We start from the raw sequence: 166,907 nt of genomic DNA, 5'->3' as shown, positions 1-166,907 counted from the left end.
GATCGCGCCGATCGTGCTGTACCACGGGGTCAAGCCCGCCGCGTCCACGCCACCCTCGATGATCGGCGCGGTGTGCTGCAGCACTCGCTCGTGGGCCTGCTCCCGGCTGGACGGCGTGTCCGTGTCGGGGACGATCGCCGTGCCGCTCAGGTCGATGTAGAACGGCGCGAACAGCTTGCCCGACTGCCCCGACGTCTGCTTGGCCGCGATGCCCGCGAGGTTGGGGCTGGGGCCCGTGTTCTCCGGCTCGATGCGCATGTTGGCGTAGCCGGGGAACCCGTCGACGTAGGGCCAGTAGTAGAAGTCGTGGCCCCACACGTCGGCCAGCTTCTCCGGGTCGGTGTCGCCGTAGTCGCCCACCGACAGGTGCATGATCTCCTGGTCGGGGTCGGTGGTGGCGTTGGGCTGGAACCGCACCCCCACGAACTTGTGGAACCACTGCACCTTGCGGTTGGCATTGGCCATGTTGGTGACGTCGGCCTGGGCCTTGCTGATGAGTGGCGACGGCGGCACGTCGCCCGTCTCGTCGTTGCTCGTGATCACCGAGCCCACCCCCAGGTCGTCCCAGCGCAGGTACGCGAACGGGCGGATGTTGTTGCCCTGGCACAGCCGCCACACGCCCACGTGACCGTCGCGGGTGATCTCCAGCGGGCTGTTGGTGTAGAAGTGGTGCGTCACCCAGAAGAAGCGCTGGTTGATCCCTCCCTCGGTGCACTTGGGAGGAGTGCTGTTGTACTTGTGCTCGCCGTTCTGCACGAACGTCATCAGGCCGAACTTGGCGTCGTTCTGGGTGGACTCGACGACCTCGTGGATCACCCGCCGGGCCGCACCGATGCGGCTCTCCTGCAGCGACCCGTACAGCGCCGGGTTCTCGCACTCCTCCCACGCGCACTCGGTCAGCCCCTGCTTGGACTGGTTGCCCATCGACCCCGACGTGTCGAGCACGAACAGGATGCGAGGCTTGACCGCCGCCGCCTCCGTCGCCGTGTGCAGCACGTAGTACGGTCGCAGCCTCGCCTCACCCGGTCGGGCGCTGCCCAGCACCACCAGCACCGTCAGCGCCAGCCAACCCAGCCACGCGCCCGACCATGCACCCAACCACGAACGGCCGCGCCGCGACCCCTTCATCGAACGATCCAACCGTGCCATCGCCGTCGACCAGCATACCCCAAGACGCCCGCTCGTGGGCCCTGTGAGCCGTTTGAGGACGCTCGGGGGCGATCACGAGCCAGCTGTGCAAACGCTTCCTCGCTGTGAAATCCATGCATGGTGCGACGAAGGCGGCCTCGGCCGCTTCGTTGCCGCGCTGCGTCAGCGAACCCCGAGTTCTGCGTAGGGATCGAGGATCTCCGAGACGCCGGTCTGCAAGAAGGTCTGCAAGAACGTCCGGATCTGTAGCTGAGCGAGGCTCGATCTCGCCACGTTGCCGTGGGTGGCGGGCTCGGTGCTCATGCCGTCGGCGCCCAGGATCACGTCGTACTGGAACGAACCTCCGGTGTGGGCAGCGTCGAGGTTGCCCGAGATCGGCAGGTTGGGCTCGAGCTCGACCACGCCGATCGGGAAGACGACCTCCCCCAGATGGGGGACGCCGATCGCACGGGCGAAGTAGGCGTTGGCCGAGTTGGGGACCGTGTCGTCGTCGAGCACCATCTGCACGAGGACCTGCGGAGAGGCGTCGTCGAAGCCCGGCCGACGCGTGGTCACCCACGGCGCGAAGGTTCCCGGGTCGCCTCGATCGATCACCCCCTGCAGCAGCGGAAAGAAGCGCGCGAGCTCGCCGTCGGTGGCCATGCCGGCGAAGATGCCGATGACGGCGGAGAACTGCTCGCCCTCGGCCACGATGCCGGTGACGCGAGCGCCGGGCACGATGAAGGTGGTGGTGCCGAGCTCGGGCGCGAACGCGGCGAGCTGCGGGCCCATCAGCCCGCCGAGGCTGACTCCGAGGTAGTGCACCGAGGCGGGGTCGAGCTCGGGCTCGGGGCCTCCCGACAGGTCCACCCCGGCCAGCAGCATCTGGGTGAGCTGGAGCTTGTCGTAGCCGGCCCGGCGGAAGTTGTCGCGCAGCACCAGCGGATCGAGAGGATCGGCGAGGTTCAGCGACAGCCCGAAGAACTCGAGCACCGCGTTGAACGCGGGAGCATCGGGATGATCACCGTGCCGGGGTGCATCGATGGCGACCACCGCGATCCCGTCGAGTGCGGCGAACTCGGCCAGGCCGCTGGCCTGGAAGCGATCGCCGCTCAGGCCGTGGCCGTAGATCAGCGCGGGGTAGGGTGCGGTGCCGCCCTTGGGGAGGTAGACGACGATGGGGATCTCGTACTGCCCCTGGGGCGTGAGCGAGTCGTCGACGACGTCGCCGACGGTGTAGTCGTCGGCGGTGAACGTGCCCTCGCACTGCAGGTACGGGGCCGTGGGGTCGACGTCGGTGCATGGGCTCGTGGGCTGATAGGTCGGCGGCGCCGCGGCCCGGATCTGCTCGGCGATCACGGCCGAGTCGTCGACCGTGTGCTGGGTGGTGAAGGCGAAGGCACCCGCGAGCTCGAGCTCGCTCTCGATGCCGCCGAGGGCCTGCAGCGCGGCGACCACGTCGGCGACGCCCGCCGCCGCCACGTCGAGCTCGGGAGCGGCGGTACCGGCCAGCAGGGTGCTCGTGGGCTCCGACGGCGCCACGCAGCCTCCCTCCGCGTCGAGCACCGTGCTCTTGACGGCAACGCCGTAGCGGGCCTGGGAGGCCAGTGGTACCAGCGGTTGCAGCACGAGCGTCGTGATGGCCTCGCCGGGATCCTCGGCCACGAGCTCCCATTCGAAGTCCACGGGCACGGGGGGATCGACGTCCAGCCGCATCAGCACGATCGAAGCGTCGGCCGATCCGCTGCCCTCGCCGGACGTCGGCAGCGTGGCTCCGTCGATGGGCGCGTCGAACTGGAGGTAGATCCCCGCGGTGGTGCCAAAGCCGTCGAGGGTGGACGCGCCCTCGAACACGCGGAAGAAGGTCTCCACGGTGCCGGTCAGCGTCACGTTCTCGCCCAGCCGCAGGTCCACGCGGAGCCCGGTGGGGGTGTCGGCGGCGACCGTGTAGAAGTCGTCGGGGTAGGCGTCGACCTTGCCCGCGACCGGGTCGTAGAGCATGTGCGTCAGGCCCTCGCACGCCTCGACCTCGGGCTCGCCGGTGGAGCCCTCGCTGGTGGAGCCCTCCCCGGTCGAGTCGACGCTGCTGGTCTGCGGCTCGGTGGTGCTCCCGTCGCTGCTGCTCGTGCCCTCGTCGGTCACGCTGGTGTCGTCACCGCAGCCGGACGGGCCTCCCAGGGCGAGCAACGAGACGAGGACCCACGGTCGCGAGGACCCCACGAGCGCATCGCACGATGTCGAAGCCATGGGGAGAGCATACCAGGGCGCATGCTAGGCGGGGTGCTCGGCGATCCACGTGCGGGTGAACACGGTGGCTCGCCGGTAGGACTCGCGCACCTCGTCGATGAGGTGCTTCTCGACCTTGCCGCCCAGCAGTGGGATCCGGCACTCGCACACGCCCTCCCACACGCGCGAGCAGCGGCCCGGTCCCTTCGGCACGAGCCGGTAGGTCCCGGTGGTGGTGATGCGGTCGGCCGCAAAGCCCGGGATCGTGATCGTCTTCATCACACTGTCCGCGGCCACGAACTCGTTCTTCTCGACGTAGGTGATCGCGCCGGAGACGAGCTTCTTGACGAATGCCGGGACCTCGCGCTGCGGGGTGAGTCGCTGCTCCCGGTGGATGCGGAGCGCTGCGCCTTCACCCTGGCGATCGAACTTCAGCAGCTCCCGCTTGATGTCGAGCGCGGGCCACAGCCCTTCGTTGTAGTCGTCGGAGAAGAAGATCTCCCAGTAGCGTTCGGCCGAGACGTCGAAGTCGTCCTCGATGCGGTACTCCATGGCGCGGCAACGCTCGCAGCTTCCGCCGCCGCTCACAACCCCCTGGGTCCAGAGGGTGTATCGTCGACCCCATGCCAGACTGGGCTTGCTTGCGTCATCACTCGGGCCGCGTGCTGCGTGCTCCCCTCCTGATCTCGGCTGCAGTGCTGCTCGTGGCCGGCCCCGCGTCCGCAGCCGTGGTGCCGGGGCGGATCGTGCTCCAGTCGGGTGACCCCATCGGGGGGACCATGGTGACCGACGTGGGGCACCCGTTCGTCAACGCAGCGGGCGAGGTGGCGTTCGTGGGCAACCTCGACGACGGTGACCACTACGTGTTCGTGGGCAATGCATCGGTGTGGCTGGGCAGCGACGATGCGATGGCCACGCTCGATGCGATCGAGCAGACCATGGACACCGACGGCGCAGGGCACTTCGTCTATGCCCCCGACGTGGACGGGCTCGACGGCGTCTACACCGACGCGGGCGTGCTCGCGGTGGTGGGGCAGCCGGCGGTGGGGTTCCCCATGGGGGCGACCTACACGTTCCATGCGAGCCCCTCCATGAACGCGGACGGTGCGATCTACTGGGTCGCGGGCATCGACACCTCGGGCGACATGAACACGGACGCGCGGGCGTTCTACCGCACCCTCGACGGCACCCCGGCGTCGACCGAGCTGCTGCTCGCGTCCGGCGACATGGTGGGCGGGCTGACGCTCGACGCGTTCGGGATCGAGCTCGAGTACATGCTCTCGGAGGACGGCGCCCACGGGATCCAGATGCTCAACGCGACGGGCGACATCGCCTCGGATGACTTCGTCTGGGTCGACGGTGCGATCGTGGCTCGCGAGCTCGATCCCAACGGCACCTTCGACAACTGGGACAACTTCGACATCGTGGCGATCAACGCCAACGGCCACTACCTGTTCACCGGTGACACCGACGGCGTGACGGAGACCGACGAGTTCATGGCCTACGACGCCACGATCGTGGTGCGAGAGGGCGACGTGCTGGCGGGGGTGCCGCTGCTGGGTCCGGCGACCATGCGCTTCGTCGCGCTGAGCGACTTCGATCAGGCGGCCTACGGCTGGGCCTACGTGACTCCGACCGGCACCCACGAGACGGTGTTCTTCGCGTGCAGCGCGGCCGACATCGTGGGCACGACCCAGGTGGTGTTCACCACGTTCGACGACGAGCTCGACGTGGACGGCGACGGGGCGGGCGACTTCACGATCACCGATCTCGCGCTCAACACACCCACTCCCACGCGGGCCATGGGGAACACGCCGTTCGTCTACGTGGAGCTCGTGCTCGACGACGGCATGTCGCAGCGCGAGGCGATGGTGGAGATCCCGGTGTCGTGCTGCGGCAACGGGGTGGTCGATCCATTCGAGGATTGCGACGACGCCAACGGCGACGACACCGACGACTGCCCGGGCACCTGCCTGGCGGCGACGTGCGGCGATGGCTTCGTGCAGGCCGGGGTGGAGGATTGCGACGACGGCAACGACGACGACACCGACGACTGCCCCGGTACGTGCGCGGCGGCGACGTGCGGCGATGGCTTCGTGCAGGCCGGAGTGGAGGATTGCGACGACGGCAACGACGACGACACCGACGACTGCCCCGGCACGTGCGCGGCGGCGACGTGCGGCGACGGCTTCGTGCAGGACGGGGTGGAGGAGTGCGACGACGGCAACACCGAGGACGACGACGGGTGCCTGACCGACTGCACCCTGCCGGCGTCGGGAAGCACGGGAGGAGACGCCACGGCCGGCGACACCGGGCTCGACGACACGGGCACCGGAGGCGGCGGGAGCGGTACCGGAGCGGGGCCGGGCTCGGGGCCGGTGACGGTGAGTGCCAGCGCGGCCAACGACGACAGCTCGGGTGGGGAGACGGAGACGGGCGGGGCCATCGATCCGGTGGATGGGTGCTCGTGCCGAGCCGATGGGCGGGGACCGGCGCCATGGAGCGGGCTGGGCCTGCTCATGCTGGGCTGGCGGGGCCGTCGGCGGCGTCGCTCGGGGTGGTGAGCGGAGCGAGTCAGGAGCCGGGGCCGGTGTCGGCGATGCTGGCGGCAGCGGTATCGCCGGCCTCGCGCAACCAGCGATCGAGGGCACGAGGTTCGAACGGCTCGTCTCGCGCTTGCCGTGGCCCCGCGGTGCCCTCGAGGATCCGGCGCAGGTCGTCCTTGGCGCGGCGCAGCCACACGCCGATGGTCTTCTCGTTCTGCCCGAGGACCTCGGCGATCTCGTCGTACTTGAGATCGTGCCAGTAGCGCAGCTCGAGCACGTTCTGGTAGTCGAGCCGCAGCTGCCGCATTGCCTCGAGCATGCGCAGCTGACCCTGCTTGCGGGCGACGAGCGAGCCGAGGGTGGTGTTGGGGGGCGCGCCGAGCTCGGCCACCGAGAGATTGCCGACCTCCACGTCGTCCTGGCGACGGCCCTTGGCCGACCAGTACTCGCGCAGCACGAAGTTGGCCACGCCGAACAGGAACGCACGCGGGTGGTCGACGTCGCCGCGGCGCAGGCGTTCGAAGCAGCGTACGAAGGTCTCCTGTGCCAGGTCGCTGGCGTCGGAGGGACGCCGCACCTTGTTCACGAAGAACTGCATCACGCGCTCGGCGTGGCGCTCGAAGAGCTCTCGTTCGTCCATCCTGGCCCGGGCTCTTGGGGGGGCTGCCGCGGGAGAGCCGCGAGGGGCGACATCATGCCGCCCCTCGCCCTCGGTCTTCAACCGGTCGCGGCCAGGGCCGGATCCGGGTCGTCGGTGGTGGATGGCTTGGGAGGAGGCAGCAGATCGCCGATGTCGTCGTCGATGACGTCGTGGTCTCCATCATCATCCCTGGTGGAGTCATCGGTGGGGGGAGCAAGGACGAGCTTGGTGAGGGAGGCGCTGTGATTGGGGGTCACGGGGGGCCTTTGGGGGCTGGGGGTTGGTTGGGGGTGAAGCGTCCGAGGACGCGAAGCAGACGCGAGAAGAGTGGAGTGCTGGCCTGACATTATTTCACGAGGTCGGCACTCTTTTTCTTGCTCTGAAAATTCGCTCAGTGTCCGCTCGGCGCGTCGGCGCCGTCGAGCTTGGGGACGCAGCCCTCGTTGGTGGCGGGGGCGGACTTGCCTTGCTCGAGCAGGCGCTGCCGCAGACGTTGGCCCTCGAGGCACGAGGGGTCCGCTCCATCGAGGTGCTCGCAGACCCTCTCGAGGCGCTCGGCTGCCTTCAACATCGGGTCCCAGCAGCTGGGGTGATAGGCGTAGCTCGCCACGGCCAGGACCCACATGCGGGCTCGCTCGCTCGCTCGCGCCGGCACGATGGATTCGTCGGCGAGCAACGCCATGGCGAGGCGCTCGAGCACCAGGGTCTCGCGCAGCGCGAGGTGACGGCGGCGCTCGAACTCTGCCCAGGCCTCGGTGGGATCGGCGCCGCTACTGCCGAGATCCTGGGCTTCGTGGCGTGCCCGCCGAGCGGCGAGCCGATGGGCGTGGACGATCTCCGCCTGCGAGAAAGCCTGATCCTCGGTCATCTCCAGCGCCTCGAAGCGCTGCGCGGCGTCGGTGTAGTGGCGTAGCGCGCCCTCGATGTCGTCGGCGCGCATGGAGATCTCACCGAGGATGTGTCGCTCGTGCGCAATCGCCGGATGGGTCGAGCCGAGGACCGCCTCGCGCTCGGCAACGGCACGCGCAGCACGCGGGATTGCGGCGCGGGCGTAGGGCTTCTGCGCCGAGATTGCGATCGCCTCCTGGAGATCGACCAGCGCGACGATGGCGGGAGAGACCTGAGGGGAAGCCTGACGGAGCAGGCTGGCGGCTTCGCGATACAGGGCCTGAGCACCTGCCGCGTCACCCAGGAGCAGTCGCGCGTTGCCCTCGGCGGTGCGCAGCCAGCCGGCGACGGCTGGATCTTCGGCGGGGTCGGGGGTCGTGGCCAGTGCGGCGGTGCGGAGCGCGGCCAGCTCGGACGCGAGCCGTTCACTCTGCTCGGTCGATGGGGTGACCGGGCTGGAGCTCAGCCGCCCCATGGCGTGGAGGGTCAACGAGGAGGCGGCGATGTCGGCGGCGAGCGTGCGTTCGCCCGCCTCGAGCGCGCGTACCAAGAGCGGCAGGATTGCGATCGCTTCGCGGGGCTCCTTGCGTGAGGCGCCGGCCAGCAGCAGCGTGTGCTCGGCCGCCGCTCGCAGGCCTCGGTCACCGAGAGCACGCGCCTGCTCGGTGGCGAGCGTGGCCTCGCGCTCCGCGTCGGGGCCGTGCCCCGCAGCGAGCTCCATGCGGGCGGCGAGGAGGTGATCCCAGGCCGCGCGAGCGGCCGGAGTGGTTCGAGGTTCGGAGCCCGTGGCGCAGCGGATCGGGTCGGGGAGGGTCTCGACGAGGCCTGCGAGCGGGCTGGGGCCCGGGTGCTCGCGCAGCGCTTGCCAGGTGCTGCGGTCGGCGGTCCCCAGCCAGCGCACCAGGTGGCCCAGTCCGGTGGCGCCTGCATCGAGGCATGCGTCGAGCTCGGAGCTTCGCTCGGGCTCGGGTTCGTGGCAGGTACTCTGTCGTGTGGACGACCAGTGCGTGGACCAGTCGTCGAGCTGATTGCCGAGCTCGGGTAGCTCGGTCCGTATCGCGGTGCGATGCTCGACCCACGCGGTGGGCCAACCCTGGCGGTCTTGGCGACAGGCTTGCACCGCCTCGGCCTGGATCGCGCCCGACACCGTCATCAACATCGCGGTGGCTGCGGCGGTGCCAGCGGCCAGCCACGCCCCGCGAACGCGGGCCGGCCGTGTGCTGAGCCGATGGCGAAGCTCACGGCCGATCGTGGCCATGTCGGGGTGGCGCTCGTTGGGGTCGAACGCCAGGCCCTGGCGAAGGAGCGCGACCAGCCACCGCGGTATGCGGCGCTTGCCCGGGTTGAAGTCGATCGGTACGGCGTGCAGCGGCTTGTCGTGGTGGGCGCCTCGCCTCATGGCCGGGGGGCGACGTCCGTAGACGGCCTCGAACAGCGCCACGCAGAAGCCGTATTGATCGCTGCGAGCATCCGCGGTGCCGAGGTGCTGCTCGGGCGCGGCGTAGGATGGCGTGCCCACGAAGCGGCCGCGCGCCGTGATCGGCCGCGCCAGGTCGCTCTCGTGCAGGGCGATGGGGTCGCCCTCGATCGACTGCGAGGGGTCGTCGACCGAAGGCGTCGGGAGCGGGCGACCGCCGAGGACGTCGGTTCCGCTGGTGCTGGTGAGGCTGGTCTCGTCGGCGCGTGCGAGGCCGAAGTCGAGCAATCGAACGCGGCCATCGGAGCCCACGATCACGTTGGCCGGCTTGAGGTCACGGTGCACCAGCCCCGCGCGGTGGGCCGCCGAGAGGCCCTCGGCGACCTCGAGGAACTTGGTGAGGATCGCGGACAGGCTGCGGGGTGCCTGCTCGAGCCATTGCTGGAGGTCGGGACCGTCGACGTACTCGAGGGCCAGGAAGTAGCCGTGGGCTCCGGCCGGCCCCTTGTCGTAGACCTGCACCACGTTGGGGTGCGAGAGCCGGGCCAGGGCATGCGCCTCTCGCTCGATGCGGACCCGAGCGTTGGGCGAGTCGACCGCGATCACCTTGAGCGCGACCCTCCGCTGGAAGCGAGGATCGAACGCCAGATAGACCCTCCCGAATGCTCCGCTGCCCAGCTCCTCTTCGATCGTGTAGCCGGGGACCTGCGGCCGCGACGACGCGCCGCCGAACAGCCGGCGCCGAAGGTCGTCGATCCGATCCGCCTCGATGGCAGGCCGATGGGATCGAAGATCGAACGAAGGCGTGGTCATCGAGGCTCTCGAAGGGATACCCCCCAAGTGGCGCCGTGACCCGCGATGCCTACGGCCCTCGAGGCGTTTGCGGTGTCAGCGCTCGCGAGATCCCGCACGTGGGACGGCCATGAGGGTCAATCGGCGGCGTACTCGGCGTTGGGCGTCTCCAGGGCACGGCGACGCACGGTGGGATTGCGGAGGAACGAGGCTAGCGCGATCCCACCGACCAGCTCGCCGAACCACAGCGTGGCGGTGCGACCCAGCAACGCGGCGGCCAGCGCGACCGGCTGGGTCGCACCGCTCACCAGACGCGTGGTGGCCACGACCAGGCTGCCCTCGGTGGCGCCCAGCCCTCCGGGCAGGAAGCTCAGCGCGCCCACCAGCGTGCCCGCCGACCACAGCAGCGCGCACGTGCGAAGCGAGGCCTCGACGCCCGAAAAGCCGTTGACCAGCAGCCAAAAGCCCACGCACTCGAGGCCCCAGCCCGCCACGCTCAGCACGGTGAGCCACCCAAGCGGGCCAGGCTTGATGAGGGTGGCGCTGCTGTCGACGAGGGGCCGTGCCTTGGCGACGAGTCCGGCGAGGCGAGGCACGCGAGCGAGGCCGTCGAGCACGCCGCCCAGCAGGCGGGGCGAGCCCAGCACCACCGCGCCCACGACGACCAGCACCACGGTCACCACGAGCACCGGCACGTACTCGGGGCGCTCGGCCACGCCCACGGCGGCCAGCAGCACCAGTGCGATCAGGTCGGTGAGGCGGTCGGCCACCACGACCGGCGCGGTGCGGGTGAACGGTACGCCATCGCTGGCCCGCAGCAGCATGCTGCGCAGCACCTCGCCGACCTTCCCCGGGGTGACCGACATCGACAGGCCGGCCAGGTACACCAGCAGCGAGCGGCCGCGCGTGAGCCGTGGCGCCTGCTCGCGCACGTGCAGCCACGAGAGCGAGAGCTCCCACTTGGCGAACCGCAGCAGGTAGTTGCCGATCGACAGCCCCAGGGCAGCGACGAACAGCTCCCAGGGATAGCCGATCAGGGTCTGGCGCAGCGGCTCCACGTCGAAGTACACGACGGCGGCCACGTAGAGGAGGATGCCGGCCGCGAGGGCATAGAGCGTGCGTCGGAGCAGCGTGCTCACCCCGGTCGCCCTCGACGGCCTTCGGTGGTGGCTGGCTGCGACGCCCGGTATTCGTCCCACAAGTGCGCGAGCGAGCCGGGCACGGCGGGGGGCAGCGCGACGCGACGCGACCGGGAGGGTTCGGTCGGGCGCCACAGCGCGGCGAAGCCCTCCCGGGCCCGGTTCGGCCCTCGCAGCGCAGGACGGGGGAGCTTGGGCCATGGTGTGTGGGCGGCGGGTCCCAGCACGGTGGGGCTCTCGGCGGGGCGACGCCGCATCGGCAGGCCGAGCTGCAGGCCCAGCCACGCGTCTGCGTGCCGAGGGTCGATGGCGTTCGAACCCGTGATCGGCGAGGCGAGCCGCAGTCCCAGCATGCGTTCGGGTGTGAGCAGCAACGGCGAGGCCTCCTCGCGCGAGGACAGGAAGGCCCACCAGCCGGCGTCGATCACCACGCTCACGTGGGCGAACACCTCGGACGCGCAACGTGCCGCTCGCTCCACCGCGCTGCGGGTCGGGCTGGCTCCCCAGCTCGAGGTCAACGACACCAATCCGGCGCCAATGGGCCCGCGCCACGAGGGCCCCCGCTCGGACGTGCGCTGGTGATGGACGCAGGGCACCACCAGGCAGAGGCTGTGGCCCACCAGCGCTCGCGGCACTCGGACCCCGTGGCGCGAGCCGGGCAGGCAGACGGTGACCGAGGGGCCGTCCTCGTCGAGGGGCGAGATGCGGCGGGTGGCGAGCTGGACCGCGAGGGGATCGGTCGCGCCACGGTCGCCGCGCTGCACCGCCCCGGCTTGCAGCCCCGCCTCCTCGATCGCATGCACCACGCCATCGAGGCACCAGGGCGAGGGATGAAGCCCCGGGTGCGCTCCCCAGCGTACGACGGCCAGCACCAGCGGACGGCCACGTGGTGCATCGGCGAGCACGGCCGAGGCGACCTGCTGAGCGGCGCGGGTTGGATCTGCCGCCGCGATGGGATGGGCGCGGAGCCGAGCGGGCATGACGCGGGAGGAGCATACCCCCATTGGCCGCAGCCCCACGCGGGTCATGGGTCCCCGGGTGATTGAGGGGCCCTGCGGCGTGCACTCGTTGGCATCGAGCGGGGGCACGCGGTCGGAGCACTCGACGATCGCAGGCTTGGGGTGAGCTTCGCGGGGTGGTGCTGGCCGATTTCGACGGCGACGGGGCGCTCGACATCGCCGAGGCGCTTGCGCCGATCCATCGTCCGTTGCATGACGTGCTCATGGTGAGCGCCTCCTTCGATCGCCGCCGCCCCGATCTGCACCCGATCGACTTCCAGGGGATGCTCACGGTATCGCCGCAGATGCAGGCGCTGTTCGAGCTGCTCGGTCGGGTCGCGCGCACGGAGGCCTCGGTGCTGCTGCGCGGTGAGACGGGTACGGGCAAGGAGCTCGCCGCTCAGGCGATCCACGCGCTCAGCCCCCGGGCCGACAAGCCGTTCAAGGCCGTCAACTGCGCCACCCTCACCCCCGAGCTGGCGGCGTCGACCCTGTTCGGTCACCTGCGAGGGTCGTTCACCGGGGCGGTCTCCGATCGCCGTGGGCTGTTCGCCGTGGCCGACACCGGCACGGTGTTCCTCGACGAGGTGGCCGAGCTCGGGCTCGACATCCAGGCTCGTCTGCTGCGCGTATTGCAAGAGCGCAACTTCGTCCCCGTGGGCGGGACCGATCCCAAGAGCGTCGACATTCGGCTGGTCACCGCCACCCACAAGTCGCTGCGCGAGGAGGTCGAAGCCCGGCGCTTTCGCGAGGATCTGATGTATCGCATTCGCGTGGTGCCGATCTTCATCCCGCCGCTGGTCGAGCGCACGGGCGACGTCGAGGCGCTCACGTGGTCGTTCATCGACGAGCTCAACCGACGTTCGGAGGGGCAGGCCGCAGGCCACGGTGGACGCCACGTGGAGGCGATCGCCGATGACGTGTACGACATGCTCATGGGCTACCCGTGGCCCGGCAACGTCCGCGAGCTTCGCAACGTGATCGAGTATGCGTTCGCCGTGGGCGAGGGCCCGGTGCTGCGCGCCCACGAGGTCCCGCCCGAGCTGCGCGGCGAGCTGCCGCCCCACATCAAGAAGAGCGCTCGCGATCCCGACGAAGAAGAGCGTCAGCGGATCCGCGAGGCCCTGCGACTGGCCGGCGGCCAGAAGAGCCAGGCGGCCGAGATGCTGGGCATCAGCCGCACCACGCTGTGGAGGCGGATGCGGGAGCTCAAGCTCAACGAGTGAGCGAGCGAGGCTCTCAGGCGCCCAGGAGCTGGTCGGTGCTCACCAGCGCGGCGCTCGTATCGGTGCGGGAGTCACGGACGAGCAGGTGCTTGCCATTTTGCGAGGCATCGAGCCTCGGGCTCGTCTGGTCGACCCAGAACGTTCCCGTGATGGCGAGGGTGGGCAGCGACAGCACCATGATGGACTCGAAGCATCCGATCGCCACATGGGTTCCGCCACCGAGCAACGCGAGGTTGTGGGTGACGCTCCGGATCTGATCGATCGTGACCGAGCGCAGCGGCTGCTCCTGGTGGATCGACCACAGCTCCACGGTCGCGCCGCGCGTGAACGTCAGGATGTGATCGTCGGGGCACGCGATCGCGTTGTCGGCAACCCCGTGCCAGAGCGCCGCTCGGGCCGAGGGCTCGCGTACGGCGATCGTCATCGCGGGCTTGGGGTTTCGCTTGCGCGCGATGCTCCCGAGCCAGCGCCCGTCGACGGACCACAGCAGCTGCTCCATCTTGCCGCCCTTGTTGGCCTTCATTGCCTTGCGCGGAGGAGCGGCCAGATCGTTGGTCGCGAACAGTCGAGGCGCCTGGTCCTTGTGATCGCCAACGGTCGCGAGCGAGGAGCCGTCGGGCGACAGCGCGATCGAGCTCACCTGGTCGAAGGGGAGCTCGGTCCGGGCGCGCTCGGTGCCATCCTCGAACGACAGCGCGTGGAGGGTGCTCCCTCCGTGCGCTCCACCGTCGGGCCAGTTTCGAACGGCGTAGTAGCACGCACCATCATTGGCAATGGCGACCGCGTACGGCCAGTCGGCGGGCGTCGACCACCGCTGCTTGCCTCCCCGCATGAGCGATACGGCGTGGGCCGACCTCGGTCCCGGAGCGTCGACCTCGTGTCCCATCAGCACGCATCCGTCGTCGTTCACGGCGATGGAGTGGATCTTCCAGGGGCTCTCGATACGCGCTCGGATCTCGACCTTGGGGGGCTTGGCCATGAGGTGGATCGCATGAGAGTAGCAGGGCGACTGGGCTCGTTTGCTCGGCGTGCCCGGGCGCGCGCCGGGCCCGTTGGGCTGGGATTGGCTCGTTGCAGGCTGTTGCACCGCGTTGAAACGCGGTAGCATCGCCTGCAACGAGGCTCGTCCGCTCACTCCGCCGTGCGCACGCCGTCGGGGTTGGCCTCGGCCCATGCTCGCGCTCGCTCCACCGCCAGCTCGAGCGCCTCGAACCGCGCCCCCATCACCGGAATCAGGTGCTCGGGCACGAACGCCTTGGCTGCGCTCGAGCGCCGCAACACCTGCTGCTTGCGCTCGTCGAGCCCCACCAGCATCAGCCGCCGCCCCTGTTGCTCGGCCAGGAGCGCCAGCTCGGCCAGCGCGCCGGCCACCGTGGCATCCATGCCCTGCGCTCGCTTCAGTCGCAGCACGAGCACCCGCACGTCGGGCTCGCGCAGGACCTCCTCGAGGGTGGTCATCAGCTCGCCCGCAGCGCCGAAGAACAGCGGCCCCTCGGCCTGGAGGATCCGCAGGCCCGGCAAGCGCCCGCCGTCGTCCTCGTCGCCGAGGTGGCGCTCCTGCCAGCGGCTGCGATCGTCGAGGATGATCTCGCGGACCACCATCACCCGCGCGCGCCGCAAGAACGCGATCACGCTGACGCCCACGCCGAGATAGATCGCGGTGTCGAGGGCGAGGGTCCAGGTGCCGGCCACCGTGACCACGAACGCCACCGCGTCCGAGCGCGAGGCCCGGAGGGTACGCGTGATGCGGGGGACGTCGACCAGATCCCACGCGACCACGAGCAACAGCCCGGCGAGGCTGGCGATCGGCGTGTGACCGAGCGCGGGCCCGAATGCGAGGAGCACCCCGATCATCATCGTGCCGGTGAGCATCCCGGCCACGCGACTGCGCGCGCCGCTGCGCTCGTTGAGGACCGAGCGGGACAGGCTGCCGCTGACCGGGTAGCCGCCAAAGAACCCGGCCGCCACGTTGGCCAGCCCCTGTCCCACGAATTCGGTGGAGGCATCGAGTCGCTGGCCGGTGCGCGAGGCGATGGAGCGGGCCAGGGCGCTCGACTCCACCAGCGACAGCACCGTGCAGGCCACGGCGACGGGCAGCAGGCTGCCCACCTCGGCCAGGCTCGGCAGGCGAGGAGCGGGCAGGCCGGCGGGGATCGGGGAGAGATCGGCGATCACCTGCAGGCCGTGCTGCTCGAGGCCGAAGACCAGGTTGACGGCCAACGCGACCACCAGGACCACGATCGCCGAGGGGATTCGCCGCCGCAGCCGCTTGCCGACGATGCGCAGCGTCGTCATCAGCGCCACGGTGCCCAGGCTCACCGCCACCGCGATGCTCGAGGCCTCGCTCACCGTGGGCAGCCAGCCGGTGACGGTGGTGAGCAGCGAGCCGCGCGGACCCGTGGTGGCCGTGACGTTGTAGAGCTGCCCCGCTCCGATGAGCACGCCAGCCCCGGTGATGTAGCCCAGCACGACGGGGCCCGAGATGTAGTCGACCACCGTGCCGAGCCGCAGGAGACCGGCGGCCACCTGCAGCATGCCCACCATCAGGGCCAGGGTCATCACGACGGACACGGGATCGCCGCCGAGTCCCATCGCCACCGCGGCGCCCACCAGCAGGCTCAGCGCATTGGTGGGGCCCGCGACCACGTGACTCGAGCTGCGAAACAGCGCGCCCACGATGGTGGGGACCGCCGAAGCGTAGAGGCCCATCACCGGAGGCAGGCCGGCGATCGTGGCGTAGGCCAGACCCTGTGGCACTCCCAGGAAGCACACGGCCAGCGCGGCCGAGAGGTCGGCCGGCAGGTCCTTGGCGGAGTAGGGAGCCCATGGGGGCAAGGGCAGCAGCGAGCGCAGCGACACGAGGAGGCCCGAACGTACGCAAGGATTGGGCCATCGTCAGCTCCCCGGGTGCTTGCCGGCATTCCGCGTCGATCGCGGACCTTGCCGCTGGCATGGTGATTGCTATGTGGAGCACGTCCGGGGCATCTGGGCGCGGAACTGGGGTGCACGCATGAACTACGGCTTCGTCATCGACAACCGCAAGTGCATCGGGTGTCACGCCTGCTCGACCGCCTGCAAGAGCGAGAACGAGGTGCCGCTGGGGGTGCATCGCACCTGGGTGAAGTACGTGGAGCGCGGGGTGTATCCCGACGTGCGCCGCAGCTTCCAGGTCACGCGCTGCAACCATTGCGAGAACCCGCCGTGCGTGCGCATCTGCCCCGTCACGGCGATGTACCAGCGCACCGATGGCATCGTGGAGTTCGACAAGGACGCCTGCATCGGATGCAAGGCGTGCATGCAGGCCTGTCCCTACGACGCGATCTACATCGATCCCGAGTCCCACACGGCGGCCAAGTGCCACTACTGCTCGCATCGCGTGGAGGTGGGGCTCGAGCCGGCCTGCGCCGTGGTGTGCCCGACCCATGCGATCGTGGCCGGTGACCTCGACGATCCGATGTCGGAGATCGCCAGGCTGGTGCAGAGCGCGAAGACGACGGTGCGCAAGCCCGAGCAGGGCACCGCGCCCAAGGTGCTCTACATCGAGGGCGACGACGTGGCGCTGCACCCCACCGTGTTCGCCGAGGGGCCGCGCCAGGGGATGATGTTCTCCGACGTGGTGACCGAGCAGGGCACTGGAGCGGCCGCCGAGCGCGGCCGGGCGCCCCTGCCCACCGCGGCGCCCAATGCTCCCGCCTCCACCGCACCCTCGGGAGCGGCGATCCGCACGCCGGCGACGCAGGGGGTGCCCCGGTCCGGACCCATCCGTACGGGCGGACGACCCACGCGAGGAATGGCCGAGCACATGGTCCAGCTCGCTTGGAATGCCCAGCACCAGGTGCCGTGGCACTGGCCGGTGCCCGCCTATCTGGTCACCAAGGGCATCGGCACGGGGATCTTCCTCGTGCTCGCGCTGGGCTGGGGCCTGCACCTGTTTCGCTTCGACTCGGGCACCATGCTCGGCGGTGGCCTGATGGCGCTGCTGTTCACGCTGGTGACCACCGCGCTGCTGGTCTACGACCTCGAGCGACCCGAGCGCTTCCTCTCGATCCTGCTGCGACCGCAGTGGAAGAGCTGGCTGACGCGCGGGGCCTTCCTGCTCATCGGCTTCACCACGGTGGCGGGGCTGTGGTGGACGCTCGAAGCGGCTTCGTCGGTGGGCATGGGGCCGTTTCGCATGCCGGAGCTCCTGCGGCAGCTGATGCTGTGGACGACCGTGCCGCTGGCCCTGGGCGCGGCCGTCTACACCGCGTTCCTGTTCGCTCAAGCGGAGGGGCGTGATCTGTGGCAGAGCCCGCTGTTGCCGTTCCACCTGCTGGTGCAGGCGCTGGCGATGGGGGCCGGGTCGCTGCTGTTGCTGCACGCGGTCGGCGAGCTGCCGGGCGATCTGGTCGCGGTGGTGCGGCCGCTGTTCGGAGCGATGCTGGTGGTCGACCTGTTCGTGACGCTCGCCGGCGAGCTGGGAATCCCCCACGCCAGCGAGATCGCGGCCCGGGCCGCGCACGAGATCGGCCACGGGCGCTACGCCAAGCGCTTTTGGTGGGGCAGCGTGGTGGTCGGGCACGTGCTGCCGCTGGCGTTGCTGCTGTCGGGGTCGGCCGCGCTCGGGGGAGTCGGGGCCCTGCTGGCGGGGATTGGCCTCTATTACTACGAGCACGCCTTCGTGATGGCCCCGCAGGAGATCCCGAACTCATGAGCGACTTCGCCTCACGCGTCTCCGACTTCCTGGGCTCGCTCTTGCGCCTGCGGCCCGACGAGCCCGCGCGCGGTGCCATGGAGGGTTCTGGGGAGGGCTCTGGCGACGGCCCGACCAACGTGGCGGGCCAGGCGCTGCCCAGCTACGCCCAGGCCGATCGCGAGCCCGTGCCGCTCACGGAGGTGCGTCATCCCGACGGCCGCATGACCCGCTATCCGCCGCCCGAGGTCTGGGACGACTGGGTCGAGTGGGACAGCAAGGCGTGGCCGCGCAAGGTGCCGCGGCGCTACACCCTGGTGCCCACGATCTGCTTCAACTGCGAGAGCGCCTGCGGCCTGCTGGCGTACGTCGATCGGCAGACCCACGAGATCCGCAAGTTCGAGGGCAACCCCGCGCACCCCGGAAGCCGCGGCCGCAACTGCGCCAAGGGTCCCGCGACCCACAACCAGACCTACGATCCCGAGCGGATCCTCTACCCGCTGCGGCGCGTGGGCGAGCGTGGCGAAGGCAAGTGGAAGCGGGTGAGCTGGGACGAAGCGCTGCAGGACATCGGCGCCAAGATGCGGGCCAGCCGCCAGAAGCGGCGCGACGGCATCATGTACCACGTGGGCCGCCCCGGCGAGGACCACTACACCAACCGCTGCATCACGGCCTGGGGCGTCGACGGACACAACAGCCACACCAACATCTGCTCGGCGGCGGCTCGGTTGGGCTATGCGCTGTGGGGGGGCGGCGATCGGCCCAGCCCCGACTATGCACATGCGCGAACCATCCTGCTGATCTCGAGCCATCTCGAGACCGGGCACTACTTCAACCCGCACGCCCAGCGGATCATCGAGGGCAAGCTCGACGGGGCCAAGCTCATCGTGATGGATCCGCGGCTGTCCAACACCGCGTCGCGGGCCGACGTGTGGCTGCCCACCTGGCCGGGCTCGGAGCCGTTCGTGCTGCTGGCGGTGGCGCGGCACCTGATCATGCGCCGCACCTACGACCGCGAGTTCGTGCGCCGCTGGGTGAACTGGGAGGAATTCCTGGCCCAGGCGCCCGGCGTGCCCGGGATGCCGCCGCTGCCGGTGGGCGAGGGGACGTTCGAGGACTTCGAGCGCTGCCTCCTGCGGCTCTACGGCGAGTTCACGTTCGAGCGTGCGGCCGCCGAGGCGCAGGTGCCCATCGATCGCATCGAGGCCATGGCCGCCGCGGTCGAAGAGGCCGGCCCGCGCCTGGCCGCGCACAACTGGCGCGCCGCGTCGATCGGCAACCTCGGCGGCTGGCAGGTGGCGCGGTGCTTGTTCTTGCTCAACGTGCTCACCGGATCGGTGGGTACGCGAGGCGGCACCGCCTTCAACAACTGGAACAAGTTCGTCCCCAAGCCCTACGAGCAGCCTCCTGCCTTCGATGCGTGGAACGAGCTGCACCTGCCGCACGAGTGGCCGCTGGCGCACTTCGAGATGAGCTTCCTGCTCCCGCACTTCCTGGCCGAGGGACGGGGCACCATCGACGTGTACTTCACGCGGGTCTACAACCCCATGTGGATCAACCCCGACGGGTTCATGTGGCTGCAGGCGCTGCGCGATCACGAGAAGATCGGCCTGCACGTGGCGCTCACGCCCACCTGGAACGAGACGGCATGGTTTGCCGACTACGTGCTGCCCATGGGGCACGCAGGCGAGCGCCACGACGTGATGAGCCAGGAGACCCACGCGAGCCAGTGGATCGGCTTTCGCCAGCCAGTGCGGCGAGTGGCGATGGAGCGGGCCGGCAAGAAGGTGCGCTTCACCTACGAGGCCAACCCGGGGCAGGTGTGGGAGGAGGCCGAGTTCTGGGTGGAGGTATCGGGGCGCATGGATCCCGACGGGTCGCTGGGGGTACGGCAGTGGTTCGAGAGCCCCGATCGTCCCGGTGAGCTGGTGAGCCAGGACGAATACTGGGGGTGGATCTTCGAGCACTCCGTGCCCGGATTGCCCGAGGCGGCCAAGGCCGAGGGCCTCACCCCGTTGCAGTACATGCGCAAGTACGGCTGTTTCGAGGTGTCGCGCGACGACTACGTGCCCTACGAGAACACGGTGGACGCCGCCGGGACCGAGGTCGACGAGCAGGGCCGCGTGGTTCGAGGCGGCAGCGTCGTTGGGGTGATGGTCGATGGTCGGGCGAAGGAAGGCTTTGGCACCCCCAGCCGCAGGCTCGAGTTCTTCAGCACCACGCTGGCGCAGTGGGGATGGAACGAGCGCGACTACGTGATCCCGTGGCCGTTGCCCAGCCACGTGAGCCCCGCCGAGATCGATCGCAGCCGGGGCAACATGATCCTGCTGCCGAATTTTCGGCTACCCACGCTGATCCACACGCGCTCGGCCAATGCCAAGTGGCTCTACGAGATCAGCCACAACAACCCGGTGTGGATCCACCCGGAGGACGCCGAGCGGATCGGCGTGCGATCGGGCGAGCTGGTCACGGTGCAGACGGAGATCGGATGGTTCACCGACAAGGTGTGGGTGACCGAGGGGATCAAGCCGGGAATCGTGGCCATGAGCCATCACCTCGGTCGCTGGCGCCTGCAGGACGGCGCGGGCGGCAACCCGGGAATGACCGCCCTGGCCCGGCTCGAGCAGGATGGGGAGGAGCATCGGCTGCGGCTCCTGCAAGGGGGCAAGGCGTGGACCACGTTCGATCCCGACACCAGCCGGATCTGGTGGAAGGACGTGGGGGTGCACCAAAATCTCACGCATGCGGTGCATCCCGATCCCGTGAGCGGGGCGCATTGCTGGCTGCAGAAGGCGATCGACGTGCGCAAGGCCAAGCCGAGCGAGCGGCACGGCGACGTGTTCGTGGACACCAGCAAGTCCATGGAGGTGTATCGCCAGTGGCACGCGCTCACGCGCTCGGCGGTGGATCACAGCCCGGACGGTACGCGGCGACCGCTGTGGCTCAAGCGGCCGCTCAAGCCGGTACGGGCCGCCTATGCGCTGCCACGGCATCCGTTTGGGCGCTCGCCTGCACGCGAGGACGACGGAGCAGAGGGATGAGGGACGAAGAGGATGCCAGGATGGAAGCCCGGCAGCGCGCCTATGCGTTGCTGTCGGCGTTGCTGCTCGAGGGTCTCGACGAGGCCCGGCTGGCGTGGGTGCGGGGGCTGCCCGCGCTCGCGGAGCGGCTGCCCGAACCCGTCGAGCTCGATGCGCTCGCGGCCGAGCACCATGCGCTGTTCGGGCACGAGCTGTTTCCGTTTGCCGGGGCATTCCTCGGGAACGACGGGCTCGTGGGTGAAGGCGTGGCCGCCGACGTGGTGCGGGTGGCCCACGCGGTGGTCGGAGCGGCGTGCGAAGGCGATCCGAGCCCCGATCATCTCGGGCAGGGGCTGAGACTCATGGCGGTGTTCGTGGAGGCCGAGCGCCAGGCCCGGGCGTTCGGTGACGAAGACGACGTGCGCACGCTGATGCGATGGCAGCAGCGCGTGCTCGACGAGGCGCTGCTGCCGTGGATGCCGCCGCTGCATGCGGCGCTGTCGGGTCAGCCGAGCACGCTGTGGACGCGAGTGGTCGAGATGGCGATCGGCGTGCTGGCACAGCACCGCGCCACGCTGCCGGGGTTGCCGCGGGTGAGCGACGACGTGATCGCTGCGAGCGACACGGAGGCGGTGCTCGACGACCCTCGTACCGGCTTGAGCACGGTGGCCCGGGTGCTGACCCGGCCGGCGCGCTGTGGGATCCATCTGTCGCGGCGCGAGCTCGAGGCGGTCGCACGGCGCTGCGAGCTGCCCGGGGGGTTTGGGTCGCGAGTCGACGTGCTGGAGCGGCTCCTGCGAAGCGCCGCCGAGTATCGGCAGCTTCCCCGCGTGGTCGACGAGCTCGACCGTGTGCTCGCTACGCGTGACGACATCCATGCGGGACTGGAGCACGAGCCGGGGCTCTGGGTGCACGTGCCCGCATGGCGTCAGCGGGTGGCGAGCACACGGCGCATGCTGGCGCGGCTGCGCGATGCCGCCACACAGGTGGCCTGAGCGCCGGTCCGGCGGGCTTCGCCAACGGGGATCTTCGGGGAATCACTCGGGAAAATCGCAAAGACGACGATTTTCTGAGAAAATGTAGAAAACAAGTAGTTTTTCGTGAAAAATAATCGACGAGCCGAGGTCGAGATGGCGGGGAAGACGCGCCCGAGGGGCAAGGACGAGAGCCTCGAGCAGTGGGTGGGGTCGCTTCCGACTCTGGTCCTGTCGAGCAACACGATCACGGCGGACATCTCCGAGGCCGTCAAGCGAGGCTTGCTGCGCAAGGTTGGTCCGCGTCTCTATGCCACGGATCTGCGTGCGCCGGTCGAAGCGCTGGTTCGTGGGTATGCCGTCGCCATCGCTGCGTTGCGAGCACCGGGCTGCGTTCTCTCTCATCGGACGGCGCTGGAGATGATTGCGGCGCAGGGGCACCTGTTCCTCACCGGTCCGAAGAACCAGACCATTCACCTGCCGGGGCTCACCCTCAAGGTCAAGCAAGGTCAGGGGCCGCTGGTCGGTGACATGCCGGTGATGGATCTCTTCGTGTCATCACCGGCTCGGGCCTACCTCGAGAACCTCGACTACACCCGTCGGAGCATGGGTGTTTGCCGAGCCCTGGGTCGCGAGCAGATCGAAGAGCGGCTCGAGCGAGACCTTCGGCTCAAAGGCGAGGCTTGGCTCGGTGACATGCGAGACCAGGCGCGGGAGCTCGCGCCCGTGCTCGGGATGGACGCCGGGCTGGCTACTCTCGACGAGATCGTCGGTGCCATGCTGGGTACCAGGGCTTCGGGAGTCAGCGCGCCCGTGGCGGTAGCTCGCCAGCGAGGGCGCCCCTACGATCCCGATCGGGTCGTGCTCTTCCAGCGACTGGCCGAGGAGCTGCTCGAGCGATGGGGAGAGACCAGGCGCCCCCGTGCGCCGCTGCTGCGTCACGAATCCCAGCACTTGGCCTTCATCGATGCCTACTTCTCGAATTACATCGAGGGGACGGTCTTCGAGCTCGAGGAGGCCAAGGACATCGTGTTCGAGGGCAAGGTCCCCGACAATCGCCCCCAGGACGCGCACGACATCACGGGGACCTTCGAGCTGCTGGTCGATCCGACCGAGATGGGGGTCTCGATGTCGTTGTTCGACGAAGTCGAGGACTTCGAGCACGTGCTCCAGCGCCGGCACTACACCATCATGCGCGCGCGTCCGGAGGCTCGACCCGGCGCATTCAAGCAGGTGTCCAACCAGGCCGGGAACACGCTGTTCGTGGCGCCGGAGCTCGTGCGTGGGACGCTGGCCGAGGGGCTGCGGATCTTCAAGACCCTGCACACTCCCTTCCAGCGAGCGACGTTCATGATGTTCGTGGTCGCCGAGGTGCACCCGTTCGTCGACGGCAACGGTCGGCTTGCCCGTGCGATGATGAACGCCGAGGTCGCCTCGGCCGAGGAGGATCGGATCCTCATCGTGACGTCGTATCGAACCGACTACCTGGGCGCGCTTCGGCGGCTGTCTCGCTCCAGTGACCCCGCGGTCGTTCCGCGCATGCTGGACCGAGCGCAGGAGCTCGCGTCTCGTCTCGACTACGAGGATCTCGAGCGCTTGATCCGGGTGCTCACGACCTGCAACGCGTTCGATGACACCGATCTGAGGATCATGAGGCTTCCGCCGAAGCCGGCGCGGTGACCAGCGGGTGGGCGTGGCTGCGGCTGGGGGGCCTCGATCGGCCACGGGTGCCTGCGGTCAGTCCTTGGCGGCGCCCAGGTGCACCTGGAGCGTGGTGTGCAGGCTTCGCGCGGGCGGCTCCAGCTTCGCGGGCTCGCGGTCGAACGCCACCGTGGCGCGCATCCCGGTCAGCCGCGCCATCAAGACGGCGATCGGCGATTGCTCCACGGGCAGCTTGGGATAGGCGGGCGCGATCTCGCTGCCGTGCACCGGATCGCTGGCCCCGTGCGGCGTGAGCACGAAGTCGGACCGCCCCGAGGCGCTCACCGGATATGCCCCGAAGTACGCGCGCCCTCGCTCCATCAGCTGCTCGGGCGTGCCGATCGAAGGATCTCCACGCAGCAGGATCTCCGCCGCCGATCGAGCCGCCCCCTGGGTGCGGTTGGCTTGCCCCTGCAGCGCCCACGCGAGCGCGGTCCAGCCGGCGCGCTCCTCGGTGAGCCGCGCCTCCATCACGAACTGGGGACCGGCCTCCACGCCTCGCGTGGGGCCCCCTCCGTCCAGGACTCGATCGATGAGTGCCTCGAGGATCTTGGGATCGAGCGCCACCACGAACGCCTCGCCGGCCTGGACGTAGTAGAGCGCGATCGCCTCGGCGAACGCTCCGACCTCGCCGGGCGCCTTGGGATCCACCCCCACGCGTACGATCGCCTGGTCGCGGTAGCGCGAGTGCTCGCCCCACTGCACCATGCCCGGTCCCACCTCGTTGACGGCGGCTCGGATCGCGGTGAGCGTGCCGACGAGCGTGGCGGCGTTGCGCACGTGCGCCGCGGCGTAGACCGGCAGCTTGCCCGCGCGCTTGGCCAGCTCGAGGTCGCGCTTGCGGAGGTCGACCTCGGTGGCCGGCAGCTGGATGTCTTCCTCGACCTCGACGAGCAGGTCGACCAGCGGCTTGCGATCGAGCGTGCCCAGCATCACCCAGTCGCCCAGCCAGCCCAGGCCGATGTCGGCCTTGCCGGTGAGCATGCTGGCGGCGCGGTCGAGATCGCGGCGGAGGCCCGACTCGGCGCCCACCGCCCATACCGCCTGCAGGCCGTCGTCGATCGCTGGCACCGAGATCCGCTCGGTGCCCACGATCTCCTCGATGTCGCCGTAGTCGGTGCCGGAGATCAGCGGGAGCACGCGCACGTCGATGGTGGCGACGGAGCCCTCGCCCTGGTCCTCGAGATCGAGCCGGATCGCGATGGGATCGATGAACTGCCGCCAGTAGTCCTGGTAGCCGCGCGCGAACTGATCGTAGGCGTTGCGCTCGGCCTCGGTCACCAGGGTGGGGGCGGGCAGATCGAGCAGCGGCGTGAGGGCGTCGGGGCTGCCCCAGGTGGCCGAACGCGCGATGCCACCGGGTTCGAACGTGATGGGCTCGCCGCCGGCGCGCTCCCCGTGCACGAGCTCGTCGCGATCGAGCAGGCCCGCCGCGATGATCGCCTCGGTGTCGGCGGGTGCCTTGCCCTCGAGCCAGCCATGGAGCAGCGCGGCGTAGCCGGGGGTGAGCAGCTCGGCGAGGGCCTGCTGCCGCCGGGCGGCGAGCACCTTCTGTCGCGGGCCGACCACCTGCGCGATGAAGCGGTCACCGAGGAACGCGAACGCGTCGTGCTCGCCGGGGTCGCGCGCGAGCATGTAGGCGAGATCCTGGTCGTCGCTCAGTCGCCGCGCCTTGCCATCGATCGCGTCGAGCACGGCCCGGATCGCGGCTTCGCTGTTGGAGACCACGGCCAGGTCGCCCGCCTGCGCCCGGTGCTGGCGCACCGCTCCCGTGGGATCGCGATGCACGGTGATGGTGTGCTCCCCGTGGGTGATGGTGCTCTGCACGATCCCGGGGATCTCGGCGCGGTGCTCGTCCATGTGCCGCGACAGCTCGGTGTCGAACACGGTCTGGTTCTCGAGCTGGAACACGAAGGTGAGATCGCTGCCCTCGCGCAGGTAGGGGTCGCTGCCCATCAGGGCCACGCGCTCGATGACGGTGTGGCCGAGCACCTTGGCCAGCCCCGTGCGGCGCAGGCCGAGCTGCCGCTGGTAGCGCTGTGCGAGGTCGCGGACCTCGGCGCGCTCCTCCATGATGTGGGCCACCGGGGTGATCCATGCGTCGGCCTCGTCGAGCACGCGCAAGAGCAGGCGGATGTCGTCGAAGCGGGCGTACCAGAATCCGGCCGGGGTGGCTCGAGCGAGCGGCTCGGGAGCTGCGGCCTTGGGGTCGGGCAAGGCGGCCATCATCTCGGTCCATGGGTGCTCGATGAGCTCGGGTGTCTTCAGCTCGGCGATCGGCACGGTGGCGGCCCCGGCCTCGAAGCGGAGCCGCAGCCCTCGGTCGTGCTGGAGCGCCTCCTGCATCGAGGTGGCGGCGGTGGTGGTGTGCATCAGCTCGGAGAGCTCGGTGCGCCGCGGTCGAGCGCCGGAGTCGAGGCCGATCTCGCCGCCCGGGCCCGAGCCACCGATGACGGCCTGCACCCGGCCGGCTGCGAACTCGCGCCAGGGGTGCGAGGTGCTGGGCAGCCACCACGGATGACGGTTGCCACGCAGGTCCTCGCCGAACGCGGCGGCCCAGCGTGCAGCCAGCGGTGAGCCTCCGGTGCTCGGGGCGTGCTCGTCGGCCGTGAACGGCAGCGCCAGGAACACGTGGCCCTCGGGGCGATCGCCGGCGAGGAAGGTGGTGCCGGACAGCGTGGTGGGAGCGGTGGGCGTGCCGACCACGCGCACCAGCAGCATCGTCTCCCCGCCGCTGCGCTCGACGGCTGCGACCGCGTGGGCCGAGCCGTCGACGTTGACCCTCAGGACCTCGTCGCCGGGCTGGCCCGTGCTGGGTAGGGTCAGCTCGAAGTAGTGCACGCCGCCTTCGGTGGCCTGGCGAACGATCATGGCCTTCACCGGATCGAGGCGCACGGGCTCGCGCATGCCGGTTCGCAGGGTGGGCAGCGGACCCTCGTCGGGGAGCCCGGCGCTCGACTTGGTCGAGGTGGCGTCGGGCGTGCTGGAGCCGGCTGCACCGGGACCCTCACCGCTGGGGCCCTTGGTCTCGTCCTCGCTGCAGGCCGAGGTGAAGGCGGTGGCGAGCGCGAGCGTGGGCCCGAGCGTGGACAGGAGCGAACGAGCGCGGAGTCTCATGCCGGTCCACGGTGTCATGGGCCGCGAGGGCCGGCAACGCGACCCGGGCCCGATCGGTCGCGTTTCACAGGATTTTCAAGCGGTCGTGTCCACGCGTTCACGGCCCCCAGAAGCGAACGACGTCTCGGGTGGTCTCGCGAGGGCGGAGGGTTCGAAGGTGCGGGGTCGCGCCGCTCAGGCCCAAGACCGCGGGAATGGCCCGGCTGCAGTGCCGCGACCACATGCCGAGCGTGTAGCCACCCGTGTCGCGGATCACCAGCAGGTCGCCCTCGGAGATCGGGGGCAAGGGGCGATCGCGGGCGATCACGTCGCCCGCAAAGCAGAGCGGGCCCACGATCGTCCACGGCTCGAGGGGCCCTTGCCGTGGCCGTGCGTCGGGGCCGAGCACCAGCAGCTCGTGCGACCAGTCCTGCGGGGCATAGGCGGCACGCAGCAGGAGATCGGCCCCCACGTGCACGGTGGCGAGCCTGGGCTCGGGCTCGCGGCGCACGTACTCCACTCGACTGACCGCAAAGCCACAGCCCACCTGGAGGGCACGGCCGAACTCGGTGACGAGCTGCAGATCGTCGTCGAACAGCGCGGGGGTGTGCCGTCGCAGCTGCTGCACGTAGTCGCCGATGCGCGGTGCGTCGTCGGGCCCATAGTCGGTGGGCAGACCGCCGCCGATGTCGACCCACGTGATCTGGGCCCGGCCCAGGCGGGCGTGGATCGCTGCGCGCAGCTCGAGCGCACGCTCCACCGCCGCCACCAGCAGCTCCAGCCCGCAGCCCTGCGAGCCCACGTGCACGTGCAGGCCGGTCAGCCACGGGTGCTGCTCGAACGGAGCGACCAGCGGCTCGGGCGAGCCGGGCCACGGCACGCCGAAGCGACCGCCGTGCGTGCCCACGTTGGTGATCGCGATGCGACCGGCTCCCACGCCGGGGTTGAAGCGCAGGCCCACCATCGCTCCGGGGGGCGGCCCGAGCTCGGCCACGCGTCGGAGCTCGTCGAGGTTGTCGAGGTTGAGCCGCACGCCGAGCGCGAGCGCCTCACGTAGCTCGGGTCGGGTCTTGGCGGGGGAGTCGAACACGATGCGATCGGGGGGACAGCCGGCGGCGCGTGCGAGCTCGACCTCTTCCCAGCTGGCGGCTTCGAGCCCGAGGCCGGCGTCGACCAGGACCCGCAGGATCTCGATCACGGGGTTCGCCTTGATGGCAGCGGCGTGCAGCGCGGTGGGAGGAAGGTGCGCGCGCAGCTCGTGGGCGCGGGCCCTCAGTCGATCGAGGTCGTGGACCAGCACGGCGGGGTGCTCGTCGCCGAGCCAGCCATCGGCGCGCATCGCTCGCACGGCCGCGCCGATGCGCTCGAGGGGCGGTCGTGCCCAGGGATCCTCGATCGCGGTCATTGCAGCATCAGCCTGATCCAGGCGTTGCGGAATTCACCGAGATCGGTGCGGTTCTCGAACCCGCCCACGGCCACGTTGCCGTCGGGATCGGTGGCCACCGCGTTCGCCACGTCGATGCCGAAGCCATCGGAGTTGTAGGTGGAGGTCCACAGCTCGTTGCCGTCGGAGTCGTACTTGCGCACCCAGATGTTGTCGGACTGGGATCCGCGGAAGATCGAGCCGGCCACGATCACGGCGTCGTCACCGTCCACCGTCACGGCCCGACCCACGTCATAGCCGTCTTGCGGCGCGTTGTAGGTGGAGGTCCAGAGCTCGTCGCCGTCGGGGTCGTACTTGCGCACCCACACGTCGGGGCCGACGGTGTCGGTGGTCTCGTAGCCGGTGACGATCACGTTGCCGGCCGAGTCGGCGGCGACGCCGAAGCCCTCGTCGTTGTTGCTCGCCGGGCCGTCGTGGGTGCGGGTCCACTGCTCGTTGCCGGCCGAGTCGTACTTGCGCACCCACAGGTCGCGCGAGCTGGCACCACCCCAGACGTAGCCGGTGACGATCACGTTGCCCATGGAGTCCGAGGCGATTGCGTGCCCCTCGTCGTTCTGGCCACCGGTGCCGGTGGCGGTGCGCGTCCACTGAGCCACGCCTGCACCGCTGTACTTGCGCACCCACACGTCGCGCTGACCGGCCGCGGTGGTGGTGTAGCCAGCCACGAGCACGTTGCCCGTGGGGTCGATCGCGACGCCGTGGATCTCGTCGTGATCGTGGGACGTGCCGTCGAAGGTCTGGGTCCACGCGGTGGAGCCATCGGGGGCGTAGCGGCGCAGCCAGGCATCACGTCCGTCGTCGAGGGTGAAGGTGGAGCCACCCACCACGACGTGGTCGTTGGCCATCGCCGCCACCGCGTAGCCGACGTCGGCGGTCACGCCGTGGAAGGTCTGGGTCCACAGCTCGTTGCCGTCGTGATCGTACTTGCGCACCCACACGTCGTCGCCCTGGGCGCCGGCGAAGGTCTCGCCGGCCACGATCACGTTGCCGGCGGAGTCGCAGGTGACGCCGTGGATCTCGTCGTTGTTGTCGGAGGCGCCGTTGTACGTGTGCGTCCACAGCCCGGCGGTGGTGCAGTCGGCGTTGCACTCGTCGCCCTCCACGGCATCGCCGTCGTCGCACAGCTCGGAGTTGACGATCTGCGCGAAGCCATCGCCGCAGTAGGGAGGGGCGCACACCTGCGTGCATGCATCCTCGTTCTCCTCGTTGCCGTCGTCGCACTGCTCCACGCCGGTGTGCACGACGCCGTCGCCGCAGAAGGCCGCGGTGCAATCGGAGCGGCACGCGGCATCGTTGGCGTTGGCGTCGCCGTCGTCGCACTCCTCGCCGCGCCCGATCACGCCGTCGCCACAGAAGGGGGGGATGGTGCAGTCGCTGCGGCAGCCGTCGTCGTCGTCGGTGTTGCCGTCGTCGCAGGCTTCGACGCCCTCGTGCACGAGGCCGTCGCCGCAGAACGCGAGCGTGCAGTCGAGCTTGCAGCCGGCGTCGTTGGCGTTGGCGTCGCCGTCGTCGCACTCCTCGTTGGCCTCCACGACTTCGTCGCCGCAGATCGGCTGGGGCTCGGCGGTCGTGACGTCGGCGCCATCGCTGGTGGAGGCATCGCCGGTGGACGACTCGCTCGTGTCCGTGGGCCCGCCGCCCGACAGGGCGGGCGTGTCGGGAGCAGGGCAGGCGCACAGGAGCAGGGCGCTGGCCGTTGCGCAGGTGGAGGGGTGGAGCAAGCGCATGCGGGGAGGGTACCCGAGGCGACACGGGGGCACGGTGGGGTCAGCTCACGTGGGGCTCGGGGCGTGCCGTCGATGGATCACCGCCGCAAGTCTCATGCGTCGTCACGCGCTGCGCGAGCCTCCCGCTGTGCGATCCTCCGCCGCAGCTCTGCCGCGCTCACGAACCGTAGCGGCGTCGGGCTCCCCTCCAGCGCGTGCACGATCTCCGTCACCACCTCGTTCCCCGGTGCCTTCAGCCGATGCTCGCGCGCCAGCGCTACGATGGCCCCGTTGAGCTCGTCGATCTCCGTGGGCTTGCCCGCATCGAGATCCTGCAGCGTGCTCGAGCGCGCGTCGGGATCGGCCGAGACGAGCCGACCGGCCACGCGCAGCAGGATCGCGTTGGGCAGCCGCAGCGCGCGAGCGATGATCGAGGGCGGTAGACCCAGCACGGTGGCAGGCCGATACCCGGCCGCGCGCAGCACCGCGAGTCCCTCGAGCATGCACCGCGACAGGCACCACCGCGCGTCGCTCGTGCGCAGCGAGTCGAGGATGGGCAGCCCGGTGGCGGCACAGATCCCGTTGTTGAGGTTGAGCAGCAGCTTGCCGGCCAGCACGTCGCCGATCGCGTCGTGCAGCTGCAGCGGCAGCCCGCCCGCTTCGAGCAGCTCGGCCAGCGCGTGCACCCGACCCGCGTGCAGGCCCTGTCCGGGGCCGGCGACCAGGGGCCCCCGGGTGAGCTGACGCAGGCGAGCGCCTTCGTCCTCGCGCCGCACGTTGAAGCTGACCATGCCGGCGACCACCCGCGAGCCGAGGGGCTCGCGAAGGGTGGGGGCGTTGGCGAGGCCGTTCTGGAACGAGACGACGGTGGCGTCCTGCGATGCATGCTCCGCCAGCACACGCCCCGCGTCGGCGGTGTCGCGCGACTTCACGGTCACCAGCACCACGTCGGCATCGGACAGCGCGCGTGGATCCTCGGCGACCTCGAGCGTCGGGTCGGGGTGCACGACCGTGCCGTCGAGCCCGACCGCATGCAGGCGCTCCCGCCGGTCGATCAGCGAGCGCCGCCCCACCAGCACCACCGAGGCCCCGGACGCCGACAGCCGCACGCCGAGGTAGCCCCCGATCGCCCCTGCCCCGAGCACGCCGACGCGCAGCGCCATGGCCGGGATGATGGCACGAGTGGTGGGGGGCTAGCGCGTGCCCTTGGTGCTCCAGGAGAACGTGTGGCGCAGCTTGGTGCACGGCCCCTTCATGCGGGCCGCGATGTCCGCGGGCGGGCGGGGGATCTTCAGACGTCCCACCTCGAGCAGCACGAGGTCGCGCTCGTCGAGCGAGGCCGTGCCTCCCTTGGCCGCGACGCGGGAGATCGTGCCGTCCTTGCAGATCGTCAGCTCGAAGCGAACCGTGCCCTCGATCGGCTTGGCATACACGGTGCCCACGTCCATGCCGTCGAGCGCCGCGATCACGCCGCGGGCCCACGCGTCACCGTCGCTGGTGAGGTCGTCGAAGCCGTTGGGATCCCCGAATGGGTCGCCCTTGGACGGGGCGCCTGCCGGGGAGCCACCGGGTGACGATGGCGGCCGGGGCAGGAGGTCGGTGCGCGGAGGCTGGGGCGAGGGAGCCGCGGGCGTCGAGGGCTTGGGGGGACGGGGAGGCGAGGGCGGGGTGACCTCGTCGGTCACGGTGTCCTCGGGCGGAGTCTCGGGCTGGGGCTCGCTGGGCTGGGGCTCGCTGGGCTCGGCGGGTGGAGTCGTGGCGGGCGCCTGGGTCACTGCTTCGGCGTCGGGTGATCCCATGGCGAGCACCATGCCGGGGACGAAGGGGAGCTCGTCGAGGGACTCGTCGACCGGTGTGCTGGGGCTCGCATGGGCCAGCAGGACGGCCAGCAAGCCGCAGCCGAGGGCACCCAGGAGCCCCGTGGTGGTGGCGAGGCGGTCGTCGAGCACCGAGCCCAGGCCGGTCTGCGCGAGGACGGTGGTCATGGGCGGGGTTCAACGCACGCCGCCGCAGGACGATTCACCGAGCCCGAGCCATGGTGCGAGAGCACGCGGCTGGTTCATCGCAGCGCGAGCACCAGCAGCTCGATCGCGTAGATCAGCACGAACACCATGAGCGCGAAATCGACGCAGCGACGCAGCCACAGGCCCAGGCCCTTCCACTGCGCGTGCAGGAACACGCGGGTGACCACGGCGCCGAGCAGAAGCAGCAGGAAGAGCTTGGACAGCATGGGATCGTGGGTTCGAGCCTAGCACGCGAGCTCGCCAAGGAGCGACCTCTTGGGCCGGGCTCGGGTGGCGCGGTCCACCGTGGCGGGGGAGGGCGTCTTGGTCGCTCACGGCGTGAGCCGAGGCCAGAGGACTGCCCCCTGTCGAGCCATCGAGGCCCTGTGGGCCACGGTGGCGCATGCTCGGCCGATCCGTGCTATGCGGGCGTCGACCCCCATGTCCGACCCTCGCTGGACCGCCGACGACATCCCCGACCTCAGTGACCGCGTCGTCGTGGTCACCGGGGCCAACAGCGGCCTGGGCTTCCACACCGCCCGCATCCTCGCGCGCCAGGGCGCGCAGGTGATCATGGCGTGTCGCAGCGAGGCCAAGGCGCGCGAGGCGGCCGATCGCATCGACGACGAGCGACCGTCGGGGCGCGTCGAGCCGTGGGCGCTCGACCTCGCCAGCCTGCGTTCGATCGAGGCGTTCGCCAAGCGGCTCGCCTCGCAGTACGAGGAGATCCACGCGCTGTGCAACAACGCGGGGGTGATGGCGCTGCCCTACGGCAAGACCGAGGACGGCTTCGAGATGCAGCTGGGCACCAATCACCTGGGCCACTACGCGCTGACCGGCCGCCTGCTGCCCCTGCTGCTGGCGGCCGAGGGCTCTCGCGTGGTCACCGTGAGCAGCCTGGTCCACAAGATGGGTCGCATGCGCTGGGACGATCTGCAGAGCGAGCATCGCTACCAGAAGTGGCCGGCCTACGCGCAGAGCAAGCTGGCCAACCTGCTGTTCACGTACGAGCTACAGCGTCGGCTGTCGGCGGCCAAGGTGGAGACCATCGCGATCGCGTCTCATCCCGGCTATGCCTCGACCAACCTCCAGGCCGCAGGGGCTCGCATGATGGGCTCGTCCCTGCGTGCTCGGGTGATGGAGGTGGCCAATCGCGTGGCGGCGCAGAGCGCCGAGATGGGCGCCATGCCTTCGCTCTACGCGCTCACGGCCGAGGACGTGCGCGGCGGCGACTTCGTGGGACCCGGTGGTCCGATGCAGATGTGGGGCTATCCCACCAAGGTCGAGCCTGCGTCGCAGGCCAAGGACCTCGAGCAGGCCGCGCAGCTGTGGGCGGTTTCACAGCGCCTGACGGGCGTTCGGTACGATGCGCTGAGCAACTGAGCCGCGGTGCTTCGGGTGTTCGTCGGGGTGCTCGCCAGGGCTCCTCGGCAGACCGTGTAGAGTCGTGGTTGCCGCCATGACCGAATTCTCGCGCTCCCCCCGCCCTCGTCCTCGATCGACCCGTGCCGCGCTCGATGCCTGGCGCTTCGACAACGATCCGCTGCGGTTCCGCGTGGCGCTCGAATTCCGCCTCGACGCGCTGCCCCGCCAGGGATCCGCCGTGCGCCGACCGTGGGCCGACAGCTACTGGCCGACGTATCAGGATGGGATCAACCACCGCTGGCAGCGCACGGGCAGCTTCCTCCACGATCTCTCGCCGGCCGAGAAGTACGACGCGGCCTTCAACGGCTGGGATCCGCAGCGGGTGGCGAACCTGCGGCCGTATCGGGCCGAGTTCGGCCACTTCCACGAGCCGTTCGACCACGGCTACTACGACGCGCTCGGTCCGCTGGCGACCGAGTGCAGCCGTCGCTTCGGCAACGCGCGCACGCGCAACGCGGCCGCCGCGGGCCTGCTGCTCCCCAACGGAGCGGCCAAGAGCGGCAACGCCTCGGAGGACTTCGGTGGGCTGGAGACATGGTTTGGCCTGTGCCACGCGTGGGCCCCGGCGGCGATCCTCGAGGAGGAGCCGCTCGGTCCGGTCGAGCACAACGGCATTCGCTTCGAGGTCAGCGACATCAAGGCGCTGCTCATCGCCTGCTACAACGGCACCTCGGCCACGATGGTGGGCGCGCGCAACGACGAGCGCGACATGGACTTCGACGATCGGGGCCGCGCCGAGAAGGCGGACGCTCGCGACGTGAATCCCGGGGCGTTCCACGTGCTGCTGGCCAACCTGCTGGGGCGCGACGGGAGGTCGTTCTGCGAGGACCGCACCGCCAACTACGAGGTGTGGAACCAGCCGATCCAAGAGTTTCGTACGCGGCTCATCGAGGAAGTGAGCGAGGAGCAGGCAGCGGCGCTGGTGGAGACGGTGGCCGGCGACTACCACTTCGACGAGCAGGCGGTGAAGTTCTATCGGGTGGAGACCGAGGTCGACTACATCACCGAGTCACCGGCCTCCACGCGGCCCAATGCCGACGGCGCGGGGCAGGAGCGCACCGATCCCTACGCCTACGTCCTCGAGGTGAACGCCAACGGGGAGATCATCGGCGGCGAGTGGGTCGGGAGCAGCCGCAAGGAGCACCCCGACTTCCTGTGGCTGCCGCACGGGGCCTACCGGGCGCTGTCGCCGTTCGTGGTGCTCGACGAGGTGAGGACGCTGCTTCGCAAGTCTCGCGACCAGCACCAGCCCGACGCGCAGGCGATCTCGCTGTCGTTCTCGATCCACCTGAACGCCGGGGAGGTCGTCGAACTCGAGCCGTTCGTCGTGAGCAAGGACGGCGTGCTGGAATTCGTGATGGCGGGCCGGGGCGACGTGGATGCCTACGCCCGAGTCGGTCAGGCCCCGGAGATCCATGGCGCGGGCGACAAGGGGGTGTTCGATCTCATCATGTACGACGATGGGAGCAACCAGCGCGCGACGATGGCGGTCAGGGCGGGGCAGCGGATCCACGTGGCGATGCGCGGGTTCGTGGACGACTCGAGCGCCACCCTGCGCATCGTTCAGATGTAGTCCGGGGCTGGCGACGTGCATCCCTTCTTGCAGCTGGCGGGCCCGGACGGGGCAGGCGTGGGCGAGCTGTCGCCCACGCTGCGCGATGCAGTGCTCGGGCAATTCGAGCGACAGCCCGCGCGTCGGGTGGCCCGGGACCTCGGACGCATGCTTTCCGCGCCATGGTGGGTCGTGTTGCCGCCCGACGACCGCGTGCGGGCGACCCGGATCGTGGCTCATGTGAGCGCACGGGCGAGCGGCGCTCCCGTCGAGACGATGCGTCCGTGCACGCGAACCATCCTCGAGGGCACGCTCGACTCGCTGCTGCCGCCGCAGGGGCGCTTTGGGCTGCGCTTCGACGACCTGCCGCTCGAGGGGCAGCGGGTGGTCGCGGGGCTGCGCGAGCCGCCGGCGACGGTGGTGCTGAATCGCGCTGCGATCCGCACCTGCGACGCGCGCCTGGGCGATGGCGATCCGCTCGAGCTGCGGGTGGGCCTGGCCACGCTCGTGCACGAGGTCAATCACCTTCACAATCTCACCCCGGTGGGACCCACCTACGAGGCCTATCAAGACGAGTATCGGGCGTGGTGGGTGGATTTCGTGGCCCACGTGGGGCGAAGGCCGCGGGTGGCGGAAGCGCGGGCGCGCTGCCGGGAGCTGATCCACGGCCCCGAGTACGAGCCGTTGCGCCGCGCGGCGACCGAGGCCTCCGGGCACGGGGCGAGGATCCGCGAGCACGTGGCGAGCCTGGACGGGGGAGACCTCACGGCCGAGGCTCCACTGCCCGAGTCGCCGCTCGATGGGCCGCTCGGCTCGCTCAATTTGGACAACGCCCCGCGGTTCGATCCCGCTTGACCCTGCGGGCGGGTTCGAGGGCATGCTCCCCCCATGCGGGGTTTCGTTCGCATCGCGGCAGCCGTTCCCACCTGCGCGGTCGCCAACGTGCAGGCCAACGTCGAGGCCACGCTGTCGCTGTGGCGACGAGCCCACGACGAGGATCACGCGCTCGTGGTGTTCCCCGAGCTCGGGCTCACCAGCTACACGGCGCGCGATCTGTTCCACGATCACCACCTGCTCCGGACCGCCCTCGAGGGCCTGCAGCACCTGGCCCACATCGGACGCGACCTCGCGCCGCTGGCGGTGGTGGGGCTGCCGCTGCGGACGGCCCGTGGGGTCTACAACGTGGCGGTGGCGCTGCAGGGCGGGCGGGCGCGTGCGGTGGTGCCCAAGTGCTACCTGCCCACGTATCGCGAGTTCGAAGAGGCGCGGTGGTTTCGACCCGGGGTCGAGGTGCCCGCCGGGGCGAGCCTCGACCTCGGGCCCGTGCTCGGGCACGAGGTGCCGTTTGGGACCGACGTGCTCTTGCAGGCCGACGCGGCACCGGGGCTCACGGTGGGGCTCGAGATCTGCGAGGACTTCTGGGTGGCCGTGCCGCCCTCGGCCCTGCAGGTCCTGGCCGGGGCGACCGTGGTGGCCAACCTCTCGGCCTCCAACTTCATCGTGGGCAAGGCGGAGCTGCGACGGCTGCTGGCCCAGGCCTCGTCGGATCGCGGCAAGTGTGCCTATGTCTACGTGGCCGCGGGCCCGGGCGAGTCTTCGACCGACCTGGCGTTCGACGCCGATGCGTTCATCGTGGAGAACGGGCGCGTGCTGGCCAGCTCGACCCGCTTTGCCCGCGAGCCTCAGCTGGTCAGCGTCGACGTGGATCTCGAGCGCCTGGAGCGGGAGCGGATGGTCACCAACACGTTCGGAGACTGCGGCCGCGAGCATGCCAAGGTGTTTCGTAGGGTCTCGTTCTCGGCGCGCGACGAGGTGTCGATGCCGCTCCTCCGGACGGTCCCGCGGCACCCGTTCGTGCCCCAGGATCCCGCCACCCTGGGCGCGCGCTGCTGGGAGATCTTCGAGATCCAGACCAATGCGCTGGCCACCCGCATGAGCGCGATCGGTCGTCCCAGGCTGGTGCTGGGCGTCTCGGGCGGGCTCGACTCCACCCATGCCGCGCTGGTGGCCGCGACCGCGCTCGATCTGCGAGGGCAGCCGCGATCGGAGCTGCTGTGCGTGACGATGCCGGGGCTGGGGACCACCGAGGGCACGCGGGGCAACGCGGAGCGGCTGGTGGAGGCGCTCGGGGCCGAGCTGCGGGTGATCTCGATCTCCGAGGCCACCCGGATGGTGCTGCAGATGCTGGGACACGCCGCGGTGGAGCCCGAGGACGACGCGGACGCATTGGTGGCACGGTTGCGACAGCGCCCCGAGCTCGGCGACGTGACGCTGGAGAACGTTCAGGCCCGGCTGCGCACGCTGGTGCTGATGTGCCTCGCCAACGCGCACGGTGGACTGGTGGTCGGCACGGGCGATCTGAGCGAGAAGGCGCTGGGGTGGTCGACCTACGCGGGTGATCACATCGCGATGTACGACGTCAACGCAGGGGTGCCCAAGACGCTGATCCAGTCGGTGATCCGCTGGGTGGCCAACGAGCGCGTGGGCACGTGGTCGCAGGGCGATGTGACGGCGCTGCGGCAGACCCTGTTCGCGATCCTCGACACGCCGATCTCGCCGGAACTCCTGCCGGCCGATGCCGACGGCAAGATCGCCCAGCTCACCGAGGCGCACCTGGGGCCCTACGAGCTGCACGACTTCTTCCTCTACCACTTCGTGCGCGACGGGGCGCGGCCCGAGCGTGTGCTCGACCTGGCGCGCGTGGCGTTTGGCGACGACTACCCCGTGATCGAGCTGCAGCGCTGGCTCACCCTGTTCTTGCGGCGCTTCTTCACCCAGCAGTTCAAGCGCTCGTGCACGGCCGATGGTCCGAAGGTGGGGCAGGTGGCGCTGTCGCCTCGCGGGGACTGGCGCATGCCCTCGGACGCGAGGGTGGACGAGTGGCTGGCCGAGGTCGCGGCGTATCAGCCGGAGTAGGGCCGGGTAGGGTCCGAGGAGGAGCACGGCGCTGCTCTGCTCCCGGAGACCGAACGGTGGGCGCGGTCATCCCGCTCGGTACCGAGCCCGTGTTTGGTCGTAACACCCGGGTCGGCGGGGAGTAGATGGGGTGTCGGCAGCGACCGACGCGGAAGAGGCAGCCAGCCCCCACCGGATGGGAATTCGAGATTCTTCGAGTTCATGGTGATCGAATCGGCGGCGCGCCGGTCCATCCGAGCACGATGACCCGACCAGGCGCGGCCCACCCGGCGAGGAATCGCTCGAGGAAGACGACCGAACGCCGCCACGAGGTCGACCCCACTGCATCCAATCGAGTGTGAGCGGGAACGAGGCGCCCCTCGGAGCGAGCGCCACCGACCCCGACCCCACGACCTCTGATCGGGACTGACGTCCATGCGGGACGAAAGCCCGAGTCGAAAGAGCAACCGCGAGCAAGTGCTCGCAGTTGGACCCCCAACCAACGACGACCACACGTCAGAAAGCAGCAACATCATGCACGACGACAAGACCATCGACACCGGCATCGACAACGAGCTCACCCTCGTGGACATCGACGAGCTTCGCGAGGCCCTGGGTGCCGAGGCCGAGCTGACCTCGAACGAGCTCAACGCCGCTCCCGAGAGCACCGTGATGTGCCCGCAGTGGTACTAGCCCACTGACTCGGCCGGGTCGGCGCAGTGCCGGCCCGGCCGTTCTCGCCCCCAAGCCCCCAAGCCCCCAAGCCCCCAAGCCCCCAAGCCCCCAAGCCTCATGAACGCTCCCGTCTCCCACGCTTCCCTCGCGGCCTACGTTCGGGCCGTCGATGCGCTCATCGAGCGCTCGATCGCGGACGCAGGGTACGAGCCCGACCAGGCCGCGTTGCTCCTGGCCGGAGTGGCGTTCAAGGCTCGTCGCTCCGCTCGCAAGCCACTGTCGTCGCACTCGCTGGCCCCCTGCTACCTCACGATTCGCGCCCATGGGCTCGAGGTGGACGAGGACGCAGAAGTGATCGGTGCGGGCCTGATGATCTACTACTTCTCGCTGGACCTGTTCGATGGCGTCCAGGACGACGAGCTCGAAGGGCCCTACGCGACGGTGGGGCCGGAGCTGGCGATCAACTGCGCCATCGCGCTGCTGATGCTGGCCCTCGACGTGCTCCAGCGATTCGTTCACACCCTGCCCGGCGGTCTTGGCCCGCGTGCGGCCGCCATGATGCGAGCGCACGCGCTGCGGTCCATTCGCGGGCAGCACCGCGACCTGGTCCACCGTGGCCGCGAGGTCACGCTGGCCGACGTTCGCACCACCTCGATCGAGAAGTCGGCGCTGTGTGCCATGCGCATGGAGCTGTGTGGGGCGTACATCGCCGCCAGGACCACGCCGGCCGCCAGCGAGATCGACCCCCGCTTCGGCGTGATCGGCGACGCGATCGCCGAGCTGCGGCAGATGGTCAACGACGTGGCCGATCTGTTCGACGGCGATCGCAGCGAGGACCTGCGCCAGGGCACCATGAGCATGCCGCTGGCGATGTACGTGGAGGCTGGCGGTGACGAGGCGCGTGCGACCCTGCGAGCGGCCCAGATGCAGCAGGTCGGCGAGCGCGAGGTACAGCGCCGAGTCTACCGCGCCGGGGTCATGGCACGGGTGGCGGCCCAGACCGAGGCCGTGCGAACCCAGGTGCACGAGGCCTTTGCCGGGCTCCCGTGCGGCGGGCCCTATCTCGCGCTCCTGCTGGCGTGGCTCGACGACATGCCGAGCATCTACTACCGCCCGTCACCGCTGCGCATCGCCATCGACGTGGACGAGGCCGACGCCTCCATGATGTCCGACGAGGATCGTGCGCTGCTCGAGACGCTGCGAGGCGTACGCCGGGCGCGAGCCCAGGGCGGGCGTCGTCCCGCTGGACCCATCGCCCAGCCGGAGCTCATGGTCCCATGATCGACGCACGCCTCCGCCTTCGCGACGACGTCCGCCTCGACCTCGTCCACGACGACCGCACCCGCTTCGGCAGTGCCGTGACCGGCCTGTGCGATCGGCTGCTGCAGAAGATCTGCCACCCCATCGCGGGCCACCTGGCCCGGCAGGCCGAGGAGCCCACGGCCGAGCAGTCGCAGGCGCTGATGGCCCGCTGCCTGGGCCCGCAGGCGCTCGGCGCCCTGTTCGAGCGCCCCGGTCGGCTGCGCGAGGATTGCCTCCACCCGCGTCCCGAGCAGGTGGTGCCGGTGGCCGTTCGCGTGGCGCGACCGGGCATGCCATCGCAGGTCCTGCCGCTGCCGTCGGCGCTGCGGCCCGAGCTCGCACGCTGGATCGGCGAGTGGTCGCGCCTCGCTTCGCCTCCGCCCGGCGGTCCGGCCCGCGCGCTGTGGGATGCACTGGTGGACGGGGGAGCCATGACCGCACGCGCGCCGCTCGAGCCCGTGAGCGGTGATGGCATCACGTTCGTGGGGCACGCGACGGTCTGCGTCGAGCACGGCGGCTCTCGGGTCTTGTTCGATCCGTTCTTGCTGCCGCCGGCGCACGCGGGCGAGCCGCGGCTGAGCCCGATGACGCCGGCCGAGCTGCGCCCCGATGCCGTCTTCATCACCCACAGCCACCCCGATCACTACGACGTGGGCAGCCTGCTGCGGCTGGGCGCCGACGTGCCGATCTTCGTGCCGGTGGTGGAGCGCGAGTCGCTGCTGTCGATCGACATGGCCACGCGGCTGCGCGCGCTGGGGTTCTTGCACGTACACGCGCTCGCGTGGGGACGCGACGTGGTGGTGGGCTCGCAGCGCGTGTGGGCCCAGCCGTTTTGGGGCGAGCAGCCGACCGACGGCGAGTTCCTGCACCCGGGGGTGCGCAACGCCGGGAACGTGTACGTGGTCGAGGGGGGAGGAGCTCGCGTGGCGCTGGTGGCCGATGCGGGTCGCGACCACGGCGGGAGCTGCATCGAGCTCGCCGCCGAGCTTCGCCGCTCGCAGGGGCCGGTCGACGTGGTGCTCGGCGGCTACCGGGCGTGGCGGCTGCGACCGATTCGCTACCTGGGCACCTCGGTGGCCCGCTACATGCTGTCGATTCCTCGCGAGCAGTGGGGGCGGCGCATGCAGCTGATGAACGACGCCGACGATCTGCTGGAGACGGCGGTGCAGTGGGGTGCGTCGGTGGTGGTGCCCTATGCCAACGGCGGTGCGCCCTGGTACTGGGAGCTCGGCCTCGGGCCGCGCCCGGGCAGCACCACCGACGATCCCGACTTCGATCCCAGCGACGACGTGCTGATGCGGACCCGGCAGCGCCGAGTACTCGAGCGCCGACCCGCGCCGCGCATCGAGTGGCTGCGTCCGTCGCAGCACCTGGCGTCGACCACGTGCCTGTCCGCCGCCGGCTGAGCGACGCGCCCCTGCTCGAGGACACCATGACTTCGTCGACTTCCTTGCGGGTCTGCCCCCCGCCGCCCGATCGGCTCCCCGATCTCGTTCCTGCCGACCGCAAGGTGGTGCTGGCGCGCATGCTCGCGGCGGCCGAGGCCCGACGCTGCGGGATCGAGCCCACCCCCGAGGAGGTCAAGGCCATGGCCCGCTGGTGGCGCAAGGAGTACGGCCTGCTCGCGCTCTCGGACTTCGGTCTTTGGCTGCGTTTCTCCGGCATGGAGCTGTCCGCGTTCTGGGAGGTGATGCACGACTTCGTGGCGCTGTCGAAGGTGCTCGAGCACCACGCGGTGGCGATCGACGAGCGCATGAGGGATCACCTCGCGATCCACACCGTGCGTGGATTCCACGCGTGCCATGCGAACACGGAGACGCAGGGGCGATGAGCGCGCGATCTCAGACCTTCGCGCTCGCGCCCGCGGCCGTCGCCCGCATCGCCAGCGTGCCGATCGAGGCCCTCGAGGTGCTGTCGACTCCCGAGCTGGCGCGACGCGCCGCGACGGCCGGTGCAGGCGGGGACCCCTCGTTCGTTGCCGAGTACGAGCGCGTGATCGCGGAGCATCGGCACGCGCTGTGGCGCCACACTGCGGGAGACGCTCGCGTGCGCTGCGGGCTGGCGCTGTCGAGCCCCGCGCTGCTCGCCGATCTGTCGCAGTCCGCCCCGTCGCCTCGCCGCAACAAGCGGGCGCGACATCTCGACACCTCGCTCTACCGCTACCTGGCGCGCGCGGTCGGGCGGATCGAGCCGTGCGGGCTGTGGACCAGCGTGACGCTGGCGAGCCTCGAGGAGACGGCCGAGACCACGGTGCAGCCGTGCGCGCCCAGGTGCCACGTGGCGCCCGAGCTCGGCCCGTTTCGCGCGCTGCTGCGGTCGCTCTCCGCCTGCGAGCCCTACCGCGAGCGGGGCCCGTACCGGCTCGACCCTACCCTGCAGCGTGACGACGGTGGGCGATGGATCCACGGGCGCCGGCCGCCCAACGGAGGGCTGAAGTGGACGGTCCTGCCGGCATCGGAGGCGTGGTCGCTCATGGCGAGTCGCTGGGGAGATGGTCGCCCGCGGTCGCTGCCGATGCTGGCCGAGGCGCTCGGCCCCGAGGTCCGTGGCCCGGTGCGTCACGCCTTGCTGGGCATTGCGCTCGAGGCGGGTCTGCTGGTCGGCGGGCTCGATCTGCCTGCGCGCTTTGGTACGCCGTGGGAGGCTCTGGAGGGGGTCGTGGCGCGGCTCGACCCCGAGCACCGAGGGGCGTGGTCGGCTGCGTACGAAGAGCTGCGGTGCGGTTGCAAGGCCGTCGATCGAGCGCTCGAGGCTGCGCTCGCGCCCGGAGCCGGATCACACGCGGGTACGGACGCCGCGACGGTGGTGCTCGAGGGGCAGCGGCGGGCGCGTGAGGTGGTGGAGCGGCTCGCGGTGGCGCTCGGGGTTCCGTGTCCCTCGCTGCCGACGGCACTGCTGCGCTGCGACGAGACGGCGCCGTTTCGCATCGGGCTGGGCCGGCACGACCGCCGCCGCGTGGAGCGGCTGCTTCGGCGCTGGGCCGCGCTCGAGCACCGCAATCACACCCATCGTCGATGGGCTCGTCGGGCCGCGCGGGCCGCTGCCCTTGCGCAGGGGCGGGTCACCGCGGCGCCCCAGCCCACGCTGGACGACGTGATGCCCGGGTCGACCGATGGCGGCGGCCCGCCGCTGGGCGCGTTGGTGCTGCGACCCGGTGTCGAGGGCCTGGCGACCCCGTGGGTGCGTGGGTTGAGCCATGCGCCCACCGTCACGCATGCGCGCCATGCCTACCACCTCGCGTCCCGTGGTGATGCGCTGCTGCCCTGGTTTCGGGCCGCCTACCGCGACCTCGAGCGCCAGCACGGGGTGGAATCGGTCGATCTGGTGTGCTCCACCGACGGCAGCCCCAACGTCCAGGCTCGGCCGCGCTATGTCGACGGGATCCTCGATCCCTGGGGGACCGCGAGCGACGGGCCGCGCGTGGAGCAGCTACGCCTCGTGCCCGGTCCGTCCTCCAGCGCCGTGGTGGCCGCGTACGGTCAGCGGCGCCTGGCGGCGCACGTGTTCACGGCGGTGGCGATCCCCAGCTCGGACGCGATCACCCATCGCTTGATGACCACGTCGTTCGACGATCGGCTCGAGCCCACGGAGGCCGAGCCCGCGGCGCTCGAGCCCGAGACCGACGACCTGGCCCCACGACGTGCCCGGCGCGTGCAGCTCTCGGACGCGGAGACCGAGCAGCTGCTGGCGGTGCGTGGGGCCGCGCGCTTCGTGCGTTGGCAGGCGCTGGTGCAGACCCATGGCTGGTCGCGCTGGGTGCGGATCCACTGCGGGGCTCGGCCCGGCTTGCTCGTCCCCACCGATGGGCCGCTCGCGATCGAGGCCGCCTTCGAGGGCGCCGGATCCAAGACCATCGTGATCGAGGACGTGCTCGACGCCGCGTGGCTGCCCGGACCGCACGGGCATCACTTCGTCGAGCTGGTGCTCCCGGTACGTCGCACTCCGTGTGCGTGGACGATCCCGAGCACCCACGAGGAGCGCACCCATGGACGTGTGTGAGGCCCTGATCGTGTCGCCCGTCGATGCCGACGGCTGGTCCCAGCTCAACGTGACGGTGTCCGAGTCCGCGGGCTCGCTCCGTGGCGGGGCATGGTCGCTGTTCGATGGTCTCGAGCGCTGGCTCGAAGAGGCGCAGCGCCCCGAGGCCATCGAGCTATGGTTCGTGCGCAAGGCACCGGGCCTGCGCATCCGCGTGCGTGGGCCGGGCCTGGACGTCGCCGCTCGCGATCGGCTCGAGGCGCTCCTGCAGGCCGAGCAGGCGCGCGGCGTCGTGGACGGGTGGGGGTGGGCCACCTACGAGCCCGAGGTCGCGCGACTGGGTGGCACGGCGGGTCTACGGCTGGTTCATGCGTGGCTGAGCGAGAGCACTCGCGTGTGGCTCGGGTGGCAGCGGCTGTCACGCTCGGGCGGCACGCGACTCGGTCGTGACGTGATGGCGTTGATCCTCCAGGGCGAGCTGCTGCTGCGCTCGCTCGGTGCTCCCGAGGAGGCGTGGGACGTGTGGCTCTCGCTCCTGCGGGCCTACGAGCTCACGACGCCCGCCGTGCCCCCACGCGACGTGGGCGGGGCTCGTGGCCTGCCCCTGGCCGCGATCGCGGGCCGCGCGAGCCCGGCCGAGCGCGCGCTGCTCGAGCGCGGGCAGGCGGCCGCCGATGCGTTCGCCGCGGGCCTCGCCCGCGCCCACGACGAGTGCACGCTGCAGGGCGGTCGCCGGGCGCTGCTCGGCACCGTGGCCAGCTTCTCCTTCAACCTGTGGTGCCTGTCGCCCTCGGCCATCGTCGCGCTGTGTCGCATGGCGGTGCGCGAGCTCGATCCGCGGCCGGCCCCGAGCTCACCGCGCACGATGGAGCCCACCCCATGAGCTTGCAAGCCCACGCCGCACTCGATGCTCGCGTCGAGCCGCCGATCACGGCGCCCTCGCCCGGCCGGACCCGCCGCGGGCGGCGAATTCCGGTGATGGCCCAGAGCACCGCCACCGACTGTGCGGCCACTTGCCTGCGCATGGTGCTGGCGTTCCACGGGCGCCACGTGCCCGCGGGCGAGCTCTCCGCCTTGCTCGCGCCCGGTCGCGATGGTGCGAGCGCGTGGGCCCTGCTCGAGGCCGCACGCTCGCAGGGGCTCGTCGGGCGGGGCCTGCGGCTGTCCGCGGCGGCGCTCCATCGCCTGCGCCCCGGCTCCATCCTGCACTGGGATCGCAAGCACTTCGTGGTGCTCGAGCGCGTCGAGCCCGGTCGGGGTGGTCGCCCGTCGATCGTCACCGTGGTCGACCCCGGCGTCGGGCGCTGTCGCTTCGACGAGGCCGGCCTTCGTGCGCGGTTCTCCGGCCTCGCGCTCGAGCTGTGGCCGGGTGAGGGTTTGCAGCGGCGTCAGCCTCCGCGCTCCCCGTATGGCCGCTACCTCGCCATCCTCCTCGCCCAGCCCAGGCTCCTCTCGCTGTCGATCGCGCTGTCGCTGCTGCTGCTCGTGTGGTCGCTGGCGGTGCCGCTGCTCACCGCGCTGGTGGTCGACGGGCTCATGGTTCCCAGTGCGGGCCTCGGGATCGGCACGATGCTCGTGGGAGGCCTGCTGGTGGTGCTGGCGCACGCTGCCACCACCGTGGGGCGATCGCTGGCATTGGTCCGGCTCCACGAGCGCTTCGATCGCGTGTTGGTCCCCGGCCTCGTCGATCGGCTGCTCGCGCTCCCGGCCTCGTTCTTCCAGCAGCGTAGCCTGGGCGACCTGATGATGCGGGTGTCGAGCACGAGCCAGCTTCGCGACGCGCTCACCCAGGGCGCGGTGTCGACCGTGATGGATGGGCTCCTGGTCGTCACCTACCTCGCCTTGCTCGCCTGGCTCGACGTCCACCTGGCGCTGGTGGCGGTGCTGCTGGCTGCCGCCTACCTTGGTCAGCTCTGGCTGTCGCATCGAGGCCACCGCGAGCTGACCGCGGCGCAGCTGCACCACGAGGCGCGCGCTCGCGGCTCGCTGACCCGCATGCTCGCGGGCATCGAGACCCTCAAGGCGACCGGGAGCGAGCCGGAGGCAGCCCAGCAATTCCATCGGCAGTTCGAGCAGGTGCTCGAGGCCACTCGCGCGCGCGGGCGCTTCAACGCCTACTTCGACGGAGTGGCCGCCAGCCTGCGCCTGCTGGGCCCGCTGGCCCTGCTGGTGCTGGGTGCTCATGCCGTCACGAGCGGTCGGTTGGGTCTGGGGGCCATGCTCGGCGCCACCCAGCTCGCGCTGGCCTTCCTCACCCCGCTGTCGGCCCTGGTCCAGACGGCCGTGCGCCTGCAGACCACGGTCAGCCACGTCGAGCGCGTGGAGGAGATCCACGCCACGCCGACCGAGGATCTGCGGTGCGGGGCCCATCGCGCCGATCTGGCCGGGGCCATCGAGCTGAGCGACGTGAGCGTGCGCTACGGGGCCGGTGCACCGTGGGCCCTGCGCGACGTGAGCCTCACCATCGAGCCGGGGCAGAGGGTCGCGATCGTGGGTGCGTCGGGCTCGGGCAAGTCCACGCTGGCGCGCGTGCTGCTGGGGTTGTGTCCGCCGCAGCAGGGCCAGGTGTGCGTTGGTGGCGTTCCGAGCGATCGCCTCGATCTCCGGGATCTGCGGCGTCGCATCGGGGTGGTGACGCAGGAGGCGTGCCTGTTCGACATGACGATCGCGCAGAACCTGGCCTTGGCCGCGCCCGATGCCACGCGCGAGGAGCTCGAGCACGCGGCGCGGCTGGCTCGGATCCACGACGACATCGAGGCGCTGCCCATGGGCTACGACACGCGCTTGACCGATGGTGGATCGACGCTCTCGGGTGGTCAGCGCCAGCGCCTGGCCCTCGCGCGTGCGCTGGTGCGGCGCCCCGAGCTGCTCCTGCTCGACGAGGCCACCAGTGCGCTGGACACCGTGACCGAGCGGGCGATCCACGACGCGCTGCGTCGACTCGGAGCCACCGTCGTCACCATCGCCCACCGCCTCGATACCGTGCGCGATGCCGATGTCATCGTGGTGATGGATCGGGGGCAGGCGGTGGATCGGGGGACGCATCACGAGCTGCTGGTGCGTGATGGCGTCTACCGCCGGCTGGTAGACGCAACCCACCACGGTCGAGAAGCCCGCGCGGTTGATTGATCGATCTCGGGCGCGGAATCGGCTGAGACGAACGCAACAGGCGCGTTGGGTTCGACCCGTAATGAGCCCCACGCAATGTGAATGGTGTCTCGATCGGTTCTGTTCGTACGTCTGACGCGCGAGGGCTCGACTCTGGATCCGGCGTTCGCTCCCGCGCGGAGCGATTGGGGACACAGTAGCGATGTCGCCCATCGTCGTTCGGTCTAACGATTCGAAATGACGATGCATTGAATGAAGGAAGCTCGGCTCTCCTGGGCTGTCGATATCGAGCATTCCTTTTTTTGCTACAAACTCCTTGCGTATGTGGGGCTATCCCTCCATACGTAGTGATGCCTCCGGGCCGTCCGCGGTTGTTCACGCAACGGCGGATGGTATGTGACGTCGTGGGGGCGGTGTGCCCGACCATCGTATGTGTCGGTGATCGTCCTGTCGTTGACGACGTCGTCACGGGACGAGGGCACGAAGATTCATTCGAGTCACCAAACGATCGCTTGTCATGTGGCATTGGCAGGCGACGAGATGGTCGTTCCGAGCGGGGAGCATGTAGAAGATGGCGGTCCAAGTAAGTTATCCGGGGGTGTACATCCAGGAAGTCTCCTCGGGCGCTCGTACGATCACGGGGGTGTCCACCTCCGTGGCGATGTTCGTCGGATTCACGTCGCAGGGACCTTTGAACAAGCCGACGCTGCTGTTCTCGTTCACTGACTACGAGCGGGCGTTCGGGCCGGACACCTCGGCGAGCGAGATGGCCACCCAGGTGCGGTTGTTCTTCCAGAACGGGGGCGAGCGCTGCTACGTCATGCGAATCGCCGACAACGCGGTGGCCGCCACGTCGACGATGGCGAACGAGGCCGGGGACGACACCCTGGTGTTGACCGCGCGCAACCCGGGCACGGGTGGGCAGCAGATCCGGGCGGAGGTGGACTACGCCACGCCCACCCCGGGCTCGACCTTCAACTTGCGCGTGTTCGTCGAGACCGAGACGAGCCCCGGCGTGTTCTCGCAGAGCAAGGTCGAGAGCCACAAGAACCTCTCGATGGATCCGGCCAGCGGTCGGTTCGTGGTCGATGTGCTCGCGAACGACTCGGATCTCGTGGTCGGTACATCGTTGGCGGTAGCCCCGGCTGCCGGTGCCTCGTACTCGGATCGGCTGTTCGACGGCAACGACATCTTGCGCGACGTCCTCGACCTCGAGGAGGCGGCGGGGAGGACCGACTTCCGCATCTCGATCGATGGAGGTTCGACCTTCACCCCGGTGACGATCGGTCCCGTGCCGGATGCTCCAGCCGACGGTACGGATGTGATCCAGAGCGCGATCGATGCCAGCGCGCTGGGGGGAGGGGTGGTCACCGTCTCGCTCCAGCAGCTCGCCACGAGCGCTTGGTACACGATTCGCATCGTGCATGCCTCCTCCGACACCGCCTCGGTGGTCATCCTTCCCGGGAGCACCCTGAGCGCCGACATCGCGACCACGCTGGGTCTGGGCGCCGGTCAGGGAGGGATCGAGATCGGGGCCTACGCCGGGTCGCGACCTGCACCCACGGGCAGCTTCCATGCCCTGGGGACCGATCTCGACAACCTCAACGAGTTCGCCATCCTGGACACGGACGACATCACGCTGTTGGAAGTGGACGACGGCGGAACGGCCCCGCACGAGGTCGATTTGACGCTGCTGCCTGCGGGCCAGAGTATGTATGCCTCGGGGGTCACGTCGTACGAGTCGTACTCGAACGTACGGCACAAGCTCGATCAGATCGCCAGCGCCTTCAACACGGCGGCCGCGGGAAGCGTCACGTTCAACTGGGCTGCCGACGTCGAGGGCGCAGAGCTCGTCCTGCGACCGGTGGGCTCGCAGTCGTCGAACTTCACCGGGGCCGTCACCACCACGGCCGCGCTCACCTTCGGCCAGAACGCGCGCTTCTATCGACTCGGCCTCGGAGGCCTCCCGGCCACGTTCCAGTCGGGCACGGCCGGCAACGACGGCACGGCTCCGGCGACGCCCAGCGCCTATTCCAACGCCTACGAGATCATCGACGCCGAGGTCGATCTCTTCAACCTGCTGGTCCTGCCCCGGTCGTCCGGAGTCGACCGAACCGACCTGTGGGGGGCTGCCAGCGTGTTCTGTCAGCAGCGGCGCGCGTTCCTCCTGGTCGATCCCCCGGAGTGGACCACGGTCCAGGACGTCCTCAGCGGGACGACGGTCGACAACATCGCGCAGCTCCGGGCGGGCCTGGTCAAGGACCACGCCGCGGTGTACTGGCCTCGCTTGAGCACCATCGACACGGTCACCGGCCTGCCGGTGAAGGTCGATCCGAGCGGCGCGGTCGCGGGCATCATGGCGCGAACCGACGGCTCACGCGGGGTGTGGAAGGCTGCGGCCGGCATCGAGGCCGACGTGCGCGGCGTACAGGGGCTCGAGCGGATGATCTCGGACCCGGAAAATGGCGTGATCAACCCACAGGCGGTCAATGCCCTCCGTGTCTTCCCCAATGGCATCACGGTGTGGGGAGCCCGGACCATGGACGGGTTCGACAACTCGGGCAACGACGACTACAAGTACGCACCGGTTCGACGCTTTGCCCTGTTCATCGAGGAGAGCCTGGTCCGCGGGCTGAAGTTCGCGGTGTTCGAGCCCAACGGCGAGGTGCTGTGGGCCCAGATCCGGCTGACGGCGGGCTCCTTCATGAACAACTTGTTCCGTCAGGGAGCGTTCGCAGGCACCAAGGCGAGCGATGCCTACTTCGTAAAGTGTGACAGGTCGACCACGACGCAGAACGACATCAACCTTGGCATCGTCAACGTCATCGTCGGGTTCGCACCGCTCAAACCAGCAGAGTTCGTCGTCATTTCCCTTCAGCAGAAGGCCGGCGAAATCCAGGTCTAGGCTCGCATGAGCGAGGACGAGGTCTTCCATGGCACAATTCAGCGTCAATTCCCACCGCATCGATCCGTACAAGAACTTCAGGTTTCGCGTCCGTTGGGACGGCCTGATCGTCGCAGGAGTCAGCAAGGTCGGTGCGCTCAAGCGATCGACGGAGATCGTCACTCACCGCGAGGGTGGCGACATCTCCACGCCGCGACTGTCGCCATCGACGACCAAGTTCGATCCGATCTCGCTCGAGCGTGGGATCACCTTCGCCCCCGAGTTCGAAGCATGGGCGAACATGGTCTACAGCGCCGAGGGTGACGGCGGGGTCTCTCTGCTGCGGTTCCGCAAGGACATCCGCATCGAGATGCTCAACCTCCAGGGCACCGTCGTGCGCGCGTACAACGTGATGCGCTGCTGGCCGTCGGAGTTCACCGCGCTGCCGGAACTCGATGCCAACGGCTCGGGCATCGCGTTCGAGAGCCTGACGCTCCAGAACGAGGGCTTCGAGCGAGACACTTCGATCGTGGAGATCTCCGAGACCTGAGAGAGGCAGGGGCCCGGGTGAGCGTGACCGTAATCCAGTCGGGCCGTCATGCACGCAAGCGCGTGCGCATGCGTGAGATGTGCGGCACCGACGAGCTCCGCGCCGCGGCCGGCGAGGTACCGGAGCTGCTGCGAGGGCTGCTCGCCCCCACGAACGTCGACGACCTCGACACGAATGAGCTCGACGAGGTCACGGTGTCGGATCGTGATCGTCTGCTCGCCACCCTCTACACCGAGTCCTTCGGTGACGTCGTGACGTGCCGCAACGGGTGTACCCGCTGCGGTGAAGCATTCGAGCTCGAGTTGTCCATGCAAGACCTCTGTGAGCAGATGATGGCCGGCGGGGACGGCCGATGCCGACGTGGGGCACACGGCGACTACGCTACCGAAGCCGGTACGCGATTTCGTCTGCCGACGCTCGCGGATCAGTCTCGCCTCACTGGCCTTCCGCAAGAGCGCACCCTCGCGGTGCTGCGAGAGCGGTGCGTCGAGCACGAGGCGGACGGAGAGGACGTCGAAGAGCTCATGGCCGAAGTGGGTCCGCTGTTGGATCTCGAGCTGTCGGCGACCTGCCCGCACTGTGACGCAGATCTCTCGATACCGTTCGAGATCTCGCAGTTCTTCCGCTTGGCGATGGCTCGCGAGCGAACATGGCTGGTTCGCGAGGTGCACCGGCTGGCAACCTCCTATCGCTGGAGCCTGTCGGAGATCCTCGCGCTGCCCCGCTCCTTGCGTCGTGAGCACGTGGCCTTGGCCGAGGCCGAGGCGGCCGCTCGGCGGAGGCGCACATGAGGGGCTACCTCGGTCGACTCGCAGGGCAGCTCGCGGGGGCCACGTCGGTTCCTCCGCCAGCCGTGCGCATCGGCTCGCCGATCGTACAGCACGATCAGCTCCCGACGGTCGACGGGCTCGAGTCGGTGGGCGCCGCGGGGCCCGAGCCCTGGGCCACGTCCGAGCCGCCGCTTCCGACCACGGAAGAGCGCCTGGCCGGCAACGTCGACGTGCCTGCGCCGGTGCAGACCCCACGGATCCCGACGCGGCCATCCAGAGCGCCCCAGGCCGAGCCTCCGGGCCTTCGAGGGCAGGCGCAGCGCCGCCCGCCGCCACGCATGGACGACCGAGCGCTGCCCAGCGTGTCAACCACGGCCGCGGCCCGAGCGAGTGAGCAGGCACCACCCGGCTTCGACGCGGCACCGACCCGCGCTCAGGCGAGCGTGCTGAAGACCACGGTGACCCAGACGACTCCGACGCGAGTCGCAGCCTCGCGGACGTCGTCATCGATTCCTTCGAGTGGGGTCCTCGATCTCGCTCGAACCCTCGGGCACGTGAGCCGCACCATCGCCGATGCCAACCGTGAGACGGCCACGGACGGTGGACGCATCCCCACGCAGCACGATCACGACCCTCTGGTCGAGATCATGCGAGTGGCGGGACTGCCGGAGGACCAGCCCGCTCGAGCCCCGCGCTCACCCGCGGAGCCCTCGCCGGTGCGCCCGAGCGCGTTCGTTCTCGAGCCCGTCCCACGTGACCCGCTCATGCCCACGATGAACCCGGCGCAGACGACGAGCACCGGCTCGTCGGGGGTGACGATCGGCGAGCTGCACATCGAGGTGATCCGAGAGCCGGTCCGGGCTCCGGCTCCAAGGACCACGAGCCCCGCGCGGCCTGCCCGTCCGCCGATCGGACCGAGGCCCTCGAAGCGACGCTTCGCAATGGGGAGGAGCTAGCAACGTGCCCCTGCTCGAGCTCAGCTTGGTCACCGAGGCGATCATGTTCGTCCTCCAGACCCGCGTACCGGAGATCCTCGGCATTCTCGAGGCCAACCCGACATCGGCCCCACCCGACGACGTGTCGGAAGAGACCACGGACAACGTGCTCAGCCTCTTTCTCTATCACGTGAAGGAGGATCCCCACTTCCGGAACGCACCACCCATGTCCGGGGGGATCGGCGTGCCCGAGGTGGCCCAGGCGCCGATGGGGCTCAATCTGTACTTCGTGCTGACGGCGCATCACAAGGGCGGCACGTCGCCCAACGAGAACACGCTGCGCGAGCAGCTGCTGTTCGGCGGAGCGCTCAAGGCCCTGCACGACGTCCCGGTCATCAACGAGCACACGGTGGTGGGTGGAACGAACGTCTTCGAGCACGTCAACATCGACCCGGGCAACGTCATCGAGATCATCTACCGCCCGCTGCCCCCCGAGGACTCGATCAGCTTCTGGTCCTCGGAGCAGAACTCGGTCACTCGACTGTCGGCCTACTACGAGGTCCGAACGATCTTCCTGCGACCGGAGCCGCCGGCCCTCGCGGCGGCCGGCCTCGTGCTCAGCCTCGGCACGTACGTCTTCACCGACGGCTCTCCTCAGCTCACCCGCGGCGTGAGCCGGATCGGCTTTGCGCTGCCGGCCAACGTGGGGTCCCTCGACCGGGCCATCGAGCTGTCTCCGGCCAGGGTCGCGTTGCTCACTCAAGATGACTCGGCCCTGATTCCGGCGTTGCCGTCGATCGCGGACGGCAACAACCGGTTGGATCTCGAGGGGACCGGCCTGGCTCGCGACGGGACGACCCTTCACCTGTCCAGCGCGCGCTGGGTCGAGCCTGGAAATCCGACCGGGACGATCGTCGTCTCGAGGGACGACAACCCCTACTGGTATGCGGGGGGCATCACCGCCCAGCACCTCGTGCGCGTGCGGGTGCGGCCACAGGTCGACGTCGACGCCGTCACGCTGGACGTGCTGCCCGGCAGCTACACGGCAAGGGTGACCGTGTCGCGCACGGTCACGCTCTCGGACCCGGGGTCGACGCGAACGCTCGAGATGCTCTCCAACGCGGTCGGACTCACCGTCACCCCGCAGATCCACGAGGTGCCGAGCATCTCCGACATGGATCAGAGCGGATCGCTCACGATCGTCGGCGACTACCTCCTCCATGCCGACGTCGAGGTGCTCCTGTTCATCGGAGGCGTGGCGTTCGTCGAGAGCTCTGGTGCCCCCGCGGCCGGAGAGTTCCAGATCGACGCGGGGGGCAGCCTCGTGCAGTTCGAGCTCACCCCCGAGCTCGACGCTGCGCTCACGCCGAACAGCCCGCTTCCCCTGCGCCTGCTCGTGAACGGGGCCGACGCCCCCCCGGCGTGGATCGAGCGCCCCTGAGAACAGCCATGAGACTCGTCTCGACCACCCGAGTCCGTGCCGACGAGGCCGCACCAACGGAGTGCGAGCTCGTGCTCGAGCGGGTGCGACTGCGGCTCGAGCGACGAGTGGCTTGGCTGGGCCACCTCGGAGAGCACCGCGGGGTTCGAGAGCCGACGTCGCTCGAGCTCCCGTCGTTCGACTCACCATACGAAGAGGCGATGTGGCTCGAGCACGCTCAAGAGCTCCGCGCGGCCTCGGCGCGACTGGAGGCCGTGGAGCACGCGCTCGAGCGGTTCCCGGAGTCCAGGTTCGCGATCCTCGGGACACGCTTTGGGCTCGGGTCTCCAGAGCTCGATCTCCTCCAGCTCCTGTTTGCGGTCGAGATCGAGCCGCGGCTGGGAAGAGTGCTGGGGGCCCTGCACCCGTCGGGGCGAGCGATCCCCACCGCGGGGATCGCAACGCGGTTGTTCGGATACGGGCATGAGAACCTGCTGGCCAACGACTCCGCGCTGTACGAGTGGGAGCTCGTTCACGTCGGCGAGCCGGTGGCGGGCGAGCAGCCGCCGCTTGCATGCAACGCCTACGTGCGCGACTGGCTTCGGGGCGTCGACCGGATGGACGCCCAGCTCTCGCACTGGCTACGACCGATCGCAACGCACCCGCCGCTACGACACTGGCCGGTCGCCGAGGTGCTGGAGACCATCCATCGCTCGTTCGAGCGCGAGATACCGCTGCGCGTGATCCTGTCGGGACCCTCCGGGGTCGGTCGACGCACGCTCGCAGCCCTCGTCTTGGAGCAGCTGGGCTCGCAGGCGCTCGGGGTCGATGCGTCATCGGTTCGCGAGGAGGACTGGCCACGGTTCTTCATGCTCTGCCAGCGATTCGCGACCTTGCAGCAAGTCGGCTTGGTGTGGGTGGACCTGCCGTCCCAGCGGAGCTGGCCGACTCACGTGCCCACCACGATGTTGCAGATGATCACGTGTCGCGAAGGCGAGCCCGTAGCCCGAGATCTTCGCGCAGCCGATCACCGCTTCGAGCTGCACGCGCCGACGAGCTCGGAGGCACTCGAGCTGTGGGGCCGTCTGCTGCCGGAGTCCCGGACCTGGCCCGCCGACTCCGTACAGCGTCTGGTGGCCTCGCACCACCTCACCATCGGCGAGCTGGTCGATGTCTGGCGGCGTGCTCCATCCTCGCTCGAGCAGGCGGAGGCGATGGTGCGCGAGCTGGGTCGGGGACGGCTGGGCGACCTCGCTCAGAACCTGGCTGGATCGTTCGGCTGGGATGACCTCGTGGTGTCCGATCACCTCCGTGATGCTCTGCAGGCCTTTGCGTTCGAGGCACTCGATCGGGCGGCGTTTTGGGAGTCATCGGCCGCCCGCCGCCTGTTTCCGCGGGGCACGGGGCTGGTGGGTCTGATGGCGGGCCCGCCGGGGACGGGCAAGACCATGGCGGCCCAGGTCATCGCACGCGAGCTCGGGCTCGATCTCTACCGCATCGACCTCGCCACGGTGGTGTCGAAGTACATCGGAGAGACCGCCAAGAACCTGCGTCAGATCTTCCAGCGTGCGTCTCGGCTCAACGCGATGCTGCTGTTCGACGAAGCCGACGCGATGTTTGCCAAGCGCACCGAGCTCAAGGACTCTCACGACCGACACGCCAACGCGGACACCGGCTATCTGCTGCAGTTGCTCGAGCAGTACCGTGGCGTCGCCCTGCTCGCGTCGAACCGGCGGGGCAACATCGATCCTGCCTTCATCCGCAGGATCCGCTATGTATTCACGTTTCCGCGGCCCGATGTGGCGCAGCGCGTGGAGATCTGGCAGCGCGTCGTCGGCGAGCTGTGCCCGGAGGCCCAACCCGGGCTCTCGTCGACTCTGGAACGTCTCGGCGCGGTCGTCACGCTGTCGGGAGCCGAGATCAAGAACGCGGTGCTCGCCGCGCTGTTCCACGCGCGTCGACGCGGAGCACGGCTCTCGACGGACGACCTGTTCGTCGGCGTCGATCGGGAGCTGGCCAAGGAAGGCATGAGCATGAGCGCCGAGAACCGAAGGGTGGTGAGGAGACATGGCTGAGCGATCTCCGTCGAGCGGTGGCCTGCAGATCGGCCGCATGAGCATCCGCGTTCCCGGTGGGACACGGCAGGACGGAGCGAGGATCGCCTCGCACCTGCAGGCAAGCCTGGGCGCGAGCGGCCTGGGTCCGGCGGGTGACCTGCCGCAGGTGCGGCTGAGGGTCACCGTGGGGCACGGCGCGGGGCCGGAGCTCGTGGCGCAGTCGATCGCTCGTGCCCTGAGAGGAAGGCTCGGCTGATGGTCGGCTTGCGACAGAACGCGCGGCTGGCCAAGGGCGCGCTCGTGCAGCTGCTCGAGACCGTGGGGATCCCGATCCCCAACATCATCTCGTTCCAGTACAACCCCGAGACGCTCACTCGGCGGTTCTCGATGGACAGCCCCGCCGAGCCCGATTCCACGGGACGCGGGCTGTCCAGCCCGGTGGCGCGCCCGTTCGATCCCGAGGAAGGCTTCTCGCTCACGCTCGAGCTCGATGCCACCGACGATCTCGAGGAGGGGCGACCGCTCGCTCAGGCTTCCGGAGTCGCATCGCGCCTGGCTTCGCTCGAGAAGCTCGTCTTCTCCACCCCCGGTCCGCTCGGGCAGGCCGCGCAATTGATCGCGGCCGCAGCGGGTCTAGAGGTGCCCCGGGCCACCGTGCCGATCGTGTTCTTCGTGTTCGGGCCGGGCCGCATCGTCCCCGTGCGTGTCGACAGCCTGGAGATCGAGGAGGAGCTGTTCAACCCCAGCTTGTTCCCGATCCAGGCCAAGGCCACGGTGGGGCTCACGATCCTGCGGCCCTCGGACTTCCAGTGCCAGCGCCCCATCCCCTCGCCGGCGGTGATGCTGGCGATCGCGGCCTACACCGCCTGGCGAGCCCAGCGCGAGGTCCTGGCCGTGGCCAACGTCGCCAACACCGTCGATGCGATTCGCGGACTCCTGCCGATCTGAGGTGCTCATGTTTTCCCAGCGCAGCCGCTACGCTCACGCCGCAACGTTCGAGACCACCGACCTCGCGGGTCGGCGCGTACGGGCGGTCGTCGTCCCGAGCCCCCCCCGGGAGCTCGCGATCGGCCGACACGTTCGACGGGAGGGAGAGCGTCTCGATCTACTCGCCAACCTCTACCTCAAGGACCCCACGGGGTACTGGCGCATCGCGGCGCTCAACGGCGCCGTCCTCCCCGACTCGCTGGCCGGGGTCGACATCCTCTTCATCCCCGCCTCGGGGCGCGCTCCCATGATCTGACCCATGAGCCTCGAGATCGCCATCTATGTCAACCGAATCCCGGCACCGCTCCTCTCCGAGGCGGTGTCGGAGGTGACCGTAGAGCAGATGGGCGACGGAACGAGTCGCTATCGCGTCACGTTCGAGACCGACATTTCCCGGGGCGACTTCTCGATCGTCAACGATCCTCGGCTGCAGCCCTCGTTCCTGGGGGGCTTCGACAACGAGCTGGCGATCGTGCTCAGGGACGGGGTGCTCTACAAGTGCCTGATCAACGGACCCATCGAGGAGCGCGGCTTCGAGGGAAAGGTGGGGGGCCCCGGATCGACGTTCGTCGTGACGGGCTCGGATCGCTGCGTGGTCATGGACCGTGTCGATCAGCAGCGGGTGTGGGTGGGCACGGAGGCCACGTCGGTCATGGCGATCTTGGCCACGCACAAGCTCCTGCCCGACGTCGAGGCCACGAGTGTGATCTACGACCCCGTCAATCGCATGTTGGTGCAGTCGCAGAGCGATCTGGACTTCGTGCGCCAGTGTGCCCGCCGCAATGGCTTCAACTTCTGGGTCAGCACCATGGTTCCTCCGGGCGTGGTCCCGCCAGGGTCAGCGCTCATCGATGTGGGGCACTTTCGCACCGCGCCCATGCGGGCACGGCCAACCGCACCCCCCACCCCGCCGCTCGTGCCCCAGACGACCATTCCCGTGCTTCGGCTCAACGCCGCTTCCCAGTCGCTGTGCGGGTTCAAGACCACGACGAACCAATTCGAGTCGACCGCGAGCTCCGAGGTCCCCTACGTCGTCACCGGCTACCGGCTCGACGAGAACACCGGAGCCGTGGTGCCGATCCTCATGCCCCGGATCCCCGCCAACTCGATCCCCTTTGGTTTGCGGCCCGTCGAGGCCGCCGCGGGGGTTCGCCTCCCTCCTCCCACGCTGCAGTTCTCGGGCGGGGGCGGGGTGGCCGAGGCCTACGCACGAGCCGAGGCCGCGATCTCGGAGGCCGCGTTCTTCGTGCGAGGGCAGGTCGAGACCACGCGCGAAGCCACGAACGCTCTGGTCGAGCCGAACATGTTCGTGCGCGTCGAGGGCACGGGCGGGGAGAACCAGGGTCAGTACTGGGTGGATGCGGTCACCCATCAGATCGACTCCAACGCTCATCGCATGTCCATCCAATTGCGGCGCAACGCCCAAGGAATCGCGATCTAATGTCCAACGACAACCAACCCGGCGTGGTCAGCAACCGCAAGTACTACGGCAAGCATCGCGGCACCGTGGTCAACAACGTCGATCCGATGTTCCGTGGGCGCTTGCTCGTCCAGGTGCCGTCGGTCGTGGGCTTGCAGCCGGTGTGGGCGCTGCCGTGTGTGCCGTATGCGGGGGTGCAGCAGGGGTTGTTCGCGCTCCCGGATCCCGGCACGCCCGTGTGGATCGAGTTCGAGGAGGGTGATCCAAGCCTGCCGATCTGGGTGGGGTGCTTCTGGAAACCCGGTGATCTCCTGCCGACCGATGCGATTCCGACCGTGAAGTTCTTCAAGGCCAAGGGGCTCAGCATTCGCTTCGACGAGGCGATCCAGCAGATCGTGATCTCTGCCCCGGGCACGAGCGTGCGCATCGACCCGACCCAGATTCTCCTGGTGAGCTCGGCCGTCAACGCACAAGCCGGGCCCCGCTCGACCAACCTCACCTTCCCTGCATTCACCGTCAACCTCGGCGGACTCACGGTGACCTGATGGCCGGCCCCACGATCGACAACTTCGCCCAGGTTGCAGACCCGACGGGTGTGCCCGCCACGGCGAGCCTGAGCCCCAACACCCGCGTGTTCGGCCAGCTCGGACGGGTCGGCACCGCCGTCGACTTCGTGGTGCTGGTGCCGCCGGCGTTCGTGTTCGCCAACTGGGTGGCGCCCAACACCCGGACCTTCGCGGCGGGGGTCCCGATGGTGAGCCAGAGCTCCCAGGGGATCGTCTACTCGCCCAATCCATCACCCCCGCCACCTCCGGTCGTTCCGACCGGGATGCCGCTGGTGATCGCTGCCAACCCTCGCCTCGTGACGACCTGAGCCATGGCCCAACGCGTCGACTCCATCCGCTACCCGCTCGCGCTCGATGCCAGCCGTGGATCGATCGCGCTCGAGCGCGACTATGATGAGCACGTCAAGCAGCTCATCATTCAGTTGCTGCTCACGAGCCCGGGCGAGCGGATCAACGAGCCCAACGTGGGGGCCGGACTACGTCGCGCGGTGTTCGGGCCCAACAGCGACACCACGGCGTCGCTCGTTCGGACGCTCATCGTGCAGAACCTCGAGCAGTGGCTCGGGGGGGTGATCTCCGTCGACGACGTGACCACCGAGGCGCGCGAGGAGGCGCTCGCGGTGAAGGTCGTCTACACCGTGCTCTCGCGCGGGCAGTCGGACGTGCTCAACCTGGAGGTCACGCTGTGATCGTTCTTCCCGACCGCCTCGCCGCCCTCGAGGCGCAGGATGAGATCACCGGGATCGACTTCGTGCGGGTCGTGGACCCCTGCGATCAGACCCGGCTGTGGATCTACTTCTTCGTCGATCCGACGCTCCCTGCGATCGACTTCGGCACCACTCCGCCCGCGCTCGAGACGATCCTCATCGTCAGCGAGAGCGGGGGGGAGAGCGTGTCCCGGGTCGAGGTCGTCGACGCGGTGCTCGTGGTCGACCCCGTGAGCGGGCGCAGCGTGCTGCAGGTCGACACCGCGGAGCCGGGGGACTTCTCCAAGTACCGGCTCACCATCGACGATGAACGGGTCGATGCGTTCTTCAACGGGGTCGTGTTCGGCTTCAAGCAGGGCTGCGAGATCGAGCCCGCGCTCGACTGCGAGCCGCCGGCCAAGGAGTGCCTGCCCGATCCGGAGATCCTGGTCGACATCGACTACCTGGCCCGGGACTACGAGTCATTCAAGCAGGTGCTCCACGAGTTCTCGAAGCAGCGGCATCCCACGTGGACCAACGGGACCGAGGCCGACATCGGCACGATGATCCTCGAGCTCTACGCCGCGCTCGGCGACGAGCTGAGCTACATCCAGGACCAGTACTCGTACCAGGCCCACCTCGAGACGGCGACCGAGCGGCGCTCGCTGCGGCAGCTCGCGCGGCTCGTGGACTACGAGATCCACGACGGACGGGCGGCGAGCACGATGCTCGATCTCGAGATCGACGCTCCGGATCCGGGCGTCCGTCAGGTGGACGCGGGCTCGCGGGCATGGGCCAACTTCGAGGACGGTGAGTCGTTCGCGTTCGAGATCGGCTTGGGCCTTCACGACACCAGAGGATTCGACGTGTCCGACGCGTGGAACGAGCTGTTGCCCTACGTCTACGACGAGAGCCAGCGCTGTCTACCTCGCGGCTCGACCGAGATGATGATCAGCGGGCATCCCATCGATGATCCGGACACGTGGCTGACCCAGGAAGGGGGCAAGTGGCTGCTCCTGCGACAGAACGAGGACGTGGGTGCTGGAGTGCCCGAGCGTCGCATCCTCGTGAGGCTCGTCTCGGTCGATCCCACGGCGGAGGATGCCTTGCTCGGGAACGATCTCACCCGGCTGATATGGGACGAGCCAACGCCGTTCGAGCTGGATCTGAATCACACGGTGGTGCGGGCGAACGTGCTTCCGGCCACGGCGGGTCAGCGCTTCGTCGAGGAGTTCAGCATCGGGCCCAACGGGCTCGGGCTGCCCGAGGCGGTACAGCGGCAGGGTCCGCTCGACGCCACCACCGGGCAGCGCACGCCGATCCACCTGTACTCGATGCGAGAGACCGAGACTCGTGGGCTCGCGTGGCTGGGCGATGATCTGCGCTCGGCGATCCCCGAGGTCGTGCTCACGGAGGTCACGACCGGAGGGGAGGTCGAGTGGACGTGGGTGCGCAGCATCCTCGACGCTCAGTCCTCCGACTGGCAGTTCACGCTCGACGACGGGATCTGGCGGGAGATCATCCACTTCGATCGCATCGGCACCAGGATCACCCACGAGGACTACGCGGTCGGGACGGGCTTCACCATTCGCTTTGGGGACGGGGAATTCGGCCGGATTCCCGAGCTCAACGCGGACGAGGGCAACTACTTTCGCGTGACCTACCGGGACGGGGGCGGGGCGCGGGCCAACGTCGCACGCGACACGATCGTGGCGCTCGAGGATCCCTCGGGCTCGGGTCGCAACATGCCCGACTTCGTCCAGGCGATCACCAACCCGCTGGCGGTGACCAACGGGGTCGATCCCGAGGATCCCGAGGTGATCCGCCAGCTCGTGCCCGAGGCCTGGCGTGCGATCACCCATCGGGCCGTGCGTCCCGAGGACTACGCCGAGCAAGCCGAGCGCCTGCCCTGGGTGCAGCGCGCCAACGGCTGCTTTCGGTGGACCGGGAGCTGGCTGTCGGTGTTCGTGGCTCCCGATCCGCTGGGGACCTTCGAGCTGCTGCCCGAGCCGCGCACCGAGCTCGAGGACGCGCTCGATCGGGTGCGTCAGGCCGGGCGCGAGGTGATCGTGCGCGATCCGAAGTTCGTGCCCATCGACCTCGAGATCACGGTCTGCGTGGCGTCTACCGCGTTCGTCGGCGATGTAGCGCAGCGGGTGCTACGTCAGCTCACGGGCAAGGCGGCGCCGCAGCCCATCGTGGGGTTCTTCGATCCCGACAACTTCAGCTTCGGCACGCCGCTGCGGCGCGCTGCGTTGGAGGCGAGGATCCAGGCCGTCGAGGGCGTGCGGGCGGTCGAGGGCATGCGGATCCGGCCGCGCGGGGTGGAGAAGCTGCGGCCGTTCACCGAGCTCGAGTATCGGGTGGCCGACAACGAGGTGATCCGGCTCGAGAACGACCACAGCTACCCCGAGCGCGGGGTGCTGCGGCTGGTGATGGAGGGAGGGGCGTGATGCGCAGGCTAGGGGGTGCAGCAGCAGCGCAGGAAGTCCTGGACCACGACGGCCGAGAGGTCGTCGGTGCAGGCGTTGACTCCGGTGCCTTGCGGAGTGTGTCGATCACAGCTCCCTGCATTTCCGTACTGCACCCACGAGACGCTGCTCGGGCCACAGCCCTGGGCAACACAGCTCCGCCCCTGTGCCGCACAAACAGCATCGCACGTGGTCACTTCACTCGTCGGCACACAGTCACTGAGGGTCGGAGAACACTCGCCGTCCGTGCAGGCGCCGATCACCTGCGCAAAGGTCGTGCAGGCGTTACCGCAGCTTCCACAGTGGCGATTGTCGGTCTGGAAGTCCTCGACACAGTCGCTGTCTCCGCACGGAGTGCCGCTGAGACAGATGCACGTCTGATTGCTGTCGCAGGTGAGATCACCGAGACACTCGTTGCCCGCCAGGCACGGGCAGCTGGCCGTGCCATCGGTTCCCTGGCAACCACCGACCCCCTCGGTCGTGTCCGCGCTTGCGCTGCCGCTGGAATCGGCGTCCTCCGACGTGCTCGCGGTTCCATTCGCGCTCGAGGTTTCTCCCACCGTGGAGGTCGCGGTGGCGGTCGAGGTGGCGGTGGTGTCCTGGGGCCGCACACACAGCCCGGAGAGGCAGACGAGCCCTGCGAAGCAGGGAGTGGGGGTGCTGCACTCGCAGCCCTCCGTTCCCGGCGTGCATCCCTCTTGTGGCTCGGACTGACAGGAGATCGACGAGGCGGCGCTTACCGCCATGCCGAGGATGAAGCACCGGGACAACCAGGCTCTCATGGTCCAGCGAGGGTAGCGCGGCCACTCGAGCTTCCACAACAGAACACCTTCTCCTGCACCAACGAGGTCACCCGTGCCTGAAGAAACACCTTGCAAGTGTCCGCCGAAGGCACCGGAGATCGCGGCCGGCCTGGCATCGCTCCCGCGGCAGCGCCAGACGTTCAGCAACGTACGTGGGGCCACGCTACGAACGATGAGGAGCAAGGCCGCCCTGTCGGCATGGCGCGCCGAGGATGCTGACCTCGGCCTCCTGCTCGTGGAGGGTTGGTCCTACGTGGCCGATGTCCTGGGGTTCTACGACGCCATCGTCGCCGACGAGTCGTACCTCGGCACCGCCAAGCGCGACCGCGGGCTCACCCGCTTGCTGGGGCTGCTCGGCTTCCGACCCCGTCCGGGTAGCGGCTCGGCCGCGAGCATCAGCGTGAGCGTGTCGGGCAATAGCTCCGTCCCGATCCCTCTCTCTGGAGTTCGTAGCGAGGCGATCGACGATGAGCCGCCCCAGGTGTTCGAGAACGCGGCGACTGCCCTGGCCCATCCGGCGGTCAACGGCTGGGCGGTCGCGCCGATTCGAGCGACTACGGTGGGCACCTCCTCGGAGCGCCTGTTGCTGGAGCCCGAGAGCGGAGTCGGGCTCTCTCGCGGCAGCCTCGTCCTATTCCGCTGGCCAAGCGACGGCGAGACGCGCCTCGATGCGGCTCGGGTCCTGTCGGTGAGAACGGTCCGAGAGTCGACCGGGCGCACTCTCATCGAGGTCCAGGTCGATTATCCGCCACTATTTTCATCGCTCACACATGTGGACGACGTCGAGATCCTCGTTCCCTCGAATTCGGCATCGCCTTCCACGTACGATCCCGTCTTGGGTGGTTTCTCCGTGATCAAGACTGGTAACTACGTGCAGGGGTTCTACCTTGACGCGGTATATCGCGCGCTCAAGACGGGACAAGCGGTGATCGTGGAGAAGGACGAAAACGCGGGTCCTTCGTCGGTGGAGGGAGCAACGATCAACTATCTCATTGAAGGAAAGACCAGTGCATCCGTAATCATCGCCTCGGGTGATCCCGACGTGGTTGCACCGGTGACCTTGATTGGCTTCACCAAGACGCTCGGTTTCACGGACGAGAGCGTCGCCATCTACACCATCCACTACGGCCTCGTCCGCGCCGGCCGCCTCGTCCGCGCCGCCAACACCACGATCACCAACAACGACCTCCCCGCCCAGGGCGTTGCGCTCGAGGGCGTCAACGAGCTCCCGCCCGAGCCGTTCCGCAGCGGCACCTTCTTCCTCGTCGGTGCCGACGGCGAAGCGGTGAAGGTCCAGGGCGAGGTGGTCCCTGACGGGATCCCGGGACGCCTGCGCTTCAAGCTGAGCGAAGGCCAGACCTTCCCCGGCTCGCTGCGCGCTCCGGTCACCATCCGCGGCAACGTCTTCGAGGTCACTCGCGGTGAGACCGTCGCCAACGAGCTGCTGGGCTCGGGCGACTCCAGCACGCCGTTCCTCTCGTTCAAGCTGGCGCGGAGGGACCTGACCTACCTGCCCGACCAGAGCCGACCGGGCCGGCTGGCATCCACGCTGCAGGTGCGGGTCAACGGGATCCTCTGGAAGGAGGTCGACAGCTTCTTCGGCCAGGGCCCGAGCGACGAGGTCTACACCGTCCGCAACGACATCGACGACGGACGCGCGGTGGTGACGTTCGGCGACGGCATCCGCGGGCGGCGAGCGCCGACGGGGACCAACAACATCGTCGCCAACTATCGCGCGGGCGTGGGCGCGACCCGGCCGCCGGCCAACACGATCAACTCGGTGGCGGGGGCGATCAAGGGCGTGCTGAGCGTGACCAACCCGCGGCCCGCCGAGGGCGGCTCCGATCCGGAATCGCCACAGACCCTGCGCACCTCCGCCCCCCGCGAGGCGCTGCTGCTCGGTCGCCTGGTGTCGGTGCAAGACTTCGAGGCACGGGCACGGATGGAGCCGGGGGTGGTGACGGCCCGCGCCCAGTGGACGTGGGACGACGTCGAGCACTGCGCCCTGGTGCGGATCGTCTACGTCGGCACCCCGCTTCATGCCAACCTCGAGTCCTCGATTCGACTGCAGGCCGAGCCAGGCGTGCGCTTCAGCCTCGCCGAGGCCACGCCCCGAGCGGCCACGCTCGCCGTGGGAGTTCTCGTCGACACGCGCTTCGTGGAGTCGGACGTCGCGCAGGCGGTGGAGGATGCGCTGCTCGACGAGGACACCGGACCGCTCGTCCCGCAGAACATGGGCATCGGGCAGACCGTGTACCGCAGCGTCGTGTTCGAACGGATCCTCCGGGTCCCGGGTGTCGTCTCGGTGACGAGCATCTCGCTGTTCGTGGCCGGCAGCGCGGTCGACATGTTCACTGCCTGCGCCGGGGCCGATCCGGGCGACGGAGCCTACTTCGCCTTCGACGCGGCGAGCATCACGGTGTCTTCGGTCGAGTCGACCGACCCCGTCCACGCCTGCGGTCCGTAGTTGGTCAGGAGCTCACGATGATCATCGACCCCAGCCCCGCCGACGACCGATTCGCGCAGTACTTCACCGAGAAGCTGTGGGACTGGATTCCACAGGTCTACAAGGCGGAGGACGGTGCGTCGTCGAACCCCAACCCGGGCGTGCTCCGGGCGCTGATCGAGTCGATCGGCGAGCAGGCCGCGAGCTCGCGGCGAAGCATCGATCGCCTGTGGGAGGACCAGTTCATCGCGTGGTGCGACGACTGGGCCATTCCGTACATCGGGGCGCTGGTGAAGACTCGGCTGATCTCGGCGCTCAATCGTCGCGGCCAGCGGGTCGACGTGGCGAAGACGATCTTCTACCGGCGGCGGGCCGGGACGCCGCTGGTGCTCGAGACCCTCATCCGTGACATCGCGGGGTGGGAAGGGGTGATGGTCGAGAGCTTTCGCCGGATGGTGCGAGCTCGCCATGGCCTGGACCCACGGCCGCTCCCCCTGCGAGGGCGGCTCACCGACACGCAGCCGGGAGGATGGGCCGACCTGCGGCGACCGGTGGGGGTGGAGCTGCTCGATACTCCGTGGGACGAGCTGTCGCACCTGTTCGACCCACGCACGCTCCGCGGTCGCGACGGGCGCTACGACATCGCCAGGCTGAACTTCCACCTCTACCGCCAGCGAGCGTTCATGGTCAGGGGAGTCGATCCCTATGCACTCGATGACAGCCGGTTCACGTTCGACCCCACGGGACGTGACGTGCACCTGTTCCAGCCGAACTCGAGGCCAGTGCCGTGGACGCCCGCGAAGGAGCACGAAATCGCCGGCCCGATGCGGTGTCGGCTGCTCGGCGACGCGGAGTACCTCCTGTCGCAGTCGATCATCGAGGGGCTCACCGCCACCGAGGCGCAGCGCGAGGCGCTCGAGCGGATCCTCGACCTGAGGCTTCGCGGTGAGACGCGGCTGACCACTCGCCTGCAAGTCATCTTCGAGGAGACCGGCGAGGACGTCACGACGTTGCTCGATCAGATCCTGCAGGCGGCACTCACCGACGCCTCGGGCAAGTTGCACCTGTACCCCGCCGCACTCGCGGTCGAACGCGATCGTGACGTGGTCGAGCGGTGGGTGGTGGAGGCCGGCAACCTCGCGGAGTGGGACACGTGCCTGCCTCAGCCCTTCGACACGACGGTCGCGGTGTTCATCGACTCCGAGCTCGGACGCCTGTACCTGCGGACGCCCGTCCCGGACGAGGAGGTGCTCACCCGGTACCACTATGGCCTGCTCGGGGAGCTCGGGGCCGGGACCTACGATCGCGAGGCGTTCGTGCAGCTCTCGACCACGGGCACCTCCTGGTCGGACGGAGGGGCGGCGGCCGCCGCCGATCCCACCGCGATCAACACCTTCTTCGACAGCCGCACCTACTTCTCCACGGACACGGGCTGGGCCGGGATCAGCGGCGCCGTCGTGCAGGCCGGCAACTACGAGCGACCGTACCTCGAGCTCCGGCCGAGCGTGGGCAGCACGTTCACGCTCGACTCGCTCGATGCCAGCGCCACGCTGGACTACGACGGCGTGTGGCTGGGCACGGACGGGGGCGGCACCGGGATCGGCGAGCTTCGGATCGGCAGCGACTTCACCCGCATCACCATCCGGCACTGCACCCTCGATCCGGGGGGTGTCCGGGCCGACGGCACGCTGATCCCTCGGCTGCGGTTGGTCGTCGCGGGCAACGTGGATCTGCTCGAGATCGAGTCGTCGATCGTGGGAGAGATCACCGTCGATGCCGGCGCAGGGGGCCTCGTCGAGCGGCTGGTGCTCCGTGACACGATCGTCGCGGCGCCGAGCGTCGGCGTGCCCGCGATCGAGCTCGGGCTTGGCACGGTCGAGATGGAGCGCGTGACGGTGCTGGGCGGGGTCCGGGTCAATCGGCTGTTCGCGAGCGAGGCGCTCATCGCCGGAGAGCTGACCGTGACCGACAACCAACACGGCTGCTTCCGCTTCAGCGCCGCGCCTCCGGACAGCCTGCACCCCCCGCCCTACGAGTCGCACTTCCTCGAGCTCCCGGCGCAGTACTTCGTGTCGCAGCGGTTCGGCGACGCGGGCTTCGCCCAGCTCAGCGATCTCGCACCCGAAGCGATCAGGCGCGGCGCCGAGAACCGCTCGGAGATCGGGGCCTGGAGCGCGCTCATCGGGCCGATCCGACGAGATGGCCTCCAGGCCAAGGTCCGCGAATTCCAGCCGGTCGGGCGTCTGCCCCAGTTCATCAACGAGACCTGACGAGCCCCTCATGGCGACCAAGGACATCAGTCGGCGGCTCTTCCGCCCCACGCAACGCTACCTCGGCGCACGCATGCAATCCGGCCGCGTGCTCCTCGACTCGTGCTGGAACGAGGGTGACGACGAGCGTGCAGAAGCGCGACGGCGCATCACGTCGGATCAGGTGGGCTGCTCGGGCAGCCCCGACTGCGGCTTTCGGCTCTCGTTCTGCTCCCCCTACAGCATCATCTCCCCCGGGGTGATGTACGCCGGCGGGATGCGGTTCCAGCTCGATGCGCCGCGGTACCTGATGGGACAGCCCGATCTGCTCAAGGGACCGCTGCTCGAGCTGTTTCAGCGAGGGGAGATCGAGCTCGACTGGCAACCCTCGTTCCCGATGCTCGTCTACCTCGAGGGCTTCGAGGCGCCGGTGACTCCCACGGAAGATCGGGAGCTGTTCGACCCCGCGCTCGGAGGGGTGGACACCACGGTCCGCAACCGTCGGTTCGCTCGGGTGCTCTTCGATCCGCGCGAGCCCGACGAGGACGCGACCTGCGAGTCGCTGTGGCAGCGGTTCGCGACCGATCCGCCGTTCTGCCCCGGGGCGCGGCTCGAGGATGATTGCACGCTGACCTCACCGGTACGACTGACGGTCGGCTTCGTCGACGACCTCGAGGCCGATGACGAGTGCGAGCGCTGCGAGCCGGGGTTCCGGCGGGGGTACCGGCTCGCAGAGCCCGAGGCGATCCGGGTGATGCTCACCCGCGACGGCAAGAGCTTCACGTGGGGCTTCGAGAACGCGGCGCCGCTGCTGCGCGTCAACGTCGTCGGCAAGCAGGTGGAGCTATTGACCGCTCCGCGGGACGAGTTCCATGCGCCGCAGCCGGGGCAGACCGTCGAGATCCTGAGCTGGGGGGCGCTGCTCCCCAACGGGGAGAAGACCGCAGAGCCGGTCGGGTGGTTCACGACCATCGAGCAGGTCCAGGGAAACATCCTCGTGCTCGCGGACGACCCCACGTTCCAGGTGACGCGGGTGCATCCCCTGCTGCGGGGGCAGTACCCCGAAGCGGAGCAGCACGCGATCCAGTGCGACACCCACTTCTACATGCGGCTGTGGCGGCGCGGAGCCGACCGCGAGTCGCCGGCCACACAGCCCATCGTGGCCGACGACGGCGCGACCGAGCATCGCCTGGGGTTCACCGGACTGACCGTGCGCTTCGACTTCGACACCGGAGCGAAGCACGGTTGCTCGGGTGACTATTGGGTCGTCGCGGCTCGCCCCGAGCACTCTGCGGTGGTCGTGCCGTGGACCTTGCTCGAGGGCGAGCGGCCCCACGGTCCCAGGCGGGCCTATGCGCCGCTCGCCATCGCCCGGCTGGTCCCGAACCAGCTCGAGGAGCTGAATGCGGTCACCGGCGGGGGCTTCGTGGCCACCGCCACCACGCAGACCAGTAGCTCCGCGCTGCCCACCACGCAGACCGGTGGCTTCGTCGTCGCCAACGTCGCCACCGTCAGCGGAGTTGCGGCCGGGGTCGGCAACCTCGCCGCCGCCGATTCACCCTGTGACGACCTCGGCGTGGGCCTCGTCGCCGCCACCGGGTTCTCGTGCACGCCCTCGTCCACGTCGAATGTCACCGCGGCGGGGTCACAGTCGAACGTGCTCCAGCGCGTCGGGCTCGGCGACGAGCAGGGGCCGGTCGAGCTCGTCTACCAGGATTGTCGGCGTCGGTTCCGGCCGCTCACGCGCCGCAACGGGTGCTGCACGGTGACCGCCGGGCCTGGTTGCGCATACGAGACGCTCCAGGACGCGATCGATGCGCTGCCGGGCGAAGGTGGACGGGTCTGCCTCGTACGCGGCACCCTGAGCGGCCGCGTCGTCATCGAGGGCCGCCGCGACATCGAGATCGTGGGCAGCGGTCCGAGCAGCATCGTGACCGTGGACGAGGAGGCCCCGGGGACCGAGCCCGTCATCGACGTTCGTGACTGCGAGCGCATCACCTTTCGGAGCCTGGCGGTCGTCGCCCACGGCGTGCTCGGCATCCGCGTGTGGCGGACCGCGGGCAGCGAGACGCCATCGGCCACGCGGCTGCGCGAGGTGACCGTGCGCGCCCAGTCGCACGTCGGGGCCACCGTGTCCGGCGCACGTGCGGCGGTCTCCATCGTCAATGGAGATGGCGACCGCATCGAGCGCTGCCAGCTCGAGATGGACGGGACCGCGACGGGTCTCGAGCCCATCGTCTACGTGTGGGGGAACGATCAGCGGGTCCGCGACAGCAAGCTCCTGACCACCAGTGGCGACGATGCGATCGCGTGGGGAGGGCTGCAGATCGACGGCGGCTCCAAGCGCGTGCGGATCGTGGACAACCGCATCGAGGCCGGGCTGGGGCATGGCATCACGCTCGGGGGCGTCGCCACCCACGACTCCCCGCCTCCTGAACCCCCGCTGTCCGAGAGCGACCGCATGACGATCGGCTCGACCATGGTGGACACGACCGGGGCAGCACCGGTCGTCAGGCTCCATCCCGCGCCCGCGGGGGTGCAGGTCGCGGTCCCCACCGGAGCTCTGTCTCGCATCGAGCTCCGCCGCAACGTCATCGTCGGCATGGGCACCTCCGGCATCGCCGTCGCCGGGTTCTTCGACGGGAGCCTGCCCGAGCCCGCGTCGCCCTACGTCCTCGTCGATCGCCTGGAGATCGTCGACAACACGATCGAGGAGAACCTGCGGAGCGCCCCCCAGTATCCGACGCTGACGAGCCTCGACGCGGTGTCGACCGCGGCCGCGGGAGGGATCGTGCTCGGGGCCGCATACCGGACTCGCATCCGAGGCAACGTGATCCGCTCCAACGGCTCGTTGCGAGAGGAGCCGGTGGTCGGAGTCTTCGTGCAGCTCGGTGTGGTCGAGATCATCCGCAACCAAATCGACGGCAATGGTCTCAACCTCGTCACGGCCGAAGCATCCAGCCCGACCCTCGGGGTGCGGTCCGGCATCGCGATCCCGCGGGTGGTCGTGCCCCTCGATCCAGACACGGGTCACCCCATCGCCATGCCTGGAGCCCGGATCGTCGACAACGTGATCCGGGTCCCCGAGGGCAAGGCACTGCAGGTCTCCACGGTTGCCGGGCTCGCGATCCAGCGCAACGACATGCACACGCGAGGTGACAACGCACCGCTCGACTTCCCGACGCAGTACGAGGTGATCGTGGGCGACCTCAGCTCCGTGGGATCGGGCGCCGCGGTGGACGTCCGGGGGCTGCTCGACATCCCTCACGCGGTGGATCCCGACCAGCCAGCCACGGGAGGCACGGCGGGGACGGACCCGTTCGGTGGGGCGATCCTGTTCGAGGACAACCAGATCACCCTCGACTGGCCCGACAAGGACTCGGGGACGACGGTCTCCTCGGTCATCATCGCCACCCATGAGTCGACGGTGAGCTTCCTTCGCAACCAGCTCCTCACCCGGACCCACGCCCCCTTGCCGGCGGAAGCGGAATTCGCGGAGTTCGTCTCCGAGTCGTCCAACAACACACCGACGCTCGTGGTGTGTCCCTGCATCGTGGAAGGCTTCGCGGTCCAGGTCAGCGACAACCGGATCAACGAGGGCTACTTCGAGTCCGGAATCTCGGCGCTCGTGTGGACCCTCGGCTTCGGCAACGTCACCGCCCAGAACGCATCGACTCACTGCGTCGTCGTCGGTGCCACCGGGGCCGGCATCGTGCCGATCGACCTGCTCAACGACGAGCTCGTCAACACCGAGGTCGTCGGTGGTGCTCCCTTCTGCGAAACGCTCTCCGTCGGCCGGACCGTCGCCGGCGAGCTCGTCTCCTACACGATCAGCTAGCCATGGCCACCCACGACATCACTCGTCATCTCCTGCAGCCGCGCAAGCACTACTCGAGCGTGCGCATGCAGCAGCGGCGCACGATCACCGACGCCGATTTCGGCGAAGGCGAGGAGATTCGAGCCGAGGTCGAGCGCCGGACGCTGGTCGATCTGATCGGCGAGTCGGGCAGCCCGGACCTCGGCTACCGGGTCGATCCCGGCAGCCTCGTGACCCTGCCCGACGACACGATCGACTTCGCGCTGTCGGCCGGTCGCTTCTACGTGGGCGGGCAGGCGCTCGAGCTGTTCGAGGACCAGCGCTTCCGGTTCCAGCGCGACTGGCTGCAGCACCAGAGCCACTACCGGCTGGAGTTCCCCACCGAGACCCGGCAGGACGTCGTGTTCGTGCTGGCCTGGCAGGCGGTGGTGACCCCGGTCGAGGACGCCGAGCTCTACGAGGCCTCGCTCGGTCCCCACGTCGACGCCTCGGTCCGGCTCCGGCAATTCGCTCGCGTCTTCGCCCTCGCGGACGTCACCGGGGACGACTGCGACCAGGCGTGGGCGGATGCCGCGGCCTCGTTGCTGGCCGACCTGTGCCCCGGGGCGACGCTGTCGTCCGACGGTGAGGTGCTGTCCCCGATCCGGCTCACCGTCGGGTTCAGCGGCGACACCGAGACCGAGGACCCCCATGCGCCATGCGTGGACGGTCCCGCGGGTGGCTACCTCGCGGCCGAGAACCAAGCGATCCGCGTGATGCTCGTCGACGATGGCACCCGGTACACCTGGGGCTTTCACAACGGCTCGCCACTCCATCGCGTGCGGCTCTCGGGCTCGACCGTCACCCTCGAGAACCCGCCCGACCGCGAGGAGCTCCAGCTGCTTCGGGGGCAGATCGTCGAGCTGCTCCCGTTGGGGGCACTGCTCGACAACGGAGAGAAAGCTGCCGAGTCGATCGGGTTCTTCACTCGGGTGACTCGGTCGTACGACGCACGTGACGCCACCGTGGAGCTCGAGGCGGTCCCCATGGCCGGGACCTATGTGGACGACTGGTCGGGACACCCCGACGAGGAGGACCTCCCGGGTTCCGCGGGGTCGTACTCGTTCATGCGCGTGTGGAATCGCGGCAGCGACCGGACCTCGGATCCCGTGATCGAGCTGCCCGTTCCGGGCACCCCCCTCGTCCTCGGCAACACCGGCCTGACCGTGGAATTCTCGGAGTTGCAGGGGTGCCCGGGCGACTACTGGACCATCGCCGCTCGCCGCGACGAGCCTTCACGCGTCGTCCCCTGGGATCTGCAGGACGTCACCGGCGCCGCTCCTCACGGGCCACGACGCTTCATGGCTCCGCTCGCTCGGATCCGGTGGGAGGTCGATGCGGGCAGCGGGAACCTGAGCTTCGACGTCATCGACTGCCGACCGCGCTTTCGGGCGCTGGCCGAGCGCTCGGTGTGCTGCACGTTCACCGTGGGCCAGGGCGCCGGGAGCTGTGAAGGAGGCTTCTCCACGATCCAGGCCGCGATCGATGCGCTCCCGACCACGGGGGGCACGATCTGCGTGCTGCCGGGCGTCTATCCCGAGCACATCCGAATCGACGGGCGAATCAACGTGCGCATCCACGGCTGCGGCCCACGAACGCGGATCGTCAATCCCCTCGGGGCCGGCCAGATCGCGTCGAGGCAAGAGCCGCCGCTGGTGCTCGTGTGCAACAGTCAGCGCGTCACGATCGAGGATCTCGCCGTGGAGGCCGATGGAATCGTGGGCATCCGCGTGGCCCACGGCACGCAGAAGAACGCGCTGGCCCCACGAGCGCTCGCGCTGCGCAACCTGTCGATCACCGTTCGCGAGGCGACCGTTGCAGGGACGACGCTGGAGGTCTCGCAGGCCCGCAGCGCCCTCGAGCTGTTCGACGCATACGCCGTGCGCGTCGAGGACTGCGAGCTGCACATGAACGCGCCGCTGAGCGTGTTCCCGGCCGCATTCCTGCTCGGCACCACCGTGTCCCTCGAGAGGTGCCGGGTGATCACCAGGGGCACCTCCATCGACGCCCAGCCCTGGGGAGGGGTGCAAGTGCCCGGAGGGGCGAGCGACGTCACCATCTCCGATTGCGACATCGAGGGCGGGCTCGGACATGGGATCACGCTCGGGAGCGTCAACTATGCGCCGCTGAGTGCGGCAGGCCTGCCCGCGACCACCCAGCAGTTCGCGGTGCCGGTCGGGGTGGCGGCCATCCAGGTCGACGAGGGGGTCGGCGCCGTCGCCCTGTTCGCCCAGACGCTGCGCGAGGACGACACGCCCTACTTGCCGGTCCCGGGGCCGCTCGTCTCGCGTGTGCGGATCGTGGGCAACCGCATCCAGGGGGCGCGCACCAGCGGAATCGCGGCGGCGGCGTTCTGGCCCTCGGCGTCCGTGGAGCCCTCGCTGGCCTCCGCGATCTCGATCGCCGATCTGCGCATCGAGGACAACGAGATCGAGGGCAATGGCTTCGTGATGCCGCTCGTGGCCCAGGTGGCGGCCACGATGCGAATTCCCGGATCCGGTGGGATCGCGCTGCCGGCCGTCGCGGGGCTGCGGGTCGTCGACAACCGGATCGTCGGCAACGGGAGGACGTTCGTCGACCCCACGGTGGGGCTCTATGTGCTCGAGGGCGCGGCGATCGAGATCAGCGGCAACACGATCATGGGCAACGGCTACCGGAGCTCGGGCTCCACCGTCATTCGCCGGGGCCGACGTGGCGGGGTGGTGATCATGCGCGCCATCACCCAGGGGGGCGACTTCCTGTCCGGCGATGCGTCCCTGATGGAGCACCTCCCCGCGGTCCCCCGCCACGCGCTGGTCGTCCGCGGCAACGTGATCGAGCAGCCCGAGGGCAAGGCGCTCTACGCCCCCGATCTCCAGGGCGATGCCTTGATCGAGGGCAACACCCTGAGCTCGCAGGGCGATGACGTGCCCTACGTCGAAGCGCCCGAGGAACTCCAGCTGGAGGTCTCGGTCCTGGGCACGACCGCCGGCACCGACCGTCGCGCGCGCACGGGCCACGGTGCGGTCGTCCACCTCCGCAACAATGTGCGCTCGCTCGACGCCTTCCCGAAGTCGTCGCTCGGACAGCTCGGCTCGCGCATCGGCTTCAACGCCAACCAGGTCTTCCTCGACTGGCTCGATCCTCCGTTCGCGGGGCCCCAGCTGTGCGCGGTGTCGATCGATGCGCTCTACGACGAGACCGGTGTGACGGGTGGAGACGACGGGGCCGGCGACGTCTCGGTCGTGGGCAACCAGTTTCAGGCCGTCATGCACGGCACCGATGATCCCGTCGTCCTGAGGGATCCCACGCGCAACCTCCTGCTGTCGCAGGTCATCGCGCTCGGTCGTAGCGTCCGGTTGGTCTCCAACCGGATCGCGGCGGGTCGCACCGACACCATGCTCTCCGCGTTCGTGTGGGGAGCTGGCGTCTCCCCGTGGGGCAGCCTCAACGTCGCCACGCACTGCATCGTGGGAGAGCCCTCCGGTGCTCCCTCCGCCGTGCTCGACAACGCAATCCTCGAGCCGGCGGGCACGTCCTGCAACTTCCTCGTCGCCAAGTCGACGGGCCAGCGTGCCTGGCTCGTGACGGAACTATAGCCGACCCGATTCACGAGCTCCGAGCCATGGGTACTGCCGACATCACTCGTCTGTTCGACCAGCCCTCGAAGCACTATGTGGGGGTACGGCTGCAGCGCGGCCGCGTCGTGACCGATGCGGACTTCAACGAGCGCCAGCTCACCGAGCTCGCCGACGTTCGCGCGACATTGCTCGACATCATCGGCCCCGCGGGGACGCCCGACGATGGCTTCCGGATCTTCGATCCGGTGAGTGTCGACATCGGCGGAGAGGCCCGGGTCGAGTTCTCGATCGACGCGGGGGTGATGTACGCGGGTGGCCTGCGCTTCGAGCTCGACCAGGTCGAGACGGCTCGGTTCCAGAGCGACTGGCTGCAGCAGCGGCCCGAGGACCTCGCGCCTTGGCCACTGCTCTCCGGCACCCAGACGCGCACGGATCTCGTGTACCTCGAGGCCTTCGAGGAGACCGTGACCGCTCGAGAGGATCGTGAGCTGCTCGAGCGGGCGCTCGGCGGCGCCGACACCAGCACCCGCCGTCGCCTTGGCCACCGGGTCCGCGTGCTGGCCGACGTCGCCATCGAGTCTTGCGACGAGACTCGAGCGCTGCTGTCGACCACGTACTACGACCAGTGCCGCTATCGCATCGACCCCAGCACCAGCGCGCTGGCCCCCGTCGAGCACAGCCTGCGGCTGCAGCTCGAGCCCCTGCCACTCGAGACCGCGTCGGGCCCGTGTCCCCCGTGCGAGCCGGATCCGCAGGGCCCCTTCCTCGGGGCGGGCCATCGGGCGATCCGTGTGATGGTCAGCGTCGACAACCGATCCTACACCTGGGGGTTCGACAACGGCGCACCGCTCCATCGCGTGACCATCGATCCGGTCGGGACGGTGACGTTCCTCGACCTCCCCGTCGATCGAGCTCACTTCCCGAGGGCGGGGGAGGTCGTGGAGATCCTCGGGTGGAGCCGCTTGCTACCCAACGCTGAGAAGGTCGCGACGACCACGGGTGTGCTCACCCGAGCCGCCACTGCACTCGATCCGTCCACCAACACGCTCGTCCTCGAGGAGCCGCTGGCTCCCGACGCGCTCGTGACGAGCTGGCCGGGACATCCCAGTGAGAGCGAGCTGCCTGGCTCCGAGGGACTGACCTACTATCTCCGTGTCTGGGACCGGGGGCCGATCGGCGAGACGCCACCGAAGCCGCTGCTGCCGATCGTCTCGGGGGCGATCCAACCCCTGGGCCAGACGGGGCTCGGCCTGCGCTGGAGCGGTGACCGAGGGTGCCCGGGGGACGCCTGGGTGATCGCGCATCGACCGGGGACCACCCATCGAGTCATGCCATGGGTGCTCGCTCGAGAGCCGGTGCCCGCCGCCGAGCCTCGCCGCTTCGTGGTCCCCCTCGCGCTCGTGACCTGGAAGGTCGAGGGTACGAGCGTCGTGGTCGATCGCGTTCACGACTGCCGCGCGCGCCTGCGTCCGCTCACCTGTGACGGCCCCTGCACGTTCACGGTGGGAGGCAAGGGGGGCCCGGAGGCGGGCAACTTCTCCACGGTCCAGGCTGCGATCGATGTCTTGCCTGCGGAGGGTGGTCGCATCTGTGTGATGCCGGGCAAGCACGAGGGGCGGTTCACGCTCCGCGATCGAAGCAACGTGGAGATCGTCGGCTGTGGGCCACGCTCGCGCTTGGTGGTCGCGCAGCAGGACACCGACACCGAGCCCCTCGGGTTCCTCTGCGACGTCCAGGATGTTCGCATCGCCGACCTGGCGATCGAGCCGCGGGGGGTCGCCGGGCTGCAGGTCCAGGAGGACGAGCCAGGCGGGACCTCCGATGTCGTGCTCGAGCGGCTGGTGATCCAGACCGCGCCCTCCTCGGTCGCGCAGGCGAGCCCGAAGTCCGCGCTCGAGCTGCTGGGAGGCGAGCGGACGCGGGTGCGGAGCTGCCGGCTGGGCATGCCCCGTGGTGAGCCAAGCCTGCACCCCGTGGCCTTCCTCTCGGGCCGGGACGTCACCTTCGAGGACAACGTCGTCGAGTGCTCGGGGGTGTTCGATGACGGGTGTCGCGCCTGGGGGGGAGTGCAGCTCGGCGGCGACGCGCTCGGGGTGTGCATCCGCGGCAACACGATCCGCGGCGGCTTCGGCCATGGGATCACGCTGGGCTCGATCATCTACGACATCGCCCGAACGACCACCAAGGCGGTGCCCGTGGGCTGTGCCGCGATGACCTTCGCGTACGGGCTCGATCCGCGCCTGAGCCTGGAGGTCCTGCAGTCCGCCGCCGGTGAGCTCGGCACGCCGGAGCCCAGCGGCGTGCTCGACGACGTCGTGATCCGGGACAATCTCATCGAAGATCAGGGAGGCTCCGGGATCTCCGTCGTTGCGTTCTGGCCGCTGCCGACGGACGGCCCACCCGACGCGCTCCTCGGCATCTCGCGCCTGCGCGTCGAGGACAACCGGATCCGACGGTGTCTGCTCGAGACTCCGCTCGATGTGCTGCCGCTCAGCTCCCTCGTGATGGCAGGCGGGGGGGTGTGCCTCGGTGACGTCGATGGGCTGCGAGTGGTCGGCAACGTGATCCGGGACTGCGCTCCGAACCGGGCGGGCTGCGGCCTGTTCGCCGTGCATGCATCGGAGGTGGTCATCGAGGGCAACGTGATCGAGTCCGTGGGAGTCGAGGGCGGCACGAGCGTCGGTGCCAAGGGAGGGATCGTGCTGTTCGGGGCATCGCCCTCCGTCGTCTCCAGCGAGCCGATTCCCGCCGCGGTGCGGGTGGTGGGCAACCGGGTGCAGCAACCATCCGGCCGTGCCCTCCAGGCCACGGTGGTCGGGGGCGCGCTGATCGTGACCGCCAACGAGCTCGGCTCCCGTGGAGACGATGCGCCCGGCCCCTCGTTGTCACCTGCGAGCCTGCAGGTCCAGGCCGGCCGGGTCAACGATCGCTCCGGGCTGTGCGTCGACCTCACCAACGGCGGGATGGCGTACGACTACCTCACCTCGCTCGACATCGATGATGGTGGCCCTCCGGATCCAGCGGTCTTCGACGACGGGCGGATCCTCTTCACCGACAATCACGTCACGCTGAGCTGGGAATCACGGGTCGCCCGCGGCCCGTTCCTGGCGTCGGTCCTGCTGCAGAGCCTGGACGAGACCGCCGTCGTCGGCAATCAGCTCGTGGCCAAGCTCGATGGGCCGGCCCTCTCCGATCCCTCCGGCTGGCCGGCGCTGACGCTCAAGCCGTCCTTCGCCATGGGCGACCGCCTGCTGACCCAGCTCTATGCGATCGGCATGACCGTGAAGATCGACGGAAACCGCATCACGGAGGGCTTGACCGACGCGCTGGTCTCGGCGGTGGGCATCGGGGTGCAGGAGTACTCGACCATGGCTCGCTTGAACCACTCCACCCACTGCGTCATCGCCGGGTGGATCGGCTCCGCCTTCAGCGACTCGAACCGCGTGCTCAACTTCGAGCTGATCAACCCCGTGGCTCCCTCGGGAGGCGAGAACATGTTCTGCGACCCGCTTCGGGTGTGCATCGATCCGCTCGATGGCGCCACGTTCGGGAGTTTTGCGTTCCAGGTCGAGCTCGATTGCGACGGACCGTGATGGAGATTCGTAGAGATGAGCAATTCACTGACCCAAGAGACGACCGACGTCTACGTCAAGCGGCTGCAGCTCGGTCTGGGCGTTGCCAGCCTGAGGTTGCAGCGGCTGGAGCGTGAGCTCGCCGAGCTCACGGCCTCGTTCGGTGCCAGTGCCTCGTACACGCTGATGGCGGAGCTACGAAGGGATCGGCAGCTCGTGCTGATCGACGCGCTCTCGGCCCGTCTCACCGCGCTTGGAGGGTCGTGATGCGCTGGGGATGCACCTGGGGATCGAGTTGGGGCTCGGGTACGTGCCCCGCCTGCACACCCTTCGTCCACGCGGATGGCGAGCCCAAGTTCCTCGTGGCCGTTCCGGTTGGACCGAGCATCGGGTCCCTGGTCGACGTGGGCCGATTCATCGGCACGGTCACGCAGGCACCCCAGTACTGGTACTTCGGCTCGATCGTCGCGGGCAAGCCGACGATCGACGACTGCTGACTGACACGAGCACGGAGGCGCCATCATGAGCAATCCGACCAGCCTGATCGATTTTTCGACTCCCCTTTCATCCTTCCTTGCAGACATGGTCAGCGACGGTACCTACGGGGACGTCATCGACGTGGAGAAGGTCGATGCGAGCGGTGCTGAAGCCACAGCCAGCCAGATCCATCAGGCCGCCGGACAGCTGTGGTCGAATCTCATCGACGACATGTTCAAGGCCACGTGGGATCGCCAGTACCTGGCTCGCAAGCTCTGGGGGGTCGCCGATGCCACCAGTCGCGATGCCCTGGCCAGCGGCACCGGCCTCTCCGTGGGCGACCTCGCCTGGGTCGACTCCCTCCAGCGTCTCTACCGAGCCGTGACCGTGAGCGCGACGTCGTCGACCTGGCTCCCCGTGAGCGGTCAGTCGGGACGCTCGGTGCTCTTCGACCACGACTTCACGACCTTCGCGTCGACGAACCTCAAGACCAGCGGGGATGGGGAGCAGTCGATCTCCGATGGCCCCAGCACGCTGGACCTCTACCTGTTCAACACGGCGAACGCGTCCTCGTTCGCCGTGGGGGCGAACGGCATCGAGATCGTGCCGCAGCTGACCGCCAACACGCTCGACGGCCCGGGCCTGGTGATTCCATTTCCCAGCCTCCTCGGCGAGGACTGGCTCGGCCGCCCGATGACGATCGAAGCCGACGTCGAGGTCGTGCTTGAGGAGGCCGACACGCGTGACGCTCGTCTCGGCATCGGCACTCCGCACTCCTCGGGGGCGGTCGAGGGCTCGTTGTTCTCCGGAGTCTCGCCCCAGGGAGCCACCGGCGGTCTGCTCTACGAAGTGGCCGGGCGCTCGGGCTCCTTCACCGCGGCCAAGGCCGGTCCCGGCGACCGCATTCCGCTGCGGCGCGGCCTTCGGCTCGACGTCCCGACCGGTGCTGGTGGCGTCACCGTGTGGGACGCGGCGACCTTCCCGGCCTTGGCCTCCAGCTGGGAGCTGGTCGGGCGCGTGGGCTTCCCCATCGCCAGCTCCGATCCCCGCGACATCGCCGTTGCGCCGTCCGGCGCAGCGCTCGGTGAGCCCACGTTCGGGGCGTTCTGCCAGATCTCGGCCACCGGCGCCGCCGTGGTCGGGACGAATGCGATCCGGATCCGTCGGCTGCGGGTCACCGCGTAGGGGTGCTCGATCGATGTCCACATACGCCTCGTCAATACCGGGACGAGGTCCCGCTTGATAGCGCGGGTGGTAGACGTAGGGCCGCTGGTGCGGTGGGGCAAATCGGCAAACGTTTGCCGATTTGGCGGAAAAAGCGCAGGGGCTTGGGGCTCCCAAGAGGCGGTCCATGACCTTTGGCGCGCCCTCCATGCCGCAGCCCATGAACCTCACCCGGCGCTCGGGCTCGCTCCACCGGCCCGCCGGTCCAGAGATGCACCCGCAGCCAGCCAGGTCATGGCCTAGTTGATGCTGACCTTGCTCCCCTTGATCGTAATCGGCCCGCTCCCCTTCACGTTCACCTTCTTGCCCTCGACGGTGATGTCGCCGTTCTTCTTGAGGATCATCTTCGCCGACCCCACGTGGATCGTGAGCTGATCGGCACAGTTGAAGGTGCCCTTCTTCTTGCACACGAGCACCATGTTGTCGCCCGACTCGATCTTCATCTTCTTGCCGGACTTCTGCGCCACGTCCACGTCGCCCTCGAGCGCGAGGTTCTTTTGGGCCTTGACGGTCACGTTCTTGGCGCCCTGGAACTTGCCGGAGAGACCCGCGGTGAACGACATCGCCCCCACCGCAGTGATGCTGCGCGAGGCGCCGACCTGCTCGCTGTAGAGCCCGCCCACCTTCACCGACTTCATCGCGCCCACGACCTCGTCGGACTTGAGCATCACCGTCTTCTTGGCGGTCTTGGCGATCGTCTGGGTGTGCGCGCCAGTGATGGTCTCGTCGTTGTTCTGGACGATCGTGGTGGTGCGGTTGCCGGTGACCGTGAGCTTCATGTCCTTGGTGATGCTCTCGGTGTGGTTGCCCTTGATGGTGATGGTCTTGTCGTTGTCGACCGTCTCCTTCTGATCGTGCTTGACGTGCTTGGTGCGGTCGTTGCCGATGGTGAGGGTCTCGTCGTGACCGGTGGTCTGGTTCTTGTCGTTCTCGGTCGCGATCGTGAAGTCCTTTTGGCAGTGGATGTAGACCTCCTCGCTGCCGCTCTGATCCTCGAAGCGGAGCTCGTTGCTGCCGTCGCCCGCGACCGAGTCGGTCTTGATGCCGCTCTGGGTCTTGTTGGCGGGCATGGGATAGGGATAGGCGTTGTCGCCGTTGTAGACGGTGCCGGTGACCAGCGGTCGGTCGGGGTCGCCGCCCAGGAACTCCACCACCACCTCTTGTCCGATGCGGGGGATGAACTGGAAGCCCCAGCCCGGGCCCGACCACTGCTGCCGCACGCGGACCCAGCACGACGACGTGTCGTCGTAGGTCGTCTCCTCCTCCCAGTGGAACTGCACCTTGATGCGGCCGTGCTCGTCGACGTGGATCTCCTCGCCCGAGGGGCCCGACACGATCCCGGTCTCGGGGCCGTGAGCGCGGGGCTTGGGCGTGATCTGACGCGGACGCATGGGGACGGCCAGCGGGATGCACTGGAACGAGTTGCGGTAGCGCGGCTGGTCGCCGCCGATCCCTCCGTCGGAGGTGGAGAGGATCTCCTCGGGGCACTCGCCGGTGTGCACCACGCGGGTGATGAGGAACTGCGTCTCGAGATCGTCGCGAACGTGGCGCTCGAGCTCGAACACCTTGCCGGCCATGAACAGGATCGCATTGCCCGAGCCGCGCCCGACCTTGCCGCGGGCCTGCGCGGCCTCGAGGTGGTCCTTGTTGCGGTCGGCCACGTCGTCGCTGATGTAGCGGCGATCGGTGTGCCGGTAGACGCGGCGGGTGTAGCCCTTGCTGTCGGCCTCGTCCTTTTGGTCCTCGAGCAGCGACAGCGGGGTGAGGAAGTCGTAGTCGCGGCGCCAGTGCGCGGTGGTGGTGAGGGTCTGCAGGAAGTCGAGGTTGCGGATCGACTCGAGGTCGGCCGTCTCGGGCCGGGTGACGATGATGGGGACCACCGCGGTGCCGTCGACGTTCTGCACCTCGGTGTAGTCCTCGTTCTCGTAGGCGAGCGTGAGGACCTCGTGGCCGGTGCCCTCTTCGTGCGCGAAGTAGTAGGAGATGCCCTCCTCCTCCATCAAGCGCACGCAGAAGTCGAGGTCGGACTCGCGGTACTGCACGCAGTAGTCGCGAGGGCTGGTGCCGCGGGCCTCGCTGCCCTTGTCGAGCGTGCGCTGGTACTGGCCGAGCTCCTCACCGAGTACCTGGTCGAGGATCTCGAGCACGCTCATGTCCTGGAAGATGCGCGAGTGGGTCTGCTGCCCCAGCAGGTGGAAGGCGGGAACCACGCGGACGTTGACGAACAGGTAGTCCTCGGAGCGGCCGATGTAGTCGACGGCGATCACGATCCCGTAGACGGTGCGCACGTGCTCGCCGCGAGTGATGTCGAGCTGGCACGAGGCCCCGAGGAACAGGTCGGTGTCGGCCGCGAGCTCGTCGGTGACGAGGTCGAGATCGAGGTCGTAGCAGCCGTTGATCTCCTCCATCAGCCGCATGCGATAGACGCGAAAGTCTCCGCTGGGGCCCTCGTCGCACTGGAAGTCGTACGCGACCTTGATGAGGGTACCGTTCTCGACTCCACCGCCGTCGTGCGCCATTCTCGGGAGTCTAGCAGGGGGCCCCCGAGGGCGTCCAAGTGGTCGAGATCAATCGAGATCGGGCGCGCGGAATCGACACCGAACGGCGTGGTCGCAACGCCGTCTATCCAGTGGATCGCTGGTCGGGAACGGGGACTGGCTCGGAGCCCAGCTCGGGGACCGGCTCGGGCCTTGGGACGAGCAGCAGCTCGACTCGCTCGCGGTGCTCGTCGCGGGTGCTCTGGTCGAAGCTCGGGTGCTCGTCGAGCAGGGCCAGCACCTGTCTTCGTGCGTCGAGCTCGCCTTGGTGGTCGCCGAGCTTCTCTCGCTCGCGCGCGACCAGGATCCACGCGATCAGCTCCTCGGGGCGGCCGGTGCCCTCGACGATCTCGAGCGCTCGCTGGGCGTGGTCGAGCGCCTGCTGGTGGTCACCCTTGCGCCCCAGCAGCTCGGCGAGGTTGTTGAGCGGGGCGGCGACCCGCGGGTGGCGCTCGCCGAGGGTGCTGCGGCGGATCTCCAGCGCCTGCTCGCACTTGAGCCGCGCCTCGTCGTAGCGCTCTTGCATGATCAGCACGTTGCCGATGTGGTTCAGGGTCTGAGCCACGAGGGGATGCCGGTCGCCGAGCAGCTCGTACTGCACCTGGTAGGCGCGCTGGTAGTGGGTGAGTGCTTCGTCGTAGCGCTCGAGCCGGTAGAACACGCCGCCGCGGTTGTGATCGAGGGCGGCCCGCCGCAGGAGGTCGTCGTCCAGGCGCTCGACGGCGGCCTGGGCAAAGCGGGCCAGGCGCAGTGCTTCTTCGGGTCGCGGCTGCTCCACGCCCACCACCCACACCAGGTCGATCCACGCATCGGCGGCGGTGGGCTCGTCGCGGCTGCGCTCGGCCGCCTCGATCGCCTCGACCAGCTGCTCCTCGGCTGCGTAGAAGTCGCCCATCAATCCCAGGGCCGCCGCCATGCGATGAGTCGCAGCGGCACGCAGCGGCGGGTATCCGACCGCGTCGGCTTCCTCGACCACACTGCGCGCCAGCCCGACCGCCTCTTCGTAGCGACCCCCCAGCTCGAGCGCGCGTGCCTCGGCGATCTGCCCGTAGCCGCTGCTGACGCGCGTGCGGGCCTCCGGGGTGGCTGGTGGCTCGGCGCGTGCGCTCAAGGCCGCCACGTCGTCGCAGGTATGAACGTCGCCGAGCGATTGCACCGAGACCATGGCGTTCTCGACCACGCGGGAATCGCCTCCCTCCATCAGCTCGGTCATGGCCTCGAGCTCGCGGATCTGGCGGCTCAAGCACGACACGCGCAGCTCGAGGGCCTCTGGCGTTTGCTCGCGCCGCACGTGGGTCGCCTCGCAGGCGTCGCGATACGCCGCCAGCCACCCCCGCGTCCAGTCGTCGATCTCGGCCTTCACACGCGGCCCGGCGGCACGCGCGTAGGGAGCCGACGAGCGCTCGAACACGTCTTGGATCGCCTCTTGACGCTCGCTGCTCCACGCCTGCTCCACGCGACCTTGGCCGCCCGTGCACGGGTCTTCGTCGGTGCCCAGCAGCGCCAGGGGGATCGCCACGCTCACCACGAGCGCGATCCCCCCGAGGAACGCGCGCTGCGGCACGCGAGAGCGCGAGGCCTGTCCGAGCGCGCCGAGCAGCTCTGTCATCGACGCGTAGCGCTGCTCGGGATCGGGCTGCAGCGAGCGCTCGAGCACCGCCACCACCCGCGAAGGCACCTTGGAGCCGCTGGGCACGGGACGCCAGCGGCCCTGCTGCTTGGCGCGCCGCATCTCGGTCATGGTGCCGGAGAACGGCCGCACGCCGAACAGCGCCTCGTAGAGGGTGACCCCGAAGCCGAACTGATCCGAGCGTGGGTCGGAGCCCTCGCCGCGGTGCTGCTCGGGTGACATATAGGGGGGCGTGCCCAGCACGGCGCCCTCGCGGGTGAGGTCGCTGGTGTCCCCGTCGTCCCAGCTTCCCGAGGGCCACCGATGCTCGCGCCCGCCCGACGGAGGCGAGCGCAGTGCCGCCGCGCGGGCCAGTCCGAAGTCGGACATGAGCACGCGTCCATCGTCGCCGATGAGCACGTTGCCGGGCTTGACGTCGCGGTGGACGATCCCCATCTCGTGGGCCGCGGCCAGGCCCTGACCGGCGGCCAGCATCACCTCGAGGACCTCGCGCCACTGCCGATGCCGCCGGCCGAGCCAGCGCCGGAGATCGCCCCCCTCGACGAGCTCCATCACGATGAAGATGCCCTTCGGAGGGACCTCGAGGCCGCCGGTGTCGAGGGCCGGGTCGAGGCCGAGGTCGGGCTCCTCGTATCTCGACACGTCGAACACGGTCACGACGTTGGCGTGCTGGAGCTTGGCCATGGCCTTCGCCTCGCGGATCAGGCGCTCCTCACCGCGATGACCGGCCTTGCGTCGCCCTTGCAGCAGCTTGATCGCGACCTTTCGATCGAGCTCCGGGTCGTAGGCCTTGTAGACCATCGACGTGCCGCCGCTGCCGAGCGGGCCCAGCAGGATGAAGCGATGCGACAAGATGAGCGGCTTGGCCCGGCGCGGATTGGGAGGGACGCGGGGCGGGCGGTCGTGCTGCGAGCTCAGCAGCTCCTCGTCGTCGCGCGTGGGCGTCTCCGAGTTCGGCGGCACCGTCGCAGGATAACCCGCGCGGACGGTCGCGCACGCGGCTGGATCCACCGCGAAGCCCGTGCGCGGCATTGGCCGGCGGCATCAGAGGGAATTTCGGCGAAGCGGAGCCAGGGGAATCCCGGAGCTGCCCGAGCTGGGACTGGCGCCTCGACCCGGTCCTGGGCGGTGGATTCGCCCGTCCCTTGCTCCGGCTGCGAGAGCGCGCCACTCTGGACTCCCGGTGCCGGACGAGACACCCACCACGAACCCTTCGGGCCTGGCCCCCGAGAGCCTCACCGGCTGGGGTCGGTATCCGGCGATCGAAGGCCACACGGCGCGTGGCGAGGATCTCGAGGCGCTGTCGCGCTCGGCCGTGCTCAGTCGGGGGCTCGGACGCGCCTACGGTGACTCGGCGCTCCCGCCCCGCGACGCAGCGGGACCGGTGGTGGTCACGCCGCTCGCGGATCGGATCCTCGCGTTCGACGAGCGCACGGGCGTGCTGAGGGCCGAGGCGGGGCTGTCGCTGGCCACGCTGCGCGAGCTGCTCTTGCCGCGCGGGTGGTTCACGCCGGTGTCCCCGGGCACGCGGCACGTCACGCTGGGGGGGATGGTGGCGGCCGACATCCACGGCAAGAACCACCACGTGGCCGGTTGCTTCGGCCGCCACGTACGCGCGCTCAAGATCCGCACGGGCGACGGTGAGGTCCGCGAGATCGGCCGCGACCGCGAGCCCGAGCTGTTCTTCGCCACGCTGGGCGGCATGGGCCTGACCGGGCACGTGCTCGAGGTGGAGGTGACGCTCGAGCGCATCGAGACCCCGTGGATCTACGAGGAGAGCGAGCGGCGACCCAACCTCGAGGCGGTGATCGAGACGCTGGCGGAGGCCAGCGCATCGTGGCCGATGACGGTGGCGTGGATCGACACCTCGGCCCGCGGGGCGGCGATGGGCCGTGGGATCGTGATGCGCGGGCGCTGGGCCACCAAGGACGAGGCTCCGGCCAGGCCGCCGCGCAAGAACCCCAGCGTTCGCGTGCCGTTCGACTTCCCGAGCGGCCTGGTCAACCCCGTCACCATCAAGCTGCTCAACGCGCTCTACTACCGCAAGCACTCGCGCCGCAAGGTCGCGCACGTGGTGCACCCCGAGACGTACTTCTGGCAGCTCGACCTGCTCGACGAGTGGAACCGGGGCTTCGGACGCCGCGGCTTCACCCAGTTCCAGTGCGTGCTGCCCTCGTCGGCCGCGCTCTACCGCGAGCTGCTCGAGCTGTTCCAGCGCATGGGCGGCTGCTCGTTCGTCACCGTGTTCAAGGACTGCGGCGAGGCCGGGGAGGGCATGCTGTCGTTTCCGCAGCGCGGCACCTCGCTGGCGGTCGACATCCCCATGCGCAAGGACGGAGCCACCCAGGCGCTGGTCTCGGCGATGATCGACGTGGTGATCGCCAACGGGGGGCGCGTGTACCTGGCCAAGGACGCGGTGGCCACCGCCGCGCAGTTCCGCCGGATGTACCCGCGCTGGGAGGAGTGGATGCAGGTGCGGCGCAAGTACGACCCGCACGGGCGCCTGCGCAGCGCGCAGGGGGTGCGGCTGGGGCTGTGCGAGTGAGCCTCGAGCGGGCTCACGGCACGGGCACGATCGTGGTGCCCTCGCAGGTCTGGGCCTCCACCTGGCCGTGCACGCGCAGCGCGTCGCAGGCGGCGCCACACAGCTCGATGGTGGAGCGCTGGGTGGCGTCGGTGAAGCGCCAGCCATCCTCGCTGGCACAGTCGCCGATCTCGGGCATCGACTGGTCGTCCACCCACACCTCGAAGCTGGCGTCGGTGGGTACCGGACCACCGAGCGTCACGGTGCACTCGATGTGCGCGGCGATCTCGTCCATCGCGGCGAGCAGCGCCGACTCGTCCTGCGCGGGGTAGTAGGCGGTCTGGTCGTCACGCGCCGCTCCGCCCACGCGCGCGACCTCGTCGAGCACCTCGTGGGCGTTGGCCTCGGCGTAGTCGACCCACTCGTCGCGGATGTCGATGCCGACCACGTAGGTGGGGATGCCTTGCCCCTCGAAGGCCTGCCTCACCAGCCCGGGCAGGTCCTCGTCGTAGCGCAGCATGTCGCCCTCGTAGGCGCAGTTGGCCAGGCCGTCGGTCACCATGATCACGGCGCGTGGTCCCTGGTCGATCGTGGCCAGGTGCTCGAGCGCCGTGATCATGCCCGCGCTGGTCGGTGTGGCCCCCTTGACCGCGACATCGGGGCCCGGCATGGCCGCGAGGATCGCCGTGCTGGTGGACGGCGCGACGGCGACGTCGGGAGTCTCGGCCACGCTGCACCACGAGTCGTAGCCCGACCCGTCGTTCGCGGCCACGGCCGGGAACAGCGTGGCCCCGAAGTCGATGGTGGTGTCGTAGGTGGTCACCAGCTCCGAGACCACGGCATGCAGGCTGGACCAGCGCGTCACCAGCTGGCCCTCGTGCAGCCAGCGCTCGTCGCTCATGCTCTTGGACTTGTCGAGCACCAGCATCACCGAGGGAGGCTCGGCCGCGAGGTCGAACTGCTCGCGCTCGCACACGGAGCCGGGGTCGAGATCCGCCCCTTGGTTGCCGCTGTCGTCCGCGCCATCGCTGGTGTCGTCATCGGTGTCGGCCATGCCCGAGTGGTCTCCTCCCGAGAGCCAGCTGGAGTCTTCTCGACTGGGGTCGCCGCACGCGGAGAGCAGGACGAGGGCAAGGGGGCCGAGTGAGAGGATCGAGGAACGAGCCATGCGCGGCGGCCAAGCAAGTGCGAAGCCAGTTGGGTGGATTGCAAGAAAAGCGTGCGATCTCGCGACAGGTGGCCGGATGTGGGACGGAGGAGAGGATCGCGCGGTGGCTGGATCACTTGCGAGTGGACGACAGTGGCCTGGCCACGGAAGTCGCCGGTAGGCTCGTCGACGATGGGGCGCATGGGGCTGCTGGCGTGCGTGATCGTGTCGGTGAGCACGGCATGCACCGAGCCCGACCTCGATCACGAGGGCGGCCCCGACGAGCCGGCGGAGATCGTGGTGTCGGCGGTCGAGGGCGCGAGGCTGTGCGCGGGTACCCAGACCTGGGTCGATGACGAATTGCGGCGCGTTCGGGCCGAGACGGGCCTGTTGCCCGTGGCTCGCTTGCCGGTGACCTTGGGTGCAGGCGCGGTGGAGGAGCGCTGCACCGTGCCCGACGATCCCGAGACGGTGGTGGGCTGCACGCTGGGCGAGGGCGGAGCAACGGCGGTGATCAGCACGCCGGAGGCGCTCTCGCACGAGCTGGTGCATGCGCTGCGGCGTCACCAGGAGCTGCGAACCCGCACGATGTTCGAGGAGGGGTTTGCCGAGGCGATCGACGGCAGCGACGCGTATCCGCGGTACGTGGAGCTCGAGCCCGGCGAGCTGCCGGAGGCGCGCTGGCCGGAGGCGCTGGTGCAGCAGAGCAAGGCCGAGTTTCGCAGCGTGCAGAGCTACCGCGTGGCCGTGCACTTCGTGGATCACCTGCGACGGGTCCACGGGGCCGAGGCGGTGGCTGCGTTCATGCGCGGAGGCATCGATGGCACGGCGGCCGAGGCCGAGACGCGATTCGAGCGGCACTTCGGGACGTCGCTGGAGGCCGAGGCGCAGGCGTGGCGAGCATCGGGGGCTCAGGGGTTTGGACGGGGTGATCCGTGCGCCGGCGGGGTGGTGGCGATCGAGTCGGGGGTGACGGTCGAGCTCGTCGTGCGCGTCGACTGCGATGATCCCGAGACGATGGGGCTGGAGGGGGCCGCAGAGGCGGCGTGGATTCGCCGCTGCGTGTCGCTGGGCGCCGGGCGCCGTGCGGTGCAGATGGGCATGGGCGCGGGTCCGGGTCTGGGGGCGGTGCGGTGGGAAGCGGTGCCGCAGACCTGCGCCGAGGGCTCCTCCGAGCTCGATGCGGCGCCCAAGGTGGTCGAGGCCGGCGACGCGGGCACGCTGGAGTTCGCCGCGTGCACCTGGGCGGTGACGTTCGAGAGCACCGCCGACGGACCGCAGGAGCTGTCGCTGACGCTCGGACCCGGCTGATCTCGAGCGCGCTCGAACACGACCTACGGATCGCTCAAGATGAGCCCGATCGAGTTCGAAAGCTGGTTGCTCACCGCGAGGTCGGGCACCCCGTCCTCGTTGAAGTCGCCCGCCTCGATCCCCGACGGCAGCGTGCCGGTGGAGTAGGTGGCCCGATAGTCGAATTGCCCGTCGCCGCGCCCGCTGGCGATCGTCACGTCTTGCGAGGTGGAGCTGACGATCGCCACGTCGAGGCGGCCGTCGTTGTCGTAGTCGGCCACCGCCACGTCGCGCGGATCCACGCCAGCCTCCACTCGGGCCACGGCCTCGAACCCGCCGGCGTCCGCGAGCAGCACCTCGAGGCCGAACGAGTGGGCGATGAGCAGGTCGAGATCACCATCGGCGTCGACGTCGGCGTCGCCGATCCCCAGCGGCATGCCGGGCATGGCGATGAAGCCTCCGTCGAGCAGCTTCCCGGTGCCATCGTTGTAGTAGAAGGCCAGGTATGCGTCGGTGGCGTTGGTGACCAGCATGTCGACGTCGCCGTCGCGATCGACGTCGAGCAGGCGCGTCGACCACAAGAGGCCCGACATCGGGTAGCTGGTGGGGGCCTCGAAGTTTCCGTCGCCGCGGCCGAGCGCCACGCGGACCTCGTCGGCGGCGGTCATCGCCACGTCGAGCACGCCATCGCCGTCGATGTCGCCCACGTCGGCGATCACGGGCATGGTGCCGGCGGAGATCCGCCCCGCGTCGACCATCTGCTGCTGACCCACGTTGACGAGCACGGTCAGGGTGCCCGCGTCGGAGTTGACCGAGATCACGTCGAGCCCGCCGTCGTGGTTGACGTCGCCCAGGCGCACGCCCACGGGAATGTCGTCGCCCGTGATGTAGGCAACGGGCTCGCCGAGCCAGCCCTGGCCGTTGCCATAGAGCACCGAGGTGAGGTTCAGCTCGGACTCGATGTGCTCGAAGTCGGAGTTGGGGGTGACGACGTCGAGGTGGCCGTCGCCGTCGATGTCGCCGAGGTCGAGCGCACAGGGATCGATGCGAGACCAGAACTCGACCTGCGGCCGGAAGCACAGCTCGCCGGGCTCGGCCACACCGTCGCCGCAGCTCTCGGGGAGGGGCGGGTCGGGGAGCCGCGGCTCGTCCTCGTCGGGAATCCCGTCGTCATGGCCAGGACCATTGCCGCGCTCGTCGCCGCCGCCGTCGAGGCCGTCGTCGGCGAGCTCGTCCTCGGGGAAATCGAAGCCGGTGCGGCCGCATGCCAGCAGCAGGCCGATCGCCATCATGGTGGTGAATCGTGCGCCCTTCATGTCCAGCCTCCCCAGCATAACCCCATCGGCGAGCTGGCGCTCACATCACCCGCAGGAACAGGCCCAGACCCCACGAGAACCCGTGCAGGGACAGTGCGCCGAGCGGTGAGGTGGTGGCGCGAAGTGGCTCGTCACCCTGCGAGAGCGTGGGCTGCACGTCGATCTTGCCGCGCCAGGTGTAGCCGAGCGCCAGATCGAGCCCGGCGCTCACGCGCGACGCCTGCTTGCGGGCCAGCCACTTCTTGGGCAGGTACACGCTCAGACCCGCCTGTCCATCGACCCGCGGGATCACCACGTCTTGCTCGGCATATTGCTGGCTGGTCATCGAGAGCTGTCCGATCGAGGGGCCCACGCCCACGCGGGCGAAGGCGTCGAGGCCGTCGATGGCCATGAAGCTCAGGCGGCCGAGCACGCGGGGCTCGTGGAACTCGAGCGAGTGCAAGAGCTGGCTACCGTAGGCGTCACCGGTGCGCTGCGAGCGGGCGTAGGCCAGGCCTCCGCCGAGGAAGATGCGACCCTCGGCGAGGCGGAAGTCGAACATCACCGAGGTGCCGTACTCGGGCAGGTTGCGGCGCTCGGCAAAGGCGCGGTAGCCGAGGTCCTGGATCATCGACACCCCCAGGCCGACCCCGAAGTCGAGGCGCCAGCGGATCGGCCGGGGCGGTGGCGGTGGGATCGGAGCCGCGGGCGGTGGCGTGGGCGCGGCGGAGAGCGGTGGTGATGTGGGCGCGGGCGCAGGCGCGGGCTCGGCTCCCGTCACGTCGCCAAAGGGATTGCTCGAGGCGGCCGGTTCCTCGTCCCCGGCCGGCGTGGGTGCAGGGGCCGGAGCGGGCGCGCTCGCGGCGTCCGTTGCGGGCTCGGAGCCGGGCTCGGCCGCGCTCGGCTCCGACTCGGTCTCGGACGCGACGTCGGCGGCCTCGGTCGAAGCGGGCGCCATCAGTGCGGCCGCCGGGGTGGCCCCCAGGGCGGACCCCAGGGTGGCAAGGAAGGGGAAGATCGTGGAGGTGATCATGATGGAGGCACCGCCATGCGCTAGGGGTCGAGCATGCCGTCGAGGAGGTAGCCCCACGCGACGTAGCTGCTGGAGCGGGAAGGAGACTGGGCGTCGGCCACGGTCAGGTGACCCACGGGGTCTGCGTGCACCATCACCAGCTTTCCGGCGCCGGGTAGGTAGTGGAAGCTGCCGATGGCGTCGTCGAGCACCATCGACTCGGGATTGAGGGTGAGCAGATCCACCGTGCTCACCCACGTTTGACCGGGCGTGCCCAGCAGCAGCCGGTTGCCGTCGAGGGCCGAGCTGCGTGCGTCGTAGGGCGACTGAGCCGACAGCGGGGTCACTTGCGACAGCGGAAGATCGACCACGTAGAGGTTCAGGCCCGAGCTCACCAGCACGCGATCGTTGTCGAGCACGACGAGGTCCTGGATGCCGGTCTCGATGGCCAGCGGCTCGGGGGTGCGCCCGATCGTGTTCTCGATGTCGTCGAGATCGAGGGTGTAGAGCGCGTTTCCTCCCGAGGCCCAGGCCACCGCCTGCTTGATCGTTCCGGCCGCGGTCTGGGCGTCGCGCATGAACAGGTTCTGGACCGAGGCCCCGGTGCCCACCGAGAAGCTGCCCTGGGTGCGGATGTCGGTGAAGATCATCGCGCTGCTGCCCACCGTGACCAGATAGGGGGTCTCCGCGCCGTTGTAGGTGGCCATGTCGGTGGCGCGCTCGCCCACCGGAATGAGGCTCACCTGCGCCGAGAACCCGGGCTCGCCGGTGGCCTCGTCGGACTTGTCGACCAGGGTGAGCATCGCGACGTCCGAGCCCACGCTCGAGCGCAAGAACAGCACGGGCTTGCCGAACACCTCGTCACCGGGGCGCAGCAGGGTGGCCTCGGGTGAGAAGCCGACCTCGGCGCCGAAGCGGACCGCGACCTGGTCGGTCAGCTCGTTGCCCGCATCGACCAGCACCACCTCGCCCTCGGCGAGGAACGCGACCAGCTCGAGCGGTCGGCCGCCCACGTCGACCGCGGTCGGGCCCTCGGCTCCGGTGGGGGTGGGAAACTGGATCGATTGCAGACGACCGCCGAACCCGTTGAGGGTGAGGTTGCGGACCACCTCCCCTCCAGGTGCTCGATCGAGCGGCACGATTGCCACCTGGTTGGCGTTCTGCAGCGCTCCGCTGCCCACGCCGCTGCCGAAGTGCAGCACGGCTCGGCGGCCGTCGGGCGACAGCGCGACCCCGGTGAACGGTGCCAGCACGTCGTAGACTTGGGGGTCGTCCTCGCCGTCGGCGGGGAACAGGTAGAGCTGCTCGTCGATGTCTTCGGTCTTCTCGGAGGCCGGCGCGACCAGGGTCATCACGTGGCTGCCGTCGAGGGTCGCGCGGCTCCACAGCACGGTGGTGCGATCATCGCCCACGCCGCGTCGCAGGATGTCGAGCCGGTCGTCCTCGGGACGTACGACCACCAGCTCGTGCCGGGCCTGATCCACGTAGGCGAGGCTCTCGCGAGTGCTCACCGGGGGCAGCAGATCGAGGTCGTCGGCGTAGGGGTCGTCGGGCAGGCATCCGGGCAGGATCAGGGGCCCGACGAGGCCGAGGTGGAGCCCGAGGGACGCCAGCGGTCGTCGCAGGCGTTCGAGCAGGGGGGAGCCGTCGGAAGGTTCGTGGTTTCGGAGGGACATGGCGAGCTAGTCCTTGACCGCGTCGTTGAGGCGGTAGCCGGTGACGGTCTCGACGTTGCCGTCGCGATCGAGGAAGGTGATGCGTCCGGTGGGGTGCTCCTGGGACACGAAGATCTTCTCGGTGGCCTCGACGTAGCCGGCACCCTCGGGGGGCGAGCCCAGGCCGAGGGCGTCGACGATGAAGCTGCGCAGGTCGACGAGATCGACGCGACGGACTCCGGTGGAATCGTCGCGGAGCAGGACGACGGAGCGGTCGCCGTCGGGGGTGAAGAGGATGGCGCCGGGCTTGGCCTCGACCATCTGGAGCTTCTTGACGGGGAAGGACTTGGAGAGGTCGAGCAGCGTGTAGGACCAGGGAGTGGAGCCGCCGGCGGGATCCTGCTCGTGGACGAGCATGGCGTTGGCGCCATCGGGGGCCATGCCGACGGAGACGACGGGGTGATCGACGAACAGGGTGATGCGCTCGGCCCACGCACCGGAGCCGCGGCGGACGATGGTGACGCGCTGGCGGGGGTCGATGTCGGGAGGGACGCCGGCGGTGTCGTCGCCGTCGTCGCTCGAGCTGCCACCAGAGGTGGTGGCATCGCCAGTGGTACCGGAGGTCGAACCCGTACCCGTGCCGGTGGCCGCGAAGGGGTCGCTCTCGTCGACGTAGCCCTCGTCGGGCCGCAGCGGCGAGGCCATGAAGGGGTCGACGGTGGTGTACAGCAGCATGGTCTGGCCGTCGGGCGACAGGTGGGCCAGGCCGACGTACTCGCCGTCGACGTCGTGGACGATGGGCTCGTCGCCAGGCGACAGCGGCAGGGCGAGCTCCACGAAGTGGCTGCCGGCGGTGGAGGGCAGGGTGACGATGGCGAAGCTGCCGTCGTGGGCCACGTCGAGGTCGGTGGCGGGCCCGGGCAGCGGGAAGTCGAAGCGCTCGCCGGAGGCGAGGTCGGTGGCGAACAGCCGAGTGTCACCGGCGATGCGAGCGAGCGCCACCCCCTGGTCGGGGGCGACCTGGATCTCGAGGGTGGAGGGGTCGATGGCGGGGTCGTCGACGACGGGGACGAGATCGGGCTTGCCGATCATGGGCAGGTCGACGGCGGGGACGACGTTGACGCCATCGTCGGTGACGACGTAGGCGGTGCTGCCGGAGGAGTCGAAGACGACGTCGCGGGGATGGGCGCCGACGGTCATCTCGTAGACCTGGCCGCCGTCGACGTCGATGACGGTGAGCTCCTGGTCGCTGCCGGGCCCTTGCTCCTCGGGCCCGTCGACGTCGTGATAGACGTAGAGGAAGGTGCCGTCGGGGGAGATGGCGAGGTTGTTGGCGCCGGGAGAGCTGGGGATGATCTCGACGGTGGTGCGGCCCTGGTCGTCGGTGCGGAGCATGGCCACGTCGTCGCTGCCCTGGTCGAGGACGGCGACCTCGCCGTTGGGGGAGAGGGGAGCGACGACGGTGGGCCCGCGGCCGACGCCGACGACGTCGATGGCGAGGGTGACGGAGTCGATGACGGCGACGGAGTCGGTGGTCTCGCTGGCGGAGTAGACGAAGCGCCCGCTGGCCCGCGGGACGCGGAAGTCGCCCTCGTCCTCCATCTCCGGCGGGGGCTGGCCGTTGCCGTCGTCGCTGCCGCCGTGGCCATCGTCGCCGTTGCCGTCGCCGCTCCCGGCTCCCATCCCCGTCAGACCATCGGTATCGGCCGGGAAGGCTCCACCGTCATCGGCGGCCCCACAGGCGCCGAGCCCCAGGGTCGCGCCGAGCGCAAGAGAGAGGGTGGGGAGTCGTCGATGCATGGTCATCACCTCGATGGAGCCGTTGGTCAGTGTCCAAAGACGGGACGACGATCATAGAGCGGCTCGGAAAACATCGAAACGCAGTCGGTGCAGCCCGTGAGGACCGTCCCCCTGACATCGATGTCGCGGTGGACGGGCGCGGAGGCGCTCGCGATCCCGCCGTGGCGGCCGAGAGGACGTCGTTTCACGTAGCATGGTCCTGGTGCCAAGTGGCTGGAGGGCATGGGCGGTCGTACTGATGGCCGTGGTGGTGGGGTGTCCAGCGCCCCTGGAAGAAGGAGCGAGCGCGGCTCGCCGAGTCGACGAGGGGACGGGCCGGCCCCAACGCCTCGCCGAGCCGCCGTGGCCCGAGCTCGTGCACATGGTGGGTCGCTTCGAGCGGCTTGGACCCGAGCACGTACGGTACGGGTGGCCAGGAACCGGCATCGTCGTTCGCTTCCATGGGGCCGCCCTGTCGGTCCTCATGGACGATCGCGCCGGCTACCACGGGGTGAGCGTGGATGGAGGCCCCTCGATGACGCTGCGCACTCGACCGGGATCGCACCGATGGTCGGTGGTCGACGGTCTCCCCCCGGGGGAGCACACGGTGGTGCTGCGGCGCCGGACCGAAGGGCACCTCGGGCCTACCGAGGTGCTCGGCGTGGAGGTCGAGGGCACGCTCCTCTCGGCACCCGCACCCGCCGCTCGCATCGAGGTGGTGGGCGACTCGATCACCGCGGGCTACGGCAACGAGGGGCGGGCTCGCGACTGCAGGTTCTCGCCGCGAACCGAGAACCATCTGCGCAGCTACGCCGCGCTGGCGGCCGAGGCCGTGGGGGCGGAGCTGAGCGCCGTTGCCTGGTCCGGCAAGGGCGTGGTGCACAACTACGGCGGCGACCCCGTGGAGCCCATGCCCGCGATCTACGAGCGTGCCGTGCCCACCGAGGCCGACGCTCGCGCGCCTGCGATCGAGTCCGCGGACGTGGTGCTGGTCAACCTCGGGACCAACGACTTCTCCACGGATGCGGATCCTTCCGCCGAGCGCTTCGTGCTCGGGTACGTCGGGTTGCTCGCCGACGTTCGTGCCCGACACCCCGATGCGCCGATCCTCTGCACGGTGGCCCCCATGCTGTCGCGGTCCGAGACGGCCACGGTGGAGTCGTACCTCGATCAAGCGATTGCGCTCCGCTGGGCCGCGGGTGACCGCGACGTCCAGCGGATCGATCTCTGGGAGGAACCGCGCGGCTGGGGCTGTGACTCGCACCCCTCGATCGCGACCCACGAGGCGATGGCATCGAGGCTACGACCGTGGCTGGACGCCGCGCTACAGTAGCTCGAGCGTGTTCTCACGAAACCCTCGAATTCGACCCTCTCGGGCCACGGTGGCCCACCCGTTGGCCACGAGGCGGTCCGCCGGTTGGCCACTTCGCGAGCAACGGCCTCGCAACTCATCGAGATCATGAAGGGTGCCTCCCGGAACCGATCTTGCTGAGAGATTGGGCATGCCCCCGTCGTTCATCCATCAAGGGATGGTCAAGCTGGTGACCGAATACCCGGAACTCTGGCCCGAGTTGCTGCGGCGTTGTTTGGGCATCGAACTGCCCGACGATGTCGAAGTCCTACAAGGGCCGGAGACCGTTCGGCAGCTCCATGCCGCCGACCACACGGCCGATGGCACGATGGTGGTCAAGCGGGTCTGCGATGGTGCGCCCGTGGAAGCGCTCGTGAACGAGATCCAGTGCAAGCGTGATGATGACAAGTGGTGGACCTGGCCGCTCCACCTCGCAGGCATACGCGCTCGGCTCAAGTGTCCCACTACCTTGGTCGTGCTCACTCCGTACCAAAGCACTGCGCGCTGGGCCGCGCGACCCATCGACGTGGGACGTGGGCGCATGACCCTACGGCCGTTGGTCATTGGGCCCGCACAGATCCCCTGCACGATGGACCTCGACGACGCAAGGCAGCACCCTGCTCTCGCAACCATGGCGGTCATGGTGCATGGGCGGCGACCTGGTTCGAGGAGTCTCAGCAAGATCGCGCTGCGAGCCGTGCACGAACGACTGGAAGAGCAACGTGAAGGAAGTACCCTGTTGCTGGACTTGATCACGGCGTCGGTCGGCGCCAAAGCCCTCGAAGAGATGGAGGAAGAGATGGAGATCGGAACCAATGTCAGCTTCACCAAGATCGGTCGGCAGAAATTCGCCGAAGGACACGCGCTGGGCCGGAAGGAAGGTCGAGAGAAGGGCCGAGAGGAAGGTCGAGAGAAGGGTCGAGAGGAAGGTCGCCGAGATGCTCGCAGACAAGCGATCCTCCTGGTGCTGCAGTCGCGGGGCCTGGTGATCACGCAGGCGCAACGTCGCCGTCTCGAGCGGTGTCCCGACGACGAGCAACTCGAGAGCTGGCTGCGCCAAGCCCTCGTGGTCGAGCGCACCGGCGATCTCTTCGGAACTCCGCGCCGCTCCCGTTCCGGGCACCGTACGCGCAGCCCCAGCCCGGCGCGAGCGTCTCGTGCCCGGTCGCGCTAGCCTGCGGCCGCCATGCCACCGGACCGCCCCTACTCGCCCAGCCGAGCCATTGCCGAGCTACCCGAGGGGTTCTTCGACGTGGTCGAGCCGGCCGCGTTTCCGCAGCACACGCTGCGCTTTCGCAACCAGCGCTGGGCCGAGCGGGTCGGGCTGCACACGCTCCACGATGACGAGTGGGAGGCGGCCTTCGCTCGCTTCGAGCCCCTGCCGGGCTCGCTGCCGCTGCCGCTTGCCATGCGCTACCACGGCCACCAGTTTCGGGCCTACAACCCCGATCTCGGCGATGGTCGGGGGTTCCTGTTCGCACAGCTCCACGATGGCGTCGACGGCCGCCTGCTCGACCTGGGCACCAAGGGCAGTGGTACCACCCCGTACTCGCGGGGCGGCGACGGTCGCCTGACGCTCAAGGGTGGAGTGCGAGAGATCCTCGCGACCGAGATGCTCGAGGCGCTCGGGGTTCGAACCTCGAAGACCTTCTCGCTGTTCGAGACGGGAGAGTCGCTCCTTCGCGGCGACGAGCCTTCTCCCACCCGCTCGTCGGTCCTCGTGCGCCTCGGCCACAGCCACCTGCGCTTCGGGAGCTTCCAGCGCCACGCACATCAGGGGCGACCCGATCGCGTCCGCCTCCTGGCCGATCACTGCATCGCGCACCACTACCCTTCGCTCGGCGACGCCGCCGACCCCTACCGCGCGCTCTATGGCGAGATCGCTCGTCGCACCGTGGCGCTGACCGGCGGCTGGATGGTCGCCGGCTTCGTACACGGCGTGCTCAACACCGACAACATGAACGTGACCGGGGAGAGCTTCGACTACGGTCCCTGGCGCTGGCTGCCCCGCTACGACCCCATGTTCACCGCCGCCTACTTCGATCGCTCGGGCCTCTATGCCTTCGGGCGCCAGCCCGAGGCGGCCGCGTGGAACCTGACCCGCTTGGCCGAGACCTTCGACGGCGTCACTCCACCGAGGGAGCTGCTCGACGATCTTCGCGAGGGGTTCTCCTCGTGGCTCGAGGCCGCGGTCGTCGAAGGGGTGCTCGAGCGGCTGGGCCTTCGCGCTCGCGGGCGTGAGTCCGACGCTCGCCTCGTGGATGCGCTGTACGTGTTCCTCGCGCGCAGCCGAGTCGGCTACGACCAGGCATTCTTCGATCTCTACGGCGGCATGGCCAGCACGACCCGCTGGGGCTCGAGCCCCGAGGCGGTCGCGTACGAGCACGACGGCTTCGGTCCGGTTCGCGCCATGCTGGAAGCCTACGAGCCCACCGAGCATGCGGCCTGGGCCCTGGCCGCCGAGCCCTACTTCCTTCAGCGCACACGGCCCGAGTCCATGCTCATCGAAGAAGTCGAGGCGCTGTGGTCGGCGATCGACGAGCGCGACGACTGGCAGCCCCTCCATGCCAAGATCGAGGCCGTCCGAGCCATGGGTCGTGCGCTCGGACGACGCGAGCCCATCTCGTCCTCGCCCGGGCCCCAACCAGGCCCTCACCCCAATCGCGCACGCGGGCGGTGATCGGTCGGTTCGTTCGCGCGACGGGGCGGCAGGCAGAGCCCAACGGGCGCTCGTACGGCCGCCCACGGCCTCGGCAATTTCCCGTTTGCGGGGCCGCCGGAGCATGCGACCATGACGATCGCATGTCGTTGCTCGCGTCTGCGCTCGGGGTGTGCCTCGCGGCGCTCGTCCCCGAGGTCGCCGTTGCCACGTCGACCGTCCCCGCGACCAGCTCGACTGCGGCGGTGCCGTTCACGGGCACGTTTCGCTTCGCCGGGGGCGAGGCACAGCGGCAGGGAGTGGTGGACGCCGTCGAGCGAGCCGTGCAGGCGCTGCTCCCCATCTTCCACGAGCTGGCCCGCAAGCGGCTCTCGGCGGCCAACGTGATTCCCCAGGCCGTCACCCTGTCGATGGAAGGCGATGATCTCGTCGTGGTCTACGGCGACCTCGAGCCACAGCGCGCCCCGCTCGATGGCTCGGTACGAACGTGGCACAACCGCGAGGGCACCAAGGTCAACCTCAAGCACGAACGCCGTGGGAACACGCTGGTTCAGACGAGCTGGGGTGGTGGCGGCCGGCGCGTGATGGTTTGGTCCTTCGACGACGAAGGCAAGCGCCTACGCCTGCACAGCACCATGTCGTCCCCCCACCTTCCGGTGGCCATCGACTATCGGCTGACCTTCGCGCGGTAGCTCGCAACCTGCGACGACTCCGCGGTGGGATCGTCCCATCCCAGCGAGCGGAACAAGCGCTGGAGCTCGGGCTCGAGCGGAGCCCGCAGCTCCAGCTGCTCACCCGTAACGGGATGCGGCAGCGACAGCGTGCTGGCATGGAGCAGCAACCGGTGTATGCCAAGATGCTCGCGAAACAGGCGGTTGTGCCGTCCCTCGCCGTGACGCACATCGCCCACGATCGGATGCCGCAGGTGTGCCATGTGCTTGCGCAGCTGATGGAGACGCCCCGTATGGGGGCGTAGATCGACCAGCGAGTAGCGAGCCTCGGGGTAGCGCCCCACGGGAATGGGCAGCGCGACCGTGGCCAGGCGTCGCACCGTCGTACGCGCGGCCTGGACCGGTGCACCGGGATGCTCGCGCAGGTCGTAGTCGAGCTCGGTGTGCTCGGGTGCCCAGCCACGTACCACGGCGAGGTAGCGCTTGGTCACCTCGCCGTGACCGAGCCGCGCACCGACGGCCCCAGCGGTCTCGGAATCGAGCGCGAACAACAGGACGCCCGAGGTGCCCCGGTCGAGGCGATGCACTGGATACACCCAGCGCCCCAGCTGGTTGCGCAGGCGCTGCAGGGCGGGGGCGTGATCGTGCACCTGGTCGCTGCGGTGGACCGCCAGTCCCGCTGGCTTGGCGATGGCCACCAGCCAGGGGTCGAGGTGCAGCAGACGCAGGGGTTCCATGGGGGGCGGGGGGGGGCGACCAACGGTAGCCTGAATCCGTACATCCCTCGGAGGACGGATTCTGGCCCGGTGTTCGACCGAATCCGCATCGGGGTCCACGTTGGTGCCGCCAACCGCGCTATCATCCGCGCCATGCGTCGCCTGCTCATCCTGACCCTGCCGTTCGTGCTGACCACCGTTGCCTGTGAAGGAGATGAAGGCGACGGCGGTGACGACAACGGCAGCATCCTCGATCTCACCGGAGACTCGGCCTCGGGAGAGGCGCTGTTCGCCTCGAAGGGCTGCGCTCAGGCCAGCTGCCACGGGACCGACGGAAACTCCGGAGCGACTGCACCGGCTCTCAGCGGCGTGGTCTCCTCGCGTAGCGACGACGAGATCATCGACGCGGTGCTCGACGGCAAGGGCACGATGCCGCCGAACAACCTCTCCGACCAGGAGATGGCCGACGTGCTCGCCTGGCTGCGCGAGACCTTCTAGCCGGCCGGTCGATTCGAACCGTACCGAGGCCCATCGCTTCCGACCGCCGACGGGATGGAAGAGCCGCTCGATCTCCAGGACGTGACCGCTTTCCTCGCGGTCGTGGACACGGGTAGCTTCACCTCGGCCGCACGGCGGCTGGGGCTCGCCAAGTCCAACGTCAGCCGCCGGGTCGCTCGTCTGGAGCAGCAGCTCGGCGCACGATTGCTCGAGCGCACCACCCGACGCCAGCGCCTCACCGAGGTCGGCGAGATCTACCACGAGCACGTCTCCGCGGCGATGAAGCAGCTCGCCCAGGCCTCGCACTCGGTCTCCGAGATCCAGGGCGAGCCGCGCGGACGGCTGCGGATCACCGCGCCGGCCGACTGGAACGAGACGATGGGCCGACTGGTGGCGGAGTTCAGCGCTCGCTGGCCGTACATCCAGCTCGACATCGATCTCACCCAGCGCCGCGTGGACCTCGTCGCCGAGGGCTTCGATCTCGCGCTTCGTGCCGGACGGCTCGAGGACTCCTCGCTCATCGCGCGCGCCGTCGGCGAAGGGGCGACTCATCTCTACGCAAGTCCGGCCTATCTCGAGCGCCGCGGGACGCCTCGCTCCGTGGCCGAGCTCGCCGAGCATGCGTTCGTGTTGTTTCGCGGGCGCCATGGCGAGGCACGCCTGGAGCTCGATGGGTCCGATGGGCACCGTGAGGAGATCACGGTGAGCGGAGTGATCTCGGCCCTCGACTTCAGCTTCGTCCGCCATGCGCTGCTGCACGGCGCGGGCATTGGCATGCTGCCCGACTCGATCGGCGCCGCCGAGCTCGATGCGGGAGGTCTACGGCTGGTGCTCCCTTCCTACTGTCTGGGTCGTTCGCCCTTCCACGTGGTGTATCCGAGCGCGCGATTCCTGTCGCCCAAGGTACGGGTGTTCGTCGACTTTTGCGTCGAGTGGGTGGGCGCAGAGCTGCGGCGGAGTGCGGATGTCGTCGGGCAGCACGCGGCGGCTGCGGCTGACGACGGCGGCGTGGCGCGCAAGGGCAAGGGCAAGGCACGCGCCATCGGTCGTGGTCGATGAGCTCAGCCAAGCTCGTAGCGCTTGAGCTTGTCGTAGAGCGTGCGCACGCCGATGCCGAGCTGCTCGGCGGCACGGCGACGATTGCCGTCGTGTCGCGCGAGCGCCTGCTCGATCGCCTCTCGCTCGAGCTCGGCGAGCGTGCGTCCAGGAGCCGCGGGGACCGTCGAAGGCGTCGTCGTCGGGGGAGCGGTGGCGGCTCCGGGCCGCGCCGCGCCGGGCATCACGAGGTGCTCGGGCATGATGCGATCGTCGTCGGCCAGGATCGCGGCGCGCTCGAGGGCGTTGGCCAGCTCCCGCACGTTGCCGGGCCAGCTCGCCGCACGCAGCACGGTCACTGCGCTGGGATCGAGGCGTAGGTATGGTCGACCCAGGCTGGCGGCCACCCGATGGAGCAGGGACTCCGCCAGCGGAGCGATGTCCTCGGGGCGCTCGCGCAGCGGGGGCAGCTGCACGGGAAACACCGCGAGGCGGTGATAGAGGTCCTCGCGAAAGCTCCCGGCGCTCACCATGCGGAGCAGATCGCGGTTGGTGGCGGCCACCCAGCGCACGTCGGCCCGCAGGGTCTGGGTGCCGCCCACTCGCTCGAAGCAGCGCTCTTGCAGCACGCGCAGCAGCTTGGCCTGGAGCGCGGGAGCGAGCTCGCCCACCTCGTCGAGGAAGAACGTGCCGTGCTGGGCCAGCTCGATGCGACCGCGGCGGCGAGCCGCGGCGCCGGTGAAGGCCCCCTTCTCGTGGCCGAACAGCTCGCTCTCCAGCAGGTTCTCGGACAGCGCGGCGCAGTTGATGGCCACGAACGGACCCTCGGCGCGGCGGCTCCACGCGTGTACGGCCCGTGCCGCGACCTCCTTGCCGGTGCCGCTCTCGCCGAGCAGCAGCACCGTGGCCTCCGTGGGCGCGACCTTGCGCAGGGCCGACTCCACCTCCACCATTGCGGGCGCACCATGCGACAGGCGCGGCGCGTCCTCGCTCCGCGCCGCCTCGGCCAGTCCGCGCAAGCGGTAGCGCTCGGCCGCCCGCGCCACCAACAGGCGCAGCTCCGCGGGGCTCGACAGCGGCTTTTGCAGGTAGTCGAACGCGCCGAGCTTCATCGCCTGCAGCGCGGTGTCGACGGTGCCGTGGGCGGTGAGCACGATGACCTCGACCTCGGGCTGGTCCCGGCGCAGCCGCTCGAGCAGGCCCATGCCATCGAGGTGCGGCATCTTGAGATCGGTGAGCACCACCTCGAAGCCGTGTCGGGCCAGCGCGCGCAGGGCTTGTTCGCCGTCCGCCGCCTGCTCCACGTGATGTCCCTCGTCGAGCAGGGCTTCGGCGAGGAAGCTGCGGATCCCCTCCTCGTCGTCGACGACCAAGATGCTCGCCATGGCGCTCCTCGTTCTACCACGTCAGCGGGGCTCGTCGGCCGACCCGCGCGAGGGCTCGCGGGGGAGCGCCACGCGAAAGCATGCGCCACCTCCGGGAGCGTCGAGCACCTCGATCGTCCCGCCGTGCTGCTCGACGATCCTGCGAGACACCGCGAGGCCGAGCCCCGTGCCGCGGGTGCGAGTGGTGTGGAAGGGCTCGAAGATCCGGGCGCGATCCGAGGGCCTCACCCCGGGGCCGCGGTCATGGACCTCGAACACGAGCCGCTGCCCCTCGACGTAGGCCCGGATCCGGATCGGCCGCCCGGGAGCCGCCTGATCGGCGTTGTCGATGAGGTTGCCCAGCACCCGCTCGAGCTTGGCGGCATCGAAGCGCCAGCGTGCGGGCGCCCTGGCGAGCTCGAACTCGATGGTGGCGTCGGGCCACGCATCGGCGCAGCGCCTCAGCACGGCCGCCGGGTCGACGTCGGCGAGCGCGAGGCGGCTTTGGCGGGCGAAGTCGAGGAGCCCATGGGTGAGTGCCTCGAGCCGCTGGGACTCGTCCACGATGCGAGCGACCTTGCGGGACAGGGCGGGGTCGCCTTCGACGCGCTCGGCCAGGAGCTGGGCATGACCCTTGAGCGAGGCGAGCGGGTTGCGGATCTCGTGCGCGAGCACGGCCGACATCTCGCCGAGAGCGGCGAGGTGGCGCTGCTCACCCAGGTGGGCCTCGACCACCTGGGCTCGTCGAGACAGGCGCCAGAACACGGCGGCGGCGAGCATCAGCGCCACCGCCACGGTCACCCCCACGACCAGGTCTCGTCCGGCGCGAGCGCGCAGGGCCAGCGCCGCCTCGGGGCGCAGCTCGATCACGATGGGAGCTGGAGGGGGACGAGGGCTCGAGACGCCGAACGCATGCGATGGTGGGCCCCCGCCCATGAGGCTGGGAGGATCTCCAAGCGGCCGTCCCGCCGGGTCCCCGGGAGGTCCCCCCGGTGGCTCGCCGGGGAACGCGGCCTGCACGTGGTCGCCGAGGATCCGCAGCTCGCCCGGTCGCAGCGGTCGTGGATCGCTGGGCGTGCCTGCGGCGACGAGCGGCTCGCCGCCGGGGCCCATGACCGCCACGTACACCACGCCTTCGTCGGCATTGTCCTCGAGGAAGCGACGCAGCTCGTCCTCGTGGGGAGGCCCGTGGCGCCGACCGGGCTGGAGGTACTGCCGCAGCTCGCGGTGCGCCGCTTCGGCCTGCCCCTCGATCACCGTCTCGAGCAGGGCGCGAGCACCCAGGTAGCTGGTGATCGACGACACCAGCAACCCCGTGCCCAGCACGAGGGCGACGGCGAAGAAGCCCCAGCGAGCCACGCGCGCGGGCAAGCGGGCCCGAGTGGGGGCGGCGTCCTTCATGGGAGGCTCGTCCACGAGCGGAGCATGCCACGGCCGAGCATCATCGTTGGATCTACTTCTGTGGATCGGTCTCGTAGAACGCGGAGGTCGTCTCGTAGTGCGCCGCGGTCAGTCCCACGTAGCGCAAGCCCAGCTTCTCGAGCACTCGTCGCGAAGCCGTGTGGTCGGGGTCCACCACCGCGACCACCCGGGACAGGCCCAGGCCGCCCTCGGCCTCCGGGGCCATGGCGTGGCTCAGCGCAGCCGCGGCGGCCTCGGTGGCGAGGCCCTGGCCCCACACCGAGCGTCGCAGTCGATACCCGAGCTCGATCTGGGGTCCGAGACCCTCGAGGGGAATGACGCCGCAGTCCCCCAGGATGGCGCCGTCGGAGCGTCGCTCCACCGTCCACAGGGCCATGCCGGTGCGCTGGAACAGCTCGCGCGACCATGCGAATCGCTCCGCCGCGAGCGTGCGCGAGCGCGGCGGTCCCACGAACCGCATGACCTCGGGACGGGACCAGATTCCCTCGAACAAGGCCTCGAAGTCGTCGGGCTCGGGTCCCCGGATCCGGAGGCGAGGGGTCAGCAGCGGCAGGGGCATGCACCGCAGTATGCTCGACGCCGCTGGTGGCGTGTGCGCTACCCGAGGTCGCAGGCGCCTCGCTCGAGCTCGGGAAAGCTGACGCGACAGGGGCCGCTCACGCCCGATTCCACGCGAGCCTTGCCGTTGCCGTCGAGCGTGCCCTCGCAGACCTCGCCGTCGGCCAGCACGACCCGGTAAGGGGCTCCCGCCGCGGGCCGGCCCGACTCGTCGACCAGCTCCACCTCGACCCACGTGGTCTGGGCGCAGCGGCAGGCCGGCGGGAGCTCGGTCTCGAAATCGGCGGCGTGGTACTCGGGGAAGCGAACCACGGCCGTACCCGGCTCGATGCCACGCACGGTGGCGCAGCCGTCCCCGTCGAGGGTCCCCTCGTGCACCGAGCCGTCCGCCGCTTCGACCTGGTACTTCGCCCCCGCCACGGGCTCTCCGTCGCTGTCGGAGAGCACGAGGTCGATCCAGCTCTTCTTGCTCGGACAGCCCCCGACGACGTCGAGCGACATCTCCTCGCACGCGTCCATGGCCTGCCTTGCCGCACAGGCCGGGCAGCTTGGATCGGTGGCGTGGCTCATGATTGCCATCCTTCCGCTCGATAGCTCCGCCGGATGTCTCGCCAGTCCCTCGGCGTGAGCCGCTGAACGAGCTGCCGAACGCGATCGTCGGGTCTCATGCTCGCATCCTCCAGCCACGTACGCGCCGCGGGGTGCTCGGTGAAGTTGGGGGCCGCCACGAACCTGGTCACGATGAAGGCCGAGAGGACCGGGGCCTCGGCGATCCCGTGGTCGAGGGCACACACGAGGCTCTTGCGAACCAGCTCGTGCAACACGGGATCGGAGAGCGCGGCAATCGTGGTCGTCTCGTCGGGACACGTCACCGTGACATGCCCGTGAAGCTCCCGGAGGTGTCGACATACGTGCTCGATCAGTGCCGTGTAGTTGGGCTCACAGATCGAGAGAACCTGATCGGCGCGGAAGAGGATCACGAGTGCGAAGCAGCATAACCGCGACCGCGGGACCTTCAAGGTCCGATCTCGCCCCGAGCTCGGAAGAGCCCGTGCATGCTCGGGGCAGATCACGAGCACGAGCGTGCTGATGGTGGCTGCGTCGCACCCATAGCCCGCGGCTATCCCTGCCATCACCGATCCATAGTGGTGATCCGAGTGTGGGGCGGCATCCTGTCCACGCACCAGGGCAAGAGCAACGTTCTGGCGCACCTTCGAGCGGTTTGCTCGCGATCCCGGCCACGGCCAGCACGATGCCCGTCCACAAGGTCACACGAGACGACACGCTCTTCACCATTGCCAAGCAGCACGGCTTTCGCAACTGGCGGGCGATCTACGAGCACCCCAGCAACGAGAGCCTGCGCAAGCAACGGCCCGATCCGATGATCCTGGCTCCGGGCGACGCGGTGTTCATTCCCGACAAGGAGCCCAGCGAGTTCAACAACGCCACCGGGCGCACGCATCGCTTTCGATTGCACGCACCCAAGTGCCTGCTGTCGGTGTATCTCCAGGACGAGACCGGAGCGCCCTACGCCGCCTGCAAGTACGAGCTGACGGTGGCGGGCCAGACGCTGCAGGGGGTGACCAGCCCGACGGGCCTGGTCTCCCACGAGGTGGCCGACGACGTGGCCGAGGCCGAGCTCACGCTGTGGACCAACCCCGAGGATCCCACCGAGACCGCGCAGTGGACCCTGCGGATCGGCGCCCTCGACCCCATCGACACCATGACCGGCGTGCAGGCGCGGCTGCACAACCTGGGCTACCTCGAGGGTGAGGTCACCGGTGCGATGAACGAAGAGACTCGTGTTGCGCTGCGCGACTTCCAGCGCTCCCTGGGACACGACCCCACGGGCGAGCTCGATGGCGAGACCCGTCGAGCCCTTGCCAACGCATCCAACGCCAGCTGAGAGCACCTCGTCATGACCGAGACCGTAGTCCACCTCCGCTGGGACGGTGTGTACATCCCCGCGGCCCAGCAGGAACACAAGGACGGGACCCGCCTGTGGCGCAACTCGAAGGCCCTGGGCGAATGCAAGGGCACCCACGCGCCCAACTATGGCCGGAAGACGGTCTACGTCAGGCCCGGCATGCAGCCAGAGGAGGCCGCCGTGGTCCGAGAGCAGCGGGCCAAGGTCGCCATCATCCACACCACCGCCAACTTCGCCCCGGGACAAGAGTGGACGTGGGTCCGGGCTTCGATCAGCAACATCCACAACGTCGGCAGCCTCGTGCTGCAGATCCGCGACAGGAACGGCATGCTCGTCTACACCGAGCGACTGTCACAGGACCAGGTCTGGGGCCTGCCACGGGGCAACCAGCAGCCGAACGCCCCGGCACCTCCGCTCCAGCACCAGCAGGGCGAAGCGCCGGAGAAATCCAGGGAGCGCGCCGAGCTCCAGTGGGCCAACCCCACTGGCTCGCCCTACCAGGTCAGGATTCTCATCACCCGGCGCAGGGCGGGGGCGGCCGACAGCATTCGCGGTGTTCCCACGCTCACCGAGCCCGCGGCCGCGGGCGCGGACCATGAAGCCAATGCCCCGAATCCGCCAGCCGACCAGACCAACGTCGCGATCGCCTCGCTGAGTCTCGAGCTCGTTCCATGGTCCGAGCTCTACCAGAGGTCGACCGGCCTGCCTGCCGCCACCGTTCCGGCGGGCGGCGTCAATCGGATCAAGTGGGTGCAGTACAAGCTCAACGAGCTGGGGTGGTTTGCGGGCAAGCTCGACGGTGTTGCGACCAACCGCGATCTCGAGCGGGCGATCATCCGCTATCGTCAGTCGAACCGAGCGCTGAGCGTGCAGTGTTTCGAAGAAATGGTCGGTGACGGTGTCTTCCGTCTCAAGGACCCACGAACGGTGATCTCGTCGGCCATCGACAATGGTCTCATCGACGAGCTCGAGAGGGACCAGCAGCCGCGCTCGACCAGCGAACCCGGCGTGTTCAGCGGACACGCGGTGGGCGGAGCACGCAAGATCTACCTCGACGCCGAGCGCTTCTGCCGAGATGCCATCGACGAGTTCCGCAACGACTCTGGCCAGGAGAAGACGGTCAAGGCCGAATTGGAGGAGGAGTGGTTCTCCACTCCCCGCTTCCCGCTGCGGGCCAAGGTCATGGTCACGGGTAGTGGTGGAAATGCTGTCTGGTCCCCGGCCGTGGGTCAGTCGACCAGCGTGGCGTGGAGCTGGCAAAGCGAGCCCGAAGACACCAACGGTCTGCCGAATACCCCCAACCTCAACACGACCAAGAGCTACGTCGAGCGCGCGAAGGGGGAATTCCAGACACCCTTCCACAACGCGCCTGAGGCCGTTGGTGGCCAGATCTCGGGCAATGCCGCCGCGAACATGGCCGTGGTCTTCGATGGCATCGACGTTGCGCCGACAGCCACCACTACCGGTGTGACCACGACCGGACCGCTGGTGTTCTTCAAACCCTCGACGATCGCGGGGGATCGTTACCAGATCACGGCCACGGTTGGGGGAGTCCACGCAGCGACGACCAGCATGATGACGCTGTGGCGGCGCATCCACATCACGGGTCACGTGAGCTGGGGGGAAGATCCGAGCGATGTGTGGGACGAGGTTGCCGACAAGTTTGCGGCGGCCTACATGACGATCGTCCCGCCCACGGCTTCGAACACGAAGACGATGGCCGCAGTGGCCGCAGTGACCGACCTGGCACTCACGACGGCCTTCGAAACAAGGGCCGGGGTGGGCACGTGGAGCGATGACGCATGGGACTCACGGACCCACACTCCGAAGCAGCACACTGGCACTACGCCGGAGGAGATGACCCAGAAGCTCGAGACGATCCTCGACGGCACGGACAAGGCGTATTCGAGGTGGAAAGAGGGCGAAGACGTCGAAGTCGACATAGGGGAGCGCTACAAGATTGCGATGGATCTCGTCACGAGAAAATGGAGCCGAGGCAATGACGATGAAAGTACCGGCGAGGTGCTGACCAAGATCAAGAACGACGTGAATCTCTGCGGGGGCGCCGATCACTACGAACAGGAACTCAAGCGGATCGCGAAGAAGCTGATGAGGCCGTCCGCGCCCACGACCGAGGAGAAACCGTCCGCTGCGACGACCGGGATGAAGGGCCCAGCATTTCTTGCGGACATAGCCAAGCAGAAGCCGTCCGCTCCCACGGCTGGGATGAAGGGCCCAGCGTTTCTTGCGGACATAGCCAAGCAGAAGCCGTCCGCTCCCACGGCTGGGATGAAGGGCCCAGCGTTTCTTGCGGACATAGCCAAGCAGAAGCCGTCCGCTCCCACGGCTCTGACCGCGATGAAGCCCTCCCCGCCCCCTGTTGCCTCCTTCGGCGGATTTGGTGCCCCGAAGCCGATGCAGCTCGACAACGACATGGTCAAGGGCGAGCGGGGGATCAGGTCATGGACCGGGAGCGACGCGGCCATCGAGAACGCGGAGAAAGGGTTCGTTCATGGTCAGGTCGCAGCGTGGACCAACGACACCCGAGCCGTGGTTCATCTCAAGTTGGAACAGCACTTGGGACCAGGCGCCGTGATCCTGGAATTCGTGCCGCAAAGTGATCCCGTGTGGTACCGCGATGGCAACATGATGATGGGGGGGGCGAAGGTCACCATCAATCGAGCGGCCTTCGACTCCTACAAGGTCGATCACCTGTTCACGCACGAGCTCGCCCATGCGCTGTTCCTCAAGCACTACAAGCACTCTCTGCATCCTGTGAAGGACGATCATGACTTCTCCGACGACAATTGCGTGATGAGCTACATATCATCTGGCGTCGCCAAGCCTTCGGAGATCTCGAGCACTGCGGCGCACTACCTCCCGCCCAACTACGACCCGAAGTTCTGCGGCAAGTGCAACCTCAAGCTCCGCGGCTGGAACATCCGCGCGCCGGGGATGCCCACCAAGGCAAACGATGCGGATCCCGATCCCGTCGTCAACAAGTAGGCGCTCGTCGAACCCGCGTGATCGCGGCTACAGCAGCTCGAGGAAGGCGCCGATCGCCTCGCGAGCGTCGTCGTCGAGGGGCTGCCCCGCTCCACCACCATGGACCTCGGGGGCCTGGAGTCGCACCGCCCGCAAGACCTCGTCCACGGTGGCCGCACGGCCATTCGTGAGCAGCGGTCGCTTGACCCACAGCCGGCGAAGCGACGGCACGCGTGGCCCGTGGGGGTGCACGTAGGGCTCCACTCCGGTCTGGTGGCGCGCCTCCGAGCCCCACACGATGCCGCCCGAGGGGTGCAGCACCAGCGCCTCCCAGCGGTCGAACTCCACGGCCGTGGTGGGGTCGTCGGCGACCAGCCGTGCGCGGTGGCAAGACTCGCAGTGCAGCGCGAACAGCCGTGCGCCCTCGCGCTGCTGCCCGGTCCACGCGACCAGCCCACGCGCGGCCGGGTTGGGCTCGGGGGTGAACGCCGCCAGGAAGTCCAGCAGTGCACGCCGGAGCGTCACCGGCTCGAGCGGATCGGGCGGAGCCCCCAGCGCATCGAGCCACGGCGCCTCGGCGCGCGACAGCGAGAACCAGGGATCGAAGCCGCTCCCGCGGTTGGCCACGCGGAACTCGGCGTGGACCATGCCCGCCGTGGTGGGGTCGAGCGCGCGCGAGAAGTGGGGGCGATTGTTCAGCAGACCTCGAAGGGTCTTGGTGGTGGCATGCACGTCGTCGCGGCCGGTGTGGTGCGTGCGGCCGTCGGTGCGCCCCTCGAAGTGGCAGGTCTCGCAGGTGAAGCGGCTGCGCCGTCCCTCGCTGCTGGCGTGGGGGGCCATCAGGCCCGTGAAGGCGAGTGCCTCGCCGAGCCGCTCGAGCGGGGTCCGATCGTCGCTGGGATCGCCCACCGGGACCACGCGCGGCGGTCCGTCGGCGCGGGTGACGACCCATGCGTCGAGCAACGGGCTCGCGAGCACGCCGTGCGCGAGCGACCCGCTGGCGGCGGTGATGCCCGGGACCAGGCGCACGGGCTCGATCGTCGGCCCGGCCATCGATTCGGCCATCGATTCGGCTGGGTCACCGGGCCACGCGAGGATCATCGCCATGTCGCTGCCGTAGCTGGTGATCTCCGCGGTGCGAGGCCCCGACCAGCGCACGTGCTTGGGGGTGATCACGCCGTGCTCGGATGCATCGAGCTCGAGGACCCGGCGGGGCTCGGGGGCCATGGAGGGTTCGATCTCGTAGACGAACACGAACGAGTCGATGTAGCCGAACGCGCCGTCGGAGCGGTCGAGCGGGTGGTCCTCCACTCCGCCCACCAAGAGCGACAGCGCCCCGTGCTCGGTGACCCGCGCGTCGAAGCTCCACATCGGTCCATCGTGCTCGATCACGGCGCGAGGGCCGAGCCGGCCGTCGTCGTCGTCGACGGTCCGTGCCACGAGCCGGTGGTCGAGCATGCAGTCGTAGACCAGCCAGTGGTCGATGCGCATGATCGAGAGCGCCCCGCCGCAGTCCTCGATCGTCTCGGGCTCCGCCGTGGTCTGGCCCGGCGCTGGCCAGGGGATCGAGAGCACGCGGTGACGGTGGGGATCGGCGAGGTGGAGCCGCCGCTCGCTCGGCCCCCATGCCAGCGCACGAATCGATGCCACGCCGGGCACGCGCAGTCGCTGGCGTGGCGACAGCGTGGCCGCGTCGAGCACGTCGAGCTCGCCGGTGTGCTCCGAGGCGATCACGATCGCATCGCCCGCCCGCACGATCGCCGTCGCGCCCGGCAGGGTGGGCACGCGTCGCTCTTCGCGTGCGTCCTCGTCGAGCACCACCACTGCGCCCCGCCGCAACAGGCCCAGCGTGCGCCCGTCGTCGGCGAGCAGCGCGAAGGGATCGGCGCCCGAGCGGGCGCTCCACGGTGGAAGCCGGGCGAAGTCGAGCTCGGACCGCCGCCCGGCCGCATACTCGACCAGCTCGTCGACGGCACGCTCGGCGCCCGAGGGGCCTTCGTCGTCGGCGTCGGGCTCGCTCGGCGCCTCGGCCCGACCCGTGTCGTCCTCGGGGGACGGGGCATGCTCGCAGCCGCCGATGGCCGCGAGCAGCCCCGCACTCACGAGGCCCGCCCAGGAGCCTCGCAGCGCGCTACCAGCCGCCCTCGTCGGCCTTGGCGTCGGCCTTCTCGTCGGTCTTGGCATCGGCCTTCTCGTCGGTCTTGGCGTCGGCCTTCTTTTCATCGGCCTTGGCGTCGGCCTTCTTCTCGTCCGTCTTGGCTTCGTCCTTCTTGTCACAGCCGGCCGTGGGCACGACCAGGGCGAGGGCAGCGAGTAGACCAGCAATCTCGAGACGTCGGCGCATCGTGGGATCCTCCGGGAGTGCCCGCGCGTGCGGGCCGGCCGGATCTTCGCGCGTCGATCCGCGGGGCGCAACGTGCTCGATTCGAAATGCGCGACGCCACGCCGGAGACCGGGTGGCGTCGTCGTTGTGACGGATCGACGGATCGAACCGCTACGGTGTCTTGGGCCTGATCCTGCCGGTGGACCTGGGCCCGACCTTGCCGGCGGGCCCGGTCTTGCCAGTGGGCTTGGGCCCGGTGGGCTTGGGCGTGACCTTGCCGGTGGGCTTCTTCTTCGCCGGTCGGCGCGTGATCGCCGACCAGTCGCCGGCGAAGCGGTTGCCCTCGATGGTGGCAGCCGGGCTCAGCTCGGCGCACTTACCCGCCTTGCACGGCAGCCGCAGCGGCGGAGGATCACAGCCGAGCTGGTCGTCGGTCACGCGGACCTTGGCGACCTCGTCGAGCTTGCCCTTGCCCACTTCGGCCTGGATCTTGGCCTCGATCGCCTCGACCTTCTTGGTGTCGTACACCCCCCACTGGGGCTTGGGCCGCTTCTTGCACGCCTTGGTCTCCTTGCTCAGCACGCGCACCGTGTTGGCCACCGAGACCAGGGTCTTGGGCTTGACCGAGATCTTGAACAGGTTGTCGCTGCTGCCGACCGGCTCGGCTCCGTGCACGTAGCTCTCCCAGCCCTCCACCGGCTCGCCCTCGTGCTCCACGTAGTAGCCGTAGTCGGAGAAGCGCATGAGCACGGGGGTCTGGGCCGCATCGGGCAGGTTGATGCGCATGCCGGTGTCGACCATGCCGTGCACCACGTAGTAGGGCAGCTCCTCGGGCTTCTTGCCCTTGCGCTCCTTCTGCGCGAGCAGGGCCTTGTACTGATCCTCGTTCATCCTGGCGCGACCGGCCTTGAAGTCCTTGGACAGCTGCTGCCTCTGCTTCTTGGTCAGCGCGCGGCGTGCCGCGAGCAGCGAGCCGCCCTTGGCACAGCCATAGGTCCGGCCCTTGGTGGCCTTGCAGACGCCCGGGTCGGGCATGTGCTCGGAGCGGACGAGCAGATACACCTCGTGCGCCGACTTGCCCTTGGGCAGCGGACGATCGCCCAGGTCGATCACCGCGGGGCGTCGCGCCACCGAGGCACTGACGAGGTCCATGTTGCGGAAGGCGCTGTCGACCTTGAAGTCGACGCCGGTGCTGCTGCGCAGCCGCACGTGCATGCACTGGTGGGTGTTCTCGAGGGCGAGCTCCGAAGACGACGGGACCCATAGATCGCTCTGGAGGCGTCCCTCGCCCAGCCCACCCGCGTAGCCGCCCGCGCTCACCGGCGCGTTCAGCTCGGCGGTGCCCACCAGGCTCCACGTGGCGTTGTGCCAGTCGGAGGTCTGAAGGCCCCAGTTGGCGATGCGGAACTCGGCCGTCACGCTCCCCGGCTGGAGCACCTGATCGGTGTCGTTGTGGAACCCGGCCCGCAGGCGCGCGCCGCTGATGCTCGGGATCTTGGTGCCGGGCAGCTCGTAGGGGACGCCGGTTCCCGGTACGACTCCCATGGTGGTGTTGTAGTCCGAGCCCAGCAGCGGGCGCAGGACCTCCACGCCCTCACAGGTGCTCGGGTTGGCCGACTCGAGCACCGGCCACGTGGCCCCCATGTTTCCGGTGGGCAGGCTCTCGGGCAGCGAGGAGGTGCTGCCGCTGCTGAACATCAGGCAGTCGTTGCTGGTCGGCGAGCTGGGGTTGCACAAGAGCGGCATCTCGACCGCGGTGCCCGACGTCGGTCCGGGCATGTACATCACCGCGTTGCCGTAGATCCGCAGGTTGGGCCGCACGTGGCCGCTCTCCACCGGCACCTGCATCGCGAACCTGAGGGTCCAGTTGTAGGTGGTGGTTCCGCCCGAGGTCACGGGACGGACCTGCACCCACGGGTGATCGATGGTGAAGGCCGGGTTGGGGTTGGTGCCCGACAGCGGGCCCCAGGTGACCGAGGTCCCCGAGGCCGAGGCGGCGGAGTAGCGAATGGCCGAGGTGGACAGCGCGGCACCGTTGCCGGTGCAGTTGGAGACGGTCGTGCACCCGCGCAGCGGCTGGAAGCTGATGAACAGCTCGGGGGCCGTGCCGGCCGCGTTGGCCACCGAGAGCAGCACGAGATCCTGGTTGGCATCGACCGAAGGATCGCCGTTGACCTCGAGCTCGAAGAACACCGTGCGCGAGGACTTGTCCCAGATCATGCGCGAGCGGCCGAGCTCGGGGGTTGCCGAGTCGTCGTCGGTACGCACGGTGGCGCCGTTCCAGCGCACCTCGTGCTGTGATTCCGACAGGCCCGGGTTCCACCACTCGGGGGTCTTGCTGGCCGCGCCGGGCACGGCCTGGGCCTGGCGCACGCAGACGTCATTGGGGGCGGCGACGGCCGTCGATGCAGCGAGCGATGCGACGAACGAGGGGACGAGCAGGGTCGATGAGAGACGGGTCCTTGGCACGACGTGCCCTCCTTGGGTTGGGAGCCCCGGGAGTCTAGGACCGTCCGGCCAGTCGAGGGAACACACCAAGCTCACGTGGACCACGTCCACATCACCGGCTCGTCGTTTTGCGCCAAGTCGGCCGTGAGCTCGTCGAGCTGCGCTCGGAGCCGGGGCGTCGGGATCACGTCGCCGGCGGCTGCGTTCTCGCGCGCCTGGGCGGGGGTGCGGGCACCGACGATCGCGGCCACGCCCGGTCGACCGGCGACCCACGCCAACGCCAGCTTCGCCAGCGACAGCCCGTGGGCGTGTGCCAGCGGGCGCATGGCCTCCACGATCGCGAGCGCTTGCGCGCGCACGGGCGCCTGCCACAGTCGATTGTCGACGCGGTTGTCCCCCTCCTCGAGCCGGTGGTCGGGACCGAAGGCGCCCGTGAGCAGGCCTTGCGCCAGCGGAGAGTAGGCCAGCACCGCGATCCCGTGCTCGCGGCAAGACGGCAGCAGCTCGCGCTCCGCCTGGCGCCAGAGCAGCGAATACGGGGGCTGGAGCGCGTCCACGGGTCCCAGCGCGCAGGCCCGCCTCAATTGGTCGAGATCGAAGTTCGAGACCCCGATCGCGCGGATCTTGCCCTGCTGCCGCAGCCGCTCGAGCGCCTCCATCGATTCCTCGAGCGGCACCCGGGGGCTGCCGAAGGTCCCGGCCGGCCAGTGGATCTGATAGAGGTCGATGACGTCGGTGCCGAGGTTCTGGAGCGAACGCTCACAGGCCTCCATGATCTGGTCCCGACGTAAGTGATCCCATGAGACCTTGGTGGCGATCACGATGGCGTCGCGGTGGTCTCCCAGCGCGCGCGCGAGGATGCGCTCGGAGTGTCCGGCCCCGTAGTCCTCGGCCGTGTCGAACGTGGTGATGCCGGCCTCGAACGCGGCTCGCAAGGCGGCGACCGACTCGTCGTCGTCGATGCCCACCCATAGATCGCGTCCGGCCTGCCAGCCGCCCGCGATGATGTGGGAGAGCTCGAGGCCGGAGTGGCGGAGGGTCAGCGTGCGCATGGGGTAGGAGGCTAGCAGGTGGGCGCGTGATCGATGCGCACGGCATCGATCACGTGCGCCATCGGATGGCGGCCGCTCACCGCACCCGCTGCTGCATTGGATCCCTCGCCGTCGGCAGCGGCCGTCCCAGCCCTTCGGCCCACTGCGTCAGCACCCGATGCGTCAGCCCCCAGATCACGTGTCCGCCGAAGCGGATCCCCGGAAAGCGCCACGTCTGCCCCTGGTGCTCCCAGTCGATCGTGCCGCGGTTGCGCTCGTCCCACAGGTGCGGCAGCGGGATCCAGAACGCATCCGCCACCTCACCCGCGTGAGGTCGCAGCGGCGGAGGCTCGGCCCCCAGATAGAACACGAACGGCTGCATCACTCCGAGCGTGCCCGCCGGTCTCACCGACACGCTCGGCAGCGCACCCAGCAGCTCGGCGTGCTCGAGCCGCAGGTCGACCTCTTCCCGTGCCTCGCGGATCGCCACCGCCCGGGCCGAGGCATCGCCGGCCTCCGCCTTGCCGCCGGGAAACGCCATCTGCCCCGACCACCGATCGCTCGCCCGGGTGGCCCGGAGGATGAAGCACAGCGCGAGCGCATCGGGCTCGCCGGCCAGCGCCATCGCCACCGCGGCCATCGAGCGCGACGGTGGCTCGGGTTCCACCGGAGCGCTCGCGAGCGTACGACGAATGGCGTTCAGAGAGGTCACGAGAGCCCATCGAAGATACCGGCCTCGAGGCGGCTGGGCTATCGTGAGGCATGTCGGTCGAGCACGTCGTCGTGAAGGTCACCACGGGCAGCCGCCAAGAGGCCGAGACCATCGCCCAGACCCTGGTCGAGAAGCGCCTGGCCGCCTCGGGGCAGGTCGCGGCGCTGCGCACCTGGTATCGCTGGCAGGGCGGGGTCGAGGAGTCGGAGGAATGGCAGGTCAGCCTGTTCACCCGGCACGATCGCTTCGACGCGGTGGCCAAGGCCGTGCGCGAGCTCCATGCCTACGAGCTGCCGCAGGTGGTCGCGGTGCCGCTGGTCGCGGGTACCGAGGAGTTCCTGCGCTGGATCGACGAGTGCTGCGAGGGCTAGCTTTCCTGAGGGAACCCAAGCCAATTCGAACTTGTCCGGGGGACGACCTCGCGAGAGGATCGCACGCGAAGGACTGGCAATGGCAATCGATCGGCGATGGATGGTGGCGTGCATTCCCCTGGCGATGGCGTGTGGTGATCCCGCACCGGAGGATCCGTTCGAGGCGGGATCGGCCGAGGTCACGGCCGGGTCCGCCACCGAGCCCACCGCGACCGGTCAGGGCTCGGGTGACGCGACCGAGTCGGCCGACGCCTCGGCCTCGGCGACCACCACCGCCACGACCGGCCAGGCCGATGAGACCACCATGGGCGGAGGCGACGGGCCGATCTTCGACGTGGGCACGCTGCCCGATGGCGGCAACGGCGGCTGTCAGCAATTGGCGTGCGGCGAGTCGGAGTGGAGCTACATCTGGATCGCCAACAGCAACGAGGCCACGATCTCGAAGATCGACACCCGCACGATGACCGAGGAGGGGCGCTACTACACCCGGCCCGATCACAGCGGCAACCCGTCGCGGACCAGCGTGAGCATCGATGGACGCGCGGTCGCGGTGGCCAACCGCATGGGTGGCGTCACCAAGTTCCACGCGCTGCACGAGGACTGCGTGGACGGCAACGGCAACGGCATGATCGACACCTCGGCTGGAGGTGCGGGCAGCATGCTGCCGTTTGCCAACGAGGAGTGCGTTGCATGGCACACCCCCAATCCGCAGGCGACCACCCAGCGACCGGTCGCGTGGACCTCGGGCACCTACAACCCCGTGACCTGCGAGTTCGAGGATCAGATGGTGTGGACCGCGGCTGGTCTGGGCACGCCGGGCGCCACCTGGCCGTGTACGGGTGCCAATGGCATCTACGTGTATCGGCTCGACGGCGAGACGGGCATGGTGCTCGACGAGCTGCACATGCCCGACGTCACCTGCGGTTCGACCTTGGGGCCCTACGGCGGCGCGGTCGACTATGACAACGACCTGTGGATGTACATCTGGTCGGCGGGGACGATCGTGCACGTGGAGTACGACACGCTCGACTACGAGACCCTCCCGGGCGGCTCGTACGGGATCACGGTCGATACCGTCGGTCGGGTGTGGGTCGACTCGGGGAGCCGCTACGACCCCGTGGCCGGGATGTGGGCGCAGAAGATCGGCAGCCTGCCCGGATCGGGCGGCAGCGGCGTGGCGCAAGACCAGCAGGGGCGGATCTGGACCGCGACCACCGGTGGCGTGGGGTGGATCGACATGGAGACGATGGTGGTCGGCGATACCATCCCGCTGCCCGAAGGTGGGCTCTACCGCGGGATCGCGGTCGACTTCGACGGCTACATCTGGGCCGTGCTGCTCGGGGGGACCACTGCACACAAGATCGATCCCAATACCTATGCGGTGCAGACCTTCAACGGGCTCAATAGTCCCTACACGTACTCGGACATGGCGGGCGGGCAGCTGACGAGCGTGACCTGCAACCCGCCCGCGGGCTGAATCCCGGCGCCGAACTCAGAACGGGTGGCAGATGAGCGACTCTCGGTCCAGATCCCCCTGCACCACCTCGCCGTGGCCGAACAGCGCGTCGAGTCGCTCGCAGCGGCGGGCATTCGCCTCGTGGTCGCACTCGATCGCATGCTGGCGCAGGAACGACACCGAGACCGTCTGCTCGGGGTCGTCCTGGTACGCGTCCGAGGCCCAGGCCGTGGTGTAGTCGATCTCGGCCACCCGGGTCTCCTCGCCGTGGCACAGGCCGCACGCGGTCCCGTTGCTCCCGAACGCGACCGCGTCGTAGGGAGCGCTGGGAGCCAGCGGCTCGTCCACGGGGAACAGCAGCTCCGCCTTGATCGAGCGTCGATCGCCGATCGCCTGCGCGATCTCGAGGACCTCGTGGGTGCCGTGGAGCGTCATCGACAGCGTCAGGTCGCCCGTCAGCAGGAAGAGGCGCGGGTTGTCGATCCCGAGCGCGGGCTGGGCCCCGGCCACGCTCGACGACGCGTAGAGCGACAGCGGGCGATCGAGGCTCTCGAGCACGCACGCCAGGCTGGTGGGCTTGGGCAGCGCATCGACCAGCGCCACCAGCTCCTCGATGTCGACCGGGCTGCCCATTCCCGGCGGCGGCACGCACGTACGCGGCAGCGGCCACGGCGGCTCGTCGCTCGCATCGTCGACCCCATCGCTCCCGCCGTCGTCGGTACACGCGAGCGCCAAGGCCAGCCCCAGCAGCCATCCACGAGCGCATGCCCCCCTGCTCACGCGCATGAGCCTCGATCGTAGCCGAGCCGCTGCATGCATGCCCACGGCAAATCTTGCGAGGTCGATCCCGCGCCCATCGACTCTCGGCTTCAGCCCACCGGCGGAACCGGCGGTGGCGGCTTGTCGTGGCACACGCCGATCTCGAGGATCATGTAGAGCAGCACCAGCTCCTGCGGGTTGAGGCCCTGGTGCGCCATGCTCGAGTTCTCGAACGTGCTGTACATCATGCGGCCGCAGCCCCACCCGCCGCTGACGGCCATGGCGCGAAACGTGGCCGGATCGGTGGTGCAGCTCGTGCAGGGACCGGTGACCCACGTGTGGTGACCCACGTTGACGTCGTTGCCCTCGTCGTCCTGGACGATCACGTCGTGCACCGTCTCGATGCCGGTGTAGTTCAGCCGCAGCTCCACCGAGGGCAGCGAGTAGAGGTTGGGGTTGCCGCCGCCGATGTCCTTGAGCGCGGGGGGCAGCGCCTCGAGCCACGCCAGCAGCTCGGGGTCGGCGATGGTGCCGCTCACGTCGTAGGCCGGCTGGATGTCGGGCATCGCGGGGTTGTAGAACTCTTGATACTGGGGAAACGGCGCCTCGATGTACTCGTTGGAGTGATCGGTCGCATACCACTTGCCGCCCGCCTCCACGTAGTCGCGGATGTTCTGCGCCCGCTGGGCCGGCACGCCGGGGGCACCGATCCAGAACTTGGTGGCGGCGCAGGGCACGAAGATGATGTGGTACTGGCTCATCGCCACCAGGTCGTCCATGAACGCGCCCTGGTCGGTGTCGGGCACGAGGTCGAAGCGCTCGGTGCCGGGGATCAGCGTGCCGCTGGCCGAGACCTCGCCCAGTCCGAACTTGGCCAGCACGTTGAAGACCTGGTCGGGATCGGTCTCGTATACGGCGATCCGGGGGATCCACATGCCCGCGGCCGGGTTCCACTCCCCGGGCAGGTTGCTCTGGTCGGGCGGGACCACGTTGGAGCCCTCTTGCACGTCGATCACCACGTCGCGCAGGAACTGTCCCTTTTGGACGACCAGGTGCTTGCCGACACCGGCCACCGCGGGGAGCTGGAAGCTGCCGTCGGCCTCGGTCAGCGTGTAGTTGGCGTCGCAGGTCAGCTCCACGCACTCGGCACAGTAGACCTCGTCGGGCACCGGATCCGCCGCCTGGTCGGCCACGTAGACCAGCGCGCCGCTGATGGGGATCTCCAGGTTGGGCGCGTAGACGGTGCCCTGGAGCATCGCGTTGGGCGGGGTGATGTCGTCGCCGTTGCAGCCGCCCTCGGCCATGCCCTCGGTGGCGCTGCCGTTGCCGACGTCGAGGACGGTCATGGTCTCGTCGGCCGCCGTGCTCGACGTGGTGCTCGGGATCGTCGGAATGGAAGTCGTCGGGCTCGAGGTGCCGGTGATGAACGTGGCATCGTTGTCGTCGCCGCAGGCGGCGGCCAGCGCCACCGCCGGGATCAGGGCCATCGGGATCATCGAGGCTCGCATCATCGTCGTCTTCCCCCCGGCCCATCGTAGGTGGCGAGAAGGGGCCCCGTCACGTGGGGGGCCCGATTGCGCCCGAACGTGCCGTCAGCGGCGTTCGTGGTGGAGCCGGCGGCGTAGCGCGGCTGGATCGGTGCACGCGATCCGGTCCGCCACGAGATCGATCTGGAGCTCGGGGTGGGCCTGGACCGCCTCCCACAGCGCAGCGGCATCGGCCCCGGTCAGCTGCATCAGCTCCTCGGCCAGGCGATCCCAGGGCAGGATCAGCCGGCCCCCGTCGCGGGAGCCCCAGGTGAGCAGGTGCATGAGCACCAGGTTGGCGAGCTCGACCGGCTGCACCGAGGACGCGCGAGCCCGTGGCGCCGGGGTGCGTGCCGCATCGTCCTCGCGCTCCTTGAAGCGTCGCGCCAGCGTGCGCACGAACACCCCGACCCACGCCTTGAGCCCGTCGATCTCGCGCTCGAGGGTGTCGCGGGTCACGACGACCAGCCACGTGTCCTCGATGGCCACCACCGACGCCGTGCGGGGCGACTCGGCCAGGATGGCCGTCTCCCCGAACACCTCGCCGCGCCCCAGCGTGCGGAGGGTTCGCTCCTCGTCCCCGAAGCGCTTGTACACGCGCAGGCGGCCGCGCTCCACGATGTAGGCGCTGTTGCCCGGCTCGCCCTCGCGGACCGCGTACTGCCCCGGCCGCAGCCGCACCCGACGAAACTCGGTGCCGCCGAGCAAGAACTGCTGGAGCGCGAGCCGGAGATCCTCGACCCGGGCGTAGCGCTCGCTCGGGTGCTTGGCCAGCGCGCGCATGATGATCTGCTCGAGGGCCCGGGGCACGCTCGCGTCGGGATGCGCCTCGTTGGGGGGGACCACCTCGCCGTCCTCGGCGAGCAGGAGCACCGCCATCACCGTGCGGGCCTCGTAGGGCGGATGGCGGGTGACGAGCTGGTAGAGCACCGCGCCCATCGCAAACACGTCGGTGCGAGGGTCGAGGGCCTCGCCCAGCACCTGCTCCGGTGCCATGTACGCGGGCGTGCCCGCGACGACGCCTGGTCCCTGCTCGCCGACCGAGATCCGGATGCGCTCGGGGGCGCCCCCGGCCGTGCTGGTGCTGGGCTCGCAGGGCTGGGCGATGCCCCAGTCCATCAAGTAGACCTCGCCCCAGTCGCCGATCATGATGTTGTCGGGCTTGATGTCGCAGTGGAGCACGCCCTTGGCGTGGGCCAGCGCCAGCGCGTCGCACACCCGCATGATCACCCCGAGCAGCTCCGCCAGCGTCTCCGGGGCCAGCGGGCCTTCGGGGAGCGCGTCGATGCGGCTGGTCAGCGTGCGACCGCGGACCATCTTCATCGTGAACTCGAGCTCGCCGTTGATGAGCGCGAGATCGTGAACCGGCACGATGGCCGGGTGATCGAGCTGGGCGGTGATCTGGGCCTCGCGCAGGAAGTGGCGCACGGCTCGGGCGTCGCGACCGAGCTCGGGGTGCAGCACCTTGCGGGCCATCTCGCGCTGCAGCAGGCGATCGCGAACGACCTCGATGCGACCCATGCCGCCGGAGTCCAGGTTGCGCATGCGAGTGACGCGGGGGCCCTCGCGCTCGAGCACCGATGCGAGCAGCTCGTCGACATCGTCGCCCTGTCCGCCGACCTCCCGCTGCGTGTACGGCGCGTAGAGGGTGTCGGGGGGGTCGGAGGGCATGGGGAGACTGTAGCGCGGGGGTTGGGGCGTAGGCGGTAGTAGGGATACGATTTCGGCAGATTTCACGGCTGGGCGCGGGTCCAGCGAGCCACGGTGACCACTCGGGTAATCGTTCCGTTCGTCTTCGTCGCGGTCGTGTCCGCCTGCAGCGCGAGCCGTCCGCTCGTTCGCCGGGCACCGTCCGCCGAGTTCGTCGATGCGTCCGAGGTGCTCGTGTGGGAGGGGCTGGCCAGACCCGACGTCCTCCACACGATCGCGGTCTTGCTCTCCGCGGTCGGGGAGGGCGAAGGCGACTGCCCCCGGGTCGAGCAGGATGGGGTCTTCACCATCGTGACGGGCGGCTGCACGGATGGATCGGGCACGGTGCGCACCGGGTGGGCGCGGAGGATCACCGCGCACGACGAGATCCGTGCTCGCTTGCACGACTTCGGCGATGCACGAACCCGCATCACGGGGCGGACGCGCGTGAGCACGGAGGACGAGCCGCGCTTCGAGCTCGACCTGCGGGTGACCTCGGAGACGCCCATGGAGGATCTGGCTCCGGGGTCGAGGTGGATCGCCATCGACGTGCAGGGGCGGGTCGATGCGCAGCGGCGCTGGTACGCCGACGGACGGCTCGCGGCCGAAGGGCAGGGGGCCGTGCGGATTCGGAGCTCGGGCCTCGAGTTCGATCGCGATCGCTGTGCGCAGGAACCCTTGGGTGGGAACGTCGAGCTGTGGTCGGGGGAGCACCGCGTGGAGATCCGCTACGACGGAGCGACCGATTGCGATCCCGAGCGTACCGCTCGATGGTGGCGCGATGGCGTGGAGCAGGGCGAGCTGCGGGGGATCGAGGGGCACGCGGGGTGCTCGGTCGGGGGTGGGCGTGAGGTCGATGGTTGGGGCTGGCTGCTGGTGCTGCTGATCGTCGGTTTGCGACGAAGACACGGAACCGCGATGTGATCTGCGGTCGCCTTCAGCAGTCCCGATGGCGAGGGAAGGTAGACCGAATGGTCGGTGATGCGGGGTCCGGTCGAGCGCCTCAGTCCAGCTCTTCCTCCCGCATCACCTCGTGCTCCGCGATCACCTCCACCCGCTCGCCGTCCATGTCCAGCGTCACCGCCGTCGCGAACCGCTCGCACGAGGCCGAGTAGGCCTCCTGCGCCTCGTGCCCCACGGTCACCGTGCGCGTGGCACGAGCGGGGATCTCCGCGGTCATCGCTCCCTCGACCAGCTCGGATCCCACGGCCATCCCGGCCACCTTCGGTCGCGATCGTTCCTCGCGGGGCAGCTCGCACGAGAACGCGGTGAGCCAGCGTGCGTACACGAGCCGCAGGGTCACGGGGTCGTTGCGGTCGTTGGTCACCTCGAGCTCGGCCGATCCGATCCGAGCTGCGTCCCCGCCGTGGGTATGCCATGCATGCTCGCCTCGTCCTTCGATCCGTACGCCGTCGATCACCGCCCACGTGCTGCCGCCGACGTTCACCCGATCCACGGTGCCGGCAACGCGGGTCGTGGCCTCGATCCGCGTGGGTGCGCCCATGGTTGGTCGAGGTACGATGTCGACGTCCCACCAGCCATCGCGGCGGTGCGCGATGATCTGACACGCGTCGCCGGCCGCGAGCGGTCCGTACTCGGCGGGGCACGTCGCCTGCTCGGGCTGGCAGTCGGCGACGTGATCCGCCCGCACGCCGTGCTCGGAGAGGCGGTCGAGCACCGCACGTATGGTGTCGATCGCCTTGGCGTCACACCGCTCCGCACGGGTTGCCTTGCGATTTCGCGGGGCCTCGTGGCCATTCGGCGCGCTCGCGTTCACCGTAGCCGTCGGGGTCGATCCCGTGCGAGGGGGGGCGTCGGTCGATGCACACGCCAGGGGAACCAGGGCCAGCCACCACTTGCGCACGGCACCACCATGCCACGTCTGGGAGGCGATGTGGGGGCCCGGCTGGGCTCCTGACTGGGGCGCAGCGGGCGGCAGCTGCGATCCGCTATGCTGGAGCCGATGAGCGGCGCCTTCGATCCCGAGGCCTTGCGAGCGTTTCGCAGCCGCGACTGGATGGCGGTGCGGGAGGCCAAGGAGCAGTTCTGGGTGGAGCAGCAGCTGCGTCAGGGACCACTGGCTGCACTCGTCATGAGCGCCGGACTTTGGGAGCATGCGCGCGCGCTCGACCCCACGTGGCCCGGTGCCGAGCAACGCGCCGAGGACCTCGCCCATCATGTCGAGCTCGCTGAGCGGATCCGACGGGTTGCCCATGTCTTCGCCGGTCGATGAGGTGGTCCGCGACCTCGGGCATGCTCTGGATGCGCTCGGCGTTGGTTGGTACCTGTTCGGCGCTCAGGCTGCGTTCATTCGTGGTGCCCGCCGAATGACGGCCGATGTCGATGTCACCGTGCTGCCCGGCACGGTGACGACCCACGAGATCGTGAGCCGGCTCGCCGGGGATTTCGAGCTGCGGGTGCCGGATCAGGATGGCTTCGTGGCGCGGACCCGAGTGGTTCCGTTGGTGCATCGTGCCACGACGATGCCCGTCGACCTCGTCCTCGGCGGACCGGGCCTCGAGGAGCACTTCCTGTCCCGCTGCGAGTCGCTGACCATGGGCGGACGATCGGTGCGCGTGCCCGTGGCGGAGGATCTCGTGCTGATGAAGCTCATCGCCGGGCGCCCGCATGATCTCGACGATGCGGCGGCGCTGGTACGCGCGGGAGCCGAGCTGAGCGAGGTGGAGCCGATGGTCGAGGCGGTCGCCGAAGGGCTTGGGGAGGATGATGTTCGACGGGCGCTGGAGGAGGTGAAGCGGCGGGTGGGGTGAGGGGCGAGTGGATCTCTTGTAGGTCCGATACGTGCAGCCAGCCGATCTTTTCTCGCTCGTGCCCCATCCGTGGCTCGAACGATCACCCACCTGCGCAGCGTCCGCAACCAGATCTCCGCCTGGGCGATGGTCTTCCTTGTAGCCGCGGCCGTATCCGGAAGCCCCGCGCTGAACCTCGTGCGGCTCTCGTTGCCCTTGCCACGGCCGTTCGGGCCGCCCGGCGAGCGTCTCCTTGGATCGAAAGCCCGTTTCGGGCCCTCGAGCGATCCTCAGTTCGATCCGGGGCCCCGTTTCGGGCCTTCGATCGATCTTCACTTCGATCGAGGCCCTCGTTTTGAGCCCTCGATCGATCTTCAGTTCCCTCCAGGCCTCCGTTCTGGACCCTCGAGCGATCTCCAGTTCGCTCCGGGCCCCCGTTTTGGGCCCTCGATCGATCTCCATCTCACTCTGCCACCCTGGGCGACGGTCGCTCGCACCCAGTCCTCTCGCGCCGGCGCTTCGGCGGCTCGGAGGCCGGTCCTCATGTGCGTACCTTCGGCGCGAAGCGCTCTGCGAACGAACGGGGTTCTTGGCGACGATCGTCGCCCCGCATTCCTCGCTTGAAGATCTCGAGACCAGCTCACTACGATCGACGTCCATGGGCTGGTCGATCCGATTCGAGCACGCGCTGGTCGCCGCTGTTCTGATCGGACCATGTGGATGCTCGCCAACGCCTCCATCGACGGGAGGCACGACCGACCTCTCCGATACCGACGGTAGCGAGGTGACCACGGAGACGGGCGGGATCGGGGCTGACGAGACCGGCGATGGCGGCGAGCCCGTGGCCGATCACCGCACGTACTACATCGGCGAGAGCGTGAGGTTCGACGGCGGAGGCGAGTGCGAGGGCAGTCGACTCAACACGGTCACACGGCGGCTCCGGCAGCGTCTCGACGATGCGGGGTGGATGGGGCTGCGCTTGGTCGACGACGACACGTGGCCGGAGGACCTCTGGGACGCGACGGTCGAGCCCTTGGGCCTCGACGACGTGTACGGCGACGCCCACCGCTTGGTCGTCTACGCCGGACACGGGCTGCCCGGCGAGCTCCAGTGGGGGCGCCCCTCCGATAATGGTGAGTGCAGGTTGGAGACTCGGAAGCACGCACGGCTTGGACGACTCTCGGGCGATACGGCGGCGGCTGTGATGCTCTTGACCTCCTGTACGCTCCTGACGACCGGAAACGAGCTGTGGCGCAACTTCGAGCCGAACGCCGCTCGCCAGATCTTCGGCTTCCACGATTCCCCTCACATCGGCGGCAGGGAGCCACGGGACGTCTTCAAGCGGACTCAGGATGGTCAGTCGACCAAGGATGCGTGGCTCGACGAGATGGATCGCAATCTCGTTCCCGGTAGGAACTCTCCCGTCGTTCTCACGATGGGCGTCACGGGTGTGGATGCGATGGAGATGCACGGGGTCACGAATTTGGCCTCCGGAGCCGGGTTCCTTGACAACGTGGGCGAGCCGGCCGATGCCTTCTTCTTCGAGTGGCTCAACAACGGTTGTACTCGCGACTGTGGGGGTTGCTCGAGCCTTGCACCGGAGGACCTTTCCGAGTCGGAGCTGCAAGCGGGAGCCGAGCTACCGATCGTCGAGATCACACGGCCACAGCGCTCGGCCCGGGAACTCGTGGCGCGATCTTCCGCATTGGTCTCGCTGATGCAGGGACGGCCGGTGGAAGTAGAACGACGAGCACAGCTCGAAAGATGGGCCAATCGCGTCGTCCGTGACGTCGACGTCACGGTGATGACCTTGCCGGGCGAACCTCGAATCCAGATCGCATACGATCCCAGCACGGATCGCTTGGTGATCGATCATCTCGATGCGCGAGACGTAGCCCGACCGCGACCATCGGAAGCACCAGCTCCCGAGCGACATCGGGTGTTCCTCGAGGTTGCACAAGGCGTTCGGGACGACACGCTGGCCGTGCTCGACGGCCATGAGCTGGACTGGCTTGGTGTCCCACGTGGCTCGACGTTCTCGTTGAGTACTCGTGAGGCGGGGGTGATCGTCTCGGGTATCGGCTCGGGCTCGGTGCCCTTCGAGATCCTCTTTTCGACGTTCGGGAATTTCGCTGGCCATCCCGTGTTCGACACGGAGTTGGAGATCGGGGTTACTCGGTACGGTGAACTCAGCCGGCTCGGCATCTCGGGGATGCAGGTGACCAAGATCGGTGCGGTCGCGCTGCATCGCACACCAGCCGCGGCTCTCGAGCGGCTCGAGCAGGAAGTCGCGGCGAACGACCCTCGGATGCTGCGCATGGAGGTCGAGACCGCGCGCGTAGGTTTCGTCTCGCCCGGCGGGCCTTCGAGATCCGCGCTCATCGCTCCCGAGCTGGCCGTCGACTACATCATACTCCACACATCTGACGGAGCAAGGCCCGTGGTATCCCGACGGTACTCGTCGCGGGTCTCACTCGTCAGCGATTCGGTTCCTCATCCTCGCCTCGAACCCGACGGTGCCGTCGACGATCCCGGAGATTCACGACGATGATGCCCCCGAAATGTGCAGGACCGGCGTTGATGCTCGCAACCTCGCTCTCGCCCATCGTGGGAGGCTGCCATCGCGATCCAGGGGGCCCTTGCGCGTACGAAGACGTCGAGATCTCGCCGCAGTCCTTCCTGCCATGGGGCACGACGCTCGAGCAGGACATGGCGTGGCTCGCCGAGCCCCGTCGTGGGGTGCTGGCCTGGTGGGATGGCGAGGACGTGGTCATGGTGCCCAGGGCGGGCCAGGAGCTACCAGTGGATGCCATCGCGGAGATCGACCCGACGACGGCGAGGATCCGGGAATTCGAGCGTCTCCGTGGATCGCGGGTGTGCGAGTCCGACACGTTGCTCGTGGAAGCAAGGGTCTCCTTCGTCCGACTCGACGATGGCGAGGTCGAACTCTCGACTCCGGTCACGATATCCCGAGAAGGCGACGACTCGAGGTACTATGGCGAATCCATCGACTTGGCGATCATGGATCTCGATCCGGGATTGGTCCCACTGATGAGCTTTCAGACCGAGGAGATCTGGACCTCGATGGTGTGGAGCGAAGATGGAATGTTCTCCGCCGAGTACGACTACTATGGATCCTCGACCGACTCGACCGACTCGACCTCGACCGGTCACGGGACCTCGAAGCTCGTCGCGGAGTTTTCGATGCCGCAGTGACCGGCCGATGTCACCGAGATCCCGTTCGTACTCGATGAGCGCAAGGAAGCGGTCATCGGGTTGGAATCGGACGAACTTCGATGCTGACGCTCACGGCCGATTGAGCTCGATCGTCCGATAGTCGTAGTCGTAGCGCTGTCCCCGATGCTCGACCCACAGCGCGGTGAAGAGCGTCAGCGTGCCAAACGGCTTCCAGTCGGAGAGCGTGACCGTGATGGGAGCATCGTCCTCGCTCAGCGGCTCGATCATGGCGAACCCGGCTGGCAGCCGAGTCCGAGCATCGATGAACATCTTCACGGGCTTGCCGAACGCGTCGACGAGCTCGATGACCTCGCAAGCGCGCCCATCGAAGCGCTGCGGATGACCGAGCCGACCGTCCCCAAAGCGCAGGGCGGGGGCGAGCACGATGCGATGGAATTCGTGACCGCGCATGAAGGCGCTCGGTCCCGGCTCCAGCGGCCGGGTTCCGTCCTCGTCGACCACGAGATCGCCGTCTTCACCGGGCAGGACCTCGAGACGCTGCCGCCTTCCATCGGAGAGGAGCTGATCGAAGATCAGGCGCCCATCGGCGAACGACTGCAGGCTCATCTCCCCGGGCCCATGGGGGGTGCTCACCGCGGCCACCGTGGTGAGCGAGCGGACCGCCTCGATCGCCAGCACGCCCCCCATCGCCTGCTGGGCCTCACGCCACAGCGCACGTGCGTCGTCCGACATCGACGGCGTCGCCGAGAGACCCGAGCCCAGCGAGGCCAGTGAGTCGTCGGGTGGCTCCGGGACGCGGGTCGAGATGTTGGCCTCACGAACCCAGCGCCCATCTCGGCGCTCGTACAGGGTTGCCCATGCCCAGGTCGAGTCGAGCTCGCGGTGCTGGCCGTCGTCCAGCCTCGCCTGGCCCTCGACCACTACGCGCGCGATGACCCAGGCCATCTGGCCGTCCGGCGACATGCGCACGATGGGCGGCTCGAGATCCTCGTACCGCGTGAATTCGGCGCGTCCCAGGTAGTCGCGAAAGCGCTCGAGTGTCTGCTCGCGAGTGACGGGGAGGACCTCGCCATTGGACACCACCAGGGAGGGATCGGTCATGTCGCGACCGAACCACTCCCAGTCCCCCTCGCGATGGGCCCGCAGCGAGTCCTCGTGGGCCTGCAGAACGGAGTCGATGGTGGGAGCCGAGGCCGAGGTCGTCGCACAGGCGGTGGCGGCAACGGCGAGCGCCGTCGCCAGCGCGAAGCGATCGAAGGCGTCGAAGCGGAAGCGGAAGCGAATCATGGAACTCCTTCACGCAGCCCTCGACCCATCACTCGCGAGGACGGAAGGCGGTCCCGTAGATACCGCCGTGAACCGACGATGTCACCCCCCGGTCACGCCGGCATTCCGCAGTAGCCCACGTGTGCGAAGACCTCGGGGGCCGCGGAGCCTGGAGGGTAGATCGGAACGCACACGTGCAGGTCGCGAAGGTACGGATGATCGCACGCGGGCTCGGCTGGTGTATCCTATCGTCGCGCGGTCCGCAGGGCCGCCGGAGGAGCTCCGATGGCGAACGAGGAGGGAACGAGGCTGGTCGGCATCGCCGGCAGCCTGCGCAAGGGCTCGTACAACGCGGCTCTCCTGCGTGCGGCGGCGGAGCACGCTCCGGCGGGCACGACGGTGGAGATCGAGACGATCGCTGGCATACCCCTCTACGACGGCGACCTCGAGCACGAGCACGGGATCCCCGAGCCCGTGGCGAGGCTCAAGGATCGCATCGCTGACGCCGATGGTCTGCTCATCGTCACGCCCGAGTACAACAACTCGATCCCCGGGGTGCTCAAGAACGCGATCGACTGGCTCTCGCGGCCGTCCGCCGACATCCGCAAGGTGTTCGGCGACAAGCCCGTGGCGATGATGGGCGCCACGCCCGGCCCCGGCGGCACCCGCCTGTCGCAGACGGCGTGGCTGCCGGTGCTGCGCACGCTCGGGGCGCGCGCGTGGTTCGGCAAGCAGCTCTACGCTGCGAGCGCGGGCACGGTGTTCGACGCCGATGGCAAGCTCGTCGACGAGAAGCTCGCCAGGCACCTCGCGGGCTTCATGGAAGGGTTCGCGGCATTCGTGCGCGGTTGAGCGAGTCACGCCGCCTCGGGCTACCCGCGGTGGATCGAGACGCCACCGTCGGCGAGCAGCGCGATGCCGGTGGTGGAGCTCGACTGGTCCGAGGCGAGATGGAGCGCGGACCTGGCAATCGAGAGAATGGGCGGCACCGCGGTGTTATGCTGCCCTGGCCGTTCCGCCCACCAAGCCGCCCGTAGCGAGCGCCACGCTCCCCGATGCTCCCGTACTTCAACACCTCCGGCCCGTGCATCCCCGGCGAGCACTACATGCTCCCCCCCGAGCGCCGGCTCGAGGACGTGCTCGAGCTCATCGAGAGCCGGCGCTACTTCACGCTCCACGCGGGCCGACAGACCGGCAAGACCACCAGCGCGATGTGGCTCGAGGAGCACCTCGGGGCCAGCGGCCGCTTCTGTTCGTTGTGGGTCGACCTCGAGACGGCTCGCGAGAAGCCCGACGTGGTCCGAGCGATGACGGCGATCCTCGCGGCCTTCGATCGTGCGCTCGAGTTTCGCCACCCCGAGCTCCCCCGACCCGGAAACACGGAGATCGGCGAGATGCTGGCCAAGCCCGACAGCGCGCTGTTGGCCTATCTCACCCGTCTCGCCCAGCACTCACCGCAGCCGCTGGTGCTCTTGCTCGACGAGTCCGACGGACTGGTCGGCGAGGCCATGGTCTCGTTCCTCACGCAGCTTCGTCACGGCTACATCGAGCGCAGCCGGGTGCCGTTCCCGGCCAGCGTGGTGCTGGTGGGCCAGCGCCAGGTGCGGGACTACGCGCTGCGCGAGGAAGACCGCAAGGCGCTCGCGTGGCTGGGGACCACCTCGCCGTTCAACATCACCGCCGAGGCCACCACCCTCGGGCCCTTCACCGAGCCGGAGGTGAGCGAGCTTCTGCAGCAGCACACCACGGCCACCGGGCAGCGATTCACGCCCGAGGCGGTGGCCCGCATCTGGGACCTGGGTCGCGGGCACCCGTGGCTGACCAATGCGCTCGCCGACCAGGTCGTCCGGCGCGACGTCAAGGATCGCACGGTCGAGATCACGGCCGAACACGTCGAGGCAGCCAAGGAGACGATCATCCTCGAGCGGCGTACGCACATCGACTCGCTGGTGGCGCGGCTGCGCGAGGATCGAGCACGGCGAGTGCTCGCACCGATGCTGGTGGGCGACCGCGCTTCCCATGACGTGTTCGACGACGATTTCGCCTACGTCGTGGGCCTGGGCCTGGTGGTTTGGCAAGCCGGCAAGTGGGAGATTGCCAATCCGATCTACCAGGAGGTCTTGCCCCGCGCGCTCACCCACGCCCAGCAGGGCCAGATCGCCAACGAGCCCGCCTGGTACGTGCGTTCCGACGGTGCCCTCGACATGCCCAAGCTGATGGCCGACTGGCAGGTGTTCTGGCGCAAGGACGGGCACCTGGCGGCCGAGGGCTTTCGCTACCGCGAGGCCGGGCCGCACCTCATGCTCATGGCGTTCCTGCAGCGGGTGGTCAATGGTGGCGGGAGAATCGAGCGCGAGTACGGCCTGGGGCGCGGGGCGCTGGATCTGGTGATCGAGTGGCGAGGCCGGCGGTATGCGATCGAGGTCAAGCTGCGGCGCGACACCGAGACCGAGGAAGAAGCGCTGGATCAGATCGCGCGGTATCTCGACCACGCGGGGCTCGAGGAAGGGTGGCTGGTGATGTTCGACCTGCGCTCGACCGCGAGCTGGGCGGAGCGGCTGACCACCCGTGCGGTCGAGCACCGCGGCAAGCGGGTGCTCGTGGTCGGGTGCTGAGGGGGCGAGCCCAATTCGGGGAGCCTCAGCCACAGTCGTTGCCGGAGATCACCAGCAACACGGACCCGAAGCAATTCTCGCCGTTCTCCGGCACGTCGAAGCTCACGTACTTCCAGAGCTACCCGTGAAGTGGCAACATCGTCGTTGGCCCGTCGCCGCCGACGGAAGACGCAATGCTGGAGCTTCGACCCACCTGCGAGCACTGCAACATGCCGCTGCCGCCCGAGTCGCTCGACGCGCGCATCTGCAGCTTCGAGTGCACGTTCTGTGCGGCGTGCGTCGACGGGGTGCTCGAGGGCATCTGCCCCAACTGCGGCGGGGGTTTCGTGCCGCGGCCCGTGCGGCCGGCGAAGGACCACAAGGGCGGCAATTCCCTCGGAGCGTACCCCGCCAGCGACCGCGTCAGGCACCGACCGGTCGACCTCGCCGCGCATGCTCGGCTCGTGGCCGCGCTCGCGGGCATCCCACCGCACGAGCGCTGACGCGATGGGTCGACCGGGGTCGCCTCACCCGCGATGGATCGAGACGCCACCATCGGCGAGCAGCGCGATGCCGGTGGTGAAGCTCGACTGGTCCGAGGCGAGGTAGAGCGCGGACCTGGCGATCTCCTCCGGGGACGCAATCCGTCGCAGCGCGTGCAGGCGGCGAACGAAGTCGAGCGCTTCGGGTGTGCTCGCGACGACCCGGCCCATCGGGGTGTCGGTGCCGCCCGGCAGCAGCGCATTGACGCGGATGCCCTGGGGCCCGAACTCGGTCGCGAGCGCCTGGGTCAGACCGATGAGGCCCGACTTGCTGGCGGCATAGGCTGCCATGCCCGGCATGCCCGCGGTGTGGCCCACGAACGTGGACGTGAACACGATCGAGCCGCCACCTCGCGCCAGCATCGCGGGGATCTGGTGCTTGGCCGCGAAGAAGGCACTGGTCAGGTTGACCGCCAGCGCTCGCTCCCACTCCGACGCGGTGAGCTCGGTCGTAGCCCCCATCGTGCCGAGCGTGCCGGCGTTGTCGAAGGCGACGTCGAGGCCGCCGAAGCGCTCGATGGCAAGCGCCACCAGGGCGCTCGCGAAGGCCTCGTCGGCCACGTCTCCGGCGAGCGCCACGGCACGGCCACCGGCTCGGGTGATCTCGTCGACGAGGAGGTCGAGCTCCGCGCGGCGCCGGGCCGCGACGACCACCGCGGCGCCTTCCCGGGCAAACAGCTTGGCCGCCGCGCGGCCGATGCCGGAGCTCGCTCCGGTGATGATTGCGACTTTGTCGAGTAGCACGCTCATGGTGGGTTCGTGCCGGGAACCATGGCGTTCGCCGCCGGCCGGCACGACCCGATTCTTGCCGTGAAGATTCGAGGAACCACTCCCGCAGCCTGCCTGGCCTACCGGACCGCGGGACCCGCTCACCCGCTACCCTTCCCCGAACCGCACCTCGAGCTCGCCGCCATGCGCGGCCGAGATCCGCACATCCACGATCACGGCCCCTCCCACCTCCTGCACCGCTCCTGCCATCAGATCCCCATCGAGCAGCACCGTGGGCACCCCCGCCCATCCGCGGTCGGTGCGGGTGCTCGCGTCGATGCGCAGCCGGATCGATCCCGTGCTCCGCAGCGGCACGTAGCGGAGCACGAAGCCGCCGCGCATGGTCACGATCCCCAGCGGCAGGCCGTCGACGATCCGCACCGCGATCTCGTGCGGCGCCCCGGCCCCCGCGAGCAGCTGGCTGGTCTGCGACACCATCCCTGGCGGCAGCTGGTCGGCATCCATCGGCACGTTGGCGGCGGCATCCAGGCGCGACGCACGGGCGAAGCCCACGCTGGCGAGCCCAACGCTGGGCACGCGTCCACCCGCCGCCACGCGGCGCCGGTACGGCCGGATGTCGTCGGGAACGAGATACGGCGCGGTCGGTTCGAAGCGTACCTCGTCGTCCTCGTGCTCCGTGATCACCCCCGTGTTCGGGTCGATCTCGAAGTGCCGCTTGGTGACCAGCTCGCCGTGGTAGTCGTAGGCCGTCACGTCCACGAGCCCGTCCCGATCGTTGTCGATCGGACGCCCCTCGTCGTCTTCGAGCTCGGCGTAGTTCTCCGCGGTGATCGGGACGACCTCACCCTCGTGCATGGCCCACTCGCCGAGGCTCACGTTTCGGATCGGCGGCAGGGGACCGTCCATCGAGACCAGGACCGTCCAGCCGAGCTCGTCCGGTCGCCCGTTGCCCTCGTGGTCGTCGATGTCGCCGTCGCAGTCCTCGTCCTCGTAGTAGGCGTAGACGTGGTTGCGCCCCCCGAGCCACGGGCACTTGCCCACGCTCTTGCCGTCGACGATGAGGTGCGCCTCGGCGTGGATGCAGACCAGCTGCACCGTGTGGCCCCGATCGTCGGTGGTGGGACGGCCGAGCGCGAAGCCATCGGCCACGCCGTCATCGTCGATGTCGACGTTGGGCACGGGATCGTCGTCCGCACCGCAGGGCAAGCCGCTGGTCCAGGGGCTCTGGGGGATCCACCACGACGACCCGCTCATCATGGGACCACCGAGCGACGGAACCTCGGCGACGTGCCGGGGCGTGTTGCACGACGCGATCGCGCCGCACGCCAGCGGCACCAGCCACGCCATCCGCCATGGGACCGGCGCGCGCAGTCGCGGCGCGCCGGTGACCATGTCTCCATCCAACCGTCGATCCACTGCCATGTGCACGGCGTGGCACACGGACCGGCCGGCCGCACCATGGCGCGTGCGGGGTTCATGCGGCACGCCGACGTACGCCGTACGGCGAACCGCGGGGCCACCGATCGCCAGCGATCACCGCTGCAGACGCCGCAGCGCCGCGAGCAGCTCGGGGTCTGCGGCCGGCGGCATCACCATCCGCAGCGCCACGATGAGATCGCCGCGCTCGTCCCCACCCCTGGGCAGCCCCTGCGCGCGCAGCCGCAGCGGCTTGTGCGGCGCCGTCCCGGGCGGCACCTTGACCTCGAAGCGCCCAAACGGCACCACCACCTCGACGCGCCCACCCTCGTAGAGCGTCCGCAGCGGCACGTCGAGCTCGACGTGGATGTCGTTGCCCTCGAGCCGCAGCCCGGGGTCGGCCTCGACCGCGATGTCGAGCAGCAGCGCACCCGGCGGATCCCCGGGCTCGCCGCGTCCGGGCAGGCGCATGGTGGCGCCGGCCATGATGCCGGCCGGGATCTCCACCTCGGTCGAGGTCCACTCACCGTTGGCCCGCGGGTAGCGAACCCGTCGCGTTCCTCCGGCGATGGTCTCGCTCGCTCGCAGGGTGAGCGTGGCGCGGAGATCCAGGCCTTCCTCGTCGTGCCCCGCGTCGTTGCCCCCGCGCCCGAACAGCCGCTCGAGGAAGTCGTCGAAGCGCGTGCGCTGGACCGCCTCGAGATCGGCGAAGTCCATCACCTCGCGGCTCCACAGGCCGGAGTCGCCGGGCTCGTCCTCGGTGGTGGCGCTCGCGGGGGGGCGGACCTGGCTGCGGGCGCGGCGGGCTCGCTCCGCGTCGAATCCCCGCGTGAACGCGACCTCGCCGAACTCGTCGTAGAGCGAGCGCTTGCCCTGGTCGCCGAGCACCGCGTAGGCCTCGACGACCTCCTTGTAGCGCTCGGTCGCCCACGGTCGCCCGGGGTTCAGGTCCGGGTGGAAGCGCCGCGTCAGCTCGCGATAGGCCTTCTTGACCTCGGCTCCGCTCGACCGTGGCTCGAGGCCGAGTGCCTGGTAGAGGTCCCGCACGTCGGCTCATGATAGCCCGAGCACAGCGCCGAGCGCGGCCCCGCCCGATCGGTATGCTTGCGGCCCATGAGCGAAGCGGTCCCCAAGCCCCAGGCCCGCAGCGAGCGACGGCCGCGACCCCTTGGGGCTCCGTGGGCCGAGGACCTGCGCGCGGGGGTGCGCCGTGCCGACGATCTACGCCGGCTCCCGCTCGCCCCCGAGGAGCACGAGCACCTGCGCCCCGCGGCCACTGCCTACAAGGTTCGCATCCCCGCCTCGTACCTCGAGCTCGTCGACTGGAGCGATCCCGACGATCCAATTCGTCGCCAGGCCGTGCCCTCGGCCGACGAGCTGCGGCCGCTGCCCGGCGAGCGCCCCGATCCGATCGGCGACGCGGCGCACAGCCCGGTGCCGCACCTGACCCACCGCTATCCCGATCGCGTGCTGCTGTACCCGACCTACGTGTGCTCGATGTACTGCCGGCACTGCTTCCGCAAGGAGGCGCTCAACGAGGACGACCGCGGCGTGGCGCTCGACCGGCTCGAGCCGGCGCTGCGCTACGTGGCCGAGCACCCGGAGATCCGCGAGGTCATCCTCACCGGCGGGGACCCGCTGACCCTGTCCGACGGTCAGCTCGAGCGCCTGCGGTCCCGCATCGAGGCCATCGACCACGTGCGGCTCTTGCGGGTGCACACGCGGGTCCCCGTCACCCTGCCCACGCGGATCACCCCGGAGCTGGTCCGAGCCCTTCGCGGGCGTCTCGTCACCGTGGTGGTGACCCACTTCAATCATCCGCGAGAGATCACCATGGCCGCGACCGAGGCCTGTCGGCTGCTTCGCGAGGCCGGGTTCATGCTCCTGAACCAGAGCGTGCTGCTGCGGGGGATCAACGACGACCCGCAGACCATGGAGACGCTGGTTCGCGAGCTGGTCTATACGCTGGGTGCGAAGCCCTACTACCTCCACCACTGTGATCTCACCCGCGGCGTCTCCCACTTCCGGACCAGCCTCGACGAGGGCCAGGCCCTGGTGAAGGGACTGCGCGGTCGCGTGTCGGGCCTGTGCATACCCCACTACGTCCTCGATCTCCCCGGGGGCGACGGCAAGGTGCCGCTGGGTCCCTCGTTCGTGCGGGGGCGAGAGGGACGATGCTGGAGCTTCGAGACCTGGGACGGCGGACTGCACGAGTACGAGGAGCAGCTGCGAGAGCCCGGGCCTTCACAGGAGGTGCCAGAGCCGGATCGCGAGGACCGAGCCCTGGCCTGGGATGCTGCGAGAGCCCTTGCGCACCACGGAGCCCGGGCGCTGTGGCACGAGGCTTCGGCTGCGGTCCGTGGCCTGCGACGGCTGTTCCGGGGCTCTACCATCCATCGTTGAGCCCAGACGAGAAGAGGCCGGATCCCCATGGATCCGACCTCTTCGCGATGGCTCGACTCGGACGAGCACCCCCGTGGCCGACCCGGGAGTCGGTCCCACGCGCCGTGGCGCGATCTGGCAAGTAGGGCTCAGGCGGCGACCCGGCGGCCGAGCTTGTCCAGCCCGGCCTGGATCAAGCTCGACCAAAGTCGGGCCTGTTCCAGCGTATTGCCCTTGACCCGGGGCGTGTGGCCCAGCGCAGCCAGGGCTTGCTCGAGCCGCACGGTGGCATCGAACAGGCTGCGCTCGGCCGCGTGCAGCAGGGCAGCGGCTTGCTCGTCGTCGTGGGGTTCCATCCTCATGTCTCCCGCGTGAAAGGGATCTGCAAAGATGATCCCTTTAGGACAGCATGACGCTCACGCGTGAATCCGCGAGGAACCCGAGGTCACGTTTGTCAAAAAAACTGCAATTTTGGCGTGTGATCGTCGATCGGATCACGGAACTGTGGAGAGATCCCGGGATCTCTCCACCCCCGTCCGCCATTTGCGCGCCCGCCTTGGGGGCGTACGAGGGCTAGATCGAGACGAAGTCCAACGCCGTGAGCACGGCGATGCAGGTCACCGTGTACTGCTCCTCGGGAGTCACACCCTGGAGGTCGGCGAGGGCCTCGACCTCTTCGACGGTGGGCTCGTGTCCCCAGGCCTGCCGCATCAGCGGGCGGGGATCGGTGAGCAGATCTGGGTAGGCCTGCTGCATCTCCGCAGACTGGCACACCGGCTTGAGGCCACGAACCCAGTTTTGCATCTTCTCGGACGACCACCGCAGATCGGGGGCGACCCCGGAGGCGAAGTCGTGGTCGCCGAGCTGGTAGCGCAGGTCGTAGAGCGCGAGGAACATCGGGTGGTCGAGGCTCTGGCCCGTGACGTGGGCCAGGTTCTGCATGCGCACGGGGAACGGCAGCAGGCGGGCCTCGTCGGCGGGGACGCGGAAGGGAGCCTCCGGTCCCTCGGGCGCGGGGTCTTGGGGGGTGCCACCGTCCTCGTCGGCTTGACCACCGTCGTCGGCGCCATCGGCTTGGCCGTCGCCGCCGCCCTCGGGGGCGTGGTCGAGGCCGGAGTAGCAGCCCAGGGAGAGCCCGGGGCACAGGCCCAGGATCAGGGCCAGGGTCGTGTGGTGTCGGTTCGCCATCGCTACGCCCTCGTACTCGCTCACACGTTGTTCAGCATGAAGCCCAGCGGCTGGGTGCCCGCCACGTCGGGGTAGGGGCTGATGATCTCGTCGGGGATCTCGAGCGCCTTCATCACCGTCCGCCACGCATGCGCACCATTGAGGCGGTTGCTGTTGTCGGTGACGGGGCCCATCGGGTTGCCGGTGACGGGGTCGGGCACACGGTAGTTGTAGGAGTGGCCGCTGCCGCTGTCCCCGGCCACGCCGATGTCGCCGAAGTAGCCGCCCTTGACGTTGCCCCCCGCGAGCACGAGCGTGTTCTTGCCGCTGTTGCCGTAGGAGTTGGCCGAGGGCGCCCGACCGCCGTCGGCGCTGAAGATCGCGATGGTGGTGCGCTCCCACATCCCCGCGGCCTTGAAGCTCTCGATGAGCCGGGCCAGCGGCAGCGCGCACTGCAAGCCCATCTTGTTCATCACGTCCTGGCCGCGGGTCTCGTGCACGTCGAGGTAGTCGAACTCGAGCGCGACCGTGCGGGTGACGTCGTTGCTGAGCAGCTTGTAGGCCCAGGCGGCCTGCTCCCAGATGTTGGCCTTCTTGTTGTCGCCCACCTGGTCGGGCACGCCCTCGCCCCAGTAGGCCCGCTCCTCGTCGTTCAGCGGCATGCTGACGATCTTGACCTCGCCCGTGTGCCACAGCCCCGCGGCCTCGGCGAGGTTGGTGGCGTGGCGCGTGCGGGCGCTGCCGGCAAAGCCGTAGCGGTCGAAGAAGCGCTCGTCGACCCGCTCCATCACGGTGGACAGGAGCTGGGCCTCCTCGGGGGTGGGCAGGACGTTGAGGTCCTCGACCGTGTCGGGGAAGGTCTGGAACAGCAGATCGACCGATTGGATGCGGGTGAGCTCCGCGTCGGCCAGACCCGCGCCGTAGTGGCAGATGGAGTGGGCGCGGCTGATGTACTTGAGGGTGACGCCGTTGCGCAGGCCGGAGCTGAGCTGCTTTTGGTAGTAGTTGTGCAGCGACGCGGGCGTGGGGCTGGACGAGTAGTAGTAGTCGTTGCCCTGCTCGGTGTAGCCGGGCTCGTTCTCCCACACGGCGGCCTTGCCGGGACCCGACTGCTTGGAGCGGCCGGGCGATCGCATGGCGTTGACCGCCTCGTGGCCGTGGATGGCTCCGGTGCAGATCTCGAACAGCTCGCAGACCGCGATGTCGTCGAGGTGCGGGGCCAGGGCGGCCGAGTCGGGGGTGAGATAGAAATTGCCGGGGTGCTGGCTGAGCTGCTCGGGCCCGTAGAACAGGGTGCACTGGTCGCCCGAGCCGCCGCGCATGAGGCCGGTGTGGGTGGCCAGACCGGGGGGCACGAACACGTGCATGAAGTCCCACTGGTCGCGGAGGTTGATCTCCACGAAGTAGGTGGGGAGGTTGCCCGCCTCCTCGAACGCCTTGGCCTCGCCGATGAGCTGCTCGTTGACGGCGAAGCGCACGGCCGCCGGGATCGCGGGGGCGCCCATCATGGCGCCGGCCAGCTTGAGGAAGCCGCGGCGGCGCAGGGGGTGGACGGACTCGATGAGTGGCTTGGAATGCTTGGCCATGGCGTTCACTCGCCCAAACCTTGATCCAGTTGCGAAGCGACGACGGCGTCGATCACTTGCTCGTTGGTGAAGACCTCGACCACGTAGTCGGCGATGCTGGGGTCGTCGTCGGTGCTGGTGATCCGGGCGGCCACCGAGGTGACGAGCTCCTTGCTGATGTCGTCGCTGGCGCCGGCCTTGAGGTCGAACGCGTGGGCGACCAGGTTCTTGACGGTGCACTGCGGGAACAGCTCGCTGTCGGCGATGACCTCGCCGGCCTCGCGCAGGTTGGCCACGCGCTGCCCGAAGATCTGGGTGGCCTCGTCGGCGGCCTCGTAGGGGTCGAACAGGTGCGAGGCGTAGAGGCCGTCGAACGAGCGGCCGAGCTCCCCGTAGGGATCTTGCTGGCCGGTGGCCTCCTCGCGCCAGATGCCGTCGGCGTCGAACTTGACGAACGGCTGGGCGTGGGCGCTGAACTGGCTGTGGCAGGTGTAGCAGCCGTTGCCGTTGCCGAACCCGCCCTGGGCCTCCTCGACCACCTGCTCCTCGGCGCTCTCGGCCCGGAACATCGGGATGAGCACCGGCTTCTGCAGCGGGATCTGGATCGCCTGCTCCATCGGGTACACGCGGCAGGCGAAGGTCTCGAGCATCAGCTTGGCGCGCGAGAGGTTGAATCGGCCCTTGTTGGAGATGAGGTAGGCCCGGGTCGCGAGCACGCCGGCGGCGTAGGGAGCCCCGGTGTCGCAGTCGATGTGCTCGCCGGCCGCGTCCACGCAGTAGTCGGCGGTGAGGATGGTGGACCAGGGCAGGCCGTCGCGGGCGATCTCGGCCGCGAGGTTGCCGGGCAGCTCGTAGTCGACGCCCTCGCGCTCGCCGCTGGCGTGGAGCTGCTCCTGGATGAGGTAGCGGATGGCCTCGGCGAAGCCGGGCTCGCCGACCCAGCCGGAGATCATGGGCTCGATGGCGTCCTCGCCCAGGTCGGCGATCATCTGGGACTCGTCGTAGGTGAGCGAGCGGCCCGCGATGACCGGGGCCACGCGGGCGAGGTAGGTGCGGACCTGCTCGGTGGTCAAGGGCTCGTCGGCGACGCGGGGCGGGGGATCCTCGGCCTGGGCCGCGCCGTCGTCGGCGGGCTCGGCGTCCTGCTCCGGATCCTCACTGGCTCCGCCCTCGGCTGGATCGGGGCGGCCACCGTCTTGGTCGTCGCAGGCGGTCAGACCCAGGGCCAGGCTGGCCGCGACGACGATGCTCGAGAAGTGAACGTGGATACGCACGTAGGTCCTCCGTGCAAAATGGGGGCCTCTGCGGCGATACGGTGCCGCCACGACTTGGTCCGAAATCCAGACCAGAGTCGCATTCGCCCTCCCTCCTGACGAAGTATCGCACATCACCTACCTTGGGGCACCCAATTCGTTTGGTGTGATGCTGACCACCGATTACAGAGAACGCCGGTTCTCCGGCGTTCCTCGGGGCTTTCAGGGCAGAGGGATCGAGCTGCTGCGACCGGGGGATGGTTCACCAAGTCGGCATCGATCGTGGCTCATTGGGCGGCGAGCGCTCCCACAACTGCCACTGTCACAGTGCTCGATGTTGGCGAGCCCACGCGATCGACATCAACGATAGGGGCGGTAGGGGGCCGGTGCGCGCTCGCGCTCGCGTCGGAGCTGCTCGCGTTGCTCGCGGACGGCGATCACCCCGGCCACGATCATGGCGAGCTGCGCCGCCATCGCGGCCGCCACGTGGAGACCGCGGGCGCCGGGCGAGCCCTGGACCCGCTGCAGGTCGGTGGGCGGCGGGGGGAGGCGGGGCACGAGGCTCGTGGTCGGCGCCTCGGCGGTGGCCTCGGCCCCGCGATCGCGCTGGAGACGGGACACGGCGTAGCCGATGCCGGGCGACCACTCGGGCGAGGAGGGGAGCTCGGGCAAGGGAACGTGAGCGGTCAACAGCCCCACCAGCCCGAGCGTCACGCCATGCATCCCCATGATCGCCAAGCCTAGCAGCGCCATGGCTCCAGGCCCGTGGCGCACGGCACTGGGGTCGCGACTCTCGGGCGTGACCTTGAGTACACGTTTCGTTAGTTTCATCATCTCCCCCGTGCAGAGGATCCTGATGGTGGTGCTCGGAGCGACGGTGGCGTGCGCTCCACCGTCGGCGCCTCCGCAGGAGGACACGGGCTCGACCGGCGGCTCGGTGGGGGCGTCGACCGGGGGGACGAGCTGGTCGGGTTCGAGCGGCAGCACGGGCGTGCCTCCCAGCACCTTCGGGATGGATGGCGGGATCGACGATGGAGCCGAGGTCGGGTTCGTGGGTCCGCTCGACCTGGCCTGCGCCGGGCCCCCCGGTGCATCGGCCAGCTGTGCGCTGTGCAGCGTGCGCGCGCAGGGCTGCATCGAGGACTTTCGCTGCGTGGCGTGGGCCGAGGACGGGGGCGAGGCGTGGAACGGCACCAAGTGCATCGGCACCGCGCTCGCGCCCGTGGGTCCGGGCCAGGCGTGCTCGGTGGTCGATTCCGTGACTTCGGGCCGGGACGACTGCAGCACGGGCGCGATGTGCTGGGACGTGGATCCCGAGACCTTCGAAGGAGTGTGCGTGCCGTTCTGCGGCCCCGAGGGGGACGAGCCGGTCTGCCCCGAGGGCACCGGGTGCATGCTCGACGGGTTCGGGGTGCTCGCGTTGTGCCTGCCTCCATGTGATCCGCTCGAGCCCGCCACGTGCACGGCCGACGAGACCTGTCGCTTCTTCCCGAGCAGCGACGCGGCGTTCTGCATCCCCGATGGCGGAGGCCAGGTGCTGTCGCCCACCATCCAGTGCGGAGACGGCGACGAGGCCTGTGCCGCCGACGAGGTGTGCATCTCGGCGGCCAACTATGGCGGTTGCGGCTCGCCCACGTGCTGCACGCGCTGGTGCGATCTCGATGCGCCCGATGCCGACGCTCAGTGTGCCGCGGGTCGGCCCGATCATGCGTGCGTTGCCGTGTTCGACGATCGTCCCGCCCCACCCGGCTACGAGCACCTCGGCGTGTGTGCGGTGCCTCGGCCGTGATCCTCGTCTTCGATCACCCGCTATGATGCGCGGGCAGACCGTTGCAAGATCTTCGGGATGCTCCTGCGCCTGCTCGCGCCGTGCTCCCTGCTCGCGTGCCTGTGGCTCCCCGCGGTCGCTCGCGCCGACTCACCGCTGACCTACGAGCGCTACTCGCTCGACAACGGCCTCGACGTGGTGCTGCACGTGGACCGGCGGCTGCCGCTGGTGGCGGTCGACCTGGCCTATCACGTGGGTTGGGCGCACGACGGCTCTCGGCGCGGGCTGGCCCACTTGGTCGAGCACCTGATGTTCCGGGGCACCCGCGACGTGGAGGACGGCGAGCACCTCTTGCTGCTGCAGGAGCGGGGGGCCTCCAACGTCAACGCGCACACGGACGACGACGGCACGAGCTACCACGCGCTGGTGCCTCGCGACGTGCTGCCGCTGGCGCTGTGGCTCGAGGGCAATCGCATGGCGCGAGTACGGCTCACGCGCGAGCACGTGGAGGAGGAGCTCCAGACCACGATCGACGAGTGGGAGTCTCGGGTGGGGAGCGAGCTGCGGGGGCTGTCGCACGAGGCGCTGTGGAACGCGCTGTTTCCCGAGGGGCACCCGTTCCATCGCGCCGACCCCGATGACATCCGCGGGCTCACCTTGAGTGATGCGCAAGGGTTCGTGGAGAGCCACTACGGTCCGGCCAATGCCACGCTGGTGCTGGCGGGCGACCTGCCCGCCGATGTGAAGGCGGAGGTGGAGCGAGCCTTTGGAGCGCGTCGCGGGGGTGGGGCTCCGGCGGTGCTCTCGCCCCGTCGAAGCTTGCAGGGCGAGCAGCGGATCGCGCGACGCGACGCGATGAGCACCAAGCCGTTCGTGCTGATCGGATGGCTCACGCCGGGGCTGTTCGAGCCGGGCGATGCGGAGGCCGATGTGCTGGCGGCCACCCTCGACGGGGAGCGGCTGCGTACGATGGCCGATCGCCACGCGCCGGGCACGATCCTGGAGCTCGAGATGGGGCAGCTGAGCCTGAGCGGGCAGTCGATGTTCGTGTTCGCAGCCGAGGGCACGTCGGCCGCCACGCCGCAGGGGATGCTCGCCACCCTCGATGCGATCCTCGACGAGGTGCGAGCGGCCTCGCTCGATCCCGCGGCCGTGGTGCGGACCCGCAAGCGGCTGGCCACGGGCACGCTGCGTGCGGTCCAGCGGGTGGATCAACGCGCCTCCATCATGCAGGCCTACGTGGCGGCGGGCCACGAGCCCGACTGGCTCGACGAGGATCTCGCCCGCTATGCGGCGGTCGACGTGGACGCGGTGGCTGCGTTCGTGCGCGAGCACCTGCCCCGGGATCGTCGGGTGGTCGTCTTGTCCGAGGCTGCGGAGGTCGGCCCATGACCGCGAGCGGGGGCAGGTGGTCGAGGCGAAGGGTGCTGGCCGGTCTCGGGTCGGCATGGCTGGGGCCGGGGCTGCCCTGGGGCTGCGCGGCCAAGTCCGAGCGCCCGCCCGCGGTGCCGTCGGAGCCGACGGTGTGGCTGCCGCCCGTCGTGTACGAGCGCCACGACGATGGCATGGGGCTGTGGCTGTTCGAGGATCATGGGCTGCCGCTGGTGGCGATGGGGGTGGTGCTGCGGGTCGGGCATCGTCACGATCCGCCGGGGCGGCCCGGGGCGGCGCGGCTGGCCGGGCTGATGCTGCTCGAGGGGATCGAGGGTGGTGATCGCCGCGAGCTGCTCGATCGCTTCGGGGATCTGGGCACCACTACGGTGGTCGACGTCGGTCCTTCGCAGCTCGGGTTGCAGTGCACGGTGCATCGCGACGATGCCCCGGCCGCGCTCGCGCTGCTCGTGCGCACGCTACGGGCCAGCACCTGGGCGCCGCAGGCGTTCGAGCGCGTGCGTGGCGATCGCCTCGAGGTGCTCGAGTCCCTGCAGGGCTCGCCCGATGCGGTGGTGTCCCTGGGTCTGCTCGAGGGCGTGTTCGGGGCGACCGAGCCGGCCACGGCGCTCGGCGAGGGCACGCCGCGCAGCCTCGCGGAGCTCGAGCTGGCGCAAGCGCGGGCGTTCCTCGAACCCTGGCTGCGCCCCGATGCGGCCTCGGTGCTGCTGGCGGGCGACGTGAGCCCGGACGAGGCGCGCGCGTGGACGGAGGCGGCGCGCGAGGGCTGGGAGGCCGTCTCCGTCGCGATGCCGCCCGAGCCTGCGCCGATGGCCCAGCGCCCCGAGGCCGAGCGCCCGCGCGTGGTGCTGGTGCCGTGGGAGGGGCTCGAGCAGGCGGTGGTGGGCTTTGGTGGGCGCCACCATTCCTATGGCGCCCCCGAGGAGCTGCCGCGGATGCTGGCCGACTCGATCATGGCCGGCATGATCGAGCACGAGCTGCGCACGCGTCAGCGCACCAGCTATGGCGTGCGCGCGCGGACCTGGCAGACGCAGCTCGGTGCGCTGCACCAGCTGTGGGCGCGCGTGCAGCCCGAGGACGCGGGGCAGGCCGTGGATGGCGTGCAGCAATACCTCCAGCGGATCGCCAGCAGCACGCTCGCACCCGCGGTGGTGGAGGACACGCGCCTGATGGCGATGATGGATCTGATGGACGACGTGCACGGCCCCGAGCCGATGCTGGCGCAGCTATGGCGCCTGGCCGCGGAGGGCCTGCGAGCCGACGCACTGCAGGATCGGCTCGAGCGGCTCCAGCGGATGGATGCGCGCTACGTGGGCGAGGCGCTCAAGGAGGGCTACCGGGCGTCGGGGCTGTGCTGGTGCGTGGTGGGTGACGAACGAGCGCTGCAGCGGGCGACGCGAGTGCTGCCGCGACGAGGGGTGGTCACGCGGAGGCCCCAGGCGCTGTTCGGTGCGGCCGAAGGCTAGCTCGATCTGCACCGAGCCTGCGCGCCGCGCCTCTTGCACTTGTCCAGCGTAAGTGTTTCCCTCATTGTCGCCAAGCCCGCCCTCACCCTCACCCTCGCCCCTCCCCCATGCCCCGCTCGTTCCACGCCTTGGGCCCCGGCCCCACCGCCGCCATTCTCTCGGCTGCCACCTTCGTGTTGCTCTGCTGGTCCTGCGGCCGCACGATCGAGGAGGACCCACCCCGCGAACTGGTGGAGCATCGCATCGAGCCTTGTACGCAGTGGTGCACCAACCAGCTCGACCCCGAGTGCGGGGCGATCATCGAGGACCAGGCCTGGCGGGCCGTGGATGATTGCATGGAGGACTGCGCTGCGGTGGAGCCGGAGTACGCATGGCCGTGGGGCCGCCAACCCGACGGCACGGATGCCTGTGCAGAGGAGTGGTTCGCGGCGGCCGACTGCATCGACGCCCTCACCTGCGAGGAGCGGCGAACCTACTTCCGCTGGATCGGTCCCGACCCCCGCCCTGACCACCTGTGCAAGGAACAGCTCGACGCCCGGCGGCGGTGCTACTACGACGCGATCGAACAAGGAGGCGGCGAGACATGAGACCACCCCGCACGCTGGCGCTCGCGCTCGCGCTCGGTACCCTCGCTTGCTCGAGCCCGTTTCCCTGCAATCGCTACTGCTGGAGTCACAAGCAGGTCGTCGCGGACGTCACCGGAGAAGACATGCCGGGCGTTCCCGACGGCTACTTCGACATGCCGTGCACGAAGTTCTTCGATACCGACGACTGGCATCCCCCGCTCCCCACCTTCGGCTGGTACGCCGCCGAGCGTTGCGTCGAGGCCGACGTCCACGAGGTCATCGCACGTACGGTCGCCACCATTCAGGACCCCGCCATCGACGCCACCGCAGCCTGCGACGTCACCGATCTCCAGATCTACGCCGACTTCGTGCAGACCCTCGCCCAGCAGGCCCGCGACGCCTGCGTGGCCCACCTCTCCTGCAACGGCGCCCCCGCGGGCTGCGACATCGATCCCACCACCCAGGAGAACGAGGCCTGCACCGTCCCCAGCGCCCAGGCCCTCTGCGATCAAACCGTCCTCGCTCCCGCGCTCGCGGCCCTCACCGATCTCACCAATGCACCCGGTGCGGCCCAGCCGCAGCGCGACGGTACGACGGTCGTCTACGTCCAAGATCCTCTGGATTGCACCCCGATCCTCCAGGCCGACACCGACGGCACCCCGGCCTGCGATGAGCCTCCGCCCGCCGATGACGGTCTCGACGAGAGCAGCAGCAGCGGCTCGATGCTCGAGCCCTTCGGAGACATCGATGCGCTCGTGACCTGCAAGGCCACCACCTGCGCCATCGACCCCGAGCTGTTCCTCGCGGTGCAGGCCAACTTCGGCCTCCTCCACGACGAGGGCCTCCAGCTCGAGCCCGTCGACCTCCCCGCCGTCGGTCGCGGCCTACGGCTCTCCGGCCTCGACCCCGACACCACCTCCGGCCAGCTCCTGGCCGCCCTCGGCCTGGCCAACGGCGACGTGATCACCCACGTCGATGATGCGTCGATCCTCTCGCCCACGACCCTCGAGCACCTCATGCGCGAGCTGCCCACCACCATCGCGTGGAGGATCTCCGTGCACCGCTCCACGGACACGAGCCCCTCGGCGCGGGTCCTCACGCTCACGCGTGGCCCGTAAGGGCCACTCTCGGCGCGCACCCGGACCGTCACGCGTGCCGAGCGGGCAGGAGCGCTCGTCGCGGATGCTGCGCATGCCCTCCGCGCCGAGGGGTTGGCGCCGAACCCGACCTCCTCCGGCCGCCAACCTTGGGCCTAGCAACAGGTTGCCGACCTCCTGCCGGACCCACCGTCGACGCGAAGACAGATCCCGGACCTCCTCGGAGCCCCATCGTCGGCGTGCAATCAGACCGCCGACCTCCGCGGAGCCCCAGCGTCGGCGTGCAATCAGGCCGTCGACCTCCGCCGCGCCCCAGCATCACCGCCGAGCACGGGTCACGGACCTCTGCCGCGCACCAGCGTCGCCGCCGAGCGCGGGTCACCGACCTCCGCCGGGCCCGAGTACGCCAAGGCATTCAAGAAGGTCGCCAAGGAGTACTTGCCCTGAGCACCAGGCTCCGCGCCCGCGCTGCCGCGACGAGGGGTGGTCACGCTGAGGCCGGAGGCGCTGTTCGGGGAGTCAGCGGAGCTTCGGAAGGCTGCTCACCCGAACAGCGAGCCTGTCCGACGCCAAGGCTGCCCGTTCGAGCGCAGGGCCCCACGGGTGGCCCAGGGGCCTCGTGCTAGAGTGCACCGCGAGCCCACCATGGCAAGCTCCTCGTCGCACTCCAAGCCAGATGCCCGCTTCATACGTCGGGTGGAGATCAAGGGCTTCAAGTCGATCGTCGAGCAGAGCATCGAGCTCGGCGCGCTCAATGTGCTCATCGGCGCGAACGGCTCGGGCAAGACCGCGGTCTTGGAGGCAATGGGGGTGTTGGGGGCGGCGGCCGATGGCCGGGTGGACGATACGGAGCTACTGCGTCGTGGGGTACGCCCTGGCGTACCCAAGCTGTACAAGAACGCATTCGCCGATCTCGGGCGACTGCCTCGGGTTATCAAGCTCCGGGCGGAGTCGGCGCTTGGCCACTACTACTCGGTGAGCCTCGACAATCCCAAGGACTCGCCCGCCACCCCGTGGCGTTTCAGTGCCGAGACCTTGGGGCGAGGCTCCCAGCGGCTCCTCACGAGGAGCCCACGCGGCGGAAACGCCTGGGTCTCCCGGTCACGCAGTCGAAAGTTGCCCAAGCTGGATCCCTTCGTCGGCTTGTCCCGTGTCGCAGGGGTATCGGCGAGCACCGGCGCGCTCGTCGACGTGCTCCGGAGCTTCGCGATCTTCGATCCCTCCACCTCCATCTTGCGCGGCACGCAAACCGACCTCTTCCAGCGCGATCCCATCGGCCTCGGTGGTGGCCGGCTCGCGGAAGCACTCGCGTCGTTCGAGGGCACGGCCCGCGGGCGTCGGTTGGCTGACGAGTTCGGTGCCTTCGTCGATTGGTCGGCAGGAGTATCGTCCGCTCGGCCATCTCCGGATCTCATCTCTCCATCGATCCCCGTGACCTCCGAGGTGGTCCGGTTCAAGGATCGCTACATGCGAACGGGTCTCGATGAGCTGTCCGCATACGATGCGAGCGAAGGGGCGCTCTATGTGCTGTTCGCGTTGGCGATGACCCTCCATCCTCGAGCGCCCAGGTTCTTCGCGATCGAGAATGTTGGCCATGCGCTCCACCCACGGCTTGCTCGAGGCTTGGTGGCGCACCTTGGCGAGATCGTGCTGAGCGAGCGGCGTCAGCTCGTCCTCACCACCCACAACCCCCTCGTCCTGGATTCGCTCGACCTCGCCGACGACCGCATTCGACTCTTTGCCATCGAGAGGACGACCGGAGGGCACACCAAGATCGCTCGGATCCCTCACTCCGAGGCGCTCGACTGCGCACTCGAGAGCGGCCTGACCGTCTCCGAGATGTGGACTCGCGGTCTGCTTGGTGCCGTGCCTTCACTGTGAGGACGTGGGCGAATGCGGGTGGGTATCGTGTGCGAGGGCAGTACCGATCGTGTGGTGCTCGAAGCCATCGCCTCCGAGGTGCTGCGTGAGCACGAGCCCACGTTCTCGCTGTTGCAGCCCGACTTCGATCGATTGGTACGACCTCGGGGGGCGGGCAAGCCGGCATCTGGGTGGCAAGCGGTGCGGGCATTCCTGCGGGCTGGCAACGCTCGGGCTGCGCTGCTCGACTTGGTGATCGTGCAGGTGGATGCGAGCGTACGCGTCAATGGTGAGGTCGCACCGCACCTCGACCCGGATGCCGAGCTCGAGGGCTTGTGTGAGCACGTCAAGGCCTGGATCGGGCAACCCGTGCCCTCCTCGGTGCTGATCACGCTGCCCCGCGAAGAGATCGAGACATGGCTGGTTGCGGCCAATACCCGCCGCAAGGCGGTCGAGAACATTGGTGACCCCGCGGCGGTCCTCGTCGGGGCAGGGCTGCTCGAGGTCCGCAAGGGAGGGCCATCGAAGGACGCACGAGCATACGAGGTGCTCGTACAGCCGCTGCGTCGATTCCTCCGGGATCCCAAGCTCTTGCGCTCGGTCCCCGAGCTCGAGCGCTTCTGCTCCAAGCTACGCGCTCATACGCGCCGCCGTCGACCGGCGCTCCCATCACACTGACAGCGCTCGCATCGGGGTCAGCCCTCCACCCGAGGCCCCGGCACCCGCCGGTCGCCGTCCCGTCGGGTGATCTACAATTGATCGCGCAGCTCGAGGAACGGCACCGCGTACTTGCGCGACAGCCCGGTCATCTGCTTGAGCGCCTGCACGTCGATGGTGCCGTCCTCTTCGTTGCCGCGAAGGGATGATCGATGGTCATGCCGTAGCCCCAGACGCTTCTCTGTGCGGCGTAAGCGGTGGTTGTGTCGAGGTGGAAAGCATCTATACGATGACCCCGTAGCGTGTCCCTCGAGCGCGCCCTTCATACGTTACCTTACGGCGTTCGATCAGGTGATTGAGGGCGCGCCTTGTCTGGGTGAGAGTTCCGCCAACCTGCTCCTGGATTTGACGGGCTGGGACGAGATTGCCTTCGCAGCTTCGGAGATAGGCGAGGATGCGCATCTCGTAGGCATCCCGCTCGGCAGGGTTGCGCATGTCGACTTCGCGGCCCTGCATTGCCTTCCATTCCTCGCGCAGCATTGCGACCGTACGTTCGTCCTTGTCGCCTTCGACGACCCAATACGCTGCCGCATTGATGCGCCCGGAACGTTCCATGGCGGTCATTTCGCGATCTCCGCGATCTTCACGAAGTCCAAGGATACGAAGGGTCTCTTCTTTGATTCGTACGGATGCTCCATCGACGATGATATGGAGACGAGATACACTCGCCTCATAGTCAGGTGTGCGTTTGAAGTTGACGTCGTACTCCTCAGTGACCCGATCCCAAAAAACGAGCTTCGGCCTCTTCGCAAAGACCGGCATGGAGTCGGAGAGCTCTTTGAAGCCCACATTTCGACGCATTCGTACTGTGGTCTCTTCGACCTCTTCGACCTTCTCGCCTTCGACCGAAGTGGTCGATGTCACGCTCAGCGCGGTGTCCAGGGCATCGAGTTCCTGCTGTGAATAGCTCCCGTTGCCATTGATGTCGATGGCAGCCAGGGCTATTGCTGCAAGTCGTCGCACGCGCTTCTGAGCGCCCTCGTCCGAGGCCGAGACGAAGCGTCGGAGATCACCGGCGAGGAGGCGAAGTTCGTCGGTCGCTTGCTTCACATCGTCGCCGTCGTCATCGTCATCGTCTGGTTGCTCTCGAAGCTTGGACATCTCCTCGCTGATCCGGGTAGCGACTTGCTCGAACTCCTCCGCTTCGTCATCACGGTCGAGTAGCCCATAGACCTCTCGCGTGCGGAGCGAGACAAGCGTGAAGAATGGGCTGCGGCGCTTTGCCAGTAGCGAGTACATCGATGGGAGTGCGACCTGGATGCAGGCCAGGACGAAGGTGACGAGCCTCTCGTCGTCACCAACCTCATCTTCTCGGCCTATACGCATGAGATGAGAGAACAGCGCATGAATGTTGAGCGCGCGCTTGAGCCCCCGTGGGTTGTTGCCGACCGAGAGATGGATGAGCTCGTTGGCGGAGTCTTCAAAGAACGTCGATGCGTAGTCCGAGAGCTTGCCATACACGCGCTCAAAGTGGCTCTTGAGGAAATTTTGGGTGGTGTACCGCTCGACCGGCATCCGGTAGGGCACCTGGATGATCTTGTCGAAGAAGTTCTTGCCCTCGCTTTCCCGGAAATCTCCCGAGTCGTACCCTTTGCGTTGGCGGAGCCCACGAATCACGACATCGTAGTCAATCGCAAGGACGAATACGCATCCCTCGACGTCGATGAGATTCTTAGCGGCTTCCAGCAACTCGACTGCCTTGCTTGGCGCCAGCCGATCGAGATCGTCGATGTAGATGACGACGCGATCTCTCTTTTGCTCGCCCTTGCCCTGACCGAGGACGTCCTTGATGACCTCCGCGAAGTCTTCCTTCATGCGCTCGAACAAGCCCGCATCATCCAGATCGCCTCGCCCCTCAACGGCGTCGAGCAACGACTTCCCGGTCAGAGAGAGACCACCCTTCTCGAGCGCGGATGCCTGCACGACCGAGCGGATGAATCGACTGACGTTGTGCCAGACCTGCTTGGATGGCTTCCCCTCGCTCTTGATCTTCTGCATCAAGTTGATGAGCATCGAGCTGGCGAGCTGTGCCTCGTTACCGAACTGTGAGTATTGCCAGGTGTTGAACCAGATGTTCAATGCGCGTTCGTTTCCGAGCCTGGTGCGCACGAAGTTCATGAGCGAGGTTTTGCCCGAGCCCCAGTCGCCTTGAATCCCGATGGTCATCGGGGTACTGCACATCTCGATGAAACCAGCTAGCGCGGCCGCGTGCTGGTCCAGGCCAAGCAGGTCTCGATTGTCCCCGTCGTCGCTGCCGTCGATGGGCAAATCGGGGAATCCGGTCTTGGGGTTCGTTCCTGACACGATGAGAGTATGCCAGGGTTGAGATGCAGATGGAGACGAATCACGCATTGTTCGCATGCGCATTGTGCGCAGGTGCGAAAGGAGTGCTCCAAGGAAGCGAAGAGGTCACCCCGTTGGGCTTTTCGGGGCTGTTCTGCGGCGTTTGCGCATGCTTCCTCGGCTCCAAACACCACCTGTCGCCAAGCGCCTGGCAACATGAAAGGGATGATGGCGTGCACGAGTGCTTGGTCGGTACACTCTCGGTCAGCCGTCCACCCGCGGTCCCGGCATGCGTCGGTCGCCGTCGCGGCGGGTGATCTGCAATTGATCGAGCAGCTCGAGGAACGGCACCGCGTACTTGCGCGACAGCCCGGTCATCTGCTTGAGCGCCTGCACGTCGATGGTGCCGTTGCCCCGCAGGTGCTCGCGAACCTCCTGCACCAGGGCATCGTGACTGGCGCGCGCCCACGAGATCTCGGGGGTGAGCTTGACCAGCCGCCCCGTCCGCTGGAGCACCCCGACGATCTCCAGGATCTGCCGGCTGCTCAGCCCACACGCCGCCTGCACGTCCTTGAGGTTGGGGGCCTCGAGTCCGGCCTGCTCGTACTGGTCGAGCACGCGCTGCATGTGCTCGGGCAGCTCTCCCTCGGTCGGGACGCCCTTGCCGGGCCGCGCGAGCGTGCCCTGATCATCCACCGCGCGCAGGGCCCCGCGGCCGATGGCCTGGTCCACCGCCCACGAGGCCACCGCGGGGGCCACCCGCGCCCCGAGCAGGGCCTCGGTCGATGCACGCCCGATGCCGGGCTGCATGGGGTTGTCGGCGTGGAAGCGATCGACCGCGGCGATCAACCGATCGACCAGCGGACGGACCATCTCGGTGTGCACGTAGCGATCGTTGCCGAGCGGGACGAGCACGGCGCCCTTGCCCTCCGACATCGAGCGCAGCAGCGGGCCAGCATCGCGCAGCCCGGTGCGGCGCTCGACGGCGGTGCGATCGATGCCCACCACGCCGGCGTCGTGGACCAGCGCGCGGATGCGGGTGCTCGGGTCGGGATCGGCGAGGGCTCGCCCCACCGCGATCCATCGCGCTCGCTGGCCGCGGCCGCTCGAAGGCTCGGGGTCGACCACGAGCCCGCCCCCCAGCGTGAGGCCCTGGTCGTCGTGGGCGCCCGCGGTGGTGGACGACGAGAACCCACGGAGCACCAGTCGCTGGTCTCGCCACAGCGGCAGCGGCTGCTCGAGCCGGATCCGCACCAAGCCCTCGTGTCCCGGTGGGATCGTGGGCTCGGCCTCCGTGCCCTCGTAGGGCAGCTCGGGGCTCGGGGCATGCCACAGTGGATCGAGCCGCGCGGGAGCATGGGCCGTGCCTGCGCAGAGCTGCACGCTGGTGTCGTGGCCCCAGGGGGGATCGCGCCCCGGGAGGTGCTGCATCATCGCGTGTACCACGGTGGTCGCCTGCACGGCGGGACCGCGGGTGAGCACGTCGCCGCGGTGGAGCTCGCTCACCTCCACGTTGGCGAGGTTCAGGGCCAGGCGATTGCCTGCCATCACGCGGGCTTGATCGGCGCTGCGGACCTGCGCGCCGCGGCTGCGGACGTCTCGCTCCACGCGCCCCTCGCCCGCAGGGCACAGGCGCAGGTGGTTGTCGGCGGTCAGGTCGACCACCCCGGAGAGCAGCGTCCCGGTGACCACGGTGCCGTGGCCCTTGATGGTGAAGACCCGGTCGATGGGGAGGATCACCGGCCCCTGGCTGTCGCGGCGGGGGATCTTGGTGGCGAGGCGGCGTACCTCGGCTCGGAGCTCGGGCAGGCCCTCGCCGGTGTGGGCGCTGCACGGGATGATCCGGGCCGGCTCGAACACGCTGCCGGCCAGGGCCGTGCGCACGTCCTCGGCCGCCAGCTCGATCGCCTCGGCGTCGCCCTCGAGCCGGTCCACCTTGGTGAGGGCCACGACCCCGTGCTCGATGCCCAGCAGGCGGCACACGTTGATGTGCTCGCGGGTCTGCGGCATCACCCCGTCCTCGGCGGACACCACCAGGATCACCAGATCGATCCCGCCCGCCCCCGCCACCATGGTGCGCACGAAGCCCTCGTGCCCGGGGACGTCGACGATGCTGGCTCGCAGGTCGTCGGAGATTTCCCACGCCGCGAAGCCCAGCTCGATGGTGATCCCGCGGCGCTTCTCCTCGGGCAGGCGATCGGTGTCGACGCCGGTCAAGGCGCGCACGAGGGTGGTCTTGCCGTGATCGATGTGGCCGGCGGTGCCGAGCACCAGCGATCGGGGGGCCTTGGCCATGGGGGCGCGAGTCTAGCCGATCCGAGTGTTGGCGGGCCCACCTCGGCCGCTCGGGGCCGCCGTTCGAAGGGGCGCGGGACCGCGAGCCGCCAGCGTTTCCCCCAGGGGTGATCCGGGCTAGCATCCTCGCGACATGGCCCAGCCTGGATCCGAAGCCGATCCCACCACCATCGGCCGCTACCGCGTGGAGGGCCAGCTTGGTGCCGGCGGCGTGGGCATGGTGTATGCGGCGCACGATCCGGTGCTCGAGCGGCGCGTGGCGGTGAAGCTGCTGCGATCCGATCGCCTCGAGACGATGGCGGGCCCGGCGGGCGATCGCCTGCGCGAGGAGGCCCAGGCGATGGCCCGCCTGGCTCATCCCAACGTCGTGACCGTGTACGACGTGGGGGAGCACGAGGGTGGGGTCTACATCGCGATGGAGCTGGTCGAGGGGCGCTCGCTTCGCGGCTGGATCGGCGAGACGGCTCGGCCGTGGCGCGAGGTGCTGTCCGCGTACTTCCAGGCGGGGCGTGGCCTGGCGGCGGCCCACGACGTGGGGCTGGTCCACCGTGACTTCAAGCCGGGCAACGTGCTGATGGGTCGCGATGGCCGGGTCCGCGTGCTCGACTTCGGGCTGGCCATGGCCGGGCCCGGCGGCGCCGTGCTCGTCGCCGAGGATGCCGATGCCGTCGACGACACCTGTGAGATCGAGGCCTACCACCGGCAGAACCGCATCACCGAGGTGGAGACCACGGTCGACGAGTCGGGCAAGCCTTCGAGAGGAGAGCCCGAGAGGCGGCCCGTCGTGCCCCAGCCCCGCCCGCTTCCCCGCACCGACGTGCTCGCCACGCTCGAGGGCGCCGAGCTGACGGTGGAGGGCAGCATCATTCGCACCATGGGCCCGAACGCGACCAATCCGGGGGCCCCCCCGGGGCTCTCGGGCAGCGGCATCATCGCGGGCACGCCGGCCTACATGGCGCCCGAGGTGTTCCTGGGCCGACCCGCCGACGCGCGCAGCGATCAGTTCTCGTTCTGCGTGGCGCTGTTCGAGGGGCTCTACGGATATCGGCCGTTCGTGGGGAGCACGCCCGAGGCGATCCGCGCCGAGGTGCTCGCGGGCCGCATGCGCCCGCCCCCATCGCGCTCTCGCGTGCCGCGGTTCGTGCACGCGGCGGTCATGCAGGGACTGGCCCGGCACCGGCAGGATCGCCACGCGTCGGTGCGATCGATGCTGGCCTCGATCGCGTTCCTGGCTCGGGTGATCTGGGACTGACGTCTCGCGAAACACCATTCGCGCGCTACTGGCCGCGGAGGGGCGTCAGCTGGCCCACGGCGATGCCCCGCGATCTACTGTCATTGCCGTGATGCCACGTCCCTCGCCTTCGATTCCCACGCTCACCTTCTTGCTGTCGCTTGGTCTGCTCTCGTCCGCCTGTCCCGGTGACGATGGCACGGGCACCACCGAGGCGGCGTCGTCCACCGGCTCGACCACCGACGCGCCGACGACCACGGGTCAGCCCACCACCACGTCGACCATCGAGCCGGTCACGAGCTCGAGCTCCGGCTCCGGCTCCGGCTCGACCACCGGCTCCACCTCCGGTGTCGACAGCAGCACCGGGGCGCCGTCGATCCCCTGCGAGAGCGCCACCACCGAGGAGATGTGCAGCGTGGCGGGGTCGATGGACTTCGACTGCGGGTGGTTTCCCACCCGGCACTTCGCGATCATCGACATGATGTGCATGGAGGTTGCGCAGGGCGGTGTGTGCCTGACGTCCTCGGCCAACGACAGCACCTGCGGGATCATGCGCGAGGCCTCGTGCATGGACGGCACGACGATCGTCTACGTGCGCCCCTCGTCGGAGCAGGTCGATGCGACCGAGACGCTGGCGCTCGAGGAATTCGACGCGTGCACGGGCCCGGACCCGGTCGACGGCTGGGAGCTGTGCGATCCGATGGTGCCGGTCCCGGGCTGCCGCTGTGGCTGTGGCTGAGGCCACGGACCCGTGGCGGGGTCAGGCCTCGAGACGGCGCGCCTCGGTGACCAGGCGCGCTCGCAGCCGGTGCATGCGCTTGTAGAGCGCCGAGGGGCTGCGAGCGAGTCGCGGTGCCAGCTCGTGGACCGAGCGCTGCACGACGAGCACCTCGCCGAGCAGGCGGTGATCGAGCTCGTCGAGCGGTGCGGCTGCGTCGAGCGCGAGCCGCAGCAGCTGGCGGCTCTCGATGGCCCCGCTGGGGGGCGGGGCGCTCGGCCGGGCCACGGGAGCGAGCCGCGCGAGCTCTTGCTCGCAGCGCCGTCGGCGAGCCCAGCGCTTGGCGACCGCGTGGGCCTGCTGCCAGGCCAACAGCCGCAGGAACGAGCGGAACGAGCCGCGCGCGGGATCGTAGTCGCGCAGCCGGACCCGCCCGCGCGCGAGCAGGCGGCTCCAGACCTCCTGGGCGAGCTCGTGCTCGCCCTCGGCCAGCCCGTGGCGCGCCGCCACGCGCCGTGACAGGCCCACCACCTGGGGGTGGTAGTGGGCGCAGAGCCGGTGCAGGGCCCGGGGGTCGCCCGCGAGGGCATGGGTGGTGGTCAGGGGATCGGGAACGGGAACGAGAGTGGGGGTCACACTCTCGATCTCGGCCACGCGCGCCGATCGTTGCAGGATTTCTTCACCTGCGGGGAAATTCGCGTCCTCCGACCCCGCAGATGGGCCGGTCGGGGAATGGCATCCCTGGGTCGGTGCGTTTGGCCGGCCCGTGAGTCTCCTAGGTCCATGGCGGTCGGCTCGTCGGCGATCCGTCCACGTTCGCGGGCACTTGCGGCCGCGTGAGCTTGGGGCGTGGATGTCGAGGCCGGAGTATGCGAAGCCTTCCGGCACCATGCGGCGCGTTCGGCTCGTTCTTGGTGCAGCGCTCGTCCTGGCCGGCACAGGGTTGCTCGCGAGCAGCGCGAAGGCCTGGGGCGGCGAGTGCATCCACACGGTGGCGGCGGGGCAGACCCTGGGCCACATCGCCAACCGGCACGGGGTCTCGCAGCGCAGCCTCATCGACGCCAACCCCGAGCTGAAGAAGAACCCGGATCTGCTGCGGGTGGGGCAGGAGCTCGACGTGTGTGCGGCCAAGGAGCTGCATGCGCAGAAGGAGGCGGCCGAGAAGACGGCGAGCGCCGCGGCGGCCGACTCCACCAAGGAGGAGAAGAAGCCTCGCGCGGTGCGCAGCTGTGGATCGGGCGGACAAATCGTCGAGCACGAGGTGAGCTCGGGCGAGACCCTGAGCAAGATCATCAGCCACTACGGGATCACCGAGAAGGAACTCTATCGCCGCAACCCCGATCTCTCCCGGGATCCCAAGCTCTTGCGGGTGGGGCAGACCATCAAGATCTGCGCCGACCAGCAGCGCGTGGTCAACTCGAAGGTGTGCGGCTATCAGACGCCGCTGTTCCAGCACGAGGTGGTGCCGGGCGAGAACCTGGGCTCGATCGCGGGGCGCTACGGGGTGCGGCGTGGCGACCTCCAGAAGTGGAACTCGCGGCTGCGCAAGAACCCCGATCTGTTGAGCGTGGGCCAGAAGGTCGCGGTGTGCCCCGAGATTGCGCCGCGCGTGCGCGAGAAGCTCGAGTACACGGTGCGAGAGGGTGACAACCTCGGCGCCATCGCCAACCGCTACGATCTGACCACGCGCGAGCTGGTGCGGTTCCAGCGAGGGGCGCTCGACGATCCCAGCTCGCTGCGGCCGGGGCAGAAGCTCACGGTCTACGCCGACGGCGACATCTTCCCGGGCTTCGGCACCGACGACCGCGACAAGGGCGTGCTCACGGCCGGCGTCCAGCTTCCGTCGGGTCGGAACTACACCATCAAGTGGGAGGCGGGTGCGTGGGGCACGGGGGAGACCATCCGCTCGATCCAGGCCGCGATCGCCAACTACAAGAAGAAGATGCCGGGCGGGCCCAAGGTCTACATCGGCGACATCTCCAAGAAGGGTGGGGGGCCGTTCAAGCCGCACAACTCCCACCAGCACGGCCGCGACGTCGACGTGGCCTACGTGATCGAGGGCAGCGGCGAGGCCAAGTTCCGCACCGCCACCGCCGACAACCTCGACGTGGCGAGGACCTGGCGGCTCATCAAGTCGTTCATCGACACCGATCAGGTGGTCTACGTGTTCGTGGACTACAAGATCCAAAAGCTGCTCTACGAGCACGCCAAGGCGCGTGGGGCGAGCGAAGAGCTGCTCGACGAGCTGTTCCAGTACCCCCGCGGACGCAACCGCTCGCACGGGCTCATCCGCCACTGGAAGGGGCACACCAACCACTTCCACGTGCGCTTTCGGAAGTGAGCGAGCGGGAGGCTGGCGGAAAGCCTGGTCCGGATGAGGACGCCGGGCGAGCACCTATGGCGTGGGGGGCTCGAGCGGCTCTTCGACGTCGGCCATCATGCGATCCATCTGGTCGAGTTGCCCCCGCTGTCGTCCGTAGAAGAAGCCTGCGATGGCCGCGGTGGGCAGGCCCACCAGCGCGGCAGCCATGGACCAGAAGATCGGTCCCAGGCCATCGAGCCCGTGGGCTCCGTGAAGGCCGATGGCAAGGCCCACCGCGATCAGCACCGCGGTGCCGATCATCGCGATGACGGCGTAGATGATGCCCGTGGTCGTTGGGCTGAGCGGCTCTTGCTGGCTCAATGCGTGTCCCTTGCTGCTGCATCGTATCAGACGCCCTTCGAGAGATCAGGCGGACCGCAGTGGTAGTAGACTGCCCGGCACGGTGACGAGCGCACGCGAGATCTTGGTGGGCCTGCTGGCGATCGCATGGGCATGTCGCCCGGCGGTGCCGCCCGACGAGCCGGATGCGGCGGTGGGCGACCAGGCGTCGACCGACGATGGTGAAGGGCCGAGCCTGGCGGAGATCGCCGATGCGATCGATCCGGGTCCGCGCCCGGCCCTCACCATGGAGCTGCCCGCGTGGCTGGTCCCGGTGCTGGCGATCCCGGCCACTCGAGACTCGCGTGCGCTCGTGGCCGAGGCGAAGGATGAGTGGGCGCGCTGGAAGACGTCCGGCGAGTCGGCCGGCGATGCGGCGCAGGTGCAGCGGCTGCTCGGCCTGGGGCGTGCGCTGGCCCTGGCCGAGCGGGCGGCAGGGACGGTGGAGGACGCCGACGTGGAGGCGCTGCTGGTGCTCGAGCGGATCTATGCGCTGCTCGACGCGCCGAGCCTGGCCAATGATCGCAACGCATTCTCCCGGCTGTTGCAGGCGTTCGTGGCGGCGGTGGCGAGTCAGCAGCAGCAGCAGGGCGAGGTGGAGGGCTTGGCCGCGATCGACGAGCTGTCGCGGCTGGTGTTCGGGGTGCTGCAGAAGTCGGGCGAGCTGCATCGGCGCACGGTGGCGGCGCTCTTGCGCAAGGCGCCCGAGCACCCCGAGATCCCCGCCGTGCTGGGGAGGCTTGGTCCCAAGCTGGTGTCCGAGGACGAGGCGCTGGCCGTCGGTGCGCTGCGCCGGGCGCTGGCCCTGCGGGGCGAGGCGGCGACGGCCGAGCACTGGCTGGATCTCGCGTCGGTGTGCAGCCGAGCGCTCGACGTACGCTGCGCGCGCGAGGCCCTGGCGCGGGCCGAGGCGCTCCTGCCGGCTGCCCACGACGACGCGTTGGCCAAGCGGCTCGGCAATGTGCGAAGCCTGGTCAAGCATGCTCACCGCGCGGTGGAGCTGTCCGATGCCGCCGGGCTGGAGGACGGGCTCGAGCGTGCGACGGCGCTCTACGAGCTGCAGCGCTACGACGAGGCCCTGGCGCTGTTCGAACAGCTCCACCGCCGTCATCCCGACGATGCGCGACCGGTGGTGGGGCAGGCGCGCACGGTGCTCACGGACGAAATCGACTTCGTGGCGGCGTTCGAGATCCTCGAGCGCGCGCAGCCGCGGGAGCACCTCGATCGCACGTGGTACGAGCTGGCGATCGGGGTGCGGGCGACCGCGCTCATCTATCACGTGCTGCCGCAGCTGGGCGGTCGCGGGCCCGACGAGATCTTCGCGGTGCTGCGCCCGGGGCTCTTGCAGATGCGCGAGGACATCGGGGCGTTCGAGGCTCTGGGGGCCGACGAAGGGCGGGTGCTGCGGTTCATCTACGAGCTGGGCATGGAGGCGTGGCCCAAGAGCCGTGCCGACGATCAGGCGGCCATGCACGCGCTCGCCGAGGGGCTGCTGGCGCGAACGGTCGCGCTGCGGAGCGATGTGCCGGGTAGCTTCCATGCCTACGTGTTGTGGCTGGCGGCGGCCGAATTCTCCAAGGAGCGCCAGGCCGCGCTGGGCGTGCTCGACGTGCCGCCGCCGGCCGAGCACGCCGACGCGCTGGCGGTGCGGCGGGCCCAGGCTGCGGTCGATCTGGTGGCGGCGTGGGACGCTCGCGAGCGCGTGGACGGCATGCTGGCCCTGGTCGACGCGGTCGACGATCCGAAGCGACCGGCTGCGGTGCGGAGGTTGGTGGCCGATGGGCATGCGCTCGCGCATCGCCTCGGGCGTCCGCAGGATCTCGCCGCGCTCGAGCGGCGCTACCGGAAGGTGCACGACGAGGGCGGGGCGCTCGATCCGGTGGTGCTGAACAACCTCGCGGTGGTGCTGGCCGAGCAGGGGCGCGTGGAGGAGGCGCTGCTGCTGTGGAAGGAGGCGGCGGACCACGCCGAGGATGGGCAAGGCGACCTGCTGCAGCTCAACGCGCTGTCGGCTCGCGTGAAGGCGCGCGGGGCCCAGGCTGCCGAGCGGGCGGAGCTCGAGTCGCTGGCCTCGTCGGGCAGCCATGCCGAGGTTCGGCTGCTCGCGCGGGCCTGGCAGGTGGAGATCGCCACGGGGGCCGAGCGCCGCGAGGCGCTCGCGGTCCTGCGCGAAGCGGCGAAGGAGGAGGCCAAGACCAACTTTCGCCCGCGCAACCTCCCCGGCCAGGGCGGGGTGATCCTGCGCGGCAGCGTCAACGTGGGCGTGGGCTACTCGTCGCTCGAGGGGCTGCAGATCCAGCTCGACGTCACCGGGGTGCCGTGGCTGGTGGTGCCGTGCCCGGTGGCGATTCCCGAGTGAGGGGTCGAGCCCGCTACGCCTCCTGCTCGCCGCACACCTGCGGCGTGGCACCGGCCCGCGTGGTGTAGAGCGCTCTCAGCTTGGTGCCGCGGCTCTTGGCGCCCTTGCGTTGCCCGACGTACTTGCTCGCGATCCAGGCATCACCCGGAGCGATCACGTCGAGCCGCACCACCTTGGGGGACTGCTCGGACTCGGGGGCCGGGGGCAGCGGCACGTCGTGCCACATGCCGTCGGTGGTCTGCATGGCCACCGTGTCATCGCGGAACCGCAGCCACGGGGTCCCGTGCTCGAGGCCGGCCACGCTGCCGATGCGCCGCCCCTCGGGGGTGGGAATGGCCTCCCAGCCGGCCTCGCCGTGGCGCCAGAGCTGGTCGCCGCGAACGACCCACGCCACGCCGTTCCTGGCGTCGAATTCGGGCTGCCCTCGGCCCTTCGGGGGCTCCACTGCGGTCACGTCGCCATCGCTCCAGCGCAGCAGATCGGTGCCGCTGAGCACGAACCCACGACCCTGGTCGTCGAGGCGGAAGTGGAACGTGTAGTAGTCGTCGCCCGAGAACCGCTTGACGGTGCCTTCTCGGTCGCCGGGGCGCCACGTCGCGACCCACGCATCGTTGCAGTCCACGCTGGCCATCACGGTACCGTCGGCCAGCACCGCAACGTCCGCGATGTAGAGCTCGTACGGCTCGCACTTGCCCGCCCGCTGCACCTTGGCGAGCGACGGGCCCTTGCCCTCGCCACGGACCACGGCCAGGCGCGATCTTCGACCCTCGTCCATGCCCGTCTCGACATGCGCGAGGATCGATCCGTCGATCCACGGCCAGGCGTCGTGGTAGTTGGTGTCCTCGCCCAGGGTCTTGATCTGCTTCCACCCCTCGGCGGTCTGGCGGTAGAGCCAGCGCCAGGTACCGTCGCGCGCGTCGCTCTCGATCATCACCAGCAGTTGATCGGGCCAGCGACCCAGGGCGTGATCGATGGCGTCGTGCCACTGGTCCTCGAAGCCGACGGGGATCGGCTCGATGAGCTCGCCGCTTGCGCCGAGGCGGAGCAGGTGGTCCTTGTTGTTCGAGCGATAGTGAACGAAGGTCTGATCGTCCACCGTCGACACGTCGATGTAGTCGCACTTGCCGTGGAAGGCCAGCCGCAACGAAGCGGGCTCGGCGTTGGGTGCGACTGGCTCCGGCGCGGGCTCTGGCTCTGGCGCGGGTGCGGGCTCTGGCGCGGCCTCGCTGGCGGGAGCAGGCGCGCTCGCAGGCGTGGGCTCGGATGCCGCGAGGCTCGGTGCGGACTCGGGCGGGTTGGGGGTCGAGGTCGCCTCGGGGGTGCATGCCGTCGCCAGCAGCAGCGCGAGGGTCAGGGGACTCGAGAGCTTGGTGATCGTGCGCATGATGATCATGGGCCCTGCGGGGGCGTCAGAGGGGAGCGAGCCATCCTTCGGCCACGATCACGCGGTCGAAGATCCGGGGACTCGGGTCATCGGGGTAGTCCATGTCGAGGCGCTCGTAGGCGACGCGCCAGCCGAGCGCGACCGCCTCGAGGCCGGGAGCCCGCAGCACCACGCGAGTCGGCTCGGGGGAGGCTCCGGGGCGATCGTCGGCGAGCTGTCGCAGACGGCTGCGATGGCGGCCGATGCGACGGGTGAGCTGGCGCTCGTCGTCCACCACCCACTCGCCGTCCTCCTCGTGACCGAGCTCGATCGACAGCCGCCGAAACGGATCCCCGGTGGGGAACGCGTGGCCGATCGCCCCGGGGGCGAGCTCGAGCCAAGCCCCGTCGCCCATGCGCTGCGCTCGTACGTGCACGGCGGCCCGCAGCATGGCGGGGTCGCGCGACGCTTCGAAGCCATGGGTGCGTCGGCCATCGGAGCCGAGAGGCATGTGACACGACTGACACGGCTCGTCGGCGAAGGCCGATGCGCGGTGCTCGGTGAGGGTGGTCTGCATCATCAGCCCGGGCAGGAGCTCCGAGGGGAACTCGTGGCAGGCCGCGCAGGCTGCGTTGGTGGCGAAGGCCTCGCGACGCACGATGGCGTGGGGACTCGCGGCCGCCGGGCGAGCGCTGGGGGCCGCGAGCACGGCTCCGACGGGCAGCGTGGCGTCGGGCGGCACGTGGCAGGTCACGCACGCCACCCCGATCGCAGCGACCTCCCGTGGCGGCGGGCTCGACGGGTCGCCCTCGGGGGCATGGCAGCCGCGGCAGAAGGCCCGCGGCTCGCGGGCGAGCGCGACGGCGACGTCGGGATCCACGAACGCTTGCTGGTGCAGCGAGCCCTGCCACTGGGCTGCAACCTCGACATGGCACTCCACGCACTCGCGGTTCTGGTCGACGCGCAGCGACGACGGGGCATCGCGTGCGGGCCCGGGCATCGCCGTGGGCCTGGTGCGTCGCGAGCTGGCGTGGCTGGCGTGGCTGGCGTGGCCGGCGTGGCCGGCATGGCCCGCCAGCAGCAACGACCCGAGCACTACCCCGGTCCACCCCAGCGTGCGTGCCATTGCGGAGCCCCGGCTCATGCACGTCCTCGATGCCCGAACATATTCCCCTTCAGCCCTCGGGACACTCCACGTCGAGCTCGATGGCCGGGACGCCCGGCAGGGGCGGATCGGGCCCGAGCTGCCACGAGGTGTTGCGGCCCCAGCACCAAAGGCGCCCCGACTCGGCCAGGCCGCACAGGTGCGCGGCGCCCAGCGAGAAGCTCACGATCGGCTCGGGCAGCGCGTCGACCGTGAGCACCCGGGTGGGGACGAGCAGCGGCGTGTTGTTGGCGACGTCGGTGCCCAAGAACCCCCCGTTGTCGTCGCCCCAGCACCACAGGCTCTCGTCGGCCAGCAGCATGCAGGTGGTGTCGACCATCGCTTGCAGGGCCACCACGGGAGCGGGAGGCGTCATGGCGATCGCATTGGGGAGCTGGCGGTTGTTGGTGGTGCCGTCGCCGATCTGGCCCAGATCGCCCTTGCCCCAGCAGCGCACCGCCATGCCTCCGTTGATCGCAGCGCAGTTGTGGTTGTGGCCGGCCACCAGCAGGATGGCCGCGCTGGGCAGGGACACCGAGGCCGGGTCGGCGGTGGGCCCCGGCACGTCGTTCTGTCCGAGCTGCCCCACGTTGTCGCGACCCCAGCACCACACCTGCCCGTTGGCGAGGGCACAGCTGTGGTCGTTGCCCAGCGCCAGCCAATCCACCGGGTTCATGCCCGGGACGGCGCCGTCGATCGGCTGGGTTCCGCCGCCGCCCAGCTCGCTGTAGGTGTTGTTGCCCAGGCAGCGCACGCCGGGGCCGCCGGGCTCGCCGATGCAGGTGTGCGCCTGCCCCTGCCCCAGGGCTCCGGGCGAGCCATCGACGGGCAGGGCGGTCGGGCTCACCACCGAGGGAGGCGCACCGGCTGGGGTGGTGATCTCGCCGTTGTTGTTGTCGCCCCAGCACCACAGCGCGTCGTCGGAGCCGAGGCCACACGTGCCGTTGTTGCTGGCCTGCAGCCACTGGATGAGGGCCTCGCCGGGGATCACCACGCTCTGGGGCTCGGGGATGGGCCCGGCCCCGGCGACCCCCTGGCCCAGCTGACCCTGATTGTTGGCGCCCCAGCACACCACGTGGCCGTCGGTCCGGACCGCGCACGTATGGTTGGCGCCGGTCGCCACCGACTGGGTGCACGGGCAGGGATGATCCCCGCAGGGGTTGCCCGAGCTCGAGGAGGAGCCATCGTCCGTGATCGAGCCCGAGCTCGAGCCCGACGACGAGGCGCTCGAGTCGTGGGACGAGCTGCTCGAACCCGACGACGACGACGGATCCGCTCCGGTCGACGACGTGCCTTCGGGGAGCGAGGCGCACTGCCCTGCGAGGTCCTCCGGGGTGCTGCGGTCGTGCCAGCGGTAGCCGCTGTCGCACGCATCGTCGGGCAAGGCGCAGTAGCCCGGCGACAGGCACCGCCCGGTGCGACCGTCGAGCTCGCACTGGGCGTCGTCGCTGCAGGGGAACGCGCCGATCTGGACGCAACCGAGGAGCCCGAGCCCCAGACCTCCCACCAGCGAGACCCCGTGCGCTCGTCTGCCGTCCCCCTGCACCGCCTGCGAGTGTCGGATACCCGGGCGGCGAAGTCACCCGGGGTCGACTATAGTCGGGCCCGTGGACGCCGGATCCGAGGACTTCGAGCTGCTCCAGCGCTGGCGGGCGGGGGACCCCAGCGCCGGTGATGCGCTGGTACGACGCCACTATGGCTCGGTGCTGCGGTTCTTCGAGGTGCGCACCCGCCTGGCCGAGGACCTCACCCAGCGCACCTTCCTCGCGTGCGTCGAGGGGCGCGAGCGCTTTCGCGGCGACGCCAGCTTTCGCGCCTATCTGTTCGGCATCGCGCGCCGGCAGCTGTTTCGCCACCTCGAGGACGAGCGCCGCGTGGATCGCCTCGCCAGCCTCGACGAGCCCGAGCCCCAGCCCGGCACCTCGCTCAGCGTGCTCGTGGCGCGGCGCGAGGAGCACCAGATCTTGCTCACCGCGATGTCGGGCCTGCCCGAGGAGGTGCAGACCGTGATCGTGCTGCACTACTGGGATGGCCTGATGGCGCGCGAGATCGCCGAGGTGCTCGAGGTGCCCACGAGCACCATCACCACTCGGCTGGCCCGGGCTCGCCAGGCGCTGGGCGACCGCATCCGGCGGGTGGCGCGGCGAGGTCGCGCAAGCGACGCTGTACTGGCCGACCTCGATGGTTGGGTGCGCTCGCTTGCCGATCCGGCAACCATGGCCGCCCTGCGGCCCAGGATTCCCCAGCTGGTGGCTCGTCGTCGGTAGCCAGCCCGGGCCCCCCGCGAGCGATTGCCGGCGAGCGAGTGCTCGAGCTGGCCCCCAAGGGGCCTTGGTTCGTGGTGGTGACGCCGTCCTGCGGTACGATGGCGGGCCGTGGACGCCGCCGTCTCGAGCCCCCCGGGCTTGCCCGCGGGGACCCGCTTCGGAGACTTCGTCGCCGCGCGGCCGCTGGCCGCCGGAGGCATGGCCGAGCTCTACCTCGCCGCGCGTCCCACCCCCGCCGGCCCGCCGCAGCTCGCGGCGATCAAGCGCATGCTCCCGCACCTTGGCTGGGATCCCGAGTTCGTGCGCATGTTCCTCGAGGAGGTCCGCATTGCGGCCAGTCTGGTGCATCCCAACATCGTTCGGGTGCTCGACTTCGGGGTGGGCGAGGGCGGCCACTACCTCGCGATGGAGTACCTGCACGGTCGCACCCTGCGGTCGGTCGAGCGCAGCATCCGCGAGGCCGGCCCGCTGCCGCTGGCGTTCTCGGTGGGCGTGGTGATCGAGGTGGCGATCGGCCTGCACGCGGCCCACGAGCACCGCGACGTGCACGGCAACCCGGTCGAGGTGGTGCACCGCGACGTGACGCCCTCGAACGTGATGGTGGCCTTCGACGGGTGCGTCAAGCTCCTCGACTTCGGCATCGCCCGCGTCACCCAGCAGACCCAGCTCACCCGTGCCGGCACCCTCAAGGGCAAGATGGGCTACATGTCGCCCGAGCAGTGCCGCGGCGACGTGGTCGATCGCCGCAGCGACGTGTTCGGCCTGGGCATCCTGCTCTACGAGCTCACCGTCGGTCGTCGCGCCTTCTATGCCGACAACGACTACGCCGTGATCGGCAAGGTGATCGACGGCAACTACGTGCGCCCCCGCCGGGCGATGCCGGACTATCCCGCCGCACTCGAGGCGGTGGTGACCCGAGCGCTCGAGGTCGAGCCGGACCAGCGCTATCCCACCGCCGCGGCCC

129 protein-coding genes (1 of these 129 cut by a window edge) are annotated in these 166,907 nt (G+C 69.4%); 73 read left to right on the top strand and 56 right to left on the bottom strand.

The window, feature by feature from the left end; translation table 11 throughout:
- The 3 genes from OEB96_RS43215 to OEB96_RS43205 form a co-directional block, all read right to left on the bottom strand.
- The coding region (locus tag OEB96_RS43215) for a VWA domain-containing protein (protein ID WP_266222827.1) at positions 1-1,128 on the bottom strand (1,128 nt) is incomplete at its 3' end.
- A gap of 183 nt (positions 1,129-1,311) precedes the next feature.
- Positions 1,312-3,375: a hypothetical protein gene (locus tag OEB96_RS43210; RefSeq protein WP_266222826.1), complete on the bottom strand. Its 2,064-nt coding sequence runs from the start codon at positions 3,373-3,375 to the stop codon at positions 1,312-1,314.
- 24 nt (positions 3,376-3,399) lie between these two features.
- Entirely contained in the window at positions 3,400-3,906 is a 507-nt protein-coding gene (locus OEB96_RS43205) for a DUF2505 domain-containing protein (protein WP_266222825.1), read from the bottom strand.
- A gap of 71 nt (positions 3,907-3,977) precedes the next feature.
- Between OEB96_RS43205 and OEB96_RS43200 the strand changes: the two genes are divergently transcribed.
- Positions 3,978-5,918 (top strand): DUF4215 domain-containing protein, encoded by a 1,941-nt coding sequence (locus OEB96_RS43200; protein WP_266222824.1) that lies wholly within the window; start codon positions 3,978-3,980, stop codon positions 5,916-5,918.
- A gap of 10 nt (positions 5,919-5,928) precedes the next feature.
- Here the strand turns inward: OEB96_RS43200 and OEB96_RS43195 are convergent, their stop codons facing one another.
- From OEB96_RS43195 to OEB96_RS43175, 5 genes are all read right to left on the bottom strand, one after another.
- Positions 5,929-6,540: an RNA polymerase sigma factor gene (locus OEB96_RS43195; RefSeq protein ID WP_266222823.1), complete on the bottom strand. Its 612-nt coding sequence runs from the start codon at positions 6,538-6,540 to the stop codon at positions 5,929-5,931.
- Positions 6,541-6,617: 77 nt separating this feature from the next.
- Positions 6,618-6,797 carry a hypothetical protein gene (locus tag OEB96_RS43190; protein ID WP_266222822.1) on the bottom strand — a complete coding sequence of 60 codons (180 nt, stop codon included), beginning with the start codon at positions 6,795-6,797 and terminating at the stop codon, positions 6,618-6,620.
- 134 nt (positions 6,798-6,931) lie between these two features.
- On the bottom strand, positions 6,932-9,658 hold the full coding sequence (locus OEB96_RS43185; RefSeq protein WP_266222821.1) for a serine/threonine-protein kinase: 2,727 nt from the start codon (positions 9,656-9,658) through the stop codon (positions 6,932-6,934).
- 116 nt (positions 9,659-9,774) lie between these two features.
- On the bottom strand, positions 9,775-10,776 hold the full coding sequence (locus OEB96_RS43180; protein WP_266222820.1) for a lysylphosphatidylglycerol synthase transmembrane domain-containing protein: 1,002 nt from the start codon (positions 10,774-10,776) through the stop codon (positions 9,775-9,777).
- Positions 10,773-11,756, bottom strand: a complete 984-nt coding sequence (locus OEB96_RS43175; RefSeq protein ID WP_266222819.1) for a hypothetical protein — start codon at positions 11,754-11,756, stop codon at positions 10,773-10,775. The genes OEB96_RS43180 and OEB96_RS43175 overlap by 4 nt, the downstream gene beginning before the upstream one ends.
- 155 nt (positions 11,757-11,911) lie before the next feature.
- On the opposite strand from OEB96_RS43175, the gene OEB96_RS43170 reads away from it, so the two are divergent.
- Entirely contained in the window at positions 11,912-13,000 is a 1,089-nt protein-coding gene (locus tag OEB96_RS43170) for a sigma-54 interaction domain-containing protein (protein ID WP_266222818.1), read from the top strand.
- 13 nt (positions 13,001-13,013) lie between these two features.
- Here OEB96_RS43170 and OEB96_RS43165 read toward each other — a convergent pair whose 3' ends face one another.
- Both OEB96_RS43165 and OEB96_RS43160 read right to left on the bottom strand, forming a co-directional pair.
- Positions 13,014-13,979, bottom strand: a complete 966-nt coding sequence (locus tag OEB96_RS43165; protein WP_266222817.1) for a WD40 repeat domain-containing protein — start codon at positions 13,977-13,979, stop codon at positions 13,014-13,016.
- A gap of 152 nt (positions 13,980-14,131) precedes the next feature.
- On the bottom strand, positions 14,132-15,859 hold the full coding sequence (locus tag OEB96_RS43160) for a SulP family inorganic anion transporter (RefSeq protein WP_266222816.1): 1,728 nt from the start codon (positions 15,857-15,859) through the stop codon (positions 14,132-14,134).
- Positions 15,860-16,010: 151 nt separating this feature from the next.
- On the opposite strand from OEB96_RS43160, the gene OEB96_RS43155 reads away from it, so the two are divergent.
- The 4 genes from OEB96_RS43155 to OEB96_RS43140 all read left to right on the top strand — a co-directional run bounded on the left by OEB96_RS43155 (position 16,011) and on the right by OEB96_RS43140 (position 23,346).
- Positions 16,011-17,693 carry a 4Fe-4S dicluster domain-containing protein gene (locus OEB96_RS43155; RefSeq protein ID WP_266222815.1) on the top strand — a complete coding sequence of 561 codons (1,683 nt, stop codon included), beginning with the start codon at positions 16,011-16,013 and terminating at the stop codon, positions 17,691-17,693.
- Entirely contained in the window at positions 17,690-20,713 is a 3,024-nt protein-coding gene (locus tag OEB96_RS43150) for a molybdopterin-dependent oxidoreductase (protein ID WP_266222814.1), read from the top strand. Before OEB96_RS43155 ends, OEB96_RS43150 begins: the two co-directional genes overlap by 4 nt.
- Positions 20,710-21,687, top strand: a complete 978-nt coding sequence (locus OEB96_RS43145; RefSeq protein WP_266222813.1) for a molecular chaperone TorD family protein — start codon at positions 20,710-20,712, stop codon at positions 21,685-21,687. Before OEB96_RS43150 ends, OEB96_RS43145 begins: the two co-directional genes overlap by 4 nt.
- A gap of 135 nt (positions 21,688-21,822) precedes the next feature.
- Positions 21,823-23,346, top strand: coding sequence for a Fic family protein (locus tag OEB96_RS43140; protein WP_266222812.1), 1,524 nt, complete (start codon positions 21,823-21,825; stop codon positions 23,344-23,346).
- A gap of 57 nt (positions 23,347-23,403) precedes the next feature.
- Here OEB96_RS43140 and OEB96_RS43135 read toward each other — a convergent pair whose 3' ends face one another.
- The 6 genes from OEB96_RS43135 to OEB96_RS43110 all read right to left on the bottom strand — a co-directional run bounded on the left by OEB96_RS43135 (position 23,404) and on the right by OEB96_RS43110 (position 31,843).
- Entirely contained in the window at positions 23,404-26,484 is a 3,081-nt protein-coding gene (locus OEB96_RS43135; RefSeq protein WP_266222811.1) for a hypothetical protein, read from the bottom strand.
- A 97-nt stretch (positions 26,485-26,581) separates the two neighbouring features.
- Positions 26,582-27,868: a type III PLP-dependent enzyme domain-containing protein gene (locus OEB96_RS43130; protein ID WP_266222810.1), complete on the bottom strand. Its 1,287-nt coding sequence runs from the start codon at positions 27,866-27,868 to the stop codon at positions 26,582-26,584.
- A complete protein-coding gene (locus tag OEB96_RS43125) occupies positions 27,865-29,634 on the bottom strand; it encodes an SBBP repeat-containing protein (protein WP_266222809.1) in 1,770 nt (589 codons plus the stop codon). Before OEB96_RS43125 ends, OEB96_RS43130 begins: the two co-directional genes overlap by 4 nt.
- 92 nt (positions 29,635-29,726) lie before the next feature.
- Complete coding sequence (locus OEB96_RS43120) at positions 29,727-30,776, bottom strand: 2-dehydropantoate 2-reductase (protein WP_266222808.1); 1,050 nt, start codon at positions 30,774-30,776, stop codon at positions 29,727-29,729.
- A gap of 30 nt (positions 30,777-30,806) precedes the next feature.
- Positions 30,807-31,598, bottom strand: coding sequence for a hypothetical protein (locus tag OEB96_RS43115; protein WP_266222807.1), 792 nt, complete (start codon positions 31,596-31,598; stop codon positions 30,807-30,809).
- Between the two features lie 74 nt (positions 31,599-31,672).
- On the bottom strand, positions 31,673-31,843 hold the full coding sequence (locus tag OEB96_RS43110; protein ID WP_266222806.1) for a hypothetical protein: 171 nt from the start codon (positions 31,841-31,843) through the stop codon (positions 31,673-31,675).
- A gap of 214 nt (positions 31,844-32,057) precedes the next feature.
- Between OEB96_RS43110 and OEB96_RS43105 the strand changes: the two genes are divergently transcribed.
- The 25 genes from OEB96_RS43105 to OEB96_RS42985 all read left to right on the top strand — a co-directional run bounded on the left by OEB96_RS43105 (position 32,058) and on the right by OEB96_RS42985 (position 61,279).
- Positions 32,058-32,999 (top strand): oxidoreductase, encoded by a 942-nt coding sequence (locus tag OEB96_RS43105; protein WP_266222805.1) that lies wholly within the window; start codon positions 32,058-32,060, stop codon positions 32,997-32,999.
- A gap of 76 nt (positions 33,000-33,075) precedes the next feature.
- Positions 33,076-34,614, top strand: a complete 1,539-nt coding sequence (locus OEB96_RS43100) for a hypothetical protein (RefSeq protein ID WP_266222804.1) — start codon at positions 33,076-33,078, stop codon at positions 34,612-34,614.
- 15 nt (positions 34,615-34,629) lie between these two features.
- Positions 34,630-35,448 carry a hypothetical protein gene (locus OEB96_RS43095; protein WP_266222803.1) on the top strand — a complete coding sequence of 273 codons (819 nt, stop codon included), beginning with the start codon at positions 34,630-34,632 and terminating at the stop codon, positions 35,446-35,448.
- A 33-nt stretch (positions 35,449-35,481) separates the two neighbouring features.
- The gene (locus OEB96_RS43090; protein WP_266222802.1) at positions 35,482-37,509 is read left to right on the top strand and encodes an NAD(+) synthase; all 2,028 of its coding nucleotides are present in this window, start codon (positions 35,482-35,484) and stop codon (positions 37,507-37,509) included.
- Between the two features lie 513 nt (positions 37,510-38,022).
- A complete protein-coding gene (locus OEB96_RS43085; RefSeq protein ID WP_266222801.1) occupies positions 38,023-38,181 on the top strand; it encodes a hypothetical protein in 159 nt (52 codons plus the stop codon).
- Between the two features lie 99 nt (positions 38,182-38,280).
- Positions 38,281-39,444, top strand: coding sequence for a polyprenyl synthetase family protein (locus OEB96_RS43080; protein ID WP_266222800.1), 1,164 nt, complete (start codon positions 38,281-38,283; stop codon positions 39,442-39,444).
- Positions 39,441-40,871: an MBL fold metallo-hydrolase gene (locus OEB96_RS43075; RefSeq protein WP_266222799.1), complete on the top strand. Its 1,431-nt coding sequence runs from the start codon at positions 39,441-39,443 to the stop codon at positions 40,869-40,871. The genes OEB96_RS43080 and OEB96_RS43075 overlap by 4 nt, the downstream gene beginning before the upstream one ends.
- Positions 40,872-40,897: 26 nt before the next feature.
- A complete protein-coding gene (locus OEB96_RS43070) occupies positions 40,898-41,296 on the top strand; it encodes a hypothetical protein (RefSeq protein ID WP_266222798.1) in 399 nt (132 codons plus the stop codon).
- Complete coding sequence (locus OEB96_RS43065; RefSeq protein ID WP_266222797.1) at positions 41,293-43,464, top strand: lantibiotic dehydratase; 2,172 nt, start codon at positions 41,293-41,295, stop codon at positions 43,462-43,464. Before OEB96_RS43070 ends, OEB96_RS43065 begins: the two co-directional genes overlap by 4 nt.
- The gene (locus OEB96_RS43060) at positions 43,451-44,326 is read left to right on the top strand and encodes a thiopeptide-type bacteriocin biosynthesis protein (protein WP_266222796.1); all 876 of its coding nucleotides are present in this window, start codon (positions 43,451-43,453) and stop codon (positions 44,324-44,326) included. The genes OEB96_RS43065 and OEB96_RS43060 overlap by 14 nt, the downstream gene beginning before the upstream one ends.
- The gene (locus OEB96_RS43055) at positions 44,323-46,572 is read left to right on the top strand and encodes a peptidase domain-containing ABC transporter (RefSeq protein WP_266222795.1); all 2,250 of its coding nucleotides are present in this window, start codon (positions 44,323-44,325) and stop codon (positions 46,570-46,572) included. The genes OEB96_RS43060 and OEB96_RS43055 overlap by 4 nt, the downstream gene beginning before the upstream one ends.
- 550 nt (positions 46,573-47,122) lie before the next feature.
- The gene (locus OEB96_RS43050) at positions 47,123-49,456 is read left to right on the top strand and encodes a phage tail sheath subtilisin-like domain-containing protein (protein ID WP_266222794.1); all 2,334 of its coding nucleotides are present in this window, start codon (positions 47,123-47,125) and stop codon (positions 49,454-49,456) included.
- A gap of 28 nt (positions 49,457-49,484) precedes the next feature.
- Positions 49,485-49,985, top strand: coding sequence for a phage tail protein (locus OEB96_RS43045; RefSeq protein WP_266222793.1), 501 nt, complete (start codon positions 49,485-49,487; stop codon positions 49,983-49,985).
- A gap of 17 nt (positions 49,986-50,002) precedes the next feature.
- On the top strand, positions 50,003-50,776 hold the full coding sequence (locus OEB96_RS43040) for a hypothetical protein (RefSeq protein WP_266222792.1): 774 nt from the start codon (positions 50,003-50,005) through the stop codon (positions 50,774-50,776).
- Positions 50,773-51,711 (top strand): flagellar biosynthesis protein FlhF, encoded by a 939-nt coding sequence (locus tag OEB96_RS43035; RefSeq protein WP_266222791.1) that lies wholly within the window; start codon positions 50,773-50,775, stop codon positions 51,709-51,711. The genes OEB96_RS43040 and OEB96_RS43035 overlap by 4 nt, the downstream gene beginning before the upstream one ends.
- A 4-nt stretch (positions 51,712-51,715) precedes the next feature.
- Positions 51,716-53,131, top strand: coding sequence for a DUF4255 domain-containing protein (locus tag OEB96_RS43030; protein ID WP_266222790.1), 1,416 nt, complete (start codon positions 51,716-51,718; stop codon positions 53,129-53,131).
- 8 nt (positions 53,132-53,139) lie between these two features.
- Entirely contained in the window at positions 53,140-55,185 is a 2,046-nt protein-coding gene (locus OEB96_RS43025) for an ATP-binding protein (RefSeq protein ID WP_266222789.1), read from the top strand.
- Positions 55,178-55,423, top strand: coding sequence for a hypothetical protein (locus tag OEB96_RS43020; RefSeq protein WP_266222788.1), 246 nt, complete (start codon positions 55,178-55,180; stop codon positions 55,421-55,423). Before OEB96_RS43025 ends, OEB96_RS43020 begins: the two co-directional genes overlap by 8 nt.
- Complete coding sequence (locus OEB96_RS43015; RefSeq protein WP_266222787.1) at positions 55,423-56,115, top strand: hypothetical protein; 693 nt, start codon at positions 55,423-55,425, stop codon at positions 56,113-56,115. The genes OEB96_RS43020 and OEB96_RS43015 overlap by 1 nt, the downstream gene beginning before the upstream one ends.
- Before the next feature lie 7 nt (positions 56,116-56,122).
- Complete coding sequence (locus OEB96_RS43010) at positions 56,123-56,410, top strand: hypothetical protein (protein WP_266222786.1); 288 nt, start codon at positions 56,123-56,125, stop codon at positions 56,408-56,410.
- Positions 56,411-56,413: 3 nt separating this feature from the next.
- Complete coding sequence (locus OEB96_RS43005; protein WP_266222785.1) at positions 56,414-57,595, top strand: hypothetical protein; 1,182 nt, start codon at positions 56,414-56,416, stop codon at positions 57,593-57,595.
- Entirely contained in the window at positions 57,595-58,119 is a 525-nt protein-coding gene (locus OEB96_RS43000) for a phage baseplate assembly protein V (RefSeq protein WP_266222784.1), read from the top strand. Before OEB96_RS43005 ends, OEB96_RS43000 begins: the two co-directional genes overlap by 1 nt.
- Positions 58,119-58,448, top strand: coding sequence for a hypothetical protein (locus tag OEB96_RS42995; protein WP_266222783.1), 330 nt, complete (start codon positions 58,119-58,121; stop codon positions 58,446-58,448). The genes OEB96_RS43000 and OEB96_RS42995 overlap by 1 nt, the downstream gene beginning before the upstream one ends.
- A gap of 3 nt (positions 58,449-58,451) precedes the next feature.
- Positions 58,452-58,829, top strand: coding sequence for a GPW/gp25 family protein (locus OEB96_RS42990; protein WP_266222782.1), 378 nt, complete (start codon positions 58,452-58,454; stop codon positions 58,827-58,829).
- Positions 58,826-61,279 (top strand): baseplate J/gp47 family protein, encoded by a 2,454-nt coding sequence (locus OEB96_RS42985; RefSeq protein ID WP_266222781.1) that lies wholly within the window; start codon positions 58,826-58,828, stop codon positions 61,277-61,279. The genes OEB96_RS42990 and OEB96_RS42985 overlap by 4 nt, the downstream gene beginning before the upstream one ends.
- 8 nt (positions 61,280-61,287) lie before the next feature.
- Here the strand turns inward: OEB96_RS42985 and OEB96_RS42980 are convergent, their stop codons facing one another.
- Positions 61,288-62,079: a hypothetical protein gene (locus OEB96_RS42980; protein ID WP_266222780.1), complete on the bottom strand. Its 792-nt coding sequence runs from the start codon at positions 62,077-62,079 to the stop codon at positions 61,288-61,290.
- A 193-nt stretch (positions 62,080-62,272) separates the two neighbouring features.
- On the opposite strand from OEB96_RS42980, the gene OEB96_RS42975 reads away from it, so the two are divergent.
- The 8 genes from OEB96_RS42975 (at position 62,273) to OEB96_RS42940 (ending at position 79,445) form a co-directional block, all read left to right on the top strand.
- Complete coding sequence (locus tag OEB96_RS42975) at positions 62,273-64,567, top strand: baseplate J/gp47 family protein (RefSeq protein ID WP_266222779.1); 2,295 nt, start codon at positions 62,273-62,275, stop codon at positions 64,565-64,567.
- A 17-nt stretch (positions 64,568-64,584) separates the two neighbouring features.
- Positions 64,585-66,816, top strand: a complete 2,232-nt coding sequence (locus OEB96_RS42970; protein ID WP_266222778.1) for a hypothetical protein — start codon at positions 64,585-64,587, stop codon at positions 66,814-66,816.
- 10 nt (positions 66,817-66,826) lie between these two features.
- Positions 66,827-70,633: a hypothetical protein gene (locus OEB96_RS42965; RefSeq protein WP_266222777.1), complete on the top strand. Its 3,807-nt coding sequence runs from the start codon at positions 66,827-66,829 to the stop codon at positions 70,631-70,633.
- Positions 70,634-70,635: 2 nt separating this feature from the next.
- The gene (locus tag OEB96_RS42960) at positions 70,636-74,229 is read left to right on the top strand and encodes a DUF6519 domain-containing protein (protein ID WP_266222776.1); all 3,594 of its coding nucleotides are present in this window, start codon (positions 70,636-70,638) and stop codon (positions 74,227-74,229) included.
- Between the two features lie 26 nt (positions 74,230-74,255).
- Positions 74,256-77,804 carry a DUF6519 domain-containing protein gene (locus tag OEB96_RS42955; RefSeq protein ID WP_266222775.1) on the top strand — a complete coding sequence of 1,183 codons (3,549 nt, stop codon included), beginning with the start codon at positions 74,256-74,258 and terminating at the stop codon, positions 77,802-77,804.
- Between the two features lie 15 nt (positions 77,805-77,819).
- Positions 77,820-78,050 carry a hypothetical protein gene (locus OEB96_RS42950; protein ID WP_266222774.1) on the top strand — a complete coding sequence of 77 codons (231 nt, stop codon included), beginning with the start codon at positions 77,820-77,822 and terminating at the stop codon, positions 78,048-78,050.
- Positions 78,050-78,280: a hypothetical protein gene (locus OEB96_RS42945; RefSeq protein ID WP_266222773.1), complete on the top strand. Its 231-nt coding sequence runs from the start codon at positions 78,050-78,052 to the stop codon at positions 78,278-78,280. Before OEB96_RS42950 ends, OEB96_RS42945 begins: the two co-directional genes overlap by 1 nt.
- 85 nt (positions 78,281-78,365) lie before the next feature.
- Positions 78,366-79,445 carry a hypothetical protein gene (locus tag OEB96_RS42940; protein WP_266222772.1) on the top strand — a complete coding sequence of 360 codons (1,080 nt, stop codon included), beginning with the start codon at positions 78,366-78,368 and terminating at the stop codon, positions 79,443-79,445.
- A gap of 278 nt (positions 79,446-79,723) precedes the next feature.
- On the opposite strand, the gene OEB96_RS42935 is transcribed toward OEB96_RS42940, so the two are convergent.
- Positions 79,724-82,003, bottom strand: a complete 2,280-nt coding sequence (locus OEB96_RS42935) for a type VI secretion system Vgr family protein (RefSeq protein ID WP_266222771.1) — start codon at positions 82,001-82,003, stop codon at positions 79,724-79,726.
- 103 nt (positions 82,004-82,106) lie between these two features.
- The gene (locus tag OEB96_RS42930; protein WP_266222770.1) at positions 82,107-84,614 is read right to left on the bottom strand and encodes a tetratricopeptide repeat protein; all 2,508 of its coding nucleotides are present in this window, start codon (positions 84,612-84,614) and stop codon (positions 82,107-82,109) included.
- A gap of 220 nt (positions 84,615-84,834) precedes the next feature.
- Between OEB96_RS42930 and OEB96_RS42925 the strand changes: the two genes are divergently transcribed.
- The gene (locus OEB96_RS42925) at positions 84,835-86,196 is read left to right on the top strand and encodes an FAD-binding oxidoreductase (protein ID WP_266222769.1); all 1,362 of its coding nucleotides are present in this window, start codon (positions 84,835-84,837) and stop codon (positions 86,194-86,196) included.
- A 13-nt stretch (positions 86,197-86,209) separates the two neighbouring features.
- Here the strand turns inward: OEB96_RS42925 and OEB96_RS42920 are convergent, their stop codons facing one another.
- Positions 86,210-87,229 (bottom strand): vWA domain-containing protein, encoded by a 1,020-nt coding sequence (locus OEB96_RS42920; protein ID WP_266222768.1) that lies wholly within the window; start codon positions 87,227-87,229, stop codon positions 86,210-86,212.
- Positions 87,230-87,523: 294 nt separating this feature from the next.
- On the opposite strand from OEB96_RS42920, the gene OEB96_RS42915 reads away from it, so the two are divergent.
- Positions 87,524-88,633, top strand: coding sequence for a hypothetical protein (locus tag OEB96_RS42915; RefSeq protein WP_266222767.1), 1,110 nt, complete (start codon positions 87,524-87,526; stop codon positions 88,631-88,633).
- A gap of 23 nt (positions 88,634-88,656) precedes the next feature.
- On the opposite strand, the gene OEB96_RS42910 is transcribed toward OEB96_RS42915, so the two are convergent.
- The 4 genes from OEB96_RS42910 to OEB96_RS42895 are packed head-to-tail and all read right to left on the bottom strand — an operon-like array spanning position 88,657 to position 94,374.
- Positions 88,657-89,928 (bottom strand): FG-GAP repeat domain-containing protein, encoded by a 1,272-nt coding sequence (locus OEB96_RS42910; RefSeq protein ID WP_266222766.1) that lies wholly within the window; start codon positions 89,926-89,928, stop codon positions 88,657-88,659.
- 40 nt (positions 89,929-89,968) lie between these two features.
- Positions 89,969-90,940, bottom strand: a complete 972-nt coding sequence (locus tag OEB96_RS42905) for a hypothetical protein (protein WP_266222765.1) — start codon at positions 90,938-90,940, stop codon at positions 89,969-89,971.
- Positions 90,941-90,960: 20 nt separating this feature from the next.
- Positions 90,961-92,595 (bottom strand): hypothetical protein, encoded by a 1,635-nt coding sequence (locus tag OEB96_RS42900; protein ID WP_266222764.1) that lies wholly within the window; start codon positions 92,593-92,595, stop codon positions 90,961-90,963.
- A 6-nt stretch (positions 92,596-92,601) separates the two neighbouring features.
- Entirely contained in the window at positions 92,602-94,374 is a 1,773-nt protein-coding gene (locus OEB96_RS42895) for a YncE family protein (RefSeq protein ID WP_266222763.1), read from the bottom strand.
- Positions 94,375-94,576: 202 nt separating this feature from the next.
- Between OEB96_RS42895 and OEB96_RS42890 the strand changes: the two genes are divergently transcribed.
- The 4 genes from OEB96_RS42890 (at position 94,577) to OEB96_RS42875 (ending at position 99,055) form a co-directional block, all read left to right on the top strand.
- The gene (locus OEB96_RS42890) at positions 94,577-95,686 is read left to right on the top strand and encodes an SGNH/GDSL hydrolase family protein (RefSeq protein ID WP_266222762.1); all 1,110 of its coding nucleotides are present in this window, start codon (positions 94,577-94,579) and stop codon (positions 95,684-95,686) included.
- Positions 95,687-95,882: 196 nt separating this feature from the next.
- Positions 95,883-96,878 carry a hypothetical protein gene (locus OEB96_RS42885; protein WP_266222761.1) on the top strand — a complete coding sequence of 332 codons (996 nt, stop codon included), beginning with the start codon at positions 95,883-95,885 and terminating at the stop codon, positions 96,876-96,878.
- A 12-nt stretch (positions 96,879-96,890) separates the two neighbouring features.
- The gene (locus OEB96_RS42880) at positions 96,891-98,384 is read left to right on the top strand and encodes a protein adenylyltransferase SelO (RefSeq protein ID WP_266222760.1); all 1,494 of its coding nucleotides are present in this window, start codon (positions 96,891-96,893) and stop codon (positions 98,382-98,384) included.
- A 122-nt stretch (positions 98,385-98,506) separates the two neighbouring features.
- Positions 98,507-99,055, top strand: a complete 549-nt coding sequence (locus OEB96_RS42875) for a hypothetical protein (protein WP_266222759.1) — start codon at positions 98,507-98,509, stop codon at positions 99,053-99,055.
- On the opposite strand, the gene OEB96_RS42870 is transcribed toward OEB96_RS42875, so the two are convergent.
- Complete coding sequence (locus OEB96_RS42870; protein ID WP_266222758.1) at positions 99,031-99,771, bottom strand: pseudouridine synthase; 741 nt, start codon at positions 99,769-99,771, stop codon at positions 99,031-99,033. The genes OEB96_RS42875 and OEB96_RS42870 overlap by 25 nt on opposite strands.
- Positions 99,772-99,903: 132 nt before the next feature.
- On the opposite strand from OEB96_RS42870, the gene OEB96_RS42865 reads away from it, so the two are divergent.
- Together OEB96_RS42865 and OEB96_RS42860 are read left to right on the top strand one after the other, a co-directional pair.
- Positions 99,904-100,248 (top strand): c-type cytochrome, encoded by a 345-nt coding sequence (locus OEB96_RS42865; protein ID WP_266222757.1) that lies wholly within the window; start codon positions 99,904-99,906, stop codon positions 100,246-100,248.
- 54 nt (positions 100,249-100,302) lie between these two features.
- Entirely contained in the window at positions 100,303-101,307 is a 1,005-nt protein-coding gene (locus OEB96_RS42860; RefSeq protein ID WP_266222756.1) for a LysR family transcriptional regulator, read from the top strand.
- Positions 101,308-101,309: 2 nt separating this feature from the next.
- On the opposite strand, the gene OEB96_RS42855 is transcribed toward OEB96_RS42860, so the two are convergent.
- Genes OEB96_RS42855 through OEB96_RS42835 form a run of 5 tightly spaced genes read right to left on the bottom strand, consistent with a single transcriptional unit; the run spans position 101,310 to position 105,607 of the window.
- Complete coding sequence (locus tag OEB96_RS42855; RefSeq protein ID WP_266222755.1) at positions 101,310-102,668, bottom strand: sigma-54-dependent transcriptional regulator; 1,359 nt, start codon at positions 102,666-102,668, stop codon at positions 101,310-101,312.
- Between the two features lie 21 nt (positions 102,669-102,689).
- Positions 102,690-104,063: a sensor histidine kinase gene (locus tag OEB96_RS42850; RefSeq protein ID WP_266222754.1), complete on the bottom strand. Its 1,374-nt coding sequence runs from the start codon at positions 104,061-104,063 to the stop codon at positions 102,690-102,692.
- A 37-nt stretch (positions 104,064-104,100) separates the two neighbouring features.
- Positions 104,101-104,628, bottom strand: a complete 528-nt coding sequence (locus OEB96_RS42845) for a GNAT family N-acetyltransferase (RefSeq protein ID WP_266222753.1) — start codon at positions 104,626-104,628, stop codon at positions 104,101-104,103.
- Between the two features lie 38 nt (positions 104,629-104,666).
- The gene (locus OEB96_RS42840) at positions 104,667-105,197 is read right to left on the bottom strand and encodes an MSCRAMM family protein (protein WP_266222752.1); all 531 of its coding nucleotides are present in this window, start codon (positions 105,195-105,197) and stop codon (positions 104,667-104,669) included.
- Positions 105,194-105,607 (bottom strand): hypothetical protein, encoded by a 414-nt coding sequence (locus OEB96_RS42835; RefSeq protein ID WP_266222751.1) that lies wholly within the window; start codon positions 105,605-105,607, stop codon positions 105,194-105,196. The genes OEB96_RS42840 and OEB96_RS42835 overlap by 4 nt, the downstream gene beginning before the upstream one ends.
- Positions 105,608-105,879: 272 nt before the next feature.
- Here OEB96_RS42835 and OEB96_RS42830 point away from each other — a divergent pair, with 272 nt between their 5' ends.
- Together OEB96_RS42830 and OEB96_RS42825 are read left to right on the top strand one after the other, a co-directional pair.
- Positions 105,880-106,533 carry a peptidoglycan-binding protein gene (locus tag OEB96_RS42830; RefSeq protein WP_266222750.1) on the top strand — a complete coding sequence of 218 codons (654 nt, stop codon included), beginning with the start codon at positions 105,880-105,882 and terminating at the stop codon, positions 106,531-106,533.
- A 12-nt stretch (positions 106,534-106,545) separates the two neighbouring features.
- A complete protein-coding gene (locus OEB96_RS42825; RefSeq protein WP_266222749.1) occupies positions 106,546-109,560 on the top strand; it encodes a hypothetical protein in 3,015 nt (1,004 codons plus the stop codon).
- Between the two features lie 27 nt (positions 109,561-109,587).
- On the opposite strand, the gene OEB96_RS42820 is transcribed toward OEB96_RS42825, so the two are convergent.
- The 5 genes from OEB96_RS42820 to OEB96_RS42800 all read right to left on the bottom strand — a co-directional run bounded on the left by OEB96_RS42820 (position 109,588) and on the right by OEB96_RS42800 (position 116,053).
- Positions 109,588-111,642 carry a hypothetical protein gene (locus OEB96_RS42820; RefSeq protein WP_266222748.1) on the bottom strand — a complete coding sequence of 685 codons (2,055 nt, stop codon included), beginning with the start codon at positions 111,640-111,642 and terminating at the stop codon, positions 109,588-109,590.
- A gap of 28 nt (positions 111,643-111,670) precedes the next feature.
- The gene (locus tag OEB96_RS42815) at positions 111,671-111,883 is read right to left on the bottom strand and encodes a hypothetical protein (RefSeq protein ID WP_266222747.1); all 213 of its coding nucleotides are present in this window, start codon (positions 111,881-111,883) and stop codon (positions 111,671-111,673) included.
- A gap of 150 nt (positions 111,884-112,033) precedes the next feature.
- A complete protein-coding gene (locus OEB96_RS42810) occupies positions 112,034-114,331 on the bottom strand; it encodes a hypothetical protein (protein WP_266222746.1) in 2,298 nt (765 codons plus the stop codon).
- A gap of 71 nt (positions 114,332-114,402) precedes the next feature.
- Positions 114,403-115,362 carry an aldo/keto reductase gene (locus tag OEB96_RS42805; RefSeq protein ID WP_266222745.1) on the bottom strand — a complete coding sequence of 320 codons (960 nt, stop codon included), beginning with the start codon at positions 115,360-115,362 and terminating at the stop codon, positions 114,403-114,405.
- A gap of 76 nt (positions 115,363-115,438) precedes the next feature.
- The gene (locus tag OEB96_RS42800) at positions 115,439-116,053 is read right to left on the bottom strand and encodes an NUDIX hydrolase (RefSeq protein ID WP_266222744.1); all 615 of its coding nucleotides are present in this window, start codon (positions 116,051-116,053) and stop codon (positions 115,439-115,441) included.
- A 50-nt stretch (positions 116,054-116,103) separates the two neighbouring features.
- Here OEB96_RS42800 and cutA point away from each other — a divergent pair, with 50 nt between their 5' ends.
- Both cutA and OEB96_RS42790 read left to right on the top strand, forming a co-directional pair.
- Positions 116,104-116,424 carry a divalent-cation tolerance protein CutA gene (gene cutA / locus OEB96_RS42795; RefSeq protein WP_266222743.1) on the top strand — a complete coding sequence of 107 codons (321 nt, stop codon included), beginning with the start codon at positions 116,104-116,106 and terminating at the stop codon, positions 116,422-116,424.
- A gap of 79 nt (positions 116,425-116,503) precedes the next feature.
- Positions 116,504-117,901 carry an NHL repeat-containing protein gene (locus OEB96_RS42790; protein WP_266222742.1) on the top strand — a complete coding sequence of 466 codons (1,398 nt, stop codon included), beginning with the start codon at positions 116,504-116,506 and terminating at the stop codon, positions 117,899-117,901.
- A gap of 15 nt (positions 117,902-117,916) precedes the next feature.
- Here the strand turns inward: OEB96_RS42790 and OEB96_RS42785 are convergent, their stop codons facing one another.
- The 3 genes from OEB96_RS42785 to OEB96_RS42775 all read right to left on the bottom strand — a co-directional run bounded on the left by OEB96_RS42785 (position 117,917) and on the right by OEB96_RS42775 (position 121,836).
- Positions 117,917-118,666: a hypothetical protein gene (locus OEB96_RS42785; RefSeq protein WP_266222741.1), complete on the bottom strand. Its 750-nt coding sequence runs from the start codon at positions 118,664-118,666 to the stop codon at positions 117,917-117,919.
- 83 nt (positions 118,667-118,749) lie between these two features.
- Entirely contained in the window at positions 118,750-120,135 is a 1,386-nt protein-coding gene (locus OEB96_RS42780) for a hypothetical protein (protein WP_266222740.1), read from the bottom strand.
- Between the two features lie 96 nt (positions 120,136-120,231).
- Positions 120,232-121,836, bottom strand: coding sequence for a protein kinase domain-containing protein (locus tag OEB96_RS42775; RefSeq protein ID WP_266222739.1), 1,605 nt, complete (start codon positions 121,834-121,836; stop codon positions 120,232-120,234).
- 93 nt (positions 121,837-121,929) lie between these two features.
- Between OEB96_RS42775 and OEB96_RS42770 the strand changes: the two genes are divergently transcribed.
- Complete coding sequence (locus tag OEB96_RS42770; protein WP_266222738.1) at positions 121,930-122,778, top strand: hypothetical protein; 849 nt, start codon at positions 121,930-121,932, stop codon at positions 122,776-122,778.
- Positions 122,779-122,857: 79 nt separating this feature from the next.
- Here OEB96_RS42770 and OEB96_RS42765 read toward each other — a convergent pair whose 3' ends face one another.
- A complete protein-coding gene (locus OEB96_RS42765) occupies positions 122,858-123,532 on the bottom strand; it encodes a hypothetical protein (RefSeq protein ID WP_266222737.1) in 675 nt (224 codons plus the stop codon).
- A gap of 285 nt (positions 123,533-123,817) precedes the next feature.
- On the opposite strand from OEB96_RS42765, the gene OEB96_RS42760 reads away from it, so the two are divergent.
- The 4 genes from OEB96_RS42760 to OEB96_RS42745 all read left to right on the top strand — a co-directional run bounded on the left by OEB96_RS42760 (position 123,818) and on the right by OEB96_RS42745 (position 127,820).
- On the top strand, positions 123,818-124,087 hold the full coding sequence (locus OEB96_RS42760; protein ID WP_266222736.1) for a hypothetical protein: 270 nt from the start codon (positions 123,818-123,820) through the stop codon (positions 124,085-124,087).
- Positions 124,068-124,625, top strand: a complete 558-nt coding sequence (locus OEB96_RS42755) for a DUF6036 family nucleotidyltransferase (RefSeq protein ID WP_266222735.1) — start codon at positions 124,068-124,070, stop codon at positions 124,623-124,625. The genes OEB96_RS42760 and OEB96_RS42755 overlap by 20 nt, the downstream gene beginning before the upstream one ends.
- A 958-nt stretch (positions 124,626-125,583) precedes the next feature.
- On the top strand, positions 125,584-127,155 hold the full coding sequence (locus tag OEB96_RS42750; protein ID WP_266222734.1) for a DUF6345 domain-containing protein: 1,572 nt from the start codon (positions 125,584-125,586) through the stop codon (positions 127,153-127,155).
- A gap of 29 nt (positions 127,156-127,184) precedes the next feature.
- Positions 127,185-127,820 carry a hypothetical protein gene (locus OEB96_RS42745; protein WP_266222733.1) on the top strand — a complete coding sequence of 212 codons (636 nt, stop codon included), beginning with the start codon at positions 127,185-127,187 and terminating at the stop codon, positions 127,818-127,820.
- 90 nt (positions 127,821-127,910) lie between these two features.
- On the opposite strand, the gene OEB96_RS42740 is transcribed toward OEB96_RS42745, so the two are convergent.
- Positions 127,911-129,089: a DUF4440 domain-containing protein gene (locus OEB96_RS42740; protein WP_266222732.1), complete on the bottom strand. Its 1,179-nt coding sequence runs from the start codon at positions 129,087-129,089 to the stop codon at positions 127,911-127,913.
- A 264-nt stretch (positions 129,090-129,353) separates the two neighbouring features.
- On the opposite strand from OEB96_RS42740, the gene OEB96_RS42735 reads away from it, so the two are divergent.
- From OEB96_RS42735 to OEB96_RS42725, 3 genes are all read left to right on the top strand, one after another.
- Positions 129,354-129,920 carry an NADPH-dependent FMN reductase gene (locus tag OEB96_RS42735; protein WP_266222731.1) on the top strand — a complete coding sequence of 189 codons (567 nt, stop codon included), beginning with the start codon at positions 129,354-129,356 and terminating at the stop codon, positions 129,918-129,920.
- A gap of 203 nt (positions 129,921-130,123) precedes the next feature.
- Positions 130,124-131,683, top strand: a complete 1,560-nt coding sequence (locus OEB96_RS42730; protein ID WP_266222730.1) for an AAA family ATPase — start codon at positions 130,124-130,126, stop codon at positions 131,681-131,683.
- A 173-nt stretch (positions 131,684-131,856) separates the two neighbouring features.
- Positions 131,857-132,165 carry a DUF1272 domain-containing protein gene (locus OEB96_RS42725; protein WP_266222729.1) on the top strand — a complete coding sequence of 103 codons (309 nt, stop codon included), beginning with the start codon at positions 131,857-131,859 and terminating at the stop codon, positions 132,163-132,165.
- A 24-nt stretch (positions 132,166-132,189) separates the two neighbouring features.
- On the opposite strand, the gene OEB96_RS42720 is transcribed toward OEB96_RS42725, so the two are convergent.
- The 3 genes from OEB96_RS42720 to OEB96_RS42710 form a co-directional block, all read right to left on the bottom strand.
- On the bottom strand, positions 132,190-132,954 hold the full coding sequence (locus OEB96_RS42720) for an SDR family oxidoreductase (RefSeq protein WP_266222728.1): 765 nt from the start codon (positions 132,952-132,954) through the stop codon (positions 132,190-132,192).
- Between the two features lie 126 nt (positions 132,955-133,080).
- On the bottom strand, positions 133,081-134,325 hold the full coding sequence (locus OEB96_RS42715) for a hypothetical protein (protein ID WP_266222727.1): 1,245 nt from the start codon (positions 134,323-134,325) through the stop codon (positions 133,081-133,083).
- Positions 134,326-134,466: 141 nt separating this feature from the next.
- Positions 134,467-135,396, bottom strand: a complete 930-nt coding sequence (locus tag OEB96_RS42710) for a DnaJ C-terminal domain-containing protein (protein ID WP_266222726.1) — start codon at positions 135,394-135,396, stop codon at positions 134,467-134,469.
- A 66-nt stretch (positions 135,397-135,462) separates the two neighbouring features.
- Here OEB96_RS42710 and OEB96_RS42705 point away from each other — a divergent pair, with 66 nt between their 5' ends.
- Positions 135,463-136,752: a KamA family radical SAM protein gene (locus tag OEB96_RS42705; RefSeq protein WP_266222725.1), complete on the top strand. Its 1,290-nt coding sequence runs from the start codon at positions 135,463-135,465 to the stop codon at positions 136,750-136,752.
- Positions 136,753-136,880: 128 nt separating this feature from the next.
- On the opposite strand, the gene OEB96_RS42700 is transcribed toward OEB96_RS42705, so the two are convergent.
- The 5 genes from OEB96_RS42700 to OEB96_RS42680 all read right to left on the bottom strand — a co-directional run bounded on the left by OEB96_RS42700 (position 136,881) and on the right by OEB96_RS42680 (position 141,445).
- Positions 136,881-137,087 (bottom strand): hypothetical protein, encoded by a 207-nt coding sequence (locus OEB96_RS42700; RefSeq protein WP_266222724.1) that lies wholly within the window; start codon positions 137,085-137,087, stop codon positions 136,881-136,883.
- 217 nt (positions 137,088-137,304) lie between these two features.
- Positions 137,305-137,919 carry a hypothetical protein gene (locus tag OEB96_RS42695; RefSeq protein WP_266222723.1) on the bottom strand — a complete coding sequence of 205 codons (615 nt, stop codon included), beginning with the start codon at positions 137,917-137,919 and terminating at the stop codon, positions 137,305-137,307.
- A 20-nt stretch (positions 137,920-137,939) separates the two neighbouring features.
- Entirely contained in the window at positions 137,940-139,484 is a 1,545-nt protein-coding gene (locus tag OEB96_RS42690; protein WP_266222722.1) for a DUF1501 domain-containing protein, read from the bottom strand.
- Between the two features lie 5 nt (positions 139,485-139,489).
- On the bottom strand, positions 139,490-140,737 hold the full coding sequence (locus OEB96_RS42685) for a hypothetical protein (protein WP_266222721.1): 1,248 nt from the start codon (positions 140,735-140,737) through the stop codon (positions 139,490-139,492).
- A 339-nt stretch (positions 140,738-141,076) separates the two neighbouring features.
- Complete coding sequence (locus tag OEB96_RS42680; protein WP_266222720.1) at positions 141,077-141,445, bottom strand: hypothetical protein; 369 nt, start codon at positions 141,443-141,445, stop codon at positions 141,077-141,079.
- A 112-nt stretch (positions 141,446-141,557) separates the two neighbouring features.
- Between OEB96_RS42680 and OEB96_RS42675 the strand changes: the two genes are divergently transcribed.
- The 7 genes from OEB96_RS42675 (at position 141,558) to OEB96_RS42645 (ending at position 149,543) form a co-directional block, all read left to right on the top strand.
- Positions 141,558-142,505 (top strand): hypothetical protein, encoded by a 948-nt coding sequence (locus OEB96_RS42675; protein WP_266222719.1) that lies wholly within the window; start codon positions 141,558-141,560, stop codon positions 142,503-142,505.
- 57 nt (positions 142,506-142,562) lie between these two features.
- Positions 142,563-143,876 (top strand): M16 family metallopeptidase, encoded by a 1,314-nt coding sequence (locus OEB96_RS42670; protein ID WP_266222718.1) that lies wholly within the window; start codon positions 142,563-142,565, stop codon positions 143,874-143,876.
- Positions 143,873-145,342, top strand: a complete 1,470-nt coding sequence (locus tag OEB96_RS42665) for a M16 family metallopeptidase (RefSeq protein WP_266222717.1) — start codon at positions 143,873-143,875, stop codon at positions 145,340-145,342. Before OEB96_RS42670 ends, OEB96_RS42665 begins: the two co-directional genes overlap by 4 nt.
- A 107-nt stretch (positions 145,343-145,449) precedes the next feature.
- Positions 145,450-145,929, top strand: coding sequence for a hypothetical protein (locus tag OEB96_RS42660; RefSeq protein WP_266222716.1), 480 nt, complete (start codon positions 145,450-145,452; stop codon positions 145,927-145,929).
- A complete protein-coding gene (locus OEB96_RS42655; protein WP_266222715.1) occupies positions 145,926-147,026 on the top strand; it encodes a hypothetical protein in 1,101 nt (366 codons plus the stop codon). The genes OEB96_RS42660 and OEB96_RS42655 overlap by 4 nt, the downstream gene beginning before the upstream one ends.
- A gap of 582 nt (positions 147,027-147,608) precedes the next feature.
- The gene (locus OEB96_RS42650; protein WP_266222714.1) at positions 147,609-148,886 is read left to right on the top strand and encodes an AAA family ATPase; all 1,278 of its coding nucleotides are present in this window, start codon (positions 147,609-147,611) and stop codon (positions 148,884-148,886) included.
- Between the two features lie 54 nt (positions 148,887-148,940).
- A complete protein-coding gene (locus tag OEB96_RS42645; RefSeq protein ID WP_266222713.1) occupies positions 148,941-149,543 on the top strand; it encodes a hypothetical protein in 603 nt (200 codons plus the stop codon).
- Positions 149,544-149,614: 71 nt separating this feature from the next.
- Here OEB96_RS42645 and OEB96_RS46785 read toward each other — a convergent pair whose 3' ends face one another.
- The 3 genes from OEB96_RS46785 to selB form a co-directional block, all read right to left on the bottom strand.
- A complete protein-coding gene (locus OEB96_RS46785) occupies positions 149,615-149,848 on the bottom strand; it encodes a SelB domain-containing protein (RefSeq protein ID WP_407674742.1) in 234 nt (77 codons plus the stop codon).
- The gene (locus OEB96_RS42640) at positions 149,805-151,886 is read right to left on the bottom strand and encodes a KAP family P-loop NTPase fold protein (protein WP_266222712.1); all 2,082 of its coding nucleotides are present in this window, start codon (positions 151,884-151,886) and stop codon (positions 149,805-149,807) included. The genes OEB96_RS46785 and OEB96_RS42640 overlap by 44 nt, the downstream gene beginning before the upstream one ends.
- A gap of 243 nt (positions 151,887-152,129) precedes the next feature.
- The gene (selB, locus tag OEB96_RS42635; protein ID WP_266222711.1) at positions 152,130-154,160 is read right to left on the bottom strand and encodes a selenocysteine-specific translation elongation factor; all 2,031 of its coding nucleotides are present in this window, start codon (positions 154,158-154,160) and stop codon (positions 152,130-152,132) included.
- A gap of 133 nt (positions 154,161-154,293) precedes the next feature.
- Between selB and OEB96_RS42630 the strand changes: the two genes are divergently transcribed.
- Positions 154,294-155,412 (top strand): serine/threonine-protein kinase, encoded by a 1,119-nt coding sequence (locus tag OEB96_RS42630; RefSeq protein WP_266222710.1) that lies wholly within the window; start codon positions 154,294-154,296, stop codon positions 155,410-155,412.
- A gap of 91 nt (positions 155,413-155,503) precedes the next feature.
- Positions 155,504-156,130 (top strand): hypothetical protein, encoded by a 627-nt coding sequence (locus OEB96_RS42625; RefSeq protein WP_266222709.1) that lies wholly within the window; start codon positions 155,504-155,506, stop codon positions 156,128-156,130.
- Between the two features lie 21 nt (positions 156,131-156,151).
- On the opposite strand, the gene OEB96_RS42620 is transcribed toward OEB96_RS42625, so the two are convergent.
- On the bottom strand, positions 156,152-156,763 hold the full coding sequence (locus tag OEB96_RS42620; protein ID WP_266222708.1) for an RNA polymerase sigma factor: 612 nt from the start codon (positions 156,761-156,763) through the stop codon (positions 156,152-156,154).
- A gap of 235 nt (positions 156,764-156,998) precedes the next feature.
- Between OEB96_RS42620 and OEB96_RS42615 the strand changes: the two genes are divergently transcribed.
- A complete protein-coding gene (locus OEB96_RS42615) occupies positions 156,999-158,450 on the top strand; it encodes a penicillin-insensitive murein endopeptidase (protein ID WP_266222707.1) in 1,452 nt (483 codons plus the stop codon).
- 54 nt (positions 158,451-158,504) lie between these two features.
- On the opposite strand, the gene OEB96_RS42610 is transcribed toward OEB96_RS42615, so the two are convergent.
- Positions 158,505-158,792: a hypothetical protein gene (locus OEB96_RS42610; protein WP_266222706.1), complete on the bottom strand. Its 288-nt coding sequence runs from the start codon at positions 158,790-158,792 to the stop codon at positions 158,505-158,507.
- Positions 158,793-158,874: 82 nt separating this feature from the next.
- Between OEB96_RS42610 and OEB96_RS42605 the strand changes: the two genes are divergently transcribed.
- Positions 158,875-161,169 carry a hypothetical protein gene (locus tag OEB96_RS42605; RefSeq protein ID WP_266222705.1) on the top strand — a complete coding sequence of 765 codons (2,295 nt, stop codon included), beginning with the start codon at positions 158,875-158,877 and terminating at the stop codon, positions 161,167-161,169.
- A 13-nt stretch (positions 161,170-161,182) separates the two neighbouring features.
- On the opposite strand, the gene OEB96_RS42600 is transcribed toward OEB96_RS42605, so the two are convergent.
- The 3 genes from OEB96_RS42600 to OEB96_RS42590 are packed head-to-tail and all read right to left on the bottom strand — an operon-like array spanning position 161,183 to position 165,222.
- On the bottom strand, positions 161,183-162,553 hold the full coding sequence (locus OEB96_RS42600; protein WP_266222704.1) for a hypothetical protein: 1,371 nt from the start codon (positions 162,551-162,553) through the stop codon (positions 161,183-161,185).
- Positions 162,554-162,578: 25 nt separating this feature from the next.
- Positions 162,579-163,676 (bottom strand): multiheme c-type cytochrome, encoded by a 1,098-nt coding sequence (locus tag OEB96_RS42595; protein WP_266222703.1) that lies wholly within the window; start codon positions 163,674-163,676, stop codon positions 162,579-162,581.
- Positions 163,677-163,707: 31 nt separating this feature from the next.
- A complete protein-coding gene (locus tag OEB96_RS42590; RefSeq protein ID WP_266222702.1) occupies positions 163,708-165,222 on the bottom strand; it encodes an RCC1 domain-containing protein in 1,515 nt (504 codons plus the stop codon).
- A gap of 61 nt (positions 165,223-165,283) precedes the next feature.
- Here OEB96_RS42590 and OEB96_RS42585 point away from each other — a divergent pair, with 61 nt between their 5' ends.
- Both OEB96_RS42585 and OEB96_RS42580 read left to right on the top strand, forming a co-directional pair.
- Complete coding sequence (locus OEB96_RS42585; protein WP_266222701.1) at positions 165,284-165,943, top strand: RNA polymerase sigma factor; 660 nt, start codon at positions 165,284-165,286, stop codon at positions 165,941-165,943.
- Positions 165,944-166,051: 108 nt separating this feature from the next.
- Positions 166,052-166,907, top strand: the 5' portion of a protein-coding gene (locus OEB96_RS42580; RefSeq protein ID WP_266222700.1) for a serine/threonine-protein kinase. 632 nt of this gene lie beyond the right edge of the window; the window shows 856 of its 1,488 coding nt (coding positions 1-856); it begins with the start codon at positions 166,052-166,054; the stop codon falls past the right edge of the window.

Source organism: Paraliomyxa miuraensis (genome assembly GCF_026337845.1).
Classification (GTDB): Bacteria; Myxococcota_A; Polyangia; order Nannocystales; family Nannocystaceae; genus Paraliomyxa; species Paraliomyxa miuraensis.
Note: the sequence above shows the minus strand (reverse complement) of the source record. Positions and strands in the feature narration are given on the sequence as shown.

Excerpts from the sequence above, each read along its gene's own strand:
- OEB96_RS43210 (WP_266222826.1), bottom strand. The coding sequence starts at position 3,375 with ATGGCTTCGACATCGTGCGATGCGCTCGTGGGGTCCTCGCGACCGTGG.
- OEB96_RS43205 (WP_266222825.1), bottom strand. The coding sequence starts at position 3,906 with ATGGAGTACCGCATCGAGGACGACTTCGACGTCTCGGCCGAACGCTAC.
- OEB96_RS43200 (WP_266222824.1), top strand. The coding sequence starts at position 3,978 with ATGCCAGACTGGGCTTGCTTGCGTCATCACTCGGGCCGCGTGCTGCGT.
- OEB96_RS43195 (WP_266222823.1), bottom strand. The coding sequence starts at position 6,540 with ATGGACGAACGAGAGCTCTTCGAGCGCCACGCCGAGCGCGTGATGCAG.
- OEB96_RS43185 (WP_266222821.1), bottom strand. The coding sequence starts at position 9,658 with ATGACCACGCCTTCGTTCGATCTTCGATCCCATCGGCCTGCCATCGAG.
- OEB96_RS43175 (WP_266222819.1), bottom strand. The coding sequence starts at position 11,756 with ATGCCCGCTCGGCTCCGCGCCCATCCCATCGCGGCGGCAGATCCAACC.
- OEB96_RS43165 (WP_266222817.1), bottom strand. The coding sequence starts at position 13,979 with ATGGCCAAGCCCCCCAAGGTCGAGATCCGAGCGCGTATCGAGAGCCCC.
- OEB96_RS43155 (WP_266222815.1), top strand. The coding sequence starts at position 16,011 with ATGAACTACGGCTTCGTCATCGACAACCGCAAGTGCATCGGGTGTCAC.
- OEB96_RS43150 (WP_266222814.1), top strand. The coding sequence starts at position 17,690 with ATGAGCGACTTCGCCTCACGCGTCTCCGACTTCCTGGGCTCGCTCTTG.
- OEB96_RS43145 (WP_266222813.1), top strand. The coding sequence starts at position 20,710 with ATGAGGGACGAAGAGGATGCCAGGATGGAAGCCCGGCAGCGCGCCTAT.
- OEB96_RS43140 (WP_266222812.1), top strand. The coding sequence starts at position 21,823 with ATGGCGGGGAAGACGCGCCCGAGGGGCAAGGACGAGAGCCTCGAGCAG.
- OEB96_RS43135 (WP_266222811.1), bottom strand. The coding sequence starts at position 26,484 with ATGAGACTCCGCGCTCGTTCGCTCCTGTCCACGCTCGGGCCCACGCTC.
- OEB96_RS43130 (WP_266222810.1), bottom strand. The coding sequence starts at position 27,868 with ATGACCGCGATCGAGGATCCCTGGGCACGACCGCCCCTCGAGCGCATC.
- OEB96_RS43125 (WP_266222809.1), bottom strand. The coding sequence starts at position 29,634 with ATGCGCTTGCTCCACCCCTCCACCTGCGCAACGGCCAGCGCCCTGCTC.
- OEB96_RS43120 (WP_266222808.1), bottom strand. The coding sequence starts at position 30,776 with ATGGCGCTGCGCGTCGGCGTGCTCGGGGCAGGGGCGATCGGGGGCTAC.
- OEB96_RS43115 (WP_266222807.1), bottom strand. The coding sequence starts at position 31,598 with ATGACCACCGTCCTCGCGCAGACCGGCCTGGGCTCGGTGCTCGACGAC.
- OEB96_RS43110 (WP_266222806.1), bottom strand. The coding sequence starts at position 31,843 with ATGCTGTCCAAGCTCTTCCTGCTGCTTCTGCTCGGCGCCGTGGTCACC.
- OEB96_RS43105 (WP_266222805.1), top strand. The coding sequence starts at position 32,058 with ATGTCCGACCCTCGCTGGACCGCCGACGACATCCCCGACCTCAGTGAC.
- OEB96_RS43100 (WP_266222804.1), top strand. The coding sequence starts at position 33,076 with ATGACCGAATTCTCGCGCTCCCCCCGCCCTCGTCCTCGATCGACCCGT.
- OEB96_RS43090 (WP_266222802.1), top strand. The coding sequence starts at position 35,482 with ATGCGGGGTTTCGTTCGCATCGCGGCAGCCGTTCCCACCTGCGCGGTC.
- OEB96_RS43085 (WP_266222801.1), top strand. The coding sequence starts at position 38,023 with ATGCACGACGACAAGACCATCGACACCGGCATCGACAACGAGCTCACC.
- OEB96_RS43080 (WP_266222800.1), top strand. The coding sequence starts at position 38,281 with ATGAACGCTCCCGTCTCCCACGCTTCCCTCGCGGCCTACGTTCGGGCC.
- OEB96_RS43075 (WP_266222799.1), top strand. The coding sequence starts at position 39,441 with ATGATCGACGCACGCCTCCGCCTTCGCGACGACGTCCGCCTCGACCTC.
- OEB96_RS43070 (WP_266222798.1), top strand. The coding sequence starts at position 40,898 with ATGACTTCGTCGACTTCCTTGCGGGTCTGCCCCCCGCCGCCCGATCGG.
- OEB96_RS43065 (WP_266222797.1), top strand. The coding sequence starts at position 41,293 with ATGAGCGCGCGATCTCAGACCTTCGCGCTCGCGCCCGCGGCCGTCGCC.
- OEB96_RS43060 (WP_266222796.1), top strand. The coding sequence starts at position 43,451 with ATGGACGTGTGTGAGGCCCTGATCGTGTCGCCCGTCGATGCCGACGGC.
- OEB96_RS43055 (WP_266222795.1), top strand. The coding sequence starts at position 44,323 with ATGAGCTTGCAAGCCCACGCCGCACTCGATGCTCGCGTCGAGCCGCCG.
- OEB96_RS43050 (WP_266222794.1), top strand. The coding sequence starts at position 47,123 with ATGGCGGTCCAAGTAAGTTATCCGGGGGTGTACATCCAGGAAGTCTCC.
- OEB96_RS43045 (WP_266222793.1), top strand. The coding sequence starts at position 49,485 with ATGGCACAATTCAGCGTCAATTCCCACCGCATCGATCCGTACAAGAAC.
- OEB96_RS43035 (WP_266222791.1), top strand. The coding sequence starts at position 50,773 with ATGAGGGGCTACCTCGGTCGACTCGCAGGGCAGCTCGCGGGGGCCACG.
- OEB96_RS43025 (WP_266222789.1), top strand. The coding sequence starts at position 53,140 with ATGAGACTCGTCTCGACCACCCGAGTCCGTGCCGACGAGGCCGCACCA.
- OEB96_RS43020 (WP_266222788.1), top strand. The coding sequence starts at position 55,178 with ATGGCTGAGCGATCTCCGTCGAGCGGTGGCCTGCAGATCGGCCGCATG.
- OEB96_RS43015 (WP_266222787.1), top strand. The coding sequence starts at position 55,423 with ATGGTCGGCTTGCGACAGAACGCGCGGCTGGCCAAGGGCGCGCTCGTG.
- OEB96_RS43010 (WP_266222786.1), top strand. The coding sequence starts at position 56,123 with ATGTTTTCCCAGCGCAGCCGCTACGCTCACGCCGCAACGTTCGAGACC.
- OEB96_RS43005 (WP_266222785.1), top strand. The coding sequence starts at position 56,414 with ATGAGCCTCGAGATCGCCATCTATGTCAACCGAATCCCGGCACCGCTC.
- OEB96_RS43000 (WP_266222784.1), top strand. The coding sequence starts at position 57,595 with ATGTCCAACGACAACCAACCCGGCGTGGTCAGCAACCGCAAGTACTAC.
- OEB96_RS42995 (WP_266222783.1), top strand. The coding sequence starts at position 58,119 with ATGGCCGGCCCCACGATCGACAACTTCGCCCAGGTTGCAGACCCGACG.
- OEB96_RS42990 (WP_266222782.1), top strand. The coding sequence starts at position 58,452 with ATGGCCCAACGCGTCGACTCCATCCGCTACCCGCTCGCGCTCGATGCC.
- OEB96_RS42980 (WP_266222780.1), bottom strand. The coding sequence starts at position 62,079 with ATGAGAGCCTGGTTGTCCCGGTGCTTCATCCTCGGCATGGCGGTAAGC.
- OEB96_RS42975 (WP_266222779.1), top strand. The coding sequence starts at position 62,273 with ATGAGGAGCAAGGCCGCCCTGTCGGCATGGCGCGCCGAGGATGCTGAC.
- OEB96_RS42970 (WP_266222778.1), top strand. The coding sequence starts at position 64,585 with ATGATCATCGACCCCAGCCCCGCCGACGACCGATTCGCGCAGTACTTC.
- OEB96_RS42965 (WP_266222777.1), top strand. The coding sequence starts at position 66,827 with ATGGCGACCAAGGACATCAGTCGGCGGCTCTTCCGCCCCACGCAACGC.
- OEB96_RS42960 (WP_266222776.1), top strand. The coding sequence starts at position 70,636 with ATGGCCACCCACGACATCACTCGTCATCTCCTGCAGCCGCGCAAGCAC.
- OEB96_RS42955 (WP_266222775.1), top strand. The coding sequence starts at position 74,256 with ATGGGTACTGCCGACATCACTCGTCTGTTCGACCAGCCCTCGAAGCAC.
- OEB96_RS42950 (WP_266222774.1), top strand. The coding sequence starts at position 77,820 with ATGAGCAATTCACTGACCCAAGAGACGACCGACGTCTACGTCAAGCGG.
- OEB96_RS42945 (WP_266222773.1), top strand. The coding sequence starts at position 78,050 with ATGCGCTGGGGATGCACCTGGGGATCGAGTTGGGGCTCGGGTACGTGC.
- OEB96_RS42940 (WP_266222772.1), top strand. The coding sequence starts at position 78,366 with ATGGTCAGCGACGGTACCTACGGGGACGTCATCGACGTGGAGAAGGTC.
- OEB96_RS42935 (WP_266222771.1), bottom strand. The coding sequence starts at position 82,003 with ATGGCGCACGACGGCGGTGGAGTCGAGAACGGTACCCTCATCAAGGTC.
- OEB96_RS42920 (WP_266222768.1), bottom strand. The coding sequence starts at position 87,229 with ATGGCCGACACCGATGACGACACCAGCGATGGCGCGGACGACAGCGGC.
- OEB96_RS42915 (WP_266222767.1), top strand. The coding sequence starts at position 87,524 with ATGGGGCTGCTGGCGTGCGTGATCGTGTCGGTGAGCACGGCATGCACC.
- OEB96_RS42910 (WP_266222766.1), bottom strand. The coding sequence starts at position 89,928 with ATGAAGGGCGCACGATTCACCACCATGATGGCGATCGGCCTGCTGCTG.
- OEB96_RS42905 (WP_266222765.1), bottom strand. The coding sequence starts at position 90,940 with ATGATCACCTCCACGATCTTCCCCTTCCTTGCCACCCTGGGGTCCGCC.
- OEB96_RS42900 (WP_266222764.1), bottom strand. The coding sequence starts at position 92,595 with ATGTCCCTCCGAAACCACGAACCTTCCGACGGCTCCCCCCTGCTCGAA.
- OEB96_RS42895 (WP_266222763.1), bottom strand. The coding sequence starts at position 94,374 with ATGCATCGACGACTCCCCACCCTCTCTCTTGCGCTCGGCGCGACCCTG.
- OEB96_RS42885 (WP_266222761.1), top strand. The coding sequence starts at position 95,883 with ATGGTCAAGCTGGTGACCGAATACCCGGAACTCTGGCCCGAGTTGCTG.
- OEB96_RS42880 (WP_266222760.1), top strand. The coding sequence starts at position 96,891 with ATGCCACCGGACCGCCCCTACTCGCCCAGCCGAGCCATTGCCGAGCTA.
- OEB96_RS42875 (WP_266222759.1), top strand. The coding sequence starts at position 98,507 with ATGTCGTTGCTCGCGTCTGCGCTCGGGGTGTGCCTCGCGGCGCTCGTC.
- OEB96_RS42870 (WP_266222758.1), bottom strand. The coding sequence starts at position 99,771 with ATGGAACCCCTGCGTCTGCTGCACCTCGACCCCTGGCTGGTGGCCATC.
- OEB96_RS42865 (WP_266222757.1), top strand. The coding sequence starts at position 99,904 with ATGCGTCGCCTGCTCATCCTGACCCTGCCGTTCGTGCTGACCACCGTT.
- OEB96_RS42860 (WP_266222756.1), top strand. The coding sequence starts at position 100,303 with ATGGAAGAGCCGCTCGATCTCCAGGACGTGACCGCTTTCCTCGCGGTC.
- OEB96_RS42855 (WP_266222755.1), bottom strand. The coding sequence starts at position 102,668 with ATGGCGAGCATCTTGGTCGTCGACGACGAGGAGGGGATCCGCAGCTTC.
- OEB96_RS42845 (WP_266222753.1), bottom strand. The coding sequence starts at position 104,628 with ATGCCCCTGCCGCTGCTGACCCCTCGCCTCCGGATCCGGGGACCCGAG.
- OEB96_RS42840 (WP_266222752.1), bottom strand. The coding sequence starts at position 105,197 with ATGAGCCACGCCACCGATCCAAGCTGCCCGGCCTGTGCGGCAAGGCAG.
- OEB96_RS42830 (WP_266222750.1), top strand. The coding sequence starts at position 105,880 with ATGCCCGTCCACAAGGTCACACGAGACGACACGCTCTTCACCATTGCC.
- OEB96_RS42825 (WP_266222749.1), top strand. The coding sequence starts at position 106,546 with ATGACCGAGACCGTAGTCCACCTCCGCTGGGACGGTGTGTACATCCCC.
- OEB96_RS42815 (WP_266222747.1), bottom strand. The coding sequence starts at position 111,883 with ATGCGCCGACGTCTCGAGATTGCTGGTCTACTCGCTGCCCTCGCCCTG.
- OEB96_RS42805 (WP_266222745.1), bottom strand. The coding sequence starts at position 115,362 with ATGCGCACGCTGACCCTCCGCCACTCCGGCCTCGAGCTCTCCCACATC.
- cutA (WP_266222743.1), top strand. The coding sequence starts at position 116,104 with ATGTCGGTCGAGCACGTCGTCGTGAAGGTCACCACGGGCAGCCGCCAA.
- OEB96_RS42790 (WP_266222742.1), top strand. The coding sequence starts at position 116,504 with ATGGCAATCGATCGGCGATGGATGGTGGCGTGCATTCCCCTGGCGATG.
- OEB96_RS42785 (WP_266222741.1), bottom strand. The coding sequence starts at position 118,666 with ATGCGCGTGAGCAGGGGGGCATGCGCTCGTGGATGGCTGCTGGGGCTG.
- OEB96_RS42780 (WP_266222740.1), bottom strand. The coding sequence starts at position 120,135 with ATGATCCCGATGGCCCTGATCCCGGCGGTGGCGCTGGCCGCCGCCTGC.
- OEB96_RS42775 (WP_266222739.1), bottom strand. The coding sequence starts at position 121,836 with ATGCCCTCCGACCCCCCCGACACCCTCTACGCGCCGTACACGCAGCGG.
- OEB96_RS42760 (WP_266222736.1), top strand. The coding sequence starts at position 123,818 with ATGAGCGGCGCCTTCGATCCCGAGGCCTTGCGAGCGTTTCGCAGCCGC.
- OEB96_RS42755 (WP_266222735.1), top strand. The coding sequence starts at position 124,068 with ATGTCTTCGCCGGTCGATGAGGTGGTCCGCGACCTCGGGCATGCTCTG.
- OEB96_RS42745 (WP_266222733.1), top strand. The coding sequence starts at position 127,185 with ATGCTCGCAACCTCGCTCTCGCCCATCGTGGGAGGCTGCCATCGCGAT.
- OEB96_RS42740 (WP_266222732.1), bottom strand. The coding sequence starts at position 129,089 with ATGATTCGCTTCCGCTTCCGCTTCGACGCCTTCGATCGCTTCGCGCTG.
- OEB96_RS42735 (WP_266222731.1), top strand. The coding sequence starts at position 129,354 with ATGGCGAACGAGGAGGGAACGAGGCTGGTCGGCATCGCCGGCAGCCTG.
- OEB96_RS42730 (WP_266222730.1), top strand. The coding sequence starts at position 130,124 with ATGCTCCCGTACTTCAACACCTCCGGCCCGTGCATCCCCGGCGAGCAC.
- OEB96_RS42725 (WP_266222729.1), top strand. The coding sequence starts at position 131,857 with ATGCTGGAGCTTCGACCCACCTGCGAGCACTGCAACATGCCGCTGCCG.
- OEB96_RS42720 (WP_266222728.1), bottom strand. The coding sequence starts at position 132,954 with ATGAGCGTGCTACTCGACAAAGTCGCAATCATCACCGGAGCGAGCTCC.
- OEB96_RS42715 (WP_266222727.1), bottom strand. The coding sequence starts at position 134,325 with ATGGTCACCGGCGCGCCGCGACTGCGCGCGCCGGTCCCATGGCGGATG.
- OEB96_RS42705 (WP_266222725.1), top strand. The coding sequence starts at position 135,463 with ATGAGCGAAGCGGTCCCCAAGCCCCAGGCCCGCAGCGAGCGACGGCCG.
- OEB96_RS42700 (WP_266222724.1), bottom strand. The coding sequence starts at position 137,087 with ATGGAACCCCACGACGACGAGCAAGCCGCTGCCCTGCTGCACGCGGCC.
- OEB96_RS42695 (WP_266222723.1), bottom strand. The coding sequence starts at position 137,919 with ATGGCGAACCGACACCACACGACCCTGGCCCTGATCCTGGGCCTGTGC.
- OEB96_RS42690 (WP_266222722.1), bottom strand. The coding sequence starts at position 139,484 with ATGGCCAAGCATTCCAAGCCACTCATCGAGTCCGTCCACCCCCTGCGC.
- OEB96_RS42680 (WP_266222720.1), bottom strand. The coding sequence starts at position 141,445 with ATGGGGATGCATGGCGTGACGCTCGGGCTGGTGGGGCTGTTGACCGCT.
- OEB96_RS42670 (WP_266222718.1), top strand. The coding sequence starts at position 142,563 with ATGCTCCTGCGCCTGCTCGCGCCGTGCTCCCTGCTCGCGTGCCTGTGG.
- OEB96_RS42665 (WP_266222717.1), top strand. The coding sequence starts at position 143,873 with ATGACCGCGAGCGGGGGCAGGTGGTCGAGGCGAAGGGTGCTGGCCGGT.
- OEB96_RS42660 (WP_266222716.1), top strand. The coding sequence starts at position 145,450 with ATGCCCCGCTCGTTCCACGCCTTGGGCCCCGGCCCCACCGCCGCCATT.
- OEB96_RS42655 (WP_266222715.1), top strand. The coding sequence starts at position 145,926 with ATGAGACCACCCCGCACGCTGGCGCTCGCGCTCGCGCTCGGTACCCTC.
- OEB96_RS46785 (WP_407674742.1), bottom strand. The coding sequence starts at position 149,848 with ATGAAGGGCGCGCTCGAGGGACACGCTACGGGGTCATCGTATAGATGC.
- selB (WP_266222711.1), bottom strand. The coding sequence starts at position 154,160 with ATGGCCAAGGCCCCCCGATCGCTGGTGCTCGGCACCGCCGGCCACATC.
- OEB96_RS42630 (WP_266222710.1), top strand. The coding sequence starts at position 154,294 with ATGGCCCAGCCTGGATCCGAAGCCGATCCCACCACCATCGGCCGCTAC.
- OEB96_RS42625 (WP_266222709.1), top strand. The coding sequence starts at position 155,504 with ATGCCACGTCCCTCGCCTTCGATTCCCACGCTCACCTTCTTGCTGTCG.
- OEB96_RS42615 (WP_266222707.1), top strand. The coding sequence starts at position 156,999 with ATGCGGCGCGTTCGGCTCGTTCTTGGTGCAGCGCTCGTCCTGGCCGGC.
- OEB96_RS42600 (WP_266222704.1), bottom strand. The coding sequence starts at position 162,553 with ATGCGCACGATCACCAAGCTCTCGAGTCCCCTGACCCTCGCGCTGCTG.
- OEB96_RS42595 (WP_266222703.1), bottom strand. The coding sequence starts at position 163,676 with ATGAGCCGGGGCTCCGCAATGGCACGCACGCTGGGGTGGACCGGGGTA.